General features: G+C 70.5%; 203 protein-coding genes, 1 tRNA gene, 4 pseudogenes and 1 riboswitch (1 of these 209 cut by a window edge). Of the genes and pseudogenes, 116 read left to right on the forward strand and 92 right to left on the reverse strand.

From position 1 onward, the window contains the following. Window positions 1-2,257: phosphoketolase family protein (locus HD595_RS00005; protein WP_253764861.1), on the reverse strand; the 2,257-nt coding region annotated here is incomplete at its 3' end. Between the two features lie 324 nt (window positions 2,258-2,581). Then, window positions 2,582-4,321: a phosphomethylpyrimidine synthase ThiC gene (gene thiC, locus HD595_RS00010; RefSeq protein ID WP_253764862.1), complete on the reverse strand. Its 1,740-nt coding sequence runs from the start codon at window positions 4,319-4,321 to the stop codon at window positions 2,582-2,584. Continuing rightward, window positions 4,317-4,430: riboswitch (TPP riboswitch) on the reverse strand. Its footprint overlaps the gene before it by 5 nt. Before the next feature lie 298 nt (window positions 4,431-4,728). Between thiC and HD595_RS00015 the strand changes: the two genes are divergently transcribed. After that, window positions 4,729-5,391 (forward strand): DNA alkylation repair protein, encoded by a 663-nt coding sequence (locus HD595_RS00015; RefSeq protein ID WP_253780993.1) that lies wholly within the window; start codon window positions 4,729-4,731, stop codon window positions 5,389-5,391. A 64-nt stretch (window positions 5,392-5,455) separates the two neighbouring features. On the opposite strand, the gene HD595_RS00020 is transcribed toward HD595_RS00015, so the two are convergent. The 11 genes from HD595_RS00020 to HD595_RS00070 all read right to left on the reverse strand — a co-directional run bounded on the left by HD595_RS00020 (window position 5,456) and on the right by HD595_RS00070 (window position 20,558). Continuing rightward, window positions 5,456-6,448 (reverse strand): magnesium and cobalt transport protein CorA, encoded by a 993-nt coding sequence (locus HD595_RS00020; protein WP_253764863.1) that lies wholly within the window; start codon window positions 6,446-6,448, stop codon window positions 5,456-5,458. Window positions 6,449-6,965: 517 nt separating this feature from the next. After that, entirely contained in the window at window positions 6,966-7,928 is a 963-nt protein-coding gene (locus tag HD595_RS00025) for a M56 family metallopeptidase (RefSeq protein WP_253764864.1), read from the reverse strand. Then, window positions 7,925-8,353, reverse strand: a complete 429-nt coding sequence (locus tag HD595_RS00030) for a BlaI/MecI/CopY family transcriptional regulator (RefSeq protein WP_253764865.1) — start codon at window positions 8,351-8,353, stop codon at window positions 7,925-7,927. The genes HD595_RS00025 and HD595_RS00030 overlap by 4 nt, the downstream gene beginning before the upstream one ends. A gap of 179 nt (window positions 8,354-8,532) precedes the next feature. Further along, window positions 8,533-10,110 carry a lectin gene (locus HD595_RS00035; RefSeq protein WP_253764866.1) on the reverse strand — a complete coding sequence of 526 codons (1,578 nt, stop codon included), beginning with the start codon at window positions 10,108-10,110 and terminating at the stop codon, window positions 8,533-8,535. Between the two features lie 72 nt (window positions 10,111-10,182). Continuing rightward, on the reverse strand, window positions 10,183-11,325 hold the full coding sequence (locus HD595_RS00040; protein ID WP_253764867.1) for a ricin-type beta-trefoil lectin domain protein: 1,143 nt from the start codon (window positions 11,323-11,325) through the stop codon (window positions 10,183-10,185). Window positions 11,326-11,576: 251 nt separating this feature from the next. Then, the gene (locus HD595_RS00045; RefSeq protein ID WP_253764868.1) at window positions 11,577-15,050 is read right to left on the reverse strand and encodes a ThuA domain-containing protein; all 3,474 of its coding nucleotides are present in this window, start codon (window positions 15,048-15,050) and stop codon (window positions 11,577-11,579) included. An 80-nt stretch (window positions 15,051-15,130) separates the two neighbouring features. Next, the gene (locus HD595_RS00050) at window positions 15,131-15,964 is read right to left on the reverse strand and encodes a sugar phosphate isomerase/epimerase family protein (RefSeq protein WP_253764869.1); all 834 of its coding nucleotides are present in this window, start codon (window positions 15,962-15,964) and stop codon (window positions 15,131-15,133) included. Beyond that, a complete protein-coding gene (locus HD595_RS00055; protein ID WP_253764870.1) occupies window positions 15,961-17,175 on the reverse strand; it encodes a substrate-binding domain-containing protein in 1,215 nt (404 codons plus the stop codon). The genes HD595_RS00050 and HD595_RS00055 overlap by 4 nt, the downstream gene beginning before the upstream one ends. Window positions 17,176-17,188: 13 nt before the next feature. Beyond that, window positions 17,189-18,121 (reverse strand): ABC transporter permease, encoded by a 933-nt coding sequence (locus tag HD595_RS00060; protein WP_253764871.1) that lies wholly within the window; start codon window positions 18,119-18,121, stop codon window positions 17,189-17,191. Next, the gene (locus tag HD595_RS00065) at window positions 18,118-19,116 is read right to left on the reverse strand and encodes an ABC transporter permease (RefSeq protein ID WP_253764872.1); all 999 of its coding nucleotides are present in this window, start codon (window positions 19,114-19,116) and stop codon (window positions 18,118-18,120) included. The genes HD595_RS00060 and HD595_RS00065 overlap by 4 nt, the downstream gene beginning before the upstream one ends. Further along, window positions 19,113-20,558, reverse strand: a complete 1,446-nt coding sequence (locus tag HD595_RS00070) for a sugar ABC transporter ATP-binding protein (protein ID WP_420540677.1) — start codon at window positions 20,556-20,558, stop codon at window positions 19,113-19,115. Before HD595_RS00070 ends, HD595_RS00065 begins: the two co-directional genes overlap by 4 nt. A gap of 361 nt (window positions 20,559-20,919) precedes the next feature. Here HD595_RS00070 and HD595_RS00075 point away from each other — a divergent pair, with 361 nt between their 5' ends. After that, entirely contained in the window at window positions 20,920-21,933 is a 1,014-nt protein-coding gene (locus HD595_RS00075) for a LacI family DNA-binding transcriptional regulator (protein ID WP_253764873.1), read from the forward strand. A gap of 6 nt (window positions 21,934-21,939) precedes the next feature. Here HD595_RS00075 and HD595_RS00080 read toward each other — a convergent pair whose 3' ends face one another. The 3 genes from HD595_RS00080 to HD595_RS46525 are packed head-to-tail and all read right to left on the reverse strand — an operon-like array spanning window position 21,940 to window position 29,011. Next, a complete protein-coding gene (locus tag HD595_RS00080) occupies window positions 21,940-23,700 on the reverse strand; it encodes a ThuA domain-containing protein (protein WP_253764874.1) in 1,761 nt (586 codons plus the stop codon). 55 nt (window positions 23,701-23,755) lie between these two features. Continuing rightward, window positions 23,756-26,581, reverse strand: coding sequence for a lectin (locus HD595_RS00085; RefSeq protein ID WP_253764875.1), 2,826 nt, complete (start codon window positions 26,579-26,581; stop codon window positions 23,756-23,758). 39 nt (window positions 26,582-26,620) lie between these two features. Beyond that, window positions 26,621-29,011, reverse strand: coding sequence for a ricin-type beta-trefoil lectin domain protein (locus tag HD595_RS46525; RefSeq protein ID WP_253764876.1), 2,391 nt, complete (start codon window positions 29,009-29,011; stop codon window positions 26,621-26,623). A 343-nt stretch (window positions 29,012-29,354) separates the two neighbouring features. On the opposite strand from HD595_RS46525, the gene HD595_RS46530 reads away from it, so the two are divergent. Then, window positions 29,355-30,092 (forward strand): FadR/GntR family transcriptional regulator, encoded by a 738-nt coding sequence (locus HD595_RS46530; protein WP_253764877.1) that lies wholly within the window; start codon window positions 29,355-29,357, stop codon window positions 30,090-30,092. A 236-nt stretch (window positions 30,093-30,328) separates the two neighbouring features. After that, the gene (locus tag HD595_RS00100) at window positions 30,329-31,861 is read left to right on the forward strand and encodes an arabinofuranosidase catalytic domain-containing protein (protein ID WP_253764878.1); all 1,533 of its coding nucleotides are present in this window, start codon (window positions 30,329-30,331) and stop codon (window positions 31,859-31,861) included. Window positions 31,862-31,914: 53 nt separating this feature from the next. Here HD595_RS00100 and HD595_RS00105 read toward each other — a convergent pair whose 3' ends face one another. From HD595_RS00105 to HD595_RS00120, 4 genes are read right to left on the reverse strand one after another with little or no spacing between them, the layout of a single operon-like run. Continuing rightward, window positions 31,915-33,111, reverse strand: coding sequence for a mandelate racemase/muconate lactonizing enzyme family protein (locus tag HD595_RS00105; protein ID WP_253764879.1), 1,197 nt, complete (start codon window positions 33,109-33,111; stop codon window positions 31,915-31,917). Window position 33,112: 1 nt separating this feature from the next. Then, entirely contained in the window at window positions 33,113-33,940 is an 828-nt protein-coding gene (locus HD595_RS00110) for a carbohydrate ABC transporter permease (protein ID WP_253764880.1), read from the reverse strand. Then, on the reverse strand, window positions 33,940-34,920 hold the full coding sequence (locus HD595_RS00115) for a carbohydrate ABC transporter permease (RefSeq protein ID WP_253764881.1): 981 nt from the start codon (window positions 34,918-34,920) through the stop codon (window positions 33,940-33,942). Before HD595_RS00115 ends, HD595_RS00110 begins: the two co-directional genes overlap by 1 nt. 10 nt (window positions 34,921-34,930) lie before the next feature. Beyond that, window positions 34,931-36,208 carry an ABC transporter substrate-binding protein gene (locus HD595_RS00120; RefSeq protein ID WP_253764882.1) on the reverse strand — a complete coding sequence of 426 codons (1,278 nt, stop codon included), beginning with the start codon at window positions 36,206-36,208 and terminating at the stop codon, window positions 34,931-34,933. 141 nt (window positions 36,209-36,349) lie between these two features. Between HD595_RS00120 and HD595_RS00125 the strand changes: the two genes are divergently transcribed. The 8 genes from HD595_RS00125 (at window position 36,350) to HD595_RS00160 (ending at window position 51,163) form a co-directional block, all read left to right on the forward strand. Continuing rightward, window positions 36,350-37,120: a FadR/GntR family transcriptional regulator gene (locus tag HD595_RS00125; protein WP_253764883.1), complete on the forward strand. Its 771-nt coding sequence runs from the start codon at window positions 36,350-36,352 to the stop codon at window positions 37,118-37,120. Window positions 37,121-37,490: 370 nt separating this feature from the next. Next, window positions 37,491-38,855: a lectin gene (locus tag HD595_RS00130; protein ID WP_253764884.1), complete on the forward strand. Its 1,365-nt coding sequence runs from the start codon at window positions 37,491-37,493 to the stop codon at window positions 38,853-38,855. 65 nt (window positions 38,856-38,920) lie between these two features. Next, window positions 38,921-40,867, forward strand: a complete 1,947-nt coding sequence (locus tag HD595_RS00135; RefSeq protein WP_253764885.1) for an alpha-L-fucosidase — start codon at window positions 38,921-38,923, stop codon at window positions 40,865-40,867. 87 nt (window positions 40,868-40,954) lie between these two features. Next, window positions 40,955-42,742, forward strand: a complete 1,788-nt coding sequence (locus tag HD595_RS00140) for a ricin-type beta-trefoil lectin domain protein (RefSeq protein WP_253764886.1) — start codon at window positions 40,955-40,957, stop codon at window positions 42,740-42,742. Window positions 42,743-43,215: 473 nt separating this feature from the next. Then, window positions 43,216-44,676, forward strand: coding sequence for an endo-1,4-beta-xylanase (locus HD595_RS00145; protein WP_253764887.1), 1,461 nt, complete (start codon window positions 43,216-43,218; stop codon window positions 44,674-44,676). Between the two features lie 262 nt (window positions 44,677-44,938). Then, window positions 44,939-47,671 (forward strand): beta-L-arabinofuranosidase domain-containing protein, encoded by a 2,733-nt coding sequence (locus tag HD595_RS00150; protein ID WP_253764888.1) that lies wholly within the window; start codon window positions 44,939-44,941, stop codon window positions 47,669-47,671. Next, the gene (locus tag HD595_RS00155; protein WP_253764889.1) at window positions 47,668-49,692 is read left to right on the forward strand and encodes an RICIN domain-containing protein; all 2,025 of its coding nucleotides are present in this window, start codon (window positions 47,668-47,670) and stop codon (window positions 49,690-49,692) included. Before HD595_RS00150 ends, HD595_RS00155 begins: the two co-directional genes overlap by 4 nt. A gap of 16 nt (window positions 49,693-49,708) precedes the next feature. Next, window positions 49,709-51,163 carry a non-reducing end alpha-L-arabinofuranosidase family hydrolase gene (locus HD595_RS00160; RefSeq protein ID WP_420540678.1) on the forward strand — a complete coding sequence of 485 codons (1,455 nt, stop codon included), beginning with the start codon at window positions 49,709-49,711 and terminating at the stop codon, window positions 51,161-51,163. A gap of 105 nt (window positions 51,164-51,268) precedes the next feature. On the opposite strand, the gene HD595_RS00165 is transcribed toward HD595_RS00160, so the two are convergent. Continuing rightward, window positions 51,269-51,997 (reverse strand): GntR family transcriptional regulator, encoded by a 729-nt coding sequence (locus HD595_RS00165; protein WP_253764890.1) that lies wholly within the window; start codon window positions 51,995-51,997, stop codon window positions 51,269-51,271. A 135-nt stretch (window positions 51,998-52,132) separates the two neighbouring features. Between HD595_RS00165 and HD595_RS00170 the strand changes: the two genes are divergently transcribed. From HD595_RS00170 to HD595_RS00190, 5 genes are read left to right on the forward strand one after another with little or no spacing between them, the layout of a single operon-like run. Then, window positions 52,133-53,251, forward strand: a complete 1,119-nt coding sequence (locus HD595_RS00170) for an ABC transporter substrate-binding protein (RefSeq protein WP_253764891.1) — start codon at window positions 52,133-52,135, stop codon at window positions 53,249-53,251. Next, the gene (locus HD595_RS00175) at window positions 53,251-54,063 is read left to right on the forward strand and encodes an ABC transporter permease (RefSeq protein WP_253764892.1); all 813 of its coding nucleotides are present in this window, start codon (window positions 53,251-53,253) and stop codon (window positions 54,061-54,063) included. The genes HD595_RS00170 and HD595_RS00175 overlap by 1 nt, the downstream gene beginning before the upstream one ends. Window positions 54,064-54,073: 10 nt before the next feature. Continuing rightward, window positions 54,074-54,934, forward strand: a complete 861-nt coding sequence (locus HD595_RS00180; RefSeq protein ID WP_253764893.1) for an ABC transporter permease — start codon at window positions 54,074-54,076, stop codon at window positions 54,932-54,934. Further along, window positions 54,918-55,988, forward strand: coding sequence for an ABC transporter ATP-binding protein (locus tag HD595_RS00185; RefSeq protein WP_253764894.1), 1,071 nt, complete (start codon window positions 54,918-54,920; stop codon window positions 55,986-55,988). The genes HD595_RS00180 and HD595_RS00185 overlap by 17 nt, the downstream gene beginning before the upstream one ends. Continuing rightward, window positions 55,978-56,649 carry an HAD family hydrolase gene (locus tag HD595_RS00190; protein WP_253764895.1) on the forward strand — a complete coding sequence of 224 codons (672 nt, stop codon included), beginning with the start codon at window positions 55,978-55,980 and terminating at the stop codon, window positions 56,647-56,649. The genes HD595_RS00185 and HD595_RS00190 overlap by 11 nt, the downstream gene beginning before the upstream one ends. Before the next feature lie 14 nt (window positions 56,650-56,663). Here the strand turns inward: HD595_RS00190 and HD595_RS00195 are convergent, their stop codons facing one another. Next, window positions 56,664-57,620: a hypothetical protein gene (locus HD595_RS00195; RefSeq protein WP_253764896.1), complete on the reverse strand. Its 957-nt coding sequence runs from the start codon at window positions 57,618-57,620 to the stop codon at window positions 56,664-56,666. Continuing rightward, entirely contained in the window at window positions 57,572-58,393 is an 822-nt protein-coding gene (locus HD595_RS00200; RefSeq protein ID WP_253764897.1) for a M64 family metallopeptidase, read from the reverse strand. The genes HD595_RS00195 and HD595_RS00200 overlap by 49 nt, the downstream gene beginning before the upstream one ends. 348 nt (window positions 58,394-58,741) lie before the next feature. On the opposite strand from HD595_RS00200, the gene HD595_RS00205 reads away from it, so the two are divergent. Then, entirely contained in the window at window positions 58,742-59,557 is an 816-nt protein-coding gene (locus HD595_RS00205) for a hypothetical protein (RefSeq protein ID WP_253764898.1), read from the forward strand. Between the two features lie 71 nt (window positions 59,558-59,628). On the opposite strand, the gene HD595_RS00210 is transcribed toward HD595_RS00205, so the two are convergent. Beyond that, complete coding sequence (locus HD595_RS00210) at window positions 59,629-60,459, reverse strand: hypothetical protein (RefSeq protein ID WP_253764899.1); 831 nt, start codon at window positions 60,457-60,459, stop codon at window positions 59,629-59,631. A gap of 101 nt (window positions 60,460-60,560) precedes the next feature. On the opposite strand from HD595_RS00210, the gene HD595_RS00215 reads away from it, so the two are divergent. After that, window positions 60,561-61,454, forward strand: a complete 894-nt coding sequence (locus tag HD595_RS00215; protein WP_253764900.1) for a MalT transcriptional regulator family protein — start codon at window positions 60,561-60,563, stop codon at window positions 61,452-61,454. 66 nt (window positions 61,455-61,520) lie between these two features. Continuing rightward, window positions 61,521-63,635, forward strand: coding sequence for an AfsR/SARP family transcriptional regulator (locus HD595_RS00220; protein WP_253764901.1), 2,115 nt, complete (start codon window positions 61,521-61,523; stop codon window positions 63,633-63,635). Window positions 63,636-63,701: 66 nt separating this feature from the next. Here the strand turns inward: HD595_RS00220 and HD595_RS00225 are convergent, their stop codons facing one another. From HD595_RS00225 to HD595_RS00240, 4 genes are all read right to left on the reverse strand, one after another. Continuing rightward, entirely contained in the window at window positions 63,702-64,514 is an 813-nt protein-coding gene (locus HD595_RS00225; protein ID WP_253764902.1) for a class I SAM-dependent methyltransferase, read from the reverse strand. A gap of 9 nt (window positions 64,515-64,523) precedes the next feature. Further along, on the reverse strand, window positions 64,524-64,979 hold the full coding sequence (locus HD595_RS00230; RefSeq protein WP_253764903.1) for a GbsR/MarR family transcriptional regulator: 456 nt from the start codon (window positions 64,977-64,979) through the stop codon (window positions 64,524-64,526). Between the two features lie 33 nt (window positions 64,980-65,012). Continuing rightward, the gene (locus HD595_RS00235) at window positions 65,013-65,942 is read right to left on the reverse strand and encodes an alpha/beta hydrolase (protein ID WP_253764904.1); all 930 of its coding nucleotides are present in this window, start codon (window positions 65,940-65,942) and stop codon (window positions 65,013-65,015) included. Window positions 65,943-66,128: 186 nt separating this feature from the next. Then, window positions 66,129-67,208 (reverse strand): serine hydrolase domain-containing protein, encoded by a 1,080-nt coding sequence (locus tag HD595_RS00240; RefSeq protein WP_253764905.1) that lies wholly within the window; start codon window positions 67,206-67,208, stop codon window positions 66,129-66,131. A gap of 179 nt (window positions 67,209-67,387) precedes the next feature. Here HD595_RS00240 and HD595_RS00245 point away from each other — a divergent pair, with 179 nt between their 5' ends. Further along, entirely contained in the window at window positions 67,388-67,537 is a 150-nt protein-coding gene (locus tag HD595_RS00245) for a hypothetical protein (protein WP_253764906.1), read from the forward strand. Window positions 67,538-67,602: 65 nt separating this feature from the next. On the opposite strand, the gene HD595_RS00250 is transcribed toward HD595_RS00245, so the two are convergent. From HD595_RS00250 to HD595_RS00260, 3 genes are read right to left on the reverse strand one after another with little or no spacing between them, the layout of a single operon-like run. Beyond that, on the reverse strand, window positions 67,603-68,076 hold the full coding sequence (locus tag HD595_RS00250) for an SRPBCC family protein (RefSeq protein ID WP_253764907.1): 474 nt from the start codon (window positions 68,074-68,076) through the stop codon (window positions 67,603-67,605). Next, a complete protein-coding gene (locus tag HD595_RS00255) occupies window positions 68,073-68,315 on the reverse strand; it encodes a hypothetical protein (protein WP_253764908.1) in 243 nt (80 codons plus the stop codon). Before HD595_RS00255 ends, HD595_RS00250 begins: the two co-directional genes overlap by 4 nt. A 49-nt stretch (window positions 68,316-68,364) precedes the next feature. Then, the gene (locus HD595_RS00260) at window positions 68,365-69,027 is read right to left on the reverse strand and encodes a TetR/AcrR family transcriptional regulator (RefSeq protein ID WP_253764909.1); all 663 of its coding nucleotides are present in this window, start codon (window positions 69,025-69,027) and stop codon (window positions 68,365-68,367) included. A 137-nt stretch (window positions 69,028-69,164) separates the two neighbouring features. On the opposite strand from HD595_RS00260, the gene HD595_RS00265 reads away from it, so the two are divergent. Beyond that, a complete protein-coding gene (locus tag HD595_RS00265; protein ID WP_253764910.1) occupies window positions 69,165-70,571 on the forward strand; it encodes an MFS transporter in 1,407 nt (468 codons plus the stop codon). Between the two features lie 62 nt (window positions 70,572-70,633). On the opposite strand, the gene HD595_RS00270 is transcribed toward HD595_RS00265, so the two are convergent. The 3 genes from HD595_RS00270 to HD595_RS00280 all read right to left on the reverse strand — a co-directional run bounded on the left by HD595_RS00270 (window position 70,634) and on the right by HD595_RS00280 (window position 72,984). After that, window positions 70,634-71,041 (reverse strand): PPOX class F420-dependent oxidoreductase, encoded by a 408-nt coding sequence (locus HD595_RS00270; protein ID WP_253764911.1) that lies wholly within the window; start codon window positions 71,039-71,041, stop codon window positions 70,634-70,636. 215 nt (window positions 71,042-71,256) lie between these two features. Beyond that, a complete protein-coding gene (locus HD595_RS00275) occupies window positions 71,257-72,126 on the reverse strand; it encodes an SDR family oxidoreductase (protein WP_253764912.1) in 870 nt (289 codons plus the stop codon). Between the two features lie 243 nt (window positions 72,127-72,369). Next, window positions 72,370-72,984: a TIGR03086 family metal-binding protein gene (locus tag HD595_RS00280; protein WP_253764913.1), complete on the reverse strand. Its 615-nt coding sequence runs from the start codon at window positions 72,982-72,984 to the stop codon at window positions 72,370-72,372. Between the two features lie 69 nt (window positions 72,985-73,053). Between HD595_RS00280 and HD595_RS00285 the strand changes: the two genes are divergently transcribed. From HD595_RS00285 to HD595_RS00320, 8 genes are all read left to right on the forward strand, one after another. Beyond that, window positions 73,054-73,536, forward strand: a complete 483-nt coding sequence (locus tag HD595_RS00285; RefSeq protein ID WP_253764914.1) for a MarR family winged helix-turn-helix transcriptional regulator — start codon at window positions 73,054-73,056, stop codon at window positions 73,534-73,536. A 134-nt stretch (window positions 73,537-73,670) separates the two neighbouring features. After that, complete coding sequence (locus tag HD595_RS00290; RefSeq protein ID WP_253764915.1) at window positions 73,671-74,252, forward strand: GNAT family N-acetyltransferase; 582 nt, start codon at window positions 73,671-73,673, stop codon at window positions 74,250-74,252. Window positions 74,253-74,295: 43 nt separating this feature from the next. Then, the gene (locus HD595_RS00295) at window positions 74,296-74,487 is read left to right on the forward strand and encodes a hypothetical protein (RefSeq protein ID WP_253764916.1); all 192 of its coding nucleotides are present in this window, start codon (window positions 74,296-74,298) and stop codon (window positions 74,485-74,487) included. Window positions 74,488-74,704: 217 nt separating this feature from the next. Then, window positions 74,705-75,847, forward strand: a complete 1,143-nt coding sequence (locus HD595_RS00300) for a branched-chain amino acid ABC transporter substrate-binding protein (protein ID WP_253764917.1) — start codon at window positions 74,705-74,707, stop codon at window positions 75,845-75,847. Next, complete coding sequence (locus HD595_RS00305; RefSeq protein WP_253764918.1) at window positions 75,844-76,737, forward strand: branched-chain amino acid ABC transporter permease; 894 nt, start codon at window positions 75,844-75,846, stop codon at window positions 76,735-76,737. Before HD595_RS00300 ends, HD595_RS00305 begins: the two co-directional genes overlap by 4 nt. Then, on the forward strand, window positions 76,734-77,711 hold the full coding sequence (locus HD595_RS00310) for a branched-chain amino acid ABC transporter permease (RefSeq protein ID WP_253764919.1): 978 nt from the start codon (window positions 76,734-76,736) through the stop codon (window positions 77,709-77,711). Before HD595_RS00305 ends, HD595_RS00310 begins: the two co-directional genes overlap by 4 nt. Further along, window positions 77,708-78,475: an ABC transporter ATP-binding protein gene (locus HD595_RS00315; RefSeq protein ID WP_253764920.1), complete on the forward strand. Its 768-nt coding sequence runs from the start codon at window positions 77,708-77,710 to the stop codon at window positions 78,473-78,475. Before HD595_RS00310 ends, HD595_RS00315 begins: the two co-directional genes overlap by 4 nt. Then, the gene (locus HD595_RS00320; RefSeq protein WP_253764921.1) at window positions 78,468-79,175 is read left to right on the forward strand and encodes an ABC transporter ATP-binding protein; all 708 of its coding nucleotides are present in this window, start codon (window positions 78,468-78,470) and stop codon (window positions 79,173-79,175) included. Before HD595_RS00315 ends, HD595_RS00320 begins: the two co-directional genes overlap by 8 nt. A 61-nt stretch (window positions 79,176-79,236) precedes the next feature. Here the strand turns inward: HD595_RS00320 and HD595_RS00325 are convergent, their stop codons facing one another. Further along, complete coding sequence (locus HD595_RS00325; protein ID WP_253764922.1) at window positions 79,237-81,537, reverse strand: DMT family transporter; 2,301 nt, start codon at window positions 81,535-81,537, stop codon at window positions 79,237-79,239. A gap of 299 nt (window positions 81,538-81,836) precedes the next feature. Between HD595_RS00325 and HD595_RS00330 the strand changes: the two genes are divergently transcribed. The 5 genes from HD595_RS00330 (at window position 81,837) to HD595_RS00350 (ending at window position 86,252) form a co-directional block, all read left to right on the forward strand. Then, complete coding sequence (locus tag HD595_RS00330) at window positions 81,837-82,250, forward strand: SgcJ/EcaC family oxidoreductase (protein ID WP_253764923.1); 414 nt, start codon at window positions 81,837-81,839, stop codon at window positions 82,248-82,250. 50 nt (window positions 82,251-82,300) lie between these two features. Next, a complete protein-coding gene (locus tag HD595_RS00335; RefSeq protein ID WP_253764924.1) occupies window positions 82,301-83,311 on the forward strand; it encodes a sigma-70 family RNA polymerase sigma factor in 1,011 nt (336 codons plus the stop codon). A gap of 134 nt (window positions 83,312-83,445) precedes the next feature. Then, window positions 83,446-84,198: an SDR family oxidoreductase gene (locus HD595_RS00340; RefSeq protein ID WP_253764925.1), complete on the forward strand. Its 753-nt coding sequence runs from the start codon at window positions 83,446-83,448 to the stop codon at window positions 84,196-84,198. A 336-nt stretch (window positions 84,199-84,534) separates the two neighbouring features. After that, window positions 84,535-84,861 carry a cupin domain-containing protein gene (locus HD595_RS00345; RefSeq protein ID WP_253764926.1) on the forward strand — a complete coding sequence of 109 codons (327 nt, stop codon included), beginning with the start codon at window positions 84,535-84,537 and terminating at the stop codon, window positions 84,859-84,861. A gap of 320 nt (window positions 84,862-85,181) precedes the next feature. Continuing rightward, on the forward strand, window positions 85,182-86,252 hold the full coding sequence (locus tag HD595_RS00350) for a zinc-dependent alcohol dehydrogenase family protein (protein ID WP_253764927.1): 1,071 nt from the start codon (window positions 85,182-85,184) through the stop codon (window positions 86,250-86,252). Window positions 86,253-86,623: 371 nt separating this feature from the next. Here HD595_RS00350 and HD595_RS00355 read toward each other — a convergent pair whose 3' ends face one another. After that, window positions 86,624-88,198, reverse strand: coding sequence for a glycoside hydrolase family 88 protein (locus HD595_RS00355; RefSeq protein WP_253764928.1), 1,575 nt, complete (start codon window positions 88,196-88,198; stop codon window positions 86,624-86,626). A gap of 268 nt (window positions 88,199-88,466) precedes the next feature. On the opposite strand from HD595_RS00355, the gene HD595_RS00360 reads away from it, so the two are divergent. From HD595_RS00360 to HD595_RS00395, 8 genes are all read left to right on the forward strand, one after another. Then, window positions 88,467-90,848: a PQQ-dependent sugar dehydrogenase gene (locus HD595_RS00360; protein ID WP_253764929.1), complete on the forward strand. Its 2,382-nt coding sequence runs from the start codon at window positions 88,467-88,469 to the stop codon at window positions 90,846-90,848. Window positions 90,849-90,913: 65 nt separating this feature from the next. Next, window positions 90,914-92,683: a glycosyl hydrolase family 28 protein gene (locus HD595_RS00365; RefSeq protein ID WP_253764930.1), complete on the forward strand. Its 1,770-nt coding sequence runs from the start codon at window positions 90,914-90,916 to the stop codon at window positions 92,681-92,683. Further along, window positions 92,680-94,665, forward strand: a complete 1,986-nt coding sequence (locus tag HD595_RS00370; protein ID WP_253764931.1) for a glycoside hydrolase family 28 protein — start codon at window positions 92,680-92,682, stop codon at window positions 94,663-94,665. Before HD595_RS00365 ends, HD595_RS00370 begins: the two co-directional genes overlap by 4 nt. A gap of 20 nt (window positions 94,666-94,685) precedes the next feature. Further along, on the forward strand, window positions 94,686-97,214 hold the full coding sequence (locus tag HD595_RS00375; RefSeq protein ID WP_253764932.1) for a carbohydrate-binding protein: 2,529 nt from the start codon (window positions 94,686-94,688) through the stop codon (window positions 97,212-97,214). Between the two features lie 16 nt (window positions 97,215-97,230). After that, complete coding sequence (locus HD595_RS00380) at window positions 97,231-98,973, forward strand: glycoside hydrolase family 75 protein (RefSeq protein WP_253764933.1); 1,743 nt, start codon at window positions 97,231-97,233, stop codon at window positions 98,971-98,973. Window positions 98,974-99,084: 111 nt separating this feature from the next. Continuing rightward, window positions 99,085-100,332, forward strand: a complete 1,248-nt coding sequence (locus HD595_RS00385; protein WP_253764934.1) for an ABC transporter substrate-binding protein — start codon at window positions 99,085-99,087, stop codon at window positions 100,330-100,332. Next, window positions 100,332-101,279 carry a carbohydrate ABC transporter permease gene (locus HD595_RS00390; RefSeq protein WP_253764935.1) on the forward strand — a complete coding sequence of 316 codons (948 nt, stop codon included), beginning with the start codon at window positions 100,332-100,334 and terminating at the stop codon, window positions 101,277-101,279. Before HD595_RS00385 ends, HD595_RS00390 begins: the two co-directional genes overlap by 1 nt. Then, on the forward strand, window positions 101,276-102,106 hold the full coding sequence (locus tag HD595_RS00395; RefSeq protein ID WP_253764936.1) for a carbohydrate ABC transporter permease: 831 nt from the start codon (window positions 101,276-101,278) through the stop codon (window positions 102,104-102,106). The genes HD595_RS00390 and HD595_RS00395 overlap by 4 nt, the downstream gene beginning before the upstream one ends. Window positions 102,107-102,120: 14 nt before the next feature. On the opposite strand, the gene HD595_RS00400 is transcribed toward HD595_RS00395, so the two are convergent. The 4 genes from HD595_RS00400 to HD595_RS00415 form a co-directional block, all read right to left on the reverse strand. After that, the gene (locus tag HD595_RS00400; protein WP_253764937.1) at window positions 102,121-102,702 is read right to left on the reverse strand and encodes a hypothetical protein; all 582 of its coding nucleotides are present in this window, start codon (window positions 102,700-102,702) and stop codon (window positions 102,121-102,123) included. Between the two features lie 264 nt (window positions 102,703-102,966). Further along, window positions 102,967-103,884: a diacylglycerol/lipid kinase family protein gene (locus HD595_RS00405; RefSeq protein WP_253764938.1), complete on the reverse strand. Its 918-nt coding sequence runs from the start codon at window positions 103,882-103,884 to the stop codon at window positions 102,967-102,969. Continuing rightward, complete coding sequence (locus HD595_RS00410) at window positions 103,881-104,576, reverse strand: phosphatase PAP2 family protein (RefSeq protein ID WP_253764939.1); 696 nt, start codon at window positions 104,574-104,576, stop codon at window positions 103,881-103,883. Before HD595_RS00410 ends, HD595_RS00405 begins: the two co-directional genes overlap by 4 nt. 116 nt (window positions 104,577-104,692) lie before the next feature. Then, window positions 104,693-105,343, reverse strand: coding sequence for a TetR/AcrR family transcriptional regulator (locus tag HD595_RS00415; RefSeq protein WP_253764940.1), 651 nt, complete (start codon window positions 105,341-105,343; stop codon window positions 104,693-104,695). Window positions 105,344-105,491: 148 nt separating this feature from the next. Between HD595_RS00415 and HD595_RS00420 the strand changes: the two genes are divergently transcribed. From HD595_RS00420 to HD595_RS00465, 10 genes are all read left to right on the forward strand, one after another. Next, the gene (locus tag HD595_RS00420) at window positions 105,492-105,641 is read left to right on the forward strand and encodes a hypothetical protein (protein WP_253764941.1); all 150 of its coding nucleotides are present in this window, start codon (window positions 105,492-105,494) and stop codon (window positions 105,639-105,641) included. 98 nt (window positions 105,642-105,739) lie between these two features. Continuing rightward, on the forward strand, window positions 105,740-106,645 hold the full coding sequence (locus HD595_RS00425; RefSeq protein ID WP_253764942.1) for a sensor histidine kinase: 906 nt from the start codon (window positions 105,740-105,742) through the stop codon (window positions 106,643-106,645). 426 nt (window positions 106,646-107,071) lie between these two features. Next, complete coding sequence (locus HD595_RS00430; RefSeq protein ID WP_253764943.1) at window positions 107,072-107,740, forward strand: urease subunit gamma; 669 nt, start codon at window positions 107,072-107,074, stop codon at window positions 107,738-107,740. After that, on the forward strand, window positions 107,733-109,658 hold the full coding sequence (locus HD595_RS00435; RefSeq protein WP_253764944.1) for an urease subunit alpha: 1,926 nt from the start codon (window positions 107,733-107,735) through the stop codon (window positions 109,656-109,658). The genes HD595_RS00430 and HD595_RS00435 overlap by 8 nt, the downstream gene beginning before the upstream one ends. A 65-nt stretch (window positions 109,659-109,723) precedes the next feature. Then, window positions 109,724-110,398, forward strand: a complete 675-nt coding sequence (locus HD595_RS00440) for an urease accessory protein UreF (protein ID WP_253764945.1) — start codon at window positions 109,724-109,726, stop codon at window positions 110,396-110,398. A 28-nt stretch (window positions 110,399-110,426) separates the two neighbouring features. Continuing rightward, window positions 110,427-111,131 (forward strand): urease accessory protein UreG, encoded by a 705-nt coding sequence (ureG, locus tag HD595_RS00445; RefSeq protein WP_253764946.1) that lies wholly within the window; start codon window positions 110,427-110,429, stop codon window positions 111,129-111,131. Window positions 111,132-111,169: 38 nt separating this feature from the next. Continuing rightward, window positions 111,170-111,937 carry an urease accessory protein UreD gene (locus tag HD595_RS00450; RefSeq protein WP_253764947.1) on the forward strand — a complete coding sequence of 256 codons (768 nt, stop codon included), beginning with the start codon at window positions 111,170-111,172 and terminating at the stop codon, window positions 111,935-111,937. Window positions 111,938-112,650: 713 nt separating this feature from the next. Next, window positions 112,651-113,271: a DUF2637 domain-containing protein gene (locus tag HD595_RS00455; RefSeq protein ID WP_253764948.1), complete on the forward strand. Its 621-nt coding sequence runs from the start codon at window positions 112,651-112,653 to the stop codon at window positions 113,269-113,271. A gap of 398 nt (window positions 113,272-113,669) precedes the next feature. Continuing rightward, entirely contained in the window at window positions 113,670-114,005 is a 336-nt protein-coding gene (locus HD595_RS00460) for a hypothetical protein (protein WP_253764949.1), read from the forward strand. Between the two features lie 234 nt (window positions 114,006-114,239). Next, a complete protein-coding gene (locus HD595_RS00465) occupies window positions 114,240-115,319 on the forward strand; it encodes an AbiJ-related protein (RefSeq protein ID WP_253764950.1) in 1,080 nt (359 codons plus the stop codon). Between the two features lie 250 nt (window positions 115,320-115,569). Here HD595_RS00465 and HD595_RS00470 read toward each other — a convergent pair whose 3' ends face one another. Then, window positions 115,570-116,568, reverse strand: a complete 999-nt coding sequence (locus tag HD595_RS00470) for a DNA-methyltransferase (protein ID WP_253780996.1) — start codon at window positions 116,566-116,568, stop codon at window positions 115,570-115,572. Window positions 116,569-117,101: 533 nt separating this feature from the next. Here HD595_RS00470 and HD595_RS00475 point away from each other — a divergent pair. Further along, entirely contained in the window at window positions 117,102-117,809 is a 708-nt protein-coding gene (locus HD595_RS00475; RefSeq protein WP_253764951.1) for a hypothetical protein, read from the forward strand. On the opposite strand, the gene HD595_RS00480 is transcribed toward HD595_RS00475, so the two are convergent. Beyond that, window positions 117,797-118,243, reverse strand: coding sequence for a DUF488 domain-containing protein (locus tag HD595_RS00480; protein ID WP_253764952.1), 447 nt, complete (start codon window positions 118,241-118,243; stop codon window positions 117,797-117,799). The genes HD595_RS00475 and HD595_RS00480 overlap by 13 nt on opposite strands. Window positions 118,244-118,581: 338 nt before the next feature. On the opposite strand from HD595_RS00480, the gene HD595_RS00485 reads away from it, so the two are divergent. The 7 genes from HD595_RS00485 (at window position 118,582) to HD595_RS00515 (ending at window position 128,171) form a co-directional block, all read left to right on the forward strand. Beyond that, a complete protein-coding gene (locus HD595_RS00485) occupies window positions 118,582-119,451 on the forward strand; it encodes a hypothetical protein (protein WP_253764953.1) in 870 nt (289 codons plus the stop codon). Between the two features lie 91 nt (window positions 119,452-119,542). Next, entirely contained in the window at window positions 119,543-121,063 is a 1,521-nt protein-coding gene (locus tag HD595_RS00490) for a conjugal transfer protein TrbL family protein (protein WP_253764954.1), read from the forward strand. Next, window positions 121,060-123,747 (forward strand): PrgI family protein, encoded by a 2,688-nt coding sequence (locus tag HD595_RS00495; RefSeq protein ID WP_253764955.1) that lies wholly within the window; start codon window positions 121,060-121,062, stop codon window positions 123,745-123,747. Before HD595_RS00490 ends, HD595_RS00495 begins: the two co-directional genes overlap by 4 nt. Continuing rightward, a complete protein-coding gene (locus tag HD595_RS00500) occupies window positions 123,744-124,628 on the forward strand; it encodes a hypothetical protein (RefSeq protein WP_253764956.1) in 885 nt (294 codons plus the stop codon). The genes HD595_RS00495 and HD595_RS00500 overlap by 4 nt, the downstream gene beginning before the upstream one ends. 63 nt (window positions 124,629-124,691) lie before the next feature. Then, a complete protein-coding gene (locus tag HD595_RS00505) occupies window positions 124,692-126,101 on the forward strand; it encodes a type IV secretory system conjugative DNA transfer family protein (RefSeq protein ID WP_253764957.1) in 1,410 nt (469 codons plus the stop codon). Window positions 126,102-126,112: 11 nt separating this feature from the next. Next, window positions 126,113-126,898: a replication-relaxation family protein gene (locus tag HD595_RS00510; protein WP_253764958.1), complete on the forward strand. Its 786-nt coding sequence runs from the start codon at window positions 126,113-126,115 to the stop codon at window positions 126,896-126,898. Between the two features lie 22 nt (window positions 126,899-126,920). After that, window positions 126,921-128,171, forward strand: coding sequence for a C40 family peptidase (locus HD595_RS00515; RefSeq protein ID WP_253764959.1), 1,251 nt, complete (start codon window positions 126,921-126,923; stop codon window positions 128,169-128,171). Window positions 128,172-128,259: 88 nt separating this feature from the next. Here the strand turns inward: HD595_RS00515 and HD595_RS00520 are convergent, their stop codons facing one another. Beyond that, window positions 128,260-128,745 carry a hypothetical protein gene (locus HD595_RS00520; protein WP_253764960.1) on the reverse strand — a complete coding sequence of 162 codons (486 nt, stop codon included), beginning with the start codon at window positions 128,743-128,745 and terminating at the stop codon, window positions 128,260-128,262. Window positions 128,746-130,151: 1,406 nt separating this feature from the next. Here HD595_RS00520 and HD595_RS00525 point away from each other — a divergent pair. Then, entirely contained in the window at window positions 130,152-130,508 is a 357-nt protein-coding gene (locus tag HD595_RS00525) for a hypothetical protein (protein WP_253764961.1), read from the forward strand. Window positions 130,509-130,779: 271 nt separating this feature from the next. Here HD595_RS00525 and HD595_RS00530 read toward each other — a convergent pair whose 3' ends face one another. The 7 genes from HD595_RS00530 to HD595_RS00560 form a co-directional block, all read right to left on the reverse strand. After that, on the reverse strand, window positions 130,780-131,805 hold the full coding sequence (locus HD595_RS00530; RefSeq protein WP_253764962.1) for a DUF932 domain-containing protein: 1,026 nt from the start codon (window positions 131,803-131,805) through the stop codon (window positions 130,780-130,782). 64 nt (window positions 131,806-131,869) lie between these two features. After that, entirely contained in the window at window positions 131,870-132,946 is a 1,077-nt protein-coding gene (locus tag HD595_RS00535; protein WP_253764963.1) for a DUF4192 domain-containing protein, read from the reverse strand. A 68-nt stretch (window positions 132,947-133,014) separates the two neighbouring features. After that, on the reverse strand, window positions 133,015-133,314 hold the full coding sequence (locus tag HD595_RS00540; protein ID WP_253764964.1) for a hypothetical protein: 300 nt from the start codon (window positions 133,312-133,314) through the stop codon (window positions 133,015-133,017). A 2-nt stretch (window positions 133,315-133,316) separates the two neighbouring features. After that, on the reverse strand, window positions 133,317-133,616 hold the full coding sequence (locus HD595_RS00545) for a hypothetical protein (protein ID WP_253764965.1): 300 nt from the start codon (window positions 133,614-133,616) through the stop codon (window positions 133,317-133,319). 465 nt (window positions 133,617-134,081) lie between these two features. After that, on the reverse strand, window positions 134,082-134,906 hold the full coding sequence (locus HD595_RS00550) for a hypothetical protein (RefSeq protein WP_253764966.1): 825 nt from the start codon (window positions 134,904-134,906) through the stop codon (window positions 134,082-134,084). Between the two features lie 793 nt (window positions 134,907-135,699). Further along, on the reverse strand, window positions 135,700-135,996 hold the full coding sequence (locus HD595_RS00555) for a hypothetical protein (protein ID WP_253764967.1): 297 nt from the start codon (window positions 135,994-135,996) through the stop codon (window positions 135,700-135,702). A 263-nt stretch (window positions 135,997-136,259) separates the two neighbouring features. Beyond that, complete coding sequence (locus HD595_RS00560) at window positions 136,260-136,700, reverse strand: hypothetical protein (RefSeq protein WP_253764968.1); 441 nt, start codon at window positions 136,698-136,700, stop codon at window positions 136,260-136,262. Between the two features lie 236 nt (window positions 136,701-136,936). Between HD595_RS00560 and HD595_RS47135 the strand changes: the two are divergent. The 3 genes and pseudogenes from HD595_RS47135 to HD595_RS00570 form a co-directional block, all read left to right on the forward strand. After that, window positions 136,937-137,137, forward strand: a pseudogene (locus tag HD595_RS47135) (helix-turn-helix domain-containing protein); the annotation flags it as partial. A 105-nt stretch (window positions 137,138-137,242) separates the two neighbouring features. Further along, the gene (locus HD595_RS00565; RefSeq protein ID WP_253764969.1) at window positions 137,243-138,307 is read left to right on the forward strand and encodes an NsdA family TPR-like regulatory protein; all 1,065 of its coding nucleotides are present in this window, start codon (window positions 137,243-137,245) and stop codon (window positions 138,305-138,307) included. Window positions 138,308-138,316: 9 nt separating this feature from the next. Continuing rightward, window positions 138,317-138,919 carry a YdcF family protein gene (locus HD595_RS00570; protein ID WP_253764970.1) on the forward strand — a complete coding sequence of 201 codons (603 nt, stop codon included), beginning with the start codon at window positions 138,317-138,319 and terminating at the stop codon, window positions 138,917-138,919. A 175-nt stretch (window positions 138,920-139,094) separates the two neighbouring features. Here HD595_RS00570 and HD595_RS00575 read toward each other — a convergent pair whose 3' ends face one another. The 5 genes from HD595_RS00575 to HD595_RS00595 are packed head-to-tail and all read right to left on the reverse strand — an operon-like array spanning window position 139,095 to window position 144,135. Next, a complete protein-coding gene (locus HD595_RS00575) occupies window positions 139,095-139,826 on the reverse strand; it encodes an ABC transporter ATP-binding protein (RefSeq protein ID WP_253764971.1) in 732 nt (243 codons plus the stop codon). After that, complete coding sequence (locus tag HD595_RS00580; RefSeq protein WP_253764972.1) at window positions 139,819-140,709, reverse strand: ABC transporter ATP-binding protein; 891 nt, start codon at window positions 140,707-140,709, stop codon at window positions 139,819-139,821. Before HD595_RS00580 ends, HD595_RS00575 begins: the two co-directional genes overlap by 8 nt. Then, window positions 140,706-141,617 (reverse strand): ABC transporter permease, encoded by a 912-nt coding sequence (locus HD595_RS00585; RefSeq protein ID WP_253764973.1) that lies wholly within the window; start codon window positions 141,615-141,617, stop codon window positions 140,706-140,708. Before HD595_RS00585 ends, HD595_RS00580 begins: the two co-directional genes overlap by 4 nt. Next, complete coding sequence (locus tag HD595_RS46535) at window positions 141,617-142,609, reverse strand: ABC transporter permease (protein ID WP_253764974.1); 993 nt, start codon at window positions 142,607-142,609, stop codon at window positions 141,617-141,619. Before HD595_RS46535 ends, HD595_RS00585 begins: the two co-directional genes overlap by 1 nt. Then, window positions 142,591-144,135 carry an ABC transporter substrate-binding protein gene (locus HD595_RS00595; protein WP_253764975.1) on the reverse strand — a complete coding sequence of 515 codons (1,545 nt, stop codon included), beginning with the start codon at window positions 144,133-144,135 and terminating at the stop codon, window positions 142,591-142,593. The genes HD595_RS46535 and HD595_RS00595 overlap by 19 nt, the downstream gene beginning before the upstream one ends. Window positions 144,136-144,447: 312 nt before the next feature. Here HD595_RS00595 and HD595_RS00600 point away from each other — a divergent pair, with 312 nt between their 5' ends. Then, window positions 144,448-145,071: a hypothetical protein gene (locus HD595_RS00600; protein ID WP_253764976.1), complete on the forward strand. Its 624-nt coding sequence runs from the start codon at window positions 144,448-144,450 to the stop codon at window positions 145,069-145,071. Between the two features lie 83 nt (window positions 145,072-145,154). Next, window positions 145,155-145,532, forward strand: coding sequence for a hypothetical protein (locus HD595_RS00605; protein ID WP_253764977.1), 378 nt, complete (start codon window positions 145,155-145,157; stop codon window positions 145,530-145,532). A gap of 534 nt (window positions 145,533-146,066) precedes the next feature. Here the strand turns inward: HD595_RS00605 and HD595_RS00610 are convergent. Further along, window positions 146,067-147,074 (reverse strand): NsdA family TPR-like regulatory protein, encoded by a 1,008-nt coding sequence (locus tag HD595_RS00610; RefSeq protein WP_253764978.1) that lies wholly within the window; start codon window positions 147,072-147,074, stop codon window positions 146,067-146,069. Window positions 147,075-147,170: 96 nt separating this feature from the next. Here HD595_RS00610 and HD595_RS00615 point away from each other — a divergent pair, with 96 nt between their 5' ends. Further along, a complete protein-coding gene (locus HD595_RS00615) occupies window positions 147,171-148,115 on the forward strand; it encodes a tetratricopeptide repeat protein (RefSeq protein ID WP_253764979.1) in 945 nt (314 codons plus the stop codon). 437 nt (window positions 148,116-148,552) lie between these two features. Here the strand turns inward: HD595_RS00615 and HD595_RS00620 are convergent, their stop codons facing one another. Then, window positions 148,553-148,999, reverse strand: a complete 447-nt coding sequence (locus tag HD595_RS00620; protein WP_253764980.1) for an STAS domain-containing protein — start codon at window positions 148,997-148,999, stop codon at window positions 148,553-148,555. A 95-nt stretch (window positions 149,000-149,094) separates the two neighbouring features. On the opposite strand from HD595_RS00620, the gene HD595_RS00625 reads away from it, so the two are divergent. The 4 genes from HD595_RS00625 to HD595_RS00640 all read left to right on the forward strand — a co-directional run bounded on the left by HD595_RS00625 (window position 149,095) and on the right by HD595_RS00640 (window position 154,092). Next, on the forward strand, window positions 149,095-149,727 hold the full coding sequence (locus tag HD595_RS00625) for a carbonic anhydrase (RefSeq protein ID WP_253764981.1): 633 nt from the start codon (window positions 149,095-149,097) through the stop codon (window positions 149,725-149,727). A 195-nt stretch (window positions 149,728-149,922) separates the two neighbouring features. Further along, window positions 149,923-150,915: an L-threonylcarbamoyladenylate synthase gene (locus HD595_RS00630; protein WP_253764982.1), complete on the forward strand. Its 993-nt coding sequence runs from the start codon at window positions 149,923-149,925 to the stop codon at window positions 150,913-150,915. Window positions 150,916-151,477: 562 nt separating this feature from the next. Further along, the gene (locus HD595_RS00635) at window positions 151,478-153,109 is read left to right on the forward strand and encodes a serine/threonine-protein kinase (protein WP_253764983.1); all 1,632 of its coding nucleotides are present in this window, start codon (window positions 151,478-151,480) and stop codon (window positions 153,107-153,109) included. 305 nt (window positions 153,110-153,414) lie between these two features. Beyond that, window positions 153,415-154,092 carry a response regulator transcription factor gene (locus tag HD595_RS00640; RefSeq protein ID WP_253764984.1) on the forward strand — a complete coding sequence of 226 codons (678 nt, stop codon included), beginning with the start codon at window positions 153,415-153,417 and terminating at the stop codon, window positions 154,090-154,092. A 7-nt stretch (window positions 154,093-154,099) separates the two neighbouring features. On the opposite strand, the gene HD595_RS00645 is transcribed toward HD595_RS00640, so the two are convergent. Beyond that, the gene (locus HD595_RS00645; RefSeq protein ID WP_253764985.1) at window positions 154,100-155,401 is read right to left on the reverse strand and encodes a HAMP domain-containing sensor histidine kinase; all 1,302 of its coding nucleotides are present in this window, start codon (window positions 155,399-155,401) and stop codon (window positions 154,100-154,102) included. Between the two features lie 86 nt (window positions 155,402-155,487). On the opposite strand from HD595_RS00645, the gene HD595_RS00650 reads away from it, so the two are divergent. From HD595_RS00650 to HD595_RS00665, 4 genes are read left to right on the forward strand one after another with little or no spacing between them, the layout of a single operon-like run. Beyond that, window positions 155,488-156,090, forward strand: coding sequence for a hypothetical protein (locus tag HD595_RS00650; protein WP_253764986.1), 603 nt, complete (start codon window positions 155,488-155,490; stop codon window positions 156,088-156,090). Continuing rightward, the gene (locus HD595_RS00655; RefSeq protein ID WP_253764987.1) at window positions 156,048-156,740 is read left to right on the forward strand and encodes an ABC transporter ATP-binding protein; all 693 of its coding nucleotides are present in this window, start codon (window positions 156,048-156,050) and stop codon (window positions 156,738-156,740) included. Before HD595_RS00650 ends, HD595_RS00655 begins: the two co-directional genes overlap by 43 nt. Then, window positions 156,737-157,414, forward strand: a complete 678-nt coding sequence (locus HD595_RS00660; RefSeq protein WP_253764988.1) for an ABC transporter ATP-binding protein — start codon at window positions 156,737-156,739, stop codon at window positions 157,412-157,414. The genes HD595_RS00655 and HD595_RS00660 overlap by 4 nt, the downstream gene beginning before the upstream one ends. Then, on the forward strand, window positions 157,408-159,942 hold the full coding sequence (locus tag HD595_RS00665; protein ID WP_253764989.1) for an ABC transporter permease: 2,535 nt from the start codon (window positions 157,408-157,410) through the stop codon (window positions 159,940-159,942). Before HD595_RS00660 ends, HD595_RS00665 begins: the two co-directional genes overlap by 7 nt. A 72-nt stretch (window positions 159,943-160,014) precedes the next feature. Here the strand turns inward: HD595_RS00665 and HD595_RS00670 are convergent. Next, a pseudogene (locus HD595_RS00670) lies at window positions 160,015-160,626 on the reverse strand (phosphatase PAP2 family protein); the annotation flags it as partial. Between the two features lie 179 nt (window positions 160,627-160,805). Here HD595_RS00670 and HD595_RS00675 point away from each other — a divergent pair. The 7 genes and pseudogenes from HD595_RS00675 to HD595_RS00700 all read left to right on the forward strand — a co-directional run bounded on the left by HD595_RS00675 (window position 160,806) and on the right by HD595_RS00700 (window position 166,097). Continuing rightward, a complete protein-coding gene (locus HD595_RS00675; RefSeq protein WP_253764990.1) occupies window positions 160,806-161,147 on the forward strand; it encodes a hypothetical protein in 342 nt (113 codons plus the stop codon). A 153-nt stretch (window positions 161,148-161,300) separates the two neighbouring features. Beyond that, window positions 161,301-162,455: a YncE family protein gene (locus HD595_RS00680; protein WP_253764991.1), complete on the forward strand. Its 1,155-nt coding sequence runs from the start codon at window positions 161,301-161,303 to the stop codon at window positions 162,453-162,455. Window positions 162,456-162,555: 100 nt separating this feature from the next. Continuing rightward, a complete protein-coding gene (locus HD595_RS00685; protein WP_253764992.1) occupies window positions 162,556-163,779 on the forward strand; it encodes an MFS transporter in 1,224 nt (407 codons plus the stop codon). 799 nt (window positions 163,780-164,578) lie between these two features. Beyond that, window positions 164,579-165,094: a hypothetical protein gene (locus HD595_RS00690; RefSeq protein ID WP_253764993.1), complete on the forward strand. Its 516-nt coding sequence runs from the start codon at window positions 164,579-164,581 to the stop codon at window positions 165,092-165,094. A gap of 328 nt (window positions 165,095-165,422) precedes the next feature. Then, a pseudogene (locus HD595_RS47140) lies at window positions 165,423-165,617 on the forward strand (hypothetical protein); the annotation flags it as partial. Between the two features lie 89 nt (window positions 165,618-165,706). Beyond that, window positions 165,707-165,799, forward strand: a complete 93-nt coding sequence (locus tag HD595_RS47145; protein ID WP_420540747.1) for a helix-turn-helix domain-containing protein — start codon at window positions 165,707-165,709, stop codon at window positions 165,797-165,799. A 124-nt stretch (window positions 165,800-165,923) separates the two neighbouring features. After that, complete coding sequence (locus HD595_RS00700; RefSeq protein ID WP_253764995.1) at window positions 165,924-166,097, forward strand: hypothetical protein; 174 nt, start codon at window positions 165,924-165,926, stop codon at window positions 166,095-166,097. Window positions 166,098-166,181: 84 nt separating this feature from the next. Here the strand turns inward: HD595_RS00700 and HD595_RS00705 are convergent, their stop codons facing one another. Both HD595_RS00705 and HD595_RS00710 read right to left on the reverse strand, forming a co-directional pair. Then, complete coding sequence (locus HD595_RS00705; RefSeq protein WP_253764996.1) at window positions 166,182-167,141, reverse strand: IS481 family transposase; 960 nt, start codon at window positions 167,139-167,141, stop codon at window positions 166,182-166,184. 1,267 nt (window positions 167,142-168,408) lie between these two features. After that, window positions 168,409-169,191 carry a DUF2637 domain-containing protein gene (locus tag HD595_RS00710; protein WP_308211088.1) on the reverse strand — a complete coding sequence of 261 codons (783 nt, stop codon included), beginning with the start codon at window positions 169,189-169,191 and terminating at the stop codon, window positions 168,409-168,411. 430 nt (window positions 169,192-169,621) lie between these two features. Between HD595_RS00710 and HD595_RS46540 the strand changes: the two genes are divergently transcribed. Beyond that, complete coding sequence (locus HD595_RS46540) at window positions 169,622-169,795, forward strand: helix-turn-helix transcriptional regulator (protein WP_253764998.1); 174 nt, start codon at window positions 169,622-169,624, stop codon at window positions 169,793-169,795. A gap of 458 nt (window positions 169,796-170,253) precedes the next feature. Continuing rightward, a pseudogene (locus HD595_RS47150) lies at window positions 170,254-170,853 on the forward strand (tyrosine-type recombinase/integrase); the annotation flags it as partial. 231 nt (window positions 170,854-171,084) lie between these two features. Here HD595_RS47150 and HD595_RS00725 read toward each other — a convergent pair. After that, a tRNA-Pro gene (locus tag HD595_RS00725) sits at window positions 171,085-171,158 on the reverse strand. A 90-nt stretch (window positions 171,159-171,248) separates the two neighbouring features. Here HD595_RS00725 and HD595_RS00730 point away from each other — a divergent pair. The 4 genes from HD595_RS00730 (at window position 171,249) to HD595_RS00745 (ending at window position 173,600) form a co-directional block, all read left to right on the forward strand. Further along, window positions 171,249-171,677 carry a helix-turn-helix domain-containing protein gene (locus HD595_RS00730; RefSeq protein WP_253765000.1) on the forward strand — a complete coding sequence of 143 codons (429 nt, stop codon included), beginning with the start codon at window positions 171,249-171,251 and terminating at the stop codon, window positions 171,675-171,677. A 213-nt stretch (window positions 171,678-171,890) separates the two neighbouring features. Further along, entirely contained in the window at window positions 171,891-172,436 is a 546-nt protein-coding gene (locus HD595_RS00735) for a hypothetical protein (RefSeq protein ID WP_253765001.1), read from the forward strand. A gap of 5 nt (window positions 172,437-172,441) precedes the next feature. Beyond that, window positions 172,442-173,395 (forward strand): hypothetical protein, encoded by a 954-nt coding sequence (locus tag HD595_RS00740; protein WP_253765002.1) that lies wholly within the window; start codon window positions 172,442-172,444, stop codon window positions 173,393-173,395. A 7-nt stretch (window positions 173,396-173,402) separates the two neighbouring features. Further along, window positions 173,403-173,600 (forward strand): hypothetical protein, encoded by a 198-nt coding sequence (locus HD595_RS00745; protein ID WP_253765003.1) that lies wholly within the window; start codon window positions 173,403-173,405, stop codon window positions 173,598-173,600. A 56-nt stretch (window positions 173,601-173,656) separates the two neighbouring features. Here the strand turns inward: HD595_RS00745 and HD595_RS00750 are convergent, their stop codons facing one another. After that, entirely contained in the window at window positions 173,657-174,076 is a 420-nt protein-coding gene (locus HD595_RS00750) for an ATP-binding protein (RefSeq protein WP_253765004.1), read from the reverse strand. Between the two features lie 16 nt (window positions 174,077-174,092). After that, entirely contained in the window at window positions 174,093-174,863 is a 771-nt protein-coding gene (locus HD595_RS00755) for a SigB/SigF/SigG family RNA polymerase sigma factor (protein WP_344578524.1), read from the reverse strand. Window positions 174,864-175,041: 178 nt separating this feature from the next. Here HD595_RS00755 and HD595_RS00760 point away from each other — a divergent pair, with 178 nt between their 5' ends. After that, window positions 175,042-175,398: an STAS domain-containing protein gene (locus tag HD595_RS00760; protein ID WP_253780997.1), complete on the forward strand. Its 357-nt coding sequence runs from the start codon at window positions 175,042-175,044 to the stop codon at window positions 175,396-175,398. Between the two features lie 8 nt (window positions 175,399-175,406). On the opposite strand, the gene HD595_RS00765 is transcribed toward HD595_RS00760, so the two are convergent. Then, on the reverse strand, window positions 175,407-176,126 hold the full coding sequence (locus tag HD595_RS00765; RefSeq protein WP_253765006.1) for a GAF and ANTAR domain-containing protein: 720 nt from the start codon (window positions 176,124-176,126) through the stop codon (window positions 175,407-175,409). Between the two features lie 58 nt (window positions 176,127-176,184). Between HD595_RS00765 and HD595_RS00770 the strand changes: the two genes are divergently transcribed. From HD595_RS00770 to HD595_RS00780, 3 genes are all read left to right on the forward strand, one after another. Then, complete coding sequence (locus HD595_RS00770) at window positions 176,185-178,017, forward strand: SpoIIE family protein phosphatase (RefSeq protein WP_253765007.1); 1,833 nt, start codon at window positions 176,185-176,187, stop codon at window positions 178,015-178,017. Window positions 178,018-178,241: 224 nt separating this feature from the next. Beyond that, the gene (locus HD595_RS00775) at window positions 178,242-179,345 is read left to right on the forward strand and encodes a glycosyltransferase (RefSeq protein WP_253765008.1); all 1,104 of its coding nucleotides are present in this window, start codon (window positions 178,242-178,244) and stop codon (window positions 179,343-179,345) included. A 71-nt stretch (window positions 179,346-179,416) separates the two neighbouring features. Then, a complete protein-coding gene (locus tag HD595_RS00780) occupies window positions 179,417-180,010 on the forward strand; it encodes an FMN-binding negative transcriptional regulator (RefSeq protein WP_253765009.1) in 594 nt (197 codons plus the stop codon). Between the two features lie 4 nt (window positions 180,011-180,014). Here HD595_RS00780 and HD595_RS00785 read toward each other — a convergent pair whose 3' ends face one another. Beyond that, window positions 180,015-181,067, reverse strand: a complete 1,053-nt coding sequence (locus HD595_RS00785; protein ID WP_253765010.1) for a PucR family transcriptional regulator — start codon at window positions 181,065-181,067, stop codon at window positions 180,015-180,017. Between the two features lie 75 nt (window positions 181,068-181,142). Here HD595_RS00785 and HD595_RS00790 point away from each other — a divergent pair, with 75 nt between their 5' ends. From HD595_RS00790 to HD595_RS00800, 3 genes are all read left to right on the forward strand, one after another. Beyond that, window positions 181,143-182,060, forward strand: a complete 918-nt coding sequence (locus HD595_RS00790; RefSeq protein ID WP_253765011.1) for a proline dehydrogenase family protein — start codon at window positions 181,143-181,145, stop codon at window positions 182,058-182,060. Further along, complete coding sequence (gene pruA, locus HD595_RS00795; RefSeq protein WP_253765012.1) at window positions 182,061-183,734, forward strand: L-glutamate gamma-semialdehyde dehydrogenase; 1,674 nt, start codon at window positions 182,061-182,063, stop codon at window positions 183,732-183,734. Window positions 183,735-183,864: 130 nt separating this feature from the next. Next, window positions 183,865-184,518, forward strand: coding sequence for a hypothetical protein (locus HD595_RS00800; protein ID WP_253765013.1), 654 nt, complete (start codon window positions 183,865-183,867; stop codon window positions 184,516-184,518). A gap of 63 nt (window positions 184,519-184,581) precedes the next feature. On the opposite strand, the gene HD595_RS00805 is transcribed toward HD595_RS00800, so the two are convergent. Together HD595_RS00805 and HD595_RS00810 are read right to left on the reverse strand one after the other, a co-directional pair. Then, entirely contained in the window at window positions 184,582-185,346 is a 765-nt protein-coding gene (locus HD595_RS00805) for a DUF429 domain-containing protein (RefSeq protein WP_253765014.1), read from the reverse strand. A 69-nt stretch (window positions 185,347-185,415) separates the two neighbouring features. Further along, window positions 185,416-187,527, reverse strand: a complete 2,112-nt coding sequence (locus tag HD595_RS00810; RefSeq protein ID WP_253765015.1) for an ABC transporter substrate-binding protein — start codon at window positions 187,525-187,527, stop codon at window positions 185,416-185,418. A 145-nt stretch (window positions 187,528-187,672) separates the two neighbouring features. On the opposite strand from HD595_RS00810, the gene HD595_RS00815 reads away from it, so the two are divergent. From HD595_RS00815 to HD595_RS00825, 3 genes are read left to right on the forward strand one after another with little or no spacing between them, the layout of a single operon-like run. After that, window positions 187,673-188,401 (forward strand): hypothetical protein, encoded by a 729-nt coding sequence (locus HD595_RS00815; RefSeq protein ID WP_253765016.1) that lies wholly within the window; start codon window positions 187,673-187,675, stop codon window positions 188,399-188,401. A gap of 48 nt (window positions 188,402-188,449) precedes the next feature. After that, complete coding sequence (locus HD595_RS00820; protein WP_253765017.1) at window positions 188,450-189,409, forward strand: helix-turn-helix domain-containing protein; 960 nt, start codon at window positions 188,450-188,452, stop codon at window positions 189,407-189,409. Next, a complete protein-coding gene (locus HD595_RS00825; protein WP_253765018.1) occupies window positions 189,357-189,770 on the forward strand; it encodes a VOC family protein in 414 nt (137 codons plus the stop codon). The genes HD595_RS00820 and HD595_RS00825 overlap by 53 nt, the downstream gene beginning before the upstream one ends. Before the next feature lie 41 nt (window positions 189,771-189,811). Here HD595_RS00825 and HD595_RS00830 read toward each other — a convergent pair whose 3' ends face one another. Further along, window positions 189,812-190,651 (reverse strand): alpha/beta fold hydrolase, encoded by an 840-nt coding sequence (locus tag HD595_RS00830; protein WP_253765019.1) that lies wholly within the window; start codon window positions 190,649-190,651, stop codon window positions 189,812-189,814. Window positions 190,652-190,716: 65 nt separating this feature from the next. On the opposite strand from HD595_RS00830, the gene HD595_RS00835 reads away from it, so the two are divergent. Next, window positions 190,717-191,268 (forward strand): helix-turn-helix domain-containing protein, encoded by a 552-nt coding sequence (locus tag HD595_RS00835; RefSeq protein WP_253765020.1) that lies wholly within the window; start codon window positions 190,717-190,719, stop codon window positions 191,266-191,268. 31 nt (window positions 191,269-191,299) lie between these two features. Here the strand turns inward: HD595_RS00835 and HD595_RS00840 are convergent, their stop codons facing one another. Next, the gene (locus HD595_RS00840; protein ID WP_253765021.1) at window positions 191,300-192,118 is read right to left on the reverse strand and encodes a hypothetical protein; all 819 of its coding nucleotides are present in this window, start codon (window positions 192,116-192,118) and stop codon (window positions 191,300-191,302) included. 97 nt (window positions 192,119-192,215) lie between these two features. Here HD595_RS00840 and HD595_RS00845 point away from each other — a divergent pair, with 97 nt between their 5' ends. The 3 genes from HD595_RS00845 (at window position 192,216) to HD595_RS00855 (ending at window position 195,629) form a co-directional block, all read left to right on the forward strand. Continuing rightward, window positions 192,216-193,184 carry a GlxA family transcriptional regulator gene (locus HD595_RS00845; RefSeq protein ID WP_253765022.1) on the forward strand — a complete coding sequence of 323 codons (969 nt, stop codon included), beginning with the start codon at window positions 192,216-192,218 and terminating at the stop codon, window positions 193,182-193,184. 530 nt (window positions 193,185-193,714) lie between these two features. After that, a complete protein-coding gene (locus tag HD595_RS00850) occupies window positions 193,715-194,506 on the forward strand; it encodes an AfsR/SARP family transcriptional regulator (protein WP_253765023.1) in 792 nt (263 codons plus the stop codon). A gap of 13 nt (window positions 194,507-194,519) precedes the next feature. Next, entirely contained in the window at window positions 194,520-195,629 is a 1,110-nt protein-coding gene (locus HD595_RS00855) for a DegT/DnrJ/EryC1/StrS family aminotransferase (protein WP_253765024.1), read from the forward strand. 72 nt (window positions 195,630-195,701) lie between these two features. Here HD595_RS00855 and HD595_RS00860 read toward each other — a convergent pair whose 3' ends face one another. The 3 genes from HD595_RS00860 to HD595_RS00870 are packed head-to-tail and all read right to left on the reverse strand — an operon-like array spanning window position 195,702 to window position 198,411. Next, entirely contained in the window at window positions 195,702-196,643 is a 942-nt protein-coding gene (locus HD595_RS00860) for an NAD-dependent epimerase/dehydratase family protein (RefSeq protein ID WP_253765025.1), read from the reverse strand. Next, window positions 196,631-197,239: a dTDP-4-dehydrorhamnose 3,5-epimerase family protein gene (locus tag HD595_RS00865; protein WP_253765026.1), complete on the reverse strand. Its 609-nt coding sequence runs from the start codon at window positions 197,237-197,239 to the stop codon at window positions 196,631-196,633. The genes HD595_RS00860 and HD595_RS00865 overlap by 13 nt, the downstream gene beginning before the upstream one ends. Continuing rightward, the gene (locus HD595_RS00870) at window positions 197,236-198,411 is read right to left on the reverse strand and encodes an acyl-CoA dehydrogenase family protein (RefSeq protein ID WP_253765027.1); all 1,176 of its coding nucleotides are present in this window, start codon (window positions 198,409-198,411) and stop codon (window positions 197,236-197,238) included. Before HD595_RS00870 ends, HD595_RS00865 begins: the two co-directional genes overlap by 4 nt. A gap of 189 nt (window positions 198,412-198,600) precedes the next feature. On the opposite strand from HD595_RS00870, the gene HD595_RS00875 reads away from it, so the two are divergent. Next, a complete protein-coding gene (locus HD595_RS00875) occupies window positions 198,601-199,380 on the forward strand; it encodes a cyclase family protein (RefSeq protein ID WP_253765028.1) in 780 nt (259 codons plus the stop codon). A gap of 46 nt (window positions 199,381-199,426) precedes the next feature. Further along, a complete protein-coding gene (locus HD595_RS00880) occupies window positions 199,427-200,644 on the forward strand; it encodes a methyltransferase domain-containing protein (protein WP_253765029.1) in 1,218 nt (405 codons plus the stop codon). A 110-nt stretch (window positions 200,645-200,754) separates the two neighbouring features. Here HD595_RS00880 and HD595_RS00885 read toward each other — a convergent pair whose 3' ends face one another. Genes HD595_RS00885 through HD595_RS00895 form a run of 3 tightly spaced genes read right to left on the reverse strand, consistent with a single transcriptional unit; the run spans window position 200,755 to window position 204,316 of the window. Further along, a complete protein-coding gene (locus HD595_RS00885; protein WP_253765030.1) occupies window positions 200,755-202,275 on the reverse strand; it encodes an FAD-binding oxidoreductase in 1,521 nt (506 codons plus the stop codon). Window positions 202,276-202,313: 38 nt separating this feature from the next. After that, window positions 202,314-203,252: a dTDP-glucose 4,6-dehydratase gene (gene rfbB, locus HD595_RS00890; protein WP_253765031.1), complete on the reverse strand. Its 939-nt coding sequence runs from the start codon at window positions 203,250-203,252 to the stop codon at window positions 202,314-202,316. After that, a complete protein-coding gene (locus HD595_RS00895) occupies window positions 203,249-204,316 on the reverse strand; it encodes a glucose-1-phosphate thymidylyltransferase (protein WP_253765032.1) in 1,068 nt (355 codons plus the stop codon). The genes rfbB and HD595_RS00895 overlap by 4 nt, the downstream gene beginning before the upstream one ends. Before the next feature lie 174 nt (window positions 204,317-204,490). Between HD595_RS00895 and HD595_RS00900 the strand changes: the two genes are divergently transcribed. Continuing rightward, window positions 204,491-205,477, forward strand: a complete 987-nt coding sequence (locus HD595_RS00900; protein ID WP_253765033.1) for a helix-turn-helix transcriptional regulator — start codon at window positions 204,491-204,493, stop codon at window positions 205,475-205,477. Between the two features lie 13 nt (window positions 205,478-205,490). Here the strand turns inward: HD595_RS00900 and rdmE are convergent, their stop codons facing one another. Beyond that, window positions 205,491-207,113, reverse strand: coding sequence for an aklavinone 12-hydroxylase RdmE (rdmE, locus tag HD595_RS00905; RefSeq protein ID WP_253765034.1), 1,623 nt, complete (start codon window positions 207,111-207,113; stop codon window positions 205,491-205,493). Window positions 207,114-207,287: 174 nt separating this feature from the next. Between rdmE and HD595_RS00910 the strand changes: the two genes are divergently transcribed. The 4 genes from HD595_RS00910 (at window position 207,288) to HD595_RS00925 (ending at window position 211,464) form a co-directional block, all read left to right on the forward strand. Continuing rightward, entirely contained in the window at window positions 207,288-208,277 is a 990-nt protein-coding gene (locus HD595_RS00910; RefSeq protein ID WP_253765035.1) for an ATP-binding cassette domain-containing protein, read from the forward strand. Further along, window positions 208,274-209,107, forward strand: a complete 834-nt coding sequence (locus HD595_RS00915; protein ID WP_253765036.1) for an ABC transporter permease — start codon at window positions 208,274-208,276, stop codon at window positions 209,105-209,107. The genes HD595_RS00910 and HD595_RS00915 overlap by 4 nt, the downstream gene beginning before the upstream one ends. A 234-nt stretch (window positions 209,108-209,341) precedes the next feature. Then, window positions 209,342-210,808, forward strand: a complete 1,467-nt coding sequence (locus tag HD595_RS00920) for an acyl-CoA carboxylase subunit beta (RefSeq protein ID WP_253765037.1) — start codon at window positions 209,342-209,344, stop codon at window positions 210,806-210,808. Next, the gene (locus tag HD595_RS00925; protein ID WP_253765038.1) at window positions 210,805-211,464 is read left to right on the forward strand and encodes a response regulator transcription factor; all 660 of its coding nucleotides are present in this window, start codon (window positions 210,805-210,807) and stop codon (window positions 211,462-211,464) included. The genes HD595_RS00920 and HD595_RS00925 overlap by 4 nt, the downstream gene beginning before the upstream one ends. A gap of 157 nt (window positions 211,465-211,621) precedes the next feature. Here HD595_RS00925 and HD595_RS00930 read toward each other — a convergent pair whose 3' ends face one another. The 6 genes from HD595_RS00930 to HD595_RS00955 are packed head-to-tail and all read right to left on the reverse strand — an operon-like array spanning window position 211,622 to window position 217,252. Beyond that, window positions 211,622-212,164 carry a flavin reductase family protein gene (locus HD595_RS00930; RefSeq protein WP_253765039.1) on the reverse strand — a complete coding sequence of 181 codons (543 nt, stop codon included), beginning with the start codon at window positions 212,162-212,164 and terminating at the stop codon, window positions 211,622-211,624. Beyond that, a complete protein-coding gene (locus tag HD595_RS00935; RefSeq protein ID WP_253765040.1) occupies window positions 212,161-213,465 on the reverse strand; it encodes an activator-dependent family glycosyltransferase in 1,305 nt (434 codons plus the stop codon). Before HD595_RS00935 ends, HD595_RS00930 begins: the two co-directional genes overlap by 4 nt. A 46-nt stretch (window positions 213,466-213,511) precedes the next feature. Further along, window positions 213,512-214,840, reverse strand: a complete 1,329-nt coding sequence (locus tag HD595_RS00940; protein WP_253765041.1) for a cytochrome P450 family protein — start codon at window positions 214,838-214,840, stop codon at window positions 213,512-213,514. Between the two features lie 11 nt (window positions 214,841-214,851). Next, entirely contained in the window at window positions 214,852-215,769 is a 918-nt protein-coding gene (locus HD595_RS00945) for an alpha/beta fold hydrolase (protein ID WP_253765042.1), read from the reverse strand. Beyond that, window positions 215,766-216,815: a methyltransferase gene (locus tag HD595_RS00950; RefSeq protein WP_253765043.1), complete on the reverse strand. Its 1,050-nt coding sequence runs from the start codon at window positions 216,813-216,815 to the stop codon at window positions 215,766-215,768. Before HD595_RS00950 ends, HD595_RS00945 begins: the two co-directional genes overlap by 4 nt. Then, window positions 216,815-217,252 (reverse strand): ester cyclase, encoded by a 438-nt coding sequence (locus HD595_RS00955; protein WP_253765044.1) that lies wholly within the window; start codon window positions 217,250-217,252, stop codon window positions 216,815-216,817. The genes HD595_RS00950 and HD595_RS00955 overlap by 1 nt, the downstream gene beginning before the upstream one ends. 145 nt (window positions 217,253-217,397) lie before the next feature. Between HD595_RS00955 and HD595_RS00960 the strand changes: the two genes are divergently transcribed. Further along, window positions 217,398-218,261: a class I SAM-dependent methyltransferase gene (locus HD595_RS00960; protein ID WP_253765045.1), complete on the forward strand. Its 864-nt coding sequence runs from the start codon at window positions 217,398-217,400 to the stop codon at window positions 218,259-218,261. Here the strand turns inward: HD595_RS00960 and HD595_RS00965 are convergent. From HD595_RS00965 to HD595_RS00985, 5 genes are all read right to left on the reverse strand, one after another. Then, the gene (locus tag HD595_RS00965) at window positions 218,187-219,302 is read right to left on the reverse strand and encodes an acyltransferase domain-containing protein (protein ID WP_253765046.1); all 1,116 of its coding nucleotides are present in this window, start codon (window positions 219,300-219,302) and stop codon (window positions 218,187-218,189) included. The genes HD595_RS00960 and HD595_RS00965 overlap by 75 nt on opposite strands. A 68-nt stretch (window positions 219,303-219,370) precedes the next feature. Further along, on the reverse strand, window positions 219,371-220,531 hold the full coding sequence (locus HD595_RS00970; RefSeq protein ID WP_253765047.1) for a ketoacyl-ACP synthase III family protein: 1,161 nt from the start codon (window positions 220,529-220,531) through the stop codon (window positions 219,371-219,373). Continuing rightward, window positions 220,528-221,736, reverse strand: a complete 1,209-nt coding sequence (locus HD595_RS00975) for a ketosynthase chain-length factor (protein WP_253765048.1) — start codon at window positions 221,734-221,736, stop codon at window positions 220,528-220,530. Before HD595_RS00975 ends, HD595_RS00970 begins: the two co-directional genes overlap by 4 nt. 4 nt (window positions 221,737-221,740) lie before the next feature. After that, entirely contained in the window at window positions 221,741-223,000 is a 1,260-nt protein-coding gene (locus HD595_RS00980) for a beta-ketoacyl-[acyl-carrier-protein] synthase family protein (RefSeq protein WP_253765049.1), read from the reverse strand. Continuing rightward, window positions 222,997-223,332 carry an antibiotic biosynthesis monooxygenase family protein gene (locus HD595_RS00985; RefSeq protein ID WP_253765050.1) on the reverse strand — a complete coding sequence of 112 codons (336 nt, stop codon included), beginning with the start codon at window positions 223,330-223,332 and terminating at the stop codon, window positions 222,997-222,999. Before HD595_RS00985 ends, HD595_RS00980 begins: the two co-directional genes overlap by 4 nt. A 148-nt stretch (window positions 223,333-223,480) precedes the next feature. On the opposite strand from HD595_RS00985, the gene HD595_RS00990 reads away from it, so the two are divergent. After that, window positions 223,481-224,263: an SDR family NAD(P)-dependent oxidoreductase gene (locus HD595_RS00990; protein WP_253765051.1), complete on the forward strand. Its 783-nt coding sequence runs from the start codon at window positions 223,481-223,483 to the stop codon at window positions 224,261-224,263. 31 nt (window positions 224,264-224,294) lie between these two features. Continuing rightward, on the forward strand, window positions 224,295-225,242 hold the full coding sequence (locus HD595_RS46545) for an aromatase/cyclase (RefSeq protein WP_253765052.1): 948 nt from the start codon (window positions 224,295-224,297) through the stop codon (window positions 225,240-225,242). Window positions 225,243-225,341: 99 nt separating this feature from the next. On the opposite strand, the gene HD595_RS01000 is transcribed toward HD595_RS46545, so the two are convergent. Genes HD595_RS01000 through HD595_RS01015 form a run of 4 tightly spaced genes read right to left on the reverse strand, consistent with a single transcriptional unit; the run spans window position 225,342 to window position 229,231 of the window. Further along, window positions 225,342-226,085, reverse strand: coding sequence for an SDR family NAD(P)-dependent oxidoreductase (locus HD595_RS01000; RefSeq protein WP_253765053.1), 744 nt, complete (start codon window positions 226,083-226,085; stop codon window positions 225,342-225,344). Continuing rightward, complete coding sequence (locus tag HD595_RS01005) at window positions 226,082-227,383, reverse strand: activator-dependent family glycosyltransferase (RefSeq protein ID WP_253765054.1); 1,302 nt, start codon at window positions 227,381-227,383, stop codon at window positions 226,082-226,084. Before HD595_RS01005 ends, HD595_RS01000 begins: the two co-directional genes overlap by 4 nt. 7 nt (window positions 227,384-227,390) lie before the next feature. Continuing rightward, window positions 227,391-228,824, reverse strand: a complete 1,434-nt coding sequence (locus HD595_RS01010; RefSeq protein WP_253765055.1) for an NDP-hexose 2,3-dehydratase family protein — start codon at window positions 228,822-228,824, stop codon at window positions 227,391-227,393. Further along, entirely contained in the window at window positions 228,821-229,231 is a 411-nt protein-coding gene (locus tag HD595_RS01015) for a nuclear transport factor 2 family protein (protein ID WP_253765056.1), read from the reverse strand. Before HD595_RS01015 ends, HD595_RS01010 begins: the two co-directional genes overlap by 4 nt. Before the next feature lie 218 nt (window positions 229,232-229,449). Between HD595_RS01015 and HD595_RS01020 the strand changes: the two genes are divergently transcribed. The 3 genes in view from HD595_RS01020 to HD595_RS01030 are tightly spaced (each overlapping or abutting the next) and all read left to right on the forward strand, a layout consistent with a single transcriptional unit that may run on beyond the window. After that, complete coding sequence (locus HD595_RS01020; protein ID WP_175599166.1) at window positions 229,450-229,701, forward strand: acyl carrier protein; 252 nt, start codon at window positions 229,450-229,452, stop codon at window positions 229,699-229,701. Then, window positions 229,698-230,537 carry an SDR family NAD(P)-dependent oxidoreductase gene (locus HD595_RS01025; protein WP_253765057.1) on the forward strand — a complete coding sequence of 280 codons (840 nt, stop codon included), beginning with the start codon at window positions 229,698-229,700 and terminating at the stop codon, window positions 230,535-230,537. Before HD595_RS01020 ends, HD595_RS01025 begins: the two co-directional genes overlap by 4 nt. Next, on the forward strand, window positions 230,534-230,686 hold the 5' end (the start) of the coding sequence (locus HD595_RS01030; protein ID WP_253765058.1) for a VOC family protein. Its footprint extends 621 nt past the window's final position; the window shows 153 of its 774 coding nt (coding positions 1-153); it begins with the start codon at window positions 230,534-230,536; its stop codon lies beyond the right edge, outside the window. Before HD595_RS01025 ends, HD595_RS01030 begins: the two co-directional genes overlap by 4 nt.

The following is a 230,686-nucleotide window of genomic DNA, read 5'->3' on the forward strand; positions in this document are numbered from 1 at the left end:
CGTGCTCGCGGGTGTGGGCGCGGGCCCGCAGGCGGGCGTCGTCCATGTGCTGGCGCAGGTGCGCGGCTGTGGTGCCGAGTCCTGGGACGCGGTCGATGACGTCCATGACGAGGTGGTAGCGGTCGATGTCGTTGAGCATCGCCATGTCGAAGGGCGTCGTGGTGGTGCCCTCCTCCTTGTAGCCGCGCACGTGCAGGTTCGCGTGGTTGTCACGCCGGTAGGTGAGGCGGTGGATGAGCTGCGGATAGCCGTGGAAGTTGAAGATGACCGGCTTGTCGGTGGTGAACAGCGCGTCGTACTCGGCGTCCGGCATGCCGTGCGGGTGCTCCGAGCGCGGTTGCAGCCGCATGAGGTCGACCACGTTGATGACGCGCACCTTCAGCCCGGGCAGGTGTTCGCGGAGGAGGGCGGCCGCGGCCAGTGTCTCCAGGGTGGGCACGTCGCCGGCGCAGGCCAGCACCACGTCCGGCTCTGACCCGGTGTCCGTGGAGGCCCACGGCAGGATGCCGAGGCCGCGCGTGCAGTGCGCGATCGCCTCGTCCATGGTGAACAGGTCGAGCACCGGCTGCTTGCCCGCGACGATGACGTTGACGTAGTCGCGCGAGCGCAGGCAGTGGTCGCCGACCGAGAGCAGGGTGTTGGCGTCCGGTGGGAGGTAGACCCGGACGACTTCGGCCTTCTTGTTCATCACGACGTCGAGGAAGCCCGGGTCCTGGTGGCTGAAGCCGTTGTGGTCCTGGCGCCACACGTGTGACGACAGCAGGTAGTTCAGCGAGGCCACCGGCCGCCGCCACGGGATCTTCTTCGACGACTCCAGCCACTTGGCGTGCTGGTTGAACATCGCGTCGATGATGTGGATGAACGCCTCGTAGCAGTTGAACAGCCCGTGCCGGCCGGTCAGCAGGTAGCCCTCCAGCCAGCCCTGGCACAGGTGCTCCGACAGGACCTCCATGACCCGGCCGCCGGGCGCCAGGTTCTCGTCCGTGGGCTTCAGCTCGGCGTTCCAGGCCCGGTCGGTGACCTCGAAGACCTCCGACAGCCGGTTGGAGGCGGTCTCGTCCGGCCCCATCAGCCGGAACGTGCGCGGGTTGGCCGCGATCACGTCGCGCAGGTACCGGCCGAGCAGGCGGGTGGGTTCGCTGGACTGCGTGGCGGGTTCCTTGACCTGCGCCGCGTAGTCGCGGAAGTCGGGCAGGGCCAGCGGTTTCAGCAGCTCGCCGCCGTTGGTGTGCGGGCTGGCGCTCATCCGCAGCAGGCCCTCGGGCACCGTCCGCCGCAGCGCCGGCACCGGGCGGCCGTCGACGTCGAACAGCTCTTCCGGCCGGTAGGAGCGCATCCACTCCTCCAGCATCGCCAGATGCCCGGGGTTGTCGCGGACGCCCGGCAGCGGCACCTGGTGCGCCCGCCAGGTGCCCTCCACCGGCAGCCCGTCGACTTCCCGCGGCCCGGTCCACCCCTTCGGCGTCCGCAGGACGATCATGGGGAGGCGGTCGGCGCGGCCGTCCTTGTACGCGGCGATCTGGTCGAACACCACATCCAGCGTCCGCGCCATCTCCTCGTGGTCGGGGCCGACGAGGTGGGGGCGGTAGCCGTACCCCTCCATGAGCTTGAGCAGCTCCTCCTCCGGGATGCGGGCCAGCACGGTGGGGTTGGCGATCTTGTAGCCGTTCAGGTGCAGGATCGGCAGCACCACCCCGTCCCGGTAGGGGTCGAGCAGCTTGTTGGAATGCCAGCTCGCCGCCAGCGGGCCGGTCTCCGCCTCGCCGTCGCCGACCACGCACGCCACGACCAGGCGCGGGTTGTCGAAGGCCGCGCCGAAGGCATGCGCCAGCGAATAGCCGAGCTCGCCGCCCTCGTGGATCGAGCCGGGCGTCTCCGGCGCCACGTGGCTCGGGATGCCGCCCGGGAAGGAGAACTGGCGGAACAGCCGCCGCATGCCCGCGGCGTCCTGGGAGACCTCCGGGTAGCGCTCGGAGTAGGAGCCCTCCAGCCAGGCGTGCGCCACCGCCGCCGGGCCGCCGTGACCGGGCCCCGCGATGTAGATCATGTCCTGACCGCGTTCGGCGATGACCCGGTTGAGGTGCGCGAAGCAGAAGTTCAGCCCCGGCGTGGTGCCCCAGTGGCCCAGCAGCCTCGGTTTGACGTGCTCGGGCCGCAACGGCTCGGTCAGCAGCGGGTTGTCGAGCAGATAGATCTGCCCGACCGACAGGTAGTTCGCGGCGCGCCAGTAGGCGTCGATGTGCTGCGTCGTCGTCATGGTGCCGATGGTCTCCGGATCCGTCCCCGCCCCCTAGGGACCTAGGTCCTCTTCTCGGGAGCCGGGCGGCCTTCGGAAGTCCCGGCCGTGCGATGGCAGGCGGCCTGCTGGTCGCCGCCGCGGTCATCGGCTCGGTGGCGGCGGCCTGGCCGTCGCCCTCTTGCGCGCCCGGACCCCTCGCGCGGCGGCGCCCGAACCCGTGGACGTGCGCACGTCCACGGGTCGCCTGCGGCGGTCAGGTCACGAGCCGGAGCAGGTCACGCCTCGTGACCGCGTTCGTGGGCGAGAGGGTGAATGGTGGAGCTCCTGGTGGACGAGGACGGGTCAGGTGGGGTCGGTGCGCGGGATCGGGAGGAAGATGCGGCCTCCGGAGGCGTTGAACTCGGCGGCCTTCTCGCGCATGCCCTCGGCCAGGGCCTGCGCGTCGTCCAGGCCGCGCTCGGCGGCGTATGCCCGGACGTCCCGCGTGATCTTCATGGAGCAGAAGTGCGGGCCGCACATCGAGCAGAAGTGCGCGGTCTTCGCGGGCGCGGCCGGCAGGGTCGCGTCGTGGAAGGCCCGCGCCGTTGCCGGGTCGAGCGAGAGATTGAACTGGTCCTCCCACCGGAAGTCGAACCGCGCGTCCGAGAGCGCGTCGTCCCACGCCTGCGCGCCCGGATGGCCCTTGGCCAGGTCAGCGGCGTGCGCGGCGATCTTGTAGGCGATCACACCGGCCTTGACGTCGTCGCGGTCCGGCAGCCCCAGATGCTCCTTGGGCGTGACGTAACACAGCATGGCGGTGCCGTACCAGCCGATCATGGCCGCGCCGATCGCCGAGGTGATGTGGTCGTACCCCGGCGCGATGTCGGTGGTCAGGGGTCCGAGCGTGTAGAACGGCGCGTCGTCGCACCACTCCCGCTGCAGGTCGACGTTCTCCTTGATCTTGTGCATCGGGACGTGTCCGGGGCCCTCGTTCATCACCTGGTTGTCGTGTTCGGCCGCGATCCGCGTCAGCTCACCCTGGGTGCGCAGTTCGGCGAACTGCGCCTCGTCGTTGGCGTCGGAGATCGATCCGGGCCGCAACCCGTCGCCCAGCGACCAGGTCACGTCGTACGCGGCGAAGATCTCGCACAGCTCCCGGAAGTGGGTGTACAGGAAGTTCTGCCGGTGATGCGCCAGACACCACGCCGCCATGATCGAACCGCCGCGCGACACGATGCCGGTGCGGCGACGAGCCGTCAGCGGCACGTACTCCAGCAGCACGCCCGCGTGCACCGTCATGTAGTCCACGCCCTGCTCTGCCTGCTCGGTCACGGTGTCGCGGAAGACCTCCCAGGTCAGCTCGGCCGGGTCGCCGCCGACCTTCTCCACGGCCTGGTAGAGCGGCACCGTCCCGACCGGGACGGGCGAGTTGCGCAGGATCCACTCGCGGGTGGTGTGGATGTCCCGGCCGGTCGACAGGTCCATGACGGTGTCCGCGCCCCAGCGGGTCGCCCAGGTCATCTTGGCCACCTCGTCCTCGATCGAGGACGACACCGCCGAGTTGCCGATGTTGGCGTTCACCTTCACCAGGAACCTCCGCCCGATGATCATCGGTTCGAGTTCCGGATGGTTGACGTTGGCGGGCAGCACCGCCCGGCCCGCCGCCAGCTCGGTCCGGACGACCTCGGGGTCCACCCCTTCGCGGAGCGCGACGAACTCCATCTCGGCGGTGATCTCGCCGCGCCGCGCGTACGCGCGCTGCGTCACCGCCCCCGTACCGCTCGCCCGCCGCGGCGACCGCTCGGCGAACGCGGCTGCGTCGCGCAGCGGGTCGCCGGAACGCCGCCCGTCGTCCTCGGGCCGCACGGCCCGGCCCGTGTACGTCGCGGTGTCGCCGCGGTCGGCGATCCAGGCCGCCCGTAACGCGGGCAGGCCGCGCCGCACGTCGGCGTCGTGGTCGGGGTCGGTGTACGGCCCGGAGGTGCCGTACAGCACCACGGCGCCGCCATCGCTGAGCGGCACCTCCCGCATCGGCACCCGCAGGTCCGCCCGCGTCCCGTGCAGATACACCTTGCGAGCGTGTGTCATCGCAGTGTCGGTCATGACGACTCGATCTCTCCCTACGCCGGCATTACCCGGTCAGGTTCCAGCGGTCAGCGGCCGTCCCAGCCGCACTCTCAGCCCGGTTCGCCGGGCCCCCGCGATCTGTCGTGCTCGACCCTAACCCGTACCACCTTCTTGCGACAGCAGCGCGTTGAGATTGACTGATTCCCCACACCCGCGGGACCCTGTGACCCCTTCGGCGACCGGAAACGGCCTCTCGGTCACCGGGCGCACGAGCACCGGGAGCGGCCCGTGGGCGGGCGGCGAGATCCTCGGGTCCAGGCGCCTGGGCACGCCTGGGCGCCCGTCACGGTCGGAGTGACGGGCGGCGGCGAGCGCGCGAAGGACAGGGACAGGAGGCCGGGGTGGCGGAGGCGGCGCTGACGCGGGCGACGGTGGCCGAGGTGATGGCCGAACTGGCCGAGCTCGCGGACCCGAGGACCCGCGAGGTGAACGAGAGGCACGGTGACGACCACGGCGTCAACCTCAGCAGGCTGCGCGCGCTCGCGAAGCGGCTGAAGACGCAGCAGGAGCTCGCGTGCCGGCTCTGGGAGACGGGTGACACCGCGGCGAGACTGCTGGCGATCCTGATCTGCCGCCCGAAGGCGTTCGGGCGTGACGAGCTGGACGTCATGGTGCGCCAGGCGCGCACACCCAAGGTGCACGACTGGCTCGTGAACTACGTGGTGAAGAAGAGCCCGCACGCCGAAGAGCTGCGCCTGGCCTGGTCCGCCGATCCGGATCCCGTGGTCGCGAGCGCGGGCTGGGCGCTGACCACCGAACGCGTGGCGAAGAAGCCCGGAGACCTCGACCTGGCGGGCCTGCTGGACGTCATCGAGGCGGAGATGAAGGACGCCCCGGATCGCCTGCAGTGGGCGATGAACCACTGCCTGGCGCAGATCGGGATCGAGCATGCCGAGCACCGCGCCCGTGCGATCGACATCGGCGAGCGGCTGGGGGTGTTCAGGGACTTTCCGACTTCCCCGGGCTGCACGTCTCCGTTCGCGCCCGTCTGGATCACCGAGATCGTACGCCGACAGGACCGGTCCTCGGCCGGGGGTATCGGCTGATCCGGTCGGATGATCGAGCAGCGCTTGCGGGGTCGCGGCCCGCGCGGCACGTGCCCGGGTCGGCTCACAGCCACCCGCTCTTACGGAGGAGCCGGAACACGACGAGCACGGCGATGACCATGATGGTCAGGCTGAGGGGATAGCCGAGCAGCCAGTGCAGCTCGGGCATGTGGTCGAAGTTCATGCCGTAGACCCCGGCGATCATGGTGGGGACGGCGATGAGGGCCGCCCATGAGGAGATCTTGCGCATGTCGGCGTTCTGCTGCATGGCCGCCGCGCTCTGTTCGCGGCCCACCAGGGCCAGGTGGGCGTTCAGGGCGTTGGTGAGCAGTTCGTTGTGCTCGTCGACCGCCGCGTCCACGCGCAGCAGGTGGTCCAGGACGTCACGGAACTGGTCCCGGACATCGGCGTACAGCTCCACCCGGCCTTTGACGATCTCCTCCAGAACGGGGATCAGCGGATCCTGAGCCGCACGGAACTCCAGCACCTCGCGCTTGAGGGAGTAGATGTCCTCGGTGACATCGGTCTGCTCGCCGCTGAAGACACGCCGTTCCAGGACGATGAGGTCGTGCTCGACCTCGTGGGAGATCTGGGCGTAGGTGTCGACGACCTGATCGCAGATCGCGTACAGCACCCCCGCGGGCCCGGCGGCCAGCAGATCGCGATCGGACTCGATGCGCCGGCGCACGCCGGCCAGCGGATTGGCCTGCCCGTGGCGGACGCTGATGACGAAGTCGCGGCCCAGGAACAGGTTGATCTCGCCGACCTCGATGTCCGAACCCTCCTCCACGTACAGGAGCGGCTTGAGCACCACGAACAAGGTGTCGTCGTAGCGTTCGAGCTTGGGTCGCTGATGGGCGTGGATGGCGTCCTCCACCGCGAGGGGATGCAGCTTCACCTCGCTGGTGATCAGGTCGAACTCCTCCTGGGTCGGCTCGTGCAGACCGATCCACAGGAAGCAGTCGCCCCTGGCCCGGGCGTCACCGAAGGCGTCGCTGATGTCGCCGCTGATGGTCTCGCGCACGCCGTTGCGGTAGATCGCCTTGTCAACAATCACGTCTGACATTCTGACGCAGCGCCATATGTCCATATTTGGGGGTACCGTTCGAAGAAGGGTCACCTAGCCCACGGGGAGGAAACATGGCTAGGTACATGTCCGACGTCGACTTCAGGCAGAACCCTTGGTGGCGTCGCCGCTGGGGCGGCGGCTGCCGCCGTCGCTGGTGGGGCGGCGGAAGCTGGGGCGGCGGCTGGTGGTGGTAGACCAGCCCCAGACGCCTCAGCAGCACAGTCGGCGAACGGGAGATCGGCCTCCGGCCCTCACCAAAGGGCCGGGGGTTTCTCTGTCACCGCCGCGACAGGATGAACGCCGCGGCAGCGGGTCCAACTCGGGGCTCAGGAGGTGCCGCCGCCGCGGCAGCCGGTGTGCGTACGTCGGCGTGAGGCTGCGCTGAACCGGGGCCGGCCACCGTCCCGGAGCCAGGCGCCTCCCTGAGAACGCACGCCTAAGCGTCTTAGCTACGCCTAATCATCTTAGGTCATAGCGGCGTCCGAGGGCACCCTCCCCCGCCTGATCAGCCCGTATTGCAGCAACCCAGAGTGATGGCGAGCAGGCCCGGCAGGGCCGCGACGGCGAGCGGCGCCGCGATCGCCGCCCTGGCCAGAACCCCGATGATCACGAACACGATCGCGCGCAGCGGTGGTGTGCGCCCCAGCAGCCGGCGCACCCGTTGACCGGTGCGATGGGATCCGGCCGCCAGCGCGCAGGTCGGCGCGTTGTGGTCGTCGGCCAGGGTGAGCAGGGCGTCGGCTACGGTCAGCCGGTCGGACGCGGTGACGGCGGCGTCGTCGGCCGCGAGTTCGGTGAGCCGGTCGATCTCCTGCTCGGCGGTGCGGAACAGGACGACGAACGGGAAGGCACGCCTGAGCCCTCGGGCGACGGCGGTGAACAGGAGGTGGTGGCTGCGAAGGTGCGCCCGCTCGTGGGCGAGCACCGCCATCAGCCGCCGATCGTCCAGGGCGTCCAGCGCCGAGGTGCTCAGCACGATGGGGCCGGCGCGACCAGGCAGGCAGTAGGCGACGGGCGCGCCGTAGTCGATCACGAGGACGTCGAGCCGCTCGTCGTGGTGGGCGACCATGCGCAGCACCGTCAGGTGCCATCGGCGCTCGCGCTGCGCCCGGATCACCTCGGCGCCGACACCGTAGATCATCCGGACCGTGATCGCGGTACAGGTCAGCAGGGCCGCCGCGAAGGAGGCGGCGATGGCCGGTGCGCTCAGCGGGGTGGCATAGGCGTCACGCAGCATCATCAGGCACGCATCCAGCTCGTGCGCCAGATCGGCCCCCCATGGGGTGGCGGGCAGTGCCACGGCCACCCCGGCCATCATCACGGCGGCGACCACGGCGGCTGTCAGCGATTGCCAGGCCACGATGCCCAGCCGCGGCGCTCGCTCCACCCACGAGACCCGCCGCAGGAGCGCCGGTCCCACCTCGGCCAGCATGACCGCGTAGACGGCCAGCAGAATGGCGGCGGTCATGGCGGCGGCTCGCCGGCTCTGGCCGCCTCCAACGCGCCCCGAAGCTCGTCGATCTCGGCCTGATCCATCCGCTCGACGAAGCGCGCCAGTGCGGCGGCACGGTCAGGGCTGGCGCGCAGGGCACTGGCCATCAGGCCGGCCACGTAGTCCTCCCGGCCGGCCTTGGCCCAGTAACGGTAGCCGCGTCCCCGCAACTCGCGGTCCATCCAGCCCTTGCGATACAGAATGTCCATCACCGTCTGCACGGTGGTGAACGCCGGCTCCCTGCCCGGGCGCAGCCGGTTGAGCACCTCCCGCACCGTCAGTGGCTCGTCGGTCGCCCACATCACATCCATGATCGCGGCCTCCAGCTCACCGAACCCGCGCACCACGCCTCCCTCGACGGTCTCGACGGTCTCGACGGTCTCGACGGTCTCGACGACCATGGCTCCAGTGCTCACGCCGCCCGTGGCCGCGGAACGCGCCGGCCGCACCGTCGCGGGTCACCCCCGAGCCCGCGTCAATCCCTCACCTGAGCCCTCCAGGCCAATCTATCCCTCCGGCCACCACTCGGCCCCCCGAGCCGTCGTGCGAAATCGACGGCTCGGGTGGTCCGACTCGTGGGTCAGGTGCGGGTCCAGCGTTGGTTGGCGCCGCCGTTGCACGACCAGATGGTCAGCTTGGTGCCGTTGGCGGTGGCGTTGTTCGGCACGTCGAGGCACTTGTTCGCCCCCACGGCGGTGATGGAGCCGTCGGCGTTGAGACGCCACCGCTGGTTGTCCTGGCCGTTGCAGTCCCAGACGATGACGCCGGTGCCGTCGGCGGTGCCCCGGTTGTACACATCCAGGCACTTCGTGCCGTAGACCCGCAGCTCACCGGCCGCGGTCGGCGTCCACTGCTGGTTGGCCTGACCGTTGCAGTCCCAGATCTGCGCCTGCGCGCCGTTGGTTTGCGAAGCTCCGGCGACGTCCAGACATCTGCCCGACCCCACCCCCTTGATCGCGACCGGGGTGGGGGTGACGATGCCCCCTCCGGTCACGACGTACATGGCCGCGCCGTGCCCGGGGACCGACGCGCTGATCGTCCCCGACGAGGAGGACGTCGTGTGCGCCCACAGGTCGCGCACCGAGTAGGAGTCCGCGGACCCCAGCCCCAGGGCGGCGGCGGTGGTGGACACCGTCGAGGTCGAGGAGCCCCGGTTGAGCAGCACGGCCGCGACCGAGCCGTTCGCCATCGGTTTGCGCCAGACCTCCAGGTTGCCGTTGTCGCTGATCTTGTGGCCCTGCCGGCCGCCCCAGTCCTGGTTGACCGCGATGACCTCGGTGTTGGTGAGGATCGTGCGCGTGTCGGCGCTCATCGTGCGCAGGTCGTTCCCGGCGATGAGCGGCGCGTTCAGCAGCGACCACAGGCTGAAGTGCGCGCGCCCCTCGGTGCCGGTCACCCCGCCGACGCCGACCTCCAGCATGTCGGGGTCGTTCCATCCGCCCGGCCCCGAGTACGCCTCCAGCCCGACCTGCTGGTCCAGGATCCCCATGATGGAGCCCCAGTTGGCCGCGATGTCGCCGGTGTCGCGCCAGGAGTTGCCCACCGGCATCCCCCACGTCCAGACGTTCTCCTGCCCCCAGTTGCACAGGCTGTACACGATCGGACGTCCGGTCGCGGCCAGCGCGTCGCGCATGGCGGTGTAGCGCTGCTGCCCGTTCAGGCCCTTGTGGTCACCGCAGTTGTCGTACTTCAGGTAGTCGATCCCCCAGGACGCCCACAGGGTCGCGTCGCGCCGCTCGTTGCCGAGGCTGGCCGGGTAGCCCGCGCAGGTCGTGGTTCCGGCCGAGGAGTAGATGCCGAGCTTGAGCCCTTTGGAGTGGACGTAGTCGGCCAGGGCCTTGATGCCGTTGGGGAACTTCTGCGGATCCGGCACCAGGTCACCGTTGGCGTTGCGGCTCTTGGTGGACCAGCAGTCGTCGATGTTGACGTAGGTGTAGCCCGCCGCCGCCATGCCGCTGGAGACCATGGCGTCGGCGGTCTGACGGATCAGGCCGTCGTTGACGTTGCAGCCGAAGCTGTTCCAGTCGTTCCAGCCCATCTGGGGCGTACGGGCCAGACCGTTGTCCAGGGCGGCGGCCGGCGACGTCGCGCCTCCGATCGCGACGAGGGAGCCGGCTGCGAGTGCCGCCGCCAGGGCTAAGCCGAGAACTCTGCGCATCTGATACCTCCGGCTTTGGGCTGTCGGGGAGAACACGGGGCGATCACGCTGAGCGGTGAGTCATGTCGTGGATCAGGTGCGGGTCCAGCGCTGGTTGGCGGCGCCGCCGCAGGACCAGATCTGGACCTTGACCCCATTGGCCGTGCCGGCGCCGGAGACGTCAAGACACTTGTTCGCCCCCACGGCGGTGATGGTGCCGTCGGCGTTGAGACGCCACCGCTGGTTGTCCTGGCCGTTGCAGTCCCAGACGATGACGCCGGTGCCGTCGGCGGTGCCCCGGTTGTACACATCCAGGCACTTCGTGCCATAGACCCGCAGCTCACCGGCCGCGGTCGGCGTCCACTGCTGGTTGGCCTGACCGTTGCAGTCCCAGATCTGCGCCTGCGCGCCGTTGGTTTGCGAGGCGCCGGCGACGTCCAGACATCTCCCCGACCCCACCCCCTTGATCACGCCGGGGGTGCCGCCCCCCGGCTGGCCGATGCTTCCGGGCACCGACCGCAGGGCGTCGTACCAGGCGGCGGCCATCCTGTCGTAGCCGCCGGCGGTGGGGTGGACGCCGTCGATCAGGTCGGAGGTGGTGAGTCTGCCGTGCATGTCGACCAGGTGGACGTGCCTGCCGCTGGTCACCTTGCTCTGCACGATGCCGGGGATGGCCGCGTTGAACGTGCGGGCCGCCGACTCCTGGCCGGAGTTGGACAGCGGGATGACGGTCGCGACGAAGACGTCCGCGTCCGGCACGGTGGTGGTGATGTGGTCGATCAGCGTGGACAGTCGCTGCGGGGCGCCGCCCACGTTGTAGTTCTGCAGGATGTCGTTGGTGCCGATGTGCAGCAGCACCGTGCGGGGTGTGTGGGTACGCAGCCAGCCGGTGACGTTCGCGTCGATCTGGTCGATCCGCCACCCGGGATGGCCCTCGTGGTCGTGGTCGCCCAGAGCACCCGGCCCGTTGAACTGCGAACCGACGAAGTCGGTCGTGTAGCGGCCGGCCGCCAGACGCTGCCACAGTCCGATCCGGTATCCGCCCGGCACTTGCGTGCCCTCGGTGATCGAGTCGCCCAGCGGCATGACCCGCACCCCGCCGTTGGACTCCGCGCCGGCGTCCCCGGCGCCCAGCACCGTGCCGGCCAGCGCCAGCGCCACAGCCGTCAGCGCGGCGGCCCACCGTCTTCTCCGCGTACGCGTGCTCCGGGACCTGAGCCGGTCTGCTGTGGGCACGAGGGGCCTCCCTGCGGTGAAAATCTTGGCGTTAGCGTTAACATTCGCGAGTGTGTCGGAGCACACATGACGCGAGAAGACCCGTCAAGGGTTCGTCCCCCTTCACTGCCGCCGTGCCGCGCGCAGAAGCGCTCTGCTCAGGCCGGACGTCCTGTCCCGCGTGATGAGGTGATGAAACATTCACCCCGGGGTGGCGTGGCGGAGCCGGTCCGCGGGGGCGGGCCGGCTCCGGGGCAGCAGCCACAACGGGGTCAGACGCGGCTCCACTTCTGGTTGGCGCCGCCGTTGCACGTCCAGATCTGGACCTTGGTGCCGTTGGCGGTGCCCGCCCCGCTGACGTCCAGGCACTTGTTCGCCCCGACCGCCGTGATGCTGCCGTCGGCGTTCAGGCGCCACCTCTGGTTGCTCTGGCCGTTGCAGTCCCAGACGATCACTGCCGCGCCGTCCGCCGTGCCCCCACCGCTCACATCCAGGCACTTGCCACCGGACGCCCGCAACTCACCGGCGCCCGTCGAGGTCCACTGCTGGTCCGGCTGCCCGCTGCAGTCCCAGATCCGCGCCTGCGCCCCGTTCGACGGAGAAGCCCCGCCGACGTCCAGGCACCGCCCCGACCCCACCCCCTTCACCGCGCTCGTGCTGCCGGACGGGCCGCCCTGCCCCACTCCCTTGCCCGCGAAGGTGAGGGAGTCGACGTCGAACGCGTTCGCCGACGGCGCCTTGAAGACGACGAAGACGTCGCGGGTGCCGCCCGGGTCGGTGACCCGGACCGCGGGCAGGGACACGTAGGTGTTCCATCCCCCGGTCGCCGGCACGGGGCTGGAGGCGATGAGCGCCCCGGTCGGAGAACCGGCGCGCAGTTCGATGGACGCCCCGGTGCTGGACGGCGCCGAGACACGGAAGGACACCGTGTCGATCCCCGACAGGTTGACCGGGCTGAAGGAGAGCCAGTCGTTGTTCGAGATGTCGCCGATCCGCCTGCCGCCCTCGGCTCCGGGCTCGTCGACGATCCGGATCCCGGACGAGCCGGTGAAGTGCTCGGCCTGCTTGTGCTTGGGTTGCAGGGTGACGCCGGCGCTGCCCTTCAGGCCGCCCTTGTCGGTGTAGTCGGCGGACAGGACGTAGTAGACGTTGGCGGCCTCGTCATGGCCCGAGGCGGTGGTCGGGACCGTCCCGGAGCATCCGGTGTACCGGCCGGTGTCATGGGCGTGCTGGTCATGGCCCAGCGCGGTGATCACGTTGACCTTGGCGCAGTCCACGGGGCCGTCCTCGGGGTCGGTGACGTTCACCGAGTAGGCCACCTGGTCGCCGAAGTCGATGAACCCGCCGTCGGGCGGAGCCGCGAAGACGACCTTGGGACGGGTGTTGCCGACGCTGACGGTCAGGGTGGCGCTTCCCGTCCTCCCGCCGGAGTCGCGTACGGTCAGCCTGACGGTGTAGGTGCCGTCGGCGGTGTACGTGTGGGAGGGGTTCGCGCCGGTGGAGGTGCCGCCGTCGCCGAAGTCCCACGCGTAGGTGATGGCGTCGCCGTCCGGGTCGGACGAGCCCGCCGAGGAGAACGTCACCGCCAGCGGGGCCCCGCCCGAGTCGGGGTCGGCGCTCGCCCGGGCGACGGGAGCGCGGTTCCCGGCCACGTAGTCGATCCGGTAGACGCCGTCGTCGGTGTTGTCGTGGCCGAAGCCGTTGCCCCAGTCGGCGTAGTACAGGGCGCCGTCGGGGCCGAACTTCATGTCGATGGGCGCGTGCGGAGCCAGCTGCGCGACGAACGGATTGATCTTCAGGAGGTTGCCGGAGGCGTCGAGGCGGAACTCCTTGACGACGTTGCGGCTCCACTCGTAGAAGAACGGGGTCTTGTCGAAGTACTCCGGGAACTTGCGGTCCGAGGCGCTCGCCGGGTCGTAGTGGTAGAACGGGCCTCCCATCGGGGCCGCGCCACCACAGCAGTCGATCTCCGGGAACTGGGCGGAGGCGTGGTAGTTGTACCAGACCGTCGCGGGCTTGGCCGCGGGCAGGCTGGTCAGCCCGGTGTTGTTGGGCGAGTCGTTGACGGGTGCCGAGCAGGTGAACTTCGCGCCGGAGGTGTTGGTGGCGAAGTTGTAGTCGTTGAACGGGATGTTGTCGCCGACGCAGTACGGCCAGCCGTAGAAGCCCGGCTGTTTGATCAGGTTCCACTCGACGGTGCCCTCGGGGCCGCGGCTGGGGTTCGCGCTGCCCGCGTCGGGGCCGTAGTCACCCACCGAGATCCAGCCGGTGTCCTTGTCGACCGCGAAGCGGAACGGGTTGCGGAAGCCCATCGCGTAGATCTCGGGACGTGTCTTGGCTGTGCCGGGCGGGAAGAGGTTGCCCGACGGGATCGTGTAGGTGCCGTCCGCTTCGGGGTGGATGCGCAGGATCTTGCCGCGCAGGTCGTTGGTGTTGGCCGCGGAACGCTGGGCGTCGTAGTGCTCGCGGCCGGGCCGTTCGTCGATCGGCGCGTAACCGCTGGAGGCGTTGGGGTTGGTGTCGTCGCCGGGCCCGATGTACAGGTTGCCGGCCGGGCCGAACGCGAGGTAGCCGCCGGTGTGGCCGGGCTCGTCGACGTTGCGGTACGCCGGAACCTCGACGATCTTCTTCTCGCTCGCCAGGTCGAGGCTGGTGCCGTTGAAGGTGAACCGCGACACCCGGTTCACCTCACCGCCGTTGGCGGGCGAGTAGTTGACGTAGATCCAGCCGTTGGTGGCGAAGCCGGGATCCACCGCCAGCCCGACCCCGCCGTCCTCGCCGCCGTCGTAGACCGGCAGCGTGCCGACGACCCGCGTGCTCCCGCCGTTGGCCGGGATCATGTTCACCTTGCCCGAGCGCGAGATGAAGAAGACCCTGCCGTCGGCGGCCACGTCGAGTTCCATGGGCTGGTCCGGCGCCCCGTCGAGCGTCACCTTCTGGAACCGGGCCGCGACCGTGCCGCCGCAGTCGCCCGGCGCCGCGCCCGCCGCCCACGTCACCGCTCCCAGCAGGTGCTGCTTGAACAGCGGCTCCGCGTAGGAGGACGCCTGGTGGCCCATCGCGGTGGCCCACACCCGGCCGCCCTCCGGGTTGTGACACCAGGAGATCGGGTGGTCGGCGCCCATCTTGTTCGGCCCCGCGTCATAGGTCGTCTCGTCCGCGGTCACCAGCACGTGCACCGAGCCGCGCAGGTTCTTGTCGAAGTTGTACCACTCCTCCGTACGGACCCACCGATCCGGCAGACCCTTCGTGGAGGGGTGCGCCTTGTCGGCCACCTTGGCGGTGCCCTGCAGCGTCGCCGAATGTGCGGTCATGTGGGCGCCGGCCAGCACGACCTGGTCCCACCACGGGAACTGCGCCTCGATGTTCATGTCGGTGGCGTTGTGGACGGCGACGACGCCGTGGCCGCCGCGCACATACGCCTGGAAGGCCTGACGCTGGGCGTCGTTGTCCCACACCATGCCGTTGGTCTGGAACATGATCACCGCGTCGTAGGTGTCGAGGGTCGCGGGCGTGAAGACGGACGAGTCCTCGCTGCGGTCGAGCTGGAAGTTGTTGTCGGCCGCCAACTGCTGGAACATCGCGACACCGGCGGCGATGGAGTCGTGCCGGTAGGCGCCGGCCGCGGTCTTGGTGAACAGCAGCACCTTGAACTGCGCGGCGGCGTGCGCCGCCGGTGGCGCCCCGAGCCACGACAGCCACAACAGGGCCGCGGCCAGGGCGGGGAGCAGGCGTGATCTTCGCATGGAGGGTCTCCTGGGGGGTACCGGTGGCGGTCGGAGGTGGTGCGAAGGCGTGAGTCGTCCGGGCTCCGGGGGCCGGTCGATCAGGTCATGAGTGTGCGGAGGAAGGCGAGGCCTTCGGTGGCGAGGGCGTCCTGGGTCGGGGCGAGGGGGCGCCAGACGGAGGCAGCGGTGGCGATGGTCGTGTTGTCGGCGGTGAAGGACTCGATCACGAGCGGGCCGCGGTAGCCCACGTCACGGACGGCCGCGGCGAAGCCCGGCCAGTCGAAATGGTCACCGCCGGGGGCGCCGCGGTCGGTTCCGCACACCTGCAGGTGCTCGATCCTGGCGCCCGCCAGCCGGACGGCCCTGGAGGGATCCTTCTCCTCGATGTTCATGTGGTAGGTGTCGAGGGCGAGCCCGCAGTCCTCCGGAAGGGCTTCGAGCGCCTGCTCGACGGTGTTGACGACGCTGGTCTCGTACCGGTTGAGCGGTTCGACGCCGATCCGGATCCCGCGTTCGGCCGCGTAGGCGACGACCGGTTCGAGGTGCTCCCTCAGCTCGGTGTAGAGCGCGCGCCGCTCGTCCCGGCTCATCGGCCACGCCCGGCCGACGGAGGCGTAGGCGGGTCCGCTGACCGCCGGGGCGCCCACGGCCACCGCCACGTCCACGCAGTGCCGCAGGTAGTCCTGGGTCTCCTGGACGCACCGGGGCGAGGCGCCGACGAGCTCGCGTCCCGGTGGCATCGTCAGGACGACGGACGCGCCGAGGCCCAGCCCGTCCAGGAGGGCCGCCGCCCTGCCCGGGTCCCAGTCGCCGGGGTGCTCGACCGGCAGCTCCACGACGTCGAATCCCCATGCGGCGATCCGCGGCGCGAGGGCGGCCAGGGCCTCGTCGGTGAGCGGTGAGACCCAGACCCACGTGTTGACGCCGATCACGACGTACCGCCCCACTTCTCGGGGTAGCCGGGCAGGTCCTCACAGCCGCACAGGGCGTAGTGCAGCGGCGGCATGCCGGGCTTGAGGTAGGTGGCGAGGTTCTCCTGGGTGATCGTCGGTTGCGGGAGGTTCCAGGCCTTGGGCACCGGCTCACCCTTGAGGATCTTGAGCGCCGCGATGACGGGGGTGCGCCACTGGTAGGTCGGGTAGGTCGGGGCGATGGCGGTCAGCTTCGCGTCGTTCCACTTCTTCAGGAAGTCCTGCTGGTCCTCGCCGTTGATCGGCGGCACCGGCAGGCCCGCGTCCTCGAACGCCTCGACGGCGGCGACCGCGGTGGCGCCCGCGTCCATCCACACTCCGTCGATCCTGCCGTGACGCTGGATGTAGTCGCTGACGATGCTCTTGGTCCTGGCGGCGTCGCCGTCGGTGAACTCCACGCCGACGACGTCGAGGTCGCTCTTGTCGAACGCGACCTTCGCGGCCGACCACCGGGTCTCCAGCACGTCCACGCCGGGCAGGATGCGCAGCGCGAGGATCTTCCCGCCGGGCGGCACCTTGCCGATGAGGAACTCGGCCGCCTCGGCGCCGAAGGCGTAGCCGCCGATCGGCTTGATGAAGGTGACCGGGCAGTCGGTCCGGACCCCCCGGTCGAACACGATGACGGGCACCTTCGCGCACGCCGCGGACACCGCGGGGGTCAGCGTCGCGGTCGTGTTGGGTGAGACGATCAGCACGTCGCAGCCCTTGTCCTGCAGCTCGGCGATGTCGGAGATCTGCTTGTCGTCCTTGCCCTCGGCGTCCAGCGCGGTCAGGCGCCCGATCTCCTCGTGCAGGGCGGCCTCCGCCTGCATGGTCTTCCAGCCGACCTGCCGCCAGGGGTTGTCGACGGCGGCGTTGGAGAAGCACACGTGGTACGGCGGGGCCTTCTTGTACCTCGTGGTGTCGACGAGCCGCGGGGCGATGCTCTGCTCCCACGGCCTGGCCGGCGAACCGGACGGCCGCGCGCGGCGCATCGCCATCTGGGCGTCGTAGTCGGCCCGCACGAAGAACTTCGACTGCGCTCCGGTGCCCCTGTCGTCCCGCGGGCCGCCGGACCCGGCCGGCGCGGCGGAGGCGGAGGGCGGGGGCCGGTCGCTGGTGCACGCGGCCGCCGGCAGTGTCAGCACGGCCAGCGCGGCGGAGGCGAGGAGCCGCCGCGGAGTTGAACGCATGGTGTTCCTTCCATCAGGAGGCGGCCGCGGCTCTCCCGCGCGGCAGGCTCATGCCGCCCAGCGCCACCGCGGCGATGATGATCACACCCTGTACGGCCGGCTCCAGCGCCCCCGAGACGCCGTACAGGTTGAGCAGGGTGAACAGCGCCTCCAGGGTGAAGGCGCCCGCCATCGCGGCGACGACGGAGCCACGGCCGCCCCCGAGGGCCACACCGCCCAGCACCACAGCGGTGATGGCCTGGAACTCCAGCCCCTGGCCGACCTGCGCGGACACTCCGGCGAAGCCGCCCAGCAGGATCGCGGCGACCGCCGCGGACAGCCCGGAGACCATGAACGCCACCGTCCGCACCCGGGCGACGTGGACTCCGGACAGAGCCGCGGCCCGGTCGTTGTCGCCCGCCGCGATGAGCGTGTGGCCGAAGCCGGCGCGCATCGCGCAGATCGCGCCGGCCGCCACCGCGACCAGGACCAGGACCGACCAGGGCACCGGGCCGAGACTTCCCCGGCCCAGCTCCCGGAACTGCGGGGGCAGCGCGCCCCGGGGGGCGCCTCCCGTCCACAGGAAGATCGCCCCGGACAGGATCAGCAGCATGCCGAGTGTCGAGATGAACGACGGGACCCGCAGCAGCGTGGTGACGACCCCGTTGACCAGCCCGACGAGCAGCCCGAGCACGACCAGCAGTGCCAGCACGGGCCAGGTCGCCTCCGCGGAGCCGTCGAGCAGCCGGGCGGCGACCACCACCTCGGCGGTGACGAGCGAGCCGACCGACAGGTCGTACTCACCGGACACGATGACGAAGTACTGCCCGGCCGCGAGGATCACCAGCGGCGCGGCCCTCTTGACGAAGGCGAGGAGGGCGGCCGGCGCCAGGAAGTTCGGCTGGGCCACGGCGATCACCGCCAGCAGCCCGGCCAGCACCACGAGGATCGGCAGTGCGCGTCTCATGCGGTCCGCCTCCGCGCGTGGATGGCCAAGGCCGCCACCAGGACCACGCCCCGCACGACGTCCTTGGCGAACGAGTCGACCTCCAGCTGGTTGAAGATGCTGTCCAGGACGGCCAGGAGCAGGACCCCGCCGACGGTCCCGGCGACCCCGCCGCGGCCACCGGCCAGAGCCGTCCCGCCGATCACGACCGCGGCGATCGACTCCAGGTCGTATCCGCCGTCGGTCCCGACCGTCGGCGCGCCGGCTCCGAGCCGGGAGGCGAGCAGCAGCCCCGCGATCCCCGCGCAGAGCGAGCAGAGCACGTGGGCGGCGACCACGACCCGCTCGCCACGGACTCCCGACAGCCGCGCGACCTCGGCGTCCCCGCCCACCGCGTAGATGCGGCATCCGAGGCGCGTCCGGCTGAGCAGGAACCACGCGGAGGCCGCGACCGCGGCCCACAGCAGCGCCGACACCGGCAGTGGCCCGACGCGGTCGTACCCGAGGTGCTGGAAGGACTCGGGCACGCTGCCCGCCGGCCCGTCGTACCGATCGTCCAGCACCCCTCTGATGACGAGCGCGACGCCGAGCGTGGCGATGAAGGCGTGCACCCGGAGCCTCGTGACGATCAGGCCGTTCACCAGTCCGGCCGTCGCGCTCACCGCCAGCACCGCCGCCACGGCGACCGGAACGCCCGCGTCGGCGCCCCCCATGGTCTCGGCCGCGACGAGTGTGGTGAGGCTGATCAGGTAGGCCACCGAGAGGTCGAGGCTCCCTGCCAGGATCACCAGTGTCTGACCGACCGCGACGATGCCCAGCGCGGCCGATCGCTGCTGGATGCCGACGATGTTCTCCTGGCTGAGGAACCGGCCGCCGTCCAGGGCGAACAGCAGCCAGCCCACGACGATGAGCAGGGCCAGCGCCACGTAGACGGCGCGCGCGGGCCGGTCGGCCGACAGCCGCCGCAGGAACGAGCCCACGGCCGGGAGGCGCCGCAGGTCCAGCTGCTGGGTCACGACGCGGCCGCCAGGCGCATCACGCTCTCCTCGGTGGAGCCGGCGGGCAGTGCTCCGGCGATGCGGCCGTCCCGCAGCACCACGATGCGGTCGCTCATGCCGATGAGCTCGGGAAGCTCGGAGGAGATCATCAGGACGGCCGTCCCGTCGCGGGCGAGTTCGCGCGTCAGTTCGTGGATGGCGGCCTTGGCGCCGACGTCGACGCCACGGGTGGGCTCGTCCAGCAGCAGGACGCGCGGCGCGGCCGCCACCCACCTGGCCAGCACGACCTTCTGCTGGTTGCCTCCGGACAGCAGCCGGACCTCCTGCGTGGGCCGGAGCGGACCGAGCCCCACCCGCTCCAGCAGCCGCTCGATCCCGGGCCGGCGCATCCGGGTGGCGCGGGTGACGAGCAGGGCGTTGTCGCGCACCGGCTGGTTCAGCAGGAGTCCCTCCGCCTTGCGGTCCTCGGTGACCAGGCCGATCCCCGCGGCGATCCCCTCGCGGACCGAACAGGGACGGCAGGGCGTCATCTCACCGCTGGTGAAGGGGGCCGCACCGAACAGCGCCTTGGCCAGCTCGGTGCGGCCGGAGCCCTGCAACCCGGCCAGCCCGACGATCTCCCCGGCGCGCAGGTCGAGGTCTATGCCGCGCAGTCTGGCATTGCCGCCGCCGCGTACGCTCAGCTTCACCGGTCCGGGCGGTTCCGCCGCACGGGGAGGGTAGTAGGAGTCCAGCTCCCTGCCGATCATGAGGCGGACCAGGGTCGGGGCGTCCATGGTCGACGCGTCCGCGGTGGTGACCCGGGAGCCGTCCTTGAGCACGGTGATCCGGTCGGCGAGATCGAGGATCTCGCGGAGCCGGTGTGAGACGTACAGGATCGCGATGCCGCGCGAGGCGAGCCGCCGTACCAGCGTGTGGAGCAGTTCCGCCTCGTGCTCGGCCAGGGCGGCCGTCGGTTCGTCCATCACCACGATGCGGGCGTTCAGCGACAGCGCCTTGGCGATCTCGACGACCTGCCGGCGCGCGACCGGGAGCCGGCGGACGAGATCGCGCGGCCCGAACGACTCCTCGCCGACGGAGTCCAGCAGCTCAGCGGTCGCCGACTCCATCGCGGCCCGGTCGACGAGCCCGCGTCGGACGGGTTCGCGCCCGAGGAAGACGTTCTCGGCCACCGTCCGCTCCGGCAGCAGGCTGAGCTCCTGGTGCATGATCGCCACCCCGGCCCGCTGCGCCTGGACCGGGTGCCCGAAGACCACGGTGCGACCGTCGATCTCCACGCTGCCCCCGTCCGGCGCGTGCGCGCCGGCGAGGATCTTCATGAGCGTCGACTTGCCCGCGCCGTTCTCGCCCACCACCGCGTGCACCTCGCCGGCGGACGCCTCCAGGTCGACTCCGTCGAGGACCCGGACGCCCTGGAAGCTCTTGGTGATGCCGGTCATCTTCAGCACGCAGTCGTGCACGGGATCTCCTAGCAGGGGGTCGGAATCCTGATTCGCGTTACTAATCGAATCGATTCGCCATGAAAGTAGATCTGCACGACATGGCTGTCAAGAATGCTTATCGAGGCATAGAGGTGACTGCTTTTCCGGCTCAGCGGAGGGGCTCTGCGCCGAATTGCGCCAAGAAATCGCAGTTCCGAGCGCCGGCCACCAATCTTCCGCCGTCTTCGAGCCGGCCAGAAGCAGGCGATCCCCTTTCCGAAGAAAGACCAGAATGAGTATGAAACTTTCAGGCGTGGGGTGAGCCGGCGTTCTCTGTGACGTCATGTGACTGATCGATTCGACCTACGATGCTGGGTGGGATGACCGGTGGAGGAGCGGGATGAACATCGGGGAGATCGCCAAGCGGTCGGGGGTGGCGCGCAGCACCGTCTCCTACGCCCTGAGCGGCAAGCGTCCGGTGTCGGAGACGACCCGCCGGCGCATCCAGGCGGTCATCGACGAGCTGGGCTACCAGCCCAACGCCAGCGCCAAGGCGCTCAAGGAGGGCAGGACCCGCACCATCGGGCTGGTCATCCCGCCGGCCGGCCGGCGCCTCACCGACATGCAGCTCGGCTTCGTCGCCAGCGTCGTCGACGCCGCCGCACGCGCCGACCTCGACGTCCTGCTGTCGCCCTCGGGAGGCGAGCACGACCGCTCGTTTGAGCGGATGGTCGGCGGCAGGCGCGTCGACGGCGTCATCCTCATGGAGATCCGGCTGGAGGACGACCGGGTCACCCGCCTGCGGCAGAGCGGCCTGCCGTTCGTCGGCATCGGCCGCACCGACCGCCCCGACGAGATGTCCTGGGTGGATCTCGACTACGAGACGTTGATCTCACGATGCGTGCATCACCTGGCCGACCTGGGCCATCGCCGCGTCGCCCTGGTCAACCGCGCCGGCGACCTGCTGGCCGCCGGGTACGGTCCGGCCCACCGGGCCCGGGCCGGTTTCCGGCGTGCCGTCGCGGAGCGCGGGATCGAAGGGGTGGAGGCGTGCTGCGCCGACGACGCCCGCGCCGGAGTGTCGTGCGTCGGTCAGCTCCTCGCGGACCATCCCGGCCTGACCGCCATCGCCACCGTCAACGAGGCGGCGATGCCGGGCATGTACCGCGCGATCGAAGGCGCGGGCCTGGCCGTACCAGCCGACTTCTCCATCGCCGGCGTCGCGGGCCGCCACTGGGCCGAGAACCTGCATCCGCCGCTCACCGCCGCCGACGTGCCCGCCGACGAGCTCGGCGCCCACGCCGTCGACCTGCTCGTCCGGTGCATCTCCGACCCCGCCGCTCATCACCGGCTTCTCCTCGCCCCGCCCATCTCCCTGCGCGGGACGACCGGACCCGCACGCCCGCGCCCATAGACGGACTCAGACGCGGCTCCACTTCTGGTTGGCGCCGCCGTTGCACGCCCAGATCTGCACCCTGGTGCCGTTGGCCGTGCCCGCCCCGCTGACGTCCAGGCACTTGTTCGCCCCGACCGCCGTGATGGTGCCGTCGGCGTTCAGGCGCCACCTCTGGTTGCTCTGGCCGTTGCAGTCCCAGACGATCACCGCGGCGCCGTCCGCCGTGCCCCCACCGCTCACATCCAGGCACTTGCCACCGGACGCCCGCAACTCACCGGCGCCCGTCGAGGTCCACTGCTGGTCCGGCTGCCCGCTGCAGTCCCAGATCCGCGCCTGCGCCCCGTTCGACGGAGAAACCCCGCCGACGTCCAGGCACCGCCCCGACCCCACCCCCTTCACCGCGCTCGTGCTGCCCGAAGGCGTGCCGGTCAGCTCCTTGACGCGGATGTTCCGGAACGACACCACGTCGCCGGACCCGTGGTTCTGGATGCCGACGTAGCCCTGCTGGAGCGAGCGGACCGGATCGGTGTTGGTGAAGTCGTTGATTCTCGTGCCGTTCAGGAACACCTGGAGCCGCTCACCCTCCACCAGCAGCTCGTAGGTGTTCCACTGACCCGGCGGGTTCAGCGCCGCGTCGCGGGCGGCGATGTCGGCGCTCCTGAAGCCGTAGATCGCCCCGGTCGTCCTGTCCGGGGTGTCGGTCGCGTCGATCTGCACCTCATATCCGGTGTTGAGCGCCGCGTCGGGGTCACTGGTGGCGGGGAACCCCACGATCACGCCGGAGTTGGAGTCGCCGGTCATCTTCCAGTCGAGCTTGAGGGAGTAGGAGCGGAGCTCCTTGGCGCTGTACCACAGCATGCCCATGCCGCCCTGGGAGGTCAGCGTGGCGTCGCTGTTGGCGAACGACCCCGGACCGGCCTGCGACCAGCCCGCCGTCGAGCCGTTGTACAACGTCGTGTATCCGGTCTCCGGGCGGCAGTCGGCGTTGGTGGCCTTGGCCGCGTACCGGATCCCGCCGAGCAGCAGCGCGCGGAAGTTCGGATCGGCGTACGACTCCTGGGTGTGCCCCAGGCCGGTGTAGAAGGCGCGGCCGGAGGACTGGGGGTGGCACCAGGTGATCGGATGGTCGCCCATGGTGCCGCCGCTGTAGCTCCCCTCGTCGAGGCTCTGCAGCACCCGGACGTTCGGCCGGGGGTTGGTGCGGTAGTTGTACCACTCGTCGGTACGTGACCAGGTCGCCCCCAGGTGGGCGGTCGCGGCGTGCGCCCGGTCCTCGGTCCGTACGGTGGCCTGCTGGATCGCCGGATGGTTGTTGAACCAGGCCCCCATCAGCTGCCCGTAGTACGGCCAGTTGTACTCGGTGTCCGCGGCCGCATGCACCCCCACGTAACCGCCCCCGCCGTCCACGTACGTCTGGAAGGCGGCCTGCTGGGTGTCGTTCAGCACGTCACCCGTGGTGCTGAGGAACACCACCGCTCTGTACTGGGCCAGGTTGGCCGTGCTGAAGGCGTTCGCGTCCTCGGTGGCGTCGACGGCGAAGCCGTCGGCCGTCCCCAGGTCGCGGATGGCCTGGATGCCGCTGGGGATCGAGTCGTGCCGGAACCCGGCGGTCCTGGAGAACACCAGCACCTTGACGGCGGCGGCCTGGGCGGGTAGGGCGGGGATCGTCGTCGCGACGGCCGCGATGAGCGCCATCGCGGTCACCGACAGCATCCGCGGCGCGGACCTCTTCCGGCCGCCCCGTTCGCCGCGTCCGCGCGCGCCGGGGGTCAGATGTCGCAGCATGCGTGTCCTTCCGTCACATCGGTGGGTGATCGTGGCGCGGTCGAGGACTCCGGCCTCAGACGCGGCTCCACTTCTGGTTGGCGCCGCCGTTGCACGCCCAGATCTGGACCTTGGTGCCGTTGGCGGTGCCCGCCCCGCTGACGTCCAGGCACTTGTTCGCCCCGACCGCCGTGATGGTGCCGTCGGTGTTCAGGCGCCATTTCTGGTTGTTCTGGCCGTTGCAGTCCCAGATGATCACCGCGGCGCCGTCCGCCGTGCCTGCGCCGCTCACATCCAGGCACTTGCCGCCGGACGTCCGCAACTCACCGGCGCTGGTGGAGGTCCACCGCTGGTTGGGCTGTCCGTTGCAGTCCCAGATCTGCGCCTGCGCGCCGTTCGTCTGGGAGGCGCCGGCGACGTCGAGACACCGGCCCGACCCCGCGCCCTTCAGCGCGCTGGTGTTCCCCGGGGGCGACGTGCCGGTGTCGAGGGTGAAGGCGTCGACGTCGAACAGGTAGCCCTGTCCGGTCGGTCCGCGGAAGACGAGGTACAGCGTCGTGGTTCCGGCCGGCGCGCCGGCGAGGGTCGCCGAGACGTCGGTGAAGGTGTCCCAGCCGCCGGTGCTCGCGACGTTCACCGTGCCCAGCAGCGTGCCCGTCGCCGAGCCCGCCCGCACCTCGATCCGGCCGCCGGCGCCCGCCGACGACACCCGAGCGGTGATCCCCGTCGCGTCGCCCAGGTTGTACGGCTGGAAGGAGATCCAGTCGCCGTCGTCGGTGAAGCCGACCGTCCTGCCGCCTTCGGCGGTGCCGTGGTCGGCCGTCTGGACGCCCTGCTGGGCGCCGAAGTGCTCGGCCTGCCGGTGGCGCGGCTGGAGCGTGCGGGCGCTGGTGGAGGTCAGGCCGCCCTTGTCGGTGTAGGAAGCCTCGAAGACGCCGTAGATGTTGGCCGCGGCGTCGTGCTCACCGTCGACCGGCACGGAGACGGAGCCCGAGCAGCCGGTCTTGGAGGTGATCTGGTGACGGTGGCTGTCGTGGCCGAGGAAGTAGGCGACGGTGACCTTGGCGCAGTCGATCGTGCCGTCCTCCGGGTCCGTGACGGTGACCTGGAAGGGCACGGTGTCCCCGAAGGAGAACAGCTGCCCGTCGGCCGGGGTGGTCAGCGTCACCGCCGGGGCGGTGTTGCCCACGGTCACGATCACGCTCGCGCTTCCGGTCAGCCCCTGTGGGTCGCGGACGGTGAGGGTGACGGTGTAGGCGCCGTTCGCGGTGTAGGTCTTGCTCGGGTTCGCCGCCGTGGACGTGGTGCCGTCGCCGAAGTTCCACGAGTACGTCAGCGCGCCGCCCTCCGGGTCGGAGCTGCCCGCCGAGGAGAAGTTCACCGTGAGCGGGGCCGGTCCGGAGGTCTTGTCGGCGGACGCCTTGGCGATCGGGTTGCGGTTGGCGGTGCCGATGTACTCGATGCGGTACAGCGCCTGGTTGTTGTTCCCGGTGCCGTAGTCCAGGACGTACAGGGCCCCGTCAGGGCCGAAGGCCATGTCCATCACCTGCGTCCCCGACCAGGGGAACGCCGAGATCTCCCCGTAGCCGCCGTCCGCCTTGACCTCGATCGCCTTGATCCAGCGCCGGCCGTACTCACCGGCGAAAAACCGCCCGTCGAGCGTCTGCGGGAACTTGACGGCCGAGTTCAGGTTGGGGTCGTAACGGTAGACCGGACCGCCCATCGGCGACTCCGACCCGGAGCCGAACTCCGGCGGGCTTCCCGAGTCACCCGCGTACTTGATCCACGCCGGCTTCGCCGGAGGCAGCGTGGTCAGGCCGGTGTTACGGAAGGAGTTGTTGGTCGGGCCGCCCGCGCAGTCGTACTTCGGACCGGTGCTGTTGGTGGCGAAGTTCCACTCGTTGTAGGTCTCGCTGGTGGTGTTCGTGCCCGTGCAGTACGGCCATCCGTAGTTGCCCGGACCGGTGATGCGGTCGAACTCCACCTGCCCGCTCGGCCCCCGGTTGGGGTCGGTGACACCCGCGTCCGGCCCGTAGTCGCCGAGGTAGACGACGCCGGTCGCCTTGTCGACGCTCATCCGGAACGGGTTGCGTAAGCCCATCGCGTAGATCTCCGGCCGGGTCTTCGCCGTCCCCGGCGGGAACAGGTTGCCGCTGGGGATCGTGTAGGTGCCGTCGGGCTGCGGTTTGATGCGCAGGAGCTTGCCGCGCAGGTCGTTGGTGTTGGCGGCGGTGCGCTGGACGTCGTACTGCGGGTTGCGGTTGGTCCGCTCGTCCAGCGGGGCGTACCCGCTCGACTCGAACGGGTTGCTGTCGTCGCCGGTGGTCAGATAGAGGTTTCCGGCGGCGTCGAAGTCGAGGTCCCCGCCCACGTGACAGCAGAGGCCGCGGTCGTTCTGGACCCGCAGGACCACCTTCTCGCTGGCCAGGTCGAGGGTATCGTCCGGCTTGAGGGTGAACCGGGACAGGTACAGCTCGCCCTTCCACTGGTCGAACTGGGCCTGCGTGCCGGTGCTCGGCGCATCCCCGTTCGGCGTGCTCAGCCGCGGCGAGTAGTAGAGCCATATGTACCGGTTCGACGCGAAGTCGGGGTCCACCGCGACACCCTGCAGACCCTCCTCGTCGTGACTGTAGACGTTGAGTTTGGCGGCCACCTTGGTGTTGCCGTTGACATCGGTGATGCGCACCGTGCCGTCGCGCGCCGTGTGCACCACCGACCGGTTCGGCATCACGGCCAGCGACATCGCCTCACCCAGCTCCGCGCCTCCTGACGCGAGAGACACCTGCTGGTAGTCGGACGCCGGGATGACGATGGCGTTCGCCGGGGCGGTGCCGAGCGCGAGCGCTCCGGGAATGAGCAGCGCCATCGTGGTGAGCAAGGTTGGCCATGGACGTCGGAACATGAGTGTTCCCTCCTGCAAGTGGGTACCGGGGGCACGTCGTCAGACGCGGGCCCACTTCTGGTTGGTGCCGCCGGTGCAGGTCCAGATCTGCACCTTGCTGCCGTTGGCGGTGCCTGCGCCGCTGACGTCCAGGCACTTGTTCGCTCCTACCGCCGTGATCGTGCCGTCCGCGTTGATGCGCCACTGCTGGTTGCTCTGGCCGTTGCAGTCCCAGATGATCACACTGGTGCCGTCCGCCGTGCCGGCCCCGTTCACGTCCAGGCACTTGCCGCCGTAGACCCGCAGCTCACCCGAACCGGTCGAGGTCCACTGCTGGTTGTTCTGGCCGTTGCAGTCCCAGATCTGCGCCTGCGCGCCGTTGGACTGCGAGGCGCCGCTGACGTCCAGGCACCGGCCGGAGCCCGTACCCTTGAGCGCGCTCGTCGTGCTCCCAGAAGGCTGGCCCTGGGGACCGGCGGAGGCCATCACGGCCTGGGCACCCGCCGGCCAGGCGCCGTTGGTGACGGTGACGTTGTTGTTCACCACATTGCCGCGGTCGCCGTTGGTCACGTTGGTGCTGCCATTGGTCGACCAGTTGCCGGTGACGGTGAAGTTCCCCATGTTCTCGCCACCCCAGTAGTTGGCGGTGGCCCAGGTGCCGGTGTTGGTGAGCACGTTGCCGGTGACGGTGTAGTACTTGGAGCCCTCGTCGAAGTAGATCCCGAACCAGCCGTTGGTCCGCAGGCAGTGGTTGCCGCTGATCACCGCGTTCGGGTTCCACGACAGCGTGTAGATGCAGCCCCCGTCGGTCATCTGCTGCATGACGTCATGCACGTAGTTGCCGGTGAGCTTGTTGCCGGACGCGGTGGTGGGAGTGGTGTAGCGCGGCTGGTAGTCGTACAGGCCGCGGTTGGCGTAGTTGTTGCTGCCGCCCGGCTCGTTGGCGCCCCAGCCGAATCCGATCGACATGCCGGTGTACGGCAGGTTGTAGACCTCGTTGTGTGACACGTCGGTGCCGGTGACGTAGGTGGTCAGGACCGAGACGATGCCCCGGTAGTCCAGGCCGAGGTCGTGGATGCGGTTGTTGCTGACCGTGATGTTCCGGTTGACCATCCGCTGGTCGCCGGGGTGGTGCGCGTCGGCGCGCACGCCGCCGGCCACGATGCCGCCGGCCGAGCCGCGGGCGATCTCGGACCGGGTGACCGTGATGTCGCTGGCGCCCAGGCCGACCCCGCTGGCGTGCGCGTTGGCGTCGTTGCCGATGCCCACGGCCGTCTGGCCGAGGTTGACGAACTGGGAGTCGGTGAAGGTGATGTGGTGGGCCGCGGACACCTGTACGGCCGCCGGCATCTGATACCAGTTCGGCCGCGCGGCCTCGAACTGCCGGCAGCCCTCCTGGCAGGAGGTCAGCCTGTCGGCGGGCCAGTTCCAGTTACCCGCGATGTAGGCGCCGGTCTGCTGGTCCGCGTAGCCCTGGTTGCTGCTGGGGCCGAGCCAGGTCGTGCCGGTGAACGTGATCCCGCTGAACGCGATGTGGTGCGCGGGCGCGTCGTAGGTGCCTCCGACGTTCACCAGGGACTGGAGAACCGGCAGCTCGACGCTGACGCTGCTCATGTTCTGCCCGGCCGCCGGGATGTAGGACAGGACGCCGGTCCCGGGGTTGATGTGCCACTCCCCCGGCGCGTCCAGGAACTCGTAGGCGTTCTCCAGGTACAGCGGGCCCGCCCGGTGCGGCTTCGTGAAGGTGTCGTACCCGAAGGTGTTGTTGTTCCAGCCGGGCTGCTGCATCGTGATGAAGTTCCCGCTGATGCTCTGCACCGTGACGTAGCGGTCGGTGAACGAGCCCACGCTCTCCAGCTCGACGCGGTTCTGGTCGGCCAGGTTGTTCAGATAGCTCAGCGCGCTGTCGCCGAACCTCAGGCCGGTGCTGGTCGCGGTGAAGTCGGCCCGGTTCACCTGGGTGCGGGCACGCGTGGCGAGCGCGCCGTTGACGTACAGCTGCCGGGTGTCGATCCCGGCGCCGACGGCGGCCCGCCAGATGTTCCTCCCGGGGTCGGCCAGTGACCATCCGGTGACCGCCCGGGCCCCGCTGATGACGGGACGAGCGCCCGGCGCGGCCTGCCAGGTGACGGTGTGGCCGTTGTTCCCGGAGTCGGCGGCGGTCAGCCGGAGCGGCGCGGAGAGCCGGTACACCCCGTCGGCGAGCTCGACGACGATGTCGCCGGACATGGCGCCGTTCAGCGACCGCACCGCCGTCTGCGCGGCGGACAGCGAGCAAGGCTGGGCGGAGGCGCAGGCGGTGCCGGTGCCGGAGGGTGACGCGTACAGGGTGGTGGTGGCCGCGAGGGCCGAGGTGGCCGGGACGACGAGGGCCGACGCCACGGCCGGCACCGCGGCGAGGAGGCCGGTCAGGAGCGGTCTCAGTGCCCGGAAGGGCGAGGATGACGGCACGGTGGGTCCTCTGGGGGTGGAGGGGTGCTCGGGTCGCGATCCAGCCGCGGAGGGTCCGGAAAGGAGCGCGTGCCCCGGACCTCGCCCCCTATTACGATCTCGGCGCCGGTACCCGTCAAGTCCTTAAGCCCACTTATTCCGCCCCTTGCACATCATCATCTGGCCACCGTGAGCCATTTCGTCCTGCTGACCAGCGATAATTCCTGCGGGTGTGGCATTTCGCGTCGAGCATTCACGCATGAATCATTCATATGTGTCGTACTGATCCGGCGCCGGGCTCAACCCCCCGATCGGCGACCCCGATCGGTCGTACTCTTGCGGGGGACGGCGAGGAAGGAGCACGGTGACCGACACCCCGCGGGAGAGCGGATACCGGCCGGGCTACGAGGTGGCCGCGGAGCAGTTGCTGGAGCTGATCGTCCGGCTCCGCCTTCACCCGGGAGACCGTCTGCCGACCGAGAACGAGCTGGCCCGGCAGCTGGGCACCAGCCGCACCGTCGTCCGTGAGGCGGTGAAGATCCTCTCCGCGCTCGGCCGGGTGCGCGCCCAGAAGGGCCGCGGCCTGTACGTGGCCGACGACGAGGGGATGCTGGGCACCGGGCGCTGGGCGTCCTTCTTCCTCCCCACCGACCTGGACCACGTCTACATGCTGTTCGAGTTCCGCCGCACGCAGGAGATGGAGACCAGCCGGCAGGCCGCCCGCCGCGCCACCCCGGCGGAGCTGAGGGCCATCGAGGACGCGGCCGCCCTGTGCCGCCATGGCTTCGAGACGGGACGCGAGGACCTGTTCAACGAGGGCGACGACGCTTTCCACATCGCCATCGCCACGGCCGCGCACAACATGTTCCTCCAGATCGCCGTACAGGAGGCCCGGCGGCTGCAGGCCCAGTCCAGCCTCATCGGGCTGCGCGGCTCGGTGGGCGGGCACGCCGCCGAGGCCGTCGAGGAACACGAGGCGATCTACCGGGCCATCCGCGCCGGTGACTCCGAAGCGGCCGCCGAGGCCGCCGCCAGGCACATCGACAACACCCTCGACGACTATCGCCGGGAGATCCGGCAGCGCCTGTTCTCCTCCCGCTGACCCGGCCGCCCCGCGCCCGATGAACGTTTCATCGAGGCCTGGCCGGGCGGAGCACGGCCCGGGCCGATGGCAGCCACCGCAGGACCCCGCGCGGAGCGCCTGTCGAGCGAGACCTTGACAGGCGCTCCGCCGTTCGTGTGTGCTCCGCCGTACATCCGCTGTCTCCGTCCTCGGCCGGCCCCGTGCCCTGTCGAACCGATTCGCACGAGCGGCCCTCACCTCCAAGGAGTACGCCCATGCGACCTCCCTCCGCTCCCTTACCGGGCCGGCCGCCGCGGGTGCGGCGCCGCCGGGCGGCCGTCGCGACTGTCGCGGCGGTGCTCGGGGCGCTCGTGGCCACAGGCTTGACCTGGTCGCTGCCGGCCTCGGCGGCGACCGCGCCCCTGGTGGGCGTGGGATCGGGCCGGTGTCTCGACGTCGCCGGCGCCTCCCAGACGAACGGCGCGCAGGCGCAGATCTGGGACTGCAACGGACAGCCCAACCAGCAGTGGACCGCCACGAGCGCCGGTGAGCTGCGCGTGTACGGCGGCAAGTGCCTGGACGTCAACGGCGCCGCCACCGCCGACGGCACCACGGTGATCATCTGGGACTGCAACGGCCAGAACAACCAGAAATGGCGCCTCAACACCGACGGCACCATCACGGCGGTCGGCGCGAACAAGTGCCTGGACGTCAGCGGGGCGGGCACCGCCAACGGCGCCAAGGTTCAGATCTGGACCTGCCACGGCGGCGCCAACCAGCAGTGGACCACCGGAGCCGGGCCCAGCCCGACGCCGACGCCGACGCCGACCCCGCCGCCGCCCGGCGCGCGCCCGTGCGACATCTACGCCTCGGGCGGCACACCGTGCGTGGCGGCGCACAGCACGACCCGGGCGCTCTACGGCTCCTACAGCGGCAACCTGTACCAGGTCAGGCGCTCCTCCGACAGCACGACCCGCGTCGTCGGCGTCCTGAGCGCGGGCGGCGTCGCCGACGCCGCGGCGCAGGACTCCTTCTGCGCCGGCACCACGTGCGTCGTCACGGTCGTCTACGACCAGTCCGGGCGGGGCAACGACCTGTGGTACCAGGGCTCCAGCGTGGTCCCCGGCTCCTCCCAGAGCAGGCCCGCCATCGCGACCAGCGAGTCGCTCACCGTCGGCGGCGGCAAGGCCTACTCCCTCTACATCAACCCCGGCAACAGCTACTGGCGGGACGGCCACCTGACCGGCGTTCCCACGGGCAGCGCACCGGAGGGCATGTACATGGTGACCAGCGGCACCCACGTCAACGGCGGCTGCTGCTTCGACTACGGCAACAGCGAGACCACCAGGAAGGCCGACGCCGCCGGCGCCATGGACGCCATCAACTTCAGCACCCAATGCTGGTTCGGCGGCTGCCAGGGAGGCGGCCCCTGGGTCCAGGCCGACCTGGAATGGGGTCTGTATCCCGGCGGCAGCCAGTCCTGGAACCCCGGCCAGCGGGCCTTCCCCCACAAGTTCGTCACCGCCACGCTGAAGAACAACGGCACGTCGCGGTTCGCCATGAAGGGGAGCAACGCCCAGTCCGGCGGCCTGGCCACCCTGTACGACGGCCCGCTCCCCAACGGCTACAGCCCGATGAAGAAGCAGGGGGCCATCATCCTGGGCAGCGGCGGCGACTGCTGCAAGCCCGGCGGCGGCGCCAACCTCAGCGCGGGCACCTTCTACGAAGGGGCCATGGTCGCCGGCTACCCGACCGACGCCGTGGAGAACGCCGTGCAGGCCGACGTCGTCGCCGCCGGATACCGCTGACCGGTCCCGGGACGGCAGCACCGGGCCACGGGTGCGGGGCGGCGCCGGGCGCGTCAGTCGCGGACGGCGCCGTCCCGTCCCGGTGACGGCTCGGGCCGGAAGCCGTCGGCCACCGCCAGCAGCCGTCGTCCGGCGTGCTCCGGCCGGATGTGGGGGCCCTCGGCGGCCCCGGCGTCCGGCCGCCGGGTGTACGCGCCGATCACCTGCTCGTCGAGGGTGACGCCGAGACCCGGCGTGTCCCCGAGGACGAAGGCGCCGTCCTCGACGTGCAGGTCGAGCGACACTCCGAGCGGCGGGTGGAGATCCTGAAGCTCGCTGGCCAGGTGGTTCGGCACTGACGTCGCGGCGTGCAGCAACGCGAGCGGCGTGGTGCCGATCGGGCTGACCGGCAGGTCGTGGGCCTGCGCCAGGGCGGACACCCGCAGGAAGTGGGACACCCCCCACACCACGGCCGTCTGCACGATGTCGACGGCCCCCGCGGCCAGCAGCGGACGGAACTGCTCAAGACCGGTGAGGTTCTCCCCCGTCGCGACCGACGCGCGGACGCCGCGGCCGACGGCGGCCAGTCCTTCGGCGTCCCATCGCCGGACCGGCTCCTCGATCCAGGTGAGATCCAGGGTGCGCTCCAGCTCGCAGACGTGCCGGACCGCCTGCTTGCGCGTCCACGCCTCGTTCACGTCCAGCATGAGCCCCGGCCGCGCTCCGTTCCCGGCCTCGGTCAGGACGTCGCGTACCAGCGTCAGGCGGCGCCGGTCGCGTTCGATGTCGAGGCCGCCCTTGATCTTGGCCGCGCGCAGACCGCGCTCGGCGTAGGTCCGGTAGACCGAGACGAGTTCGTCGTCGGTCAGCGCGATGTCCAGGCCCGAGGCGTAGGCGGGCACCGTCCTGTCGCGTCCGCCCAGCAGGCGCCAGAGCGGTTCACCGGCCGCCTGTGCCTTGATGTCCCACAGCGCGGTGTCGAGCGCGCCGATCGTGCCGAACACGGCTCCCGCGTGCCCCGCCTTGAAGGTCTGCCGCAGCATGCGATCGTAGAGCGCCGTCACGCCGCGCGGATCCTCGCCCTCGATCGCGGGGAACACGGCGCCGATCTGGACGTGCGGCCCGAGGCCGACGCCGGTGATCCCCTCGTCGGTGTCGACCATGACGATCGGCACCGGGACGGCCCCGTCGGCGAAGACGCCGTTGGCGTCACCGACCGGGCGGCCCCATCGCTGGACCGTCGTCGCGGTCCGATACCCCGTGATCCGCATGTCAGCCCTTCGTGGAACCGGCGGTGACGCCTTCGGCGATCTGGCGCTGGAGGAACAGGTAGAGCAGCAGCACGGGCGCCGCCGCGATCAGGACTCCCGAGGCGAAGGTGGGGATGTCGTCGGAGTACTGTCCGCGCAGCGCGTTGACCCCGATCATGAGGGTGCGATGCTCGGGCGACGGCATCATCAGCAGGGAGATGAGCACGTCGTTCCAGCAGAACAGCATGTCGAGGATGCCGACCGACAGCAGCGCCGGCACGCCCAGCGGCAGCATGATCCGCCGGTACACGCCGTAAACCGTGTTCCCGTCGATCCTGGCCGCGTCGACGATCTCCGGCGGGATGGTCCTGTAGTGGCTCGCCATGAGGAAGACGGTGAACGGGAGGAACTGCGCCACGTAGGCCAGGATCAGTCCCGGATAGGTGTCGACGAGACCGGTGTCCGCCATGATCCTGGTGAGCGGCACCATGATCACCTGGAACGGGATGAACAGTCCCGCGAGACAGCCCAGGTAGATCACCGAAGAGCCGCGGAACCGCAGCCGGCTCAGCGCGAAACCCGCCATCGAGCCCAGCAGCAACAGCAGGGCCACGGCGAACGCCACGACGACGAAGGAGTTGGCGAAGTACCGCGCCATTCCGGCGCCGGCCCACGCCTGCGCGATGTTGTCCCAGCGCGGGGAGCCCGCCGGGGCGAACCGGTCGAGGACGTAGTCGCGCCGGGTCTTCATCGCGACGTTGGCCGTGAACACGAGCGGATAGATCGTCACCAGCGCGAGGACGGCCATCGGAACCGCGGCCACCCACCTGGCCAGACGCATGCCCGGCATCAGTCCAGCCTCCCCGTGCGGCGGAGCAGGGTGATCTGCGCGAGCCCCACCACGAGCATGACGACGAAGAGGACCGTCGACGCGGCCGAGGCGAGCGCCGGCCGGTTCAGCTGTCCCTGCTGGTGCCAGATGTAGTACTCCGGCAGGTAGGTCGATCCCTCCGGGCCGCCGTTGGTCATGACGAAGAGCAGGCCGAACATGGACGTCAGCATCCCGATCATCGTGGTCACGAAGACGAACTGGATGGTGCGCGTCAGGCCGGGGACGATCACGTGCCTGACGACCTGGCGGAGCGACGCGCCGTCCACGCGGGCGGCGTCCAGCAGCGACGCGTCCAGGGTGCTGAATCCGGCGAGGAACACCACCAGGGCCATCCCGAACGTCGCCCATACGTGCACGCCGACGACCGTGAACATGGCGGTGCCCGGATCGCCGAGCCAGTCGACCGGGCCGACGCCGATCATCCCGAGGGCGGCGTTCAACGGCCCGTCGAATCCGAGCATGAGGGTGACGATCGCACCGACGATCACCGGCGAGAGCACGGCCGGGAAGAAGTAGACGGCGCGGTAGACGCGGTGCCCCGGCACGCGCAGGTAGATGAAGGTCGCGAGCAGGCCGGGGATCGCCACCGCCACGGGCAGCAGCAGCACCAGCAGCCCGACGTTGCGCAGCGAGGTGCGGAACAACGGGTCGCCGGCCAGCTCCAGGTAGTTGCTCAGACCGACCGGGGTCCCGTTCGACGCGCCGTCACCCGTGAACGAGTAGTTCACCCCGAGGACGAGCGGCCACAGCCGCAGCGTCACGAGGATCAGCACGGCCGGGGCCACCAGGACGTAGGGCGCGAGGCGTTCGGCGCGCGCCCCACGGGAGGTGCGCCCGGCGCCCGTACGGGCGGCCCCGGGGCGGCCCTCCCGCCGCGTCGTCGTGCCACCGGCTCGTCCGGGGCCGGCCGGGCGGACCGACGGCGACGTACCTCGCATCGGCACGCGATCAGCTCGCCCGGTCGGCGGCCGCCAACTGCTTCACGGCCTTGTCGACGGTGGTGGACCCGCTCAGGAGCTGCTGCGACAGTCTCCCCATCAGATCCAGCGTCTTGGAGGACAGCGCGACGTGCAGGGCGGGCCTGCCGGTCCTGATCTCGGGCACGATCGCGGCGACGGCCGGGCCGGCCCGCGAGACGTCGATCGTCGTGTCGGACGCGATCGCGCCGGCCGAGGCGGAGAACGCGGTCAGGGCGTCGGCCGAGGTCAGGGAGCGCACCAGGTCCGCGGCCAGCCGCGGGTCCTTCGTCCACCTGGCGACCGCGTAGCCGATGCCGCCGTCGTACGGAAGGCTCGGGGTGGCTCCGCCGGTCACGACGGGGGCGGTCATGACGCCGATCTTGTCGGGGGGCAGGAACTCGCCGAAGTCCTTCCAGTGCCCGACGTCCGACATCAGCCCGATGACGTGGGCGGCCCTGCCGCTCTCGAAGACTCTGAAGACGTCCGTGAACATCGCGGTGGAGTTGGCGCCGGCGCTGTTCAGCCCCTTGTCGCCGGCGTCCTTCCACAGCTCGAAGATCCGTCTCACGTGGGGAGAGGTCCAGTCGCGCTTCCCCGCGATCCAGTCGCCGTACTCCTGCGGCGTCAGGATGCCGGAGCCGAGGCCGGACATGAAGAACTGGATCCCGAAGCCTTCCTTGTTGCCGAGCGCGAGGCACGCGGCCCCGGTCGCCTTCTTGACGGCGGAGCAGGCGCGGACGAACTCGTCCCATGTCCTGGGCGGGTTCGCCGGATCGAGACCGGCCTTCTCGTAGAGCGTCTTGTTGTAGTAGATCGGGTGCCCCTGCAGGGTCACCGGCGCGGCGTAGGTCCTGCCGTCCTTGGTGAACGCGTCCCAGCCCGCCAACCGGCTCCTGTCCTGGGCCACGTACGGGTCCAGCGGGAGGAGCGCGTCGGCCCGGTCGCGGATCTGCCCGCCCCCGTTGAACAGCATGACGTCGGGCCCCTTGCGGGACTGGGCGGCCGTGCCCAGCAGGGTGTAGTACTGGTCGAACGGCTGGGCGACGAACTCGACGGTGACGCCGGGATGCCGCTCGGCGAAGTCGGCCTTGACCTTCTCGACGTACGTGGCGGCCGCCGGCTCACCGGACTTCCAATCCCAGACCACGAGCTTCTGCTGCCCCTGCTGGGAGTTCCCGGACGGGGATCCCGTCCGGGCCGCGCTTCCGCAGCCGGCCAGGGCCAGTCCAGCGGCCATCACGGCCGAGCACAACACGCGTCGTTTCATCAGTGCTCACCTTCCGAGAGCGGCCGAGGGGCCCGCCATCGCGACGCGCTGAAACGTAACTCGTATGACGTCTTACGTCAACGCTGGACCCGTATACTGACGCGGTGGCCCGCTCCTCGCGAGGCCACCGGAGGGGAAGAGATGACGGCATCGCAGGAGACAGCCGGCGGTGTCCCGGCGCCACCGGCCTGGGTCCGACGGCCGGCCACTCTCGCCCGGGCGGTGACGGCCGAGCTGGTGGAGCGCATCGTCCGCGGCGTGCACCCGCCGGGGACTCCGCTGCCCCCGGAGCCCGCTTTGTGCGAGGCCTTCTCCGTGAGCCGCACCGTCGTCCGGGAAGCCGTGAAGGTCCTGCAGGAGAAGGGGCTGGTCCAGGTCCGCCAAGGCGCCGGCACCATGGTGAACCCCCCGGCGATGTGGGACATGCTCGACGAGCTCGTCCTCGCCGCGACGATCGCCGAGGACGAGAGCCTGACGATCCTCGACGACCTCGTCGTCACGCGGCGCGTGCTGGAGTCCGACATGGCCAACGTCGCGGCCCGCCTGGCCGGCCCGGACACGGTGGAGCGGCTGCGCGCGCTGGTGGACCGCATGGACGAGCTGGTGGACGATCCCGCCACGTACGCCGACAGCGACCGCGCCTTCCACGACACGATCATGCAGACGTCGGGGAACCGCATCGCTCGTGGCGTCGTGCGGGCACTGGAGAGCCAGGTCATCAACACCGCGCGGTACATGGGCCGGACCGAGCGGGCCCTGTGCGTGGCGTCGAACCTCGGCCACCGGCGCATCTACGAGCGCATCGCCGCCCACGACCCCGAGGGCGCCGCGGAGGCGATGTTCCAGCACATCACCGAGGCCTGGCTGGTCCGTCGCAGCGGACCGGCCGACCCCGTACGGCTGCGACGCTAGCACCCCCCATACCCCCGCGGTCCGCTCCGCTGCCACCCATGGGCTGTCGGCCGGACTGGCGCGAAACGATTCGACGCGCAGGCGGTGAAAGTTTCAGGGCAGCGCGCCGACGGTGACCACGGCCGCCTCCCCTGGCCAGGCGCGGAAGCGGCGGCCCCCTCCGGCGAGGGCCGGCGAACCGCGGAGCGGCCATGTCTTGACAGGGCCGGTCACGGTCATATTTGCTCCGCTGCACCATCTCCCTCCAGCCGACCACAAGAAAGGCGGCATCCGATCATCGCGGCATTGTGAACGCTCACATCAGAAAGGCGGCAGAAATGGCTTCTCCATTGACCCGTGCCACTCTGAGAACGGCGAAGGAGGGCGCGTGATGTCGCGGTACAAAGCGCTCCTCACCGCTGTCGCGACCGTCGCACTGCTCGTCCTGGGCGCGACTCAGGCGGCGCTGGGCAACAGCACGACCACGTCACCGGCCGGCGCGAGCGCCGCCGGGGGCACGGCGGGGTGCGGAAAGTCCCCGACGCTGAGAAGCGGTCCGCAGTCGATCACGACGAGCGGTAAGAATCGCAATTTCATCCTGCGGATTCCCGACAACTACACCAACACCACTCCCTACCGGTTGATCTTCGGGTTCCACTGGAACGGCGGCACCGCCAACGACGTCGACTCGGGTGGGACCAGTGGATATCCCTGGTCCTATTACGGACTCCGGGCACTGTCGAACAACACCGCGATCTTCGTCGCGCCGCAGGGCTTCAACAACGGCTGGGCCAACTCCGGCGGCGAGGACATCACCTTCGTCGACGACATGATCCGGCGGATCGAGGCGGACCTCTGCGTCGACACCTCCCAGCGCTTCGCCATGGGCTTCAGCTACGGCGGCGGCATGAGCTACGCGCTCGCGTGCGCCCGGGCGACGACCTTCCGCGCGGTGGCGGTCTACTCCGGGGCGCAGCTCAGCGGATGCGCCGGCGGCACCGAACCCATCGCCTACATCGGGCTGCACGGCATCAGGGACTCGGTGCTCAACATCTCGGCGGGCCGGTCGCTGCGTGACAGGTTCGTCAGGAACAACGGCTGCACCCCGCAGAACCCGCCGGAGCCGGCGCAGGGCAGCCTGACGCACATCGTCACCACCTACTCGGGTTGCCGGGCCGGGTACCCGGTCACGTGGGCGGCGTTCGACGCGGGCCACACCCCCGGCCCGGTGGACGGGCGGCCCGGCGACCTCGAACCCGGGGAGAGGTCCTGGACCAGGCCGGTGGTGTGGAACTTCTTCGCGCAGTTCGGCGGCACCGATCCGACGCCGACGCCCACACCCACGGTCACCCCTACGGTCGATCCGCCGGCGACGGGCGCGCTGCGCGGCACGGGTTCGGGCCGGTGCCTGGACGTCAGCGGCGCCTCCCAGGCCAACGGCGCGCAGGCGCAGATCTGGGACTGCAACGGACAGCCCAACCAGCAGTGGACCGCCACCAGCGCCGGTGAGCTGCGCGTGTACGGCGGCAAGTGCCTGGACGTCAACGGCGCCGCCACCGCCGACGGCACCACGGTGATCATCTGGGACTGCAACGGCCAGAACAACCAGAAATGGCGCCTCAACACCGACGGCACCATCACGGCGGTCGGCGCGAACAAGTGCCTGGACGTCAGCGCAGCCGGCACCGCCAACGGCACCAGGGTCCAGATCTGGACCTGCCACGGCGGCGCCAACCAGAAGTGGACCCGCCTCTGACCCCACCGGCGGCAGCCTCGCCGCACCCGATCGAATCGACACGATGGCCAACACCAGGAGACAGCGTGCCCCCCATCAAGCTGTCCGCTCTCCGCAGACGCACCGCACTCGCCGGCGCCCTTCTGCTCGCCGGGGCCCTCCTCACGGCGCCCGCCCTCACCGGCACCGCCACGGCCGCCCCCACGGTCTACGAGCCCACGTGGGCCTCGGTGGACCAGCACCCGGCCGCGCCGGAATGGTTCCAGGACGCGAAGTTCGGCATCTACTTCCACTGGGGCGCCTTCGCCACGCCGGCCTTCGGCAGCGAGTGGTACCCGCGCAACATGTACGTCGGCGGCTCCGCGGAGAACAACCACCACAGAAGCGTCTACGGCGATCCCTCCGCGTGGCCGTACCACAACTTCATCGACGGCGCGCGCGACAAGGCCGGCACCTGGGTCCAGTTCGCGCCCAAGCTCAAGTCCGCGGGCGGCGCCTTCGACCCGGACGAGTGGGCACGGCTGTTCGCCGACTCCGGGGCCAGGTTCGCCGGCCCGGTCGCCGAGCACCATGACGGCTTCTCCATGTGGGACAGCCAGGTCAACGAGTGGAACTCGGCCGGCCGGGGCCCCAAGCTGGACCTGCTGCGCCTGTTCGCCGACGCGATCCGCGCCAGGAACATGAAGCTGCTGGTCGCGATGCACCACGCCTACAACTTCACCGGCTACTACGACCACGTGCCGGCGCAGCCCACCACCTCGCTGAGGAAGCTCTACGGACAGCTCGGCCCGGCCGCGCAGAACCAGCTCTGGTACGACAAGCTGAAGGAGGTCGTCGACAAGGCCCGGCCCGACATCCTCTGGCAGGACTTCAACCTCACCCGCGTCGACGAGTCCAGGCGGCTCGACTTCCTGTCGTACTACTACAACCAGGCCAACGCGTGGGGCAAGGAGGTCGTGGCCACCTACAAGGACGGCTTCGACAACAAGGGCGAGGTGTTCGACTACGAGCGCGGCGGCCCCGCCGGCATCCAGTACCCGTACTGGCTGACCGACGACGCCATCAGCAGTTCGAGCTGGTCCTACACCGACGGGATCGGCTACTACAGCGCGCCCGCGATGCTCCACTCGCTGATCGACCGGGTGAGCAAGAACGGCAACATGCTGCTCAACATCTCGCCCGTGATCGACGGCACCATCCCCCAGGGACAGAAGGACATCCTGAACGCGCTCGGGACCTACCTCAGGCGCAACGGCGAGTCGATCTACTCCACCCGCGCCTGGACCACCTACGGCGAAGGTCCGACCAAGATGGGCGGCGGCTCGTTCACCACCCCGCGCGCCGGAACGGCCAAGGACATCCGCTACACCCGCAGCAAGGACAACACCGTCCTGTACGCGACCGTGCTCGGCTGGCCCGGCGACGGCGCCCGCCTCGACCTCGCGTCCCTGGCGAGCGGCATGGTGGACCTGTCCAACCTGAGCAGGGCCGAGATGATCGGCGACACCGCCGGCACCTACATCGACCTGCCGTCGCGCAACCAGGACTCCAGCGGCCTGCACATCACTCTGCCCGGCCGGCCGTACTCCGCGCTCGCGTACGTGGTGAAGCTGACCTTCAACGGGCCGATCAAGGCGACGCCCGGGACGAACGGCGCTCTGCGCAACGTCAATGCCGGCAGATGCCTGGACGTCCCATCCCTTTCCCAGACGAACGGCACCCAAGTGGCGCTGTGGGACTGCAACGGACAGCCCAACCAGCAGTGGACCTCCACCGGCGCCGGTGAGCTGCGCGTGTACGGCGGCAAGTGCCTGGACGTCAACGGCGCCGCCACCGCCGACGGCACCGCCGTCATCATCTGGGACTGCAACGGCCAGAACAACCAGAAATGGCGCCTCAACACCGACGGCACCATCACCGCCCTCGGCGCGAACAAGTGCCTCGACGTGGCCGGCGCCGGCACCGCCAACGGCACCAAGGTCCAGATATGGACCTGCCACGGCGGCGCCAACCAGAAGTGGACCCGCGCCTGACCCGCGCCCACCTTGCCCTCGCCGGGGCGCAGGGCCCCCGGTACCCCGCTCGTGGAGCCGCTCTGCCCCTCTGTCGAAGGAGTGTGCATGGACCTTCCGGGCAACAGGCGGCGCGGACGCCGTCGCCGCCTGGCAGCGCTGCTGTCCATCGGTGCGCTCGTCGCCGCATCGGTCGTCTCGTCCGCCGGACCGGCTCAGGCGGCGGACGAGACGATCAGCGTGAACTTCTCGGTCTCGGGCGGTTCCCCCACGTACCGCGCCTCCGGGTGGATCTACGGGATGACCGAGAACGGGGCCAATCCCCCGGACCGCTTCTTCACGGACGTGCGATTCCGGTCAATGCGGGCCGGCGGGGCGCAGCTCGACAGCCCCGGCGGCTGGGTGTCGGGCAGGTACGACCGCCGGTGGAACGCCACCCGGGCGCAACTCCTGCGCACGAAGTCGCTGGGCGGCGAGTTCGTCCTGCTGGTCCACGACCTGTGGGGCGCGGACGGCTACCCGATCTCGCGCTTCCCGGGTGACAACGGCGACTGGACCGACTACGACGCCTTCCTCACCCGCCTCATCGACGACGTGCGGTCGACCGGCGCCCCGGTGCAGTGGGACATCTGGAACGAGCCCAACATCACCCTGTTCTGGAACCGTCCGCAGGCGCAGTACTTCGCCATGTGGAAGCGTGCCTACCAGCGCATCCGGGCCGCCTTCCCGGCGCATTCGATCGTCGGGCCGAGCTGCGCCTGCGTTCCGGCGACGGGCGGATGGTGGACCCAGTACCTCGACTACGTCAAGGCCAACGCGGTCGTCCCCGACATCGTCAGCTGGCACTCCCTGCCCGGTGACCCGGTCGCGAACGCGGCCACGGCCGACACCACGCTCGACGCGCGCGGGATCCCCCATCCGCGGCCGTACCAGATCAACGAGTACGGCGCCGCCGACGAGCAGAACCCGGGCGACGGGGCCTGGTACATAGCGCGGCTGGAGCGGGCCGGCGCGGACGGCCTGCGCGCCAACTGGGCGGGCGGCGCGAACCTGCACAACGATCTCGCCAATCTGCTGACCCGTGACCCGGCGGGTCAGTACCAGCCCAAGGGCGAATGGTGGGTCTACCGGTTCTACGGATCGCAGACCGGCCAGATCGCCTCCGTCACCCCCAGCAGGTCCTACGACGCGTTCGCGACCAAGGCCGACGGGAACGCCAAGGTCCTGGTCGGCGGCGGCAGCACGACGGGCAACGTCGCCGTCGCCCTGCAGCGCCTGGACACCACCAGCGGAGTCGTGCGCGACAACCGGGTGCGGGTGGTCGTCCAGCGCATCCCCTACAACGGCGGCGGCGCGGTCTCCGCCCCGGTCACCGTCCAGGACTCCGACGTCACCTTGTCCGGCAACGGCGCGACGGTCAACCTCCCGCACGTCACCGCCGGCGACACCTTCACCATCACCCTCCTGCCGCCGGGCGCTCCACCGGCGACGCAGGCGCTCCAGGGTGTGGGGTCGGGCCGGTGCCTGGACGTCAGCGGCGCCTCCCAGGCCAACGGCGCGCAGGCGCAGATCTGGGACTGCAACGGACAGCCCAACCAGCAGTGGACCTCCTCCAGTGCCGGTGAGCTGCGCGTGTACGGCGGCAAGTGCCTGGACGTCAACGGCGCCGCCACCGCCGACGGCACCACGGTGATCATCTGGGACTGCAACGGCCAGGACAACCAGAAGTGGCGCCTCAACGCCGACGGCACCATCACGGCGGTCGGCGCGAACAAGTGCCTCGACGTGTCCGGCGCCGGCACCGCCAACGGCACCAGGGTCCAGATCTGGACCTGCCACGGCGGCGCCAACCAGAAGTGGACCCGGCCCGCCAGGTCCTTGTCCACCGGCGGCTGAGGAGGTTCGGATGACCACGGGAGTACGGCTCGTCGGAGGCCGCGGCTCGGTCGCGGTGACCGGCGTCGTGGGGGCGCCGGCCGACGCGGGTGTGCTCCCGGCCGGACGGTGCCGGCACCCCATGGGCCGGTGCTGTCGTGCTCCGATCGGCCCACCGCCTGTGAAACTTTCACCGGAGCCCCGCCCTGATCGTGCAGTCCGAAACTTTCCGAACTACTTCTTACCTGCTGAGCCAGGATGAACAGCGCAGCTAGCGGGGTCTTATCGTCGAAAGTTTTACTCCGTCCTTGACACATTTCGGCCGCATTCCCACACTCAAGCCTGAGGTGATCGCCCCTACCGGCTCCGTGGCGGCCGGCAGGGGGACCGCCGTCCCGACGCGTGTGAGGTGCGCCCCCGGCGGACGCAGCGTCGGTCCCGCGGGGGTGTCCCGAACGATCGTCCCCCCACGATTCGCACAAGGAGGCTCAAGCATGGGTGTCAACGCCATGTCCCCACCCGCCGTCCGGCGGCCGCTCGGCGCGCGCCGCCGGGCGTTGATCGTCGGCGTGATCGGCGCGCTCGGCCTGTCCACGGCACTGGCGACGGCGGTCCCGGCCGACGCCGCGGCGAGCACGCTCGGCGCCGCCGCCGCGCAGAGCGGCCGCTACTTCGGCACCGCCATCTCCTCGGGCAGGCTCGGCGACTCCGCCTACACCACGATCGCCAGCCGTGAGTTCACCATGGTCACGGCCGAGAACGAGATGAAGATCGACGCCACCGAGCCCAACCGGGGGCAGTTCAGCTTCACCAGCGGGGACCGGGTCTACAACTGGGCCGTGCAGAACGGCAAGCGGGTGCGCGGGCACACCCTGGCCTGGCACTCCCAGCAGCCGGGGTGGATGCAGTCGCTGTCGGGCAGCGCGCTGCGTCAGGCGATGATCGACCACATCAACGGCGTCATGGGCCACTACAAGGGCAAGATCTACGCCTGGGACGTGGTCAACGAGGCGTACGCCGACAGCGGCGGCGGCCGGCGCGACTCCAACCTCCAGCGCACCGGCAACGACTGGATCGAGGTGGCCTTCCGCACCGCGCGCGCCGCCGACCCGGCCGCCAAGCTCTGCTACAACGACTACAACATCGACAACTGGACCTGGGCCAAGACCCAGGGCGTCTACAACATGGTCCGCGACTTCAAGGCCCGCGGCGTGCCGATCGACTGCGTCGGCCTGCAGTCGCACTTCAACGGCAACAGCCCCTACAACAGCAACTACCGCACGACCATCCAGAGCTTCGCCGCGCTGGGGGTCGACGTGCAGATCACCGAGCTGGACATCCAGGGCGGCTCCGCCACCACGTACGCCAACGTCGTCGGCGACTGCCTGGCGGTGCCGCGCTGCGCCGGCATCTCGGTGTGGGGCGTCCGCGACAGCGACTCCTGGCTCGGCGCCGGCGCCGCCCCGCTGCTCTTCGACGGCAACGGCAACAAGAAGCCCGCCTACACCGCGGTGCTCAACGTGCTCAACGGCGGCACCACGACGCCGCCGCCCGGCGGGGGCGGCGCGGGGCAGATCAAGAACACGGCCTCCGGCCGCTGCGTGGACGTGCCCAACTCCGGCACCGCCGACGGCACCGCGGTGCACCTGTGGGACTGCAACGGCCAGAGCAACCAGCAGTGGACGCAGACCTCGGCCGGAGAGCTGAAGGTGTACGGCGACAAGTGCCTGGACGCCGGGGGCACGGGCAACGGCGCCAAGATCCAGATCTACTCCTGCTGGGGTGGCGACAACCAGAAATGGCGCGTCAACTCCGACGGCACGATCGTGGGCGTGCAGTCCGGGCTGTGCCTCGACGCCGTCGGCGCCGGCACCGGCAACGGCACGGGCCTGCAGCTGTACAGCTGCTGGGGCGGCGGCAACCAGAAGTGGACGTACAACGCGAGCACCGCGTGAGCTCCACCGACGGGTCGTCCCGTCGCCTGGGCGTGGTGATCCGGACCTCCACCCGGTGACCGCGCCCCGGGCGCGCTCCTCCCCCGGCCCCGGCAAGCGGCCGGGGGAGGGACGCCGCGTAGCTCTCAGCCGAAAATTGTTAACGCTAACAGAGAGGAGCGGCACCTCCGCGCCGACGACCACAGGCGGCCCCTCCAACGGCCTGACCCGGTGCACACGTGACCGTCGGCAGGCCGTCACCCCCCTCCCCAAGGAGCTCCGCATGTCCTTGAGCCGTCGTCAGCTCTTCCAGGCCGCGGGCGCGACCGCCGCGCTCTCGGTCACCGGCCGGACGGAGACAGCCGGCACGTCCCCCGCGCCGGCCGCGCTCCCCTGGGCCAGACCCGACCTCGGTGTCTCGGCCTACGCGTTCGACCTCGGCCAGGTCCGGCTGACCTCCGGCCGCTGGCTGGACAACCAGAACCGCACCCTCAGCTACCTGCGCTTCGTCGACGTCGACCGGCTCCTGTACGTCTTCCGGGCCAACCACCGGCTGTCCACCGGCGGCGCGGCGGCCAACGGCGGCTGGGACGCGCCCACCTTCCCGTTCCGCTCCCACGTGCAGGGTCATTTCCTGACGGCCTGGGCACAGGCCTACGCCGTCCTCGGCGACACCGCCTGCCGGGACAAGGCCACCCACATGGTGGCCGAACTGGCCAGATGCCAGGCGAACAACGGCGCCGCCGGCTTCACCAGCGGCTACCTGTCCGGTTTCCCCGAATCGGACATCACGGCGCTGGAGAACCGCACCCTGAGCAACGGCAACGTGCCGTACTACTGCATCCACAAGACCATGGCCGGGCTGCTGGACGCCTGGCGGCTGATCGGCGACACCCAGGCCAGGACCGTGCTGCTGGCCCTGGCCGGATGGGTGGACACCCGCACGTCACGGCTCGGCGCGAGCCAGATGCAGGCCATGCTCGGCACCGAGTTCGGCGGCATGAACGCCGTACTGACGGACCTGTACCAGATGACCGGCGACCCACGCTGGCTGACCACGGCCCAGCGGTTCGACCACGCGGCCGTCTTCGACCCGCTGGCCGCGGGCCAGGACCGGCTCAACGGACTGCACGCCAACACGCAGGTGCCCAAGTGGATCGGGGCGGCCCGCGCGTACAAGGCCACGGGGACCACCCGCTACCGCGACATCGCCGCCAACGCGTGGTCCATCACCGTCGGCGCGCACACGTACGTGAACGGCTCCAACAGCCAGGCCGAGCACTTCCGCGCCCCCGACGCCATCGCCGCCCACCTGACCAGGGACACCGGCGAGGCGTGCAACACCTACAACATGCTCAAGCTGACCCGGGAGCTGTGGCTGCTGTCACCGACCCGGGCCGACTACTTCGACTACTACGAGAACGCCCTGCTCAACCATCTGATCGGACAGCAGAACCCGGCAGACGCGCACGGGCACGTCACCTACTTCACCCCGCTCAACGCCGGCGGACGCCGAGGCGTCGGCCCGGCCTGGGGCGGAGGCACCTGGAGCACGGACCACAACTCCTTCTGGTGCTGCCAGGGCACCGGGATCGAGACCAACACCAAGCTGATGGACTCGATCTACTTCCACAACGGCACCACCCTGTTCGTGAACCTGTTCGCGCCTTCCACGCTCACCTGGAGTCAGCGCGGCATCACGGTCACCCAGACCACCTCCTACCCGGTCGACGACACCACGTCGCTGCAGGTCACCGGCGACGTGAGCGGAACGTGGACGATGCGCGTCCGCATCCCGGCCTGGACCCGGGGCGCGACGATCAGCGTCAACGGGGTCCAGCAGGACATCGCCACCACGCCGGGCGCCTACGCCGATCTCACCCGCTCCTGGACGTCGGGCGACACCGTGACCGTGCGGCTGCCCATGCGCGTGGTCATGAAGGCCGCCAACGACAACCCTGACGTGCAAGCCGTGACCTACGGCCCGGTCGTGCTGTCGGGCGACTACGGCAGCACCGGCCTGTCGTCGGCCCCGGTCCTGGCCCCCTCCTCGATCGCCCGGACCGGCGCCACCTCCCTGGCCTTCACCGCCACGGCCGACGGAGCGCCGGTGCGCCTGGGGCCCTTCCACGACGCTCACGACCACAACTACGTCGTCTATTGGAGCACCGGCGGCCAGGGCGGTACCGGCGCGGCGAGCTTCCGGCTGGTCAACGCGGCCAGCGGGCTGGTCCTCGGCATCCAGAACATGTCCACCGCCGACGGCGGTCCGGCCCTGCAGTGGACCGACAACGGCACCGCCGACCACGACTGGGTTCCGATCGTCGACGGCAGCGCCCTGCGCTTCCGCAACGCGCACAGCGGCAAGGTGCTCGGCGTCGAGAACATGTCGACCGCCGACGACGCCAGGGTGCTCCAGTGGGGCGACACCGGCACCGCCGACCATCGCTGGACGATCATCGATGTCGGCGACGGCTCCGTCAAGATCCGTAACGTCAACAGCTCCAAGCTGCTCGGCATCCGGAACGGGTCGACCGCGAACGGCGCCCAGGTGGTCCAGGAGTCCGACAACGGCAGCCCGGACAACCAGTGGCGGTTCGTGCCGAACGGCGCGCGGCGCATCCAGAACGTGGGCACCGGCATGGTGCTCGGCGTCAGCGACATGTCCGCGGCCGACGGCGCGCTCGTCGTCCAGTGGGGCGACACCGGCACCGCCGACCACCTGTGGACGGCGATCGTCGACAGCGGCGGCCACCTGCGGCTGCGCAACTCCAACAGCCAGAAGGTGCTGGGCGTGGAGAACATGGGCACCGGCGCCGGGTCGCGGGTCGTGCAGTGGGCCGACAACGGCACCGCCGACCATCGCTGGCGGCTGCGCCACGGATCGGCCGCCGCGTTCCGCATCCAGTGCGCCAACGGCGGCCGGGTCCTCGGCCTCGCCGGCACCTCACAGGGCGCGCAGGTCGTGCTCGCCGACGACAACGGCGCGGACAACAACCTCTGGAGGTTCCTGTGAGGCGCGCGCTCGCGGTTCTCGCGTCCCTGCTCGTCGTGGGCGTGTTCCTCACGCCCCAGGCGTCGGCCGCGACGGTCGACACCGACGCCTGGTACGTGCTGGTCAACCGCAACAGCGGCAAGGCCCTGGACGTCTACAACCTGTCCACCGCCGACGGCGGCCGCATCACCCAATGGACCCGCAACAACGGCAACCAGCAGCAATGGCAGTTCGTCGACTCCGGCGACGGCCACTACCGCATCAGGTCCCGTCACTCCGGCAAGGTCCTGGACGTCTCCGGCTCCTCCACCGCCAACGGCGCGAACATCGTCCAATGGGCCGACCACAACGGCGCCAACCAGCAGTGGAGACTCGCCGACTCCGCCGACGGCCACGTCCGGCTGATCAACCGCAACAGCGGCAAGGCCCTCGAAGTCCAGGGCGCCTCCACCGCCGACGGCGCCAACGTCGTCCAGTACGACGACTGGGGCGGCGCCAACCAGCAGTGGCAGCTCGTCAAGGTCGACGGCGGCACCCAGAACCCGGGCGGCACCTACACCAACCCGGTCGTCTGGCAGGACTTCGCCGACGGCGACATCATCCGGGTCGGCGACGCCTACTACTACTCGGCCTCGACGATGCACTACTCGCCGGGCGCGCCGATCCTGCGCTCGTACAACCTGGTCGACTGGGAGTACGCCGGGCATGCGGTCCCGAGGCTCGATTTCGACTCCGGAGCCTACGACCTCAACGGCGGACGGGCGTACGTGAAGGGCATCTGGGCCTCGGCCCTGAACTACCGGCCGAGCAACAGCACCTACTACTGGCTCGGCTGCGTCGAGTTCAACCGGACCTACGTCTACACCGCCTCCGCCGTGGACGGCACGTGGACCAGGCGCTCGCGCATCAACACCTGCTACTACGACGCCGGCCTGCTGATCGACACCGACGACACCATGTACGTCGCCTACGGCAACGGCACCATCAGCGTCGCCCAGCTCTCCGCCGACGGGCTCAGCCAGGTGCGCGCCCAGCAGGTCTTCCAGACGCCGAGCAGCGTCGGCACCCTGGAGGGCTCGCGCTTCTACAAGCGGAACGGCTACTACTACATCTGGCTGACCCGCCCCGCCAACGGCCAGTACGTGCTCCGCTCCACCTCGCCCTGGGGCCCGTACGAGATGCGCCAGGTCCTGCTGGACATGCCCGGCCCCGTCTCCGGCGGCGGCGTCCCCCACCAGGGCGGGCTCGTCCAGACCCAGAACGGCGACTGGTACTACATGGCGTTCGTCGACGCCTACCCCGGCGGCCGCGTCCCGGCACTCGCGCCGATCACCTGGACCGGCGACTGGCCGGCGGTGCAGACCGTCAACGGCGGCTGGGGGACCACCTACCCGAAGCCGAACATCCAGACCGGCCGGACCGTCGCGTCCATGACCGGTCCCGACACCTTCACCTCCGGCAGCCTCGGGCACCGCTGGGAGTGGAACCACAACCCCGACACCAGCCGCTTCTCCACCGGAAACGGCCTGCACCTGCAGACCGCGACCGTCACAGGCGACCTCTACAACGCCCGTAACACCCTGACCCACCGCATCCAGGGCCCGTCCTCGACGGCGACGATCGAGCTCGACTACTCGCAGATGGCCGACGGCGACCGCGCCGGGCTGGCCATGCTGCGCGACCAGTCGGCCTGGGTCGGCGTCAGGCGCGACAACGGCGTCAACCGGGTCGTGATGACGAACGGCCTGACCATGAACGGCTCGTGGCAGACCACCGGCACCGGCACCGAGGCGGCGGGCGCGGCCGTCTCGGGCGGCCGGATCTGGTTGCGGGTCAACGCCGACATCCGGCCGGGGTCCGGCAGGCAGGCCCGCTTCTCCTACAGCACCGACGGCAGCACCTTCGTGAGCCTCGGCCCGGCCTTCACGTTGACCAACGCCTGGCAGTTCTTCATGGGCTACCGCTTCGGGATCTTCAACTACGCCACCCGGTCGCTCGGCGGCGCGGTGACCGTGCGCCGCTTCGACCTCACCACTCCCTGACACAGGAAGGCGCATCGTGACATTCAGACCCCTGGCCGTCCTCGCGACGGTGGCCACCTTACTGACGAGCCTGTTCGTCGCCCTGCAGACCCAGGCCGCCCATGCGGCCACCGTCGACACCAACGCCTGGTACGTGCTGGTCAACCGCAACAGCGGCAAGGCCCTGGACGTCTACAACCTGTCCACCGCCGACGGCGGCCGCATCACCCAGTGGACCAGGAACGACCAGAACCAGCAGCAATGGCAGTTCGTCGACTCCGGCGGCGGCTACTACCGCATCAGGTCCCGCCACTCCGGCAAGGTGCTCGACGTCTACAACTTCTCCACCGCCAACGGCGGCGCGATCGTGCAATGGGCCGACGGCAACGGCACCAACCAGCAGTGGCGCCTGGCCGACAGCTCCGACGGCCACGTGCGGTTCATCTCGCGCCTCAGCAACAAGGCCCTGGAGGTCCAGGGCGCCTCCACCGCCGACGGCGCCAACGTCGTCCAGTACGACGACTGGGGCGGCGCCAACCAGCAGTGGCAACTCGTCAAGGTCGACGGCGGCACCCAGAACCCGGGCTGCGACCTTCCCTCGACGTACCGCTGGACCTCCACCGGCCCGCTGGCGACCCCCAAGGCGGGTTGGGTCTCGCTCAAGGACTTCACCGTCGCCCCCTACAACGGCAGGCACCTCGTCTACGCCACGACGCACGACACGGGCACGAAGTGGGGTTCGATGAGCTTCAGCCCCTTCACCAACTGGTCCGACATGGCCTCGGCCAGCCAGAACACGATGTCCTCCTCCACCGTCGCGCCCACGCTCTTCTACTTCGCCCCGAAGAACGTCTGGGTGCTCGCCTACCAGTGGGGCGGCACCGCCTTCTCCTACCGGACCTCCAGCGACCCCACCAATCCGAACGGCTGGTCCTCGCAGCAGGTGCTCTTCTCCGGGAGCATCTCGGGCTCCGGAACGGGCCCCATCGACCAGACGCTCATCGGTGACGGCACGAACATGTACCTGTTCTTCGCCGGCGACAACGGCAAGATCTACCGGGCGAGCATGCCCATCGGGAACTTCCCGGGCAGCTTCGGCAGCACCTCGACGGTGGTCATGAGCGACACGACGAACAACCTGTTCGAAGCCGTCCAGGTCTACAAGCTCCAGGGCCAGAACCGGTACCTCATGCTCGTCGAGGCGATCGGCTCGCAGGGCCGCTACTTCCGCTCGTTCACGGCCACCAGTCTGGGCGGTTCGTGGACGCCGCAGGCCGCCACCGAGGGCAACCCCTTCGCCGGCAAGGCCAACAGCGGCGCCACCTGGACCAACGACATCAGCCACGGCGAGCTGGTCCGGGCCGGCGCCGACCAGACCATGACCGTCGACCCCTGCAACCTGCAGCTGCTCTACCAGGGACGCAGCCCCAACTCCGGTGGCGACTACGGCCTGCTGCCCTACCGGCCGGGCCTGCTGACGTTGCAACGCTGACGGCGTGACACGGTGTCCGGCTCGGACACCGTCACGGGGCGGCCCGGCCATCCGGGCCGCCCCTCCGTCGTCCGGCGCCACCACGGACCGGCCCCCGGGAAGAGATCAGAGGGCCAGGCGGGCCAGGGGGTTGGCGCCGATCGAGTTGCGGATGCTGAAGGCGACGCTGCCGGCCCGGTAGCGATCGTCCGACCACTCCACCGGACGCCCCTCCTGCGTGGTGGTGATCCGGCGTTGGCGCAGCAGCGGGCTGCCGCGCCGCACGCCGAGCAGACGGGCGTCCTCGCTGCTCGCGGAGACCGCGTCGATGAGGTGCTCCCCGTAGGCGAAGACCAGCCCGACCCCGTCGTACAGCGCCTGGGTGACCGACTCGCAGTCACGCGGCAGCCCTTCGACGGCGGGGGCGATCCACGAGGCGTAGACGGTCCGCTCCAGTAACACGGGCTCGCCCTCCAGCGTGCGCAGCCTGAGCACCTCGAGCACCTCGGCGGTGCCCAGCTTGGCCGACTCGGCCGGCCCGGCCTTTCGCCGGCGCTGGCCGAGCACCTCACCGCCCACCACGTGACCCTGGGATCTGGCCCACTGGGCGAAGCTGTGCAGTTCGGCGAAGCTCTGGCTGCGCTCGCCGCCCAGCACGATGCGCCGCGCGCCCTGTCGCGAGCCGACCAGCCCCTCGGCGGCGAGGATCCCCACGGCCTGCCGTACGGTGCCGCGGGCGGCCGAATAGCGCGCAGCGAGTTCAGCCTCCGAGGGCAACTGGGACCCCACGGGGTGAACACCGGTCAGGATCTCGTCACGCAGCTCAGCGGCGATCTGTTCATAGCGCGCGGCCATCACGGATCCCTTCTGTTCATGAAATAGCAATGTTCATGCGACTAAGTAGGTCTGGCCTTGTCTGTACATGTTCCCCTACCTTTTAGCCACATCCCACGAAGTGGAGGCGACGTGTCCGCACCTCGCATCGCAGGCTTGATCGCAGCTCTAACGGTAGTGACCGCGGCGTGCGGCGCCGCCCCGACCGCCCAGACGCAGACGACGACGGGTGGGGTGAACGCCGCGACGGCGACCTCCGCCGCCGACTTCGGAGGTCTCGACAAGCTCGTCGAGGCGGCCAAGAAGGAGGGCAGCCTGCACGTCATCGCCCTCCCGCCCGACTGGGCGAACTACGGTGAGATCATCAAGAAGTTCGAGGAGAAGTACGGCCTTAAGGTCGAGAGCGAGAACCCGGACGCCTCCAGCGCCGACGAGATCAACGCGGTGAAGACCCGCAAGGGCCAGAACCGCGCGCCCGACGTGCTGGACGTCGGTCAGGCCTTCGGCTTCAGCGGCGCCAAGGAGGGCCTGTACGCGGCCTACAAGGTGCAGAGCTGGGACAAGATCCCCGGCGGCCAGAAGGACCCGAACGGCCTGTGGGTCAACGACTACGGCGGCTACGTCTCCATCGGCTGCGACGCGAAGAAGATCGGCACCTGCCCCAAGACCTTCGCCGACCTGCTCAAGCCCGAGTACAAGGGCAAGGTCGCCCTGAACGGCAACCCGAACAAGTCGGGCTCGGCCTTCGCCGGCGTGTGGGCGGCCTCGCTGTCCCAGGGCGGCTCGCTCGACGACATCGGCCCCGGCGTGCAGTTCTTCAAGAAGCTGAAGGACGTCGGCAACTACAACCCCGTCGAGTCCACGCCCGCCACGGTCGAGAAGGGCGAGACGCCCATCAGCATCGACTGGGACTACCTCAACGCCGGCTACCGCGAGCAGTTCCTGCCCAAGGGCCTCGACTTCCAGGTGGCCGTGCCGTCCGACGGCGTCTACGCCCAGTACTACGTGCAGGCCGTCAACAAGGACGCCCCGCATCCCGCCGCCGCGCGGCTGTGGATGGAGTTCCTCTACAGCGCCGAGGGCCAGAACCTGTGGCTCAAGGGCGGCGCCCGCCCGGTGCTGATGCCCTCGATGGTCGCCGACGGCACCATCGACAAGGCGCTGGCCGCGAAGCTGCCGCCGGTCGAGGGCGAGGCGAAGTTCCCGACCGAGGAGCAGGTCACCAAGGCCAAGGACGACCTGGCCAAGGCCTGGGACGCGGCTGTCGCGGGCTGATGAGGCGCATCCTCGGCGCGTTGCCGTTGCTCGTCTTCGTCGCGCTGGCCTTCGGGATCCCCGCCGTCGCCATGGTGGCGGGGGCCTTCACCGTGGAGGGCTCGCCGGGGTTCGGCAACCTGGCGCTCACCCTGCGGGGCGGCTACCTGACCGCGCTCGGCAACAGCGTGAAGCTGTCGGCCGTGGTGGCGTTGCTGGGCTCGGTGCTGGGCACGTTCCTCGCCCAGGCCGTGGTCACCTCCCGGTCCCGGGCGCTGCGCGAGGCCGTGCTGACCGCCTCGGGCGTGCTGGCCAACTTCGGCGGCGTGCCGCTGGCCTTCTTCTGGGTGGCCACGCTCGGCAACTCCGGCGTGGTCAGCGGGCTGCTGGGCCTGCCCTCGGGCTCGCTGTTCACCTTCTGGGGCCTGGCGCTGGTCTACCTGTACTTCTCGGTGCCGCTCATGGTGCTGGTCATCGCGCCGGCCCTGGACGGCCTGCGCCCGCAGTGGCGCGAGGCCGCGGCCAACAACGGCGCCACGGCCTGGCAGTACTGGCGCTACGTGGCGCTTCCGGTGCTGACCCCCGGGCTGCTCGGCGGCGTGGTGCTGCTGTTCGGCTCGGCGTTCGCCGCGTACGCCACCGCCTCGGCGATGGGCGCGGGCACCGTGCTGCCGCTGGTCACGTTGAAGATCGCCGCCGCCCTCTCCGGCGACGTGCAGACCGGCTTCGAGAACGTCGGCCTGGCACTCAGCCTCGACATGGTCCTGGTCGCCGCCCTGGTCATGGCGGTCTACCTGCCGCTGCAGAGAAGGAGCACCCGATGGCTGCAGTGAGGTGGACGCCATGACCGCGCTCACCCCCGTCGCGCCGGTCCCCGAGACCGTGCCGGTCACGCCCCGCCGCCGGGGCAGGCCGCGCCTCTGGCGGGCGGTCGTCCTCGCGCTGGCCGCCCTGTACTTCCTGGTGCCGCTCGCCGCGTCGTTCTGGTACACCGTCCACAACGAGGCCACCGGCCTGTCCTTCGCGCCCTACGCGGAGCTGTGGGCGGCGGAGGGCTTCCTGCCGAGCCTGCTGCTGTCCTTCGGGCTCGCCCTGGCCACCATCGTGCTGGTGCTGCTGCTGACGCTGCCCGCCATGATCACGGTACGGCTGGCCGCGCCGCGGCTGCGCCCCGTCATGGAGGTGATCTGCACGCTGCCGCTGGTCGTGCCGCCGATCACGCTGGTGGCCGGGGTCGGCAAGTCGCTCCAGGCCGGCGGCGAGGTGCTGGCGCCCACCCCGTTCTGGGCCACGCTGATCGCGCTGCAGGACCAGGACTTCCCGCTGGTGCTGGTGTTCGTCTACGTCATCCTGGTCCTGCCGTTCGTCTACCGCTCGCTCGACGCGGGGCTGCGCACGATGGACGTGCGGACGCTGGTGGAGGCGGCGCGCAACCTGGGGGCGTCGTGGCCGCACGTGATGCTCAGGGTGATCGTCCCCAACCTCCGCACGGCGCTGGCCGGCGCCGCGTTCCTCACGCTCGCCCTGGTCCTCGGCGAATACACGGTGGCCAGCATCCTCGGCTACCAGCCGTTCGCGGTCTGGATCGTCACGATCTCGGGGGCCAAGGGCCAGTTGTCCGTCGCCGCCTCGGTGCTCAGCCTCCTGCTCACCTGGCTGCTACTGCTCACCATCTCAGGAGGAAGCCGTGACCGCTCGGCTTGAGTTCCAGGGCCTGCGCCGTGCCTTCGGCAAGACGGTCGCCCTCGACGGCCTCGACCTCACCGTCGAGCCGGGCGAGCTGGTCGCCCTGCTCGGCCCGTCGGGCTGCGGCAAGACGACCGCGCTGCGTTGCGTGGCCGGGTTCGAGCATCCGGACCAGGGCGCGGTGCTGGTGGACGGCAAGGACATCACGGGCGTGCCGGCCAACAGGCGCGACGCCGGCATGGTGTTCCAGTCCTATTCGCTGTTCCCGAACCTCAACGTGGCCGAGAACGTCTCCTTCGGCCTGCGGGTCCGCAAGACGCCGCCGGCGGCTCGCAGGGAGCGCGCACTGGAGCTGCTGGAGCTGGTCGGCCTGCCCACGCACGCCGACCGCTACCCGCACCAGCTCTCGGGCGGCCAGCAGCAGCGCGTCGCCCTGGCTCGCGCGCTGGCGCTCTCGCCGCGGCTGCTGCTGCTCGACGAGCCGCTGTCCGCGCTGGACGCCAAGGTCCGGGTCGCCCTCAGGGAGGAGATCCGCCGCCTGCAGCTCGACCTGGGCATCACCACGATCTTCGTGACGCACGACCAGGAGGAGGCCCTGTCGATCGCCGACCGCGTCGCCGTCCTGAGGAACGGGCGCCTCGAACAGTGCGGCACGCCCGCCGAGGTCTACGACCAGCCCGCCACCCCGTTCGTCGCCGAGTTCGTCGGCACCATGAACCACCTGCCGGGACGCGTCTCGGGCGACCAGGTGACGGTGCTCGGCCAGCTCCTGCCGATCGACGGAACCGCGGCGGGCACCGACGTGGACGTCCTGGTCAGGCCCGAGGCCGTGCTCGTCACCCCCGCCGAGGACGGGCGGGCCGAGGTGCTCGCCGCCTCCTTCCGCGGCGCGTCCGTCAGGCTGCGGGTGTCGGTGGAGGGCGGCGAGGTCCTCGCCGACGTCCCCGGGCACGAGGCGGCCCGGTTGGCGCCGGGCACGCGCGTGTCGGTTCGCCTGGTCGAACGGCCCGTCCTGGTCGCGCCGCGCAGCACCGAGACGCCCCCCGTGAAGGATCCCGCCAGTGCCCTCTGACTCCGCCCCGCCCCTTCCCTTCGAGGCCGTCCTGTTCGACATGGACGGCACGCTCGTCGACACCGAGGGCCTGTGGTGGGAGGCCACGGCCGAGGTCGCCGCCTCGCTCGGGCGGGCGCTGGGCTCGGCGGACGTGCCGTACGTCCTCGGCCGGACGGTCGAGGACACGGCCGCGTACCTGGTGCCGGCGGCCCGAGACGCCGCCCCCGGCACGGCGGCGGCCCGAGACGCCGCGCCCGGCCCGGCGGCGGCCGATCGGGAGACGGTCGACGCGGTCGCCGGGCGGCTCACCGAGGCGTTCGCCGACCGCATCAGGCAGGGGGTCCGCGTCGTGCGCGGCGCCACCGAGCTGTTACGTGCGCTCACCGCCCAGGCCGTCCCCACCGCCCTGGTCAGCGCCTCCCCGCGGTCGATCGTGGAGCTCGTGCTGCCCTCGCTCGACCACCGGTTCGCCGTCGTCGTCGCCGCCGAGGACTCCCCGCGCGGCAAGCCGCACCCCGACCCGTACCTGGAGGCCGCCCGCCTCCTGGAGGCGGACCCGCGCCGCTGCGTCGCCGTGGAGGACAGCCCCACGGGGATCGCCGCCGCCACCGCCGCGGGGTGTCACGTGCTGGTCGTGCGGGGCGAGGTGCCTTCCTGGAGCGCCCTCCGCCGAGGGTGACCCCGCCCCGCTGATCAGTCGAGGGTGACGGTGACGCTGCGCGGCTCGGCATAGTTCCCCGCGGCGTCGACGGCTCGGTACTCGATGGTGTGGCGGCCGGCGGCGAGCTTGCCGTAGACGAGGTCGTCGATGTTCGTCCCGTTCTTGGTGAACAGGAACGGGCTGTCGGAGTCGGTCGGCCAGCCGTAGTAGTGGTACCAGCCGTCCCCGTCGACCCGGAACTCGGCGACCACGCTTCCGGGACGGTCGTCGGCCGCGTTGAGCTTGAGCGTGAGCTGGTCCCTGGCGGGCGGCTGGGCCGTCTCGGCGGTGAGGGCCGGCGGGGTGGCGTCGACGGTCCAGGTCCTGGTGGTGGCGCCCACGGTGGCGGTGACGAGGTGGGTGCCGGGAGACAGGTGCCGCAGTTCGAGGTCGCGGTCGGCGTGGACGGGCCGGCCGTCGATCCGCCAGGTGATGCGCAGCGCCCGGGTGGCGGGGTGGGTGGTCTCGGCGTGGACGACGCCGTCGGCTCCCACGGGCTGGTCGGCAGGCGTGGTGCTGGTGAACGCCGGTGCCGTCGTGTCGGGAGGCGTAAGGATCGCGGTGTCGACCGTCCAGGTACGCGTCTGGGCGAAGGACGCGCGGATGTCCGGGTCCCGGATGAAGTCCGTCGGGTCGTCCACGCGGACGTCGACCGTGTGGCGTCCCGGGCGGAGGCGCAGACGGCGCAGCTCCAGGTCGTGCCCGTCGCCGGCGAACCTGCCGTCGACGGTCCAGGAGACGCGCAACGGGCGGCGGACCGGATGCAGCGTCTCCACCCACAGAACCCGGTCCGCCCCGACGGTGCCGGCAGGAGTGGCGTCCTGGATCAGGCCGGCCTTCCGGCCGATGGCCTGGGTCATCACCTCGCGGCCGACCTGGTCGTAGGGGTAGCCGAGCGACTTCATGATCGAGTGCTGGCTGGGGCGCCAGATGCTCGTGCTGAAGTACATGCCCCCTTCGTAACGGCCGATCCGGCCTCCGGCCTCACTGGGCTCCCCCACCGCCACCACTTCATGCGCTGCCGCCGCATCTCCTGCTCGGTGAGGAGCGTGTGGTGGACCGAGCCGGGCTCCTCGCCTGTGTAGGGGCCGCCGGGCACGCCGCGCCGGTAGTAGTCGTACTCGTCCTGCAGGCCGCCCAGGGAATGTCCGAGCTCGTGCGGGGAGATCAGCGCGGACAGGGCGTTGCCGCCCGAGGCGGTGGCGAAGGCGCCGCCGGACCCGCCGTACGTCGTGCTGTTGGCCAGGGCGAGGATCTGCCGGTTCGCCGGCACGGCGCCCGGGACCAGGGCGGCGTACCTCTCCGCGGCGGCCTGGTCCATGAGCAGCAGCCGCTGGACGCCGTCGGAGCGGCAGCCGCTCCAGAACGCCATGGAAAGGGGTGTGTCGCGCCTGGGGGACGAGAGGCCGGGGTCGCAGCTGACGCCGGAGTCCTTCGAGGCGATCTCCACCCGGTACACGTTGAAGTAGCTGCGGTACGACTTGTAGGGCTCGATGCTCCACAGCACGCTGAGGTGCTTGTCGACGTGCCGCCGGAAGGCCGCCATGTCCCCGGCGGTGTAGCCGTCGCCGAGGATCACCAGGTTGAAGCGTTTCGCCGGGTCGCCGGTGACCTGGACGGGCACCACGGTCGCGGCCGGGGGCTCATCGGCCCGGACCGGGGTGACGAGCAGGGACAGGGGGATGGTGGCGACCGTCAGGGCGGTCGCGATGCGTCTGATCATGAGTCCTCCCGAAGAGGATCATTCACGACATCTCGGTCGCCAGTCCCATCCCGAACCCGCATAACCCGCGAGTGATGGAAAGTCCGGACATGCCGGGGTCGGCATTGCCCGAATTGTCCGGCAGAAATGCAAGGGAGATTATGGGCGGCACGTATATCTCTGCGCTAATCGCGAAATAGCGAAAAGCTGCCACTAATCTTGTCAAGGCCGCCGGGCACGCAGAAAGTGAGGGGTGACCAGGAGCGATCCACGACCGAGGGAGGAACGGTGGACCGACCCGTCAGCGGACTCCGGCGCGTCCGGCCGATGATCCGGCGCGCGTTATCCGTGGCTCTGGGAATTGTCATCGTGGCGTTTGTCGCCGCCCCGCCGACCGCCGCGCTGGCGCTGCCCACGCCGAAGAGTTTCGTGTCGTACCTCGACCTCGAGTGCTTCAAGACCGACCCGTACCAGCCGCCGGCCGTCGGGCTGACGCTGCGGCACCTCAACCCGGTGCTCGACGGCCTGCCGATCGAGCAGGTCACCCTGGGCACGCGTGAGCAGTTGTGCGTGCCGGTCGCCAAGAACAACGTGATCCCGCCGGCCGGAGTGCTGGACTTCGTCAGGTTCGTCGACCTGGCCTGCTATCGGGTCGTCACCCCGGCGCCCGGCAAGGGCCTGGTGCTCAGCCACCTCAACCCGGTGCTGCAGGACCTGCCGCGTACGGAGGTCGTGCTGGGCCGGGCGGAGCAGCTGTGCGTGCCGGTCGCCAAGAACGGCGTGACGCCGCCCGCAGAGGTGATGGAGCTGGTGCGGCACATCGACCTGCTGTGCTACGGGATCACCCCGAACACGCCGATGAACCGGGCGCTCAACCTCAGGCAGCTCAACCCGGTGCTGACCAACCAGATTCCCCCCGCCACGGTGCGGGTGACCGACGCCCGTCAGCTGTGCGTGCCGATGCAGAAGGGCGGGGACGTCATCCCGCCGGAGGTGGTGCAGGTGGTGCGCTGGGTGGATCTGGAGAAGTTCGACGTGGTCGCCCCCGCGATCGCGCCGGTGACGCTGAGCCTGCGGCATCTGAACCCGGTGCTGGGATCGTTGCCGCTGGAGCGGGCGACGCTCACGGGCGCCGTGCAGCTGGGTGTGCCGGTGGCCAAGAACGGCCAGGTACCGCCGGGGTGAGCGCGCTGCCGGTGACGTAGGTACCGGCCGGGCGTTCGGCGACGCCCGGCCGGCCCTCTCGTCAGCGGCTTTCAGTCGTGGAAGCGGCCCTCACGCGTGTACATGCAGGAGGTGCAGTCAGGGTCGGAGCCCCAGCTGTCGTCCTGGATGATCCTGCGGTACCGGTTGACGATGCCCTTCTCGATGTGCTGCTCCTGCCCCGGGTGCACGAGCGTGTCGCTCTGCTCCACCCACTTGCTCAGGACGTTGTTGAAGTAGAAGAACCGATGGCGAGCGGCGATCTCGGGCGGGTTGCCGGCCGAGAGACAGTTGATGAGCCAGCTGTCGGCATGCACGTACCTGCCGCCGTAGCTGGAGGAGTAGGAGTCCCTGGGCAGCATGCCGGGGTGGCCCACGTCGCGCCAGTGGTACCACGGGTAGTAGGTCTTGTTGCAGTTGACCGCGCCGGACATCGTCGGGACCGCGGGTGCGGCGAGGCCGTCGGCCTCCACCGGCTCCTTGGTGATCGTCCGGCGCTCCAGCTCCGCCGGCAGGGGCTCGCTGCCATGGGCCTCCACGAGCCGCTGCGGGACCGCGACCGAGACCGGGGTGATCTTCAGGTAGGTCTCCAGGAAGCTGTCGCCATGGTCGCGGGCGAACAGGCCGGCGCGGCCGATGTCGGCGGTCTGGACGATGCCCACGTCGCCCGAGGGCCGGCTGTCGTTGAACTCCACGGTCAGCCCGTTGCTGTAGCGGAGCAGCGCGAGCTTGACCTCGACCTCCGCCTCTTCGGCGATCGGCGCCGCCCTCAGTTCCTCCGCCGTGGGCTCCGTCATGGCCTTCGCCGTCGCACCGGCCGGGGCGGTGAACAGAAGGGCGCCGGCACTGACGCTCGCCGCCAGCAGAACGGGGATCAGCCTCACGATGTTCTCCTCTTTCTTCGCGTCTTGTCCGGGACTGAGGACGACGTTAGAAAGGGATCTTTCAGTTGCCTTAAAGTCCAGCTCGGCGGATACTCCTGGCTGTGACGGCGACCGAGCCTCTGCTGCCACGGGCGCGACTCACCGCCCTTCTCGATCAGATCCCGCGGCACCGGCTCACCGTGGTGACCGCCGGTCCGGGTGGCGGCAAATCCTCGGCCGTACGCGGCTGGACACGAGCCAGGCCCGATCATCCGGTGGCGTGGCTGACCTGGGCCGACGACGCCACCCTCATCGAGGAGATCTGCCAGGCCCTGGACGCTCCGGCCGGGTGGACCCGCTCCCCCGGACTCGCCGCCGAGCTGGCCGCCGCCGTCTCCCGGCCGACCATCCTCGTCCTCGACGAGGTGGAGCGGATCGAGCCGGGCACCCCTGGGGCGCGCCTGCTCGAGGAGCTCTGTCACCACGGCGGCGACGACCTTCACCTGGTGCTGATCTCACGCTCCGCCATGCCCTTCCCGATCCAGCGCCTGCGTGGCCTGGGGCACGTCTTCCAGGTGTCGGCGGAGCACCTGGCCTTCACCCCCGCGGAGACCCGCTCACTCGCCTCGATCGTTCTGGGGTCGGACGACCTGGCGGAGGAGGTCCACGAGCTCACCCAGGGGTGGCCGGTCGCCGTGCGGCTCACGCTGAGCTGGCTGAGCGGCCTGCCCTCATCGGACCGTGCCCAGCGGATCGCTGCCACACCGCTGTTCGACTACCTGGTCGAGGAGGTGGTGAAGGACGAGCATGAGGAGTTCCTCCGCGCGACCGCTCGGCTGCCGTGGTTCACGTACGAGCTGTGCCAGGCGATGGGGATCGCCGTCTCCCGCGAGGAGCTCCGCGCGCTGGCCGCACAGCACATCCTGATCACGCCCTGCGATCAGGGTTACGTGGTGTCGAGCCTGGTCCGGGAGTTCATGGGTGATGCCGGCCGGGTGCCGATGGCGGCCCGGTGATACGAGTCGCAGGGGTTCGTCCGGGAGGCGCTGGCGGTCTGCGAGGATCACCGCCACAGGGTGGCGATGATCGAGAGGTGGCATGCGTCGCTGCTGGCCGAGGGCCATGCGGCTGAGCTTGTCCGGGCTTGCGGCGCCGTACCGGAGGAGTCGCGGACGTGCGCGGTGGATCTGGCCGAGGGTCAGGCCCGCCAGGTCCAGGGGGATTGGGCCGGCGCGCTGGAGTGCTTACGCCATGCCGATCCCACTGATCCCGCGGTGGCCTGGCGGATGGGCATGATCTACTACCACCGGGGTGACTACAAGGCGGCACTGTCCACTTTCGAGCCGGCCGGCGGTTGTGACAGCTCATCGCCCGCCCACACCCGCTCCCGTCCGCCCTCGCCCTCTTCGCGCTCCTCCGACCGGGCGATGCTGCTCGCCTGGTCCGCCAGCGCCCGCTGGCTGGTCGGCGAAAGCGCGGAGGCGACCCGGCTGGCCGAACAGGCCCTGGCGCTGGCCACGCTCTGCGAGGACGAACGCGCCGCCGCATGCGCCCACACCGCGCTGGCCATGGTCACCCACGACGCCGGCGACGGGGCCGGAAGCGAACGGCACAGCGCCCTCGCCCTCGCCGCCGCCGAGAGCGCAGGAGACCTGCTGCTGTCCGCCCGCGTCCTGGCCAACCGCGCCGCGAACCGCGTGGAGGAGGCCCGCTACGAGGAGGCCATCGCCGACTCGGACCTCTCGGTACGGCGAGCGGACCTGGTCGGAGCCCCCGTCAACGCCGCGATCGCCCTGCACAACCGCGCCGAGGCACTCATGGGCCTGGGCAGGCTCGACGAAGCCCTGGCCGACTTCCAACGGGCACGCGACCTCTTCAGCCGGGTGGGCAGCGACAAGCTCGGCCACCCCCTGGCCGGGATCGGCAAGGTCCATCTGGAGCGCGGGGAGCTGATGCACGCACGCATCGGCTTCGAGAACTCCCTGAAGCACGCCGAACAGCTCCAGAACTCCCACCTCACCCAGACGGCCCTGGCCGGGCTGGCCCGCGTCCACGCGGTCGACGATCCGGCGCTGGCCGTACGGCTGGCCGAACGCGCGGTCGCGGCAGGCTGCGGCTCCAGCCGGGTGGACGCGCTGCTGGCCGCCGGCTGGGTCTGGGCCGAGACCGGCGACCGCGCCAGAGCCGGCGCCTACGCCCGATCCGCCCGCGAGGCGGCTGCCGGCCGCCGCGACCGGGCCATGATGGCCGAAGCCTTGGAACTGTCGGCCTTCACCGTGGCCGAATCCTCCGGCGAGCGAGCGGAGCTGCTGGCGTCCGCGGCCGAGATCTGGGCGCGCATCGGCAGCCCGGTGGGCGTCGCGCGTAACGCGTTCGCCCGGGCGCGGCTCAACGGCTCCGGCCTTCACGCGGCGGAGCGGGCGCTCCGCCGCGCCGGCATCCGCGGGCCGCACAGCTCCGGCGCCGGCCTGCTTCGCGCGATCACGCTCCTCGACCACGGCGCCGCGCGGTTCTGCGTGCTGGGCGCGGTACGGCTCAGCCGCCGCGGCAGCGCCGTCGAATGGCAGTCCCGCAAGGCACGCGACCTGCTGACCTGGCTGGCGTGCCAGCGCGGCCGCCCTGTCGCCCGGGAAGCGGCGATGGAGATCCTCTGGCCGGGCGAGGACCCGACGTCCTGCTCCAACCGGCTCTCGGTCGCGCTGTCCACCGTGCGCTCGGTCCTGGACCCGCAACGCGAGTTCGGCCCTGGGGAGTTCGTCCGCGCCGACAAGTACAGCATCCAGCTCGTCGGACTCCGTACCGATGTCGAGGAGTTCCTCTCCGCCGCCGCCGAGGCGCTCGCCTCCCAGGACGAGGATCTCCTCGTCGCGGCCGAGGCCCGCTACACCGGGGACGTCTGCGAGGACTCCCCCTATGCCGAGTGGCTGGAGCCGCTGCGCGAAGAAGCCCGTGCCGTACACCAGGCTCTGCTCCGGGAGCTGGCCGCACTCGCGCAGGAGGCCGACGACCCCGACAGAGCGGTTCGCTACCTGCTCCGGCTGCTCGAACGGGACTCCTACGACGAGGCGGCCCACCTGGACCTGGTCCGCACGTTGACCGGGGCGCGCCGCCATGGCGAGGCGCGCAGACGCTACCGGCTCTACGCCGAGGCGATGAGGGAGCTCGACGTGGAACCGGTCCCGCTCAGCCTCACCTAGCGACCCGCTCCGGCCGGCGCCGTGCTCTCCGCCTCGACCTCCGACTTCGGCGGCGCCCGCACGGGCTCAGAAGCGGTAGCGGAGAATGCGGGCCCCCTGCCGCGACAAGGCCGTGCTGAGGGCGGTGAGACGGGTGACCGCGCGCAGGGGTTGCGGGAACCGGGCCACCTCCGGCGCGCGGGTGAGGATCTGCTCCTCGATCAGTTTGAGGCCGGCGCCCCAGGACTCCGGTTCGTGGGGGTCGTCGAAGCCCTGGGCGGCTTTGATGCCGAGCGCCTTGATGGTCGGGTGGTACTTCATGGCCCAGGCGGCGAAGCGGGTGTAGCCGTTGAGCGCGAGCTCGCCCGAAGGGAAATGGCCGGCCAGCGCGCGGGTCATCGCCTGGAAGGAGTCTCCGGGCATGAACGGGAGCAGCCCCTCGGCGACGATCATCGCCGGCCGGTCACCGGGGATGGCGGTGAGCCAGTCGGAGCCGGTGAGGTCGGCTCCGACCAGATGGGAACGGCCGGGCAGACATCCGGCGCGCAGGTGCACCACTTCCGGGAAGTCGATGTCGTACCAGTCGACGCCGGGCGGGGGGTCACAGCGGAACACCCTGGTGTCCAGGCCGCAGCCCAGGTCGAGCACCACGCATCCGGGGTGAGCGGCGACGAAGCCGCGGACGACGTCGTCGAGCTTCTTGGCGCGCAGCGCCGTGGTGAGGACGAGGTTGGGCTTGACCTTCAGCTTGCCGAAGTCGTAGTCGATGGTGCCGGCCAGGTCGGCGGACAGCGTGTCGCCGAGGATCGGGCTGGGCTGCCCGGCGTCCAGGGCCCTGGCGTGGAGAGTGAGCAGCAGCGTTTCCTGGATCAGCCCGAGCTTGGGTTGCCAGCGGTGCATGGGGATTCCTTAACGGCGTAGCGGATGACGGGCCGCGAGGTTCTGCAGCCACGTCAGGGAGTCGTGGGCGGCCTTGATGCGCTCGGTGCGGTGCCGGTCGCCGCCCGCGATGTCGAGCCCTTCGTCGGCGATCTCGCCGAACGCGCTCAGGCTTTCGAGCTTGCGCTGGATGACCTTCTGCCAGGCGTCGTCCTCGATGCGGTAGTAGGAGACGCGATCGCCGGGCCTTCTCACCTTCTTGACCAGGCCGATGGCCGTGAGAAACCGCATGTTCGAGGTGAGCGAGGCCCGGCTGGCCTGGATGACCTCCGCGATCTGCCCGGCGGACTGCTCCGCCGGATCGCAGATCATGAGCCAGCCGAGGACGCGTCCGGTGATGGGCGGCAGCCCCCACTCCTCGACGCAGAAGGCGGCCACCCGCTCCACCCAGCGCAGCAGCCGGTCCTGCTGTTCCTCAGTGCTCATCGTCGCATCCTCCGTCGTCGGTCGTGTGCGGGTTCACTGTGTCATGGCGGCCACCGACTCGTAGGTGGGTGTCGGGGTGATGTCCGCGAGCCGGGTCCTGCGCAGGTAGAGGTCGAACCAGTCGATCGCGAGCGCCATCGCCTCCTCCAGGCCCGGGCCGGTGTAGAGGCCGAGAACGTCGTAGGGCAGCACCTCGAGCCGCTTCGGCTCGCCCGCCTTGGCGAAGGCGCTCTGCGCCTCCTCGAGCATGTGGTACGGGTCCCAGCCGCCGTTGGCGATCATCAGCAGCGGCGTCGGCGCGAGCCGGTGGATGAGGTTCTCCGGTGCGAAGGTGAGCAGGTGCTCGGCCGAGTCGAGGGCCTTCTCATTGCGGTAGGTGGGAAACAGGCGGGTGGACATGTCCGGGGTGTCCTTCACGCTGTCGCCCTCCAGCGTCAGGTGCGGCACGCGAGCGCTCTGCCCGCCTTCGTAGCGCCGCTGCCAGTCCTGCTGGAGTTCGTCGCGCAGCGCGTGGACACCGGCACGGCCCAGGAGGCGTTCCAGGTACCGCCATCCGTTCCACACGCTGGGGCTCTGCACGACGACGCACTTGATGCGCCGATCGAGCACGGCGGCCTGGGTCGCCACCGAGCCGCCGATGCTCACCCCCCACACCCCGATCCGCTCCGGCTGAACTTCGGGACGGGTCTGCAGGTAGGACACGGCGCTGCGGAAGTCCTCCGCCTGCCGCTCCGGGTAGTCCAGGCCGCGCGGCTCGCCCTCGCTGGAACCGACCGTGCGGTAGTCGATGGCCAGCACCGCGAAGCCGGCCTTGACGAAGTACGGCGCGAAGAACGCCAGCGCCTCCTTGACCATCACCCCGCTGTGCCCGAGCACCAGCCCGGGGACCGGGTCGCTCGTCTCGGGCAGGTAGAGGTCGCCCGCGCAGCGGGTGCCGAGGCTGTTGAAGGTCACGTGTTCCATGACATGCTCCGTGCTTGGTGGCTAGTTGTTTCAACCATGACTGAAATAACTAGCAATGTCAATCGGAGCGCTGTACAGAGAAGAGGTCACTGAGCGCCGCCACCACCCGCATCAGCTACGTCCGCACGCTCGCCCGGCTGACCGCGGCGGCCGGGCCCGCACCATCCGTATCTGGCCGGCCGCGACTCAGCGGCCGCACATCGCGGCGACGAAGGCGTCGATCAGATGCTGCCGGTTCTCGGGCACGCCGGTGGTGTAGACGGTGGCGGCGCGCCCGGCCCGGTCCCGGCCACTGATCACCGCGGCCCCGGGCATGTCACCGGCGGCGAAGTAGGCGTCACCGCAGCCCGACCTCATCCGCGCCACCCCGTAGCCGTAGCGGGCGTCGGCGGGCCAGCCTTCCTCTTCGACCTTCACCGGCTGGGCCATCATCTTGCTCAGCGGTGCCTTGCGCCAGAACCGGTTGAGGTCTTCGGGAGTGGAGATCAGGCCGCCGCTGGCGCCGAACGCGTAGGTGGGCAACTGGTCCGTCAGGTCCACCTCGCCCTCGCCCGGACGGCCGGGGTGCGTCCCGTAGGTGTGGGCGTGCGGGCCGCGGATGCCGTGGTCACCCTTGGCCGGCCAGTACGTGTTCCGCATCCCGTACGGCTCCAGGATCAGGTCCCGGCTCGCCTGGCGGAAGTCCTTGCCGGTCACGGCGGCCACGATCATGCCGAGGACCAGGTAGTTGGTGTTGGCGTAGGCGAAGGAGCCACGGGGCGTGGGCTTGAGCGTCAGCGCGACCCGCAGGAAGTCCGGGAAGGGTTCCTTCCACTTGATCGCGTTCAGGAACTCGGGGAGACCGCTCGTCTGCCGCAGCAGCATCCGGACGGTGATCTCACGGCCGTCGATCCCGGCGCCGTCGCCGGTGCCGCGCACCACCCCGGGCAGATAACGCTCCACCGGCGCGTCCAGGCCGATCTTCTTCTCATCGACCAGCCGCAGCACGGTGGCGGCGATGATGGGCTTGCTCCCGCTGGCGATCCTGAACCGGCCCTGGGGTCCGATCATCGGCTTGCCGGTACCGCGCTCGGCGGTGCCCGAGCGCCAGGTCGCTGTCGCGCCGCCCGGACTCCGCACCTGGCCCAACGCGCCCGCCATGCCGTCCTCGGTGGTGAGCAGGTCCAGACGGGACTGCGGCGAGGGCGGTGCGGCGGCGGCGAAGGCCGGGGTGACAGGGGTGAGCGCCACGCAACCGGCGACAACGCCGGCGATCAATTTCGTCATGCGTCCAATGTCGCGGCGCACTCCCCCAAGATCAGTGATGCCTGCCCGCCTCTCGGGGTGGGGCATTCCCTACCGTCCGAAAAGACGCCCCGCTGCCGGTCTCCGTCGTCCGCTTCTCCCCCGCGCTGGATGCCCGTAACACCGCACCCAGCGGCGAGACCTACCGGGTACCGGTCCGCGTGGAACGACAGCAGGGCTCGACCGCCGGCGAGGTGCGCGACCTCACCGTGGAGGTCTCCTTCGACGACGGCGCCACCTGGAGCCCGGCCCCCAGCCGCAAGGGCGAGCAGACCGTCATCAGGGCCTACCGCATCGCACCCCGGCATTGACCGCGGCGGCGGGCTCGCCGCGGCCGTGTCCCAGGCCCGCCGCATCCTGCGACGTGCAACGATGATCAGCGAGCCGGTCGCCGTGACGAGTCCTCTGAGCGGGCAACGAGATGGCGGGCGATCTCCTCCTCCCACGACTGCAAAAAGTCCGGATAGCGCTCGGCGAACTCGTACAGAGGCTCCTCGCTCTCCGGGGTGAGTGCGGTCAGGGCGTACGCGACCCGTACCGTGCTGCCGCCTTGCCCATCCGCGTCCACCTCGACGGTGACGGTCCCGGCCCGGGAGCCGGGTGTGACCCTGGCGTACGCAACGCGCCGTCCAGGCTCGCGCTCGACCACCACCCAGATGGTTCGCTCGTCCCGCGCGCCGGTTTCGAAGACCGTGCCGGGGGCGGAGTCGTCATGGGTCTCCACGGGGAAGCGGGGTTGCCACCCGGCCACCCACTGCTCCTCGCCGCGCGGTGTGAACAGCGTGAATGCCTCCTCGGGCGGCAGCGCGACCGTCAGCCGACCGGTGAGCGTGTGTCGCGCGCCGCTCATCGCTCGGTCAGCCGATGCGCGTCGGCGGATGTCAGCGTCAAGCCGTACACGACCTTGAGCTGCGCGATTTTGTCCAGGGTTTCGGGCGTGAAGGGCACCTTGCCCTCGAAGGAGTGCAGCGCGATGCCCTCCACCAGGTCGCCCAGCGAGATGTCGAGGTATTCGGCCAGTCCCTTGAGGACCTTGAGCACGTTCTTCTCGAGCCGCAGGCCTGTCTGCGTCCGTTCGACTGTTACCATGGTAACAATATACATATGTTGGCGACGTGGCGTGGCGCGGCTCCGGCCGTCATGGCCGCCGGGCCGCGTGTCGCGCATCGTGCGATGCCGGCGCGAGCAAACCCTCGATCACGTCCCGCGCCATCGCCACCCGGTCGCCCTCGCCGAGGCGCACGGCCAGGTTGACGGCGTTGAGCAGGGCGCTCACCTGGAAGGCGGCGGATTCGGGGTCGACGGCGGCCGTCTCGCCGCTGGCGACGGCCCGCCGGAACTGCGTCGCGAGGGTCGTGTGCCAGGCGCGTTGTTGCTGTCGCAGCGCATCGCGGACCGGACCGGGCCTGCTGTCGAACTCGGGCAGGTTCGCGCCCCAGAAGCAGCCACCGGGGAACAGCGGCTCCACGGCGTAGTCGATCCACCGATCGACCAGGGCGCGAATGCGCGCGACGCCCGCGGGTGACCGCAGGGCGGGCCGGATGACGGCGTCGACGAATGCCTCGCGGGCCGCTTCCACCGTGGCGAGTTGCAGCGCCTCCTTGGATCGGAACAGAGTCTGGATCCCCGCCTTGCTGATGCCGAGATCCTCGGCCAGACGTCCGAAGCTGACCCCCTCGAGCCCGTCCAGCGAGGCGATGTCGACCGCTCGCCTGGTCACGGCGCGCCGCGACTGCGCGCCGCGCAGCAGACGCCTGTCGGTGGTGGTTTCCTCGGCGGCCTGTCGCCCAGATGTAACCATACAGCCGATCGTATGCCTTCGTTAGCTCCGGGCTGCCGCCTTGCTGCGGTTGAATTAAACATACGATCGACCGTATTCTCTCCGAGAGAGACCCTGCCGCGGAGAAGTCGGCCGGTCTGGACAAGAGGAGATGCCTGATGCATGGAGCAAGCAAGACAACGACGCCACCGCCGACCCGGGATCGTTCGACCGCGATCGTGTGGGTGCTCTGCTCGGCCGCGTTCATGGCGATGCTCGACGTGTTCGTGGTGAACGTCGCGTTCAGCACGATCGGCGAGTCGTACCGGGGCTCCTCGTTGGCGGACCTCAGCTGGGTCCTCAACGGGTACGCGATCGTCTATGCGGCGCTGTTGATTCCCGCCGGACGTTTCTCGGATCGAGTCGGACGCAAGGCCGGATTCCTGGTCGGCCTCGGCATTTTCACGCTGGCCAGCCTGGCGTGCGCAGTGGCGCCGTCACTGTGGACGCTGGTGGCGTTCCGGGTTCTGCAGGCCATCGGCGCGGCCGCCCTCACCCCGGCCAGCCTCGGGCTGTTGATCACGGTGCTGCCGCAGGCTAAGGTGCCGGCCGCGGTGAAGATCTGGGCCACCACGAGTTCCTTCTCCGCGGCCCTGGGCCCCGTCGTCGGCGGGGCGCTGGTCGAGGCGTCCTGGCGCTGGATCTTCCTGATCAATCTGCCGGTCGGTGTGGTGGCCGGGATCTCGGCCGTGCGCCTGGTCCCCGATCTGCGGCAGCGGGTGCGGGCGCGGGTGCCCGATCTGCTCGGGGTGGCGCTGCTGGTCGTGGTGATCGGGGGGCTGTCGCTGGGGCTGGTGAAGAGCAGCGAATGGTCGTGGTCAGGCGGGGCGACCCTCGGCGTCCTGGCCGTCGCGGCGGCGGGCCTGGTCCTGTTCGTGGTGCGGATGGTGCGGCATCCGGATCCGGTGGTTTCGCCGGCCCTGTTCCGGGTGCCCACGTTCGTGTGGGCCAACGCCACCGTACTGGCGTTCTGCACCGCGTTCGGCGCGTGGTTCCTCAGTGTCGCCATGTGGCTGGAGAACGCGGCCCGCTTCACCACCATCGAAACGGGGCTCGCCATCGTGCCCGGGCCGATCATGGTCCCGATCTTCGCGGTGGTCGGCCAACGACTGATCAAGCGGTTGCCGGTGGGGGTCGTCGTGGCGGTGGGCAATCTGCTGTTCGCCGGCGCGGTGGTACTGCTGCTGGCCACGGCTGCGACACCCGTGCACTACGCCACCGAGGTCCTGCCGGGCTGGATGGTCTCCGGCGTCGGCATCGGGCTCGCCCTGCCCAGCATGATCGCCTCGGCGGCCGCCGATCTGCCGCCGGACCAGTCCGCCACCGGCAGCGCGGTGGTGAACACCGCGCGCCAGCTCGGCTACGTGCTGGGCGTCGCCGTTCTGGTCGCCGTCATCGGTTCGCTGAACGTCACCCCCGACCGGTTGCTGACCGCCTTCCGGCACGGCTGGTGGTTCATCGCCATCGTGGCCGCCGTGAGCGCGGCAACGGCACTCGCCATCACGCCGCGCACCAGCCAGTCGTAACCGGTGAAAATTCTGTCGGCCGATGTCGGTGATCCCACCCGGGACAGGCGACTCCAGTTCCGTCACACCGCGTTGCCGAGCACGCGTTGCGGCGTGATCCGGATCACCACGCGAACCCTCTCCGGGGGAAGCCGGAGGTACTCCTCTCCGCCGCCGGAGCCCTCATACTTCTCCGCCAGCGTTGCCGCCAGCCGCCTTCCCTCGTCTTCGGCGACCGTCGCCAACCCGCGAACCTCTACGTATCTGTCGGGATCCGAAAGGTCGAACACGCTGAGACTGGCGCGCGGATCCCGTTCCAGGTTCAGGACCTTGCGCCTTCCGGCCTCGGACGAGATGACCACATCGTCACCGTCGGTACCCACCCAGACGACGGAAGTCTGAGGGCTGCCGTCGGGATTGAGCGTGGCGAGGATACCGATGTTGGGGCCGTCGAGGATGTCGCGTGCGGAGCGACTGAGAGGAACGCTCATGATCGAGAGCTTACGAGCCGAGAGCGGCCGGCGCGGCCCACCTGGGTGAACCCGCTCGCCTCGGACGCTCTGGTCGATGCCTATCGGCTGACCGAGGCCGCGCCGGCACTCCGAGAGCGCCTGGCCGCCGCCAGAGCCCACGACCGCGTCGGCGGACGGCGCCGAGCGCCCGCCGCCACGAGACCGGCGCTGAGGCTGACTCCCCTCTTTCTGGGTCACCGGTTCTGCTTGCCGATGACGTCGGTCAAGGGTGTGGCCGGACGGCCGGTCAGGAGGGGGACGGCGTCGCTGAGGCCGTCGAGTTCGCCGGCGGCGATGGCGGTGTAGGTGGAGACCCAGGCGTCGACCTGCCAGGCAGGGGCGCCGTAGACGGCGCGGGAGCGGTATGCCTCCTCCACCGTCTCCGGCTGGTAGGTGATGGTGCGGCCGGTGGCCTGCGACAGGACGGCGGCGATCTCCTCCATGTCGAGGGCATGCGGACCGGTCAGGTCGTAGGTGACTCCGGCGTGCCCCGCCGGGTCGGTGAGGACGGCGACCGCGGCGTCGGCGATGTCGTCCTGGGCCACGACCGCGGCCCGGCCGCGCGCAGCCGGGCCGCGGATGACGCCGTCGTCGCCGACCAGGCCGGGCATGAAGTCAGCGTACAGGTTGTCGCGCAGGAAGGTGAAGGCCAGGCCGGTGGCGCGGATGTGCTGCTCGGTGGCCCAGTGGTCGCGGGCCAGGGTGAACGTGGCCTGCGGTGCGGCGCCGTAGAAGGAGATGTACACCAGGTGGGCGATGCCGGCCTCGGCGGCGACGTCGATGAAGGCGCGGTGCTGCCGCAGTCGGTCGGGGCTTTCGGAGGCCGAGACCATCAGCACCGTCTGGACGCCGCGCATGGCGGCCGCCGCGGCGTCGCGGTCGGTGTAGCCGGCGCGGGCGACGGCGGCGCCGGGCAAGCGCGGGGCGCGGGCGGGGTCGCGCACCAGCAGCAGTTGCGGGAGGCCGGCGGCGGCCAGGCGGTGGGCCACGCGCCTGCCGAGCCGGCCGGTGGCACCGGTGACCGCGATCGTCGCACCGTCGGGGCGGGTGGGCTGACCGGTCATGGGCGGGTCATTTCCTTCCGGGTGGATCGGGCGAGCGGATCGTCGCTTGGCCGTCGTACGGGGTGTTCCGCAGGGGAACGGGGCCAACCCCGCCGCATCGGCCGTCCGGCCGCTGCGCCGTCGAGGTCGTGGGGACACGCGCCGGCCTCCCGGATCGAACGCACGGCGCATCGACGACCCCGGCAGAGGCGTGGTCCACGTGCCGCACGAGCCGGTGGCCGCGGATCAGCCCGACGCCGCTGCTCATGTCGTGCTCCACGTCGCGGATGCGGACCAGTTGGGCGAACGGCCCAGGATCGCCACGATCTGATCCAGCCGCGACCCGCCCGGCGGCGGGAGCGCCGGCGCGAAGGCCGCCCCGGGCGCGAGCCGCGCCTCTCCCCCGGGTACGGCCTCGGCCACGGCGAGGGCGACCTCCAGCAGGTCCGGGCCGAAATCGACGTCGACGCCCAGGGACTTGGCCAGATCCCACGAATGCACCACATAGTCGATGAAGTGGAAGCTGATCGCGCGCGCCCCGGGGAAGGGGCTGCCGCTGCTGAACTCGGGCAGCGGGAACATGCGCTCCAGCACGTCGTCGGCGGCGAAGGCCGCCAGGACGTGTTCGGCCGAGGCCCGATAGCTCGCCACGGGGTCGTCGCCGAGGGAACGCAGCTTCCACCGGGCCGGATCGCCGTCCCCCCGGGACGCCGCGGCGAAGCCGTAGTGCTGGGTGGCCATGTGCGCGAGCAGGCCGTACACGGTCCATCCGAGACAGGGCGTCGGCCGGGACAGGTCAGCCGGCCGCACCTGGGCTGCCAGCTCGACGCTGGTGCGCACAGCTTGCGCGTCGAGCGCGACGATGTCGGCCTTCGCCACCGGATCATTTATATGCATTCGCCTATGATGTGCATATGCTTATCGTCTGTCAACGGTTATCGTGGAGCCGTGACGGGCCGCCGCGACCTCGCCGAGATGCTGCACCCCCTCCTGCAGTCGCTCATCGCGGCGGAGCTGCCGGTGCTGGCGGCGCACGGGGTCTCCATGTGGGGCTACACCGTGCTCGGCGCCCTGGACGATGGATCCGTACGCACCCAGGCCGCCCTGGCCGAAGCGATCGGCGCCGACAAGACCCGCATCATCGGCACCCTCGACAAACTCCAGGCGGCCGGCCTGATCAGCCGCGAACCCGATCCGCACGACCGCCGCGCCAGGATCCTCGCGATCACCGCCGAGGGCCGCCGGGTGCGCCGATCGGTGCGAGCCGAGATCCAGGCAGGCGAGGAGCGCCTGCTCGCGCGTCTGCCCGAGGCCGACCGCCACGGCTTCCTGCGCGCCCTGCAGGCGCTCCACGAACTGCCCCGCGAACAGATCACTGACAAATCCCCCCTCGACCGGCGGCCCATGCAGCGATCGACCACCCCGACCTGACATCCGCGCGGCGCCGGATGCACCACTGGAAGGGGATCTCCGTGGCGAAGGTCGTCGGACGGGTGCTCAGCAGCGAGAGTCCACAGCGGGGCACGCCGCGCTGATCGAGCGCCACGGGCGGACATAATCGGCGCGTGCACATCCTGTCCTCGGCCGAACCCGACACCCCGGACGACCTGCGCGCCCAGGTGGTGGCCTTGCACGACCAGGCATGGCCTCCCGGAGACCCCTCCGAAGCGGGCGACATCGCTCCCACCCACGATCCCCGCCTGCAGCCGCTGTCCATGCTGCTCGTGAACGACGGCCAGGTGCTCGCCGCGCTCGACATCCTGTCCAAGGACATCACCCACGACGGCCGGCGGTTCCGAGCCGGCGGCCTGAGCACCGTGGTGACGCGTGAAGAGAGCCGCGGGCAAGGCCACGGCCGCCGCCTGGTGACGGCCGCGCACGAGGTCCTGGCCGGCTCGGGTGCGGACCTTGGCCTGTTCACCTGCGATGCACCCCTGCAAGCTTTCTACGAGAGCGCCGGCTGGCATGTGCTCCCAGGCGCGGTCCTCATCGGCGGCACACCCGACAACCCGTTCCCCAGCGATCGGCCCGGCTTCGACAAGGTGACCATGGCCGACTTCTTCACCGACCGGGCTCGGCGTCATCAGGCGGCTTTCCGGCACTCCCGCATCGAGCTCTATCCAGGCGAGATCGACAAGCTCTGGTAGCGCCGAGACCCGCAAGACAGATACCCCGGCCCGGCGGAGCGCGTTGACACTGCTGGGAGCATGGGGTCGTGACGGAGATCGAGCCGATCGGATCGCCTGGGAGGCCGACGAGGCGCGGGTCACCCCTGAGGTGACCGCCCACCACACCGGGCTGTGGGCCATGGCGTGGCGGGCGCGGTCGGCCCGCTGGCTGTTGCGCAACCGCAGGACGCTGGTCAACGCACTCACTGCCTGACGGGCATCACCAGCGCGCGGGACCGGTCCGACATCGTGCTGAGGTTGCGGGCGATCGCGCGCGGCCTTGGATAAGAACAACGCCAAAAAGTGCGGCGTAACATGTCCAAAATCTTGCGAATCGGACAGATCTGACGTTAACGGTATGGTCTCGACGCTTGACCTGCTCCCGAGCGCGTATGTGAAATATCACACACCACTCACTCGAGGAGAGTCTCATGCGCAAGACGCACATCCTCTCCCTGGCCGTAACCGCGATGATGCTGGCGGGATGTGGACAGGGTCTCCTTGGCAATGGAGGCGGCGCCCAGGACGAGGCCAAGGGCCCCATCCGCCTCGGCATGCTCGTCCCGCAGTCAGGCAGCGAGGCCGCGATCGGCCCCTATATGACCAACGCGGCCCAGCTGGCCATCGACGAGATCAACGCCAAGGGCGGCGTCCTCGGCAGGCAGCTCCAGCTGAAGGCCGCCGACGACGCCTGCGACGCCCAGACGGCCGTCGCAGCCGCCAACAAGGTGGTCACCGAGGGCGTCGAGGTGTCCATCGGCGGATACTGCTCCGGCGCCACGCTGCCCACGTTGCCGGTGTTCGGCAAGGCGAACATTCCGATGATCATCCCTGCGGCCAACTCGCAGGAACTGGTCGACCAGAAGCTGAAGCACGTCTTCCTGATCAACGGCACCGGCACCCAGCAGGCCGAGGCGGCCAGCAAGTGGATCGCCAAGCAGGGCGCCACCAGGGTCGCGCTCATGCACGACAACACGAGCTACTCCAAGGACATCGCGGTCCGCACCCAGCCGCTGCTGGGCGACAAGGCTGTCATCACCGAGGCCGTCACGCCCAAGGAGAGCGACTACAGCGCCAACATCCACAACGTCCTGCAGAAGAAGCCCGACTTCGTCTACTGGACGGGCTACTTCCAGGAGGGCGGCCTGATCATCAGGCAGCTCCGCCAGGCGGGGTTCAAGGGCTCGATCATGGTGGGCGACGGCTCGGTCTCCGCCAAGCTCGGTGAGATCGCGGGGCCCGAGGTGGACGGCGTCTTCGCCACCATGACGCCGATCCCCGACACGCTGCCCGAGGCCAAGGGCTGGATCGACTCCTACACCAAGAAGTTCGGCTCGGCTCCCGGCCCGTACTCCAACCAGGCCTACGATGCCGTGCGGCTCGCCGCCGAGGCGATCACCAAGGCGGGCTCCACCGACGGCGCCAAGGTCATCTCGGCGCTGGAGGGGATCGACGGCTTCACGATGTTCTCCGGGCCGTTGAAGTTCACCCCCGAGCACACGCTCTCCGCCGGAGGTTTCCAGATCCTGGTGTGGAAGGGTGGCAAGTTCGCCCTGCAGGACGCCCTGTCATGACCCAGCTCGTCTGGAACGGCCTGTTCGTCGGCTCGTTCTACGCTCTGGTGGCGCTGGGCTACAGCATGGTCTACGGCATCATCAAACTGCTCAACTTCGCTCACGGCGATCTCTACATGCTCGGCGCCTTCAGCGGCTTCGCCGTCCTGGCCGCGCTGGGCGGGGTCTCCACCGCGATGACGCTGCCTGTGCTGCTGGCCGTCCTGCTGCTGACCATGGTGAGCACCGGCCTGGCGGGCGTGGCCCTGGAGCGGGTGGCCTACCGCCCGCTGCGCGGCGCGCCCCGCCTGTCGCTGCTCATCACGGCCGTCGGCGCGTCCTTCGCGATCGAGTACGGCATGCGCATCGTCGCCGGCCCGGACCCCCAGGTCTACCCGGTACGGCTCAGCGGTACCGCGTTCGAGGTGTTCGGCGCCTCGCTCACCCTGCCGCAGCTCGTGCTCATCGGCGTCGCCGTCGTCCTCATGGTCGGTCTCCATCTCCTGGTCGCCAAGACCCGCGAGGGCAGGGCCATGCGGGCGATCGCCCTCGACCCGCGCACCAGCTCGCTGATGGGCATCGACGTCAACGCCGTCATCTCCAGGACCTTCTTCATCGGCTCCGCGCTGGCGGGCGCCGCGGGCGTGATGGCCGGCGCCTACTACGGGAAGATCGACTTCCTGATGGGCTTCCTCATCGGGCTGAAGGCCTTCACCGCGGCGGTCATCGGCGGCATCGGCAACATCCCCGGCACCATGCTCGGCGGCCTCGTGCTCGGCCTGCTGGAGTCGTTCGGCACCTACTGGCTCGGCGGCGAGTGGCGGGACGTGTTCGCCTTCGGCGTGCTGATCCTCTTCCTGACCGTGAGACCGACGGGTCTGCTCGGCGAGCGCGTCACGGAGCGGGTGTGAACGAGACCAAAGCCCCCGAAGCCCCTCGCAAGCTCGGCGCCGCAGCCCCCAGGACCAGGCTGTCCAAGCTGTTCGACAACCGCTGGGCCGGCCTGGCAGGACTGCTCGTCGCGCTGCTCGCGCCGTTCGTGAACGCGAGCAACTACGCACTGTCCATCATGACCAGCGCGGCGATCTTCGCGATGCTCGCCTCGGGCCTGAACATCGTGGTCGGCTACACCGGCCTGCTCGACCTGGGTTACGCGGCCTTCTTCGCGGTCGGCGCCTACACCAGCGGGGTCCTGGCGACCCGCTTCGACCTGCCGCTGCTGGTCACCGTGCCCGCCGTCATCGTGGTCACGGTCATCGCCGGGATCATCATCGGCGCGCCGACGCTGCGGCTGCGCAGCGACTACCTCGCCATCGTCACGCTGGGCTTCGGCGAGATCATCCGGATCACCGCCAACAACCTGCCCGTCACGGGCGGCCCCTCGGGCATCTACGGCATCCCGAGCCTGACCGACAGCCCGGTGACCTTCTACTACGTCACCGTGGCGATCGTCGCGATCGCGATCATCGGCGCCTCGCGCCTGGGCAGGTCGCGGCTGGGCCGGGCGATGCGCTTCGTGCGCGAGGACGAGGACGCCGCCGAGGCGACAGGCGTGCACACCTACCGGGTCAAGCTGGCCGCCTACATCGCGGGCGCGGTCTGGGGCGGCCTCGCGGGCGTGCTGTTCGCCGGCCACCTGTCGGCGATCTCGCCCAACAGCTTCACCTTCCTGCAGTCGGCGCTCGTCCTGATGGCCGTGGTCCTCGGCGGCATGGGCTCGGTGCCCGGCGTCGTGCTCGGCGCGATCGTCATCAGCCTGCTGCCCGAACTGCTGCGCGGCGTGGCCGACTACCGGTACTTCGTCTTCGGGGTGCTGCTGATCATCGTGATGCTCGTCAGGCCGCAGGGTCTGTGGCCCGCTCGTTCGAAGGAGGCCCTCAAGTGACGCTCCTGGAGGTGAGCGAGCTCCGCCTGGCCTTCGGTGGGCTGCTGGCCATCGACGGCCTCAGCTTCTCGGTGGGCGAGGCTGAGATCGTCTCGGTCATCGGCCCGAACGGCGCGGGCAAGACCTCCGCCTTCAACTGCGTGACCGGCTTCTACCGGCCCACGGGCGGCACGATCACCTTCGACGGCCATTCGCTGCTCGGCAAGCGGCCCTCGGCTGTGGCCGCGGCCGGCATCAGCCGGACCTTCCAGAACCTGCGGCTGTTCGGCGAGCTGTCCGTGCTCGACAACGTCCGCGCGGGCAGCCACCTGCGGCTGAGGCAGAGCGTCTTCGACGCGCTCCTGCACACTCCGCGCTACCGCCGCACCGAACGCGAGTGCACCGCCGAGGCCAACCACTGGCTGGACTTCGTCGGCCTGCGCGGCGACCGCTACTCGGAGGCCCGCAACCTGCCGTACGGTGAACAGCGCCGCGTGGAGATCGCCCGCGCGCTGGCCCGCGAGCCGCGCCTGCTGCTGCTCGACGAGCCCGCCGCGGGGCTCAACCACGCGGAGAAGACCGAGATGCTGGACCTGATCAGGCGCATCCGCGACCTCGGCGTCGCGATCGTGCTGATCGAGCATGACATGGGGCTGGTCATGCAGGTCTCCGAACGGATCGTGGTGCTCAACTTCGGCAAGGAGATCGCCGACGGCAGCCCCGAAGAGGTGCGCCGCGACGCCGCCGTCATCGAGGCCTACCTGGGGAGCGACACCCATGCTTGAGATCAGTGACTTCGACGTCCACTACGACGGCGTGCACGCGCTGCGCGGCCTGTCGCTGACCCTCGGCGCCGGCGAGATCGTCGCCCTGCTCGGCAACAACGGCGCCGGCAAGACGACGACGCTGTCGGCGATCTCGGGCCTGGTGCGGCCCAGCGGCGGCAAGGTCGTCTTCGAGGGCAAGGACATCACCGGCCTCGCCGCGCACAAGATCACCAGCCGTGGGCTCGTCCACTGCCCCGAGGGCCGCAGGGTCTTCAGCACCATGAGCGTGCACGACAACCTGCTGCTCGGCGGCTACCTCGTGCGCGACCAGGCGGAGGTCAGGAAGCGCATCGACCGCGTGTACGACCTGCTGCCGCGCCTGGCGGAGCGCCGCGCGCAGCAGGGCGGCACGCTGTCCGGCGGCGAGCAGCAGATGCTGGCCATCGGCCGCGCGCTGGTGACAGGCCTCCGCCTGCTGCTGCTCGACGAGCCGTCGATGGGCCTGGCGCCGCTGGTCGTCGCCCAGGTGATGGAGCTGATCGCCGACATCAACGCCGCGGGCACCGCCGTGCTGCTGGTCGAGCAGAACGCTGCCGCCGCGCTGAGGATCGCCCATCGGGGTTACGTGCTGGAGAGCGGCCAGGGGACCCTGTCGGGCACCGCCGACTCGCTGCGCTCCGACCCCCGTGTGGTGGAGGCCTACCTGGGAGGGGCGTGATCCGGCGGTCGGCCATCACACCGGCGGCGAGTCGTTCAGAATCGTCGCCGGCGGGATCTCGTCAACGTCGCTTGGACGGTCTGCGGTAGGTGACGACCTTGTCGCCCGGTCCCGGGTACGCCATGATCAGCAGCCGCTGGGTGCCGTACTCCTCGCCCTTCCAGGGGAACCAGGCGAAGTGCACGCGGATGCGGTAGTGCCCCTTGCGGCCGTCGAGCGAAAGGTCGGGCAGTTCGGTGCCGCTCAGGCCGTCCATGAAGCTCATCTCGCCGCTCCGGCTGGCGTAGCCGACCTCGACGACGTCGTCCCAGCCCTTGGTCTCGACCGGTGGGCGGCGCGGGTAGGTCTCCAACGTGACACAGACGTGGAGGTCGGGATGCGTGTCCACCGTCACGCGGCCGGGCCCGGCGGTGACCGGGCCGGCGGACGTGCTCCTGCCCTCACCGGCGAATTCGTCGTACAGGTCCAGCCCCGCCTCGGGCCACTCCGGCTCCTTGAGGCGGATCGCCTTGGCGGGCTTGATGAGGGGATGGTGACGAGGGGTGGCGTCGCACTTGCTTCGCTCCTCGGCCACGAACTCCTCGAACTCGCGATTCTGGGCGGCTGCTTTCGCTGTGACCGCTGCCTTCGCGGCCGGGCAGATCCCGGCGAGCACCCCGCTCAGGTTGCCGACGTTCACGCCTTCCACCTGCCCCAGGCGGGCCAGCTCGCGTGGGTCGTTGCGGGTGTAGACGGCGCACAGGCGACGGCCGTGGGCGAGCAGCACCTGGTCGGGCGTGGTGGCGGCGAACGCGAGCGCGTTCTGCTGGCGTACGGCGCAGATGAAGGCGCGCGAGCCAGTCGGCGTCGGAGGCTCCATGGGCCTGCCGTCCGTCTCCCAGGGCTCGGGAGGCGAGCAGTCCTCTGCCGTGGTGATCGGGCCGCGTGACTGGTCGGCGGCCGGCAGGAAGCACAGGGCCACGGAGGTGGCCAGCGCCGTCACGAGCACGTGGTGGCGCAGGCGGGCGGCGGGTGGGGCGCCGTACAGGAGGAGCAGGATGAGGGCGGAGGCGGCGAGCGCGGCGCTGTACCACAGCGGGGAGAGGCCGAAGAGAATCTCGCCCTTCTCGTTCTGGTCGAACAGCCCGTCCGGGTACAGAGCCAGCCGGCGCTCGACCGTCTCGGGGATGAGTTGCCAGTCCGCCTCGGACTTCGTGGTGAGCGAGGTGACGACGCCTGCCGCCGCGGCGAGGGTCAGGAGCAGCATCGTGACGCGCAGCAGCCGCCTGCTCCTGCGGACGATCGCGATCAGGACCAGGACGGCAGGGGCGCCGACTCCGACGAGCATGTCGACGGCCACCCAGAGCACCGTCGCCGGGTAGCCGACGTACCCGTGGAAGAGGTCGTCGACCGCCCCTCTGGGGCCGGTCCACACAGGCATGCCGTCCGCGAGGTTGACGGCCGCGGGGATCAGCGGGGGCACCACGGCGATGGCGGCTAGGGGCCACGCCCGCGCCGGCGCGCGCCGGACCGCAGGCGCCGGGGACGGGGCCGGGGCCGGGGCCGGGACACCCAGGTCGTGGGCGGAGCGGGCCTGCCACACCGTCCCGAGGACGCCCAGAACACCCAGGACCATGAGCAGTACCAGGTCGTAGTCGACGCCCCAACCGCCGAACGTGACGGTCGAGTGACCTCCCGGCGACAGCAGCGACAGCGCCGCCGAGGCTCCGCCCATCCGCACCGTGCCCCGCCTCCAGCGTGCGTCCCTCGTCTGGCCGACCAGGACCGGCACCAGCCACAGCAGGTGGACGGCGTTGCCGAGCTGGTACGGAGAGACGAACTGCACGACGGAGTACTGGCCGAGGCCGTAGGCGACGGTGGAGGTCACGCCCATGGCGGCGTCCGCCAGCCCGGCCACGAGCCCGAGCAGCCGCAGCCATCGAGGCAGGGCCCCGGCGAGGACCACGAAGAACAGCCCGGCGACGGCGAAGGTGAGCAGGTCGAAGGGCACGCCCGACCACCACGGGTACGGGATCGGAAGCCGGTACAGCAGCGTGCAGGAGACGCTGAGGTACAGGACCGCCCGTAACAGCCGGACCGGCCTGTCGTTGACCGCCGCCGTGCCGGCCGGCCGCCCGCGCAGCACCTGCCAGTAGGCCCAGCCCTGCAGGACTCCTCCCGCGACCATGAGGAGCTCCACCCACCAGGTGTAGGGCACGAAGTCCGCGTCCCATCCGCTGATGACGATCTCGCGCAGGAGCGCGGGGTCGCCGGTGGCCAGCGCGTGGACGCCGGACGCCAACACCGCGGCCACATAGATGGCGGCGAACAGCGCGGCGATGGTGCCGAAACGATAGCGGCGCACGAACGATCCCCAGGGCATGAGCGGACAGGATCCGAGCAAAGGCGCCCAACCCTAGCGAGCCATCGCCGAAACGATCAAGGGCCCGGCGACGCTCCAGGTCGCCACCGCGCTGGACGGGTCGGCTCAGAGGGGAGGAACGTCATCCCCGGGGCGCGACGCCGCGCAGGGCCGTTCGGCGCGGCGAGCCAGAGCCGAGGGACGCAGCAGACGTAGCGACGGATCTTCCTTCGCCGCGATGAGTTCCGGCCCCGCCGCCGGTATGTACTCACGAGCTCGCAGGAGCACCTCGGGCGAATCGATCACCAGGGAGAATCGAGATGTCGAACAGTCGCGCGGCAGACGAGGCCGCCATCCAGGCCGTGCTGGTTGACTCCTACAAGGCGTGGGAGGCCGGCGACGCCGACGGCATGGTCGCCAACTACACCGCGGACGCGACCGCCATCATGACCGGCTCGCTCCGCGACAGCCGTGAGGTGATCCGGCAGAACATGGTCATGGCCTTCGAGGGGCCGCTCAAGGGCACCTCGACCTACAACAAGCAGCTCGGCATCCGGTTCATCGGCAGGGACGGCGCGATCGTCATCACCGAATCCGCCATCCTGTTCCCCGGCGAGACGGAGGTCCTGGACGACGCGCGTAAGGTCAACGCGACCTGGGTCCTCGAGAAGCGGGACGGCCAGTGGCTGATCGCCGCTTATCACAACAGCCCGGTGCCGACGCCGGCGCAGTGAACCCCCGCACCAGGAACAGCGCTATCCATCCAACAATGGGGATGTATGCCATGAACAGGCCGTTGATGACCGCGCGGGGTGACGGGGAAGGCTTCGATCGTCGGATCGAACCGTTCCGGACGGAGCTGCTGGCGTACTGCTACCGCATGCTCGGCTCGGCTCACGACGCGGAGGACTTGGTCCAGGACACGTACCTGAGGGCGTGGCGGGCGCGCGAGCAGTACGACGACGCCCGCAGCTCACTGCGCACCTGGCTCTACCGGATCGCCACCAACGCCTGCCTGACCGCCCTAAAGGTCCACGGTCGCCGGCCGCTGCCGTCGGGGCTGGTGGCCGCGTCGGATCCGCTCGGGCCGCTCGTCCAGGGAGAGCACGCCGCCTGGCTCCAGCCCTTGCCGGACTCGTTGCTGGACGCGGGCGATCCGGCCAGGACCGTGATCGACCGCGGCAGCCTGCGTCTGGCGTTCGCCGCCGCCCTGCAGCACCTGTCGGCGCGTCAGCGCGGTGCGCTGATCCTGCGTGACGTGCTGAGCTTCTCCGCGTCCGAAACAGCGGAGATCCTCGGCACCACCGTCGTGTCGGTGAACAGCTCCCTGCAGCGGGCGCGTACCCGCGTCAAGGAGGCCGGGGTCCGGCGGGAACGGGTCAACGAGCCGTCCGCGGCCGAGCAGCGCGCCTGGGTCGAACGCTACATGGAGGCGTTCGGACGTGCCGACGTCGAGGGCCTCAAGCGGCTGCTCTCCGAGGACGTGATCATGGAGATGCCGCCGATGCTCAACTGGTTCTCCGGCCGGGGCAACTATGGCCTGTTCATGGAATGGGTCTTCGCGGCGGCCGGTAAGGACTGGCTGCTCAAGGAGGTCGCGGCCAACGGCGGCCAGCCCGGATTCGCCGCCTATCAGCGCGTCGGCGACGGGTACTCCCTGCACACGCTCCAGATCTTCACCGTCACCGACGAGGGCATCAGCCGGAACTCGGTCTTCCAGGACTTCGACATCCACGCGACTTTCGGCCTGGCGGCCAAGCTCGACGACCAGGGACTCGCCATCGCCGGGGCCTGACGCACCGACCGTTCGCATGGATGCAAGGATCGACCAGGAGGACACCGGACCGGCTCATCTCATGAGGCTGCCCTGTCATGGCTGGCGGACCGGTCGGCACAGGGGTGCCCTGGGCGGGCAGAGGGGGGCTTGCCATGAAGATCGTCGTGGTCGGCGGGACCGGCCTGATCGGGTCGAAGCTGGTGGCGCAACTGGGTGATCACGATCACGAGGCGGTGGCGGCGGCGCCGAGCACCGGCGTCAACACCCTCACCGGGGAAGGGCTGACCGAGGTGCTGGCCGACGCACAGGTGGTGGTCGACGTGTCGAACTCACCGTCCTTCGAACCGGCCGCGGTGATGGAGTTCTTCGAGACCTCCACGCGCAACCTGCTGGCCGCGGAAGCGGCGGCTGGGGTCGGTCACCACGTCGCGTTGTCGGTGGTAGGCACCGCGCGGATGCCGGAGAACGGCTACTTCCGCGCGAAGATCGCCCAGGAGAACCAGATCGAGCAGTCGGGCATCCCGTTCTCGCTCGTGCACGCCACGCAGTTCTTCGAGTTCGCCAGGGCCATCGCCGACGCGGCCACGGACGGCGACACAGTGCGGATCCCGCCCGTGCTCTTCCAGCCCATCGCCGGGGAGGAGGTCGCCCAGGCGGTCGGCCGGGTCGCGGTCGGCGCACCGCTGAACGGCAGAATCGAGATAGGCGGACCCGAGCGGTTCCGGATGGACGACTTCTTCCGCGACGCCCTGGCTGCCTGGGGCGACGCCCGCACTGTGGTCACCGACGCTCAGGCGCGCTACTACGGCAGCGTGCCGGGCGAGCGGACGCTGGTACCCGATGACGGCGCCACTCTCGGCCGGATCCGATACCGCGACTGGCTCGGGCAGAGCACCGCCAAGTAGTACGCGCGAGAGGTGGATCGTTGAGAGGCCTCCGTCCTGGCCAGGGCCGCGCATCCACAGAAGCGAGTCACCGTCTTCTCCCGGGCCATCACGCCGCAGGACGCTCATACAACGAGACCGTTGACGAGCATGACCGCTGGTGACCGACAGGTCCGTACATCTGCCAGAAAGGGGGGCCAAGGCGAGATCGTCCGCACGAGCAGGACAACGGAGGAACGTACCGTGTCGAAGAATGAATCAGTGAACGGGCCCGCCAAGCGAGATGTCCCTGCGGTGCAGGGTCTCACGATGCTGGCGGACATCCAGCCGCCCTTCATTCCCGAAGGCGCTTCGGGAATGACCGTCCTCGTCGAGTGGCCTCCCGGCCACCCCGGCGCCGCTCCGCACCGCCATTCGGGGCCGGCTTTCGGTTACGTCATCGAGGGCGCGGTCCGGTTCGAGCTCGAGGGCGAGCCCGAACGCGTGGTCAAGGCCGGCGAGACGTTCTGGGAGCCCGGCGGCGACGTCATCCACTACCAGGACGGCAACGCCCTGCCGGACGCTCCGACCACGTTCGTCGTCTTCATGCTGTGCGAGCCGGGCCGGCCCATGCTCACGTTCGTCGATGAGGAGGAACTGGCACAGCGCGCCCATCTGCGCGCTCCGCGCCCTGCCGCCCGTTGATCCAGAGGTGGGCCTGACGTCGGGGACTCGGCGCGCGAGCATGACAAGGGCTCTCCCACCGATGGCGTCCAGACGATCGGTGGCACGCTCACGAGCGCGCTGGATCGCCCGAAATGTCAGGTTGATAACCTGAAGTCAGAGCAGTGCGTTGCGGCGAGCGTTCGTGATCACGGACCTCAACAGGCCGCATGGATCGCCCACGCTTACGTGACCATGGTGAGCGAGTCGGTGAAGGCCTGGAGGCGGCCCGACGTCGATGACACTCTGCGCGCGGGCCGGCTCCTTGATGAAGAAAGAGTCCGAAGCCTGAAGGGGCGCTCATGCCGCGATCCATGCGCGCGCTCGTAGCCGGAAAAGTCGGCGAGCCCACCGATGTCCTGCGGCTGGAAACCCGGCCTGTTCCCACACCCGAGGCCGGTCAGGCGCTGATCCGGGTGAAGGCGACTCCGATTCACGCCAGTGATCTGCACGTGCTGCGTGGCCGCTACGGTTTCTCCCCCCGGTTTCCCACCGTCGGGGGTCACATGGAATGCGTGGGCCGTATCGAGGACCTGGGCCCGAACACCAAGGGCCTGAAGATCGGCGAGCGCGTGGTAGCCGTCGCGGTCCCGGCGATACCCGGACCCCGGGTGGCCGGCACTTGGCAGGAATACCTTGTCGCCGACATGCGAAGGCTTCTGCGGGTCCCCGACCATCTGAGCGACTCCAGCGCCTGCCAACTCGCCGTCAACCCGCTGACCGCGCTGCTCCTCGTGACTCGTGAACTCGACGTCCAGCCGGGTGAATGGTTGTTGCAGACGGCCGCGGGCTCCACCGTCGGCCGACTCGTCATCCAGTTGTCAAGGCACCTGGGTATTCGCACGATCAATGTCGTACGGCGGCGCGAAGCTGTTGAGGAGATCGAAACTCTCGGTGGTGACGAGGTCATCTGCACGGCGGACGAGGATCTGACGCACCGTGTGGCGGAGATCGCCGGACCGGGCGGCGTGCGCAAGGCCATCGACTGCGTCGCGGGCGTCGTGGGTGCCCAGGTGTCCCAGGCATTGGCTCCGGGAGGAGAGGTCGTGGTCTACGGAGCGCTCTCCACCCATCGGCAGACGGATTCCGCGGCGCTGACGATGCCGCTGCAGGCGCGCTCGGTCATCTACGAGACCAAGGCAGTGCGTGGCTTCTGGCTGAACCGCTGGTTCGGCGCTGCCTCACCTGAGGAGGCGCTGCGCGCGCTGTCCCAGGTTCGCGCTCTCGTCGCTGTTGGAGCGTTGAGCATTCCTCAAGGCCGGCCGTTCCCGCTCGAACGCTTCACTGAAGCCATCGCGTTCGCCGAAGCACCCGCACATGGCACCAAACCACTCTTCGTCTTCGAAGGCGGCCGAGCCGAAGACGGCACGTAGGAACCGCCGGCCTTCGCCGCGGCCGCTCTCGGCAGCATCCTGGCCGGCCGCCGGCCCGTGCGGACGCCCTGCCAGATCCCGGCGACGCGCAACTCGAGAAGACCTCACCGCCCGGTCAGCCGTACAGGGGCGCCAGGCCGGCGGCCGCGATCAGGTTCAGCTCGCGAGCGCGGCCGAGACCACGGCAGACAACACCTCATCGACCAGGGCGCACGAGGGAGTGGACGAACGGCCTCGATGGTGACAGATCGCGAACCGGTGGAACGGGGCCGGCAGCTTCGCCCTACGGAGCGCCGAAGATCACCGCGTTACGCGCGGCGCCCTGGCGGACAGGCGACCGCCCATACGATCGGCCATGGAGACAGGCTTGGTCAGCGGCGGAGCTGCTCGTTCATGATGAGGAACGCCCCCAGGCCGTGGAAGTCGTTGAGCGGCCTGGCACGGCCGAAGTAGTAGCTCAGCGAATCGCTGGCGTTCGTGCCCTCGCTGATGTCGGCGATGTTCGTCCTGCCGTCCGCGCCCACCGACAGTTCGGCGAGCACGCCCTGGTAGCCACGCTCGGCGTAGGCCTCGTAGGAGGCGTCGACATATCCGCGTTCAACCGCCTTGGAGATGGTGTAGGTGTACATGGCCGAGCAGGAGGTCTCGGTCCAGTTGGCCGGGTTGGCCGGTTCGGTGACCACCTGCCACCAGCGGCCGGTCGCGGGATCCTGCCAGCGGGCGTAGGCGGGCACGAGCTCGCGCAGGATGCCGATCAGCGCCTCCCGCCGGGGGTGGGTGGCCGGGATGATCTCCAGGATGTCGACGACGGCCATGCCGAACCAGCCCATCGCCCGGCACCAGGAGATGCCGTTGGTGTTGCCGAGCTGCGGCTTGACCCAGGGCGCGGTCAGGCCGCCTGGCTCGTCGTAGGCGTGGTAGAGCAGCCCGGCCGCCGTCCCCGAGGTGCGGCGCAGGTGGCTCCAGTACACCTCGAGCTGCCTGGCCGGCTCGGTGCCGGTGAAGGAGTCGGCCGCCACCCATGCTCCGTATCTGGCCAGGAACGGGTTCACCATGTACACGCCGTCACCCCAGAGCTGGCCCTGGCGCGAGTCGGAGGTCGAGTGCCACCAGCCGCCGTCCGACGTGCGCGGGTAGGTGGTCAGCCGATTCCTGATCTTGGCCGCCGCGATGCGGTAGCGGGCCTGCCCGCTCTCCCGGTACAGGGCCAGCAGGACGTTGCCCGCCTGCATGCTGTCCAGGTTGCCGAAGCTCTGGGAGATGCCGCCGGAGGAGTCGACGAACCGGTCGGCCCAGTCCTTGATGTAGGTCAGATAGCGGGCTTCGCCGGTGCGCCGCCACACCAGGTACTGGCCCCACAGGTACAGCCCGCGGGTGTAGCTCCAGCCGCCCAGCGCGCCCGGTGTGTACCTGGCCATGGTCGAGTCGACCACCGCCCGCGACCAGTCGGTGGTCTGCGCCCCGTCGTCGACCGTCAGCGCGTCGAGGTTGGGCCCGCCGTCGGCGGTGATGGCGGTCGCGCGCACCGTGGTGACGCCTGCCTCCAGCACGGCCCGTACGGTGACCGTCGCCCAAGCCGTCCAGGCGCCGGTGCCGGGGAACGACTGGTTGACGGTGACGCCGTTGACCGCGATGCTCATCCGCCGGTCGGCGGCGGTGCCGTTGGCGAAGCGGAAGACGAGGCCGTGCGGTCCGCTCGCCGCGGCGGTGACCTGGAACTCGACGGAGGAGCCGGCGACGTTGTCGTAGTTCACGAAGCCGGTGCCGGTGTAGCCGGCGTGGTCGGACTCGACGACTCCCTGGGAGATCGTCGCGTTCTCCGCCTCGTACGACACCGAGGCGGACTCCCCCGCGCGGGACGTGCCCGCATGCGCGGCGATCGGAGGGAGAAGCAAGACCCCGGCGGCGAGGGCGAGGACCACCCGGTGTCGGATTCTGAGGGGCACTGCCGTCTCCTCCTGTCGAGCGGAAGTCGAGCATAGATCCGATCTCATCTCCCCTTCGAGGCATACATCTGCGGCCCACGTCTGTCCAGCGGAGATGGCACATCCGATGTATTACCGATCTGAGTTAGGAAAGTTTCCTAAAATTTGGAACGATCCAAGATCGTTTACGTGTTGACGGCCATGACTCCTTGTGGGAACACGTTGAAAAGCCGCCCTCACCCCCCAGGAGCGACCGATGAGATCGCGGATGTCCCGATTAGGTGTCCTCGTGCTGCTCGCAAGCATGCTGGCCGTCCCAGCACGACCCGCGGCGGCGGCCCCCGCCCGGTACGAAGCCGAGAACGCGACGATCTCGCAGGGCGTCGTGGAGTCCAACCACACCGGCTACTCCGGTACCGGCTTCGTCAACGGCGACAACCTCGCGGGCTCCTACGTCCAGTGGACGATCAACGCGCCCACGGCGGGCACCGCCACGCTCGCCCTGCGTTACGCCAACGGCACCACCGCCAACCGGCCCAGTGACATCGCCGTCAACGGCTCGGTCGTGGCCGCCGCACGAGCCTTCGACCCGACCGGGAGCTGGTCGACGTGGGCGACAGTCACGCTGACGGCCCAGGTCAACGCCGGCGCCAACACGATCAGGGCCACCTCCGCGACCGCCGGCGGCAACCCCAACTGGGACTACCTCGACGCCGACGTCCGGTCCGACGACTTCACCGACTACCAGGCCGAGACCGCGACGATCTCCCAAGGAGTCGTCGAGTCCAACCACGCCGGATACACCGGCTCCGGGTTCGTCAACTACGACAACGTGACCGGCTCATATGTCGAGTTCTCCGTCAGCGCCGCGGCTGCCGGAGCGCAGAGCCTGACCTTCCGCTACGCCAACGGCACCACCACCGACCGGCCGATGGCGATCACGGTCAACGGCGTCACTGTCGCCACCGGCCACTCCTTCCCCGGCACCGGAGCCTGGACCACCTGGAACGAGATCAGTGTCAACGCCCCGCTCAACGCCGGCGCCAACGCGGTCAGGGCCACGGCCACCACCGCCGACGGCGGGCCCAACCTCGACCGGCTGCGGGTCAGCGGCCCCGGTGACACCGAGAAGCCGACCTCGCCGGGCCAGCCGACGTGCTCCGGCATCTCCTCCAACGCCCTGACCCTGGACTGGCCGCCGTCCACCGACAACATCGGCGTGGTCGCGTACGACATCTACCACCAGGGCCAGCAGATCGCGACCGCGACCGCGCCGCCGTACCGGCTGACCGGGCTCAACCCGAACTTCTCGTACCAGCTGTCGGTGTTCGCCCGCGACGCCTCCGCCAACGTGTCGCTGAGCAGCCCCGAGGCGAACTGCCGGACGCTGCCCGCGCCCGCCGACGACCCGCCGTCGCAGCCGGGGCAGCCCACCGTCAGCGGCGTGCAGCCCACCTCGGCGACCGTGACCTGGGGCGCCTCCACGGACGACAACGGGGTGCGCGCCTACCTGGTGCGTGACAACGCCACCAACGCCGTGCTCGCCACGGTCACCGGGACCCCGCCCGCCACCACGGCCAGTGTGCCGTTCGAGTGCGCGCACACGTACCAGGTGCGCGTCGTCGCGCGTGACACCGCCGGCCAGCTCTCGACGCCGAGCGCGCCGTCGGCCTCGTTCACCACGGGAAGCTGCGGCACCGTGCCGCAGTCGCCCACCAGCGTCGCCGGCGGCTGGGACGTGCCGTGGGACATCTCCTGGGCCCCCGACGGCTCGTACGCGTTGGTGACCGAGCGCGACACGTTCAAGGTGTTCAAGATCACCCCGTCGGGCACCAAGACGCAGGTCGGCACCGTGCCCAACGTGCAGACCACCGGCGGCGAGGGCGGCCTGATGGGCCTGGACTTCTCGCCCACCTGGAACGGCACGACCGACCAGGAGGTGTTCTTCATGCACACCGCCTCCGAGGGCAACCGGGTCGCGAGGATGAACTTCAACGGCACCGCGCTCAGCGGGTACGCCGTCGTCCTGCAGGGCATCGACAAGAACCGGTACCACAACGGCGGGCGGATCAGGTTCGGCCCCGACGGCTACCTGTACGTCACCACCGGCGACGCGCAGGAGTCCGGCAACGCGCCCGACCTCGGCTCGCTCAACGGCAAGATCCTGCGCATCACCAGGACCGGCGCCGCCGCGCCCGGCAACCCGTTCGGCACCCGCGTCTACAGCTACGGCCACCGCAACCCGCAGGGCCTGGCCTGGGACTCGGCCGGCCGCCTGTGGTCGTCGGAGCTGGGCAACTCCTCACGCGACGAGCTCAACCTCATCCAGCCGGGCAAGAACTACGGCTGGCCCACCTGCGAGGGCACCTGCAGCACGTCCGGCATGACGAACCCGAAGTACACCTGGAGCGTCTCCGAGGCCTCGCCGAGCGGCATCGCCATCGTCAACAACACGATCTTCATGGCGGCGCTGCGCGGCCAGCGGCTGTGGCGCATCGTGCTGAACGGCGAGAACGTCTCGACCGTCAACTCGTACTTCAACGGAACGTACGGCCGGCTCCGCGCGGTCGAGAAGGTGCCCGGCGCCGGCGCCATCTGGTTCGGCTCCACCAACTCCGACAACAACGGCGACGGCTCGGCCGACACGATCCGGCGCTCCACCATCCAGTGATCGCCCCTCTCAGCGCCGCCGGCCGCGCGGGAGCGCGGCCGCCGGATCCAGCCATGGAGCCTCCGATGCAACCCTCACGAAGGGCCGTGCTGAAAGGCGCGCTGCTCATCCCGGTGGCGGTGCCCGCCACCGCCGGAGCGTCGGGAGGCGCGCCGGCCTCGCCCTGGGACCAGGTACCCGCGATCCTGGCCAGGATCCAGCCGCCCGTCTTCCCCGACCGCACGTTCCCGATCACCGACTACGGTGCCAAGCCGGACAACACCACCGACTGCACGCCGGCCTTCCGCCAGGCCATCGCCGCGTGCAACGCGGCGGGCGGCGGAACGGTGCTCGTCCCCGGCACCGGCAGGTTCCGCACCGGCAAGATCCATCTGCTGTCGAACGTCAACCTCCACGTGAACGGCACGATCAGGTTCCGCACCGACGCCGGCTCCTATCTGCCGAACGTCTTCACCCGGTGGGAAGGCATCGAGTGCTACAACTACTCCCCCTTCATCTACGCCAACGGCCAGAGCAACATCGCGATCACCGGCTCGGGCACGATCGACGGCAACGCGCCCGCGGGCGAGTGGTCGTCGTGGGGAAACGGCGGCGCGGACCGTGACCAGCTCCGAGCCTGGGGGGCGAGCGACCATCCGGTGGCGCAGCGCCAGTTCGGCTCGGGCCACAAGCTGCGCCCGAACATGATCGGGCTCTACGACTGCACCGCGGTGCTCGTCGAGGGCGTCAACCTGCGCAACCCGGCGATGTGGACCCTGCACCCGGTGTACTGCACGAATGTCACGGTCCGCGACGTGACGTTCTTCTCGACGAACTCCCAGGGCGACGGCTGTGACCCGGACTCGTGCACCGATGTGCTGGTCACCGGATGCCGGTTCGACACCAACGACGACTGTGTCCCGGTCAAGTCGGGCCGGGACCGCGACGGCCGCCGTGTCGGCCGCCCTTCCCGGAACATCGTGATCCAGAACTGCCGCTTCAGCGGCCGGTGGGGCGGCGTCACGGTCGGCAGCGAGATGTCCGGTGGGGTGCGCGACGTCTTCGCCGAGGACTGCGTGTGCAATCCCGCCGACTTCCCCGGCCGCTATCCCGTCAAGTACGCCCTGTATGTGAAGACCAGTTTCAACCGCGGCGGCTACGTGGACGGGGTTCACCTGCGCCGGATCACCGGCAGGAACCTGGAACGCAGCGCCCTGCACATCACGCTGAACTACGAGACGTCCGGCTCGCTGCCGCCGGCGGTACAGAACGTCACCGCCGACGACGTGGCGATCGACGGCGCCGCGCAGGCGTACGACCTGGAGGGCCGCGCGAGCGACCCCATCAGGAACGTCACGATCACCAACAGCGTGTTCACCCGCGTCGCCACGGCTGTCCCCACCGCCGACGACGTCGACAACCTGGTGTTGACCGGTGTCTCCATCAACGGCAAGGACGTCTCGAACACGCCCGCGTCTCGCTACGAGGCCGAGGACGCGGTGATCTCGCAGGGGGTCGTCGAGTCCGACCACGCGGGCTTTTCCGGCCGGGGCTTCGTCAACACCGACAACGTGGCCGGCGCCTACGTCGAATTCGCCATCACGCTGCCCGCTCCCGGTCCGCACCCGCTCACCATCCGCTACGCCAACGGGACGACGACCGACCGGCCCTTCTCCCTGACCGTCAACGGCGCGGTCGTCCAGTCCTCGGTGCCCGCGCCAAGCACCGGCGCATGGACCACCTGGACCTCGACCTCGGCCGTCATCCCCACGGTGGCGGGCGCCAACACCGTGCGGCTCACCGCCACGACCGGCGCCGGACTGCCCAACCTCGACTACGTGGAGCTCCGGCCATGACCGCCCTGCGCAGGTTCCTCCTGGTGTGCGCGCTCGTCCTGCCGGCCGTGCCGATGCCGGCCGCCGCCACCGTGGCGGCGGAGTTCGACGTCCGCGACTACGGGGCGACCGGCAACGGTTCGACGTATGACGACGATGCGATCGACCAGGCCATCACCGCCGCGAGTGCCGCACCGGGCGGCGTCGTGGTCTTCCCGCCCGGCCGCTACCGATCCCGTACGATCCACCTCAAGTCGAACATCACACTCCGCATCGACGGCGGCGCCACGATCCTGGCCGCGGGCAGCGGCATGGACGCCCCGGAACCCAACCCCTACGACGACTACCAGGACTACGGGCACAGCCACTTCCACAACTCCCTCATGTGGGGCAGCGGCGTCACCGACGTCCACATCACCGGCGCCGGCACCGTCGACGGCGACGGCAACCTCATCACCGGCAACCCCTCGTCCGGCCAGGCCGACAAGGCGCTGACGCTCACCGAGTGCTCGGACATCAGCCTGACCGGGATCACCTTCCGGCGCGGCGGCCACTTCGCCGCCCTGGTCAACGGCTGCCACGACGTCGTGATCGACCACCTCACGACGGTCCGCTCCAGCAGCGGGGTGCGCGACGGCATCAACCTGATCAACAGCTGGAACGTCACCGTCTCCGACAGCCGCATCGAGGCCGGTGACGACGCCCTGGTGTTCAAGAGCGACTTCGCCCTCGGCCACACCTACACCAGCCAGAACGTCCGGGTCCGCGACACCGTCGTCTACTCCCACGAGAACAACGCCCTCCAGTTCGGCTCCGAGACCTGCGGCGACTTCCGTGACTTCAGGTTCGAGCGGATCACGGTGCTCGGCGCGGGCAAGGCCGGGATCGGGATCGTCTCCATGGACGGCGCGATCATCGAGGACATCCACTACGAGAACGTGACCCTCACCAGGACGACCTCACCGCTCTTCTTCAAGATCGGCGAACGGAGACGCTGCCCGGGCTCGCCGCCCGCCGGTCGTATCAGGAACATCACGCTGACCGGCGTCACCGGCACCGGACTGACCGCCCCCGTCGTGACCGGCACGGTCGGCGCCTCCGACTACACCAGCACGATGACCGGCACCCCGGCCGTGGACATCGGGCCGGGCATCACGCTCACCGACGTCGACCTCCGGGTTCCCGGCGGGCATCCGGCGTCGGAGGCCACGCGGGTCCCGGGCGAATTCCCGACCACCTACCCGCCGCGCGACTACGGCCCCCGGCCCTCGTTCGGTTACTGGATCAGGCACGCCACCGGCGTCACACTCAACGGCGAGACCCGCTTCGACGACAACGACAACCGGCCCGCCGTCATCGTCGACGACAGCTCGAACGTGGTGCTGACCGGCGTGGTGGCGCAACGCGGCAGCGGCAGCGCCTACGACGTGGGCTTCAGCGGCGTCACCGGCTACGCCGTGCGCGGCAGCTCGAACACCGCCGGTGGGGCGCTGCGGGTGCGCGCCGTGAACTCCACCCCCGTCCCTGGCAACCCGGTCACCCGCTACGCCGAGGCGGAGTCCGGCGTGATCACCGAGCCGATGCGGGTCTGGAGCGACCCCGCGGCCTCGGGCGGCTCGTATGTGAGCGTCACGGCCGGTCACAACAGCAAGTCCGCGGCGCCGTCCACCGGCTGGACGACGCTACCCTTCGACGTCTCCGACGCCGGGACGTTCAGCGTGTGGGCCCGCGTGATCGCGCCGACCACCTCCGACGACTCGTTCTGGGTGCGTTCGGGCACGGGCACGTGGACCGGCTGGAACAACATCCCGCTCGGCACGGCCTGGCACTGGGCGCGGCTGCCGGTCACCTACGACCTGGCCGCGGGGCCGCGGAGCCTCACCTTCGCCTACCGCGAGGACGGCGCCCGCCTCGACCGGGTGGCGATCTCCAGCGACCCCGCCTTCACCCCTGCCGACGGCAGCCCCAACCTCGATCACCTCGACGTAGCGACCCCCACCTAGAAGCCCGAGGAGCACGCGTCATGTCCCGTGCGTCGTCGCGAACGGCGATCACCGCCGCCATCACTGCCGCGCTCGCACTTCTGCTCGGTCTGCTCACCTCACCCGCCGCGCGGGCCGACCTGCAGCATCCGCGGCAGGCGTTCCTGCGCGGCTCGGTCGCCGGGCTGTTCCTGCACTGGGGCCTGCGCACCTCGCCCCAGCACACGAGTTGCTCCGCGTGGGAGTCCGACGTGACCACCGGCGGCTGGAGCCCCGGCTACTGGGTGAACGAGGCCAAGAAGCTGCACGCCCAGTACCTGGTCCTGGCCACGTTCCACAGCAGGCTCGGCTACGCCAGACCGTACCCGTCGCAGATCCCCGGCTCGTGCCGCACCACGCGCGACTTCCTCGGCGAGCTGATCGACGCCGCCGACGCGCAAGGGCTGAAGGTCATCCACTACATGACGGACGACCCCCAGTGGCACGCCGAGGGCCTGCCGTCGGGCTCGTGGCTCAACTCCGCGGCCTTCTCCGCGTACGTGGGGCACAACGTGGACCTGACCACCCGGGACGGCTTCGGGGAGTTCAGCTACCTGCAGTTCTTCGAGCAGATGCGGCGCTATCCCAAGCTGGCCGGGTTCTGGATCGACAACGACAACGCCTACTGGGAGCGCAACGACCTCTACGCCAAGATCTACCAGCAGCGCGCGGACATGACGCTGTCGAACAACAACGAAGACACGCCGATCATGGACATGATCAGCAACGAGCAGAAGACCGGGATGACGCCGTCCTACGACTATCCGCAGGCGGTCCACACGGCGCTGCCGCGCCTGATCGAAGCCGACTTCAAGCTCCCGACCGGCGGTCCCTGGTGGTACGGCGGCTCGGACGAGGCCGTGGACCGCAAGCTCACGCTCGGCAGGCTCATCACCAACGCCGGGTCGTCGGTCAAGGCGCTCATGGCCGAGACCGCCATGGTCAACGGCAGATTCCCCGCGCAGCAGGCGAACTTCAACACCTTCGCCGCGACCTACCTCGACCAGATCTGGGAGTCACTCGGCGGCACCGAGGGCGGCGGCTACCTGCACGGCGGGCTGAAGCCGGGATTCTGGAACAACGGCGCGCACGGCGTGACGACCATCGCCAAGAACGACCCGAACCGGCACTACATCCACGTGATCACCCCGCCGTCCGGCGGCACGCTGTCCGTGCGCGACAACGGCTACGCCGTCACCTCGGTGACGAACCTGCGCACCGGCGCCCCGGTCACGTTCAGTCAGGCGGCCGGCACGCTCACGTTGAGCGGGATCTCCGGCTGGGACCCGTACGACACGGTGTTCAAGGTCATCACCAGCGGGCGGGAGGGCATCCACACCGGCGTGACGTTGTCGGCGGGTTCGTCCACCAGCGGGCATCCGGCCGCGGCGGCGGGCGACCGCGACTACCTCACCTACTGGGACAGCGACGCGGCCGAGCCGGCGACGCTGACGTTCGACCTCGGCGCGGCCAAGCCGGTGCAGTACATAGCGGTCAACCAGCGCGAGGACTCCACGGTCCATCCGTCGTCCGGCTCCGCGCGCATCTCCGGCTACCAGGTGCACGTCAGCAATGACGGCTCGTCGTGGGGCAGTGCGATCAAGACCGGCACCGTGCCGAACGCCAGGGGCGTGCAGATCATCGACCTTCCCGCGACGACCGCCCGCTATGTCAGGCTCACCAAGACGGGTCATCACGGCGTCGCCCGCTGGCGGGTGGACGAGGCGTGGATCGGCGCCCGGTACGCGGGTGGCGGCTCCCCTCCCCCAGGCCGCCACGAGGCCGAGGACGCGACGATCTCCCAGGGTGTCTTCGAGAACACCCACGCCGGCTACAGCGGCACCGGCTACGTCAACGGCGACAACGTGACGGGCTCGTACGTCGAATGGCAGGTCCAGGCGAGCACCGCGGGCCCGGCGACCGTGTCCCTTCGCTACGCCAACGGCACGACGGCCGACCGGCCCTCGGCGATCACCGTGAACGGCGTCACCGCGTACCCGTCACGCGGCCACCCGGGCACCGGCGCCTGGAGCACGTGGGCCACCGACACCTTCACCGTGCAGCTCGCCGCGGGCGCGAACACGATCAGGGCGACCGCGACGACCGCGAACGGCAACCCCAACCTCGACTACCTGGAGATCACCGCGGCCTCGAACGACCACGAGGCGGAGAACGCGACGATCTTCCAGGGCGTCGTGGAGTCCGACCACGCCGGCTTCACCGGCACGGGCTTCGTCAACTCCGACAATGTGGCGGGCTCGTACGTGGAGTTCGCGGTGAATGCCGCACAGAGCGGCCCCAGGACGTTGACCGTCCGCTACGCCAACGGCACCGCCGCCGACCGCCCGATGGACCTCACGGTCAACGGCGTCGTGGCGCAGGCCGGCCGCTCGTTCGGCCCGACGGGGAGCTGGGCGTCGTGGGCCGACAGCACGCTCGCCGTGACGCTGGACGCCGGGGCGAACACGATCCGCCTGACCGGCGCCACCGCGTACGGCGGTCCCAACCTCGACCGCATCACGCTCACCTGACCCCCGAGGAGCGATCGTGCATCTGCCCCGCTTACGCACCGTCATCCCGTTCGCCGCTGCCTGTCTGGCCGTCTCGGCGCTCGTGGCGCTGCCCGCCCAGGCGGCGACCGTTCGCTACGAGGCCGAGAACGCCACCAACGCGCAGGGCGTCGTCGAAGCCAACCACCTGGGCTTCTCCGGCTCCGGCTTCGTCAACAGCGCCAACGCCGCGGGCCCGTACACCGAATGGACGGTCAACGCCCCGGCGGCCGGCACCGCCACGCTGGCCATCAGGTACGCCAACGGCACCGGCGCCGCCCGTACCGCCGACGTCGCGGTGAACGGCACCGTCGTGTCGGCCGGGCGCTCGTTCGGCCCGACCGCGAACTGGGACACCTGGACGACTTCCACGCTCACCGCGGCGCTCCAGGCGGGCGACAACAAGATCCGCGTCACCGCCACCTCCTCCGGAGGCAACCCCAACCTCGACTACCTCGACATCACGACCGCCGACGTCCCGGCGAGCGAGTGCCAGGCCGAGGCGGCGACGCTGTCGCAAGCCGCGGTGGCCACCAACCACACGGGCTACACCGGCAGCGGCTTCGTCGACTACGTCAACGCGGTCGGCGGCTCCATCGAGTGGTCGGTCAACGTGGCCGAGGCCGGCAGCCACACGCTGACCTTCCGCTACGCCAACGGCACCACCGTCACCCGCCCGATGGACGTCGCGGTCAACGGCGTCACGACCGGCATGTCCTTTCCCGGCACCGGGAGCTGGGACACCTGGGCGGACGGCCGGGTCACCGTGAATCTGAACGCGGGAGTCAACACCGTCCGCGCGACCGCCACGAGCTCCGACGGCGGCCCGAACGTGGACCGGCTGTCGGTCAGCGGCCCCGCCGGCCCCGACGGCCAGCCCCCGACCGTACCCACGAACCCGCAGGTGACCGGCGTTTCCGCCACGAGCATCTCACTGACCTGGACGGACTCCACCGACAATGTGAGCGTCACCGGATATCGCGTGTACGAGGGGACCTCGGTGGTCGCGACCTCGCCCACGGCCGCCGCCACGATCGCCGGGCTGGCAGCCGGGTCGACCCACACCTACACGATCACCGCGCTCGACGCCGCCGGCAACGAGTCCGGGCACAGTGCCGCCGTCACCGGCACCACGTCCGGCGGCACCTCCGGTCCCACCGCCGATCAACTCCTCGCCAAGGTCACCACCTGCAGCCAGATCTCCAACGGCAAGTACAAGACCGACTCCGACGTCAGCACGGCGACCGTGGCGGTGTGCGACAAGACCGGTGCCGTGTTCTGGAAGGGCGACATGGACATCGACTGCGACGGCGTCCGCACCACCCAGTGCAACGAGAACACCGACTGCTGCTTCCTGCCGGACACCTTCTGCCACACCACCTCCGACACTCCGCTGAACGCGGCGCAGCTTCCCTACATGGTCGTGCCCAGCCCCAGCTCGATCTGGGACTACCGCACCAAGGGCATCGGCTGCGGAACGGTGGTGGCCGTCGTCTACAACGGCCAGGTGGCGTACACGGTGATGGGCGACACGGGGCCGTCCGGGATCATCGGCGAAGCCTCCTACCGGACCGCGGCGGACCTCGGCATCAACCCCGATCCGAGCAACGGCGGCACCGACAGCGGCGTCACCTACATCGTGTTCACCGGCACGGGCACCAAGGTCTCCACGATCGAGAGCCACAGCCAGGCCGTGACTCTCGGCAGGACCCTCGCCCAGCGGTTCATCGACACCAACTGAGCGGGTCGACCCACCCGACCCGAGAAGGCGAGGCGCAGCAGAGTGATCACGCATACCGGCCCAGCGAGAGCCACCGATCGGACGTTCGCAGCGGCCACTGTCATGCTCCTGGTGGTCGCCATCACGGTTACCGGCTGTTCAGGCGGCTCGCCGCCATCCGCCCCGTCGACCGCACGAGGCAAGCAGAAAGTCTCCTTCCTGGTCTTCCCCTCGCCGAACCTGCCGGAGTCGTACTGGAAGGCCCAGGTCGAGCTGGTCACCAAGGCCCACCCCGACCTGGAGGTGGAGCTGGTCGCCGCCCCCTCGGAATCGGAGCGCAACGACTACGCCAAGCAGCTCGCCGCGTCGGGACAGCTGCCCGACGTGCAGATCGGCATGCAGGACCTGGTCGCGCTCGAACCGAGCCTGGCGCCCTGGTCGGAGCAGGAGCTCACGGACTTCCTCTGCCCCACCTGCGGCGCCGTCAACGGCAAGGTGGTGCAGCTGCCCGCCAACACCCAGACGATCCCCGACGTCTTCTACAACAAGAAGCTCTTCGCCAAGGCGGGCGTCACCGCGCCGCCGAAGACGTACGCCGAGCTGGTCGCTGCGGCGGAGAAGCTCAAGGCCGCCGGGATCACGCCGTTCGTCAGCGGCGGCGTGTTCGTCACCTCCCAGCCCTGGACCGCGATCCTGGCCACCGACCTGTACGCCAGGACGCCCGACTGGATCGCCAGGAGGCGCAAGGGCGAGGTGACGTTCGCCGGCTCACCGGAGATGAAGGCCGCCACCCAGAAGTTCGCCGACCTGGCCGCCAAGGGGTACGTCGACAAGCGGCAGATCGGCCAGGACTACCCCAAGACCCAGGAGGCGTTCCTGGCCGGCAAGGGCGCCATGTACCCCATGGGCAGCTGGTTCGCCGCCGCAGCCGACCAGTCGGACATCAAGGACGACATCGGCGTGTTCGCCTGGCCGAGCGACGCCGGGACGCTCCACCTGCCCGCCTTCACCGGCGGCGGCCTGTCGGTCAGCGCGACTGCGAAGAACCTCGCGGCGGCCAAGGAGTTCGCCCTGGCCTTCCAGCTCACCAAGGAGAACCTGGACGCCTCGGTCAAGGCGGACGCCCTGTTCCCGGCGATCAAGGGCTACACGCCGCCGCCCGACACAGGCCCCGTCTTCAAGGCCGTGTACGACCTGTGGCGGCAGGCGCTCGACCGGAACGCGACCGTACCCGCGTTCGGCTGGGAGGCGGGCGACGCGGCCATGCCCCCCGGCATGCAGGGCAAGTTCTGGTCGGCCGCACAGGACCTCGTCAGCGGCCGGAAGACCGTGGACCAGGTGCTCTCCTTCCTCGACACCGAGTGGGAGAAGAGCGGCTGATGGCGGTCGGCACCACCCGGCCCAGGCCCGCACCCGCCGGCCCCGGCGCGCGCGAGCGGCGCCCCGCGCGCCGGCGGCGGACGGCGGCGTGGCACTTCCTGACCTTCGCGGCGCCGGGCACGCTCGTCTACGTCTGCCTGGTGCTGCTGCCCATCGCGCTGAGCGTCGGTTACAGCCTCACCAACCAGGCGCTGCTCCGGCCGCACACCGAGTTCGTCGGGCTGCGCAACTACTGGTTGCTGCTCCAGGACGAGACGTTCCTGCAGTCGCTCAGGGTCACCGCGATCCTGTCGCTGATCGTGGTCATCGTGCCGAACGTGCTGGGCGTCGCCATCGCCGTCCTGCTCGACCGGCGCGGCCGGATCTACAACGCGCTGCGCACGGTCTTCTTCACCCCGATGGTGATCAGCTCGGTGGTCATCAGCGTGATCTGGACCCGAATCCTGGCCGACGACGGGCCCGTCAACCAGGCGCTCAGGGCTCTCGGCACCCGCGAACCGCCCGGTTGGCTGTCGGATCCGGACCTCGCGCTCTACTCGCTGGCCTCGATCGTCTGCTGGCAGATGCTCGGCTTCTGCGTCGTCGTCTACCTGGCCGGACTGCAAGGCGTGCCGCAGGAGCTCCTGGAGGCGGCCGCGATCGACGGCGCCGGAGCGGCGCGCCGCTTCCGGCACGTCACCTGGCCCCTGCTGGCGCCCGCGCTCACGGTCAACACGGTGGTGCTGCTGATCTCCGCGTTCAAGATCTTCGACCAGGTGAAGGTCGTCACGAACGGCGGCCCCGGCACGGGCACGACGGCGAGCGTCGCGTTCGTCGTGCTGCAGGAGGGATTCGTGGAGAACAGGACCGGCTACGCCTCGGCCGAGGCCGTCGTCATGCTCATCGTCGTCGCCGGGCTGTCCGTCGTCACGCTGCGGTTCCTGCAGCGCAGGGAGGTGCAGGTGTGAACCGGCCGAGCCTGCCGTGGCTGCGCCCGCTGGTGGCGCTGGCCGCCGGGGCACTCTTCGCCATCCCGCTCTACATCGCGCTCATCAACGTCTTCAAGCACAGCCGGCAGGTGAGCGCGGACACCATGGCGCCGCCCGCGCCGCCCACCCTGGACAACCTCGTCCGCGTGCTGACCGGCCCCGACAGCCTCTTCTGGTCGTCGTTGCGCACGAGCGTCCTGGTCACGTCCCTGTCGATCGTCGTCCTGACGACGCTGTCGGCCCTGCTCGGCCACTACCTGGCCAGGCACGGCGGCTGGTGGCCCCGGCTCATCATGGTGCTCCTCCTGTGCGGGCTGATGATCCCGCCCCAGGTCATCCTCATCCCGGTCACCCAGGTGCTCAAGGCGCTGGGACTGATGTCGACGATCCAGGGACTGGTACTGTTCGACATCGGCTACTACGTACCGTTCGGCGTGTTCGTGTTCTCCGGATTCATGAAGGGAGTGCCGCGCGAGCTGGAGGAGGCGGCGGCGATCGACGGCGCCACCCGCTGGCAGACCTTCTGGCGGATCGTCTTCCCGCTGCTGCGTCCCGCCACGGCCAGCGTGCTGATCTTCCTCGGCGTGTGGATCTGGAACGACTTCCTCAACCCACTGATCATCTACGGCCCCCGCGACGGCACCACCATCATGACGGGCGTCTACAAGTCGCTCGGCCAGTACGCGGCCGACTTCGGCGGCATGTTCGCGCTCATGTTCCTGGCGACACTGCCGATCCTCACCTTCTACCTGCTGCTGCAGAAGCACTTCGTCAAGGGGCTCACCGGAGGCGCGACCAAGGGCTGACGCGACCCGGGTGATCACACCGGTTGTACGGGACCGGTTACGTCCGCATAGCGGATGATCTGGGTGGCCAGGATCACCACTGCGGCCAGCGCGGCGGCCGAGCCGATCAGGACCGTCGGAGTGTGTGGGCCCAGCAGCCAGAGCAGGGTGAGGCCGGTCAGCGAGGGCGCGCAGAAGGCGGCCAGGTCCACCGCCAGTTGCAGCCGCTTGCGCGAGGGGCGGAGTGGATCCTCGCGGTGGTATTTCTCCCACGTGAACAGGTCGATGTCGTCGGAGCCGTCGTCGACGAGGCCGCCCAGGTGCGGGGCCAGCCGGCCGCGGACGTACGCCCCGATGACGGCGATCTTGTGATTGTTGATGACGTAGGCCCAGCCCAGCACTGTGGCGGCCAGCGGCAGCAGCAACAGCAGTTCCAGCCGGCCCGCGGTTGCGGTGACAGTGCTGATGCCGGCGACCGCGGTGAGCGTGGCGTACATCAATTGGCCGCGCGCGCCGATCCGTTGCCGCTGCTCGGCCTTCAGCGCGTCGTATTCGCTCAGCAGCGCCTTGACCGCGTGCTCGGGGCTTACTGCGGTGATGTCGGTGATAGCGGACACGGTGGGATTGCCTTTCTGAGTGGCTGACTGACTGCGGGCGACGGAAGGCCGGCCATGGCGAGGCGGTTGATGATTGCGTACAGTTCTGCCGATACCCTCATTTATGACATTATCGTCACCCGCCTAGTGAGTTGCTCAAAGAAGAGTGAGGATTCCGTCAGTTTCGACGGCCGGTTGGCAAGCGAGGCCGAGGAGGCCGTTCGGGGATGGAGCCCCAGTAGGGCGAGGTTTTCGTCACCACAACCACTGCCAGGGAGAAGATGCCTACGACGGGGGTACTCCGGGTCGTCGGCGCGGCAGGAGGAGCCGCAGGGCGCCCGGCCGGATGTCGCACGTCACGGGCAGGTGGAGCTCCACCGCTTCCCCGTCGATCCCCGCCGGCAGGAGCCGCGCGGGTCCGTCCAGCCTGACTTGGAGCGCCGCCCACGCGATGATGCCGGTCTCGGCCGCATTCGTGGTGGCGTTCCGGCGCAGGTCGCGGCGCAGGCGTGCGAACAGGTCCGGCGGCGGCGGGCCGGGCGGGCGTTTGAAGACGATCGCGCCGAGCAGCCCCGAGGCGAGCGTGAAGCGACGCCCGAGGTAGCGCGGCGTGCTGAGGTGGTACGCGTTGTTCGACACCAGCACCACCTGCGGGTGCTCGACACTTTCATCGGGAGTGTCCACACTCGCGTCGACCCACTGCCGGCCACCGAGGTATCGGGGGGCGATCGCGGCCAGGGTGCGTGCCCTCGCCTCACGGTAATCGGGCTCCAGCAGGGCCTCGGCGTAGATTCCGAACGAGACGTTGTTGACGAAGACGTGCGAGTTGACCACGCCCAGGTCGGCCCGGACCGGTTCGCCGTCGCCCAGGGCCTCCAGCGCCCGGGCCGGATCGCCGAGGTCGAGGCCGAGATCGCGGGCGAAGTGGTTGCGGGTACCCGCCGGGATGACCACCAAGGGCAGGTCGGCCTCCGCGGCCACGGCCGCGACGGCCGACACCGTCCCGTCTCCGCCGGCCACCCCGAGCACCGCGACCCCGTCCTCGACGGCCTGCCGGGCCAGCCATGCCGCCCCCTGGCCGGGACCGGTCAGCCGGACCGCCGCGCCGTACCGTCCGGCGCGCTCGACGAGCCGGAACCGGCCCACCTTGCCGCCGCCCGAACCGGGATTCATGACCACGACGGCCCCGGCATCGGTCGTCACGGCGCCCGCCTCCTCGGGGAGGAACCAGCCGGCACCCGCGTGCTCGCCCGCCGCACCGTCCAGCCGCACAGCGCGCCGATCAACGCCCCGGCCACGACGTCGGAGGGATAGTGCACCCCTGCGTGGACCCGCGCACAGCCGACCGCGGTCGCCGCGGCGTGCAGCGGGATCCAGGTCCACGGCACTGTCTCACCCATCGCCGACGCGAACGCGAACGCCGACGCCGTATGCCCGGAAGGGAACGACGCCGACACCGGCCGCCGGACCCGGCGCGATCCCAGCACCGCACGCCGGCTCGACCGGGTGGGCCGCCGCCTGCCGGTCAGCGGCTTGAGACCCGCGTTCGTGACCGCCGAGGCCAGCCCGACGGCCAGCACGCCGAGGCCCGCCGCCCGCCGGCCGCGAGGGCCGCCCCCCAGCGCGAGCGCAGCCGCGGTCAGCAGCCACAACCGTGAGTGGTCGACCGATCGGGACACGTCGACGAAGAACCGGTCGAGGCTCGGCGTCTGGGTGTCGGCCACGGCGTCGAACAACGCCTGATCCAGCGCGTGCACCTGTGTCCGCACCTCGGCCGTCCACCGCGTGCGGTCGCCGCGACACCCGCTGCTCCTCTCGGCGCGCGGCCCGACTGGGCGGCGCGCCTGCTTGGCCGGTCCGCGGTGCGGATGCGGGAGCGCGATGAGATCGGGCATGTCGTAAGCACACCTTGGCCGCCAAAAGCCGCGACAGGGGCGAAAGTCACATAAGCGATGAACTACGTCATCTTCTGCGCTGACGGAACGGTGGCATGCTCCGCGGACGGATGGCGCTACGCGATGGCGTCGGGGAGGAGCCGGTCGAGGTCGGGCAGGGGACGCCGGGAGATCTGATGGGCCTCGTCGGTGGGGACGCCGAAGGTGCGCAGGAGGTCTTCGGTGATCTGGTCGGTGGCCTGAGCGTCGTCGCGGTCGGGTTGGGTGTGCAGGAGCTGGCCGAGGCACAGGGCGGTGCCTGCGGCGATGGTGAAGGCGAGTTCGGGGTCGGCGACGGTGAAGCGGCCGGCTCGGATGCCGGCCTGGATGTCGCGCCGGACGCGTGGGGCGATGCCGTGCTCGGAGGTGGCGATGGACAGCCCGGTGTTGATCAGGACCTTGCTGAGCTGGGGCCGGCGGCGGTGCAGGCGTCCGGTGAGCCGGAAGCTGTAGGCGAAGACCTCGGCGGGGTCGGTCATGTCGCGGGTCAGTTCGTCCAGGGCCGCGCCGTGCCGGTCGAGGGCGTCTTCCACGGCGGCCCGGAAGAGTTCGTCCTTGCTGGAGAAGTGGTTGTAGAAGGAGCCCATGCCGACGTCGGCGGCCTGGGTGAGGTCCAGGATCGCCGTGTTGGTCCTGCCCTCGGCGATGAAGGTCTGGGCGGCGTGGATGAGCGCGGCGCGGGTGCGCGCCTTGCGCCGGTCCAGGCGGGTTGGTGACGCGTCGGTCATCTGTCCGTCTCCTGTGGGCTGTGGTGCGCGCTCCACTGTAGTGGAATCCGTCAACAGTGACGGAATCCTCAACAACGCTTTGAAGGGTCATTACACGGGTGACGGTAGCGTCCATAACTGACGAAACCGTCAGAAACGGAGCAGTCCCTTGACCACCACCCCGCCCGCACCTGGGTTGCGTCCCACCCGGTCCCCGCATCTTCATGTGCTCGGCCGGAACGGCGCCCTGATCCTGCTGGGCATCACGCCCAAGCCGCTCACCACCAGCGCGGGGCTGACGTTCAGCTACCAGGGCTGAAGGCCGAGGACGACCGGTCAAGGCCACGCAGGACGCTCTGTGCGAGCGAGCCCCGGGCTTGGCCGCATTTTCGAGCACCGAGCAGAAACGACAGCAACATGCCTCACGCCAAACCCCGGATCACCCGCTACGACCCGCGCCCGGACATCACCGATCCGTACGTCGTCCGGACAGCGCGCAGCATCGCGCCCGCAGGATGCGCGGAGTGCGGCAACGGCTCACCCGTGGACATGCAAGCCGACAGCCCCGATCCCGCCCTTGACGTGCGGAGAGGGCAGCAGGAGCTGGAGAGGCACCGGCAGTTCGCCTCCGACGCCTCGCACGAGATGCGCACGGCCCTCACGGGCCTGCGCGCCGGGCTGGAGGAGGGCCGCCTGTATCCCGAGCAGACAGATCTCCACGCCCTGATCGCCACGGCACTGAGAGGCGTCGACCGGTTGGATGCGATCCTCACCGACCTTCGGGTTCTCGGCGAAATGGAGGCAGGTCCGGCTGTGGAGCCGCACCAGGTCGATCTCGGAGAACTGGTGCGGGACGAGGTCTCCCGCCGGGTCGATCACCTCGCGGTCCACCTCTGGCTGCAACCGGGCGTGATCGTTCAGGCCGTCCCGATTCGGATTGCCCGACTGCTCACCAACCTGCTCGACAACGCCCAACGACACGCCGAGCGGATGGTCGAGGTCCAGGTGATCCGCATGGGCGACGACGCCGAGATGACGGTGTCCGACGACGGAGAAGGAATCGCGGAAGCCGAGCGGGAACGGATCTTCCAGCGCTTCACCCGTCTGGGCGCCGCACGCCGCCTCGACCGCAAAGGCACGGGCCTCGGCCTGGCGATCGCCCGGGACATCGCCCGAGCCCACATGGGCACCCTCCACGCCAGGGAGTCAGCAACCGGTGGTGCTTGCTTCGTGCTGCGACTTCCTCTCAGCACAACGGCCCACGTCCCTGACGCAGGGAATACCGGATCTCCTGCGACAGCCGCACGCGCCGCGTCATCCTGAGCCGGATCACCCACACCGGTGATCACGATCGAGGTGTACGCCTTTCCTGCCGCAGAGCGAGGGGCCGAGCAGCCACCCCTGGGCAGGGCCCGCCGCGGCGCCACCGCGCCCGCCGTCCCCTTCGCCGCCCTGGACGTCGACCGACCGGTCCCCATGGCCAGGCCGACCGGGCCGCGCGGGCGGTCAGCTTCGCGGGCAACGCACAGCTAACCACCACGCCATATCACTCACTGCTTTTGTCTGCTTACTTTCTGTGAGTGCCAAGCAGTGGTCAGTGTTGCCTTCAGGACACCCTGTCCGACACCGGGGCGACCTCGTCCCTACCTGATGGCCGACCCAGCCGAAGGCCGGCGGTGTGCCAGGTGATCTGCACCGTTGGTAGCACCGGGGCCAGACCTCGGACAGAGCGAAGGTGAGGAATCGCGGGTGCATCTGACTCCACATGAACAAGAACGCCTGCTGATCCATGTGGCCGCGGACGTGGCCCGCAAGCGCAGAGAACGGGGAGTGCGGCTCAACTACCCGGAGGCGGTCGCGCTGATCACGGCCCACGTGCTGGAGGCCGCCCGGGACGGCAAAACAGTCCACGAGCTCATGTCGGCCGAAGAGAAGATCCTCTCCCGCGACGACGTCATGGAAGGCGTCCCGGAGATGATCTCCGACCTCCAGATCGAGGCGACCTTCCCCGACGGCACCAAGCTGGTCACCATTCGTGCTCCCTTCGCCGAACCGCCGGCCCACCCCCAAGCCGAGGTGAAGGTGACAGTGAGGGAGCTGATCCATCCAGGCAAGATCGACCATCCCGAGGGCGCGGAGCACGTGGCCTTCAACGAGGACCGCGAGATCACGATGGTGACGGTCACCAACACCGACGACCGCCCCATCCAGGTGGGCTCCCACTACCACTTCTACGAGGTCAACCCCCTTCTCGACTTCGAACGTTCGGACGCCTACGGCAAGCGCCTGCACATCCCCGCCGGCAGTTCCATACGGTTCGAGCCCCGATGCACCCGGACGGTGACGCTGGTGCCCATCGAGGGCAGGCGTGTCGTCGCCGGCCTGCGCGGCCAGGTCGGAGGACAGCTCGATGGATGAAGCCCTGGACGCATCGGCCGACACGACCTCGGACCCGCAGGTCAACCCGCCCGCCGAATCGGAGGCAACCCCGCGGGGCGGCGTGCCCGGACCGGTGATCCTGCCGATCGAGCAGCCACTGACCCGCGTCGAGTACGCCGACCGCTACGGCCCGACGACAGGCGACCGGATCCGCCTGGCCGACACCAACCTGCGGATCGAGATCAGCGAGGACTGGGCCGGCGGGCCGGGCCGCAGCGGCAACGAGGTCATCTTCGGCGGCGGCAAGGTGATCCGCGAGTCCATGGGGCAGTCCTGCGCGCCACGCGACAGCGCGAGGTTCGGCGCTCCACGGCCGCCCGACACGGTCATCACCGGCGCGGTGATCCTGGACCATTGGGGTGTGGTCAAGGCGGACGTGGGCATCCGTGACGGCCGGATCGTCGCGCTCGGCAAGGCGTACAACGACGAGACCATGGACCGGCTGCACGACGGGCACGAACGGGCCACCGACTTCCTGATCGGGCCGGAGACCGAGGTCATCGCGGGCAACGGCAAGATCCTTACCGCAGGTGGCATCGACACCCACGTGCACTTCATCTGCCCCCAGCAGGTGCACGAGGCGCTCGCCGCCGGGGTCACCACGTTGATCGGCGGCGGCACGGGCCCTGCCGAGGGCAGCACCGCCACCACCGTCACGCCCGGCGCCTGGCACATCTCACGCCTGTTCGAGGCGCTGGACGCCTTCCCGGTCAACATCGGGCTGCTCGGAAAGGGCAGCACCATGTCCACGGAGTCGCTCTACAACCAGGTGGAAGCGGGCGTCCTCGGCTTCAAGATCCACGAGGATTGGGGAGCCACCCCGGCGGTGCTGCGCCGCTGCCTCGAGGTGTGCCGGGCGACCGGCGTCCAGCTGGCCCTGCACGCCGATTCCCTGAACGAGGCCGGCTCCGTCGCCGACACCATCGAGGCCATCGGTGACCACCCGATCCACATCTTCCACATCGAGGGCGCCGGCGGCGGCCACGCCCCCGACATGATCACCATGGCGAGCCTGCCGAACGTGTTGCCCGCCTCGACCAACCCCACCCGCCCCTTCACCGTCAACACGGTCAAGGAGCACATCGACATGGTGATGGTCTGCCACCACCTCAATCCGCTGGTGCCCGAGGATCTGGCCTTCGCCGAGTCGCGGATCCGGCCCTCCACGATGGCCACCGAGGACATCCTGCACGACCTGGGCGCCATCTCGATCATGTCGTCGGACGCCCAGGCGATGGGCCGCATCGGCGAGATGATCATCCGTACGTGGCAGACCGCGCACGTGATGAAGGCCCGGCGCGGTCCGCTCGAAGGCGACGAGGCCGGCGACGGCGGGGCCGACAACCACCGCGCCCGCCGCTACGTCGCCAAATACACCATCAACCCGGCCATCGCGCACGGCGTCGATCACGAGGTCGGCTCGGTCGAGGTGGGCAAGCTGGCTGACCTCGTGCTGTGGGAGCCGAAGTTCTTCGGCGTCAAGCCACACAGGGTGATCAAGGGCGGGCAGATCGCCTACGCGCAAGTGGGCGACGCCAACGCCTCCATCACCACCCCGCAGCCGATCCTGCCCCGGCCGATGTGGGGGGCGACGGGCCGGGCGCCGACCGCCAACGCGGTCAACTTCGTCACGGAGCAGGCCATCCGGTCAGGGCTGGCGCAGCGGGTCGACGTACGCAAGGAGTTCCGGCCCATCCGGGACACGCGCAAGGTGTTCAAGGCCGACATGCGGGAGAACAACGCCTGCCCCGAGATCTGCATCGATCCTGACACTTTCGAGGTCGTGATCGGCGGCGCGGAGGCCAAGGACGTCAAGACGGAGATCGACGACCGACTCGTCGACGGTCACGGCTTCGCCGAGACGCTGCCCATGGCGCAGCGCTACTTCCTGTTCTGACCGCCACCCACGACCGCCGCGCCATCTTGATCGACCCACGTGAGCGAAAGGCGGGCTACGCCGCGATGAACCGTGCCGCTCTGCTCGTCCTGGCCGACGGCCGGTTTCCCGCCGGAGGGCACGCCCACTCCGGCGGCGCCGAGGAGGCCGTCACCGCCGGACGCGTGCGAGACGTGGCGAGCCTGGAGGCGTTCTGCCGCGGCCGGCTGCACACGGCTGGCCTGGTCGCGGCCGGACTCGCGGCCGCGGCCGCCGCCGGGTACGACCCGCTGCTGCTGGAGGAGGCGGCCGACGCCCGCACGGCCGCTCCCGCCCTGCGGTACACCTCACGCAGGCTCGGCCGGCAACTGCTGCGCGCCGCCCGGGCCGCCTGGCCCTGTGCCGCGCTGGACGCCTTGGCCACGGCCCGGCCACGCGGCGCCCATCAGCCCGTGGTCCTCGGCCTGGCCGCCCGCTGCGCCGGGCTGACCCCGCTGGACGCCGCCCACGCGGCGACGTACGAGAGCATCGGCGGCCCGGTGACCGCGGCCGTCCGCCTGCTCAGGTTGGACCCGTTCGACGCCACCGCCGTCCTGGCGCGCCTGGCCCCGGACATGGACCATGTCGCCGCCGAGGCGGCCGACGCCGCGCAGCGCGTCCAAGCCGACGGGCCCGCTGCACTGCCGGCCGCCTCGGCGCCGCTGCTCGACATCACCGCCGAACAGCATGCCGTCCGCGGGGCCCGCCTGTTCGCCTCATGACCACCCCTTCGACCGCCCGGGAGCAACCATGCACCTCCATCACAGCGACACCTTCCCCGACAGCCACGTCCACGGCTCTGGCACCTCCTCCGCCGCCGAAGGCTCGGGTGGCCGCCGTCGCGCCCTTCGTGTCGGACTGGGCGGACCGGTCGGCTCAGGCAAGACCGCCACCGTCGCCGCCCTGTGCCGCGCGCTGCGCGAGGAGCTGTCGATCGCGGTCGTGACCAACGACATCTACACCCGCGAGGACGCCGAGTTCCTGCTGCGCGAGGCCGTCCTGCCCGCCGAGCGCATCACCGCCGTGCGGACCGGCGCCTGCCCGCACACCGCCATCCGCGACGACATCTCCGCCAATCTCGAAGCCGTCGAGGACCTGCAGGACCAGCTCGGCACCCTGGATGTGATCCTCATCGAGTCCGGCGGCGACAACCTCACCGCCACCTTCTCCAAGGGCCTGGCCGATGCGCAGATCTTCGTCATCGACGTCGCCGGCGGCGACGACATCCCCCGCAAGGGCGGCCCCGGCATCACCTCCTCCGATCTGCTCGTCATCAACAAGACCGACCTCGCCCCCCACGTCGGCGCCGACCTGCAAGCCATGGCCCGTGACGCCGAGGCCCAGCGCGGCGACCTGCCCACCGTGCTGACCGCGGTCAAGAGCCCGGGCGGCATCAGCCCTGTGGCCGACTGGATCCGCGAACGCCTGGCCGCCTGGACCGCGGGTCCCGCATGACGCTCGCGGCAGTTCCGCCCTCATCCCCACTGCCCACCGTGCCCACCGTGCCCGGCGTGCGCGCCACCGCCCGCATCCGTGCCATCCGCGCGGGCGACACCACCGTCCTGCCCACGCTCGTCGGTGACGGCCCCTTCGACCTGCGCCGCGCGCGCCCCCACGGGAGCCAGGCGCGGGTGTGCATTCTCGCCGCCATGAGCGCCCCTCTCGGCGGCGACCGGCTACGCATCGACGCCACCGCTAAGCACGGGGCCGATCTGCACATCACCACCGCCGCCGCCACCATCGCCCTGCGGGGTCCCACCACCGCCCACGCCACCTACGACGTGCACCTGCGTCTGGCCGAACATGCCAGGCTGCACTGGCTGCCCCACCCGCTGATCTCCGCCGCCCGCAGCAACCTGCGCCAGAGCTGCACCATCGACCTGGCCGCGACCGCCCGGCTCGTGCTGCGCGAAGAGACCGTGCTCGGGCGCGCCGGCGAAGGGCCGGGCCGGCTGTCCACCCGCCTCACCGTCCGCCGCGACGGACGCCCCCTGCTGGAGCAGCAGGCGACGTTCGGACCTGGAGCGCCCGGCTGGGACGGCCCCGCCGTCCTGGCCGACCACCGCGCCATCGGCCAGATCCTCATCGTCGATCCCACCCTGGAACACCGCCCGCCTCACGCCCGCCTGCTCGGCGACGACCCGGCGACCGGCCAGGCCGTGCTGACCCCCCTGGCCGGGCCCGCCCTCCTGATCACCGCCCTGGCCCCGGACACCCTGCGCCTGCGCCGCCTGCTGGACGCGGCGCACCCCATCGGCTGACCTCGCGGCATCACCGCGAGGAAGCGATCTGACCCCTGCGTCGGCACAAGGACGCACGATGCGACACCACGGCCCCGCCCGTCCCGGCCGCTGCAAGAGCTCGTCCGCGCCGTCGCGGTACTCGAGGACTGTCAGCGCGGTGACGCACCAGCCGTGGAAGTCGAAATGCGTGCCCACCCTCACGCGGCCGGGCCCGGCGGTGACCAGGCCGCACGCGCTCTTGCCCTCGCCGGCGACATCCTCGAGCAGCTCTACCCCGCCTCGGGCCACTCGGCTCTGTCATGCGGATCGCCTTGATGGGCTTGATCAGGGGACGTGACGCGAGATGGCGTCGCATGGCCCGACGTCGTTGCTGCTTGTTTCAGCCCCCGCCGGCGGCACGCACCCATCCTTCGACATACCAACCTGCTCCCTTGACCACGGGACGTGGGAGTAGGCGTTTCGGCAGGTCAGAGCCCGCCCTCTGAGAGCACGCCACGTTCAGCCACATGCGGTTTGTTCGCCAACACGCACTGCGTGTGGTCCCCAAATGGTCCCCAGGACTGCCCCGCCTCAGACGCTCCACGATGCGTCTGCATCGGCGCTGGTGACCAGACCCAGCCGCAGGGGCAAATGCGATGAACACCGAATCCGGGACCGCTCCCCTCGACCACCAAGCGCCCGGGCCGCCGGAGAGGGGTTCACCCGCCGTCGAGTTGTTCATCGCTCGCACCGTGACCGTCGTCATGGTGCTCATTGCCATACTGACCTTCACGTTCAGCTTTGGCAACGTCTGGCATCTGGCCACCCTTCTCGGCGTCCCCGCCTGGATAGCCCCTCTGGTCGGACCTGCGGTAGACCTGTCGGTCATCGGACTGCTTCTGGGCATCCACTACGTCCGTCTTCACAGCCCCAACCCGATAGGACTGGGGCCCGCTCGCACGCTGCTGACGTTCTCCGGACTCGCCACACTAGGGCTGAATGTCGCCGCTCCAATGGCTCAAGGAGAGTACGGCCGAGCCGCGATCGACGCCGTGGCGCCACTCCTTCTCATCGGCTGGTCAGAGGTGGGGCCCGGTCTATTGCGGCAAATCTCGACCACCCGGAACCAGGATCTTGTTGCTAGAGGAGGGGCGACCGCTCTCAAGATCACTTCTGATATCGAAGCAGAAATCGCTCCAACACCACAGCACCCAAGGGAAGCCGCCGCTTCCAACGAAGAACAGGAGTTTGAAAAGCTCAGAGAGCGAGGCGGCTCGCCGACTCCATCAATCTCGTCCCCGCGGCGTAGGTTCGCAGGCAAAGGAGCACGTCGTTTCACTTCTGCGTCGCACGCACAAGGGCCGGATCCTTAGCTTTCGACGTACTCTCAGTCGATATTGAGCACCTCGCGCACGCCAGGCGTCTCTCGGTGTACGCGACGGCCGTCGCGTACACCGAGCGCTAGCAGCCGGGGCGGGCGGGAAGGTCGGCCATGTCTTAGCCCGGTGCGAGGGTCCCTGGCGCGGTTCATACTTCGCCGAGTCGTAAACGACTCAGCTGGCGAGTGGCTGCCGGTGTTAGGAAGCTTAGTGCGCCGGGAAAGGCCGACGCGCTACCAAGCTGCAACAGCGGAGGGCCGCCCGTGCAGAGGAGTGAGATTCCTGAAGTGCCGGGCCGGGACACTCTCCACCGGCTACCGTGAAGGCTGCCACACCGGGCGGTGACCTATTCGGAGGGTCAACCACACCGCCCTGTCCTACGAGGAGGGACCATGGCTCTACGACGCCTTGCCCGCGAATTCGCCGCGGAGATCGCCAACCACGACTGGAGCGACGCCACCACGCGTCTGGACCGCGCTGGCCACCGGCGAGAGGACGACTCGAAGGTGAGCGGCGAGCCGCCACTCACCCCGCAGGAAGCACACCGCATCAAGGTCAACGTCATGTGGGTGACGGCGCAGGTGCTCGCCCACGAAGACCCCAACTTCGAGATCCACGAGTTCGCTCGCCTGTGCGGCGTGACTGGGCTGTCACGGGCGTCCTTGGAGTGCGGTCTGCGCCGTAGCCCTGACGGCAAGCTCCTGCAGGCGCCTCCAGTGCACACCTGACCGTTTCGCGTGCGGCAGTCCTAACGCCAACCCAGGTGAGGGCCGCCGCTCGGAGAGTCGGCTGACGCACCTTGATGGCATGAGCCGAAGAGGCGGCCCAGTCCGGGAAATGCCTGGACATGGACAGTCCCGACCACGTGCACGTATGACAGCTACGAGGCCACTGCCCGGGGCCTCTTCTCGTCCCGGACACCGCCGGAGGTCATGATCTCCCCCTCCAGATATATCACCGACGTGACCCGCCGTCGGCTCGCCGACGGACTCGCCCAGATGCGGATTCAGTGGAGCGGAACGCTCGACGAAGTGCACTTCCTGAGCCGGCTCTACGAGTTGGACACGCTGCCCAGCTACGACTCCCGATTCACCACGGCGAGCCGTGACATCGCCCAACACCGGCTGCTCAATCTCGACTGGGACGACGACTGGATCTTCGAAGACCCACGCTTCGGGTTGGCCAACGGCGACGAACCGCTGCTGGCCTTCCTCGCAGAGATGCTGCACCCGGCCGTGCGGATCGACCGATCCGAGGCCGAAGCACTGCGCGCCTTCCTCAACGGCATCTTGATCCACGACGGCTACGAGCTCATTCAGGTCGACACGATCAGCGGCTCCCCGATCTTCGCTCCGCGCCGAATCGGTTCCGGGGTACGCGGCGAGCTGAAAAACCTTATCTTCGCAACTATCGGGCCCAAGCCCGAGATCGTGCTCGACGACGCAGTCAACAACGACTTACGCATCGTGAAGAACGAGCAGGGCTGCCTTGTCTACGACCGGAAGCTGGCCGCACACGGCCTCACCTGGGCCGAGCTGACCAATTGGTGGGCCGACCGGGAAGGTATGAGCGACTCGCCGACACGTGACATCTCGCGCAGCCTGTACCAACGGCTGGACCAATCCCTGGGCAATAACGGCGCTGAGCGACGGATTCTGCGTGTGTACGCGGAGCGCTACATCCGGCTTGGTCCTGACATTCCGGCACTGATCCCCCAGGTCTATCTTCACTATGACCCATACACGCGCAGACGGTACCTACCGGGTACGTCTCCGCTGGCGCGTCAGCGCATGGACTTTCTGCTGCTTCTGCCGAATCAGGTCCGTATCGTCATCGAATGCGATGGTAGGCAGCACTATGCCGACAATGATGGTCGGGCTAGCCCGCGCCGGTACGCCGCGATGATGGCAGAGGACCGCGACCTCCGTTTGAAGGGGTACGAGGTTTACCGATTCGGCGGCGACGAACTCGTCGACTCCCCAGCCACCACGCGCATGCTCGACGCCTTCTTCGAGCGACTCGCTACCCGGTACGCCGACTGAGCCTGCCACGGCTCCCTGACACGGCCGCTACGCGTTCGCATTCGACGGGACTGCCAAGCCAGGATCAGCCTGAAGACCTTCGCCGCTTCCTCATTGCTGGGCGGCGCCCGGAGCAGCGCGATAGCCGCCCCGGGCGCTCACGCACAGTGGCTTGCCGGGCACCATGACGCTCATGCCCGACGGGCTACTCGGCGTGCACCTCGCCTGTGGAGTCCACCCTTGTCCGTTAGGGGCAGACTCTCATCGCGGTTCAGCCAGTTTCCGTCTCCTCCCCTTGAGCCTGGGCAGTCGCCGCGAGGATGCGGGCTCGGGCTAGATCACAAAACCCCTCGTTGATTTCGATGCCGACGAACGGGCGGCCCAGTTGCCGAGCGGCGAGGGCGGTGGTCGCCGCCCCGGCGAAGGGGTCGATGACGGTCCCACCGAGGCGGCAGCCGGCGGCGATGGCGCGGAGCGGGATGTCGATGGGAAATGCCGCGAAGTGTGCCGCCCTGAGCGGGCGAGTGGAAATGGACCAGACGTCACCGGGGTTTCTGCCACGTTCGTTGGCAGCGGCATGGCGCCGACCGGTGGCCATCATCGCGGCGCCGTGGCGCTTGCCGCAGATGGCGTCCACTTCAGGGGTGTACTTACCGTCGATTGCTCGTGAGCAGCCACCTCGCGCTCGACGAGGCACCGGCCGGTCACCGGTGTATGACTCTCGGATGGCGTCCAGGTCGAACCAGTACCGGCGCTGCTTGACCAGTAGGAAGATCATCTCATAGCGCGTGGAGACGCGATCGAGGACGGATTGCGGCATGGCGTTCGGCTTGTGCCAGACGATGGCATTCCGGAGGATCCAGCCGTCCTCCTGGAGGGCGAGGGCCACCCTCCACGGCATGCCAAGCAGGTTCTTCGGCGGTACCGACAGGCGGGAGGCAGGGCGGGTGGCCGGCTGGCGCTCGTTGTAGTCGCGCCCTCGAGCCCAGCCGTCGGAGTTGGCGGCGTAGCAGTCCCCCAGGTTGAGCCAGAGGGTGCCGTCATCCGCCAGGACACGTCTGGCCTGGGAGAAGGTCTGCCTGAGCGTCTCGACATACTCGGCCGGCGTCGGCTCCTGACCGTACTGGCCGGGCACGCCGTAGTCGCGTGGACCGTAGTAGGGCGGGCTGGTGACAATGCAGTCGGCCGAGCCGGCGGGCAGTTCGGCGAGCATCTCCTGGGCATCGCCCAGATAGAGGGTCGCCTGGCCGTTGGTCCAGTACGGCTGCATCACCACGCCCACCTCCGGTGGGTGGGGATGGCGTCGATCACATGGGTCATCGCCAGTTGGGGCGGGCCTCAGATCCGCAGCGCCCGCCTTGAGTCAGTGACTCGTTCGGGCGCATTCCTAGTTGAACGATGATCTTGAGCGGTCCCCGTGCGCAGCTCTGGCAGGTCGGTGGAGCTACGTGTTGACCTCCGGCGCCGGAGATCACTTGAGAGGGACTAACGCCAGCAAGCCGCGGCGGTCGACGGTCGATCGCCCCAACGGAAACTGGCCGCACAGTGCAAGACGAGCGCGCGAAGCTCGGTTACTTCAGCCGCCTCACGGGCTATAAATCAAAGCGTCGCGTTCGATCGTGTAGTTCTTGTGCTCTGTTCCCGAGTAAGGGAGCTGGTCGTGTGACACAGCCGTCGCTCTTCGGCCCGGACTCGAATGGCCCTGTAGCCAAACCCCTAGGTGATCGAGTAGAGCGATTAAAGGCATTGATCCTCGTCAAGGCCGCGCCGAACCCGTCGCAGAGTTATGGGGAGACTGTCTGTGTGGCGGGCCTGCGGGCCGACCTCAAGGCCTTCGGGTGGCTCAGGCTGTACCCCATCAACTTCCGGGCGCTCGATGATCCCAACGAATTCAAGAAGTACGACCTAGTGGAGTTCGAAGCCCGTCCGGCCCGTAACGATCCCCGGCACGAGAGCTGGCGTCCCCTTCTGACATCCATCACCACGGTCGGCCACGTGGCGGACTGGAGAGGACGCGCCGGCTGGGTGGAGGATTACGTCAAGGAATCCATGTGTGACCTGCTGGAGGCGGTCCGACGGGAAGCGCCGGCCCGGTCGCTCGCGGCGATCCGGCCGCGGGAGATCGACGATTTCATCGTCGAGCAGCATCCGGGCTGGAGCCAGGAGGAGAAGGCGAAGATCCAGGCATATGTGAACCAGCTCGGCCTGTTCGACACCTCGCCGCGACGGGCGCTCGAGGCCCCGCGCTTCAAGGCCCGGTACTCGTACCGGTGCCAATCATCGCGATGCAGAGGACACCGCCAGGGACTGCTGGATTGGGAGTTCGTCATGCATCAGCGGAACCTGGCCGGCTGGAGCGATGCCGCGGCGAAGGAGGAGCTGAGAGCTCGCTGGCTGGACAAGATGTGCGGTCCGGATCGGGACACGATCCTGTATGTCGGCAATCAGGCCAAGCGGCAGCATGTGTTCAGCGTGCTCGGCCTGATGTACCCGCCACGTCAGGCCACCTGAGACATGTGCCGACGGATCAGCTCGAGAATGACCGAACGATGACAACGGCGCTCGTCTGCTTCGAAACACAGAAGAGCCACCCGTCCTTTCTGCGCCCAGAGCGCGATCTCGTCCAGAGCGGCTACAGCCTCGGCGGAGGCGATGTGGGTTTCGTAGTTGGTCCGTGCTTCGGCAAGCTCCGCGGCAGAGCCGGCGAAGCCGAGACGGTTCCACTTGGGATTGCCGAGCTGAGGTAGATGTATGTAGTCGATCCCTTGCTGGGTCAGGGACTCCGACAGGCGGCGCTTGCTGAAACCGGGTTTGCGTGAGATCGGTGTCAGCCTCACGTCGATCAGGCATGAGACGCCGTGACTACGAAGCTGCCGCAAGAACGCGTCCAGGTCGTTGCCTTCATAGCCGACCCCGATGACAGCAGTGCGTTGATCAAGCGACATGAAGAGAACTCTCCCACACCGGCAACTTGGGCACCTGACACACGACCCATAGTCCGAGTACCTGGACATCCGTTACCGGAGTGCCTCCAAGCGAAAGATGCTGCCGTTCGCCCTCTTTGCGCCTGCCCATGGCCGCAGGCGAAGCAATGATCTCAGGCACTCCACTGGCGTCGCTGTAGCCAACCGGCAGGAGACGTGTCGACCTCCGGCGCCAAAGGTCGTCGGACAGTGCACCGCCCCTGCTCAGACTTGCTCGGCGGGTGTCGCCAGAAGGCCGCCGGAGGTGACTTCTACACCAGGTTGCGAGACAGCGATCCCTCTCGCAGTGGAGCAACCCGATGAGCATCGACCATCACGAGACGACGCATCCACACGGCTTGACTCTGGACGTCGCCAAGCGCGTCTTCCAGCTCGTCGCATGTGGCCTCGGTGGCCTCGCCATGAACGGCAGAGCGCTCGGCAGCGAGCTGCCCCGGCACCATGTACTGCTGATCGGACTGGACACTCTGGTGAGCTCTCGCGCTCAAGCGAACGGCACCAGGCACGCCGTCTGGCGCGACCTCGTGACTCGTGCTCGGGGTGAAGGTGCCCGTTGCCTCGTCGGCGCTGTCGGCGCCAGCCTGAGCATTCCACCGCGCATGTGCGGCATCGCCCGGTTGGAGAAGCGCGCTATGGCGCCGTCCCCAACGATCACTTCGGCCGCCCCTCAACGGGGAGAGGCTGGAACATCCAAGATCTCCGCGCGGAGCCGGATCACCTCAGATCCGCAGCCCATCACCACCGCACTGAAAGGAGGCCGGGGCAGCCCCACCGGCTCCGCGCGGCCCCATCCGTCTGTTCGTCGCCGGCCCCGACGGCGGCATCTCATCCGTGCCCTATGGATCACGGCAATAGCCGTCCTGATCACCGGCTGCGCGGTCTCCACTGTGCTTGCCGAGACGTCCGGTTCCCCACCGACGGCGCGAGCGGCGGTACCCAGCGACCTCAACACCGTCTTCGGCAACCTGCGGAACTGGCTGGTCGGCCTGCTTGCCGCCCTTGCCACGCTCATGCTCACCATCGGCGGCCTGCGGTACCTGGTTGCCGGTGGTGACCCCGGCGAGGTCCAGAAGGCGAAAGCGGCATTCAAGGCTGCCGCGCTCGGCTACGGCCTTGCCGTCCTGGCGCCGCTCTTCGTGAACGTGCTCAAGCGCGTCGTGGGCGGGTGACCCCGCGATGACCATCCGAACTGCCACAACGGCAATCGCCCGCGGCATGGCCGTTGCCGCCATTGCCGCCGCCGTCCTCGGTATTGCCGCTGTGGCTTCGGCCGAGCCGACGCCTTCCCCGTCACCCTCCCGCGCACCGGAGGACCTGATACCAGCCAATCCCGGTGTCACCTTCGGCATCGGTGACTGGATCACCAAGCAGGTCAACGCGTGGTTCGCCCAGCTCGCCGCCCTGGCCGTCAAGCCGCTGCTCACCGTCCTGGCCAGCACGCTCCTGGCCACACCCGACTACTCCACGAGCGGTCGCGTCTTCGACATCTGGAAGTCGACGGCGGCCATCGCCAACTCCGGCTTCCTCCTGCTGGCCACCATCGGCGCCATCACGGCCATGGGCCACCAGACGGTGCAGACGCGGTACGCGGTCAAGGAGGTCCTGCCGCGCCTGGGACTGGCCGTCCTGGTGACCAACGTCAGCTTCCAGATCTGCGGAAAGGCCATCGAGTTCGCCAACGCACTGTCCTTCGCCCTGCTCGGCGGCGACTTCGACGCCGACCGCGCCGCCACGTCGATCCGGACGCTGATCGTCCTGCCCGGCAACAGCCAGATCTTCTACACCTTGCTGGAGCTGGTGGCGGTCATCCTGCTCGTGCTGCTGCTGGTCACCTTCATCATGCGCTCAGCGCTCGTGCTCCTCCTGGTCGTGGGCGCTCCCCTCGCGCTGGCGTGCCACGCCTTGCCCTACACCAACGGGGTGGCCCGCTTCTGGTGGCGCGCGTTCAGCGGGCTGCTCCTCATTCAGGTCGCCCAGTCGCTCACTCTCACGCTCGCCGTACGGATCTTCTTCAACCAGGACGGCCGGCTCCTTCTGGGCATCGCCCCCACCGGCCAACTGGTCAATCTCTTGCTCGCCATCTGCCTGCTGATCATCCTCGTACGGATCCCATCGTGGATCTCCCGGTCGATCCTCATCGGCGGCGGAAGAAGCTCCGCCTTCACCCGCATCGTGAAGAGCGTGGTGGCGTACAAGCTCACCGCTCCTCTTCTCGCCGGGCTCCACCTCGGCAGAGGCCGGCAAGGAGGCGGGCGCAAGGCCATCACGAGCGCGGCGGCCGGCAGAGTGGTCGCAGGCGCCATCGGAGGGCCGGCGGGCAGCCTGGCGACCACGGCCATCACAGCGGCATCCGCCTCTTCTGCCGGCCCGCGGCCGATCAAGCACGCCCCCACCGGCGCCGTCCGTCCCGTCAGGGCGGAGGACTGGGAGCCCGCCCCGGTCAAGCACGCGCCGACCGCTCCAGCCATCCAGGGCAAGTACCGGCCCACTCCCAAGCGGAAACCGCCCGTCCCCGCGACCACGCCGGTGTACGGCTACCCGCGCGAGACTTTCTACGCCAGGGGCCCGGCGGGACTCGGCCAGATGATGACCCTCCAAGCCCGAGCCCAGCAGACCGGCAACACCACCAAAGGCACCTCCCCGGCACAGCGCCCCGCTCAGCCGATCGTCTCGCTCGACGCCCCGATCCCCGGACAACCGAACTGGCCGGCCAAGCGCCGCACCACTCCGAGGCGCGCCCGTCCCCGTCCGCGCAAGCCACGCGGAGGTGACGGCACATGACCTGGACCGACCCGGTAGCCCGCATTCCCGCCGACGTCGAGCAGCCCGACAAGATCATCGGGTCGCTCACCGCCCGCCAGGTCGCGATCCTCGGCGGCACCGGCGCCCTGCTCTACATCGCCTACATGGCCATCGGCGAGCAAGTGCCGCTCATCGTGTGCGCCGCCGTCGCACTGCCCATCGCGGTCGCCGGCATCGTTCTCGCGATCGGCCAGCACGACGGCGTCTCCCTCGACCGCTACCTCCTTGCCGCCATCCGCTACCGCCACTCCCCCAAGCACCTTGTCTCCGTACAGGAGGACATCCCCATGCCACCCGCCTGGATAGGCGCCGGGGCTGGCCCATCGCCGGCCCCGCTCAAGCTGCCGGCCCGCGGTGTCGTCGGCGACGGTCTGATCGATCTCGGGCCGGACGGGATGGCGGCCATAGCCGAGATCTCCACCGTCAGCTTCGCGTTGCGCACCCCGGACGAGCAGGACGCCCTCGTGGCGGTCTTCGGCCGCTGGCTCAACGCGCTGTCCGGCCCGGCGCAGATCCTCGTACGAGCCGAGCGAGTGGATCTCTCCGAGAGCATCGGCTCGCTGGAGGAGAACGCCCGCGCGCTTCCCCACCCGGCACTCGCCGCTGCAGCGCTCGAACACGCCGACTTCCTCGCCGATCTCTCGGCACGGCACGACCTGCTCCGCCGACAGGTCCTGGTCATCATCCGCGAACCCACCGTCGGCACCGACGGCCGCGAGGCCGCCGCGGCTCGGGCTCTGCGCCGTCTGGACGAGGCCTCTCGTGTCCTGGGCGCCTGCGGACTCACTGCCCGGCTCCTGGACGCACGAGCGGTCAACTCACTCCTGGCGGCCTGCTTCGATCCTTCCGCCCCGTCCCTGTCCGACGAGGCCATCGCTCTCCCCGGCGAGGTCATCACGCGAGGGGGGGCAACGATGAAGATCCCGTTCCGTACGGCTCCCGCAACGACCGGCTTCGGACCGGACGCGGTCCAGGTGGAGGCCCGCCGCCTGCACGTCGGCGGCAGCGTGTGCGCGACGCTCGCCATCACCGGATATCCCCGCGAGGTGGCACCCGGCTGGCTGGAGCCGCTGCTGACCTACCCAGGTCGCCTCGATGTCTCCCTCCATATCGAACCCGTCCCGTCCCTGATCGCGTCGGACCGGCTGCGCAAGCAGCTCGCCCGTCTGGAGTCGGGACTGCGTTCGGACCACGAGCACGGCCGGCTCCTCGACCCCGGCAGGGAGGCCGCCGCCGAGGACGCCCAGGAGCTGGCCTCCCGCATCGCCAGGGGCCAGGCCAAGCTGTTCCGCGTCTCGATCTACCTCACCGTCCACGCCGCTACCGTCGAGGAGCTGGAGGACGCCTGCGCCCAAGTGCGAGCGCTGGCTGCCTCCCTTCTCCTTGACGCCCGGCAGGTCGCCTTCCGCCAGCTACAGGGCTGGATCTCCTCCCTCCCGCTCGCCTACGACAACCTGGCCATGCGACGGACCTTCGACACCCCGGCGCTCGCCTCGGCGTTCCCCTTCACCAGCCCGGACCTGACGACCGAGCTCGGCCCGACCGCGGTGCTGTACGGCGCGAACACCTCCAGCGCCTCCCTCGTCGCCTGGGACCGCTTCGCCCAGGACAACCACAACTCCGTCATCCTGGCCCGCTCCGGCAGCGGCAAGAGCTACCTGGCCAAGCTGGAAGCGCTGCGCTCGCTGTATGCGGGGATCGAAGTCGCGGTCATCGACCCCGAGGACGAGTACGCCCGCCTGTGCTCGGCCGTGGGCGGCGCATACATCCATCTGGGGGCGCACAAGGTCAGGCTCAACCCCCTCGACCTGCCGCCCAAGAGCCAGCGCGGCGACGACCCGCTGACCAGGCGAGCCCTGTTCCTGCACACCCTGGTCACCGTCATGCTCGGCGAGCCCCTCGGCAACGCCGGTAAGGCGGCGCTCGACCGGGCCATCCTTCTCGCCTACCGCCAGGCCGGGATCACCCACAACCAGAACACCTGGAACCGCCGCCCGCCCCTCCTTCGCGACCTCACGGCGAGCCTCGCCAAGGACGACGACCCCAAAGCCAAGGAGCTGGCGGCCGGACTTGCACCGTACGTCACCGGAAGCCACCGCCAGCTCTTCGACGGACCCACCACCACCCGCCCCGACTCACACCTCATCGTCTTCTCGCTCCGAGACCTCCCCGACGAGCTGAAGGCAGTCGGCACCCTCCTCACCCTGGACGCCGTCTGGCGCCGCGTGTCCGACCCGAAGAACCGGCGTCCACGCCTGGTCGTGGTCGACGAGGCATGGCTGCTGATGAAGGACCCCGAAGGCGCCAGGTTCCTGCTGCGCATGGCCAAGGCCGCCCGCAAGCACTGGGCTGGCCTCTCGGTCGTCACGCAGGACGCCGCCGACCTCCTCGGCTCGGAGACGGGACAGGCCATCGTGGCCAACTCCACCACCCAGATCCTCCTACGCCAGGCACCGCAGGCGATCGAGCGCGTCGCCGAGGCGTTCCGGCTGTCCGACGGCGAACGACAGCTCCTGCTGTCGGCACCGAGAGGCACGGGACTGCTCACCGCCGGAGCCACCGGCCAGCGGTGCCCGCTCCAGGTCATCTCCAGCGCGCGAGAACACGACCTCGTCACCTCCTCACCCCAGGAACTGACCGAATACGAAGAGGGCGACCTGTGATCTACGACCTGCTCGAAGACCCCGAAGCCGTACTCGACCGGCTCCACGCCTGGCTGTCCGCGCACGTATGGCAGCTAGCCGTCACATGGATCGGCGCGGAAGTCCTGCTCATCCTGCTCAGCGCCCTTCTCATGCGGCTGCGCCACCGCCGGCTCGCGCGCGGCGCCCGGTGCGTGGAGATCCTCGCGCCGCCTGTTGCAAGCATGCCCGGGGCCGAGGCCCTGTGGGGCAACCTGATCGGGCTCCTGCGTCCCGCCTGGAAGCGGCTGCTGCTCGGCCAGCCTCACTTGGCGTTCGAGTATCTCTTCACCGCGGGCGGCATGCGGATCCGACTGTGGGTTCCCGGATGCGTGCCTCAGCATCTGGTCGAGAACGCGATCGAGGCCGCCTGGCCGTCGGCACGGACGGTGGTGCACGAGGCCGCCCCTCCTGTACCGCTCGACGGCCAGTGCACCGGCGGCCGGCTCACTCTCGCCCGGGGCGATCGCCTTCCTCTGCGTCACAACAGCGCCACCGACCCGCTACGCGCGATCAACGGAGCCACCGTCGGCATGCCACCCTGGCAACACGCCAGTGTGCAGATCCTCGCCCGCCCGGCGACGGGACGGCGTCTGGCACACGTCGTTCGCGGGCTTCCCTTCGGCCTGATCCAGGGACTCCTGGACTGGCTGACGCCCGGGCCTCCGCCCAGCCGTAGGCACCCGGCCCAGAGCTATGACGAGGATCTTGTCGCGCGCCTCGAAGCGTCAGCCGAGGCCCGGGCCATTCGCGACAAAGCCCACCACTCACGGTATGAGGTGGCGATCCGCTACGCCGTACAGACCGATCCAGGGGGCTCCAAGGCCGTCGACACCGTCAGACGCTTCGGCATCCGAGGATGAGCGCACGCCATCGCGGCCGGGTTCGCCCTCTACAGCGGCTACAACCGGCTGGAACGGCACCGGTTGATCCTGCCCGCGGCGCGGCTCGCCTCCCGGCGGATGGGACGCGGCTACCTGCTGTCGGTACCGGAGCTGGCGGCGCTGGCGCACCTACCACTGGACGTCTCGGTGCCCGGACTTCAGCGAGCCGGCGCCAACACCGTCCCTCCCTCGCCGGCGATCTCGCGCACCGGCAAGGTACTCGGCTTCTGCGACTCCGGACACGAACGCCCGGTCGCCCTGCGCGTGCCCGACTCCTGCCACCACGTGCACGTGCTCGGGCCCAACGGCACCGGCAAGTCCACCCTCCTGGCCCAGATGATCCTCTCCGACATCCAGGCCGGACGGGGCGTCGTGGTCATCGAGGCCAAGGGCGACCTGGTCCGCGACCTCCTGGGCCTCATGCCCGAGGACGCCGCCGAACGCGTCGTGCTCATCGACCCCACCGACCGGCATCGCCGCCCCTCGCTCAACGTGCTGAGCGGCTCCGACCTGGCCATGAGCGTGGACAACCTCGTCGGCGTCTTCCGCCAGATCTACGCCGACTCCTGGGGACCTCGCACCGACGACATCCTCCGCGGCTGCGCGCTCACTCTGGCCCACAACGGCGGAACACTCGCCGACATCCCCCGGCTGCTGTCGCATCCGGCGTACCGCCAGCGCCAGATCGCCACCGTCAAGGACCCGCTGCTCCGCGACTTCTGGGCCTGGTACGGCGCGCTGTCCGAGCAGGCGCAGGTCCACGTCACCGCACCGATCATGAACAAGCTCCGGGCGTTCCTTCTCCGCCCGTTCGTCCGCGACGTGATCGGCTCCGCCACCTCCACCTTCAACCTCGACCAGGTCCTGAACGGCGGGATCCTGCTCGTCAGGCTCCCCAAGGGCATGCTCGGAGACGACACCGCCCGGCTCCTCGGCTCAATGATCCTGGCCCAGGTATGGCAAGCCGCCTCACGCCGCGCCAAGGACGGCCACCCGCGTCCCCCCGCCGCCGTCTACGTGGACGAGTGCCACAACTTCCTCACCCTGCCTCACGCCCTGTCCGACATGCTCGCCGAGGCACGCGCCTACCGGGTCTCGCTCGTCCTCGCCCACCAGCACCTCGCCCAGCTCCCCCGCACGCTGCGCCAGGCCATCTCCTCCGACGCCCGCAACAAGATCTATTTCTCGCTCTCGCCGGAGGACGCCCGCGAGGTCGAGCACCACTTCGCCCCTCATCTGTCCGCGCACGACCTGAGCAACTTCGCCGCCTTCCAGGCAGCCGCCCGCCTCGTCGTCCGCTCCGCCGAAGCTCCACCGTTCACCCTCCGCACCCGCGCTCTCCCCGAGCCCGACCAGGAGGTCGCCCGGAGGATCCGGGCTGCCGCCGCTCAAGCGCACGGCCGCAAGGTCGGCGCCCCCACCCCCAAGCCGGACGCCCGGCACACCCTCTGAAGGAGATCACCATGTCCACCACCACCCGTATCACTCCCCGGATGCTCCACCAGCTCGCGATCCGCCTCACCGACCGCGACCGTCGGCTCATCCGCCTGATCCGAGAGCACCGCGTCCTCACGGCCGCGCAGATCAGCGAGATGTTCTTCGACACCGACGACGCCGCCCGCAAGCGCCTGCTCTCCCTCACCCGCATGGGCCTGCTGGAGCGCTTCCGGCCCAACCTCCCACCGACCATGGGAACAGCGCCGTACCACTACGTCATCGGCGAGACCGCGGCGGCTGTCCTGGCCTCCGAGGACGGGGTCGACTTCGGCGACTACGGCTACCGGCGCGACCGCGTCATCGGCATCGCCTTCAGCCAGAACCTCGCCCACACGGTCGGCACCAACGGCATCGCGGCCCGGCTGTACGGCTTCGCGCGGCGCCACCCCGACGCCGAGCTGCTCACCTGGTGGCCCGAGAACCGCTGCACCGCAGCTTGGAGCCCCATCGCCCGTCCCGACGCCTTCGCCCGCTGGCGCGAAGGTGACCACACCATCGACTTCTTCCTGGAGTACGACACGGGCACGGAGCCGCTCGACCGGGTGGCACGCAAGCTCGAAGGCTACGCGGAGCTGACCGAGTCCAGCCGCATCGTCACCCCCGTCCTGTTCTGGGTGCAGGGCGAGCGGCGTGAGGCCAACCTCCGCAAGAAGCTCAAGCACCATCCCGCGCAGATGTTCGTCCCGATCGCGACCGGCCACGGCGCGACTCTGGACGGTTCAGTGGACGACGGCCCGGCCTCGGCCCTGTGAAGGCTCCCGAGGAGGCCGACGAATGATCCTCGAAGCCGGCCTGGCCAAGGCCATCGCCGCTGGCAGGGGCCTGGTATCAGGTGTCGCACTGATCGCGGGCATGGCTGGTGGGGGCCAGTACGCCGCCGCCCAGGCCGACCCCGCCAAGCTGCCATCGACCGCCTGTTCCTACACGAGCGGTTCGCCCCGAGCCGCTGGCACCAGGAAGTTGGACCTGCCGGCCGATCGCTGGGCCAACGCCAAAGCGATCGTCGAAACAGCCCAGGACCTCCGGCTGCCCAAGCGAGCCGCGGTCATCGGCGTCGCCACGGCATTGCAGGAATCTGCCCTGGACGACGCGGTGGTAGGTGACCACGGGCGAGCGTTCGGGATCTTCCAGCAGCACCCCGAGCATGGCTGGGGAAGCCGCGCTGAGGTCACCGACCCTCGCCATGCGGCCAACGCGTTCTTCTCGCGGCTGGTGAAGGTGAAGGACTGGGACACCAAACCCCTGACCCTGGCTGCCCAAGCCGTCCAACGTTCCGCGTTGCCGGATGCCTACGCGCAGCACGAGAGCCGCGCAGAGCACATCGTGGACGCCATCAACGGGGAGTCGGCCTCCAAGTTGTCCACCGAAGACGACCGGTCGATCCGCGGCAGCTTGGAAGTGGCGATCGCCCTTGGCGTCCCTCGTGCCGCCGTCGTCTCGGACGTGGCCTCAGGAGTTCGGGCGGGCACCCTTCCGAGCGCGCGGAAGCTCCTCAACGAAGACCGCTTGGACCGAGAGGCAGAGAAGTTAGTCGAGAGCGCAGCCGCGAGACTCTGCGCCGAGCTCACCCAGAGCGCCGGCAAGGCTCTGCACCGCGCGTCCGGCGATGCGAGTCGTGGCGCCATCGCCCTCGATGCCGCGTTGCAGATGGTCGGCGTGCCTTATTCATGGGGAGGCGGCGGTCCGAACGGCCCCAGCTACGGGATCGGCCGCGGTGCCCACACGAAGGGGTTCGACTGCTCAGGGCTGGCCGAGTACGCCTGGAGCAAGGCGGGCGTGAGGATCGGCGGCCATACGTCGACCCAGTGGCGCGCAGGTGTCCGGGTGGCGCGATCTGAACTGAGACCCGGTGACCTCGTCTTCTTCGCCACCAACCCGAGGGACCCGGCAACCATCCATCACGTCGCGATCAATATCGACGGCAGGCACTACATACACGCCCCGCGGACCGGAAGCCTGGTCCAAGTGAGCAGTTGGACATCGGGGCGGGAAGCTCAATACGCCGGAGCCATACGGCCCGGCTGACATACGCTGGTGACAACCGCTCGCCTTTTTGACCGAAGTAGTGAGCAGGTCAGGAAGGGCTGGCTCCTCGCGAGCCGGCCCTTCCGCTTCAGTCGCGACTCCCGAGGAACGCCTGGAGCAGGACATATCCGGGCATGGACTCGGCCGGCCGCACGCCCACCGTAAACACCTCGGGCTCGTCGAAGACAGGCTCACCATTGGGACGGCGGACGTACGGCACGCGACCGTAGTCCACACCGTGCCCTGAATCGCAGGACATCCAAGTGATCGCCTCCGCCTCTCCCTCCCGAAGGGGGTGGTTGGACACCGCACGGCTCAACACCTTGTCTGGCGTGATCCTCCATACCTGGGGAACAGCCAGCACCCAACGGGTCGCGCCGATTTCGACCGCTTTCGCAGCGGCCCTACCCTCGAACGAAGCGGCTGCTTGCTCATCGCGAAGGTAGTCGTAATCACTAAGAATGAGAACGTGCTCGCCTTCCAAAGCAACCATGGCCGGGCAGTCGCGTGACACGATGCTCTTCTTCAGCCGTTCGAGCACGTCGAGGAGCAGCGCTCCGGTGTGGTTGTCCATGTCATCCCCAGCCACTCGCCGTTGATCTCCTACCAGGATGAGGTACAACCGGACGCTGGGCACCTCAGCCGATGAGGAGCCTCATCAGTTCTGACGGCACAGGGGGCTCAAATCAGGACGAGCTGCTCTGCCCTTCACGCGAGTCGCACAGCTGGTAACACGCGCCACGTTCACCAGCGGACCTCTTGCAGAAGAGGTGGTGTTCGAGGGGCGCCCTTACCAAACCAGACAACGATGGCGACGCCTCGTGGACCTCTCACCAGCGTCCGTGTATGAGGAGCCAGACGTGTTGCAAGCAGCGCCAGCTCACCATCATGTGGGGGTGAACGCACCTGGTCGAGAACTATGCGGCGGCATGCTTGAAGCTGCATCAAGGCCGAACGCTTGAACTGGCCGCCAGGCCGGCCAAGTGTTCAAGAGGTCCCACGTACCTCCAGACCAGGTACCTGGGGCCTGAGTCTGGGGCGCAGGACGCGAGAAGAGATCCTTGTATGGTGGATACCTTAGAAGAACCTCACGCGTTCGAGCTCAGTTTGCCCAGGCTCTTGCACGTACACCTTTCCTCCACTCTGCAGGATTTGCTCGATGAGGTTGTACATCTGCAGCGCCCGGTTGATGGCATCCGTCTTGGACTCGCCCCGCAGCGTCACGACCTCTTCAAGGGCGCGGGCCGCGCGTTCGGTCAGATTGACCGTAACGCGCTCAAGAGGCCCGTGGCCTCGTCCAGTAGGAGGGCTCTTTGTGGGGCTAGCTGCATCAGTTGCACGCAGTTTCGCAGACATATTCTCCGGGGGTCCTCCCGCCGAGACATGGCTAAAACGGGCCCGGGATGCCGACCCGGCCCGTGCTCGTCGATGTCTTTCCTTGCCCGTCACACGCCGGGCACTGTCAGAAGTAACGGCTACGGCGCAACCGCAGGCGTTGAGAACGGCACTGCCACAGCCCATCGGCGGGGGACGGGGTAACAGCCCCCTCTGGGCCCGACAGCGATTGCACAGACGCTGAAGGAGCAGTGCAAACGAGATGAACGCGGCGGATCGCGATCCTCTGGAAGGCGCGATCGATCGACGTCGCCGTCTCAACGATCCACCCCCTCCACACCTCGCGACCTGCGCTCACCTGTTGGTGCAGGTAGACCGTATGACGGTCAACCGCGCGCGGTCAAGCTGGTTACAGACAATTTACCTGATAGTATACGCGCATCGTACGCATATCAGCCATACGTGGCATGATCTGAGCGCGCACTTGGTGATACTTTGACGCCTAGCGCGCAGACTCTTGCAAGACCCCGGCTCGTCCGGGCCACTGGACCACCCCGGCGCTTCCCGGGCACGCACCACCCCGCCGGGGGCACATCGCCTGGCGGGTTTTCCTACATCAGGCCGAGCGAGAGAGTGTTCAGCCACGTGAAGAAACCAGTGGTCACCGACCTGACCAAGATCGAAGGCGATCCCACCCCCCAAGCCGACCTGCTTGAGGACAGGGAAAGAGTCACTTTCGAGGTCACCCTCTCGGGCGGCAAGCGGATGAATGCCTCCGCTCCGGCATGGTCGCCGAGCGGTATCGCCCCCGCGATCGTCATGATCACCCTGCCCAGCATCATGATCCCCAGCGCCTTCGCAGGCCTGGGGATCGCTGTATCGGCACCGGGGTGGGCCATCGTGACGGCCGCCCTGATCGCCTTTTGCGTGACCGCCGGGTGCGGGGTTTGGATCATTAGCCGCTTCGCCGGCCTCCCTGCTAAGGGATCCCGCGAGTCATGACGCCGCAGAAACCCGGAGGCGGGGTGAGCCCCGTCCTGGCCATCCGGCCTTTGAGGCTCGGCTGCCCAGGACGAGGCTTAGCCATGGCCGGAGGTCCAGATGAGGGCGTTCGGCCTCCGGCCCTCAGGGCATCAGGGTGCATGCCCAACCTCCAGGACGGCGGTCAACGCTAGTTCAGGGAGCAGCGCGAAAACCACCGTGACGGCCCTGCCGATTTCCGGCAGGGCCGTCTTTCACTGAGCTGGCGCGCCTAACTCTCCGGGGGATGGAATCAACTCTTTGTGAACACTGGGCTGTCGAGGACCTCGCTCAGCGTCTGGAGCGTCTCCCGGTCCAGTTCGTCGATACCTCCGGTAACCGCGCCAAGGTAGTTTCTCTCGACTCGGCCCGCGCCACGCACGCTTTGTTCGTGCTGGACGTAGGTGTTGACCGCCTGCAGGACGCCCCAGCCTGTTCCTGCCCAGGGCGCGACGCGGTTGTCGTGACGCCAGAGCTTCGCCAGAGTGTCGCGCTTGGCTTCGGCGAGGGTTCGGCCTCGACCGATCTCCACAGGCACCGGTGCGTAAGCGTCCAGGAACGCTGCCCACTGAGTGGAGCTCACCGAGGTGTGGCATAGCTGCCGGACTCGTGCCGTGAAGGCGTCCGCGACCTCGTAGACGATGTTGAGCGCCTGCCGCGCCTCGCCGATCCGCAGCTTGGAATGGCGGGAGTGCTTGATCTTGATCTGCTGGCCGCGCTCGGCCAGACCGGCGGCCATGGTGTTGTCGCAGACGATGTTGGTCACCGCCCGCTTGAACGTGGTCGCCAGCGAGCCGTCGAAGGACGTCGCCCCGAACAGGTTCGGCCGGAACTCCACGCCCTCCGGCGTCCGAATGTTCTCCGGTACCTCCACCGAGACCCACGCGACCGCCCCCGACCGGAGCAGGCCGGCGGAGCCGATCGACAGGTCATCGTCGAGCAGCCGCCCGATCGTGTCCAGCAGCCACTCGCGGTACGGGTGCGGTTCGTACCCGTCTGAGAAGATCCCCATGACGTGGCCGTTGTCGCTGCGGACGATGGCCTGGCGCTCGGGCACCTCGGCGAGCCCTCCGGTCACCGGGTCCTCGACGTAGAGCGGGCGCGAGAGCGCGTCCCACGCGAACAGGCGGCGCTGGACGTCGGCCACGGGGATGGCTCCTGGGTAGTGGTTCGGCTCCGTGCCCTGGAGACCGGCGCGGTAGTGCCATGCGGTTCCGCGCTTCTCCGTGAAGCCGATCAGGGTGTTCTCGTTGAGCCACTGCAGCGATTCCTTGGACATGTCTCCTCCAGACATGCGAGTGAGGCGCCGGGCTCGGCCCGGCGCCTCTGGCGGATGGGATCGGTCAGTTGTCGGAGAGCGGTTCGGGGAGCACCGGCTGCGCGCCGCGCGGGGACCTCTCGGACAGCGCGGTGATTTCCCTGGCCAGGTCGGCGAAGTCGATCTCCTTGATCCCCATGGGCGGGACGCCGGCGTTCAGCGCAAAGAGGATCATGTGCGCGAACCGGTAGTCAGGGTCCGCCCGCAGGGCGCGCTCCGCCGCGAGCCGGGCCAGGGCGCCGTCACCGGCTCGGTAGGCGAGAAGGGCCAGGTTGACGGCCGCCGCAGGAACGTACTCCGGCTCCAGCCGCCTGGTGACCTCGGTCCAGAACCGGTGCGAGACCTCGTCGCCGTACTCGTCCTGGAAGGTGAGTGCGATGTCCCGGATCTGGATTCCGGTGAGCAGCACGCCCAGCCATGCCAGTTCCTCGACGGGGATCGGCCGTCCGGCGCGAACGTGGTCGAGGCAGTCCCGGACGTGCCGCGTTCCCTCACCGAACCAGTACCCGGCGTCCACCGTAGGGATCAGGGACTCGGCGCGGGCGCGCGCCGCCGCCGTCGCCGTGCGCACAGCCTGCCGTTCCGGGCCCTCCACAGGCTCCAGGGTCCTGGCGAAGCTGTCCCGATCCGGCATCGCGACGCGCCCGGCGAGCACCGCACCGGCCGCTACGTGGCTCCCCGCCACGTCGTACGGCACGCCCTCGGGCGAGCAGCAGTGAGGGTCCTTGCAGATGTACGACCAGAAGCGGTCGCCCTCGCATCGGACCATGTCGAGGATCTCGATTCCCGCCCGGGTGACGGCCGCGAAGAGCCCATCCATGATAGGAGTGACCTGCTGGCCGGATCCGTAGCCGATCAGGAACACGTACCGTGCGCCATTCTGCGCCAGAAGACGCGCGCAGTAGGTGGCGGCCTCGGGGGCGTCCTCTGACAAGTCCGGAAGGTCGAAGCGGATCACGCCCTTGAGCGCGTCGCCGTCGAATGCCATGGCGACGAGGCTCCGGTCTGGGTGGAAGCCCAGCAGGTACGGCACGATGGCGATGAAGTCGGCCGGATCCTTCAGGGAGACGGCGTGGTCGTTGGAGTCGGGGGAATCGGGCATGGTTTTCCTCCAGACATGACGAAGCCCCGGCCGGACGGACCGGGGCGGGTGGTGGACAAGAAGCCGGACTAGAGGCGCTCGAAACGGACCCCACCGCGAGGTCCGAGGTAGACGCGGGCGTCGGGCCATCCGCCGCCGTCGCGGGAGCGGTACAGGGTGATCTCGCAGTCGTCGCCCACGCAGGGCGTGAGGACCTCGGCGGGCTCACGGTGCACGAAGTCGAAACGGCTGCGCTGCCGGTAGCCGCGCCGGTGCCGTTCGGTCAGCTTGCGCTTGGCGTCCTCCAGGGACGAGAACTGCTCCAAATCATGGTCTTCGGCGAGGCTGTATCCGGAGCCCCCGTGCCAGAAGCCGAACCATCGCGCCATGGTCACGCCTTCAGCGGACGCGTGGGACAGCCGGGCGAGAGGTGTTCCGCACCGCAGTAGCCGCAGACGTCGTCCATGGCGTAGATCGTCAGCATGGCGCCGACCGCCGACGAGACGTCGGAAGCGGTGAAAACGGTGCGGCTCTTGCGCGAAAGGCGGTAGCGCCAGCGCAGCCGCCCGTCACCCGTCGGGGCAGTGGGCCACAGCTCAAGGCTGTGCTCCCCGTCGATCGGCCAGGCCGCCAGAAGCCGGGAGGAGATCCTCCAGCCCCGAGGCAGCACCAGACCGTCCAAGATTGGCATTGGTCCTCCTTTGGCATGCGGAGGCCGTCCGGGCGATACCCCGCCGCATCGCCCGGACGGCGATCAGGGGAACGGTCCTCCTACCGGGAGTCGCTCCGGTGAGCGGATGTAGGAGCCGTCTTGTGCGGCAGCACGGGCCGGTCCGTGGCCCGAGCCCGCGCAGCGTGTTTGGCCCGCCGCGTTGTGAACCGGCGAGCGGTCGCGAGAACGGCGCTTGCACGTTTTTCGCTCTCACTCAAATACGGGAGCGTGAACGGCCCGAACGTCCGCGACCGGCAAATTTCTTTGCCGCCGATCGCGCTCGATCAGTGCTGATCGCGTCACGCCGCGAGTGGCGCAAAGCGCTTTTCGCTCTCACTTAAATACGGTGGGACAGGAGGCCCAAGCGTCCGCCCGCAGCGCGATTTCCCCCGGAAATGAGGAGAGCCCCGGGGATATCACCACGGGGCTCTCAGAAGCCTTGTGTCAGTCGCCCGACGTGCCCTCGGCACTCGTGTAGACCATGGCGTTCCGCGCGTCGTCAAGGCGCTCTGAGAGCTCCTGAAGCTCTGTGCGCGCGGCGTCACGGACTCGGATCACGGCACGGCGGGAACCGTATGCGCCGCCTTCCCTTTCTTTGGCCACGGTCGCCAGAATTCCCGCGCGCCCGAGGTCGTCCGCCTGCTCAGCCTTTGTGAGGATCTCCCGCAGGACGGGAAACTCCTCCCCGCCTCCGAACGCCTGACGGAAGATCTCCGTGCTGTGCTGTGCCGCAGAGAAGGCGACCGCCGCACGCGCCACGTACTCGACATGGGGTAGGCCCCGCATGAGCTGAGCGCCGGGGGTCGCGTCGATGTCGTCCGGGGGCACGTCCACTCGGTAGCCGTTGCGAGCAGCGGCGTCGCGGACCGCCCAACGCTGGAGCGTCGTGCGCGTGATGGTCATCTCCCCGCCGTCCCGGCGGACGTAGACCCATGCTTGTGTCTCTCGCGTGGTGCCGCTCTCGGGCGCCGCTTGAAACTTGGCGAGAACGTCGCGGAGACGCTGCGCGAAAAGGAGTACCGCGTCCTGGTTGACGTCGTCGGATACGTCATCGGTGCCGTACGGGGCGTGGCCGGCCTTGACGACCGTCGCGCTCCCATCCATGCGCTTCCGCGAGCGCGTGGCGTCGACGGTCCGGCAGTAGCCTCGCGACAGCTTGCGGATCTCCTGCCAGTCTTCCGGCGTCACCCGAGCCATGTCCTCAGGTGTCAGACTTTCGCCGGGGACGTTCGCGGGGACGTACTTTCCGAAATCGAATTTGGTCGTCATGACCGCTCTCCGATCCTTGGCGACCCATCTCCGATGGCTCACACTCGCCTCTTTGACCAATTCAATTATCCCAAAGAAGCATTGCCCTATCAAGGAATTCAGGCTATTTCCGCAGACGATTTACCAGCCCACAGAAGGCTCCCATTCGATCGGCTTAATGGATTTCAATCCTCGAAAACAAAGAAATAATGACCCCACGAAAACGTCGTATAATGATCGATGGACAAAGGAACTCTTCCGAATGGCGCCCCTTTTAAGAGGACTGGACCCGTACACCAGTCGGGGTTGCCTTCGGACCTGCGCCCGCACCCTCACCTGCGACTACACAACAGAAAACCCCTCCCGCTTAGTCGGGAGGGGCGCCAGGAGGGCTAATGCGACGGTTGACGGCGTCATCTGGCTAGACCTTCGACGAGAAGCTCCCACAGCCTCATGCCCTCTGCTCTGACCTGCCACGGGCTCTCATGGATAGCGCGACGGCCCGGCCCTCGCGTGGTCCGCCGGATGAACAGCAGACCGCCCGACTGGCAGAGCTCATACGACGGACTGGTGCAGAGACAGGTGTGCGCGCGAACGCGAACGCGAGAGGCACGGTTTGTCGCATCATGCCACTGAATACGCACGCAGAACTCATTGCTTGGAGCAACGTGCAAGCCATGGAATTCAATGATCGCGCTCATACAGATCACCCGCGGAGCATGCTCGTATGACGGCACAGAGCCGAGATCAGGCACCATCCATGCGCGACCCTGTGTCACCCGTCGCACAAAGCGCCCCGATCGCGCCCCATCGGTCATGAAGCGGGCCGACGCACCTCGGCGGCGAGAACCGTCTCGATGCGATCGGCGGCGCGCTGGACGTCCTCGACCGGGCCGATGGGGGCCGGCCAGGGAAACCAGAACCACTCTTGACCATCGTCCTTCGGTGCGGTGAAGACGCTTTCGGTGAGAACCGGAACGATCGCGTTGGTGACGCTGAGCGTTGCAGGACAATCGCGCCCCGCGCGGACTCTGGCGTCAAAGCCTCGCTCGCCCAGCTCGGCCGCCAGCCTCTGCAACTGCTCGAAGGCATCTACAACGTCGATGATCATGCCGTTCGCCTCCTACGGTCGGACTACTCGAACCTGCTGACAGAAGAGTTCGAGGACTGATTCGCTCGCGATGAGCACCGATCCCAGTCGCGGATCGGACAGCGCCAGGGGCGCGGCGTATAAGGAGGCGCGGGCGGTTGCATGGCCCGCGCCGTGGTGCGCGGCCGGCAAGGAGAGCACTTCCATGTGCTCCGGACGGCACCCAGGCAGGGCACGGCGTCCATGCTGCGCCCGGGGCCGCCTGCTGACCACGTCCAGCCTGCTCACCCGAGCACCTCCTGGAGGAAGCCGAGGGGTAGGTGGACGACCCTGGGCGGTTGCGCCGGAACGGCCTCGGCCACGGCGAACAGCAGTGCCTGGTCGACGTCGAGGACTGCCCGCCACAGCTCGCGGAGATTCGCACCCTCGACCGGGGTGCTGACGTCCATGTCGTACGCCGGGAATGCCCGGAACTTGCGGCCCCAGGGTTCCCACATCACCTGCCATCGGCCGCCCCATGAAGCCTGCAACTGCGCGGCCAAGAGCTGAGCGGTCTCGTCGCTCAACACCTCAGTGGCGTTGCTGAGATCGCTGGGCTGTGCAGCCGATATCGCGGCCTTCTTGCGCGCGTTCGGTGTCACCTTCAATACCCGATCAGGCAATTCGCGGTCGACGGCGACCTCGTTGTCCAGGAGGTACTCGTAGATCCAGGTGACGGTTGGCATGGTCGGGTCCACTCCCGGAGGTGGCGCTGTGGTGGAGTCGGCAGTCATCCCGAGCCTCAATGATCGTTGGGGAGTGAGTCAGTCAAGGTCCGGCGGATCATGAGTGTCAGGACTGACCTGCCTCTCACGACACTCCGGCGATACCTGTGCAGCATCTGCCTCTTGAGGGCACGATGGAGGGGCGCACTGAGCGTGCCCACACCGTGCCCACACGCTGACCGAAAAGGGATCGCCAGGTGGAAGCGCCGCACCCCCCACTTCCGGACCTGCTGAAGCACCTGCGGGACTCCGCCGGAATGACACAGCAGCAAGTGGCGGAAGTGCTGTGTGCGATCACCGGCACATGCACCATCACACGGTTCGAGGTCGGCAGGTGGGAGCAGGGGCGCGTTCGGCCGACCTCCTGGCTCCCTGCGCTGGCAGAGGTCCTCAACGTGGACCCGGAGGTGTTGAAGAACGCTCCCGACAGACCAGGAAGGAAGACACGAGCCGGGAAGGCGCCGGCCGCTCATTACACTGTCCCCAGCGACGAGGTGGAGCAGGTGAGCGAGGTGCTGCGCCGGACATTTCTACAGCGTGGAATCGCGGCGGCCGTGGTGCCTGCCATGCGCCTGCATGACGATCGGCGTGTCATCCAGGCACTCAACGTGGTCGGAAATGATCATCTCGGTGGCATCGTGGACGGCTTGGGCGAGCTCGTCGACCACTACGCACAGACCATTTGCGCCCTACCGCCGGCAGACGTGTACGACGAGCTCCTCACCGTCAGGTCCTACGCCAGCGCTCTGCTCGACCACATCGGGCACGCCCCGCCGCGGAAGGACCTCGTCCTGGCAACCGGTTCGCTGTCCCATCTGCTCGCCGTGGCCGCATGCGACATGGGCGAACACGCGGCCGCCCGAGTCTGGTGCTCCGACGCCGAGCGCCGGAGCAGGGAAGCCGGACACCCAGAGCTGGAGGCTTGGGCTGCCCTGACCAAAGCCATGATCGCCTGGTACCAAGGGCAGCCCCGCCAGTCGGCGACCCTGTCGGCTCGCGGGCGAGAGATGGTGCGGGAGGGTACGGTCGTCCACGCCAAGCTGGCCGCCCAGGAGATGCGAGCGGCGGCGATGGCCGGCGATGTCGACGGGATGACCCGAGCCCGGCGCCAAGCCGGCAAGGCGATCGCAGCGCTTTCCCCCGGCACCCCCACAACGGGTGTTCTATCCATCTCGCTGTCGGAAGATCCGCCCTACACCGCCACGTCGCTTCTCTTCGTCGGCCGCTACCGCGAAGCCGTCACCGCCACCAACCGCGTCATCCAGATCGTTTACCAGCCGGAAGCCCGCCAACGTGGTGAACATCCGTCCGGATACGCGCGCTCACTGCTCATCCTCGGTCTGGCCCAAGCCGCGCTCGGCCGCCTTGACGAGTCGGTGGCGGCCGGCCATGCGGCGCTGTCGGGCAGCCGTCCCGCCTGGCCCACCATGGTCCTGGCCGACAAGCTCGACAAGGTGCTGGCTCAGCAGTTCGCCAACGCTGACCAGACCACCGAGTACCATGCCCGCTACCTGGAAACGATCAACGCGACAGCTGTGCCCCCACCTGCGACTCCCGCGAGCTGCTAAGGACCGTGGATGACCGACGACATCAGCTCTGAGCAGATTGCGGCGATCACCGCCTTCGTGGACATCCAGGCACCGCCGCCTGATGATCAACCGACCGCACTCCTCCTGTTCGGCACCAATCAGGCGGCGCCTGTCGAGATCGCGGTGGACCGCTATCATGCGGGGCTCGCTCCGCTGATCATGGTGACCGGCGGGGTGAACCGCCACAACGGAATCATTGAAGGACGCACCTTCCAGCGCCTTCTCGTCGAACGTGGAGTCCCCGAGGACACGATCCGCTGCGAGGATCAGTCTGCGAACACCTGGCAGAACGTCGAATTCGCGCTGCCCTTCCTCCAGGAAGCGCTACGGTCGGGTCTGACGATCACGGCCGTATCCAAGTGGTATCACCGCCGCACTGTCCACATGCTCAAGACTCTGCTCCCGGACATCGGGGCCTTCCACGCCATGGGATGGGACCCCGTTTATGCAGGCAAGCCCGTGACTCGATCGGATTGGCCGGCCATCCCCGACGGCAGGCGGCGGGTGATCCGCGAATGGGAAGAGGTCTCCCGCCGCGTCGCGGACGGCAGTCTCGCGAGCTTGCAACGTGCGGGAGACGCGTGGCGCTGAGCCACATCGAGATCGGGCGAAGATCCTTCGTAGGCGGGAGGGCGAGCCCTTGGCAGCGGCAGGGACTGAAGGAGATCTTGGAGTGTGGCCGGCCTGCCGAGAACACCTCGCACGATGAAAGCGACCGTCATCACTGCCTGGTTGCAAGTCCTCCAGACGACATTCGGCAGAGCCTTCAGCCCTCGGCGTTGGGCCGGGTGGCGATCCGCCGATCGCTGACATCCCGGGAGGTGCCTTCCGGTCGGCCGCCGGATCCGTTCACCACGACATCCGGACGGTGCCGCCAGGTGCGGACGTTCCCGCCCGCCCAGCGGTCGAGCAGTTCGGCGTCGTGGCTGACGGCCAGCACTCCGGCCCCGGTGCGTTCGCGGTAGGCCTCGATTCTGGTGACCAGGTGGGCCTGGGTGGAGGCGTCGAGCATGGTGGTCATCTCGTCGCAGACGAGGTAGCGGGGTTCGAGCGCCAGGGCGCGGGCGACGCAGGCGCGTTGTAACTGGCCGTCGGACACCTCGTGCGGGCGGCGGGTGAACAGTTCGCCGGTCAGGCCCATCTCCTCGGCCAGCTCGTGGGCTCGGTCCAGGGGCCGGCGGGCGGCGCGCAGCGGTTCGGCGATCACGTCCAGGAGGGTGAAGCGCGGGTCCACGGCGAGCCGGGGCTGCTGGAAGATCAGGCCGATCGAGGTGCGTTGACGGGCGCGGTGCCGCCAGCGGCTGATCGGCTGTCCGTCCACCGTCAGGGTGCCGCCGGAGGGGCGTTGCAGCAGAGCCAGGACACGGGCCAGCGTGGACTTGCCGCACCCGCTGGGCCCCGCCAGGCCCAGCGTCTCCCCTGGCGCGACGGTCAGCGAGACGCCGTCCAGGACCTGGTGGCGGCCGTAGGAGACGGTGATGGCGGTGGCTTCAAGCATGGTGGCAGGCCACTTCGTTCAGGACGGGCTGCTCCTCGCACAGGGCCGTGGCGCGTGGGCAGCGGGGCTGGAAGGCGCAGCCGTCGGGAAGGCGCGTGAGCTCGGGGGGCTGGCCGGGGATCGGGGTGAAGGCGCGCGTGGGCAGCGCGTCCAGCAGACCTTGCGCGTACGGGTGACGGGGGCCGTCGAAGAAGGCGCGGGCCGAGGCGAGTTCGACGATGCGGCTGGCATACATGACAGCGATGTCGTCGGCCACCTGTTCGGCGGCGCGCAGGTCGTGGGTGATGAGCAGGACGGAGCGGCCCTCATCGCACAGCCGCCGCAGCTCGGCCATGGTGGCGTCGACCAGGGGCCGGTCCAGACCGGTGGTGGGCTCGTCGGCGAGCAGCAGCGGCGGGTCGCCGGCCAGGGCGAGCGCGTTGGCGACGCGCTGGGCCATCCCGCCGGACAGCTGGTGGGGGTAGCGGTCGAGGTCGGCGGGGCGCAGACCGGCGCGCCGGGCGAGCGCGTCGGGGGTGTCGGGGCGGCCCAGCTCGCGTAGCGTCTCGGCGAGCTGGGCGCGGGCGGTGCGGACGGGGGTGAGGTGGGCGGCGGGGCTCTGCGGGATGAGCCCGATGCGGCGCCCGCGTACCTGCCGAGCCAGGACCTGCTCGGGTGCGGTGATCAGATCGAGGTCGTCGAGCCAGGCGTGGCCGGTAACGGCGGCGTTGGCGGGCAGCAGGCCGAGCAGGGCGTGCGCCATCACGGACTTGCCGCAGCCCGACTCGCCGACCAGCGCCAGGCAGCGACCCTGGTCCAGGGTGAAGCGGGCGTCGGTGACGGCCTGGACGACGGCGCCGGGAAGCCGGAAGCGTACCGACAGCCCTTCGACGTGCAGCTTCACAGGGCGAGCTCCGATCGCCTGCGCGGGTTGGCGCGGTCACGCAGGTGCTGGGCCAGCGCGTGGATCGCCAGGGTGGGGGTCAGGATGAGCAGGCCGGGGAACAGGCTGGACCACCAGTCCCCCGCCAACAGGGACCGCTGCCCGTCGTTGATCATGTTGCCGAGCGAGGCCAGATGGGCGGGCAGGCCCAGGCCGAGGAAGCTGAGCGCGGTCTCGTGCCAGATGGCGTGCGGGACCATCAGCACGGTGGCCAGCAGCAGGTGGGGCGCCAGGTTGGGCAGGAAGTGCCGCCGGACGATCCGCAGCCGGGACGACCCGCCGGACACGGCGGCGTCGATGAACGGCCGGCCGCGCAGCGACAGCACCTCGGAGCGGACGATCCGGGCGGCAGTGGTCCAGTGGGTGACCCCCACCGACACGATCACCGCGATCGCGCTGGGCGCGAACAGCGCCACGATGAAGATGCCGAGCAGCAGGTGCGGCATCGAGTTGACGCCGTCCACCACGCGCATCAGCAGCCGGTCGAGCGGGCCGCCCGCGGCGCCCGCGGCGAGCCCGACCAGGCCGCCGATGGTCGCGCTGACCACCGCGGCGACCAGGCCGACCAGCAGCGAGACGCGCAGCCCGTAGATGGAGCGCAGCAGCACGTCCCTGCCGACCTCGTCGGTGCCGAACGGGTGGGCGAGCGAGGGCGGCAGGCCGGCCGCGCGCAGGTCCACCAGTTGCTGGTCCAGCCGGACGAGCAGGGGCACCAGCACGACGGCCAGCACCAGTATCGCCAGGGTGGCCAGGGCGAGGGAGCGGCGGCGGGCGGACCGTCGAGCGACCCGGCCGGTTTCGATCAACCTGGCCCGCCGCCACGTCCTGGGGCTGGAGTCCGGAGTCGCCTGCCGTGGCGTGGTGGCCATCAGCTCACCCCAAGCACGCGCACGCGCGGGTCGGCCACCGTGTAGGCGACGTCGGCCACCAGGTTGCCCAGCAGGACCGCCACCGTGGCCAGCAGGGTGAGCGCAGCCAGCAGCGGGAAGTCCACCGCCAGCGCCGCCTTGATCGTGGTCCCGGCCACTCCGGGCCAGGAGAACACCGCCTCCACCAGGATCGCTCCTGTCACGAGTTCCGGCACGCGTGCTCCCATGATGGTGATGAACGGCAGCAGTGCCGAGCGCAGCGCGTGCCGCAGCAGCACGGTCCGCTCGCGCAGCCCGCGCGCTCGGGCCCCGGTGACGAAGTCCTCGCGCAGCACGGCGATCACCGACTCGCGGACGAACAGCAGCAGCCACGACGACTGCGAGAAGGCCAGCACCGCCACCGGCAGCACCAGGTGCCGGGCCAGGTCGGGCATGGTGACGGCGGCCGAGTCGGCGTCGGTGAGGCCGCCTGCGGGCAGCCAGCCGAGCTTGACCGCGAACAGCCAGATTGCCAGCAGCCCGATCCAGAACACGGGCGCGGCCTCGTTCGCGAACGCGGTCCCGCTGATCAGCCGGTCCAGCCAGGAATCGCGCCGCCAGGCGGCCAGCGTCCCGACGGCCAGCCCGGCCGCCAGCATGAGCACGAGAGCACAGCCGACCACCAGCAGGGTCCAGCCGAGGCGTTCGCCGATCACCTGGGCCACCGGCAGCCGCAGCGACCGCGACTCCCCCAGGTCGCCGCGCACCAGGTGGCCCAGCCAGGTCGTGTACTGCTCGACGAGCGGCCGGTCCAGCCCCCAGTTGGCCCTGATCTCGGCCATGATGCGCGGGTCGGTGACCATCGCCCGCTCCCCCAGGTACTGCCGTACCGGGTCGAAGGGCGAGGCCTTGGCCAGCGCGAACATCGCGAACGTCACCGCCAGCAGCAGCGGCACCCCGAACGCCAGCCGCCAGGCCACGATCCTGAGCCAGGTCACGAGGCGGGCTTCCACTCAGGGACGGTGTTGAACAGGCCGCCGGTGGCGTGCTCGTGCGCCTCCACCCCGACGGTGATGCCCGACCAGTCCCCGCGGACGACGTAGGTGTGCTTGAGGTAGACCAGGTACACCCACACCTGGTCGTCGCTGACGCGCTGCTGGAAGGCGTCGTAGACCTTCTTGCGCGCGGCCGGATCGGTCGTCCGGCGGCCGGCGTCGAGGAGCTTGTCCACCTCGGGCACCTTGTAGCGGCCGGGGTTGAAGGAGCCCTGGCCGATGTAGGAGGAGTGGAACAGCTCGTAGTTGACGTAATCCGGGTCGTACGGGCTGCCCCAGCCCATGATCAGCGCGTCTTTGGCCATGCGCGGGTAGATGGCGTCCCAGTCCAGGCCGGCGAGCCGGACATCGATGCCGATCCGCTTGGCGTCCGAGGCGAAGGCCAGCGCGAGTTCCTTGCGCAGTGCGTCGCCCGCCGGGTACATGAGCGTGAAACGGGCGGGCGTGCCCTCCTTGGCGCGGATGCCGTCGCCGCCCACCTTCCATCCGGCCGACTCCAGGACTTCGGCGGCCTTGGTGCGATCCGGCGCGGATGAGCCGTCCACAGCCGCGTTGTGCCAGTCGGTGCCGGGCGCGACCGGCCCGTAGGCGGGGCTGCCGGCACCGGCCAGGATCGCCGAGACCATCGCGCCCCGGTCCACGGCCAGGTTCAGCGCCTCGCGGACGGCCAGATCGCCGGTCACCGGCTGCTCCAGCGGGAACATCACGCCCCGGTAGTCAGCGCTGGGCGCCTCGTACACCGTCACGCCGGGCTGGTTCCTGAACCGGCCCACCGCTTTGGGCGGCAGCTCGGTGGCGGTGAACTCGCCGGCCGCCATGCGGGTGGCGCGGGAGTTGTCGTCGGCGGTGTACGCCAGCACGAGCGTCTTGATCGCGGGCTTGGCGCCCCAGTAGCGGTCGTTGGCCTTCAGCGTGATCTTGTCGCCCTTGGCCCAGGAGGCGAACCTGTACGGTCCCGTTCCGACGGGGTCGCTCTTGAGGTCCGAGCCGTCCGGAACGATGCCGAGCGTGGCGCGCTGCAGGATCGCGGCGTAGGGGTACTTCAGCCGGAACACCACCGTGCGCGCGTCAGGCGCCTCCACCTTCTCGATCGCGGCGTAGTCGCCGCGGATCGGCGAGTTGCCGGCCGGATCGAGGAGCTTCGTGTACGTGTAGGCCACGTCGGCGCCGGTCAGCGGCTTGCCGTTGTGGAAGGTGACGCCCTGGCGGAGGGTGAAGGTCACTTGTGTGCCCTTGATCTGGGGTAACGCTTGCGCCAGGGCCGGTTGCAGCTTCAGGTCCGGGGTGCGGCGCACCAGCCCGTCGTACATCAGCGAGCCGCCGTCCGGCGCGTACCCGAGCACCGGGCTGAGCGTGTCCGGCTCAGAGCCCAGGCCGAGCACGACGGTGTCCTGCGCCCGCGCCGCCGTGGACTGTGTCGGTGTCGAGCAGGCGGTGAGTGTCAGGAGTGCCGCCCCGGCCAGTGCCGCCCATCCACGCTTCATGAAGCCCGACATTAAGGCGCATTGATCGCAGTTGCAACTATCTCGCAATAGAGGCTGAAGGCGTGCACCGCCTCGGCTTCACGTGATGCTATGACGCGAGCTTGCCCCGGCCGCGGGAGGCGTAGGTCGACATCGGGGTCCACCTGGCGGAAGTCTCTACATCCGGGGATGAAGTTCCTGGCACCCCCGGCAGTCACTTGAGCCTTGGCGAGGCGCGGGTTCCGGCACTGTTCGACTATGGGGATATCGCGGAACTCTCGCCGTGCCGATTCGGCTCCGCAGGTTGACGGGCGCGCGCGTGAGCCCTTGACGATGACCGCGGAGCGGAACCTTCCAACGCTCAGTCGCCCGCGGCGGCCGGGACTCGCCTCACTGGCTGTTCTGCTCATCCTGGGAGGAGCGCTGGGGACGACACTGCTGGTGATGCGCGCGGATGATCGGATCTCGGTCATCAGGGTCACGCAGCAGGTGGGGGCAGGTCGAACCTTTCCACTGGAGGCGATGGAGGAGGCTCTCGTCGCCGACCCCGGGGGCGAGTACGCGCCGTGGTCCGATCGCGACCGGATCAGCAAGAGGTACGCCAGGGTGACGGTGTTACCCGGCAGCCTTCTCACCAATGCCATGAGCGCCGGCACAGGGGAAGGGCTTGCCCCGGGGAAGGGTCGAGTCGGCCTGGCACTCAAGCCGGGACAGGTGCCCAATGAACTGCAGGCTGGTTATCGGGTCCAAGTCATCCACGTCCCTCGGGCGGGTTCCGAGCAGGGGGAGGCAGATCTTCTGTCGCCCAGCGCATTGGTCGACAGTGTGAGCACGCCGAGAATGAGCGGCTCGACCGTGATGGCGACGGTCATCGTTGACAGCGCCATCGCGCCGGAAGTAGCCGCCTACGCCTCCAGCGGCGAGATAGCCATCGTCGATCTTCCTGGAGAGCGCTGACTTCGCGGAGGGGCTCGTGTGCTGCGTGAAGTTACGGTTAGTAATTGACTGATAACTTTACGTATCACGGTAGGGGGTTTGTCATGCGGACGTCCCGCATCACGGCCGGAGTCGCGATCGCACTGCTCGGAGCGCCACACGTCGCTGCTCCCGCGTATGCCGACGGTCACTCCTGGACGTCCAGCTATGACGGCGCGGGCAGGGCGGTCGTCAGCTCCGACCGACAGCACATCACCGTCTGTGATCTTGACCAGCATGACGTGCTTCGATTCAAGGCCGAGTTCGCCACGGACAACCCCGTCGACCCTCGGGTCTACAAGCTGGTCGCGCCCAAGGGCGGGTGTTCGGAGGATCGCACCTACGTGAGCTGGATCAAGGTCTTCAAGTTGTGCCATGGTCGAGACGGCTTCGACGGCATCGTATGGGAAGACTGCTTCCCACCGATCTGGCCGCGACCATAAAGAGGTTCAGGGTGGGACATTTGGTGCTTGCCCACTCGCTCTAGCAGGAACGTTGGTCGTTCTCGGCGAGAGAGTCGACCACCACGCTCGAAGCGCGGGCACCATGCGCCGCCACAGTTCGCCGGACCGGCAGCCCAGCACCGCCGAGGAACTCCACGGCGGTGGTCCTCAAGCGCGGGCAGGTAGTTGGGTCTAGATGAGAGAAACCGCACCCAGCGCACTGAAAGCGGATCGGGCAGGCGTGCCTTCGTAGGGACTCACACCAAGGCGTAGATGATTCGGCAGAGCGGCTGCATGGTTTCCCGGCGTCGACCCTGCGGGCGTGAATGAACGCATCCCCTCCCATTGCAGCGACAGAAAGCAGTCAGACAAGCGCCGAATGTGACGGTCTCGGACCCCACTGATATTTCCGCCGCTCGCGTCATCCGCCAGACCAAGATCGATAGAGTGAGGTGGTGGTATAAGGGTTCAAGGTGGCGGCAATGTCCGGGACTAGGGAACGCGGCACTCACGTTCGTAGGAGGCCCCCGCGTTTCAAGCGGTGAGGTCGAGGAAGTGTCGGACCACAGGCACATGCCGGTACCCGGCAAGCTTGCCCCTCAGCTCCTCCAGGGTCGCCGTCGACCTGGCGGAGTCCACTCCGCCCAGGCAGCGAACCGCATGCTGAGCCGCCGCCACCGCCTGGTCCAAGTCTCGGAGCGAGAGATGGGCGTCCGCGGCGCGTGCCAGATAAATGGCGTGGGTGCGCGGATACTGGTCATCTCCTGCGTAGTTTGCTTCGATCGCCGCGTCGAAGCGGCGGATCGCTTCTCGGGGATCGCCGAGCTGGAGCGCGGACGATCCGGCGATCATCTCGATCTCGCCGAGGTCGACCCAGTACAGATAGGGCGGGTCGTCATCGTGTGGTCCTGCGGCGATGAGGTCGCGGGCCGCATTGAGGGCGTGTGCGCATGCTCGGCGGTCGCCGGCCTTGGAGTAGGAGCGTGCGACACGAGCGGCAAGCATCGCTCGAAAGCGCGGTGTCGCCTTCGATTTCGTTTGGACCTGGGCCGCCTCCACGCAAGCCACCGCGTCCCGGGGATCACCGGCGGTGTAGCACTGGATCGCGCGAAACGACATGGCATAGGCCCCGGTGAGCGGATCACCCGCGGTCGCCGATGCCCGCTGGGCGGCCTCGAAATAGCCTTCCGCTTGAGCGTGAAAGCCGTCGTCGAAGTGTACCCAGGCGCAGCAGCGCGCGGCTTCTGCGGCGGCAGCGAACAAGCGGCGACCAGTGGGCTCATCGAAGCGAGCCTCGTTGATCAGCCTGCTGATGAAGGCGAACTCGGTCATCGCCAGGTCGCGGAGCTGGGCGCTGCCCAGAGCGTCGTCCAGGCGGCGCAGGCGGTCGAGGCGGTCCTCTAAGTGCGTCACCATCTCGGAGGTGATGCGGCGCCGGCCGCTCGATGTAAGGCTGGTCAGCGCTGCCATGGCGTCCTGCCAGCCGGTGATCAAGGCCCCAAGAGCAGCCGACGACATGGTCAGGAACTTGCGTCGGTCCACTGAGCCTCCCCGCGCTAGATCAGTCAGCACTCCCACGGTAACTGTCTGATCCCCATAGCCGGGAGTCCCCTTTGTCCGGGTGCATGCCGTGGCCCCGTGCTGCTCTATGCGGCCGACACCCTCGGCAAGATGGGCCAAGCCAGCGCAGCCGTCGAGCAGTGCACCCGCCTGCACGCCATCACCAACCGCCTGCTCGGCCCCCACCATCCCGACACCCTGTCCACCCGTGTCTTCCAGGCACGCTGGCGCGGCGAGGCCGGTGATGTGGCCGAAGCGATCGCAGCCTTCACCGACCTAGTCCCCGACCAGGTGCGGGTGCTCGGCCCCGATCACCCCAACACCTTGACCACCCGTAGCTTCCTGGCGCACCTACAGGCCCAGGCCGGGGACCTGGCCGGGGCCATCGCCGCCTTTACTGAGCTGCTCGCCGACGAGATACGGGCGCTCGGCCCCGATTACCCCAACACCTTGATCACCCGCGGTCGCCTAGCCGACCTGCAGGGCCGGGCTGGGGATGTGGCCGGGGCCATCGCCGCCTTCACCGAGCTGCTCGCCGACCAGGTGCGGGTGCTCGGGCCTCATCATCTCGACACTTTGACCACCCGCAGCCTGCTGGCCAACCTGCGGGGCAAGGCCGGGGATGTGGCCGGGGCGGCCGCGGCCCTCACCGAGCTGCTCGCTGACGAGATGCGGGTACTCAGGCCCGATCATCCCAGCGTCTTGACCACCCGCAATGAGCTGGCGCGCTGGCGCGGCGAAGCAGGGGATGTCGTCGGCACTGCCGCCGCTGTCGCTGACCTGCTCACCGACTACATCCGGGTGCTGGGACCGGACCACCCCAAGACCCTGGCCACCCGCGGCATCCTGGCCTACTGGCGAGGCCGTGCCGGCGACGCGACTGGAGCGGCCGCCGCATACGAAGATCTACTCGCCGCCCAGATGCGAGCGCTTGGACCCGAGCACCCCAGCACCCTGGCCACCCGTGAAGACCTTGCTCACTGGAGAGCCGAGGCCGACCGAGCGGGCTCCTCCGACGGCTGAAACCTGATCCGCTGGCTGGCGTTCTGGTGATCATGTATGCGCCGCGGTGCGTTCTCCGGACCCGGAGTTGTGACACGCTATGCGACCCGTGGGCGGAACTCCGGGAGGGTTGCCGGCCCGTGCCCGACGCGGGGCGTCCCCAGCCCGTCCCGTCAAGCTGGAGACGCCCGAGCCGCACCTCAGCCGCTGAAGGGCCGTCCCGGAAACGGTGGTCTGGGACGTGACCACGAGCAGCCCGTACGTCGACCGGCCGACCCACCACCACGCGGGCAGGGTGCTGGACTGCAGCAGTCCGGCCGTGCAGGGTGGCCGATCGACACGACCACCTAGAGGACGTCCGGCGACATGGACCTGACCGGCTTCGTCGCAGATGAGGACGTGGATCTCCTCCAGGTTCTGGAGGAGATCCCGCCGCGCCTGGCCGACCCGGTTCGGGTTCAGCGGGCCTGGCCGGGCGGCTCCGGCATCTCGGTCCGCCGCGGCGCTGAAGCCTGCACGATCTGGATGGCCTCCTCCACCGACGCCGCCACCTGCAACGCGGCCCGCACGCCCGTCATGGTCAAGACCCGCTCCAGATGAGCCGGCAGAGGCGACAGCACCAGGGAGGCCTGCTGGTCACGGCTCTGGCGCAGCAGCATCACCAAGACGCCAATGCCTCTGGAATCGCAGAACGTCAGCCCGCCCAGGTCGAGCACCAGCCCGGCCGACCGCGTGGTCGCCCAGGCGTCCTTGAGCCGCCGGTGCAGCAGTCCGGCCGAGGCGTAATCGAGCTCCCCGACGGCGCGCGCGACGATGAAGTTCTCGTGCAGCCTGATCGAGACGGCGAGCCGCTCCTCAGCACTGGGGCCGGCGGGGTCGCTGCCGCCGTGGTCATCGCCGTTCATGGACCACCATCGTGCCGTATCCGCCCCCGGCGTGCGGACCGGCTGGCGTCGGGACGGTGCGTGGGCCCTGGCCTGATACCCAGTAGCCTGCGACCATGGCTGAGATCCTGAGACTGACGCCCGATGATGCGTTGGCGATGCTGCTGGAGGGGAACCAGCGATTCGTCGCCGGCGCGCCGGAGCACCCGAACCAAGATGCCGCCCGCCGCGCCGAGACCGCGCCGGCGCAGAGTCCCTTCGCGGTGCTGTTCGGCTGCTCCGATTCCCGGCTGGCCGCCGAGATCATCTTCGATCGGGGACTGGGTGATCTGTTCGTGGTCCGCACGGCCGGGCATGTGGCCGGCACCGAGGTGCTGGGCAGCATCGAGTTCGGGGTGAGCGTGCTGGGTTGCCCGCTGGTCGTGGTCTTGGGCCATGAGTCGTGCGGGGCCATCGCGGCGGCCTGCGCCGCCGCCGACGGAGGCAGCACCCCGGCCGGTTTTGTCCGTGACGTCGTCGAGCGGGTGATGCCGAGCGTGCTGGCGGCCCGCGCCGCCGGACATGATGAGGCCGAGCAGATCCTGCATGAGCACATCCGGCACAGCGCCGGCCTGCTGCTGGAGCGCTCTCGCGTGCTGGCCGAGCGGGTCGCCGATGGCCGCCTGGCGGTGGTGGGCCTGTCATACCGGCTGGCCGACGGCACTGCGCAGCTGGTCGCCGCGCATGGCCTGAGCGGGGCTGCGGTCTAGATACGCGTCTGGGGGCGGCCCCGGATTGCCTGGGCGAGCAGGGCACGGCACGTGCTCGAACAGGGAGGGCTGGGCCTGAATGGGTGGTGGCGCTGCCGGCCGCTCTACCTCGCGGGGGGCACCGGAGCGTCATTGATCATCGTCGGTCGCTGTGCGCGGAACGCGGCGGCAAACAGCAGAGGAAGGATGACGAGGGTGACGGTCAGACCTGGTGACATCGACAGCGCGGCCATCGACAGGGCGGTCGGGGTGCTGCACGGCGGAGGTCTCGTGGCCTTCCCGACCGAGACCGTCTATGGGCTGGGTGCCAACGCTGCCGATGGAGCCGCCGTCGCACGCGTCTTTCAGGCTAAGGGGCGTCCGCCCTCCCACCCGCTGATCGTCCACCTCGCCGGAGCGGAGCAGCTGGGCGACTGGGTGGCGCACGTGCCTGCCCACGCTCGGCTGCTGGCCGAACGCTTCTGGCCGGGGCCGTTGACGCTGGTGCTGCGGCGCGGCGGCCGGGTGTCCCTGGAGACGACCGGCGGCCTGGAGACGGTGGCCGTGCGCGTGCCCGCCCATCCTGTCGCGCTCGCGCTGCTGTCGGCCTTCGGCGGCGGCATCGCGGCCCCGTCAGCCAACCGCTTCGGCTCGGTCAGCCCCACCACGGCCGGTCACGTCCGCGCCGAGCTCGATGGCGCCGTCGATGTCGTGCTGGACGGCGGCCCGTGCTCAGTGGGTGTCGAGTCGACGATCGTCGACGCCACGGGCGAGGCACTGAGCATCCTGCGGCCGGGCGGAGTGACGCGCGAAGACCTCGAAGCGGCGCTGGGGCGCCCGCTCGCGGTCCCCGCGACGAGCCACATACGGGTGCCCGGTCAGCATCCCTCGCACTACGCGCCGCGGGCCCGGGTCGTCCTGGTCGAGCCCGACAAGGTGATCGCCGAAGCGGAACGCGCGCAGGGATCGGGGCATCAGGTGGGCGTCCTGCTTCCTCCCGCCTTCGCCGACGCAGAGGTGAAAGCGCACGCCGTGGTGGAGCTGCCCGCGTCGATGCCCGCCTACGCACGCGAGCTGTACGCCTTCCTGCGCGAACTCGACCAGCGAGGCTGCGATCTCATCGTCGCGTCCCCGCCGGCGGAGCGGGGGCTGGGAGCCGCGATCGCCAACCGGCTGCGCCGGGCCGCAGGACCTCGGCCCGCCATGTGATCGACACGGGCGCCGCCCCTGTATGACAGTGACTGGCCGGGCAGACGTGGACGGCCCCTGGCCCATCAGCCGGGCTCCCGGCGCGAGGCCGTTATGCACGATGTCTGCTTGACGTCAAGACAGCAGGAGCGTGCACGACACCTGTTGCACACGCTATCGTCGCTCCGACCGCTTCTGACCTGCGTGAAGTCGAACCGCACGCTCGCGGCGCCCTGGAGAAACGTCGGCGACGACGCCGGCGGCGAGGCGATCTTGACCGACTAGCTCGCCGTTCCCGCGGCTGCTGGTCGAGCATGGAGCAGCTCGCGCTCACCCACGACCAGGTGCTCGCCGGCCTCCCTGCGCCCGGCGCGCGATGGGGACGCCTGTCCCGTTCCGCACGATTTCGCGTGTCCGCGCAGGATGACCGTGCGATCACTGGCATGCGGGAGTGGCAGGGCCTGAGTCGCCAATCGGGGGCCGTCCGGCACCTACGAGCTGGCCTGAGCGGGGCGGCCCCGGCCCGTCGTCCTGTGTGGAAGGGTGCGTTCTACATCACCGGTGGGTGTGGGAGGACGTGCGCGTGTCCAGCGAGAAACTGAAGCCGCTTGAGGCGAGCGACCCCAAGAAGGTCGGTGGGTACCGGCTGCTGGCGCGGCTGGGGGCGGGCGGGATGGGTCGTGTCTACCTGGGCCGCTCGAAGGGCGGCCGGCCGGTCGCGGTCAAGGTGATCCACCCGTACCTGGCGGAGGACGCGCAGTTCCGGCGGCGGTTCAATGCGGAGGTCGCCGCGGCGCGGCGGGTCGGGGGCATCCACACCGTGCAGGTGGTGGACGCCCGCGCCGACGCCGATCCGCCCTGGCTCGTGACCGAGTACATCGCGGGACCGTCGCTGCACGAGGCCGTCGGCGAGCACGGCGCGTTCTCCGCGGCGGCGCTCGCCGGGCTCGGCGCGGGCCTGGCCGAAGGGCTGATGGCGATCCATGAGCGGGGCGTCGTTCACCGGGACCTCAAGCCCGGCAACGTGCTGCTCGCCCAGGACGGGCCCCGCATCATCGACTTCGGCATCGCCCGCGCGCTCGACGCCACCTCGCAGACCACCCGCACCAGCGTGGTCGGCACGCCCGGGTTCATGTCGCCCGAGCAGCTTCGGGGCCGCGAGGTCGGGCCGGCCAGTGACGTGTTCTGCCTGGCTGCCGTGCTGGCCTTCGCCGCCACCGGCCGGCGCCCCTTCGGCGAGGGCCCGCTCGAGGCCCTCGGCTACCGCGTCGTCAACGAGGAACCCGATTTGACCGGCGTGCCGGAGCCGCTGCTCCCGCTGATCGCGTCCGGCCTGGAGAAGGATCCGCAAGACCGGCCCGGCCTCGATGTGTTCCTCGAACGTTGCTCCGCGCTCGCCGAGGGCGGGGACGCTCCGCTGCCGGAGCCCGTCAGCACGATGATCGCCACGCGGGTGGCGGAGACCGAGGTGCTGGCGCCCCCGCCGCAGGACGCGCCGGGAAACGGCCGGCAATTTCCGCCGCTCGGACGAATGAAGCTCCCGATGGCCGCCGCCGCGGTCGTGGGCGTCCTGCTGGTCGCCTTCGCCGCCTGGGCCCTCGGGGACGACGGAAACGCACCGGCCACCTCCAAGGCCATCGCCACTGTCCAGCAGACCCCAGCTTCCCCGACACCCTCCCCTCAGCCGTCCGAGACCGCGAGCGCCACCGACAGTCCCACCCCCATCCCCACACCCGATCCCACCCGCAAGGCGTTCGAGAAGATCTCGGCGGGCGACTGCCTGGACGCCTACAAGCGTCCGTCCGGCGAGTGGAGCAGGAGCAAGCCGCGCGCCGTCGGCTGCGGCCGCTCCGACGCCTACCTGAAGGTGCTCAAGGTGGTCGACGACTCCTCCGAATGCATCAGGCACGGCGCCGACCTGGACGGGGAACTGCGGTGGAGCTACGGCGAGGACGCGAACGAGATCGCCCTCTGCGTGCAGCGGCAGTTCCGCACGGGTGACTGTTTCCTGGCCACCAAGGGCGAGAACGAGAACTCCGTCACCATCAGCAACAGCGATCTGATGACGTCGTGGCCGTGCGGGGCCGGCTCCGCTCCCGAGGAGTACGACTACATCCTCCGTATCACCGCGTTCACCAGCGGCGCCTGCCCGCCGGGCGGCAGAAGGGTCCACTGGGAGGTCCGAGGCCGCACCCTCTGCACCCGCATAGTCTGACCACGTCTGCCACCACGGCACCGGCATCAAATCTGGAACGGATCCTCCTGACGCCGAGCTCCGCGCCCTTGGGATCTGCCAAGGTGCACTAGAGGCGGTCCAGCCTCTGCGTGGCAATGAGCTTGCCGAGGCCGACGGCGTAGTTTGGCCGGCCTCGGGGCACAGAGGCCTGCCCAGCGCGCCGCAGCTTGACGCGGTCCTACTTCGTTCGTTATCCAGCCCTGCTCGGGCTCGGCCTCACCGCCTCTGTCCACTGACGGTGCGACTCGACCCGCCGTGGCAGCACAACTCGTAGCATCGGCCGCATGGCATGTGTGCTGGTCGTGGAGGACGATCTGGTCATCAGGTCCGAGCTGGTCGAAGCCCTGGCCGCCCAGGGCTACGAGGCGGAGCCGGCCGCGGACGGGGCCGAGGCGCTGCTGGCCGCCGAGCAGCGGCAGCCTGATCTCGTCCTGTTGGATCTGGGACTGCCCGACGTGGACGGAGTAGCTCTGTGCCGGCGGTTGCGCTCAAGGGTGCCGGACACGGTGATCGTCGTGCTGACAGCTCGTACGCAGGAGTTCGAGGTCGTGGTGGCGTTGGACGCGGGGGCTGACGACTACCTGACCAAGCCGTTCCGGCTGACCGAGCTGATGGCCAGGATCCGCGCACACCTGCGGCGGCGTGGCCCCGCACAGGGAGAGCGCATACTGACGGTCGGGCGACTGCGGCTCGACTTGCCCGCGCGGCGGGCCTATGTCGGGCAAGCGGAGGTGGTGTTGCGGCCCAAGGAGTTCGACCTGCTGGCGGCGCTGGTCAGCCGGGCGGGCGAGGTGGTGACGCGCGAGCAGCTCATGGACGAGGTGTGGGACGAGAACTGGTTCGGCCCCACCAAGACGCTGGACGTGCACGTGTTCGCGTTGCGCCGCAAGCTGGCCGAGCGCGGCGAACCGATGGAGCGGATCGTCACGGTGCGGGGGCGCGGCTACCGTTACGAGCCATGACCGGCTGCTACGTGTCGTGGCCGGGTAGCAGCAGGCTGAACAGCGGGGGCCTGGCGCGGCTCAGTACCAGCCGGCCGCCTTCTGCTTCGGCGAGTGAGCGGGCCAGGGCCAGACCGATGCCGTGGCTGTGTCCGCTGGAGCGGATGAACGGGTCGCTGTCCGGAGCCACGCCGGGCCCGTGATCGCTCACCTCGACGGCTATGCCAGGCCCCACGTCGGAGACGGTGACGGCGACCTCGCCCCGGCCATGGCGCAGGGCGTTGTCGAGCAGGACGTGCAGAACCTGCCGGACGGCGGCGGGCTGGGCGGTGACTGGCGGCAGCGCGGGTTCCACGGTGATGGTCAGGCGGCGGCCCTGCCGGGCCAGCTGGCCGTGCCACTCCTGCCGGACCTCCTCCATCAGTCCGTCCACGTCGAGTGGCTCGGCGGGCGCGCGGCTGTCGCGGCTGAGCCGTACGAGGTCGTCGAGGACCTCCTGCAGACGCTCGCCCCGAGCCAGCGCGGCCTGAACCGCTGGGGCCAGGTCCGCGCCCGGCCGGGACAGCGCCGATTCCAGGCCGAGCAGCAGGCCGGTCAGCCCGGTGCGCAGTTGGTGGGAGACGTCCGCGCTGAAGGCGCGCTCGCGGGCGAGCACGTCGCCGAGACGGCGCGCCGTCGCCTCCAGCGCCTGTGCCGCCTGGTCGGCCTCGCGTAGTCCGGAGCGTGCGGCGCGGATGCTGAAGTCGCCGCCGCCGAGTGCTTGTGCTGCGGTGGTCAGCCTCTCCAAGGGGGCGGCGAGCCGGGTCGACTGGCGTACGGCCGCGCCCGCCGCGAGCGCGATGACGAGGAGGGCAAGGCCGCCCATGAGCAGCCACGCCTGATGGATGCGGTTGTCGATCTGCTCGTTCGGTGTCGCGACCCGGATGACCAGCGCGGTGCCCTCGTCGGAGGGCACCGGCGCGGACACGGCCAGGAAGCCGTTCTCCACCATGTCGTGGACGTGCCCGTCCCTGCTGGAGGCGGCCAGGGGTGAGCGGGCGGGCCCCTCGCCGAACAGCCGGGTGCCGTCCACGGCGTAGCCGCCGACGGCCAGCTCGCCGGACAGGCGCGCGGGCAGCTTCAACCCCGCACCCGCATCGCGGGCGGCCTCATCGGGAACGGCCGTGGCGACCCAGGCGGCGTCGCGTTGCAGGGCGGCCACCGTCTGGTCGTGGTAAAGGATGTTCACCGCGATCGCCAGGGGCACCAGGAAGAGCGCGACGGCCAGGGCGGTCACGCTGACGATCACCACCAGCACTCGCCGCCGCAGCGGCACGCCCTGTGCTGTCACGCTTCCAGCGTGGCAGAAGGAAGGTAAACGCCCCGCTAACCCGGTGTTCAGCGGGCGCTTCCCGGCCTGTTCCTAGCGTGGGAGGCATGAAGGTACGGCAGAGCGTCATCGCCCTGGCCATGGCAGGGCTGGCGGCAGGCTGCTCGGCAGCCGTGCCCGCCCAGCCCAAGGCCGAGCCTCAGGCGCAGACACAGGCACCCGTGAGCGACGGCATCCCGGCTGCGCAGCCCACCGAGTCGAATCCGCCGGGCGACATACCGGACGACACGGTGTTCGTGACCTACCGGCACCCCGGGCAGCCGTATGAGGTGAAGGTGCCTGAAGGATGGGCGCGCACGGACCTGCCCACCGGGGCGAGCTTCACCGACAAGCTGAACAGCGTCCGCATCGAGATCGAGCCCGCCGCCTCCCCGCCGACCGAGGCGTCGATCAGGAGCCAGGTGCGCGGCGGCGACGTCCGCACGGTCGGCACAGTGACCAGGAAGGGCGGCAAGGCGGTGCGGATCGTCTACCGCGCCGACAGCAGCCCCGACCCGGTCACCGGAAAGGTCGTCAAGGACGAGGTCGAGCGGTACACCTTCTACCGGAGCGGGCACGAGGCGATCCTGACCCTGTCCGGGCCGGTCGGCGCCGACAACGTGGACCCGTGGCGTACGGTCTCCGACTCCTTCCGCTGGACGGCGTCGTGATCCTGCAGGCCGAGGAGCTCTACCGGTTCTACCGGTCGGGCGATGAGGAGACCAGGGCGCTGCGCGGGGTGAGCGTCGATGCCGCCGGGGGCGAGGTCGTGCTGGTCAGCGGCCCGTCGGGGTCGGGCAAGTCCACGCTGCTGGCCTGCCTGGGCGGCCTGGACGACCCGGACGGCGGCACGGTCAGGGTGGACGGCCACCGCATCAGCCACCGGCCGGAGGCCGAGCGGGCCGCGCTGCGGGCCCGGCTGGTGGGCGTGCTGTTCCAGAGCGGCAACCTGATCGAGCACCTGACGGTCGCGGCCAACGTGGATCTGGCCCAGCGGCTGGCGGGGCGGCGCGATCGTCGCCTGCGCGACGAACTGCTGGCCGGTCTGGGGCTGGCGGCCAGGGCCGGGGCGTGGCCGAGCGAGCTGTCCGGTGGAGAGTCGGCCCGGGCGGGGCTGGCCGTGGCGCTGGCCAACCGGCCGGCGCTGCTGCTGGCCGACGAGCCCACGGGCGAGCTCGACCAGCACACCGAAGGGCCCGTCCTGCGGCTGATCCGCCGGCAGGCCGGGGAGCGCACCGCCGTGGTGATCGCCTCACACAGCCCGGGCGTACGGCGGCTGGCCGACCGCGTCCTGGAGCTGAAGGACGGCCGAGCGACATGACCGTGGAGCTGCATGATCGGGCGGCCGGCACGACCGCGCTGGTCACCTGTCAGGGGCTGGCCCGCTCGTACGGCAAAGGAGCGAACGCCCTGGTCGCCGTGCACAGCGTCACCTGCGAGCTGCGGCCGGGGCAGCAGATCGCGGTCACCGGCCCGTCGGGGTCGGGCAAGACGACGCTGCTGCACCTGCTGGCCGGGCTCGACCGGCCCACGGCCGGGCGGATCGCCTGGCCCGCCCTCGACGATCACCCGCGTGGCCGCGTCGGCGTGGTCTTCCAGGGGCCCAGCCTGCTGCCTCCGCTCAACGTCGCGGAGAACGTCGCGCTGCCCCTGATCATCGCGGGTGCCGGAGACTCCGAGGCCAAGGAACGGGCGTTGATCGCGCTGGCCGCGATCGGCCTGGCGGACCTGGCCGGCTCACTGCCCGAGGAGCTGTCGGGCGGGCAGGCGCAGCGCGTCGCGGTCGCCCGCGTGCTGGCCGCCGAGCCCCGCCTGATCATCGCGGACGAGCCCACGGCTCAGCTCGACTCGGATCTGGCCCGCCGAGTGGTGGATCTGCTCACCGGGGTGGCCTCCCGACTGGAGTCGGCACTGGTGGTCGCCACCCACGACCCGCTGGTCGCGGCGCGGCTGCCCGCCACATGGGCCATGAGCGACGGAACTCTCACATGCTGATCCTCATCTGGCTGCGCGGACTGCTGTCCCGCCGGGCGGGCAGGCTGGCCGCGGCCGCGGCGGGCATCGCGCTCGCCGTGGCGCTGCCCGCCGCGCTGGGCGCGTTCCTGGCCTCCGCCAAGGCCACCATGACGGCCCGGTCGATACAACGGGTGGCGGTCGACTGGCAGGTGGAGCAGCAGCCTGGCCAGACCGTGTCCGTCCCGATGCCCGGCACCTCCAGGCAAGTGAGCTTCGCCAGGATCGACGGCTTCGAGTCCCGCCAGGCCGGGCAGACCCTGACCACGGGCGCGGGCCAGGTCCTCGGGCTGCCCGCCGGCTACGCCGCCACCTTCCCCGGCGAGCTCCGTCTGCTCGCGGGGAACGCGAACGGGCCGATGCTGGCCCAGCAGACCGCCGCCAACCTGCACGCCCAGCCCGGCGCCAGCATCACCGTGCGCCGCCCAGGGCTGCCCGACACGGCAGTGGCGGTCACCGGGGTCGTGGAGTTGCCCGCCGCCGACTCGCTGTTCCAGCGCGTCGGCGCACCGCCGGGCGCGCAGCCGCAGGCGCCCCCCGACAACGTGCTGCTGTTGCCGGAAGCCGACTGGCACCGCATGTTCGACGGCATCGCGCGCGACCGGGTGCGCACCCAGTTCCACGTCCGCATCGACCACCGGCTGCCGCCCGACCCGGCCGCGGCCTACACCGCGGTCACCGGACAGGCGCGCAACCTGGAGGAGCGCATGGCCGGCAGCGGGCTGGTCGGCGACAACCTCGGCGCGGCACTGGACGCCGCCCGCGAGGACGCCCTGTACTCGCAGGTGCTGTTCCTGTTCCTGGGTGCGCCGGCGGTCGTGCTCGCGGCCCTGCTCGCCGGCCTCGTCACGCGGGCCGGCGCACCACGGCGGACAGCTGAGCAGGCGCTGCTGCGCACCAGGGGCGCCTCCAGGGGGACACTGGCGCGGCTGGCACTGGCCGAGACCGCGCTGGTGGGCGTGACCGGTGTGCTGGCCGGCCTGGGGCTGGCCGCGGTGGCCGGACGGCTGGTGTTCGGGTCGGCGAGCGTGTCGTGGTGGGCGGCCGTCCTGGGACTGCTGGTCGCGGCCGTCACCGTGCTGCCGCCCGCGCTGCGCGCCTCCACCGTGGCGGACGCCCGCCGTCCGGTCGGCGGGCGGCGCCGCTCGCCGATCTGGCTGCGCTATGGGCTGGACCTGTGGCTGCTCGCCGGCTCCGCCGTGATCTTCTGGATCACCAGCAGGAACGGCTACCAGCTCGTCCTCGTTCCCGAGGGGCTGCCCCAGCTGTCGGTCGACTACTGGGCGTTCGCCGGTCCGGCACTGCTGTGGGCCGGGACGGGCCTGCTCGCCTGGCGTCTCACACGGACGCTGCCCGGCCCGTTCGTGACCTGGACGGCCAGGCCACTGGCCGGGGGCCTGGCCGGCGTGGTGTCGGCGATGCTGACGCGCCAGCGGGCGCCGCTGGCCCGCACCGCCACCCTGGCCGCGCTGGCCGTCGCGTTCGCCCTGTCCACGTCCGTCTTCGACGCCACCTACCGCCAGCAGGCCGAAGTGGACGCCGAGCTGACGAACGGAGCCGACGTCACCGTCTCCCAGACCACCGCCACGCGGGCAGAGCTCGCGGCAGTGCCCGGCGTGTCCCGGGTCGAACCGCTCCAGCATCGCTTCGCCTACGTCGGCTCGGACCTGCAGGACCTGTACGGCATCCGCCCCACCACCACCCGGCTGCACGACACCTACTTCTCCGGCGGCACCGCCCGTCAGATCCTCGACCGGCTCGCCCGCCGTCCCGACGCGCTGCTGGTCAGCCAGGAGACCGTCAACGACTTCCAACTCCGCCTCGGAGACCAGATACGGCTGCGCACCGAGGACGGCAGGACCGTCCCCTTCCACTACGCCGGCATCGTCACCGAGTTCCCGACCGCGCCCCGCGACAGCTTCCTCGTCGCCAACGCCGCCTACCTGGCCCACCGGCTGCCCACCGACACCACGTACCTGATCACCACCGACGGGACCCCGCCCCACCGGGTCGCCGCCGACCTGCGCGGCAAGCTCGGCCCGACGGCGAAGATCACCGACGTGGAGACCAGCCGCCAGGTCGTCGGCTCCAGCCTCACCGCCGTCGACCTGTCCGGCCTCACCGCCATTGAGCTCGGCTACGCGCTGGCCCTGGCTGGCCTGGCCACCGGGTTGCTGCTCGTGCTCGGCTTCGCCGAGCGGCGCCGTACGTACGCGCTCGCCAGGGTTCTCGGAGCGACCCCGCGCCAGCTCGGCTCCTTCGTGTGGACGGAGGTCTGCCTGGTCGCACTGGCCGCGATCGTGCTGGGGACTGTCTGCGGGTGGGCGCTGTCACGGATGCTGGTGGCCGTGCTCAGCGGGGTCTTCGACCCGCCTCCCGATTCACTGGCCGTGCCGTGGACCTACCTGGCCGCCGTCGCCGGCCTCGGTCTGGCGGCGCTGCTCGCCGCCGGAGCCGCCACGGTCCGAGCCACCCGCAGTCCGCCGCTCACCGTGCTCCGTGACCTGTGACGCGGCCTTGTCCGTGGATGTCGCCGCCCGGAAAGGTGGCAGTTCCCGCCCGGACAGTCTGAAGGCGTTCACCGCCAACATGATCGCGGCCGGGGTGAGGATCAGCGAGCCCAAGGTGTCGCTGGGGTAATGCGCTCCGAGGTAGACCCTGGCAAGCATCTGCCCGATCACGAGCACACAGCCCACCACCAGGACCGGCAGGAACAAGCGAGTGTTCCTCGCCAGCAGCGCGACGGCCACGACGATCGCCAGCGTCAGGCAGACGTGACCGCTGGGAAAACTGTCCGGGCCCAGCTCGTGCACCAAGGCGTGGCCGGCGGGCGGACGCGGGCGGGCGACGAGCGTCTTGACCAGTGGGCTCACGCACCACCCTGCGGCAATCACCACCAGCGCTGACCAGGCCGGTCGGAAAGGCCGCCACACGACAACCGCGACGACGAGCACACCGACGAGCACGCTGCCCACGGCTGTGCCGAAGCCCACGTTCAGCACCTGCGCCACCGCGGTCCACCCGGGCGAACGGATCGACTGAACCAGCTCGCTCGCCCTCGCATCCGCGGCGGTCCAGCCGGGCGAGCGGGCGGCGAATCCCACCATCACCCCGAGGACGAGCAACGTCGACGAGATCGCGATCCAGAACCACGGCCGACCTGCGTTCGCTCTGCTCGTGGTGCCGGATCGCATGGATGCCACGCTAGGGAAGGCCACATCAGCGCAACCTCAGCACCCGGTTAACGCGGCGCTAACCCAGGCGCTGTGCCGCAGGAAGTTAACCTCACGCTGTCGTTGGCCCAACCTGCTGTTATCCGACGTTCTCGCAGGCTGGAGCGGTCAGCAAGACCCCTATCGCATTGGAGACCCCTGTGCGCAAGCCTACGATCATCGCCGGACTCGCCGCTGCCGCCGTCCTCGTGACGGGTGGAGGCGCCGCCTTCGCCTCCTCTCTGCAGCACAGCCCCACCTCCGCCCCCTCCTCCACGGGACAGGCCCCCGACAGCAAGGTCAGCACCCCCGAGCCCAGCGCCGAGCAAGAGGAGCGCAACGAGAAGAACGAGCAGAACGAGAACGCCGAGCCCGAGAAGAACGAGCAGAACGAGAAGGCCGAGGACGGGGAGAACGAGCAGAAGGAGAAGAACGAGAAGGCCGAGGACGGCCACAACGAGAAGAGCGAGAAGGGCGAGTCCGAGGACGGCAACGACGACTGAGTCCTGGATCGGACGCCCTCCACACGTGCACCGGCGATGCGGAGGGCGTTCGAGGTCAGAGCCGAAGGAGATGTCATCCCTTGGGCTGGTGCGATCGTGTCGTTGACCTTGGTATCGGCCGGCGTCGCCGCGCGCCTTCCTAGGCTGACCGGCATGCGACTGCGGTGGATGACGAGCATGCTCGCTGCGGCCGCGGTCGCCGCGGCCTCCTGCGGCGCGCCGCCCGTCCCCATGGCGGCGGCCCCCGAGCCCGGGCCGCCGCTGCAGTCGCCACCGCGGCAGCAGCCCATGCAGGCACCTGAGCGCAAAACTCTCCTTGACGTCTACGCCCACGACAGGCCGGGGATGCTCAACCCGAAGGTCCGGAACGTGACCCCTCGCGTGTATGTCCCCAACAGCGAGTCGGGCACGGTGGACGTGATCAACCCGCGGACCTTCCAGGTCGTGCGCCACTTCCGGGTCGGCAGCCTGCCCCAGCACGTCGTGCCCTCCTGGGACCTCAGGACGCTGTGGGTCAACGAGAACAAGGGCAACAGCCTCACCCCCATCGACCCGGTGACGGGCCGTCCCGGCAGGCCGGTGCCCGTGGACGACCCGTACAACCTGTACTTCACCCCCGACGGCTCGTACGCCCTGGTCATGGCCGAGCGCAACAACCGCCTCGACTTCCGCGACCCCCGCACGATGCGCCTGGTCCGCTCCCTCCCTCTGCCGTGCCGGGGCGTCAACCACGGCGACTTCACCGCCGACGGATCCGTGTTCCTGGCCAGCTGCGAGTTCTCCGGGCAGCTTGTGGCGATCGACTGGAAGCGTCCCCGCGTACGGAAAGTGATCAGCGTCGGGGCGGGGAACATGCCGCAGGACGTCAAGCTCTCGCCCGACGGCCGGGTCTTCTACGTCGCCGACATGATGGCCGGCGGCACCTGGATCATCGACGCCGCCGCCTTCCGGCGTCTGGGCTTCCTGCGCACCGGCAAGGGCGCGCACGGCCTGTACGTCAGCAGGGACTCGCGCTCCCTCTACGTCTCCAACCGGGACGAGGGGACCGTCTCCGTCGTCTCCTTCGCCGGCCGCAAGGTGGTCGACCGGTGGCGGATCCCGGGCGGCGGCTCACCCGACATGGGTGGGGTGTCGGCGGACGGCAAGCAGCTCTGGCTGTCCGGCAGGTATCACGGGGTCGTGTACGTCTTCTCCACCGGGACGGGCAAGCTGCTGCACACGATCAAGGTGGGCCGGGGACCGCACGGCCTGTGCTTCTTCCCCCAGCCCGGACGCTACTCCCTCGGCCACACCGGCGTGTTCCGATGACCGCCGCCGGCCCCGCGGAGGCCTTGTCGCGGAGGAAGATCTTTCAGGCATTAGTCGTGTTCCTAGCGAGGCCGCGGCGCCAGGCGCGCGATGATGCCCCATGCCGAACACGCGGGCCGCGAGCCGCTTTCTGGTCGAACTGGGGCGAAATGGCAGGTTGATCGTGGCGGCGCGGGCACTGCGAACCTTCGGGTACGGCTGCACCAGCGTGCTCCTGGCCGAACTGCTCGCCCAAGACGGCGACGACCCCTGGCAGACCGGCCTTCTCCTGTCCCTCGCGTCCGCCGGCTCAGTGGTCGCCAGCCTGACGCTCGGCCTGTTCGCCGACAGGTGGGGGCGGCGGCGCACACTGATCGCCTGCGGCTGCCTGATGGCGGTCGCCGGCGTCGCCTTCGCGCTCAGCGAGTCCTATCCCATCCTGCTCGCCGCCGCCTTCATCGGAACCATCTCGCCGTCCACCAATGACAACACGCCGTTCTCCGGCGTGGAGCAGTCCATCCTCGCCCAGACCTGCGACCCTCGCCGGCACACCACTGTCTTCACCTGCTACAACGTCACAGCCATGGCGGCCGGCGCCCTCGGCGCGCTGGCCGCCGCCGCGCTCGCGCTCCAACCATGGGTGACGGCCGCCGACGCCGCCTTCGCGCTGTACGCGCTCCTCGCCGTGTGCACCGTGCTGCTGTTCTGGCGCCTCTCGCCCGAGGCCGAGGCACCTCCGTCCCCGCGCCACCGCCAGGGCCACCATCGTGTACGGGTGCCCGGACCGGTCCGCCGCCTGGCCGCGCTGTTCGCCCTCGACGCCTTCTCCGGCGGGCTGGCCGTCCAATCCATCCTTGCCTGGTGGTTCGCCCAGCGCTACGGGGCCACCAGCGCACAACTCGGCCTGGTGTTCTTCGCCGCCAACCTGCTCCCGGCCCTCGCGCAGCTCACCGCCCCCTTCCTGGCCTCCCGGCGCGGGCTGCTGGCAGCCATGCTGCTCCCCCATCTGGCCGCCAACCTGCTGCTGGCCGCCATCCCGTTCGCCCCCACCCTCGCCAGCGCGGTCACCCTCCTCCTGCTCCGCCAGACCCTCTCCAAGATCGACGTCCCGGCGAGGCAGGCCTTCACCGCCGCCATCGTGCCCCCGGCACACCGAACAACCGCGGCCAGCATGACCAGCGTGGCGCGAAGCGTCGCCGTGTCCGTCAGCCCTCTCGCGGCCACCACCCTTTTCACCGGAGCCCTGGTCATGATCGGGGCACCCCTCCTAGTCGGCGCCGCCTTGGGCATCGGCTACGACATCACGCTGTGGCGGGCGTTCCGGGCCGCACCCATGGACAGCTGATCGACATCCGGCGCATCCACGGTTGAAGAAGGAAGCTTTCGGCATGCCAACGTCGAGGGCGAAAAGCGCAACCCACCCGCAACCGCTATCCCCACTTCCGAAAGCCCGAATGGCGGGATGGAACCACTGACGTGTGATGCGACGGCAGCCGTGTCCGGGCCTCGGTTCGACGTCTACGCCCAGATCACCACGATCAGCGGCGCGCAGTGGGCGCTGCCGCCCGTCGAGGTTCTTGCGAGCCAGCTGGTATGCACGCCAGGTCAGTGCGGTATGCGGGCGCACGTGATACTGGTCCAGGTCACCGACAATCCGGATCGATGAGTATGGCTGCGCTGGGAGGCCCGTGGGCGTGAGCCGGTCGGCCCGCGGCACTACGTACACGCGGGCGCTGGAGGGCCGGCGCGCAAGCATCAGACCGTTTCGGGACACACTCCTAACGCCTCACCGACCTGCCCGGTTGCGGCGTACCCAAGCGCCCGAGCCTGCCCGGCGCTCCATCCGCCGCCGCTACGCCTAGGGTGAGGTGGCCTTGGCTGACCTGACCACCGGGTACAGCGGCGGACACTCCACTCACCACTGCATCATCCACCGGCCAGGACGCTCCAGGTAGAGCGACCACACGCAAGCCAGACATCGCATCGGGCAAGATCCTTCACCGCCAATGTCTGTTCCTGGGTTTCCCGACCCCGTATGTCAAACCTTGCCCCTTGCCTGCCCACTTAACGGCAAAGGAGTAGGACCGCTGCAACTATCGGGGCATAGCGTGGCGCTCACCATCGAAGTCCCCCTGGAGGTGGTCATGAGCGACTCGTTGCCGCTGCGCGCACCTGCTTATGTTCGTCACTTCGACAAGCTCGTCGATCTCACGCTGGCCGCGATCACCGTGGTGGTGTTCGTCGCCGCCGCTCTCGCCACGTTCGTGCAGTCACCCTGGGACGGTGCGATCCAGCTCGCTCTGGTCCTCGCCGTGCTCATGCTGTTCCGGCGGCGCTGGCCCATGCTCGCACTGCTGCTGTCGATCGCCGCGATCTTCGTCTACCACCTCTCCAGCTGGTCCCCCGCAGGGTGGATCTGGCCGGCCTCGGTCGTGTACTTCACCGCGGCGGCCACGCCTCGGGTGCGCTGGGCGGTGGCCATCGGCGTCGCCCAGCTGATCTACTCCGCCATCGACGCCCGCTGGATCATCCACCAAAACCTGACCCGCTACCTCATCCACACCGTCGGCGAAGGACTGCTCCTCACCGTCGTCATCGGCGCGGGACTCGCGTACGCCGCGACGTTGCGTTGGCAAGAACGCCAGTACTCCGCCGGTTGAAGGCCGGCTCGGGGCCAAACAGGCGCGACGGCATGATGACTTCTCCAGGCGGGCAAGGGGGCAGACAGCACACCATGTCAGTCTCTGGGCGATTGACGCATCTGCTGTCCAGGAGGTCATGGTGGTGGAAGTACCGGACGGCCCGGAAGGAGCTGCACCTGGCGTTCCTCATCGAGGCCCTGCACGAGGAAGCCGAGCGGCTAACCGCGGCGGCAGACCGACATGCGAAGAGCCGATCCGGGAGTTGGCGAGCAACCGCTCGCCCGACGCAATCACCGTGATGTTGTCCGATCTGTCGCTCCGCGGTGGCGGCGCAGGCAAGGGACGAATGGCGTCGAACCCCGGCTCGTACGAGCCGCGCGGGATCAACCTGCACATCCTGTCCGGCACCTGGGCCGGCATCCACCGCCCCAACGGGCAGAGCATCGCCGACAAGATGCTGTTCATGGTCGCCGCCATGGCCGCCGAGATAGAACGCGATCTGATCCAGGAGCGCACCCTAGACGGCCTAGCCGCCACCCGCGCTGCTGGCCGCACCGGGCCGATCGCCGTCACTGACGGCGTGCTGGCCGCTGCCGGACCCGCCGCGCCCGCGGGCAGTCCGTCACCCAGATCGCGCGCGAGCTCGGCGTGGGCCGCTCCACGCTGTATCGGGCGCTGGAGAACGACGAGCCGACCGTCGTGAGCACCGGGCCCAGCTCATAACCCGACGGCGTGAGGTGAGTCGAGCGCGGTTGCCGGGCTGTGGGCCCCAGAACTCCTGGGGAGACGGTCACCGCACGGCATATCGTGCTGGGCAGTGGCCGCCGGAGCATGCTCAACTGACGGGATGCAGAGTGCGATCACGAGCCTCATCGCCGTCGTCGGCACGCTTCTCGGCGCTACAGCCACCTATATCTTTCAGGCGCGCGCCACGAAGCAGGCGCGATGGGAAGCCCGCGATGAGCGGCTCTGGCAAGAACAGCTCGCCGCCTACAGCGCCTTCGCCGGCGCCATCACCTAGTACCGAGCAAGGGAGAACGCCCGTTGGTATCGCAAGCGGGACGACCCGGACGGCTTGACGTACATCAGCGCTCGGGATGAGTCGCTAGATGTATTGACCCGCAGGGTTGTTGACTCGGGTGATCGGGGGCTGGCCTCCGAGTGCGGTGTGGCATCGGTGGTGGTTGTAGGTGTGCAGGAAGTCTTGCAGAGCTGCGGTGCGTTCGTCATTGCTGGAGTAGGGGCGGATGTAGGCCCATTCGTCGAGCAGGGTGCGGTTGAAGCGTTCGACCTTGCCGTTGGTCTGGGGCCGGTAGGCGCGGGTGCGTTTGCCGCTCGCGCCGAGGTCGGCCAGGGCTTGGCGCCAGGCGGTGCTGCGGCGGTAAGCCAGGGCGTTGTCGGTCAGCACGCGTTCGATCGTGGGGATGCCCAGCCCGGCGAAGTAGGCGGCTGCGCGGCGTAGGAAGGCGGCGCAGGTGCCGGCTTTCTCATCAGGGTGGATCTCGCTGTAGGCGATGCGGGTGTGGTCGTCGACGGCCGAGTGGATGTAGTCGTAGCCGACGGTGCGGCTGGGGTGGTGGCTGCGTTGGTCGCGGCCGTGGATGCGCCAGCCGCCGCCGTCGGGGATACGGCCGATCTTCTTGACGTCCACGTGCACGAGCTCGCCGGGGCGATCGCGTTCGTAGCGGCGGATCAGCTGGCCGGTGGGCCGGTCCAGCCATGCCAGCCGGTGCAGGCGATGTCTGGTGAGGATCCGATGCACGGTGGAGGTCGCCAGCCCGAGGATGGGCCCGATACGGGCCGGACCGAGCTTACGGCTGGTACGCAGCCGGCATACCTGACGCTCCATGTGGGCGGGGGTGCGGTGCGGCGTGGTGTGGGGCCGGCTGGGACGGTCGTGCAGGCCCGCCTCGCCCTGTTCGCGCCATCGACGTATCCATTTGTGGGCGGTGGGCCGGGAGATGCCCATTTCAGCGGCCACATGCGCGACCGGCCTGCCGGACAGGATGCGATCAACGAGCAGACGTCGGCCATGAACGGTCAACCGGGCGTTACGGTGGGACACGAGGCCTCCGCGCGGTGAAGATTCGACACCTACACCACATCGGAGGCCTCTCCTTTTGATCAAGACCTCACTGTTAACAACGCTCGTGGTCAATACAGCTAGATGAGCGCGCGAACGCTAAGGCCGCGTTGTTCAGGCTGCGGCTGCTCAACCCGGATGCCGAGCTGAGTCAGCTCGCATCGGAGGCGTTGGAGGTCACCACGGCCATCCACCGCGCCCCGGATGAGGCCGGGCGAGCCGAGCAGTCAGAGCGCTCGCAGCTCGCGCTCCTGGCTTTTGTCGAGGCCGCCTCGGGCCAGGTTCGTGCCGGGAGTACGGGGCGTCAACCGCTGGAACCACCAGGCGGTGCCCGGCTCGGCGGCGTACCATCGCGGTCGTGATCCCCTCCGACCCGACAGGGCCCGCCGACGGGATCGACGCGGTCACCGCTTGTAACCAAGACTGGAACCCCACGAGGTGCGACGTCGACAGCGGGCTTGCAGCCCGTCAGGCCAGCCGAACACAAACCTCATGGTGGTCTCGGGCGGCGTGTCGTGAGGCAACGAAACACTGATCGGCTGCGATGTTGCTGCTGGCAGATCTCTTCAGCCCTTCAACGGTGCAGGAGCGCAGTGATGATGGATCTCGGATTCGTCGGCCCCAGCCGCCCCGCCCAGGACTACCGCTTCCTCAAGGCGGCCGACGGCGACACCCCAACGATCGAGATGTCAATCGGGATGGTGTCCCTCGACACCCCCGAAAGCGAGTACGTCGGCAACCCTCCCACCGCCCAGGCCGCCCTCGAGCGGGCCAAGCCCCGGCTGCAGGACGGCACCTACGACGCCCTCCCCCAAGGTCTGCGCGACTACCTTCGCCCCGGACGCCGCCCAGCGGCACCTGACCGCCGGCAAGCTGGCCGCCGAAGCCCACAAGAGCATGGTCACCACCCGGCTGGCGCGGCCGGACGGCTCGCAGCGCAAGATGGCGGTCATCGCCACGGGCGAGGTGGTGGAGAAGAACGGCCGGCTGCTCGCCTACACCGCCCCCTATTTCTCCCACACGCCGTCCGACCCGCTGCCGCCTCGGGGCCACCCCGATCGCAGGACGTTCAACCTCGACATGGTCGCGCTCGGCTGGGCGGCCACCTTCATCATCTACCCGTCCATCCCGCGCCCTGCCGACCTGAACTTGCTGCTGGACGAGGCCGAGCAGGCCTGGCAGCAGCAGCGCGGCGCGTGGGCCCAGTTCGGGCCGGATCTGCTGCTGGGCTACGAGTACCAGGCCTGCATCAAACTCGGCACCCCGTCACCTCGACGACCCCGCCGAGGCGATCGCGAGCGCCTTCCAGCGGTGGTGCGTGGACCTGCGCACCCTGACCGAGGTCGGCCTGTACGGCTACCATGTCCCGCCCGCCCAGCGGTTGTGGATCTGGGCCAGCGACCTGGAACAAGCCCGCAAGGACCTGTCCCTGCCCACTCTGTGAAGCGTGCGGGACACCGGGAAGCCCTTGGTCCTGTGGATTTGCGAGACGCAGCACAACGACGCCGGGCAAGCCCCCACGGCCGTTACTCGCCTGTAACGGCGCAGTTCGTCCAGACTGATCTTCTTCGCTATGGGCGCCATCCTCGTCCACCTCAGCTTCACCCTCAGGGGGTAAGCCACTCTGGGCAGAGGCCCGGATCTGGCTCATCAGCATCTCGTACGCGCCGATCAGGGCCAAGCCGGGCCAGCCGGCGATCAACCGGCCGATCAACGTGGGCTCGGCGACAGCGATGTTGACGCCCAAGCTGGCCAGACTGCTGAGAATGAGCAGCGCCCATGGCAGGAATCCACCGCGTGAGCCATACCGGCTCGCAAGGAGCAGCGACATCGACGCGGCCACGATCGTGCCGTCCACCGCCAAGGGGATCAGTGTCGCAGCCAGCAGATCCTCGCCATGCTGGAGCGCCAGATGGCGCATGAGGCGGAAGGAGACGACCGCCGCGATTCCTGCGACGAGCAGTACGGAGACTGTGGTGGTACGGCGTATCCAGCGATCCGAGCGGCCGCGACGGCGAGAGGACGCGCTCACGAGATCACGTCCTCGACCAAGAACTGAGCGCGTCGTGCCTGGCGGCGAGGGAGCGGACGAACGGCCTCTATGGTGACAGATCGTGAGCCTGTCCGGAGTGCGGTGGAACGGGGCCGTGATGGCCCCGTTCCACCTGTTCTGTGTGCCCCTGGGAGATCCGCACCTGTGACCGCTGTCAGGGCTAACTGAGTGGCCACAAAGGGCCTGCTCGGGGCCTCCCGAACCCGATTCAAAGCTCTAGTCTGCAGGTCCCCGCACGCTGCCGAACAACCGATACGGCAGCCACACGACGGGCGCGCGAACCACCTCGCGCAACTTGGCCTCCGGGAGCAAAGGATCTGTGCCATCGAATGCTGACCTTCTAGCGCTTTCGGACGACGACAGCCGACAGAGCAGCGCGCCACAAGATGTCTGGCGAACGACCGAGGAAGTGGCGGCCCTGCTCAAGGTCGACCCGTCCACCTTGCGCCGCTGGCGTACCGCGCGGCCGCCGCAGGGACCGCCCTTCGTCCGGCTGTCGTCGCGCTTGACGCTCTACAGCATCCACGACCTCCAGCGGTGGCTCGCGCACCACCGCATCGCCCCAGAAGGAGATGATGCGTGACCAAACCCAAGGAACTCCCCCCGCAAGGAGTCTCCCTCTCGGCAGACATCGAACATCGGCCGGATCGCTCATCGCCGTATCGAGCCCGTGTCCGGTGGGTCGAGCCGGCGACGAAACAGCGCAAGTCGAGGTCCGAGGCGTTCGAGACGGCCGACGACGCGGAAGCGTGGATCGCCGGCATGGAGCGACTGGCCCAAGGTGGCGTTGACCCCAGGCTCGCCACCGCCACCCTGGCCGAATATGGCGAGAGCATCATGAAGCTGGCGGTGCGCGGACTCGAGGCCAAGACGCTCGACCCTTACCTGGCCGGCTGGCACAAGCGCATCGTCCCAGCTCTGGGCCATCTCCCCGTGCGCATGATCACGTACGGAGCCGTCGACAGGGTGGTCTGCGGCTGGATCGCGGACGGCTGCAGCCGATCCACCGTCAAGAACAGCCTGGCCATGCTGGTGCGGATCATGGAGCAGGCCGTCCGGGACGGCATCATTGAACGCAACCCGGCACGCGTGACGGGTTGGCAGCGCGAGTACCGCCTCGCCGAGGACGAGCTGGACGATCCGCGCGCTCTCGCCCTGCCGGACTGGGCGGCGCTCCTCCGTCTGGCCGCCGCGCTCGTGAGCCGCTCCGCGGGCGAGTACGCGGGCTGGGGTGATGTCGGGATCTTCACCGCCGCCACCGCGGCACGGATCGGCGAGACCTCGGGCGTGCGGGTCGGCGACATCGACACCCGGACGTGGACCTGGACGGTGCGGCGCCAGACCACGCCAGGTCCCGGTGGGCTGATCGACAAGGGCACCAAGGGCAAGCGCGCCCGGGCTGTGCCGCTCATCGAGGAGGTCCGCGACCTCATCGCCCGTCGCATGGCCGAGATGGATCACGATCCGTCCGCCAGGCTGTTCACCGGCCCTCGGGGCGGACGCATCACCACCGCTGTGCTGCGGGATGCCACGCATTGGGACGAGGTGGTCACCAGTCTCGGCTTCGAGCACCTGCGGCGTCACGACCTGCGTCACACGGGGCTGACGTGGATGGCTGATGCGGGTGTCCCTGTGCACGTGCTGCGAAAGATCGCCGGTCACGGGTCGCTGAGCACGACCCAGCGATACCTGCACCCGGACGCGCGATCGATAGCCGCGGCCGGCGCCGCGCTGAGCAGCCACCTCTCCACCGGCTGGTCCCCAAATGATCCCCAGCTCAAGATCGCGAGAGAGCCCATGATCACACCCGCCACAACGAGAAAGACCGGCCTACCTGGGCTTTCACCCAGGCCGACCGGCCTTGTATCACCGTCGGGACGACAGGATTTGAACCTGCGACCCCTTGACCCCCAGTCAAGTGCGCTACCAAGCTGCGCTACGTCCCGGTGTGTGTCCGTCCCTGCGGGGCGAGACGTCATAACCTTAGCGCACATCGGAGGCGCCCGTGCACATCGCGGGCGGGAGCGGAGGCGATCTTGGGGCGTAGGCCGGCGATCGATCGCGAGGAGCTGGCGAGGCTCGTGGCCGAGGGGTGGAGCGTGCGGGATCTGGCCGCGCGGTTCGGCGTGAGCGAGTCCGGGGTGCTCCAGGCCAAGCGTGCCGCCGGGCTGGTGAAGGCGACGCTCGATCACAGCCGGGCCGTGCCGTGGAAGGTGGCGCGGGCGCACCTCCAGTCCGGGCCCGCCACGAACCTGCGCAACCTGTCCGCCGCCGCCCAGGGGAAGCCGCCGGCGTCCGAGCGGTTGAACACCGCGCTGCGGTGGGCGCAACGGCTCGTCGACGCGGGTCTCGACGTGGCGTACGACCCCGAGGAGGGGTTCCGGGAGGTGCCCGTGGAGCCCGGCGGCCGGTCTCATGTGGCCGCCGTGCTGGCCGAGGCGCGGGAAGCGCTTCACATCGAGTGACCCCTTCTCAGGGTCACTGAGCACGACTTCCTGGTGATCGCGTCGGCTGTACGGGGCTGAGGGCGTCGCTCAGGCTCTCCGTCGCGGTCCGGGGCCAGGGGACTTCCGTGGACGCGTCGTGGCTGACAGGGTGCCGTGCGCCGTTCCACGGCGTTTCGAGCGCCCGTTCGGGGGCAGGCGCTGGTCTCAACACAGAGACCGGAGGCGAAGAACATGTCCACCTTGATCTGGGTGGCCGTCGTCGTGGTCGCGGTGGTGGCGCTCGCCGCAGTCGGCTACGTGGTGCTTCAGCAACAGCGCCGCAGCCGCCTCCGCGCCCGTTTCGGCCCCGAGTACGAACGCCTGATGGCCGAGCACGACAACAAGAAGGAGGCCGAGCAGGAACTGCTGGCCCGCGAGCAGCGGCACGCCGAGCTCGACATCCGGCCCCTTTCCGAGGAGACGCGCAACAGCTACGCCAAGCGGTGGACCGAGGTGCAGGAGCGCTTCGTGGACGCGCCCGGCTTCGCGGTGACCGAAGCGGACCAGCTCGTGACGTCGGTCATGTCCGACCGCGGCTACCCGACGGACGACTTCGAGCAGCGGCTGTCCGACCTGTCCGTGGCCCACGCCTCGACGCTCGACCACTACCGCAAGGCGCATGAGATCAGCGGGCGTGCGGCCCGCAAGGAGGCCTCCACCGAGGAGCTCCGGCAGGCGATGGTGCACTACCGGGCGCTCTTCGAGGAACTGCTCGAAGAGACGACGCGAGGACGGTGAAGGACGTGGGTGAGGAGATGCGGGTGCCGTCGCAGCGCGGCGACCACCCTGGAGACGAGCGACGCGACCAGTGGAACGACCATCGTCACGGCGCGCTCGACGACGTGCGCGGCGACGACGACGTACGGGCGGCGCGGCCGGAGGACGACGACCTCCGCATGATCGTCGATGACGACCGTGACCGTGACCTGGAGCGTGACGGGGTGGCGGGCAGGGCTCACGATCCCGTCCGGGGGACGACGACGGGTGACGACGTCCTGGTGGCCGGCGGTGACGATGACCGCCGCACGCGGAACGACGGTCCCGATGACGACCACCCCGATGACGCCCTCACACGTGACGCTGTGCGCGACGGTGACGGCCGCACGCATGACGTCCCCGGCCCCGGCGACGTACGCGGCTCGGACGACCTCCACGGCTCGGACGATCTCACCGGTGCGAACGACGAGAACGCGCGGCGGGACCCCTACGCCACCGGCGTCTCCACCGGCCCCGGCCCCGCCGTCGACGAGGACCTGACCGGCCCGGCGCACACCGCCCAGGACACGCCCCCGGTGACCGGCGACGACGCCACCGGCGTGGACGGCGGCGCCAAGCCCTCCCACGCCGCCCCGGCCGACATCGTGCTGTTCGATCGGGACCCGGCCGAGGTGCAGGCGCGCTGGCGCGAGCTGCAGGCCGGCTTCGTGGACGACCCGGGTGACGCCGTCAGGCGGGCCGACGGGCTGGTCGGCGAGGTCGTCGAGGCGCTCACGAGCGCGCTGACGTCCCGCACCGGCGAGCTGCGGCAGCGCTGGAGCGGCTCCGGCGAAAACGGCAACGACACCGACACCGACACCGACACCGAGCAGCTCCGCCTGGCGCTGCGCGAGTACAGGACGGTGCTGGAGCGCCTGCTCGCCCTCACCGGCGACAACGCCGGCACGACCACCGGCACCACCACCACAGGGACGAGGTGAGAGGCTCATGCTCGCGGTTGTCGCGGCGATCGTGTTCGGGCTGGGGTTCCTGCTCGACTTGGTCAACGTCCGGATCCCGGGCGGCATCTCCGGCACGACGTTCATGCTCCTGGGGCTGACGTTCCTCGCCCTGCACCAGGCGGGCGTGGGGACGGCGAGCATCCGCAGCGGTTACAGCGGATGGCGCGGACGCACCCGTAGGTAGGACAGAGCATGTGAAAGGCCCCCAGCAGGGGGCCTTTCACATAATAAGTGGACGGATCACGACGACTTTGCCGGAAAGCGCATCACCACCGTGCTGCCCCCGTCACCCACCCGCAGGTGCAGGTCGGAGGAGAGCATGCGGGCGACCCACAGCCCCATGCCGCCGACCGAGCCGGGCATCGGGCCGGGCTTCCACGTGCCGTGGTCGTGCACCTCGACCACGACGTCGCCCTCGTCCACCCACAGCCGCACCCTGGCCTCGTCGTCGCCGTGGGTGACGGCGTTGGTGGCGACCTCGTTCACGGCGATGACGAAGTCGCCGATGGCCTCGTCGGGCATGCCGGCGCGGCGGGCCTCCGTCTCGGCGAAGTGCCGGACCCGCGGCAGGTCCGGCAGCCGGTAGACGATCTTCTTCGCGGGCGTGCCGGGCGGCGGGCCGACGAGACCCGCGTCAGGAGGATGTTCGTCCTCGCGCACCCGGCCGACCGCCCTTTCAGCCCACAAGTTCGGCGCGCAGCTGGTCGAGGACCTTGCGCAGGATCCGGGAGACGTGCATCTGCGAGATGCCGAACTCGGCCGCGATCTCGGCCTGCGTCATGTTGCCGAAGAAGCGCAGGAGCAGGATGTGCTTCTCGCGGGAGGGCAGGGCGTCGATGAGCGGCTTGACCGCCTCGCGGTCGAGCATGGTGCTGAGCGTGTCGTCGTCCTCCGGGATGACGTCGCCGAGCGAGGCGGCGTCGTCGTCGGTGCCGAGCGGCGCGTCCAGCGACAGCGTGCTGTACGCGGCGGAGGCGTCGAGCGTGAGCAGGACGTCCTCCTCGCTGATGTTCATCTTGGCGGCCAGCTCGGCGACGGTCGGCGACCGGCCGAGCGTCTGGCTGAGGTCGGCGACCAGCCGGTTGAGCTCCGAGCGGCGCTCCTGGTAGAGGCGGGGGACGCGGATGGCCCAGGTGCGGTCGCGGAAGTGGCGCTTGACCTCGCCGGTCATCGTGACGACGGCGTAGCCGCGGAAGGCGTGGCCGAGCGTCGGGTCGAAGCCGTTGATGGCCTTCATCAGGCCGACGTACGCGGCCTGGAGCAGGTCCTCCAGCGGCTCACCGCGGTAGCGGTAGCGCCGGGCGATCTCCATGGCCAGCGGACGGTGCATCTCGACGATGCGCTCGCGCAGCCGTTCCCGCAGACTGTCGGGGGTGTCGAGCCTGACCATCTCGGCCAGGAGCTCTTCGGCGGTCATTTCCTCAAGAACGAGGTCCTGCACAGCCATCTCGCTGCTCCTCATATGGGTCGCAGGGGCGGCCTCCACAGGAAAAAAGCCCATGCAGAGGCACGCCTCGCGTCTTACTTCGAGACGAAAGCCCTCTGCTGGACTTCGGATCAAGTATGCCCCATCCCGCGGGACGTATTCCTCCCTGCCGCGGTGACAGTAGGGTTGCTTCGTGACAATGCCGGAGAACGGTGAGGGCGCTGTGGCGGCCCTGAGCCTTACCTCGTCGACCGTCAACGAGATCACTGTGGTCAAGGTCGACGGGGTGCTCGACGCGACGACGCGCGAGCAGTTCGCCGACTACCTGTCCCTGTCGGGGCCGGACCTCATCCTCGATCTCGCGGGCGTGACGTTCATGGACTCGCGCGCGCTGGGGCTGATCGTGCACCAGTGGCAGACCAGCCTGGCCACGAGCTCGCGGTTCGCGCTGGTCGGGGTCGAGTACTCCAAGTCCAAGGTGATGTGGATCACCGGGCTGGCGCAGCGGCTGCCGCTGTACGACACGCTCGACGACGCGCTGGCCGCCATCGGCTGACCCCTCCGTCAGCGGCGTGACTTGCGCTGGTGCTCCTCCACCAGGAGCCGGGCGAGGTCGGCCACCTTGACCTGGTGGTGCTGGGAGATCCGGCGCAGCTCCTCGAAGGCGGCCTCGGCGGTGCAGCCGCTGGTCTGCATGATGATGCCCTTGGCCTGGTCGATGACGGCCCGGCCGTTGAGCGCCTCCTGGAGCTGGGCGGCGTCGGTGCGGACCTCCTCGAAGTCCCACATGTTGCCCATGGCGACGCCGACGTGCTGGCTCAGCATGTCGGCCAGCGCGTGCGCGCCGACCGGGGAGAACGCGCCGGCCCGTACGGAGTAGAGGCCGACCAGCAGCAGCGCGGGGCCGACCTGGATCGGCAGGACGAGGACCGAGCGCACCGCCCAGCGATTGGCCAGGGCGGCGTAGCGGGGCCAGCGGCCCTCGCTGAGCACGTCGCCGACCATCACGCGGCCGGCGGTGCGGCGGGCCTCGGCCGACGGCCCCTCCCCCAGGCGGCGCTCCTCGTCGACCAGCGTGATCAGCTCGCTGTGCGAGCCGGAGACGACGACGCGCTGGTCGCGCCAGTGCTCGGCGGCGCTGCCGGAGCAGCCGGGCACCCCGTCGGCCAGGGCCGTGGTCAGGCCGCGCAGCACGCTCTCGGTGGAGGTGGCCTCGCCGAGGCGGCCGAGCGCCGCGAGGTCACGGGCCAGGCCAGGCGTGATCATCGTCACTGTCGATTCCATAAGCTCGGCTCCCTACCCCTTATAGCTAGCATTATCCAATGTGGCGTAGCGTCAGAGCATGACTGTGCCGGACCTCGAACACGCTCTGGACGCGCTCTCGGCGCGCGTCACGTCTCTGCGTGAGGCGAGGACGGCCTACCCGTCCGAGCTGGCTCCCATTCTCGACGCGGCGCTGGCGGAGCTGGACACCGCCTCCGAGCTGCTGGCCGAGGCGCGCGTCGAGCTGCGCAAGGCCACCGACCGGCGCCAGGGCAAGAAGGACGGGCCGCAGCGGGAGCTGAAGCTGCTGCGGCAGGTGTTCCGGGCGTTCCCCGTGCCGGTGATCGTGCTGGACGGCGGCGGCGTGGTGCGGCGCGTCAACGGCGAGACCTCCCGGGTGCTGGGCAGCCCGGACGGCTACCTGGTGGGCCGCTCGTTCCCGCTGCTGGTGGACGTCTCGCGGCGGGCCGCGTTCCGCTCCCACCTGACGTCGGTGCTCCAGACGGGGCAGCCGGCGGCGTTCGAGACGCGGCTGGCGCACCAGGGGCGCACCCACACGGTGCAGCTCGCGCTGACCCGGCTGACGATGCCGGGCGAGCCACAGCAGATGGTGGCCGCCGTGGCGCTGCCCACCGAGGTCCAGCTCCCCGGACCGGCGGCGGAGCGGCCGGAGCAGTCCGACGGCGAGCTGCTCATGGCAGCGAGCCGGCGGCAGGACCTGCTGGCCCGCATGGCCGCGCTGCTGCTGGACGAGGAGGCGCTGCGGCAGCCGGTCGCGCTGCCCCGCGCCACGCGGCTGCTGGCCGCCGAGTGGGCCGACTGGGTGGTCGCCGACGTCGTGCGGGACGGGATGCCGCGCCGCTCGGTCGTGGTGGCGCCCAAGGACCATCCGCTCGGCGGGCTGGTGCGGCAGGTGGAGGGCGCGGAGCCGGCGGCGAGCCAGGTGGTGGCGCACGTGCTGGAACGCGGCTCGGGCCTGGTCCACGAGATGCTGGACGACGAGACGCTGTTCGGCTTCTCCGCTGACGGGCCGCTGCTGACCGCGATGGGCGCGGGCTCGCTGCTGTGCGTGCCGATCGGCGCCCGCGAGGGCGCGCTGACGCTGGTGCGCGGGCACGACAAGCCGCCGTTCACGCTGGCCGACCTCGGGGTCATGCAGGAGGTCGGCCTGCACCTCGGGCTCGCGGTGCGGGCGCAGCGCAGCTTCCAGCGGCGCGCCAGGGCGGCCGACGCCCTGTCGGCCAGCGTCGCGCCGCGCAACCTGCCGGACGTGCCGGGGTACGAGGCGAGCGCCATCTACCACCCGGGCGCCTCCGTGGGCGCCGAGTTCTACGACGTGTTCCCGGTGGAGGGCGGCTGGGGCTTCGCCCTGGGCGGCGCCGTGGGCAAAGGCGAGGAGGCCGCCTCGGTCAGCGCCATGGTCAGGGGCGGGCTGCGGGTGCTGGGCGCCTGGGAGTCCGACCCGGACGTGGTCATGCGCAAGGTCAACGAGGCGCTCGTCAAGCAGGGCACCGGCATGTTCGTGATGGCGGTGGCGGGGTTCGTGCGCGGGCGCACGATCCGGCTGTCGTCGGCCGGGCACCACCCGGCGGCGCTGTTGCAGCCGGACGGCGGCGTGCGCTTCGCCTCGGGCGGCGGCGTGCCGCTGGGCATCGCGCCGACGGGCGAGACCGGGGTGGAGGAGCTCACGGTCGGCCTGGGCCAGACCCTGGTGCTCTACTCCGAGGGGCTGATCTCCTCGCGCAACGAGGCCGGCGAGCCGTACGGCGAGGAACGGCTGGCGGACGTGCTGGGGCGGTGCGCCGGGCAGTCGCCGGCCACCGTGGTCAAGGCCGTGGAGGCCGACCGCAGCGCGTTCTCGGGCGGCCAGGTGTGGGACGAGATCGTGATCCTCGCCCTGCGCGGCGCCTGACGCCACCCCCTCGGACCTGGCCAATCACCCGCAACCCCCAGATTCCGGTCACGATTTCCTGGAGCCCCATCTCGCCGTTCGCGTTTTTTGTGCGAGAAGTCGGTTCTGTCGGGGTTTGCGTCTGGGGCTGTTCCGGGTAAAGTCTTCAGCACAGATATCCGTGCCTAAGACGCAGGCACACCTTGAAGGCTGTTTCCACACTGCTTTCCACGCTGAGGTGTGCCATGAATATCGCGATCGTCGCATCCGTCAACGGCAGCAAGCGTCACCACATCCACGCCGTGGCCCGTGAGCTGGGGCGTGAGCACCACGTCACGATCTACTCCCGCCGAGACAACGCCGAAGGCAAGCCCAGGACGCGGGTGGCCCCGGGGGTCACGGTGGAGCACATCGACGTGGGCCCGGCGCGTGACCTGACGCCGGACGACGTCGTTCCGTACCTCAACGACATCGGCCGCCACCTGACCAAGCGGTGGAGCCAGGAGCGGCCGGACGTCATCCACGCCCACTCCTGGACCGGCGGGCTCGCCGCCGTCGCCGGCGCCAAGGGCCTGGACGTGCCGGTGACCCAGACCTTCCACTCGGTCGACGCCGCCCACATCAAGCTGGAGCGGGCGCTCGGCCGCCGCGCCAACGCGGTCATCGCGGGCTCCAACGACGAGGAGTCGGCGCTGATCCGGCTCGGCGTGCCGCGCAACAACATCGCGATCGTCCCCTACGGCGTCGACACCGAGCGCTTCCACCGGCAGGGCCCCGCCGCCACGCGCGGCGCCCGCAAGCGGCTGCTGCACGTCGGCGCCCTGTCCCCCGACCGCGGCGCCCACACCGTCGTGCGCGCCCTGCAGGGCCTGACGGACGTCGAGCTGGTCATCGCCGGCGGGCCCGACCCCGACGAGCTGGGCGACGACCGCGACGCGCGCCGGCTGCGGGCCCTGGCCGAGCAGCTCGGCGTGGCCGACCGCGTGACCCTCCTCGGTCAGGTCAAGCGCACCGCCGTCCCCAAGCTCATGCGCGGCGCCGACGCCGTCGTGACCATCCCCCGCGAGGCCGCGACCGGCATCGTCGCCCTGGAGGCCATGGCGTGCGGCGTCCCGGTGATCGCCTCCGCCGTGGGCGCCCACCTCGACTCCGTCATCGACGGCGTCACCGGCCTGCTGGTGCCGCCGGACCGCCCCGCCCAGACCGCGCGCCTGGCCCGCGAGCTGCTCGCCGACGGCACGCTGCGCACCGCGCTCGGCTACGCCGGCGCCGACCGCGCCCGCTCCCGCTACTCCTGGGAGCGCGTCAGCCAGGAGCTCGTCCGCGTGTACGAGGCGGCCTGCGCCTGATCCGAAGCACCCCCGCCCCTCGGCCGGACCCGGTCCCCCGGTGTCCGGCCGGGTGCTTGTAGGGTCCCGGCATGCTGATTCACCCGTGGGACGCCGCCGACGACGAGGGGGCCCTCGCGTACGTCAGGGAGCACGCGTTCGGGCAGCTCATCGCCGCCGGCCGCGACCGCGACCTCCCCGTCGTGGTCCCGACGCAGTTCCTCCTCCAGGACGACCGGACGGTCCTGCTCCACCTGGCCCGCCCCAACCCCGTGTGGGCGGCCGTCGAGGAGAACCCGAAGGTGCTGCTGTCCGTCGCGCACCACTGGGCGTACATCCCGGGCTCGTGGCGGGCCGAGCCGGGCACCGACCCGGCGCTCGGCGTGCCGACCACCTACTACTCGGCCGTCCAGCTCGCCTGCCACGCCGAGATCGTCAAGGACGCCGAGGGCAAGCTGGAGATCCTGCGCGCCCAGCTCGGCGACCTCGACCCGCGGGCGGGCGACCCGGCCGCGATGCCGCGGCTGCTGTCGGGCATCCAGGGGCTGCGGCTGCGGATCGAGGAGGTCCGCGGCAAGTTCAAGTACGACGGGCACAAGGACGCCGCGCACCGGGGGCGGGTGGCGGGCCACCTGTCGGAGCGGGGCGGCCCCGGCGACGCCCCCGCCCTACGGCATCTGTCCTGAGCCGTCACACCAGGCGGGCGGCCTTGAGGCCGAGGTGGACGGCCAGGCGGTCGTCGCCCTCGCCCAGGTCGCGGCCCAGCAGCCGCTCCGCCTTCCCCAGCCGGTAGTACAGCGTCTGGCGGTGGATGCCCAGCTCCGCCGCCGTCTTCTGGGCGTTGCCGCCCAGGTCGAGGTACGTCTCGACGGTGTGGGCCAGCTCCCCGTCCAGCGCGGCGGTCTCGGCCGCCAGCTCCGCCAGGTCGGCCTGGCCGAGCCGGGCCAGCAGCCGGTGCGCGCCGAGGTCCTCCCAGCGGGCGACGGGCGCGAAGCGCGGGAAGTGCTCGGCGATCCGCAGCGCCTGGCGCGCCTCCCGCCAGCTCTGCCAGGCCTCCCCCGGGTCGCGCCGGACCGCCCCGACGCCGGCCGCCGTGCCGTACGCGGCCTGGACCGTGCGCGCCACCTCGCCGGCCAGGTGGGCGGGGGCGAGCAGCGCGACCGGCGAGCCGGGACGGGCCAGCACCCCGCGCGGCAGCGTCCACAGCGCGGCCACCCGGTTGTCCGACTCGCGCACCGCGATCGCGGCGACCGGGCCGGGCACCTCCAGCGAGGCGCCCGCGCGCTCCTCCGGGTCGGCGGACAGCAGCGCCCGCAGCCCGCGGCCGGCGTCGCGGCGGCTGCGCGCCTCCTGGGCCAGCGCGGCGGCGGCGCGGCCCACCAGCGGCTCGGCCCGGCGCAGCAGGTCGTCGGTGAGGCTGCCCGAGTCGAGCAGCCACAGGTAGCCGTAGGTGACGTCCTGGTGCCGCAGCGGCCAGCAGACCCGGGCCAGCACCTTGAGGTCGGCGTCGGCCGGGATGCGGACGGGGTGCCCGGCCCGGACGATGCCGTAGCGTTCGAAGTAGTCGCGGACCTCCGGCGTGGCGCGCCGGCGCAGGATCGACTCCTGGCGCACGGTGTCGATGTCTCCGTGCTGCGCCCCGTACGCGAGCAGCCGGAACGAGCGGTCCTCCAGCGTCGCGGAGGCCCCGAGCAGCCGGGCGAGCTCGTCGACGATGTCCTGCAGATCAGCCGAATTGTCCATGTGTATGACAGCCTGCCACATCGCGCGTTACGAGCGTCGATGGCCCCTTTTGAGCTGGGGTTTTAGATTGGATACATGCTCGGTCAAGTATTGCTCGCCACGTCCCGGAGCGCGCTCGTGCGCCGTTCCGTGTCCGGTTTCCCGCTCACGCGGAAGGTCGTCGACCGGTTCGTCGCCGGCGAGGGTGTCGATGAGGCCCGCAAGGCCGTCGAACGGCTCACCGACGCCAGGCTGACCGTGACCGTGGACCATCTCGGCGAGGAGACCCGCGACGCGGGGGCCGCCGCCGCGACGGCCAAGGCGTACGTGACGCTGCTGGAGTCGCTGCGGCCGCTCGGCCTCGGCTCGCGCGCGGAGGTGTCGGTCAAGCTGTCGGCGGTCGGCCAGCAGTTCGACGAGGCGCTGGCGCTGGCCCACGCCCGCGAGATCTGCGCCGCCGCCGCCGCGAACGGCTCGCCCGTCACCCTCGACATGGAGGACCACACCACCGTCGACTCGACGCTCGGCATCCTGCGCACGCTGCGCGAGGACTTCCCGTCGACGGGCGTGGCCATCCAGGCGTACCTGTTCCGCAGCGTCCAGGACTGCCGTGACCTGGCCGTCGAGGGCAGCCGGGTGCGCCTGGTCAAGGGCGCCTACCGGGAGCCCGCCTCGGTCGCCCACCAGAGCAAGGGCGACGTCGACCGGGCGTACGTGCGATGCCTGCGGATCCTCATGGCGGGGAAGGGGTATCCCATGGTGGCGACGCACGACGACCGGCTGATCGCCGTGACCGAGCTGCTCGCCGACCGCTTCGGCCGCTCCGTCGGCGACTACGAGTACCAGATGCTCTACGGCATCCGGACCGACCGGCAGGAGGCCCTGGCCGGGGCCGGTCACACCGTCCGCGTCTACATCCCGTACGGCGACGACTGGTACGGCTACTTCATGCGCCGCCTGGCCGAGCGCCCGGCCAACGTCGCCTTCTTCCTTCGTGCCCTTGGGGGTAAGTAAATGGACGCCATTACCAACGTGCCCACGCCGGCCAACGAGCGGGTGTACTCCTACGCGCCGGGCAGCGCCGAGCGCACCACGCTGGAGAACCGGATCAAGGAGCTGTCCGGGGCGTCGATCGACCTGACGATGACGATCGGCGGCCGGCAGCGGATGGGCGGCGGCGCGCCGATCGACGTCGTGCAGCCGCACAACAAGGCGTCCGTGCTCGGCGTCACCCACGACGCCACCGCGCAGGACGTCCAGGAGGCGATCGACACGGCGCTGGCCGCCGCGCCCGCGTGGCGGTCGCTGTCGTTCGACGAGCGGGCCGCGGTGTTCCTGCGGGCCGCCGACCTGCTGGCGGGCCCGTGGCGCGCGACGCTGAACGCCGCCACCATGCTCGGCCAGTCGAAGACGGCGCAGCAGGCGGAGATCGACTCGGCCTGCGAGCTGATCGACTTCTTCCGCTTCAACGTGGCGTACGCGCGCCAGCTCCACGCCGACCAGCCGGCGTCGTCGCCCGGCGTGTGGAACCGGATGGAGTACCGGCCGCTCGAGGGCTTCGTGCTGGCGATCACGCCGTTCAACTTCACCGCCATCGCCGGCAACCTGCCGACGGCCGCCGCCCTGATGGGCAACGTCGTGGTCTGGAAGCCGTCGCCCACGCAGCAGTTCGCGGCGCACTTCACCATGCGCCTGCTGGAGGAGGCCGGCCTGCCGCCGGGCGTGATCAACATGGTCACGGGCAACGGCCAGGCCGTCTCGGAGGTGGCGCTGGCCCACCCCGAGCTCGCCGGCATCCACTTCACCGGCTCGACCGCGACGTTCCAGCACCTGTGGCGGACGGTCGGCACCAACATCGGCACCTACCGGGGCTACCCGCGCCTGGTCGGCGAGACCGGCGGCAAGGACTTCGTGCTCGCCCACCCGTCGGCCGACCTCGCCGGCCTGCGCACGGCGCTGATCCGGGGCGCCTTCGAGTACCAGGGCCAGAAGTGCTCGGCCGCCTCGCGGGCCTACGTCCCGCGCTCGCTGTGGACGCGGATGCGCGACGACTTCGTGGCCATGGCCGAGTCGCTCACCGTGGGCGACGTCACGGAGGACCTGTCCACGTTCATGGGCGCCGTCATCGACGGACGCGCCTTCGCCAAGCACAAGGCCGCCATCGACCGCGCCCGCCAGGCCGGCGGCGTGAACGTGCTCACCGGCTCCTACGACGACTCCACCGGCTACTTCGTCAAGCCGACCATCGTGGAGTGCGCCGACCCCACGGACGAGGTCTTCGTCAAGGAGTACTTCGGCCCGATCCTCGGCGTCCACGTCTACGAGGACGGCGACTTCGACCGGGTGCTCGACCAGATGGAGGCCGTCACGCCGTACGCGCTGACCGGCTCGCTCATCGCCCAGGACCGGTACGCGATCGCCTCGGCCTCGGAGCGGCTGCGCTTCGCGGCGGGCAACTTCTACGTCAACGACAAGCCGACGGGCGCGGTCGTGGGCCAGCAGCCGTTCGGCGGCGCCCGCGCCTCGGGCACCAACGACAAGGCGGGCTCGATCTTCAACCTGATCCGCTGGGTGAACGCCCGCACGATCAAGGAGACGTTCGTGGCGCCGGTCGTCACCGGCCCGTACCGCGGCGACGTGCCGCAGTCCGGCTTCGAGCAGCCCGACCTGAAGAAGCTCGGCTACTGACCGCCTGACACGAAGATCCCCGGGAGCCTGCCCTCCCGGGGATCTTCCTTTTTCCGCGGCATTGACATGACTCCCGTCCGTGGAATCAGATGATCACAATGGTCAAGTCGTCGAGAGATGAGGATGCTTCATGCCGTTATCCGCAGCTCGCGTCACCCTCGGCAGCGCCACGGTCGCCCTCGCGATGCTCCTCACCACACCCCCCGCGAACGCCGTCCCCGTCACCCACAGCGCCGTCACCCGGGACGGTGTCGACCGCCGGGTCCTGCTGACCCCGGCGGAGCAGCCCCCGGCCGGCGAGGCGTACGGGGAGCCGTGGATCAACCCGTACTTCGAGCCCGCCGTCACCGGCCCGACCTGCTGGCGGTACGGGCGCGCCACGGGCGCGAGCGCGGGCCTCAGCGCCCGCTTCTCCACCCCGACCTGGTTCCACGCCTACAACGACGTGTGGGTCTTCCCCAGCGCGGACGCGGCGGCGGCCTTCGAGCGGCAGTGGCGGGCCGACCTGGCCACCTGCGTCGACCGCAACCCGCCGGGCGAGTCCGGCTCGTTCGTCCTCGACGTCACGAAGGCGGGCGAGGCCGGCGGCGTGGACGTCCTGCGCGTCACCTCCGGCCTCAACCCCTACCCCCAGACCCAGCACTGGTGGGTGGCCGTGGTGCGGCAGGGCACCGCCGTGTACGCCGTCCAGCTCCTCGACTACCGCGACGGCGACCCGCGGCCCGTGCCCTTCGACGACACCGTCGCCGCGATCAGGAAGCGGCTCGCCACGTACTATCCCTGACCCGCGCCGGCCGGGGTGAGGCCGTCACGCGTCGCACGGCTCGTACACGGAGGACCGATGGGGTCACCCGGCCGGGGCCAGGCGGCCCAGGGGCGCCGTGGGCAGGGCGATCCAGCCCTCCGTGGCGGCCGGGGCGGCCTGGCGCCCCTCCGGGACGGTGACCAGGCCGAGGGCCGAGGCCCGGGCGGCGAGCGCGGACACGACGGCGTCCGTGGCGTCGTCCGAGGCCCGGCAGAGCCGCTCGTACGGGCCGAGGTCCAGCCACGGCGCCTCGGCGAGCAGCCGGTCCACGAGCCGGCCCAGCTCGGCGAGGTTGGCGGCGCGCTTGTACCCCCGGTACGGCAGCCCCCACAGCTTCAGGCAGGCCGCCGGGTACACCTCCACGACCGCGCCGCCCCCGCCCCGCTCCACGGGAGCGCCCCGCCGCGCCAGCTCGGCCAGCAGGGCGGCGCAGCGCATGGTGGCGTGCCCGATGCGGTCGGCCGACACGCTCAGCGGCGTCAGCCCGGTCCGCTCGCGCACCACCTGGTCGGTGACCCGCAACGCCAGGTCGCGCCGCCAGTCGCGGCCCGCGCGCCCCTCCGGCACCCGGACGCGCCCGGCGCGGTGCGCGGCGACGAAGTCGACGAACCGGTCGGGCCAGCCGAGGGGACAGTCGATCCCCGCCCTGCCGTCGGCCGTCACCGCCCCTGCCACCGCCTCGACGACGAGGGCGTCGTCCGCCACGGTCTCCACCCGGACGAGCCGCGCCCGGCCGTCGCGCCAGTCGAGCCACGCCACCGCGGTCCGCACGGCCTCGGCGGCCAGGTCGACGCCGACGGTCAGCATGCCTCCACGATAGGGCTCGGGCTCCCGGCCACGGGGCCTCGCTCACGCGCAGGGGCGGGAGGCCCGGGGTCAAGGGTGGCCGACCGTGCGCGTGGCCACCCGTTCGTAGTGGTTGGACTCGTCGTAGCGGTAGACGCCGAAGCTCCCTTCCCGCACGTCACCGTTGCTGTCGAACTCGATGCGCCCGCTGAGCCCGTCGTAGTCGATGTCGACGCCCGCCCGCACCAGCGCGGCGCAGTCCCGGTAGGACGTGCACCGCCGCCCGCCGGAGCTCACCTCCGCCAGGCGCGCCGCGATCGACTGGCCGAGATCGCTGTGCGCCGCCTCGGCCGCCAGGGCCCCCAGCACCACCGCGTCGTACGCCTCCGCCGCGTAGCCGAGGTCGTCGTGCTGGGGATCGGCCCTCCTCATGCGGGCCGCGAACGCGCCGGCGGGGTCGCTTCCGGCGAGCGTGCCCTGCGCGCCCGCCAGCACTCCCGCGGGGACCCTGTCGGCGTACTGGACGAGGTTGGCGTCGGTCAGGTACCAGTTCTGGTCACGGGCGGTGAGGCCACGCCGGGCCAGCTCGCGGATCAAGGGCACGGTCTCCTCGAATCCGATCATCACCAGAGCGTCCGGGCGGGCCTCGGCGACGCGGGCGGCGTACCGGGCGAAGTCCCGGGTCCCGGGCCGGTACACCAGGCGGTCGAGCACCTTCACGCCATGGGCGGCCAGCGCTCGCCGGGCGCCGCCGGACACGTCATCGCCGTAGGCGTCGTCCAGCGTGACGATCATCGCGGTACGGTTGCCCTCCTCGGCGGCGAGCCGGCCGAGCAGCTCGCCCTGCAGGGTGTCGGCGGCCACGGTCCGGAAGTACATGCCCTGGTCGTACGCGTCGGTGAGTTCGCCCGCGGTCGCGGCCGGGGAGATCATCGTGACGCCGGCGTCGGTGACCTCGTCCAGGACGCGCAGGGAGAGCGTGCTGGACGCGGGACCGACGACGAGGTCCACGCCCCGTTCGACGAGGCCGGCCGCCTGGCTCGTCGCGATGTCGGGACTCGTGTCGCCGGAATCCGCTTCGAGGAGCCGGACCGGCCTGCCGAGCACACCGCCCGCCGCGTTCACGTCCTCGACGGCCAGCCGCGCGCCGTTGCCGGTGGACGAGCCGATGAAGTAGAGCAGCCCGGTGCGGGGCAGCAGGGTGCCCACGGTCAGGACGCCGTCGCCCCCGGCCGCTCCCGGCGCCGGGGTCGCCGGGACGGCCGGTCCGGCAGGGCCGGCCGGGCCGGCCGGGGTCGCCGCCGCGGGCGCCGGCGTGAGCCCTCGCGCGCCGGAACGGGAGGCGTAGACCGCGACGGCGAGGGCCACGACGAGCGCGGCCGCGACCTTCCGGAGCCGGGAGGCACGGCCGGACCGTACCGGGGCCGAGCGAACGGGATCGGCCCGGCCTGGCACGTGGTCGAGCGCGGGATCGCCGGCCAGGATGGCCGACTCCAGGCCGCGCAGCTCGGGGCCCGGTTCGAGGCCGAGCTCCGCCACGATGACCCTGCGCGCGGCCTGGTAGGCGTCCAGCGCCTCGGCCTGCCGTCCCGAGCGGTAGAGGGCGAGCATGAGCTGAGCGTGTAGCCGTTCACGCAGGGGGTGGGCGGCCGTGAGCGCGCGCAGCTCACCGATGAGCGCTCGATGACGGCCGAGGTCCAGTTCGACGTCGACCCATTCCTCGATCGCCGCGGCACGCAGTTCGTCCAGGCGCACCGCGTAGTCCCTCCCCGCGCCGCCGCCCAGGTCGGCGCCTTCGAAGGCGCTGCCCCGCCACGGTTCGAGAGCTTCGCGGTACAGCGCGGCGACACCGGCGGCGTCCGCCGGGCCGCCGCCCGCCCGGGCTCTGTCGAGCGCTCGCTCGAACCGGAGAGCGTCGACCTCCTCCGGCCGGACGGCGAGGGCGTACCCGCGCTCCAGGCGCGCGACACGGTCGCCGTCGCCGAGCCTCCGGCGCAGCCTGGTCACGTAGAGCCGGAGGTTGTGGCTCGCGGAGGGAGGCGGGTCGCCGGGCCACAGGGCGTCGATCAGCCGCGCGGTCGGCACTGGCTCGTTGGGACTGGCCAGCAACGCGGCCAGGAGCGCGCACTCCTTCGGCGCGGTGAGCCGGGATGACGTGTCCCCCCACCGGATCTCGATGGGTCCCAGAACCCGGATGTCCATGACCGGCTCGCCCCCGTTCGTCGTGACATCGAGATAGCGGACGGAGGACCTCCGCCGCAAGAAACGCTGGTCGAAGCCATATATGCGCAGATATACGGAAGCTGTATACGGCTGCCTATACGGGCCGTCGAGCACGGTGGCCGGCATGAAACACATCGCGAAGTCCGCCGCGGCGGCGTTGCTGTGCGTCCCCGCGCTGTCCCTGCCCGCGCTGTCCCCGTCCGCGCCGGCCCTCGCCTCGGACCGGCCGGCGTGGGAGCACACCGCGGGAGAGCTGAGGAACGCCCTGCTCACGACGGACGACGGCTTGTCCGGCTACGAGGTGCGTCATGTGGCGACCGGCACCGCGGCGCGCTTCCTCGCCGGGAGGACCAGGCAGCGGAGCTGGGCCGGCCGCCTCGTGCCCGCCCGGTGCCGGACCTCGGCCACGGCCGGCCTGCTGTTCGACCCCGCCAAGGTGGCGCGGTTCCCCGACGCTCCGGCGGCCGCGGTCGAGATGTGGGGTGACAGGGCCCTGGGCGAGACGCTCGTCTCGGTGCCCGGCGACCTGCCACGGGCGGCGGTCGAAGGGCGGCTTCCACGCGGGTGCGGCGCGTTCCGCGCGAGACATGGAGGGAAGACCATCACGATCCGGGTGCGGAGGCTCTCCGAGGACGTGCTGCCGGACATCCCCGGCGCGACGGTGAGCGGGTTCAAGCGCGTGACCCCGGCCGGCGTGTGGGGGAACACCCGGCCGGGCGAGACGAACCTCATCGTGGTCAGGTCGGGGAGACTGGTCCTGGAGACCTTCACCGACGCCTTCGGCCCCGTGGACGCCTACTCCGCCGAGTTCACGCTCAAGGCGTGGCGACAGGCCCTCGAACGCCTGCGTTGACGATCCCACGAGCCCGCTCGGCGACGGCGGCGCGGGTAGGGTGCCGGTATGGAGATGGCGTACGGGACGCCCGCTCCCCCGCTGCGTCCGCTGATCGCGCACTACCACGGCTACCGCGAGCGCGGCGCGGTCCCCGGCCTGCACCGGGGACTGCCGTCGCCGTTCCTGACGCTCATCGTGGCCCTCGACGACCCGCTCGTCATCGCGGCCCACCCCGACCCGGCGCAGGCCCCGGGACGCTACGACACGCTGGCCGGGGGCCTGCACACCGCGCCCGCGCTGGTCACCCACGAAGGGCGGCAGGCCGGCGTGCAGCTCGCGCTCAGCCCGCTGGGCGCCCGCGCGCTGCTGGGCGTGCCGGCGGGCGAGCTGAGCGGGCTGGACGTGGACGGGGCCGACCTGCTCGGCCGTGCCGCGCACGAGCTGCACGAGCGCCTGAACGCGGCGCCGGACTGGGCGGCGCGGTTCGCGGTCCTGGACGAGCTGCTGCTGCGCCGGGCCGCGCGGCGCGGTGCCGAGGTGCCCGCCGAGGTCCGGCGGGCCTGGCGGGCGCTGCTGGCGGGCGGCGGCGGGGTGCCGGTGGGCGAGCTGGCCCGCGACGTCGGCTGGAGCGCCCGCCATCTGGGCTCCCGGTTCGCCGCCGAGATCGGGCTGTCGCCCAAGGCGGCCGCCCGGGTGATCCGGTTCGACCGGGCGCGCCGGCTCCTGCAGCGCCGCGTCACGGGCGGCCGGCCGCCGCGGCTGGCCGACCTGGCCGCCGCGTGCGGCTACTACGACCAGGCGCACCTGGCCCGGGAGTTCCGCGACCTCGCCGGGTGCCCGCCCTCCCGCTGGCTCGCCGAGGACGCCGGGCTGGTGGAGGACGCGGGCCTGGTGGAGGAGTCTCACGACACGATCACCCGCGGTTCCGAAACGTCCAAGCCCGGGCCGCCTCCCCCGGCGCACCATGATGAGCATGACGACAACGACACCGGCACCCCAGGTCTGGCCCACGCTGCGCGCCCGTAACGCCCGCGGGCTCATCGCGTTCCTCGTCGAGGCGTTCGGCTTCGAGGAGACCGCCGTGTACGGCGAGGGCGAGCGCGTCGACCACGCCCAGCTCGACTGGCCGCCCGGCGGCGGGATCATGCTCGGCTCCGACCGGGAGGGCGACGAGGAGAACCCCTGGCGGCTGCCGCCCGGCACGTTCGGCGCGTACGCCGTCACCGACGACCCCGACGCGCTGTTCGAGCGGGCCGTGAAGGCCGGGGCGGAGGTGCTGTACGGGCCGCGCGACACGGACTACGGCTCGCGCGAGTTCGCGGTCCGCGACCCGGAGGGCAACCTGTGGTCCTTCGGCTCGTACCGGGGAGAGCCCCGCCGCGCCTGACCCCGGGCCGCCGTCCCGGAACGCGGCCGGAGGCCCGGTGATCAGTGGGTGAGGAGCTCGCTCGTCCGGTCGGCGAGGAGGCGTGGTTGCTCGGCCTGGATGAGGTGCCCCGAGGCGACGTCCTCGTGGCACCCGTCGGGCAGGGTCTCGGCGTAGCGGCGCTGGTGCTCGCGGATGGAGGCGTGTTGAGCTTCTCGCCCCTTGGCGGGGCGGGCCGCGGACAGCACGATCGTCGGGCATTTCGGGGGCCGGGGCGGCCTGGCGCGGAACTGCGGGATGGCGGCGGCCACCGCCCGCATCTCCCTGCGGGTCTGGGAGGTCCCGGCGGGGGTGAAGTCCTCCGCGAGCATGGTGCGGTAGGTGTCGGCGGAGTACAGGCGCCTCATGTCGCCGCTGAACAGCCGCGCCAGGGGAGGGAATCGGGTGAGCGTCTGCGTCACGGCCAGCATGCGGTCGACCTTCTCGACGGTCCGGTCCCAGGTGTCGTACACCGGGGAGGTCTCCGGTGTGGGGTCGACCAGCAGCAGGCCCCGCAGCCGGGGCCCCAGGCGCTCGACGGCACGGCGGGCGACCAGGCCGCCCATGCTGTGCGCGACGAGCACGAATCCGCCCGGGACGACGGCCTCGGTCATGGCGACCAGGTCGGCGGCCAGGTCGTCGATGGAGAGCCGGCCGGTGGCGCGGCCGTCGGCCACGCGTCCGGCGCGGTCGTAGGCCACCAGCCGCGCCTTGCCGGCCAGCGGCGCCAGCACCGGGTCCCAGCAGGTGCGGCCGCAGCCCGCGCCCGCCTCGAAGACCACCCACCCCGGCCCCTCGCCGGACTCCTCGACGTAGACGTGCCGGCCGTTCACCGGCACCGCCCGTCCCGGCAGCTCGCGCATGCCGATCACCTCCGCCTCAACGTTTTCACTTTTGATAACGGTATCTCATATGAAATCGTTGGGCCATGGACCCTGTCGAGCAGCTGCTGCACCCCGTGCGGCTGCGCATCGTGCACGCCCTGTCCGCCGCGGGCACGCTGACCGTCGCGCAGATGTGCGCCCGCATGCCCGAGATCCCGAAGATCACGCTCTACCGCCAGGTCGCCCAGCTCACCGAGGGCGGGTTCGTGGAGGTGGACGGTGAGCAGCGGGTGCGCGGCGCCGTCGAGCGCCGCTACCGGCTGCGCCGGGACCGGCCCGCGATCGACGCCGGCGCGGCCGCCGCGATGTCCCCCGACGACCACCGCCGCGGGTTCGCCGCGGCCATGGCCGTCCTGATCGCCGAGTTCAACGCCTACCTGGACCGCGAGGGCGCCGACCCGGCCGCCGACTCGGTCTCCTACCGGCAGGGCACCCTGTGGCTGAGCCCCGACGAGCTCACCGCGATGACGGCCGACCTGCTCGCGGTGCTGCGCGACCGGCTGGCCAACGCGCCCGCGCCGGGCCGCGCACCCTATCTCCTCAGCGCGATCCTGTTCCCCGCCGGGCAGCCGCCCACGCCTCCGGCCGGAGGCTAGCCGGTGCCGGTCCCGCTTCCGGTCCGACCGCTCAGAGCACGAAGAGGATCGTCACGCCGACGACGAGGTCCACGACGCCGCACCACTCGGCGTAGTCGCGCGGCACGACCCGGCGGGTGACGAAGTGGGCGGCGTCCCACACGGCGTGCGCCAGCCAGCCGGCGGCGATCAGGTAGCGGGCCGCGGCCGGATCGGCCGCGAGGGCCGCGAGCGTGAGGGCGGCGTACCCCGCCAGGCCGGCGAGCTGGAGCGCGACGACGCCGGGGCCGCGCAGCGTGCGGCGGAACAGCCCGATCACCAGGTACGTGCCCGGCAGCACCAGCAGGACCGGCGCGGGCGGGAGCATCGGGTCCACCCAGCAGGCGAGCGTCATGACCAGGCCGAGCAGCGTGGGCCAGCGCCGCTCCAGCAGGCCGCGCTCCGCCGTCCGGTGGTGGTGGTGCGCGGCGCCGTACTCGGCGCGGCGCCGCAGCATCACCAGCAGCATCGCCGGGACCATGAGCACGTGCCCGGCCACCATGAGGGCGTGGCCGGGCAGCAGCCCGGCCCAGTAGGGCACCAGCAGCACGGCGAACGGGGCGTACATCGCCGCGCCCATCTCCGCGATCGCGCCCCGGCCATGGCCGCGATAGCGCATCCAGAGCGCCATGCCGGCGGTCATGTCCGTGGCCATCACCAGGACGGCGACGTCCGGGCGGGCGAGCAGGGCGGGCCCGCCGGGCAGCGCTTCCCAGAGCGGGCCGAGGAGCACCATGCCGAGGATCATCGCGACGAGCATCTCGGCGAAGTGGCCCAGGAAACGCCACCGGTTCACGGGCCCGATCGCCTGCGGGGGGAGGGAGGTCGTCATGGTGCGACTGTGGGGCCGCGGGCGGCCGCGCCGAACCCGCGGCCGCGGATGTGTCCGGAAACTTGGGACACCGGTCCTTCTGCCCTAGATTCCAGGCATGGACGTCCGGCGGGTCGTGATCGTGGGCTACGAGGCGGCGGAGCTGCTCGACATCGCGTGCGTCACCACCCCTCTGGTGATGGCCAACATGGAGGGGCCGCCACCGCCGTACGAGGTGACGCTGGTCACGCCCGGGGGCCGGCCGGTCACGTGCGGCACCGGGCTGACGATCCAGGCGCAGGGCGCGCTCGAACGCGTCACCGGGCCGCTGGACACCCTGCTCGTCTCCGGCGGCATCGGGCACGGGGCGGCGGCGGCCGACCAGGGCATCGTCGCGCACGTGCGCCGTCTGGCCCGGGAGAGCCGCCGCGTGGCGTCGGTCTGCACGGGCGCGGGCGTCCTCGCCGCCACGGGGCTGCTGGACGGGCGGCGCGCCACGACCCACTGGGGTTGGGCGCGGGCGTTCGCCGTCCGCTACCCGGCGGTCTGCTTCGACCCCGACCCGATCTTCGTCAGGGACGGCTCCGTGGCCACCGCCGCCGGGGTGACCAGCGCGCTGGACCTCACGCTGGCGTTCATCGAGGAGGACCACGGCGGCGGCGTGGCCCGGTCGGTGGCCCGCCAGCTCGTGACCTACCTCCAGCGGCCGGGCAACCAGGCGCAGATGAGCATGTTCACGGCCGCGCCGCCGCCCGGCGACGGCGTCGTGCGGCGGGTCGTGGAGCACGTCACGGCGGACCTGGCCGATGACCTGTCCACGGCGCGGCTGGCCGAGCGCGCGGGGGTCAGCGAGCGGCACCTGTCGCGGCTCTTCCTGCGCCACCTCGGCCTGACGCCGGCCCGGTTCGTCCGGCGGGCCCGCACCGAGGCCGCCGCCCAGCTCCTCGCGACCACCCGGCTGCCGATGGCGGCCGTCGCGGCGCGCTGCGGGTTCGGCAACGCCGAGACGCTCCGCCAGGCGTTCACGGACCGGTACGGAGTGCCGCCCTCCCACTACCGCGCGACCCAGTCCGCGCGGTCCCGGTGAGCGCCTGAATCGCGCTCGGGCCAGGGCAGAACCCACCTTTATTCGGCCCGCCGATTTGTCATCATCGCAAAACGGTCACCCCCTTCCGCATTTCCCTCGCATCTGCGCTCACCGCCCGCTGAATTTCGCAGCGGCGACCCTTCACGATGAAGACGTTTTACCCCTCGGTGCCGGATGTCGGAGGCATGACATCCTCCTTCCGCACCGCTTCCGGCCGTACGCGAAGAGTTCGCCCGGCCGCCTCCGGGGATCCACCCGGAATCCATCAGGGCCGCTCCGGGGCGCCGCGGGCGGCCGGAGCGTAGAGTCCGCCCCCTATCCCTCACCGCAATACGGCCTACCGAACATGAAACATCCACGCGTCTTTCGTGAATTATTCACGGAGGGATATGTCGGGCTCACGCTTTTGTGGAGGGAATGTCCTTGACATGGTCAAAATAGGAGAGTCCCATCAGACGGGTCGAGGGGGGTGAAGACCCGCCAGATCGTGACCGAATTTCCACATGTGCGTTAAGGGGGACGCTCTCCCAATGGAAGTCAAGCTGTTAGGACCGCTCGTCGCGAGCCAGAACGGGATGTCGATCACACCGATCCCGCGCAAGCCCCGCCAGGTCTTCTCACTGCTGGCGCTGCACGCCGGCACCGTGGTGACCGTGGCGTCCTTCGTCGAGGAGCTGTGGGGGATGCACCCTCCGACGAGTGCGCTGTCCACCCTGCAGACCTACATCCTCCAGGTCCGCAGGGGCATCGCCGCGGCGCTCGGCGCCACCCGCACCGACGCGGCGAAGAACGTCCTGCGGACCTGCTACGGCGGGTACCTGCTCGACATCGACCCGGGCGACGTGGACGTCCACCGCTACGAGCAGCTCTCCGCCGCCGGCAAGCAGGCGTTCGAGGCCGGTCAGTGGGAGTCGGCCTCGGCGCTGTTCCGCGACGCGCTGGACATCTGGCGCGGCGAGGCGCTCGTCGACGTCCACGCCGGGCTGCGGATCGGGGTCGAGGTGGCCCGGCTGGAGGAGAGCCGGCTCGGCGTGCTGGAGGCGCGCATCGAGACCGACCTCCGGCTGAACCGGCACGTCGGGCTGCTGGCCGAGCTGTCCGCGCTGACCGCGAGGTACCCGATGCACGAGAACTTCTGGGCCCAGTTCATGATCGCGTTGCACCGGTCGGGCCGTAAGAGCCAGGCCCTGGAGAACTTCATCAAACTGCGCACCACGCTGGTCAGCGAGCTGGGCGTCGAGCCGTCGGCCCGCCTCCAGCACCTCCAGCAGGCCATCTTGCGCTCGGACCCGAAGCTCGACCTGGTCAGGATCGCCGGATAAAGGAGCGACTGCATTGTCGACCTATGTGTGGAACTACCTGCAGGAATATCACCAGGAGCGCGCCGACATCCTGGACGCGGTGGAGACCGTGTTCGAGTCGGGCCAGCTCATCCTGGGCAGGAGCGTTGAGTCGTTCGAGCGGGAGTTCGCCGCCTACCACGGCCTGCCCCATTGCGTGGGCGTGGACAACGGCACCAACGCGATTGTCCTGGGCCTGCAGGCGCTCGGGATAGGCCCGGGCGACGAGGTGATCACCGTGTCGAACACGGCGGCACCGACGGTGGTGGCCATCGACGCGGTGGGCGCGACGCCCGTGTTCGTGGACGTGAGGGACGAGGACTACCTCATGGACACCACGCTGCTGGAGGCGGCGATCACCCCGCGTACGCGCTGCCTGCTGCCCGTCCACCTGTACGGGCAGTGCGTCGAGATGCGCCCGGTGCTGGAGCTGGCCGAGCGGCACGGGCTGCGGGTGCTGGAGGACTGCGCCCAGGCGCACGGCGCGCGCCACCACGGCGCCCTGGCGGGCACCATGGGGCACGCGGCGGCCTTCTCCTTCTACCCGACCAAGGTGCTCGGCGCGTACGGCGACGGCGGCGCCACGGTGACCGCCGACCCCGAGGTGGACGCCAACCTGCGCCGGCTGCGCTACTACGGCATGGAGCAGCAGTACTACGTCGTCCGGACGCCGGGCCACAACAGCCGGCTCGACGAGGTGCAGGCGGAGATCCTGCGGCGCAAGCTGCGGCGGCTCGACACCTACATCGCCGGCCGGCGCGAGGTCGCCCGGCGCTACGAGGAGGGGCTGGGCGACGTCCCCGGGCTGGTACTGCCCTCGCTGGCCGAGGGCAACGACCACGTCCACTACGTCTACGTCGTGCGGCACCCCGAACGGGACCGCGTCATCGAGGCGCTCGACGCCTACGACATCCACCTGAACGTCAGCTACCGGTGGCCGGTGCACACCATGACCGGCTTCGCGCACCTCGGCTACGGCAAGGGGTCGCTGCCGGTGACGGAGCGGCTGGCCGGGGAGATCTTCTCGCTGCCGATGTACCCGTCGCTGGCGGCCGACACCCAGGACAAGGTGATCTCGGCGCTGCGCTCGGTGCTCGACGCCTGACATGACGGCGGAGGCGGCCTCAGGCCGCCTCCGCCGTCACATGCTCCAGGTGCGGGACAGGTGCGGGACCGCTCAGGCGGTCTCCGTCGAGGAGCGCCACAGGTCGCGGATCGACGCGCGCGGCGCGGTGCGCGGCCGCCACCCCAGCCGCTCGCGGGCCCGCCGGATGTCCATCAGGGTCCAGTCGCCGCCCTTGCTGCGCACCTCCTGGTCGAGGTGCTTGATCCGGTCCTGGGGGAAGCCCGCGGCCTCGATCAGCCACTCGACCAGGCAGCCGATCGGCAGCGCCTCGCCGAGACCGACGTTGATCACCTGGCCGCCCACCGGTGCCCGGGCTGCCCGCTCGATCGCCTCGGCCACGTCGCGCACGTCCACGAAGTCGCGCCGCGCGTCGGCGACGCTCAGCTCCAGCGTCTCGCCCGTCTCCAGGGCCCGCCGGATCCGGCCCGCCAGCGCCGCGAGGAAGCTCTCCTGCGGCGGGTACGGCCCCGACATGTTGGCCGCCCGCAGGACCACCGCGTCGATCCCGTGCCGCTCCACGGCCGTCAGGACCGCCTGGGAGGTGGCCAGCTTGGCCCGCGCGTACGGGGTGACGGGCGCCGGCTCGACGTCCTCGGTGAGCAGCGTGCCGTGCGGCACCGGACCGTACTCGTGGACCGAGCCCACGTGCACCAGGCGCGGCCGGCAGGGCGCCTGGGCGAGCCCCTCCAGCAGCCGGTCCACCAGCCTGATGTGCGAGTACGTCATCTCCTCGGTGGTGTCGCCCCACCCGCCGGCCGCGTTGACGACCGCGCGGGCCGTCGAGACCAGCTCGGCGATCCGCCGCGGCTCGGTCGCCGTGACGTCCAGGGCGGCGAACGGGTACGGCTCCAGGTGCGGGGCCGCGTGGCGGGCCACCGCGAGCACGTCCCAGCCCCGGGCGGCGAAGGCCGCGCACACCTGCCTGCCGACGCTTCCCGACCCGCCGAGGACGATCACCCGCCCGGGCGCGCCCTCCCCGTTCACCGGCCCCACAGCGCCCGCTCCACCTCCAGGGAGGCGGCGTACGAGGGCAGCAGCCCCGCCCGCCGCGCCTCCTCCAGCGTCGGCGCCGCCCCGTCCCGGGGCGACAGGATCGTCTCCTCCAGCTCCTCCGGGATGGGCAGGCCGAGCTCCGGGTCCAGGGCCGACAGCGCCAGCTCGTGCTCCGGCATGTACTCCTGGGACAGCATGTACGACATCACGGTGTCGTCCTCCAGGGCCACGAACGCGTGGCCCACGCCCACGGGGAAGTACAGGCAGCGGAAGTCGCGCGGGTCGAGCAGCACCGCCTCCCACCGGCCGTAGGTGGGCGAGCCGGTCCTGACGTCCACGATGATGTCCAGCGAGCGCCCCTGGGGGCAGTAGACGTACTTGGCCGTGCCCGGCGGGGTGACGGTGTAGTGGACGCCCCGCACCACGCCGCGCCGCGAGCGGCTGTGGTTGGTCTGGCGCACCGGGAACAGCGGGTGCCCGGCCGCGGCCTCGAAGGCGGCGTGCTGGAACGGCGAGACGAACAGCCCGCGGTCGTCGGGGAAGATCTCGGGGATGAACTCGTAGGCGCCGGCCACCGCCAGCTCGCGCGCCTTCACCGCAGCGCCTGGGCGCTGAGGTAGTCGACCGCGTCGGCGTGGTTGTACGGGTGCATGAATCCTCCCGCGCGGACGTCCCGGTACAGCTTCGACAGCGGGTGCTTGCCCGTGTAGGCGGCGCCGCCCACCACGGTCACGCAGTCGTCGACGATGCCCACCGCGTGCTTGTTCACCAGGAACTTGGCGTACTGGAACGGGGTCATCATGCCACGCCCGCGCTCGTCCGGGTCGCCGCTGAGATCGTCCGACAGCCGGTCGGCCTCGGCCAGCGCGTGCGTGACGGCGCAGCGCAGCGCGTACAGGCGGGCGTCGATCTCGGCCAGCAGCGTCCGCACGCCGGACTGCGGCTCGCCGCGCTTGCGGGTGGCGGCCACCGCGAGGTCGCGGGCGGCCTCGGCGAGCCCCACGTAGATGCCGAGCATCGTGATCGAGGACACCGTCTGGCCGGCCAGGGCGGCGTCGCTGGGCTCGTCGAGCAGCCCGCGCGGCAGCACGTTCTCCTCCGGGACGGGGCACGCGTCGAAGAGGATGTCCACGCTGCCGGAGGAGCGCATGCCCATGCCGTCCCAGTTGTCCTCCACGGTCAGGCCCGGGGTGTGCCGGGGCACCACGGGGGCGGCCAGCCGTACCGGCTGGCCCGGCTCGTGGAGCTGCGCGGAGATGACGAAGTGGGTGGCGATCGGCGCCATGCTGACCAGCGTCTTGCGGCCGGTGAGCCGGTAGACGCCGTCGTCGCCGCGGGTGAGGGCCGTCACCTGCCTGGTGTCCTTGACGGCGCCGCACACCACGGCCTCGCCGGCGGCCATCTGGCGCAGGATGTCGCTGGCCAGGCGCCGCGCGTTCGGCGCGCCGTGCCTGGCCTCGTAGGTCATCGTCAGGCCGCGGCTGAACTGCATGTGCAGGGCCAGGGCCACGCCCGCGTCGGCCTGGGCCAGCTCGTGCAGCGCCACGGCGACGTCGTGCATCCGCGTGACCCCGATCCCGCCGTGGTCGCCGGGGACGGTGGCGCCCATGACGCCGTCCTTGCGCATCCGGGCGAACAGGTGCGCGGGCAGGGCGGCCGCGCGGTCGTTCGCCGCCGCCTCCTCCTTGAGGACGGGCAGGTAGGGGCGCAGGAGTTCGAGCAGGCGCCGCCCCTCGGCGGACACCGGTGTTCGCAGATCAGGTGACATGGTCGCTCCGTGGCTCGTCGGGTGGACCGTTGAGGCCAGCCTGCTGATCGTCACCGGAAGGTCGCTGGAGAAGCGCTTCGGCCTGTTTGGTCCACCCGCGCTCCAACCGGCCTCCAGAGGCCGCCGGTGTGCTCGTAGGCGACGATCCCGCTGGTCCGCGGGACCGGGCGGGACGGGAGGAGAGATCCGGTGCGGTTGGTCGACATCAGCAGCGCGGTGGACGCGAAGGCGTGGGAGCCCGACCCCGTGGAGCACGAGATCCTGACCCCCGCGCAGGGGGCCGCGCACATGGCCGAGGAGATGCGGGAGCACTTCGGCGTCCACTTCGACCCGGCCGAGCTGCCCGACGGCGAGTTCCTGTCGCTCGACCGGATCAAGCTCACCTCGCACACGGGCACCCACGTGGACGCCCCCTCGCACTACGGGTCGCGCGCGTCGTACGGCGACGGCCGGCCGCGCGACGTCCACGAGCTGCCGCTGGAGTGGTTCTACGGCCCTGGGCTGCTGCTCGACCTGACCGGGTGCGAGACGTCCGTGGCCGGGGTCGCCGAGCTGGAGAAGGCCATGGAGCGGGCCGGGCGCCGGCCGCGGCCGGGCGACATCGTGCTGCTCAACACCGGCGCGTCCGCGTGGGCGGGCACCCCGCGCTACTTCACCGAGTTCACCGGGCTGGACGGCCCCGCCGTCCACCTGCTGCTCGACCACGGGGTGCGGGTGATCGGGACGGACGCGTTCAGCCTGGACGCGCCGTTCGGCGACGTCATCGCCCGCTACCGGGAGAGCGGCGACCGCTCCGTGCTGTGGCCCGCGCACGTCATCGGCCGCAGCCGTGAGTACTGCCAGATCGAACGGCTGGCCAACCTGGACGCGCTGGAGCAGCCGGACGGCTTCCAGGTCGCGTGCTTCCCCATCAAGATCACCGGCGCCGGGGCGGGCTGGGCCCGCGCGGTCGCCATCTTCGCCGAGTAGCCGAGTAGCCCGAGTAGCCGAGTAGGCCGAGTAGAAAGAGCCCGATGTGACCAGATGCCGAATCTGTGATGGCCAGGTCAGGAAGTTCTTCGACTTCGGCAGGCAGCCGCTGTCCGACGACTTCCGCGCCGAGGAGGACGTCGCCGGCGCGTTCTACTTCCAGCTCGCCGTGGGGGTGTGCGCGTCGTGCTCCATGGTGCAGCTCCTGGAGGAGGTGCCCCGCGAGCGGATGTTCAACTACGACTACCCGTACCACTCCTCCGGCTCGCAGCGCATGCGCGAGCACTTCGCCCAGACCGCGCGCGACCTGCTCGCCGCCGAGCTGACCGGACCCGACCCGTTCTGCGTGGAGATCGGGTCGAACGACGGCGTCATGCTCGGCGTGGTCAAGGACGCCGGCGTGCGCCACCTCGGGGTGGAGCCGTCCGGCGGCGTCGCCGAGCTGGCCAGGAAGGACGGCGTGCGGGTGCGCACCGACTTCTTCGAGGAGTCGACCGCGGCCCAGATCGCCGCCGAGGAGGGCCACGCGGACGTCATCTACGCGGCCAACACGATCTGCCACATCCCCTACCTGGACTCGGTCTTCCGCGGGGTGGACGCCCTGCTGAAGCCGGGCGGCGTGTTCGTCTTCGAGGACCCGTACCTGGGCGACATCGTCGAGCGGCACACCTTCGACCAGATCTACGACGAGCACTTCTACCTGTTCACCGCGACGTCGGTGCGCGAGGTGGCGCGGCGCTTCGGCTTCGACCTGGTCGACGTGCGGCGCCTGCCGGTGCACGGCGGCGAGGTGCGCTACACCATCGCCCGCGCCGGGGCCAGGACGCCCTCGCCCGCCGTCGACGAGCTCATCGCCGAGGAGGCCGAGCGGCGCCTGCACGACCTGGAGACCCTGGAGGGGCTCGGCACCGGCATCGACCGGATCTGCGAGGACCTGGTGAAGCTGCTGCGCGACCTGCGCGACCAGGGGGCCCGCGTGGCCGGCTACGGGGCGACCGCCAAGAGCGCCACGGTGCTCAACTACGCGGGCATCGGCCCGGAGCTGCTGCCCTGCGTGTACGACACGACGCCCGCCAAGATCGGCCGGCTGATGCCCGGGTCGCACATCCCGATCCGGTCCGCGGCGGAGTTCGGCCGGCCGTACCCGGACTACGCGGTGCTGTTCGCCTGGAACCACACCGACGAGATCCTGGCCAGGGAGACGGGCTTCACCGAGCAGGGCGGCAGGTGGATCGTCTACGTGCCGAGCGTGCGCGTCCTGTGAGACGCGCCTTCGCCGGAGCGGCCGGACGTCCGTGAGGCCGGCCGGATGACACGACGGGACGCCGGGCGACGGGGAGTCGCCCGGCGTCCCGCCGGTTGCGCCCGGGTGCGCTAGGCGCCGGGCGGGCGGACCGACAGCGCGTGCCGGAACACCTCGCCCGGGTCCCAGCGGCCCTTGACCTCCTGAAGCCGCGCGTAGTTGCCGCGGAAGTACAGCCGGTGCCACGGCACCCCGCTGCGGTTCAGCTCCGGGTCGGCGAAGTCGGCGTCCGCGTAGTTGACGAACGCGCCCCCGTAGCCGCGATCGGGGTCGGGCACGCCGCCCGCGTCGGCGAACAGCTCGCGGTAGGTGTCCCGGATCCAGCCCAGGTGCGTCTCGTCCTCGCGCGGGTCCCACCAGAAGACCGACCCGTACGCCTTGAGCACCGCGTCGCGGTGCGCCATGGCCGTCTCCTCCTGCCCCACCGCGTTGATCGCGCCGCCGTGGGAGAGCAGGTAGAACGCCGCGGCCGGGTTCTGGTAGCCCGCCTGGTCGGTGAGGCGGCGGTACAGCCGCGCGACGACGTCCTCCTCCCAGCAGGAGCGCAGGAACGCCGCCTTGGACTTGAAGCGCCCCTTCACCCCGGCGAACTCGTCGGGCACGAGCACCGCCGCGAGGAAGGACCGCGTCTCGGCCGCCACCTCGGGCGACGACCCGGCGGCCCGGCCGAGGTCGGCGATGAGGGCGTCGGCCAGCTCGGCCGCGTCCGGGCGGCCGGCGTCGAAGGCGGTCTCCAGCGTGACCTCGCCGCCGCCCGCCCGGGGCAGGGTGAGGCTGTTGTCGAGCTGGGCCCCGGGGTCGCCCGGCGCGCTGTTGCGCTCGTGCCACAGCCCGAAGGCGCGCACCAGCGCGACGAAGCGGGCCTCGTCCAGGTCGTCCCACGACCAGCGCACGGTCTTCTTCGTGACGGCGGCGGGAGCGGGCGGCAGCAGCCGGCCGTCCCCGTCCGGGGAGCGGAACAGGTAGCGCGTCACGACGCCGAAGGCGCCGGCGCCGCCGCCCGTGTGCGCCCACCACAGGTCGCGGTTCGGGTCGCCGGGCTCCCGGGTCGCGGTCACCAGGCGGGCCCGGCCGGAGCCGTCGGCCACCACGACCTGCACGCCGTACAGATGGTCGACGGACAGGCCGTACCGGCGCGAGAGCGCCCCTCCCCCGCCGCCGGGCACGTGCCCGCCCACGCCGATCTCCGGGCAGCGCCCGGCCGGGACGGCCACGCCCCAGCCCAGGAAGAGCGTCCGGTACATGGCGCCCAGACTCGCGCCCGGCTCGACGGCGAAGGCCCGGTGCTCGGGGTCCCAGCCGACCGCCTTCATCTCCGACAGGTCGATCACCACGTCAAGCTCGGGGTGGTCGACGAGCGACTCGAAGCAGTGCCCCCCGCTGCGCACGGCCAGCCGCCGGCCCGCGCTTACGGCGTCCGCGACCAGCTCGGCGACGTGCCGGGGGGTCGCGGGCAGGCCGATCGCGGCCGGGGCGGCGGGGAAGCGGGCGTTGATGCCCCGGCCGGCCAGGTCGGGGTAGCGCGGGTCGGCCTTGTCGATGGTGACGGGCTCCGGCCACGGCGCCGGAGCGGTGCGGGTGATGTCGTCCACGGAACTCCTCATGAGCGGGGATGGATGGGACGGTCGGGTCAGGAGGGCCACCAGCCGGGGTTGGCGGCGTACCAGCGGACGGTCTCGGCCAGCCCCGTGTCGAAGTCGATCTTGGGTGTGTGGCCGAGCGCGCGCAGCCGGGAGTCGTCGAGGGAGTAGCGCCGGTCGTGGCCCTTGCGGTCCTCCACGAACTCGACCATGTCCCAGCCGGCACCGCAGGCGGCCAGCAGCCGCTCGGTCAGCTCGCGGTTGGTCAGCTCGGCCGTGCCGGCGACGTGGTACACCTCGCCGGGCTCGCCGGCCTCGGCCACCAGCCGGATCGCCGCGCAGTGGTCGTCCACGTGGATCCAGTCGCGGACGTTGCCGCCGTCGCCGTACAGGGGGACCTTCTGACCTCGCAGCAGCCGGGTGACGAACAGCGGGATGACCTTCTCCGGGTACTGGCGGGGGCCGTAGTTGTTGCCGCAGCGGGTGATCGAGACGTCGAGGCCGTGGGTGACGGCGTAGGCGCGGGCCATCAGGTCGCCGCCCGCCTTGGAGGCCGCGTACGGCGAGCGGGGGGCCAGCGGGGCGCTCTCGTCCCACGAGCCGTGCGCGATCGAGCCGTACACCTCGTCGGTGGAGACCTGCACCACGCGGGGCGTCCGCGCGTCCAGGCACGCCTGCAGGAGCGCCTGCGTGCCGAACACGTTGGTGCGGACGAACTCCCCCGCGTCCGCGATCGAGCGGTCCACGTGCGACTCGGCGGCGAAGTTGACGACCAGGTCGTGCCCCGGCACGACGTCCGCCAGCAGCCGCGCGTCGCAGATGTCGCCGTGCGCGAACGCGTGCGGCACGCCCGCCAGGTTGGCGCGGTTGCCCGCGTAGGTGAGCTTGTCGAGGACCGTCACCTCGACGCCGTCGGCCGCCAGCGCGCGGGCGAACGCCGAGCCGATGAACCCGGCCCCGCCGGCGACCAGGACGCGTGCGAACCTCATGAGCTCATCCGGACTCTGCTGTGGTCGCCGAGCACCAGCCGGTGGGCCCGGGGCGCGCCGGCGGCCGGGGTGACCTGCACGTCGTGGCCGATCAGGGAGCCCTCGACCCGCGACACGCCGGTGATCGACGAGCGCGGCAGCACGATCGAGTACTCGATCTCGCTGTCCACGATCGCGCAGTCGCGCGAGATCGAGGTGAACGGCCCGACGTAGCTGCCGGACACGAGCGAGCCCGCGCCGATGATCGCGGGGCCGAGCACCCGGGAGCGCTCGACCACGGCGCCGTCCTCGACGACGACGCGGCCGATGATCTCGCTGTCCTCGTCCACCCGCCCGTCCGTGCGGCCCTCCAGCGACTCCAGCACCAGGCGGTTGACCTCCAGCATGTCGGTGACGTTGCCGGTGTCCTTCCAGTAGCCGGAGACGACCAGCGACTCGACCCGGCGGCCGTCGTCGATCAGCCGCTGGATGGCGTCGCTGATCTCCAGCTCGCCGCGCGCCGACGGCTTGAGGTCGGCCACGACCTCGTGGATGTCCGGGGTGAACAGGTAGACGCCGACCAGGGCGAGGTCGCTCTTCGGCTCGCGCGGCTTCTCCTCCAGGCCGATCACCCGGCCGGAGGCGTCGAGCTCGGCCACGCCGAACTGGCGCGGGTCGCTGACCCGGGTGAGCATGATCTGGGCCGAGGGCCGGTCGCGGGTGAAGCGCCCGACGAGGTCGTCGATGCCGCCGAGCAGGAAGTTGTCGCCCAGGTACATGACGAAGTCGTCGTCGCCCAGGTAGTCGCGGGCGACGAGCACCGCGTGGGCCAGGCCGAGCGGCGCGTGCTGGTGGAGGTAGGTCACCTCGACGCCGAAGCGCGAGCCGTCGCCGACGGCCGCCTCGATCTCGGCGTGGGTCTCGCCCACGATGATGCCGATCTCCGAGACACCGGCGGCGGCGATGGCCTCCAGGCAGTAGAAAAGGACGGGTTTGTTGGCGACGGGGACGAGTTGTTTGGCGGAGGTGTGGGTTATCGGGCGCAATCGGGTGCCGGATCCCCCGGCCAGCACGAGCCCCTTCACGGGATTCGTCCCTTCTCGGCGGGGGTTGTCCGGACGTCCTTTACAGATTGCTGTTGATTACCGTCAAGCGGGTTATTCATACTTCTTCGTGCAGACATCATCGCGATGCCCCGCCTCCTTGACCCGGTGGTAATGCGGCCACAATCTGGCCGCTTCACATGACACGATGCGAGCATGGCCAACACGCCGTTGCGCATGCTCCGTTTGCTGTCGTTGCTGCAGAACTGCCGGAACTGGTCGGGTCCCGAGCTGTCGGAGCGGCTGGAGGTGAGCCCGCGCACCCTGCGCAGGGACATCGACCGGCTGCGCGAGCTCGGATACCCGGTGCACGCCACTCCGGGGGCGCACGGCGGCTACCGGCTGGAGGCGGGCACCGCCCTGCCGCCGCTGCTGCTCGACGGCGAGGAGGCGGTGGCGATCGCGATCAGCCTGCGCACGGCGGCCGGGGGCACGGTGGCCGACATCGAGGAGACCTCCGTGCGCGCCCTGGCCAAGTTGGAGCAGGTCCTGCCCGGCCATCTGCGCCGGCGGGTCAACGCGCTGCAGAACTACACGGTGCCGCTCATCGCGAACGGCCCGACCGTCGACCCCGAGGTCCTCACCCTGCTGGCCCAGGCGTGCCGCGACCGCGAGCGGCTGCGCTTCGCCTACAGCACGCGCGAGGGGGCCGAGAGCAACCGGCACGTCGAGCCGTACCGGCTGGTCAACGTCGCCCGCAAGTGGTACCTGATGTGCTGGGACCTCAAGCGCGAGGACTGGCGCACGTTCCGCGTGGACCGGCTGTCCTCGCCGTACGCGACGGCCGAGCGGTTCAAGCCGCGCGAGCTGCCGTCGGACGACATCGCCGCCTACGTGGCCGAGTCCATCACCTCGTCGCTGGCCCGCTACCGGGCGCTGGTCACCCTGCACGCCCCCGTCTCGGTGGTCGCCGAGCGCATCCGGCCCCGCGACGGCATCCTCACGGTCGTCGACGACAAGACGTGCATGCTGCGCACCGCGGCCGACTCGCTGCAGTGGCTGGCGCTGACCATCGGCATGTTCGACATCGAGTTCGAGGTGCACGAGCCGCCCGAGCTGAAGGAGTACGTCCTCGAACTGTCGGCGCGGCTCGGCCGCGCGGTGGCCGCGCCCGCCGAGCCGGCGCCGCCGGTCCCCTGGTGACCCGGTGGCCAGGTCAGCCATGGGTGGCCTCCGCCGGCACCCGGGACAGCACCGTGGCCAGGGCGGCGCGGAAGGCGGCCCCGGGGTCCGGCGCGGCGCCCGCCGAGCGCCAGGCGACCACCCCGTCGGGCCGCACCAGCGTGGCGCCCGCGGGCCCGAGCCCGTAGCGGCGGGTCAGCTCGCCGTCCGGGTCGCGCAGGTCCTCCCCCAGGACGTGGACGTCGAGGCGGACGCCCAGGTCGCGCGCGGCCGCGGCGGCGGCCTCGCCCCACGCCGTCCCCTCGGGCCCGGCGATCAGCGTCCAGCCCTCGCCGTACAGCTCGATCGTGGACACGCGGGCCCCGTCCCGCTCCACCCAGGCGTGCGGCGCGCGGAAGCCGGGGCGGCCCGTGGGGCGCAGCGGGTTCTCGACGGGCTCCGGGTCGTCGTCCTCGGCCACCACCGCGCCGGAGCGGTAGCGGAAGCCCATGAGCACCTCGGCCGTGCCGCGCGCCCGCGGCAGGCTGTCGGCCAGGTGCGGGGCCATCCGCTCGCCGTAGATGCTCAGCGACTCGTCCACCACCAGCCGGGCGACCTGCGCGCGTTCGAGGCCGTAGCTGTCGAGCAGCCCCTCCCCCGCCTCGCCGTTGACGACGGCGGCGAGCTTCCACGCCACGTCGAAGCCGTCGCCGACGGCGGTGTTGCCGCCCATCCCGCCGGTCGGCGGGGTGACCTTGGCCGCGTCGCCGACCAGCAGGATCCGGCCGTCGCGCCAGCGGTCGGCGATGTAGGCGGCCATCTCCCACGCCTGCACGTCGAGCAGCACAGGGCGCAGGTCCGGCGCGCCGACGGCCAGGCGGATGAGCTCCTCGCAGCGCTCCGGCGGGTAGTCCTCGGGCGTCTCGCCGCGCGCCGGGTCGTACTGGACGTAGAAGGTGTGCCGGTCGGGCCGGTCGGTCGGGCCGAACGTGCCGGTGAAGGCGGGGTTCTGCAGGTAGTACCAGCCGGTCGAGCCGGGGGGCAGCACCGCGGACAGGTCGGCGTCGAAGATGATGCCGACGAAGTGGGCCAGCGAGCCGTGGCCGTGGCGCGGGATGCCGAGCCGTTCCCTGATCTCGCTGCGCGGGCCGTCGGCGGCCACGAGGTAGCGGCCCCGGACCGTGGTCTCGGCGCCGTCGGCCACCGTGCGCAGCCGCACCGTGACGCCGTCGTCGTCCTGCGCGAAGTCCGTCATCTCGGTGCCGAAGCGGATGTCGGCGCCGTGCTTCTCGGCCTGGGCCAGCAGGATGGGCTCGACCCGGTCCTGGGAGGCGAGGGCCCAGGGCATGGGCGTGCAGTCCTCGGTGGCCCCGACCAGCTCCTCGAAGCTCTCGGCGAAGGTGTGCAGCGTCCTGCCGCCCACGGTCTCGGCCACCTTGATGGTGAAGTCGCCCTGCCGGCCGCGGATGTCGGTGGCGGCCATGACCTCCTCGGCGACGCCGCCGATGCGCAGCAGCTCCATGGTGCGCGGGTTCTGGCCGGCCGCCTTGGGGTAGATCGACGTGCTGCCGTGCCGTTCCACGAGCAGCACCCGCACGCCCCTCCGGGCCAGGAACATCGCCGAGGACAGGCCGCCGAGTGCCCCACCGACGACCACCACGTCAACGTCCGGTTCCATCACTGCCGCCTCCTTGACTCGTGCGGAATTTCATGGTCGGAGGCGCGAATCAAGTAATCACTGAGAACGGCTGGACAATTTCGCGGTCCACGACCAATGCGGTCAGGAGGTGACCGCGCTGCTCGTTATCGTCCGGGGCATGACGAAAAACGGCGGGAGCGACGGGAGCCTGCGATGAGCTCTCCACCCACACTCGCGATAGAGACTTCCGGCCTGCGGAAATTGTTCGGGCAGACCGCGGCCGTCGACGGCGTCGACCTGCAGGTGCCGCCCGGGGTCGTGTACAGCGTGCTCGGCCCGAACGGCGCGGGCAAGTCGACGCTGATCCGCATGCTGGCCACGCTGCTGCGGCCCGACGGCGGCAAGGCGACCGTGTTCGGCCACGACGTGGTGCGCGAGTCCGACGCGGTGCGCCGGCGCATCAGCGTGACCGGGCAGTACGCCTCGGTGGACGACGCGCTGAGCGGCCTGGAGAACCTCGTCCTCATGGGCAGGCTCCAGGGCTACACCTGGCCGAGGGCCAGGGAGCGGGCCGCGGAGCTGATGGACGCCTTCGGCCTGACCCACGCGGCCGGGCGGCTGGTCAGCACCTACTCCGGCGGCATGCGGCGGCGGCTGGACATCGCGGCCAGCATCGTCGTGAGCCCCGACCTGCTGTTCCTGGACGAGCCGACCACCGGCCTCGACCCGCGCAGCCGCAACCAGGTGTGGGACATCGTGCGGGCGCTGCTGGCCGGCGGCACCACGATCCTGCTCACCACCCAGTACCTCGACGAGGCCGACGAGCTGGCCGACCGCATCGCGGTGGTCGACCAGGGCAAGGTCATCGCCGAGGGCACCACCGACGAGCTCAAGGCGTCGGTCGGCCAGGTCGCCCTGCACGTGCGGCTGCGCGACCCCGGGCAGCGCGACAAGGCCGAGGAGCTGCTCACGCAGGAGCTGGGCGCCCCCGTGCACCTGGAGGGCGACCCCGCCGAGCTGTCCGCCCGCGTGGAGGACAACTCGCGGGTGCTCCAGGCGCTCGGCGCGCTGACCCGCGCCTCGATCGAGCCGGCCGAGTTCTCCGTGACCCGGCCGAGCCTGGACGAGGTGTTCCTGACGCTCACCGGCCACAAGGCCGACGACCAGTCCGCCGGGGAAGCCGGAGAGGAGAACGCGGCATGACCTCCTCCATCGAGGGCGTCGACGACCGGGTGATGGCCATCCTGGTCACCCACGAGCGGCCGCCGAAGGCGAGCCCGATGTCGGCGACGATCACCCACCTGTGGCGTGGGATCATGGCCTTCAAGCACTTCCCCGCCCAGCTCATCGACATCATCCTGCTGCCGGCGATCTTCCTGCTGCTGTTCACGTACCTGTTCGGCGGGGCCTTCGCCGGCTCGCCCCACCAGTACCTCCAGTTCTTCCTGCCGGGCATCGCGGTGCAGAGCGTCATCCTCATGACCGTCTACACCGGCACCGCGATCAACACCGACATCAACAAGGGCGTCTTCGACCGCTTCCGCACGCTGCCGTTCTGGCAGCCGGCGGCGATCGCCGGCAACCTGGTCGGCGACGTCCTGCGCTACCTGATCGCGCTGACCATGACCATCGGCATGGGGCTCGCGCTGGGCTTCCGGCCGGGCGGCGGCATCCTCGGCGTGCTCGCGGCCGTGGCGGTGCTGATCGTCTTCGCGTTCAGCGTGAGCTGGATCTTCGCCGCGATCGGCGTGGTGGCCAGCGTCCCGGAGCGGGTCTCCGGCACCAGCATGATCGTGATCTATCCGCTGCTGTTCATGAGCAACATCTTCGTGCGGCCCGAGACCATGCCGTCCTGGATGCAGGTGCTGGTGAAGGTCAACCCGCTGAGCCACGCGGCCACGGCGTCGCGGACCCTCATGCACGGCACGGCCGGGTTCTGGGACGTGATGTGGGCGCTGATCACCTCGGCGCTCATCACGGTGGTGTTCGCGCCGCTCGCCGTGCGCCTGTACCGGAACAAGAACACCCGCTGAGCGGGCAGGACGCCCTTCATTACAGCGCCCCGTCGCGGATATTCCCGACGGGGCGCTGAACACGTTAAGTAAGCGATCACTTACATACTAGCACTTGAGCCTTACCGGATGGGCTTGACAGGCGACGAGGCACATATTTAGCCTATCATGGAAAGCTGGGGACGATTCAATTTTTAATCATCTCCATTTCGTGTGGGGCAAGAAAGAAGGAATGTTCGAAATAATGGAGTGACAATGACTGGACCTCCGCTTTCCTCATCCTCCTTGGTGTCGCGGGCCCGGCCCGCGGACGTCCGGCATCGCATCGACACGCTGACCGACCCCGACTCCTTTGTGGAATTCGGCAGCCAGGCCCGACATAGGGTCACGGCCTTCGGCATGCAGGCCAAGCGCCCGGCCGGCGACGGCGTCGTCACCGGGCACGCGACGGTCGACGGCCGTCCGATCGGGGTGTTCGCCCAGGACCCCTCCGCGCTCGGCGGCTCGCTGGGCGAGATCCACGCCGCCAAGATCGTGGCGGTGCTGCGGCAGGCCGGACGTGCCAGGATGCCGGTGGTCGGGCTGCTCGACTCGGGCGGCGCCCGCATCCAGGAGGGGCTCGCGGCCCTCGACGGCTACGGCGCGATCTTCCGGGCCAACGTGCAGCTCTCCGGCCGGGTGCCGCAGCTCAGCCTCATCCTGGGAGCCTGCGCCGGCGGCGCCGTCTACTCGCCCGCGCTCACCGACATCATCATCATGCTGCGCGAGAACGCCCACATGTTCCTCACCGGGCCCCAGGTCGTCAAGGCCGTCACCTTCGAGGACGTCAGCCCGAGCGACCTCGGCGGCAGCGAGATCCACACCCGCCACTCGGGGGTCGCGCACCTGGTCGCCTCCACCCCGGCGGAGGCCATGGACCTGGCCCGGCGGGTCCTGTCCTACCTGCCCGACTCGTGCTGGGACGAGATCCCGATGGGCATCCCGGCGCCCCCGGGGACGATGCCCCGGCTGCCGGACAGCCCCCGCGTCCCCTACGACGTCCGGCAGGTGATCGCGGGAATCGTGGACTCCGACAGTTTCCTTGAGCTTCAGTCGCGTTTCGCTCGTAACCTGGTCGTCGGTTTCGCGCGGATCGAGGGCCGCCCGGTCGGCGTGGTGGCCAATCAGCCGCTGGCGCTCGCGGGCGTCCTGGACATCTCCGCGTCCGAGAAAGGGGCGCGTTTCGTCCGGCTGTGCGACGCGTTCGGATTGCCTCTGGTGACCCTGGTCGACACTCCGGGTTTTCTTCCCGGAACCAAACAGGAAACAAATGGAGTGATACGCAAGGGTGCGAAACTTCTTTACGCGTTCTCCGAGGCGACCGTGCCGCGGCTGACCGTGGTGCTGCGCAAGGCGTTCGGCGGCGCGTACATCGTCATGAATTCCAAGTCGTTGGGGGCGGACGCCGTGTTCTGCTGGCCGAGGGCGCAGATGGCAGTCATGGGTGCGGAAGGAGCGGTCGACATCGTCTACCGGCGGGAGTTGCGCGATGACCCGGGGGTTCGCCCCGACCTGGTGGCGGGCTACGAGCGCGAGGTGATGGCGCCGCACCTGCCGGCCGAGCGGCTGTCGGTGGACGAGGTCATCGAGCCGGAGCAGACCCGGCCCGTGCTGGCCGCGACCCTGCGGACGCTGGCCAGGTCGGTCCGTCCCCGGTTCCGTCACGACAACCTTCCCCAGTGAAGGCGGCGTTCTCCGCTCGGGTGTCGGCCACCGAGCCGGGCAACGGGACGATCCGCGTCGTCATCGCCGAGGACCTCGACATGGTGCGCGGCGCGCTGGTGGCGCTGCTGCGGCAGGAGGCGGACATCGAGGTCGTGGGCGCCGTGTCCGACGGGAGGCAGATCCTGGCCACCGCGCGGACCGGCGCGCCCCACGTCGCGGTCATCGACGCCGACCTGTGCTGGAAGGACCGGTTCGCGGCGGCCGTGGAGCTGAAGGAGACGCTGCCCGGCTGCGACACCCTGCTGCTCACCAGCCTCGCCCGGCCGGCCACGGTGCGCCAGGCGCTGTCGGCCGGCGTGGGGGGACTCATGCTGAAGACCTCGCCGCCCGAGCAGCTCGCCGACGGCATCCGGCGGGTGGCGGCGGGGTACCGGGTCTTCGACGCCGACCTGGCGCTGGTCGCCTGGGGCTCGACCGGGTGCCCGCTCACCGACCGCGAGCTGGAGGTGCTCCAGCTCGCGGCGGAGGGGGACGAGATCCGGGAGATCGCGAGCGCGCTCTTCCTGTCGCCGGGGACCGTGCGCAACTACCTGACGGTCGTGGTGAGCAAGCTGAAGGCGCGCAACCGCATCGACGCGATCCGCATCGCCCGCAAGTCCGGCTGGATCTACTGAGCCCGCGGGCCGCGCCCGACCCCGGGCGCGGCGGCCCCACCCGATCCCCCGGGCACGCGGGCCGCGCTGGGGGATGCCGGGCGCGCGAGCCGCGCTGCTGGGGATACGGGGCGCGGGGGCCGGGCCCGAGCCCCCGGGCGCGTGGGCCGCGCCCGGGTCAGTGCGGTTCCCCGCGGGCCGTCCCGTGGACCGGCTCGTGTTCCGGGACGAACCGCCCGAAGCGCCCCTGGTGGTAGAGCAGGGGGCGGCCCTGCTCGTCGATGCGTGTGGCGGTCACCAGGCCGACGACCAGCACGTGGTCGCCGATGTCCGCGGTGCGGTAGGGGGAGCAGCTCAGGTGGGCCGTGACGCCCTCCAGCAGCGGCGTGCCGTACTCGTCCGCGCTCCACCGGGTGGGCGGCGCGAACCGGTCGACGTGGGTGCGAGCGAAGCGGGCCGCGATGTCCCCCTGGTCCCCGGCCAGGATGTTGACGGCGAAGCGGTCGGCCTCGCGCAGCCACGGCCAGGTCGAGGACGTACGGCCGAGGTAGAAGGCCACCAGCGGCGGCCGGAGGCTGACCGAGGAGAAGGAGGTGGCCGTCACCCCGACGGGGGCTCCCCCGACCGAGGCGGTGACGACGACCACCCCCGCCGCGTGGCCGGCCAGCGCGCGGCGGAACTCCTCCTCGCCGACCGCCCGGTCGCGGTACGCGCGGCTCATCGGCGCGCGGCCGCCGTACCGGCGGGGATGCCCGAGGGCGCGCCGCGGTGCGCCGCGGTCAGGTCCTCCAGCGCCGGCACGACCTCGTTGGGGGTGGGGCAGTCGAGCATCTCCTCCCTGATCTTGGCCGCGCCGGCCCGGAACGACGAGTCGTCCAGCAGGTGGGCCAGGCCGTCGCGGACCGCGCTCGCCTGGCGGGCGGGGCCGGGCGGCAGGTACATGCCGGCGCCGAGCTTCTCCAGGCGCAGCGCGCGGAACACGTCGTCCCACTGCCAGGCGAGGGCGAGCTGCGGGACGCCGTAGAGCGCGGCGCTGGCCCACGTGCCCGCGCCGCCGTGGTGGACGACCGCGTCGCAGCTCGGCAGCACCACGTGCAGCGGCACGCTGTCGACCACGCGGACGTTGCCCGGCAGCGGCCTCATCCGCTCGCCGGCCTTGACGGTGGCGATCACCTCGACGTCCAGCTCGGCGATCGCCTCCAGCAGGTCGGCGACGGCGTCCAGGCCGGAGAAGCCGGTCGTGCGCTCGGTCATGCCCCCGGTGACGCACACCCGGGGCCGCGCGGGGTCGGTCCGCGACCAGGAGGGCACGACGGCGGGCAGCGGGCCGTTGTACGGGATGTAGCGCATCGGCACCAGCGGCTGGTCCAGCTCGAAGCGGACGCTGGCCGGCATCTGGTCGATGGTCCAGTGGCCGGTGACGACCTCGGGGCTGAACTCGGCGCCGTGGCGGCCGAGCGTCCAGGTGAGCCAGTCGCGCACCGCGTCGTCGCGCAGCTCGGGCGGCTGCGGCGCGAGCAGCCGCTGGAAGCGCTGGTACACCTGGAGGAACAGGTCGGGCCCCCACAGCAGCCGGGCGTGCGCGGCGCCGGTGACGTGCGCGGCCACGGCCCCGGCGAAGGTGAACGGCTCCCAGATCACGAGGTCGGGCCGCCACCAGCGGGAGAAGGCCACCATCTCGTCGACCATCGAGTCGTTGTTGATCTGGGCGTAGAACATCGCCGTGAGCATCGTCGTGGACGACTCCAGGAAGTCCAGGTCGAGCAGCTCGGGGCGGCCCTCCAGATAGTCGGGGTTCTGGTGCAGGGCGAAGACGCCGGGGGCGGCGGCGGTCATCACCTGTTCCACCTGGTGGTCGTCGCCGACGGGCACGGCGGTGAGCCCGGCCCGGGCGATGCTGGGGGTCAGCGCGGGCTGGCTGGCCACCCGAACCTCGTGCCCCGCGGTGCGTAACGCCCAGGCCAGCGGCACCATGCCGTTGAAGTGGGCGTCCATGGCGAAAGACGTGACCAGCACGCGCATCGTCGAATCTCCTCACGCCCCGGGTCCCGCGAAGGACCCGGGTCTCCTAACGGCACAGGGGAAGCCTGACCACGGCCCGCACGACGGGCGAGCGCATGCGGCGCACGACGGCTCCGTCCGCGCGCAGGCCCGGCCACCGGGTGGCGGCGGCGCGGACGATCTCGGTGGCGACCACGCGGGCGAGCGGGGCGACGAGCTCCTCGGGCCCGCCTCCGGTCAGGGAGAGGCTCGGGGCGCCCGCGTGGGCGAGGTCGAAGCGGTCCGGGTCGGCGACGCCGGCCAGGTCGCGGTTCGCGGCGTCCACGACGATCACGACGTGGGCGTCGGCGTCGATGTCCTGGCCGTACGCGGCCAGCGGCTCCTGGGCGGTCCTGCTGACCAGCCGCACCGGCGGCGACCAGCGCAGGGTCTCCTCGACGGCGTCCGCCGCCAGCTCGGGCGAGCGGCACACGACCGCCCACTGCCCGGGGTGGTCGAGCAGCGCCACGACGGCGTCGGCGGCGGTGGCGGCCGCGATCTCGGCCCCGGCCACCAGGTGGAGCAGGCAGGCCGCCGCCACGTCCGCCTCGCCGAGGCCGGTGGCCAGCATGGCGCTGACCGCGTCGTCGCCGGGCTCGGCGGCGCGGGCCGTCACGAGGTCGTGGACGAGGACGCGGGCGCGGGCCACGGCCTCCTCCAGGTCGCGGGCCACGGGCAGGCGCGGCGGGCACAGCACGGCGTCCAGGGCGACGCCCAGTCGCGGCAGCAGCTCCGCCAGCTCCCGCTCGGCCGCGCGTCCGCCCTCGTCCGGGCCGGGGCCGGACAGGCCGAGGACGCGCGACAGGGCGGCGGCCACCGCCGGCCTGACCAGGTCGGCGGCCAGGTCGAACGTCTCCCCGGCGCGGTCGGCGACGCGCCCGGCCGCGCTCCGGACGTCCGCCCGCCACGCCCCGGCCGTCACCGGGCCCAGCACGGGCCGGTTGACCCGGTCGAGCCGCCGGTAGTCGGCCAGCGGCAGCGTCAGCAGGGCGTCGTCCATGGGCGTGACGTGGCAGGTGCGCCAGGTCTCCCACAGGTTCTCGCCGAGGTGCGCGCGGTCGCCGCCCGGGTGGCGGGTGTCGAGGCGCGGGTCGCGCAGCAGCGCGGCGGCCGCCTCCCCGCTCGCCGTCACGCACGTGCCGAGGTGGCTGCGGAACAGGGGCCCCGCGCGCCTGATCTCCGCGCCGAGCGCCGCGGTGTCGTCGCCCTCGCCCCGCAGCAGCCGGGCGTACGGGTCGCCGAGCGCGCCCAGGACGAAGTGGAAGCCGCGGATCGTGAGCAGGTGACGGCCGAGCTCGCTGGGGGTCACCGTGGTCGTCGGCGCTGTGGGCGGCAGGGTCTGCGGCGTGGTCGGCATCGTGGTGCTCCTCAGGTGGTGACGCGGTGGGGCGTGCGGAGGGTGTGCGAGCTGATGGCGGCGGCCAGCGGCTCGTGGACGGCCGAGGCGAGCGCGTGCCCCATCTCGGCCAGCTCCACGACCCGCGCCCCGGGGATGAGGTCGGCGACGTGCCGGGCGTGCGGCGGCGGCGCGGCGGGGTCGCGCATCGCCTGGATCGCCAGCGTGGGCACGCGTACCCCGGCCAGCTCCGCGCCCCGCGAGACCGGCGGCTGGGGGATCATGTGGTGGTTGATCGGCTCCTGGAAGGAGCCCGCGTGCGCGACGGCGCGCAGCTCGGCGCGGCGGAACTCGTCGGCGTCGAACGGCAGGTCCGCGCCGTTGAGCAGCCGCCACTTCTCCACCCGCCGCTCCAGCTCGGCCTCCGGCCCGTCCACCGGCTCCGACATCAGCGTGATGACGTCCAGGAAGCGGCGGGTGGGCAGCGGCAGCCCGTCGGCGGAGGGCGCGCCGCTCGTGGCGCGTTCGATGTTGGCGTCGAAGTCGACGTCGAGCGCCCCGCCGAGCATGAGGGTGAGGCTCAGCAGCCGGTCGGGGTGGTCGATGGCGAGGAGCTGGCCGATGGTGTGGCCGAGCGACATGCCGACGACGTGCGCGGCCGGGACCTCCCAGCCGTCGAGCACGGCCAGCGCGTCGGAGACCAGCTCGTCGAAGCCGTACGGCCGCGCCTGGAAGGTCGCGAAGTCGATGGCGGTCGAGCGGCCGGTGTCGCGGTGGTCGTAGCGGATGACGTGGTGGCCCTTCTCGGCGAGCAGCGCCACGAACGCGTCGGGCCACGACTTGGCCGACAGGTTGCCGCCGGCGATCAGCAGCAGCGGCGGGGCGCCGGGGTCGCCGAAGTCCTCGCTCCAGAGGGACACCTCGCCGTTGGCGATGACACGGGTCGTCACGAGACCTCCTCGGCCGGGGCGAGCACGATCAGGGACAGGTCGAAGGGGATCGTCGGGTTGGGCAGGCGGCGCACCGACTCCACGGCCAGCCCGGCGCGGGCGGCCAGCCCCGCCCACTCGTCGCGGGTGCGCAGCCGCCCGCCGAGGAAGACCAGCATGCGCAGGTCCAGCTCGGTGAACCGCTCGTTGCCGGCGTTCTCGGCCAGGTCGTCGCGCTCGTAGACGAGGATCCTGCCGCCGGGTTCGAGGGAGTCGGCGCAGCGGGCGAGGATCCGCGCGGCGTCCTCGTCCGGCCAGTTGAGCAGCACGAACGACAGCAGCATGACGTCGGCCTTGCACGGCAGCGGCGCGAAGAAGTCACCCTCGACCACGTCGCAGCGCTCGGCGAGGCCCTCGGCCGCCAGGTGCTCGCGGGCCACCTGCGCGGTGCCCGGCAGCTCCACGATCGTGGCGGTCACGTGCGGCGCGGCCCGCGCGACGGCCGCGACGAAGCCGCCGGTGCCGCCGCCGACGTCGCACACGTGGCGCACGCCGCTCCAGTCGTAGGCGGCGGTCGGCGCGTCGTAGGCCACGTGCTGGTCGCAGGCCATCAGCGACTCGAACGACTCGCGCAGGCGCGGCTCGGCGGCCAGGTCGTCGTAGAAGGGCCGGCCGTAGACGTCGGCGTAGGTCGGCCGGCCGGTGCGCACCGCGTCCAGCAGCCGGGTGAAGCCGACGTCGGCCCGGGCCACGATCTCGCCGAGGTCGTGCCAGGCGCGCTGGGCGGCGGGGTGGTCGTCGGCGAGCACCTCACCCATCGCGGTCGGCGCCAGGCGGCCGCGCTCCGGCTCGGCCAGCACGCCGACCGCGACGAGGTGGCGGATCAGCCGGGCCAGCGCGTCCGGGTTCGTCCCGGTGCGCTCGGCCAGCTCGCGGGGGCCGGTCGCGCCGTCCTTGATGTGGTCGACCAGGCGGAGGGTGGCCGCCACGCGCACCGCCATCGGGGTGTGCAGGCTGCCGAGCCGGATCAGGCCCCACAGCGGGTCGTCGTCGCGTGACTCGGCCATCAGGGACGCCAGCCGCCGTCCGCGGGCCACGGCATGTCGAGCTGCCGGTAGGTGCCGAGGTAGTCGGGCCAGTCGCGGTGGTCGCGGATCTTGCCGTCCACGATCCGGATCAGGTGGATCTGCTCACCGGAGAACCTGCGGCCGGTGGGCGGCATCCCGACGAGGTTGCCGACGTGGCGGCCGTAGAGCACGAGGCGGGCGCGCACCCACTCGCCGTTCTCCTCGTAGCCGATCTCCTCCAGGTGGGCGTCCTCGGAGAAGGCGTACTTCAGCCACTTGACCGCGCCCGCGAACGCCTCGGGGCCGCGCCCGTCGGGATCGTGTTCCAGCGCGCCGGGGTTCAGATATTCCGGATGAATGAACTCCGCGACGTCTCCGGTTTCGCCGCTGTTGTACGCCGCCACCATGCGGCGGACGATTTCGATCTGCTTGCTCATGGCGCTCCCTGAATGGGTGTGTCTCCGCGTCGATTGTTCGCTCCGGTACGCGCGCGGGACAAGCGGGAAAGGCGGCGGTGCACCCGTTCTCGACCGGTTCTCCAGAGGCGCTCGAATACTGGTGATTGCGCAGAAGGGAGGGCTTGTGGACAGCTCGGCGTACAAGCGACAGGTCGCGGGGGTCTTCGACGACTCCGCCGCGCGCTACGACCGGATGGGGGTGGAGTTCTTCACCCCGATGGGGCGGCGGCTTGTGGAGCTGGCGGCTCCCGCCGCAGGTGAGAGGGTGTTGGACGTCGGCTGCGGCCGGGGCGCCAGCCTCTTTCCGGCGGCGGAGCTGGTGGGGCCGCGAGGGCACGCGCTGGGCATCGACCTGGCCCCGGCCATGGTGGAGGAGGTCGGGAAGGAGATCGCCGCCCGGGGCCTTTCCCAGGTCGAGGCGCGGGTGATGGACGCGGAAAATCCGGAGCTGCCGGCGGGCGCTTTCGACGTGCTGCTCGGCGGTTACAGCATCATTTTTCTCCCCGACGCCCCGGGGGCGCTTTCCCGGTATACGGAATTCCTCGCCGACGGCGGTCGGATCGCATTTACGAGTCCGGTTTTCCGGGCCGGGACTTTTCCGTTCCTGCCGCCGGAGTTCACCCCGCTCATTCCGTCGTCGCTGCTGGAGCACCTGCCAGCGGAATGGCGGCCGGAGGCGCTGGTGCGGCGTTTCAACAGCTGGCTGGAGGACGCCGCCGACCTGACGGCGACGCTGGAGCGGGCCGGCTACCGCGAGGTGCGGGTGCTGGACGAGCCGGTCCGGATGACCGCCGAGTCCCCCGAGCGGTGGGTGGAGTGGTCGCACACCCAGGGGATGCGGCTGCTGTGGCAGAACCTGCCCGCGCCGCAGCGCGACGACCTGCGCGAGCGGCTGATCGAGGGGCTCGACCGGCTACGGGGCGGCAGCGGGCCGGTGGTCATCGAGGTCCCGGTCCGCTTCGTCACCGCCCGCGTCGCCCGCGGCTGAACCGTCCGGGGCCGGCCCGGCCGACGCCGGGCCACCCGGGGCCGGGGCCGGGACGGTCGCCGGCAGAGCGGACAGGACGGACAGCGCGGACAGCCGTTCCAGGGCCGCGTCGAAGGCGGCGCGGTCCGCCTCGGGGCCGCCGGGCCGCGCGGGCAGCAGCGCCACCACCTCGCCCCGGCCGGCGCGCACCGCGCGGTGCCGCCGGGCGATGGTGCTCAGCCCCTGCCCGGGCCCGGCCTCGACGCAGACGACGTCGTCGCGGGCGGACAGGATCGCGTCCAGCGCGGGCCAGAACAGCACCGGCCGCACCGGGTGGCCGGCCCAGTAGTCCGGGTCGGCGGCCGTCTTCCGGGTCAGCGGCGCGGCCGTGTAGCAGGAGCGCAGCGGGATGCGCGGCGCGCGTACGGGAGTGGCGGCGAAGCCGTCGACGGCGGCGGAGGCGACGCCCGCCAGCATGGGGCTGTGGAAGGCGGTCATCGCGGGCACGGGGGCGCAGACGAACCCGTCGCGCCGCAGCCGCTCCTCCACCTCGGCGAGCGGGCGGGACGGCCCGGCCAGGATCGTCTGCCGGGGCGCGTTGACCGCGGCGACCACGACCTCGTCGGTCAGCGCCCCCTCCAGCGAGGCGGCGGAGGCCGAGACCGCGAGCATGCCGCCCGGAGGCGCCTCGGCCAGCAGCCGGATCCGCTCCTGCACCAGGCGCGCGCCGTCGCGCAGGGTGAACACGCCGCCCAGCACCGAGGCGGCCATCTCGCCGATACTGTGGCCGAGCATGACCCACGGCCGCACCCCGTGGTCCATCAGCGTGCGGCCGAGCGCGTAGTCCAGCGCGAACAGCAGCGGCTGCGACCGGGTGACGTGGTCGAGCGGGACCCGCGGGTCGTCGCTGAGCCAGTCGCGGCGCATCGCGTCGCCGTCGTCGAAGGCCGCCAGCACCTCGTCGAAGGCGGCGGTGAAGCGCGGCTCGCTGCCGTACAGCCCCCATGCCATCCGCGGGTGCTGCGATCCCTGGCCCGGGAACATCACCATGGTGACGGTCACGTCTCGCCTCTCTCCCCCGCCCACGCTCGGGCGGCTCGGTCCCTTCACGACCGCCTGCGCCGGGCGGTTCAGCCCTTCTCCCCCGCCCACGCCGGGCGGCTCAGCACCTCCACGACCGCGCACGACCACGAGAAGCCCGCGCCCACGCTGGCGAGCAGGCACAGATCTCCCGGCCCGACCGCGCCGGTGGTGACGAGGTGGTCGAACCCGGCGATCGGGTCGCCGGCGCCCAGGTGGCCGACGTGCCGGCTCCACGGCCAGGTGGTGCGCTCCGGGTCGATCCCGTACGGGGCGAAGAAGCCGGCCCGGAGCCGGCGCAGGCCCATGTGCGGCAGCGCGAAGCCCTTGACGTCCTCCAGGGCGACGCCCGCCTCCACCAGCGCCCCGGTCAGCGCGGCCTCCTGCCCGGCGCTCACCTTGGCGGCCGTCGCCGCCCGCCCCACCTCGCGCACGTAGGAGCGCTTGTGCAGGTCGAGGTCCACCGTGGGCAGTTCCTCCAGCGACGGCGCGCCGAACGCTTCGCCGCCCCGGTGCATGCCCTCCAGCTCCGGGTCGGAGACCGTCACGAGGCTGCGGATCCGGGCGAAGCCGGTCGTGCGCGACAGCACGAGCGCCGTGCCGCCGTCGGCGTAGACGGTGCCCGGGTCGCTGCGCCACCGGTCGAACCCGGGCGGGTTCATCCGGTCGCCCGTCGTGACCAGCGCGCCCGTACGGGCCGGGGAGGCGTCCAGGTAGGCGGCGGCCAGTTCGAGCGCGGCCATCCCGCCGTTGGAGACCTGCCGGACCTCCATGGCCGGGCAGGTGTTGCCCACGGCGGCCCGCTGCACGTACGAGGCGGGCGCCCACAGGTGGTGGCCCTGGAAGTAGAGGCTGGCGTGCAGGACCAGGTCGATGTCCGCGGGGCCGGCGCCGGCACGGGCGAGCGCCGTCCGGGCCGCGCGGGCGGCCATCTCCGGGCCGCTCTCCTTGTCGGCGACGGCGACCGCGAGCATGCCGGTGGCCGCGGCGAGCGGCGGGTCGCACTCGCCCGCCTCCAGCGCCCGCTCCGTCGGCACGGCCGGCGGCAACCAGGCCGCGCACCCCGCGATGTACGGCCCGCCGGCCGCCGCCGCCCGGCCGCCATGCCGCGTGCCCGGCCCGCCGGCCGCCGCCCGGCCGTCATGCCGCTCGGCGGGCACGCCGGTCTCCCGCGCCTGGTGCGCGCCCGGCGCGCTCTCCTCGCCGGTCACCGGCGCACGACCATCGCGCTGTTGAAGCCGCCCGCGCCGCGCGCCACCACCAGCGCCGCGTCCCCCGTGATGGGCCGCGGGTCACCGAGCACGAGGTCCACGGGCAGCTCCGGGTCCACGTCGCGGACGTTCGCCGTCGCCGGGGCCACGCCCTCGCGCAGCGCCAGCAGCGCCGTCACGACGTCGAGCGGCGCGGCCCCCGAGTACAGCCGGCCGGTCAGCGTCTTCGGGGCCGTCACCGGCACCCCGCGCGGCCCGAAGACGGCCGCGAGCGTCCGCGCCTCCTCGGCGTCGAGACCGGGGTCGGCGGCGGCGTCGGCGATCACCAGGGCCACGTCCGCGGGGGCGATCCCGGCGTCGGCCAGCGCCGCCTCGACGGCCCGGATCAGCGCGGGCGGCCGTCCGGAGCCGGGCGGCGGGTCGAAGCTCGCCCCGTAGCCGGCGATCCGCCCGTACACCCGGGCGCCCCGCGCGCGGGCCGCCCCGCCCTGCTCCAGGGTCAGGATGGCGCCGCCCTCGCCCGGCACGTGCCCGCCGGCCCGGCGGTCGAAGGGCAGGTACGCGGCGGCGGGGTCGCCGGCCGTGCTGAGCCGCCCCCAGCGCGTCAGCGCGGCCATCCCGTACGGGCACAGCGACGAGTCCATCCCGCCGGTCACCATCATCGGCGTCCCGCGCGCGACCTTGCGCCGGGCGTGCGCGATGGCGTCGAGCCCGCCGGCCTGCTCGGTCACCATGACCCCGACCGGTCCCCGCAGGTCGTGCCGGATGGAGATCTGGCCGGTGTTGACCGCGTAGAACCACGCGAACGACATGAACGCGCTGACGTGGTCGGGCCCGTCGTGCCACAGGTGCTGCAGCTCCCGCTGGCCGAAGTCGAAGCCGCCCGAGGCGCTGGCGGTGATCACGCCCACGTCCAGCGGCGAGGCCGGCTCGAACCCGGACTCGGCGATGGCCCGGTCCGCGGCGTAGAGCGCGTACTGCGTCATGAGGTCGGTCTGCGGCAGGATCCGGGCCGGCAGATGGTCGCGGGGCTCGAAGCCCTCCACCTCGCCGGCCAGCGGCGAGGGCAGCCGGGCGGGGTCGAAGCGGCGCAGCGGCCTGATGCCGCTGCGCCCGCTCAGCAGCGCCGCCCAGTACTCCTCGGGGGTCAGGCCGACGGGGGCGACGACGCCGACCCCCGTGACCACGACGTCCGTGTCAAGCATGCGATCACCCTTCGAAACGGCGCAGCAGCATGGCGCTCTGGAAGCCGCCGAAGCCGCTGCCCACGGTCAGCACGACGTCCACGCGCTGCTCGCGCGCGACCAGCGGCACGTAGTCCAGGTCCAGCTCCGGGTCGGGCTCGTGCAGGTTGGCCGTGGGCGGGATCGCGCTCCTCGTCACCGCGAGGGCGGCCGCCGCCACCTCGATGGAGCCGATGGCGCCCAGCGAGTGGCCGATCATCGACTTGATCGAGCTGATGGGCACCCGGCGGGCGTGCTCCCCGAGCGCGGTCTTGATCGCCGCGGTCTCGTGCCGGTCGTTCTGCTTGGTGGCGGTGCCGTGCGCGTTGACGTAGCCGATCTCGGACGGGTCGCAGCGCGCCTCGTCCAGCGCCGCGGTGATCGCCGCGGCCATCTCGGCGCCGTCGGAGCGCAGGCCGGTCATGTGGTAGGCGTTGCCGCGCGAGGCGTAGCCGGTGATCTCGGCGTACACCCGTGCCCCGCGCCGGCGGGCCGCCTCGGCCTCCTCCAGCACGAGCACGGCCGCCCCCTCGCCGAGCACGAACCCGTTGCGGGTGCGGTCGAAGGGCCGCGAGGCGCTGCCCGGCGTGTCGTTGTAGCTGGAGGTGGCCTTGATGGCGTCGAAGCAGGCCACGGTGATGGGCGCGATCGGCGCGTCGGTGCCGCCCGTGACCATGACGTCGGCGCTGCCCTCGCGGATCAGCTCGCAGGCGTAGCCGATGGCGTCGATGCCCGAGGTGCACCCGGCCGACACCATCGACACCGGGCCCTGCGCGCCGACCGCCCAGGCCACCTCGGCGGCCATCGAGCTGGGCACGAAGTAGTCGTACAGGTACGGCGAGGCCAGGGTGTGGTCCACCTCCCAGGTGGCGCCCCGGCCGCTGATGGCCACGTACTCCGACTCCAGCTTCTGCGTGCAGCCGACGGCGCTGCCGATGGCCACGCCGGTCCGGTGGGCGGCGGACTCCTCGACCCGCAGGCCGCTGTCGGCCATGGCCTCGCCGCAGGCGGCCAGCGCGAACTGGGCCGCCCGGTCCAGCCGCTCGGCGGCGCCGTCCGGCAGGCCGGCCTGGTCCGGGTCGAAGTCGGCCTCGGCGGCCATCTGGGAGCGGAACGGCGCGGGGTCGAACGCGGTGATCCTGCGCGTGGCGGTGGCGCCGGACATCAGCAGGTCCCAGAAGGGCTTGACCCCGATGCCGCCGGGGGCGATCACGCCGAGCCCGGTGATGACCACCCGCCTGCTCATGGCCGTCCCGTCTCCGCGGCCCGCGTCTGCCGCGTCTCGTACAGCGTGGGCTCGCTGGTGCTGAGCGCCCGCAGCGCGCCGGCGTGCGGGGCGAAGTCCGGGTGCTGGACGGCGGCGCGGAAGGCGGCCTCGTCCTCCCAGGCGGCGACGTTGACGTAGTGGCGATCCTGGCCGGTCTCCAGCGGACGCAGCAGCATGTGCCACAGGAAGCCGGGCCTGGATCCCATGAACTCCGAGGTGGCGGCGAAGACGCGCTCGAACTCCTCGGCCGGGCCGTGCAGGAGGAACCGGTTCACGAACGTGACGGCTCCCCCGAACTCCGTGTGCGGCATCCGTACTCCTCGGTCGTAGGCCGCCGAGTCGCTCGACAGCTCTCAGCACGACGCTGCGGCACGGTTCTCGCGGTCCGCTCGAACTCAGGTCGTCTAGCGCCATTCGAGCCGCCGGTGTGACCCTTGCGCCGACCGAAAGGAGAACCCCATGTCCGAGGAAGGCCGGGTCGCCCTGGTCACCGGTGGCACCAGCGGCATCGGGCTGGCCGTGGCGCGGTCCCTGGGAGGCGCCGGGATGCGCGTCTTCCTGTGCGCGCGCACGCAGGACGCCGTCGAGCTGACCGTCAAGGGGCTGCGCGAGTCGGGGGCCGAGGCCGACGGGCGGGTGTGCGACGTCCGCGACGCCACCGAGGTCCAGGAGCTGGTCCGGGCCGCCGTCGACCGGTACGGACCGATCGACGTGCTGGTCAACAACGCCGGCCGCGGCGGCGGGGGCGTCACCGCGGAGATCCCCGACGAGCTGTGGCAGGACATCCTGGACACCAACCTCACCGCGCCGTTCCGGATGATCAAGGCGGTGCTGACGACGGGCGGGATGCTGGAGCGCGGGCGAGGCCGGATCATCAACATCGCCTCGACCGCCGGCAAGCAGGGCGTCGTGCTCGGCGCGCCGTACTCCGCCTCCAAGCACGGGGTCGTCGGCCTGACCAAGGCGCTGGCCCTGGAGCTGGCCAAGACCGGCATCACGGTCAACGCCGTCTGCCCGGGCTACGTCGAGACGCCGATGGCGCAGGGCGTGCGCCAGCGTTACGCGGCCTTCTGGGGCGTCACCGAGGACGAGGTGCTGGCCAAGTTCCAGGACAAGATCCCGCTGGGCCGCTACTCCACGCCGGAGGAGGTCGCCGGGATGGTGAGCTACCTCGTCTCGGACACGGCGGCCTCCGTCACCGCGCAGGCGATCAACGTCTGCGGCGGGCTCGGCACCTTCTAGAAGCGGTCCCCTCTGAGTGATAGGAGCGCCCGTGGCGACCTCACCGACGCACGAGACCGAGCACCAGATCACCCTGTCGGCGGACCCGCGGGCCGTCTACGCGGTCCTCGCCGACGCGACCGCGTGGCCGGCGGTCTTCCCGCCGTCCGTCCACGTCGAGCGGATCGAGGACAACGGCCGGGAGGAGCGCCTCCGCATCTGGGCGACCGCCAACGGCAGGCCGAAGACGTGGACCTCGCGGCGCGAGCTGGACCCGGAGCGGCTGCGCATCCGCTTCCGGCAGGAGGTGCCCGCGCATCCCGTGGCCGCCATGGGCGGCGAGTGGATCGTCGAGCCGGTCGACGCCGCCACCACCCGGGTCCGGCTGACGCACGACTTCAGCGCGGTGGACGAGGACGGCGTGGACTTCATCGCCAAGGCCGTCGACCGCAACAGCGAGGCCGAGCTGGCGTCGCTGCGGGCCGCCGTCGAGGACTCCGGCGAGGTGAGCCGGCTCGCGACGTTCGAGGACACGGTACGGGTGGACGGCGCGGCGGCCGACGTCTACGACTTCCTCTTCCGCGCCGACCTGTGGCCGGAGCGGCTGCCGCACGTGGCCCGGATCGTGGTGGAGTCGGAGACGCCCGACGTGCAGCTCATGGAGATGGACACCCGCACGGCCGACGGCTCGACGCACACCACGGCCTCGGTGCGGGTCTGCTTCCCCGAGCACCTGATCGTCTACAAGCAGCTCCGGACGCCGAAGCTGCTGTCGGTGCACACGGGCCGCTGGACGGTGCGGCCGGAGGGCGGCGGCGCCGCGGTCACCTCCCAGCACACGGTGGCGATCGCCCCGGAGGCGATCGCGAGCGTGCTGGGCGAGGGCGCCACGATGGCCGACGCGCACGCGTTCGCGCGCGAGGCGCTGAGCCGCAACAGCATGACGACGCTGAAGGCGGCCAAGGAGTACGCCGAGGGCCGCCGCTCGGCGCGCGTCTGAAAGCGGCGCGCGAAGCGGGTCGCGTCCCCTTCCCGGGGGCGCGGCCCGCTTCGCGGTCTCAGGTGGCGGGCAGGCCGTTCAGGTGACGGACAGGGGCGCTCAGGTGACGGACAGGGCGCCGTCGATGGCGAACACCGTGCCGCTGGCGTACGCGGCCTCGGGCGAGGTGATCTGGACGATCCACCAGGCGATCTCCTCGGGCCGCCCGACCCGGCCCACGGGCACCCGCCCGCGCATGGCCTCCAGGAACCCGGCGTAGTCCTCCTCGGACATCCCGGCCCGGACCCCGGCGGCCGTGTCGACGACGCCGGGGGCCAGGCCGACCACTCGGATCCCGCGCGGCCCGAGCTCCACGGCCCAGGACCGGGTCAGCAGGTCCAGGGCCGCCTTCGTGGCCCCGTACACGGCGTTGTGCGGCCAGGAGCGCAGCCCGAGGGAGCCGGCGGAGCTGACGTTGACGACCACTCCCCCGGCGGCGGCCAGGTCGTCCAGCACGGCCTGGGTGAGCATGACCGGCGCGACCAGGTTGATCGCCACCTGCGCCTCCACCTGGGCCCGGTCGAGCCCGCCGAGCGGGCCGAAGACGCCCGCCCCGGCGTTGTTGACCAGCACGTCCACCCGGCCGAAGCGCTGGCGCGCGGCCTCGGCCACGGCCTCCGGCGCGCCGTGCTCGGTGAGGTCGGCGCTGAACGGCTGGATGCCGTCGTGGCCGGCCGCGGTGTCCTTGAGCGCGCCGGCGTCGCGGCCGACGACGAGCACGCCCCAGCCCCGCTCGGCGTAGGCGTGGGCGGTGGCCCGGCCGATGCCCGACCCGCCTCCGGTGACGATCGCCGTCCTGGTCATCCGGCCTTCCCCTCCTTGTGCAGCAGCGTGAGCCGTTCGAGGACCGGCACGATGTCGTTGGGGCTGGGCATGCCGACCACCTCGGCCCGCATCCGCGCCGCCGCGGCGGCGTAGGACGGGTCGTCGAGCAGGCCGACGATGCGCCCGCGCAGGTCGTCGGGCGACATCTTGTCCTGGTCCTCGATGTAGGCGCCCGCGCCGTTCCTGGCCAGCCCGGTGGCCTTCTCCATGGAGTCCCACATCATGTCCGGCACGATGAGCTGCGGGACGCCGTGGGCGAGGGCCGTCATGAACGTGCCCGACCCGCCGTGGTGGACGATCGCGTCGCACGACGGCAGCAGCGCGTTGAGCGGCACGAAGTCGACCGCCCGGACGTTGTCCGGCAGCGTGCCGAGCCGCTCGCGCAGGTCGGCGGGCAGCAGGGCGACCACCTCGGCGTCCAGCCCGTCCACCGCGGCGATCAGGTCGCCGGCGGCGACCGTCCCGCCGTCCTCCACCTCGCCCAGCGACACGCCGAGCGTCAGGCAGATCCGCCGCGGGTACGGCGCGGGCTCCCGCAGCCAGCCGGGCAGGATCGAGCGCCCGTTGTAGGGCACGTAGCGCACGCCCACGTAGTGCAGGTCGAGCGGGATGCGCAGGGAGACGGGCGTCGGGTCGATCGTCCACTGCCCGAGCACCAGCTCCTCGTCGCGCTCGCGGACCCGCTCGCCGTGGCGGCCGAGCGTCCAGTCGAGCCATTCGGCCAGCGGGTCGTCGCGCAGCTCGGGAGGCCGCTGGTCGAGCATCGCGCGGAAACGGGTCCGGTTGCGCCCCATCTGGTCGGGCCCGAACAGCAGCCGCGCGTGGGCGGCGCCGACGACCCGGGCGGCCACCGGCCCGGCCAGCGTCAGCGGGTCCCAGATCACCAGGTCCGGCCGCCATTCGCGGGCCAGCGCCACGAGGTCGTCCACCATCGGCTCGGCGCACACGTTTTGGAACACGAACGCGGTCATCGCGCTGAACATGCCGATCGCGTGCTCCCACGGGAACGGGTCGTAGCGGGAGTTGCTCATGGCCAGGCCGCCGAGGTTGCGGTCGTCGGCGAAGCTGGAGGTGGCCTTCTGCGTCTCCGGCTCGATCTCCAGCGGCGGCCCGACGGGCACGGCGGTCAGGCCGGCCGCCGCGATGGTCTCGGCCAGGTCCGGCTGGCTGGCGACGACGACCTCGTGGCCGGCGGTGCGCAGCGCCGAGGCCACGGTGACCTGGGCGTAGAAGTGCGACGGCGCGGCGAACGTGGTGAACAGGACACGCATCGGCATCTCACCTTCACGAGGACAGGCTGTGCAGGCAGGCCACCAGGCTGCGGGCCTGCACGTTGAGGTAGTTGCTGTGCTTGAGCAGCTCGGCGAGCTGGTGCAGGGTCATCCACCGGTAGTCGGCGCCGTCCTCCACGTCGACGTCGGCCTCGACCACCGCGTACGTGTTGACCGCGTTGTAGAAGCGGCCGCCCTCCTCCGACAGCGGCACCGAGTACCTGACCAGCTCGGGCGGGGCGTTCAGCACGACGTCGAGGTAGCGCGGGCGCGCCTCCAGCGGCAGCGCCCCCAGGTTGCCGGGCGTGCACTGCACGGTCGGCGCGAGCTCCATCACGTTGACGTAGCCGGGCTCGACGCGGGCGTGCACGAGCACGTGCAGGACGCCGTCGATCCGGCGCGCGACGAAGGCCACGATGCCGTTGCCGGACGGCTCGATCATGGGCTGGCTCCACGAGGCGACCTCGCGGGAGCCGCCCGCCACGTCCACGCCGATGACCCGGAAGAACAGCCCGTTCTCGTGGACGATGGCGCCGCCGGAGCGGTGCCAGCGGGGCACCCGCGTCAGCGGCGTGACCCGGGTGACCACCTCCGACTGCGCCCTGATGCCGGTGATCCAGCTCAGGATCTCCGGCATGGAGTGCAGGCTGCCCTCGACGGCGCTGCACGAGCGCACCAGCGCCTGGTGGAAGTCGTCCTCCGGGATGACGATCAGGGGATGGCTGTCCTGGCTGGTGAACGGCAGGCACGACAGGACCGTGCGGGTGTCCATGTTGACCAGGTTCTCCACGCGCAGCAGCCGGTGGAGCTGGCCGAAGGTGAGCCAGATGAAGTTCTCGCCCACGGGGACGTCGCCGTCCACCTCGACGATCATGTTGCGGTTGCGCTTCTGGTAGAACCAGGCGCCCTGCTCCGACTGGAGCACGTCGGCCAGCACCCCGTGCCGCGCGCTGTCGCGGAAGAACTCCAGGTACGGCACCGCCTTGCCGCGGTGGACCCGCGAGAAGTTGCTCTTGGTCGCCTGGACCGTGGGCGACAGCTGCAGCCCGTTGGCGTTGCCCGGCTCGAACTTGGCCTGCATGAGGCAGTGCAGCACCCCGTCGAACTCCTTGACCAGGATGCCGAGGATGCCGACCTCGGGCTGGACGATGATGGGCTGGCTCCAGCGCGGCACCGGCGCGCCCGGGATGTGCACGTCGATGCCGGTGACGCTGAAGAACTTGCCGCTGTCGTGGCCGATGTCGCCCGTCTCCGGGTCGGTGCTCCAGCCGCTCAGCTCCTCCAGCGGGATGCGCGTCACGCGGTGGGCACTGAGCGCGGCCCGCTCGGTGTACCAGGACCAGAACGCCTCCAGCCCGTCGCCGGCGAGCATGGAGCGCGCGATGCGGGCCGTCAGCCGCCCGTTGGGCCGCGACCGGATGGCGTAGGTGGGCGGGGCGCCGGTCATGCCGGGTCCAGCCCGTCCCGGGTGACCCTGCGGTGCTTGACCCGCCACTGGCCGTCCGACCTGACGAGCCGGTCGGTGCACACGGTGCTGCGCCTGACCACCACCTCGCCGCCGGTCGGGATCTCCAGGACCAGGGCGTAGCTGCGGGCCGTGAGCTCGCCGTCGCCGCCGGGGGTCACGGTCAGCATCCCGATCCAGTGCCGGCGCTGGACGCCGGCGGCCGCGAACTCGTCGGCGACCTTGCGCGCCGCCCTGGCGATGTCCTCCGATCCGTGGACCGCGCTGTCGCCGACCTCGAAGACGCCGTCCTCGGTGAACGTGGCGGCCCACTCGTCGGTCGATCCCGCGTCCAGGAGCTGCATCTGGCGCGCGTAGAAGTGCTGCGCCTGCGCGTACTGAGCGTCCACGTGCTGAGTGTCAACGTGCTGTGCGTCCACCTCGGCCTGCCCTCCGGGAGTCGGTCGTGCGGGCCCACGATCCCGTCCGCGGCTAGAGGGGCGCCTGACAAGCGATAGTCCATCGCCGTTCCAGCGTGACTGCACGGGGCGTCGCCAAGCTGATCGCGACCGGGGCGCCGTCCCCGGGACACCCGGAACGCAACAGCCGACGACGAAGAGGCGGGAAGATGACCCAGTTCAGTCTCGGCGAGCTGAAGCAGATCATGCGGCAGGTCGCGGGCGACGACGACACGATCGAGCTGGTCGACGGGTTCGAGACCAGGACGTTCGAGGATCTCGGCTACGACTCGCTGGCGCTGCTGGAGATCGTCCACCACGTGGAGCGCGCGTGCGGGCGCAAGCTGCCCGACAGCGAGCTCGGCGACATCACCACGCCCAAGGAGCTCGTCGAGTTCGTCGGCGAGCTGGAACGGGCGTGAGCCCCCGGGACATGGCCGGCCGCACGGTGGTGGTCACGGGCGCCACCTCGGGGATCGGGCGCTCGGCCGCCGTCGGCTTCGCCCGCCGCGGGGCCGAGGTGGTCGCCGTCGGGCGCGACCCGGCCAGGCTCAAGGACGTCCTCAGCGAGCTGACCGAGGTCGGCCAGGTCAAGCCGTACGGGGTGCGGGCCGACTTCGCCCGCTTCGACGACGTGCGCGCCGCCGGCGAGGACCTGCGCGGCCGCTTCGAGCACGTGGACGTGCTGGCGAGCAACGCGGGCGCGATGTTCCGGACGCGCACGGTCACGGCCGACGGGTTCGAGAGCACGTTCCAGGTCAACCACCTGTCCGGCTTCCTGCTGGCCCATCTCCTGCGCGAGCGGCTGTCCGGCGGGCGGATCGTCGTCACCTCCTCCGACGCGTACACCACGGGCCGGCTGGACCCCGGCGACCTCAGGGCCGAGCGCGGCCGCTACAGCGCGGGACGGGCGTACGGCACGTCCAAGCTGGCCGGCATCCTGTTCGCCGCCGAGGCGGCCCGGCGCTGGCCCGACGTGCTGGCCACCAGCTTCCATCCGGGAGAGGTCCGCACGCTCATCGGCCGGGGCACGATCGCGTCCTGGTACTTCCGCTTCAACCCGCTGCTGCGCACCCCCGACCGGGCCGCGGACACGCTGCTGTGGCTGGCCACGGCCCCGGCCGAGGGGATCGAGCCCGGCGGCTACTACATGGACAGACGGCCGCACCCGGTCAAGGGCCCGGCGGCCGACCCCGAGCTCGCCACGCGGCTCTGGGACGCCAGCGCCGCCGCCATCAGTGAAAGGGAATCATTGTGACCACTTACGCTCCCGGCTCGCCGTCCTGGTTCGACCTGGGCTCGCCGGACGTGGCGGCCTCGGTGGCCTTCTACACCGGGCTGCTCGGCTGGACGGCGACCGAGATCAGCGAGCCCGAGGCCGGCGGCTACACGACCTTCCACCGCGAC

The sequence above is a fragment of the Nonomuraea roseoviolacea subsp. carminata genome (genome assembly GCF_024172185.1).
In the GTDB taxonomy this organism is placed as follows: domain Bacteria; phylum Actinomycetota; class Actinomycetes; order Streptosporangiales; family Streptosporangiaceae; genus Nonomuraea; species Nonomuraea roseoviolacea.

Excerpts from the sequence above, each read along its gene's own strand:
- thiC (WP_253764862.1), bottom strand. The coding sequence starts at position 4,321 with ATGACCGACACTGCGATGACACACGCTCGCAAGGTGTATCTGCACGGG.
- HD595_RS00015 (WP_253780993.1), top strand. The coding sequence starts at position 4,729 with ATGGCCGAACTGGCCGAGCTCGCGGACCCGAGGACCCGCGAGGTGAAC.
- HD595_RS00025 (WP_253764864.1), bottom strand. The coding sequence starts at position 7,928 with ATGACCGCCGCCATTCTGCTGGCCGTCTACGCGGTCATGCTGGCCGAG.
- HD595_RS00030 (WP_253764865.1), bottom strand. The coding sequence starts at position 8,353 with ATGGTCGTCGAGACCGTCGAGACCGTCGAGACCGTCGAGACCGTCGAG.
- HD595_RS00035 (WP_253764866.1), bottom strand. The coding sequence starts at position 10,110 with ATGCGCAGAGTTCTCGGCTTAGCCCTGGCGGCGGCACTCGCAGCCGGC.
- HD595_RS00045 (WP_253764868.1), bottom strand. The coding sequence starts at position 15,050 with ATGCGAAGATCACGCCTGCTCCCCGCCCTGGCCGCGGCCCTGTTGTGG.
- HD595_RS00055 (WP_253764870.1), bottom strand. The coding sequence starts at position 17,175 with ATGCGTTCAACTCCGCGGCGGCTCCTCGCCTCCGCCGCGCTGGCCGTG.
- HD595_RS00060 (WP_253764871.1), bottom strand. The coding sequence starts at position 18,121 with ATGAGACGCGCACTGCCGATCCTCGTGGTGCTGGCCGGGCTGCTGGCG.
- HD595_RS00075 (WP_253764873.1), top strand. The coding sequence starts at position 20,920 with ATGAACATCGGGGAGATCGCCAAGCGGTCGGGGGTGGCGCGCAGCACC.
- HD595_RS00080 (WP_253764874.1), bottom strand. The coding sequence starts at position 23,700 with ATGCTGCGACATCTGACCCCCGGCGCGCGCGGACGCGGCGAACGGGGC.
- HD595_RS00085 (WP_253764875.1), bottom strand. The coding sequence starts at position 26,581 with ATGTTCCGACGTCCATGGCCAACCTTGCTCACCACGATGGCGCTGCTC.
- HD595_RS00100 (WP_253764878.1), top strand. The coding sequence starts at position 30,329 with ATGCGACCTCCCTCCGCTCCCTTACCGGGCCGGCCGCCGCGGGTGCGG.
- HD595_RS00105 (WP_253764879.1), bottom strand. The coding sequence starts at position 33,111 with ATGCGGATCACGGGGTATCGGACCGCGACGACGGTCCAGCGATGGGGC.
- HD595_RS00110 (WP_253764880.1), bottom strand. The coding sequence starts at position 33,940 with ATGCCGGGCATGCGTCTGGCCAGGTGGGTGGCCGCGGTTCCGATGGCC.
- HD595_RS00115 (WP_253764881.1), bottom strand. The coding sequence starts at position 34,920 with ATGCGAGGTACGTCGCCGTCGGTCCGCCCGGCCGGCCCCGGACGAGCC.
- HD595_RS00120 (WP_253764882.1), bottom strand. The coding sequence starts at position 36,208 with ATGAAACGACGCGTGTTGTGCTCGGCCGTGATGGCCGCTGGACTGGCC.
- HD595_RS00125 (WP_253764883.1), top strand. The coding sequence starts at position 36,350 with ATGACGGCATCGCAGGAGACAGCCGGCGGTGTCCCGGCGCCACCGGCC.
- HD595_RS00130 (WP_253764884.1), top strand. The coding sequence starts at position 37,491 with ATGTCGCGGTACAAAGCGCTCCTCACCGCTGTCGCGACCGTCGCACTG.
- HD595_RS00140 (WP_253764886.1), top strand. The coding sequence starts at position 40,955 with ATGGACCTTCCGGGCAACAGGCGGCGCGGACGCCGTCGCCGCCTGGCA.
- HD595_RS00145 (WP_253764887.1), top strand. The coding sequence starts at position 43,216 with ATGGGTGTCAACGCCATGTCCCCACCCGCCGTCCGGCGGCCGCTCGGC.
- HD595_RS00150 (WP_253764888.1), top strand. The coding sequence starts at position 44,939 with ATGTCCTTGAGCCGTCGTCAGCTCTTCCAGGCCGCGGGCGCGACCGCC.
- HD595_RS00165 (WP_253764890.1), bottom strand. The coding sequence starts at position 51,997 with ATGGCCGCGCGCTATGAACAGATCGCCGCTGAGCTGCGTGACGAGATC.
- HD595_RS00175 (WP_253764892.1), top strand. The coding sequence starts at position 53,251 with ATGAGGCGCATCCTCGGCGCGTTGCCGTTGCTCGTCTTCGTCGCGCTG.
- HD595_RS00180 (WP_253764893.1), top strand. The coding sequence starts at position 54,074 with ATGACCGCGCTCACCCCCGTCGCGCCGGTCCCCGAGACCGTGCCGGTC.
- HD595_RS00195 (WP_253764896.1), bottom strand. The coding sequence starts at position 57,620 with ATGTACTTCAGCACGAGCATCTGGCGCCCCAGCCAGCACTCGATCATG.
- HD595_RS00200 (WP_253764897.1), bottom strand. The coding sequence starts at position 58,393 with ATGATCAGACGCATCGCGACCGCCCTGACGGTCGCCACCATCCCCCTG.
- HD595_RS00220 (WP_253764901.1), top strand. The coding sequence starts at position 61,521 with ATGATCGAGAGGTGGCATGCGTCGCTGCTGGCCGAGGGCCATGCGGCT.
- HD595_RS00225 (WP_253764902.1), bottom strand. The coding sequence starts at position 64,514 with ATGCACCGCTGGCAACCCAAGCTCGGGCTGATCCAGGAAACGCTGCTG.
- HD595_RS00230 (WP_253764903.1), bottom strand. The coding sequence starts at position 64,979 with ATGAGCACTGAGGAACAGCAGGACCGGCTGCTGCGCTGGGTGGAGCGG.
- HD595_RS00235 (WP_253764904.1), bottom strand. The coding sequence starts at position 65,942 with ATGGAACACGTGACCTTCAACAGCCTCGGCACCCGCTGCGCGGGCGAC.
- HD595_RS00240 (WP_253764905.1), bottom strand. The coding sequence starts at position 67,208 with ATGACGAAATTGATCGCCGGCGTTGTCGCCGGTTGCGTGGCGCTCACC.
- HD595_RS00250 (WP_253764907.1), bottom strand. The coding sequence starts at position 68,076 with ATGAGCGGCGCGCGACACACGCTCACCGGTCGGCTGACGGTCGCGCTG.
- HD595_RS00255 (WP_253764908.1), bottom strand. The coding sequence starts at position 68,315 with ATGGTAACAGTCGAACGGACGCAGACAGGCCTGCGGCTCGAGAAGAAC.
- HD595_RS00260 (WP_253764909.1), bottom strand. The coding sequence starts at position 69,027 with ATGGTTACATCTGGGCGACAGGCCGCCGAGGAAACCACCACCGACAGG.
- HD595_RS00265 (WP_253764910.1), top strand. The coding sequence starts at position 69,165 with ATGCATGGAGCAAGCAAGACAACGACGCCACCGCCGACCCGGGATCGT.
- HD595_RS00270 (WP_253764911.1), bottom strand. The coding sequence starts at position 71,041 with ATGAGCGTTCCTCTCAGTCGCTCCGCACGCGACATCCTCGACGGCCCC.
- HD595_RS00275 (WP_253764912.1), bottom strand. The coding sequence starts at position 72,126 with ATGACCGGTCAGCCCACCCGCCCCGACGGTGCGACGATCGCGGTCACC.
- HD595_RS00300 (WP_253764917.1), top strand. The coding sequence starts at position 74,705 with ATGCGCAAGACGCACATCCTCTCCCTGGCCGTAACCGCGATGATGCTG.
- HD595_RS00305 (WP_253764918.1), top strand. The coding sequence starts at position 75,844 with ATGACCCAGCTCGTCTGGAACGGCCTGTTCGTCGGCTCGTTCTACGCT.
- HD595_RS00320 (WP_253764921.1), top strand. The coding sequence starts at position 78,468 with ATGCTTGAGATCAGTGACTTCGACGTCCACTACGACGGCGTGCACGCG.
- HD595_RS00325 (WP_253764922.1), bottom strand. The coding sequence starts at position 81,537 with ATGCCCTGGGGATCGTTCGTGCGCCGCTATCGTTTCGGCACCATCGCC.
- HD595_RS00330 (WP_253764923.1), top strand. The coding sequence starts at position 81,837 with ATGTCGAACAGTCGCGCGGCAGACGAGGCCGCCATCCAGGCCGTGCTG.
- HD595_RS00335 (WP_253764924.1), top strand. The coding sequence starts at position 82,301 with ATGAACAGGCCGTTGATGACCGCGCGGGGTGACGGGGAAGGCTTCGAT.
- HD595_RS00340 (WP_253764925.1), top strand. The coding sequence starts at position 83,446 with ATGAAGATCGTCGTGGTCGGCGGGACCGGCCTGATCGGGTCGAAGCTG.
- HD595_RS00345 (WP_253764926.1), top strand. The coding sequence starts at position 84,535 with ATGACCGTCCTCGTCGAGTGGCCTCCCGGCCACCCCGGCGCCGCTCCG.
- HD595_RS00350 (WP_253764927.1), top strand. The coding sequence starts at position 85,182 with ATGCCGCGATCCATGCGCGCGCTCGTAGCCGGAAAAGTCGGCGAGCCC.
- HD595_RS00365 (WP_253764930.1), top strand. The coding sequence starts at position 90,914 with ATGCAACCCTCACGAAGGGCCGTGCTGAAAGGCGCGCTGCTCATCCCG.
- HD595_RS00370 (WP_253764931.1), top strand. The coding sequence starts at position 92,680 with ATGACCGCCCTGCGCAGGTTCCTCCTGGTGTGCGCGCTCGTCCTGCCG.
- HD595_RS00375 (WP_253764932.1), top strand. The coding sequence starts at position 94,686 with ATGTCCCGTGCGTCGTCGCGAACGGCGATCACCGCCGCCATCACTGCC.
- HD595_RS00390 (WP_253764935.1), top strand. The coding sequence starts at position 100,332 with ATGGCGGTCGGCACCACCCGGCCCAGGCCCGCACCCGCCGGCCCCGGC.
- HD595_RS00410 (WP_253764939.1), bottom strand. The coding sequence starts at position 104,576 with ATGCCCGATCTCATCGCGCTCCCGCATCCGCACCGCGGACCGGCCAAG.
- HD595_RS00415 (WP_253764940.1), bottom strand. The coding sequence starts at position 105,343 with ATGACCGACGCGTCACCAACCCGCCTGGACCGGCGCAAGGCGCGCACC.
- HD595_RS00425 (WP_253764942.1), top strand. The coding sequence starts at position 105,740 with ATGCCTCACGCCAAACCCCGGATCACCCGCTACGACCCGCGCCCGGAC.
- HD595_RS00435 (WP_253764944.1), top strand. The coding sequence starts at position 107,733 with ATGGATGAAGCCCTGGACGCATCGGCCGACACGACCTCGGACCCGCAG.
- HD595_RS00440 (WP_253764945.1), top strand. The coding sequence starts at position 109,724 with ATGAACCGTGCCGCTCTGCTCGTCCTGGCCGACGGCCGGTTTCCCGCC.
- ureG (WP_253764946.1), top strand. The coding sequence starts at position 110,427 with ATGCACCTCCATCACAGCGACACCTTCCCCGACAGCCACGTCCACGGC.
- HD595_RS00460 (WP_253764949.1), top strand. The coding sequence starts at position 113,670 with ATGGCTCTACGACGCCTTGCCCGCGAATTCGCCGCGGAGATCGCCAAC.
- HD595_RS00470 (WP_253780996.1), bottom strand. The coding sequence starts at position 116,568 with ATGCAGCCGTACTGGACCAACGGCCAGGCGACCCTCTATCTGGGCGAT.
- HD595_RS00480 (WP_253764952.1), bottom strand. The coding sequence starts at position 118,243 with ATGTCGCTTGATCAACGCACTGCTGTCATCGGGGTCGGCTATGAAGGC.
- HD595_RS00485 (WP_253764953.1), top strand. The coding sequence starts at position 118,582 with ATGAGCATCGACCATCACGAGACGACGCATCCACACGGCTTGACTCTG.
- HD595_RS00495 (WP_253764955.1), top strand. The coding sequence starts at position 121,060 with ATGACCTGGACCGACCCGGTAGCCCGCATTCCCGCCGACGTCGAGCAG.
- HD595_RS00510 (WP_253764958.1), top strand. The coding sequence starts at position 126,113 with ATGTCCACCACCACCCGTATCACTCCCCGGATGCTCCACCAGCTCGCG.
- HD595_RS00515 (WP_253764959.1), top strand. The coding sequence starts at position 126,921 with ATGATCCTCGAAGCCGGCCTGGCCAAGGCCATCGCCGCTGGCAGGGGC.
- HD595_RS00520 (WP_253764960.1), bottom strand. The coding sequence starts at position 128,745 with ATGGACAACCACACCGGAGCGCTGCTCCTCGACGTGCTCGAACGGCTG.
- HD595_RS00530 (WP_253764962.1), bottom strand. The coding sequence starts at position 131,805 with ATGTCCAAGGAATCGCTGCAGTGGCTCAACGAGAACACCCTGATCGGC.
- HD595_RS00535 (WP_253764963.1), bottom strand. The coding sequence starts at position 132,946 with ATGCCCGATTCCCCCGACTCCAACGACCACGCCGTCTCCCTGAAGGAT.
- HD595_RS00540 (WP_253764964.1), bottom strand. The coding sequence starts at position 133,314 with ATGGCGCGATGGTTCGGCTTCTGGCACGGGGGCTCCGGATACAGCCTC.
- HD595_RS00545 (WP_253764965.1), bottom strand. The coding sequence starts at position 133,616 with ATGCCAATCTTGGACGGTCTGGTGCTGCCTCGGGGCTGGAGGATCTCC.
- HD595_RS00550 (WP_253764966.1), bottom strand. The coding sequence starts at position 134,906 with ATGACGACCAAATTCGATTTCGGAAAGTACGTCCCCGCGAACGTCCCC.
- HD595_RS00555 (WP_253764967.1), bottom strand. The coding sequence starts at position 135,996 with ATGATCATCGACGTTGTAGATGCCTTCGAGCAGTTGCAGAGGCTGGCG.
- HD595_RS00560 (WP_253764968.1), bottom strand. The coding sequence starts at position 136,700 with ATGCCAACCGTCACCTGGATCTACGAGTACCTCCTGGACAACGAGGTC.
- HD595_RS00570 (WP_253764970.1), top strand. The coding sequence starts at position 138,317 with ATGACCGACGACATCAGCTCTGAGCAGATTGCGGCGATCACCGCCTTC.
- HD595_RS00575 (WP_253764971.1), bottom strand. The coding sequence starts at position 139,826 with ATGCTTGAAGCCACCGCCATCACCGTCTCCTACGGCCGCCACCAGGTC.
- HD595_RS00585 (WP_253764973.1), bottom strand. The coding sequence starts at position 141,617 with ATGGCCACCACGCCACGGCAGGCGACTCCGGACTCCAGCCCCAGGACG.
- HD595_RS00595 (WP_253764975.1), bottom strand. The coding sequence starts at position 144,135 with ATGAAGCGTGGATGGGCGGCACTGGCCGGGGCGGCACTCCTGACACTC.
- HD595_RS00600 (WP_253764976.1), top strand. The coding sequence starts at position 144,448 with ATGACCGCGGAGCGGAACCTTCCAACGCTCAGTCGCCCGCGGCGGCCG.
- HD595_RS00605 (WP_253764977.1), top strand. The coding sequence starts at position 145,155 with ATGCGGACGTCCCGCATCACGGCCGGAGTCGCGATCGCACTGCTCGGA.
- HD595_RS00620 (WP_253764980.1), bottom strand. The coding sequence starts at position 148,999 with ATGAACGGCGATGACCACGGCGGCAGCGACCCCGCCGGCCCCAGTGCT.
- HD595_RS00625 (WP_253764981.1), top strand. The coding sequence starts at position 149,095 with ATGGCTGAGATCCTGAGACTGACGCCCGATGATGCGTTGGCGATGCTG.
- HD595_RS00640 (WP_253764984.1), top strand. The coding sequence starts at position 153,415 with ATGGCATGTGTGCTGGTCGTGGAGGACGATCTGGTCATCAGGTCCGAG.
- HD595_RS00650 (WP_253764986.1), top strand. The coding sequence starts at position 155,488 with ATGAAGGTACGGCAGAGCGTCATCGCCCTGGCCATGGCAGGGCTGGCG.
- HD595_RS00660 (WP_253764988.1), top strand. The coding sequence starts at position 156,737 with ATGACCGTGGAGCTGCATGATCGGGCGGCCGGCACGACCGCGCTGGTC.
- HD595_RS00665 (WP_253764989.1), top strand. The coding sequence starts at position 157,408 with ATGCTGATCCTCATCTGGCTGCGCGGACTGCTGTCCCGCCGGGCGGGC.
- HD595_RS00680 (WP_253764991.1), top strand. The coding sequence starts at position 161,301 with ATGCGACTGCGGTGGATGACGAGCATGCTCGCTGCGGCCGCGGTCGCC.
- HD595_RS00685 (WP_253764992.1), top strand. The coding sequence starts at position 162,556 with ATGCCGAACACGCGGGCCGCGAGCCGCTTTCTGGTCGAACTGGGGCGA.
- HD595_RS00690 (WP_253764993.1), top strand. The coding sequence starts at position 164,579 with ATGAGCGACTCGTTGCCGCTGCGCGCACCTGCTTATGTTCGTCACTTC.
- HD595_RS00700 (WP_253764995.1), top strand. The coding sequence starts at position 165,924 with ATGCAGAGTGCGATCACGAGCCTCATCGCCGTCGTCGGCACGCTTCTC.
- HD595_RS00735 (WP_253765001.1), top strand. The coding sequence starts at position 171,891 with ATGTCCACCTTGATCTGGGTGGCCGTCGTCGTGGTCGCGGTGGTGGCG.
- HD595_RS00745 (WP_253765003.1), top strand. The coding sequence starts at position 173,403 with ATGCTCGCGGTTGTCGCGGCGATCGTGTTCGGGCTGGGGTTCCTGCTC.
- HD595_RS00755 (WP_344578524.1), bottom strand. The coding sequence starts at position 174,863 with ATGGCTGTGCAGGACCTCGTTCTTGAGGAAATGACCGCCGAAGAGCTC.
- HD595_RS00760 (WP_253780997.1), top strand. The coding sequence starts at position 175,042 with ATGCCGGAGAACGGTGAGGGCGCTGTGGCGGCCCTGAGCCTTACCTCG.
- HD595_RS00765 (WP_253765006.1), bottom strand. The coding sequence starts at position 176,126 with ATGGAATCGACAGTGACGATGATCACGCCTGGCCTGGCCCGTGACCTC.
- HD595_RS00770 (WP_253765007.1), top strand. The coding sequence starts at position 176,185 with ATGACTGTGCCGGACCTCGAACACGCTCTGGACGCGCTCTCGGCGCGC.
- HD595_RS00775 (WP_253765008.1), top strand. The coding sequence starts at position 178,242 with ATGAATATCGCGATCGTCGCATCCGTCAACGGCAGCAAGCGTCACCAC.
- HD595_RS00780 (WP_253765009.1), top strand. The coding sequence starts at position 179,417 with ATGCTGATTCACCCGTGGGACGCCGCCGACGACGAGGGGGCCCTCGCG.
- HD595_RS00785 (WP_253765010.1), bottom strand. The coding sequence starts at position 181,067 with ATGGACAATTCGGCTGATCTGCAGGACATCGTCGACGAGCTCGCCCGG.
- HD595_RS00790 (WP_253765011.1), top strand. The coding sequence starts at position 181,143 with ATGCTCGGTCAAGTATTGCTCGCCACGTCCCGGAGCGCGCTCGTGCGC.
- pruA (WP_253765012.1), top strand. The coding sequence starts at position 182,061 with ATGGACGCCATTACCAACGTGCCCACGCCGGCCAACGAGCGGGTGTAC.
- HD595_RS00800 (WP_253765013.1), top strand. The coding sequence starts at position 183,865 with ATGCCGTTATCCGCAGCTCGCGTCACCCTCGGCAGCGCCACGGTCGCC.
- HD595_RS00805 (WP_253765014.1), bottom strand. The coding sequence starts at position 185,346 with ATGCTGACCGTCGGCGTCGACCTGGCCGCCGAGGCCGTGCGGACCGCG.
- HD595_RS00810 (WP_253765015.1), bottom strand. The coding sequence starts at position 187,527 with ATGGACATCCGGGTTCTGGGACCCATCGAGATCCGGTGGGGGGACACG.
- HD595_RS00815 (WP_253765016.1), top strand. The coding sequence starts at position 187,673 with ATGAAACACATCGCGAAGTCCGCCGCGGCGGCGTTGCTGTGCGTCCCC.
- HD595_RS00820 (WP_253765017.1), top strand. The coding sequence starts at position 188,450 with ATGGAGATGGCGTACGGGACGCCCGCTCCCCCGCTGCGTCCGCTGATC.
- HD595_RS00825 (WP_253765018.1), top strand. The coding sequence starts at position 189,357 with ATGACGACAACGACACCGGCACCCCAGGTCTGGCCCACGCTGCGCGCC.
- HD595_RS00830 (WP_253765019.1), bottom strand. The coding sequence starts at position 190,651 with ATGCGCGAGCTGCCGGGACGGGCGGTGCCGGTGAACGGCCGGCACGTC.
- HD595_RS00835 (WP_253765020.1), top strand. The coding sequence starts at position 190,717 with ATGGACCCTGTCGAGCAGCTGCTGCACCCCGTGCGGCTGCGCATCGTG.
- HD595_RS00840 (WP_253765021.1), bottom strand. The coding sequence starts at position 192,118 with ATGACGACCTCCCTCCCCCCGCAGGCGATCGGGCCCGTGAACCGGTGG.
- HD595_RS00845 (WP_253765022.1), top strand. The coding sequence starts at position 192,216 with ATGGACGTCCGGCGGGTCGTGATCGTGGGCTACGAGGCGGCGGAGCTG.
- HD595_RS00850 (WP_253765023.1), top strand. The coding sequence starts at position 193,715 with ATGGAAGTCAAGCTGTTAGGACCGCTCGTCGCGAGCCAGAACGGGATG.
- HD595_RS00870 (WP_253765027.1), bottom strand. The coding sequence starts at position 198,411 with ATGTCACCTGATCTGCGAACACCGGTGTCCGCCGAGGGGCGGCGCCTG.
- rfbB (WP_253765031.1), bottom strand. The coding sequence starts at position 203,252 with ATGAGGTTCGCACGCGTCCTGGTCGCCGGCGGGGCCGGGTTCATCGGC.
- HD595_RS00900 (WP_253765033.1), top strand. The coding sequence starts at position 204,491 with ATGGCCAACACGCCGTTGCGCATGCTCCGTTTGCTGTCGTTGCTGCAG.
- rdmE (WP_253765034.1), bottom strand. The coding sequence starts at position 207,113 with ATGGAACCGGACGTTGACGTGGTGGTCGTCGGTGGGGCACTCGGCGGC.
- HD595_RS00910 (WP_253765035.1), top strand. The coding sequence starts at position 207,288 with ATGAGCTCTCCACCCACACTCGCGATAGAGACTTCCGGCCTGCGGAAA.
- HD595_RS00915 (WP_253765036.1), top strand. The coding sequence starts at position 208,274 with ATGACCTCCTCCATCGAGGGCGTCGACGACCGGGTGATGGCCATCCTG.
- HD595_RS00920 (WP_253765037.1), top strand. The coding sequence starts at position 209,342 with ATGACTGGACCTCCGCTTTCCTCATCCTCCTTGGTGTCGCGGGCCCGG.
- HD595_RS00930 (WP_253765039.1), bottom strand. The coding sequence starts at position 212,164 with ATGAGCCGCGCGTACCGCGACCGGGCGGTCGGCGAGGAGGAGTTCCGC.
- HD595_RS00935 (WP_253765040.1), bottom strand. The coding sequence starts at position 213,465 with ATGCGCGTGCTGGTCACGTCTTTCGCCATGGACGCCCACTTCAACGGC.
- HD595_RS00940 (WP_253765041.1), bottom strand. The coding sequence starts at position 214,840 with ATGCCGACCACGCCGCAGACCCTGCCGCCCACAGCGCCGACGACCACG.
- HD595_RS00950 (WP_253765043.1), bottom strand. The coding sequence starts at position 216,815 with ATGGCCGAGTCACGCGACGACGACCCGCTGTGGGGCCTGATCCGGCTC.
- HD595_RS00955 (WP_253765044.1), bottom strand. The coding sequence starts at position 217,252 with ATGAGCAAGCAGATCGAAATCGTCCGCCGCATGGTGGCGGCGTACAAC.
- HD595_RS00975 (WP_253765048.1), bottom strand. The coding sequence starts at position 221,736 with ATGCTTGACACGGACGTCGTGGTCACGGGGGTCGGCGTCGTCGCCCCC.
- HD595_RS00980 (WP_253765049.1), bottom strand. The coding sequence starts at position 223,000 with ATGAGCAGGCGGGTGGTCATCACCGGGCTCGGCGTGATCGCCCCCGGC.
- HD595_RS00985 (WP_253765050.1), bottom strand. The coding sequence starts at position 223,332 with ATGCCGCACACGGAGTTCGGGGGAGCCGTCACGTTCGTGAACCGGTTC.
- HD595_RS00990 (WP_253765051.1), top strand. The coding sequence starts at position 223,481 with ATGTCCGAGGAAGGCCGGGTCGCCCTGGTCACCGGTGGCACCAGCGGC.
- HD595_RS01000 (WP_253765053.1), bottom strand. The coding sequence starts at position 226,085 with ATGACCAGGACGGCGATCGTCACCGGAGGCGGGTCGGGCATCGGCCGG.
- HD595_RS01005 (WP_253765054.1), bottom strand. The coding sequence starts at position 227,383 with ATGCCGATGCGTGTCCTGTTCACCACGTTCGCCGCGCCGTCGCACTTC.
- HD595_RS01010 (WP_253765055.1), bottom strand. The coding sequence starts at position 228,824 with ATGACCGGCGCCCCGCCCACCTACGCCATCCGGTCGCGGCCCAACGGG.
- HD595_RS01020 (WP_175599166.1), top strand. The coding sequence starts at position 229,450 with ATGACCCAGTTCAGTCTCGGCGAGCTGAAGCAGATCATGCGGCAGGTC.